Here is a 230,686-nt window from a genome sequence, read left to right as displayed (position 1 = left end):
GCAACTGGTAATTGAGGCTCTGGCTTTTATCCGTGGACGCAGTTTAAGCGAGATGTATTGTATTATCGACGAAGCGCAGAACCTGACTCCGAACGAAATAAAAACGATTATCACTCGTGCGGGAGAAGGTACGAAAATGGTATTTACCGGAGATATCCAACAGATTGACCAGCCTTATCTGGATAGCCAGTCTAACGGGCTGGTATATATGATTGACCGCATGAAAGATCAGAATATCTTTGCGCACGTCAACCTGTTGAAGGGCGAACGTAGTGAGTTGAGTGAACTGGCGAGTAACTTGCTATAAACAGATAATCTTTATTAAACGATAAACTGTAAACGACGAACGGTGAACAAATTGAGCTGTCATGCTGCAATGAGTTCACCGTTCATTATTTATAATTCACTCTTTATCATTCTTTCTTTCCGAAATATTTTAGGAATTGGGTGCGTTCAAATGTATTAACGCCCTTTACATCTTTAATATTCAGTCTGCCTTTGAATTGAGTGATATTGTTGAATCCTTTTCTTTCCATCCAGGCGGAGAGGAAACGGTTGGCTTCTCCGATGAATGCGTTGGTGTTTTGATAGATTGCACTGCACACTTCCACAGCTGAAGCGCCGGCAAGAATCGCTTTTACTACTGATTCGGGATTGGCTACACCACCGGAAGCTGCATAATCAATCTTGTCTACTACCGCAGATGCAATGCCGATCCAACGAAGCGGGTTGGCGAGATCGGAAGCGTTGCTGAATATTTCACCGGACATATGCTCCATATTTTCAATGTTGATGTCCGGTTGGTAGAAACGGTTGAAGAGGACAACTGCAGCCGCACCGTTGGCATATAACTGGTCAATCAGTGCCACTGGATTAGTCAGGTTATCACCCAGTTTCATGATAACCGGAATGTTGATTGTCTTTTTTATGTGGCGGAGAATATCGATATGACGTTGTTCGAACGAACCGTATGTATATTGAACATCGGACTGTAAAGCCAGAATATTGATTTCTAATGCATCGGCACCCGCTGCTTCAATTTGTTTGGCAAAGTCAATCCATTCGGAATCACTGTAACAGTTGATACTGGCAATGATAGGAATAGGACATTCCTTTTTGCTTTCTTTGATTAAAGTCAGATATTCGGACAATTTATGTTCACGGATGTATTCTGCCAGATAGTCACTTGCTTCCGGATAGAAAGCCGGATCTTTCAGTTGGTCCGCTTCCAGCATGATCTGTTCTTCGAACAGTGATTTCAGAACAATGGCACCGGCGCCGTTTTCTGCCAATTTCTTATTTTTGCCGACACTGTTAGTCAGTCCCGAGCTACTGATGATGATTGGGTTTCTAAGAGAAAGCCCTGCGAAAGTAGTTTTTAAATCGGTCATAATGAATCTTTTTTTAGTAGTTACTACTTCTAATTTAATAATTTCGTTCTCCGAAAATCTTGCTTCCTACCCGTACTAAGGTACTTCCTGCAGCAATAGCTTCGTGATAATCGTGTGACATACCCATGGATAATTCCCGGAAAGCGTCCGAATCGGCGAACCAGGTTGTTTTTATCTCTTTAAAGAGCCTGTCTAGTAAACAAAATTCCCGGTTGATTTGTTCAACATTATCGGTGTTGCTCGCCATTCCCATTAAACCGCAGATACGGACATGGGTCAGTTCTTTCCATTCTCCGGTGTTCAGCATATCTTTGCATTCGTCGGGGCTGAAACCAAATTTAGTTTCTTCCTGTGCCACATGGATTTGCAACAGGCAGTTGATGATGCGTCCTGCTTTGACAGCTTGCTTGTTGACCTCTGCCAGTAACTTATAAGTGTCAATTCCATGAATCATCGCTACGTATGGTATCATGTATTTAATTTTATTACTTTGCAGGTGTCCGATAAAATGCCATTCGATATCTTTGGGCAAACTTTCGTATTTAGCTGTCATTTCCTGCACTTTGCTTTCTCCAAAAATACGCTGTCCTGCTTGATATGCTTCTTCTATCGCTTCATTGGGGTGGAATTTTGAGACAGCAACCAGCCGGACTCCTTGCGGGAGTTCGGCCAGTACTTGCTTTAAATTTTCAGCAATACTCATTGTTGCTTATGCTTTTGACGGATCAAACTCCGGTTTGTCATTCGGTCCGGCGCTGTAAGGATATACATCCATGAGCGGAGTTTCGGATACCATGCCGATCTGATAGTCTGCCATGGTTCCTTTCATGCCTTCGTCCAGTTTCTTAACTGCATCGCGCAGGTCGGCAGCCTGTACCAATACCTGTGTGGAAGTCTTTTTCTCTGCACCGCTTTTTTCGTCCAGCGTGATGAAAATAAGTTTGCATTTGAACCAACGGTCGGCACTTTCTTCGTCGCTGGGGAAAAGTTCGCTATAATTGGCACGTTTAATGTCGGAAACTGTAAATTCTCCGGATATGAATGGAGTCATTTCTTCAATAATTCGTGCTTCTGCTTCTGTAAAGCTGAGTGCATCAACAAGATATGGTTCGGTAACTTTTTTCTGCATTCCGTTTTCCATTACTTTTTCATAACGAATCTTGCACTCAAACCAAGTATGCATTGCCATAATTTTCTTCCTTTTTAATTAATTGATTCATGTAAATTGCCTACAAAGATAAACAAAATACCAAAGTAAGTGCCGAAAGAATTTTATTTTCTTTTATGCAAATTCTTAAGTTCAAAGGAAAGCATGACACGGAATAGTCCGATAATGAGGAAAGTGAAAGAAATCATATAGACCGCGTAGAGTGCACCTATGGCCGGTTGCCACAATATCAATAAGGAACATATAATGGCAAGGATACCGAAAGCCATGTACCAGCCCCAGTCGCGAGTACCATAGCGTTTCAGGTCGATCGAGTAACCGGTGGAGGAGAAGCCGCGGAACATGAGCCAGAAGGCTATGATAAACGGAATGACTTCCATGCTGACCATGGGATAGGCAATCAGGTAGATGCCGAGAATAACGTCGATGATTCCTCCCACGATATACCAGCCCCAGCTTGGCACACCTTTTCGATTGCTGACTGCAAAGAGGATTTCCAAGATACCGCTTATCAACATGGATATGCTGAATACGATACTTAGAGCTACATAACTGCTTAAAGGTGCAAACATCAGCCAGAGGGCTACAATAATATACACGATTCCCAAGAGAAGAGAAGCCCACCAATTTTTTACTGAGTGTTGAATCTCATTGAATACTGTTTCCATACGTTTTTATATTTAAAATTGAATACTAGAGTAATTTCGTTGTGGAATAACAATTTGAATTTAGAAAAGGTTTTCCGTGAACATATTTCGAGGAATAGTTGTTTTCTATATAAAGTAAATTTTAAAAAAAATATGCATTATGGCAACAACAAATTTCAAAGGACAACCGGTGAAACTGATCGGTGAATTTATACAAGTGGGTAAAGTAGCTCCCGATTTTGAGCTGGTAAAAACAGATTTATCTTCTTTCTCTCTGAAAGACTTGAATGGTAAAAATGTGATTTTGAATATTTTCCCAAGTTTGGACACAAGTGTATGCGCAACGTCGGTACGCAAATTTAATAAGATGGCTGCCGGATTGAAAGATACGGTTGTATTGGCTATTTCTAAAGATCTTCCTTTTGCTCACGGTCGTTTCTGCACGACGGAAGGTATTGAGAATGTAATTCCATTGTCAGACTTCCGTTTTTCGGATTTTGATGAAAGCTACGGTGTGCGTATGGCGGACGGGCCATTGGCCGGACTTTTGGCACGTGCAGTGGTGGTGATTGGCAAAAATGGAAAGGTAGCTTATACTGAACTTGTTCCGGAAATCACGCAAGAACCTGATTACGATAAGGCGCTGGCTGCTGTGAAATGATTTTTTAATTTGGATTTATAAGATTTTGACCTAATGAGAACTGGTAGACAGGTCTGGCAGGACACCAGACCTCCATTCTTGTTAGGTTGTGTTTTTTATACACTAAACCTTATTGACATGAACAAAATAGGAATTTTATTCTTTGCCCTGTCAACTATGGGCATTGGAACCCTTTCGGCTCAAACTGCCGATAGTACTCAAACTTCTCCCTGGACTAAAGAAGGATTTGCCGGACTGAAACTGACACAGGTTAGTCTGACCAACTGGGCTGCCGGAGGTGATAACTCTGTGGCCTTTGACTTGCAAGGTACATATCAGATTAATTACAAGAAAGAAAAACATTTATGGACCAATCGTCTGGAATTGGCATACGGACTTAATAAGACTGGGGAAGATGGTACGAGAAAAGCAAATGATAAGATTTATCTGAATACGAATTACGGTTATTCCATTGCCAAAAATTGGTATGCCAGTGCATTTGCGACATTCCAAACTCAATTCTCTCCGGGGTATGACTATTCGGTCAACAAAGATGTTTCAATCTCCGAATTTATGGCTCCCGGTTATTTGACTACCGGTTTGGGATTTACTTATGATCCGGGCAAGATATTTACAGTTGTACTATCTCCTGCTTCTTGGCGTGGCACCTTCGTACTAAACGACCGTCTCTCTGATGAGGGGGCTTATGGAGTAGATCCCGGTAAACATCTGCTATCAGCTTTTGGAGCAAACCTGAAGGGGGAGGTCAAATATGAATTTCTAAAGAATATGACCGTATATTCTCGTCTTGACTTATATTCCGACTATCTGCATAAACCTCTGAATATAGATGTGAATTGGGAAGTACAAGTAAATATGATTATCAATAAATGGTTCTCAACCACTCTGACTACCAATCTGATGTATGATGATGATGTGAAAATAGCTCAGAAAGACGGTACAAAAGGATCACGTGTACAATTCAAAGAGATATTGGGCGTGGGAGTGCAGTTTAATTTCTAATTCAAGTATAAATATAAAGCGTAACTACCTGACTGGTAGTTGCGCTTTATATTTTATATCTACTACTTATTTCTTCTTTTTTTTCAGTCCTTTGTAAGCGATGAATCCGACAACCAGTATGACAACAGCTATAATGACATAACCGATTTCGTGACTATATTTGGTTGCCATTACATAAACGTCATTGGTTGTTTTGAGGTCTGTAAACCGATAAATCAGATATCCGAGCACGGCCAATACCGTATTCCATATTCCGGCGCCTAGCGTTGTATAAAGTAGGAAAGGGCCTAACTTCATGCCGGCCAATCCGGCAGGAATACTGATAAGCTGACGTACAGCAGGGATGAGACGTCCGAAGAAAGTGGAGGCCGCACCGTGTTTTCTGAAATATTCTTCGGCATGGTGCACTTTTTCTTCATCGATAAGACACATATGCCCCAAACGGCTGTTAGCAAATTTGTAAACAATGGGACGCCCTAACCAACGGGCCAGGTAATAATTGACTAATGCACCGATGTCTGCTCCCACAGTTGCGAATACAATGACTAGAAAAATGTTCATACTGTCGTCTGCCATGGCTTTCCATGCGGCAGGTGGCACTACGGCCTCAGAGGGAAAGGGAATAAAAGAGCTCTCGATAGCCATAAAGATTGTGACTACCCAATAGTTCAAGTTTTCTAATACCCATTTGAGAAGTTCTGCTACTGATTCCATTTTTTAAGGGATGAATGATTTAATTTGATTTATTGTTTTCTTTTTCTTCTTTAAGACGTTTCATAATTTCTTTTAAGATCGGTTCATCCTCTTTTCTATGGTCCGGACCGTTCAACAACTGCTGAATGGTTTCTTCTCTGAATGGACGTTCGCAATCTTTATTGTATTTGAGGAAACCGTCCAGGTCATCGGTCATGATACTGATAACACTCAATCTTTCCGGCAGGTCTTCATATTTCGGATTGATTTTGTAGGCTTTCTCATAATTTTCTTTGGCCTCGTACATATAATTGTGTTCCGAATAAGCAGTACCGATCATGTACCACATTTCCGGACCGGTACTGGTTTTTGCAGCTTTTTTAAATGCTTGGGTTGCTTTTTTCTCTATATCTTCCTCTAGGTATACTTTCCCTTCCGTCAGGAAGATAAGGCCTTCGTCCGGATTGATTTCTTTTGCTTTCTTGCATAGCTGGTGAGCTTCCTTATATCTTCCCATTTTGGCAACGGCATTTGCTTTAGTGGTATAAGTATCTATCAGTAGAATCGAACCGCTGTCTCCGTTTTCCTCAAAAATCCGGATAACCTGGTTACAACATTCTTCTGTTTTTTCCCAATCTTCTTTGGTAGCATAGGACATCCCCATGAACATATACCCCAATTCGGGGGGGATGGCTTTGTATTCAATGGCTTTTTCGTAATTCTCGATAGCGCTGTCGGGGTTGTTGAGGTAGAAGAAACTGTGTGCTTTGTAAGCGTAGGCTTCTCCGTATTTATCATCGGCAGCCAGTGCGAAATCACAGGTTTCGATAGTTTTGTTTATATCCTCGCTCATGAAATAGCATTTTGCCAGTCCCATCCAGTAAGAAGGGTTATAAGGAGCGATGTCAATCAACTTGTCAAAGCACTCGATAGCTTCTTTCATGTGTTGCGTTGCTCCCAGATAGTCGGCCTGAAGTACGATAAAGTCTTCTTCTTCGCCATATTGGTCTTGTCCCTTGTCTATCCATTCTTTCGCGGCTTCCGGATATCCCATATCCATATAAAGATAAACGATCTCGATGATTGAGGCCAGATCGTCGGTGTCCTCGATTGTATTTATCAGTTGTTGTGCTTCTTCCAGTTTGCCTTCATTCAGTAACAGTTCTGCTTTCAGCATTTTTACCTCGGAGTCATATGTTTCTGTGATACTGTTTGCCACTTCTTTGGCTTTACTTAGTTTTTGAGTATCCAGATAAAGAAAGGCTTGTTCTATCAGTAAGCCAGTGTTGCCGGGGTGCAGTTGAAGTCCGTAATTAATGACTTCCTGTGCATCGTTGAATTTGCGTTCGGTGGCATACCAATCGGCAATATCAGCGAGCTGGTCGCCATCCAGGTATAGTTGTCGTTTTTCTGCTTTGGCGGCTTCGTATCTTTGGATGATTTCAGTCAGTTCTTTTTTTGCACTTGGTGAATTTTTTCTCCCCATTTTATTTTTTTCTTTTTAATTGCTGACATGGGGCTGCTACAAAAGTTCTTGTTCATTTCCTTTTGACACAGCCCCATGTTATAAAGTAAAGCCTGACGGCTTAGTTATTTATTGATCTTACCCCACGTGTCTTTTAAACCCACTGTACGGTTGAATATCAGTTTTTCCGGAGTTGAATCTTTGTCAATGTTGAAGTAACCGATTCGTTGGAACTGCAAATAGGAGAGTGGAGGCAGGGTTGCTGCAAACTTCTCTATGTAGCAGTTCGGAAGAACTTTCAGTGAATCGGGGTTGATAATATCTTTCATTGCTTCCAATGCATCACAGTTTTTGGCCTCGCGGATAGCAGCCAGTTCGTCGCGCGGGTTTTCTACTTTCCACAGACGGTCGTACAGACGTACTTCCGCTTGCATACAGTGGTTGCAGCTTACCCAGTGAAGTGTTCCTTTCACCTTACGGTTGGCATCCGGCATACCGCTACGGGTATTTGCATCGTATTCACAATAAACTTCGGTGATGATACCGTTCTCGTCTTTTTTACATCCTGTACATTTTACGATATAGGCATTTTTGAGACGCACTTCCTGTCCCGGTGTCATACGGAAATATTTCTTGGGAGCATCTTCCATAAAGTCTTCACGTTCCATCCACAGTTCACGGCTAAATTCGATCAGGTGACTTCCTGCTTCCGGATCTTCCGGATTGTTGATAGCTTCCAGTTCCTCGACCTGTCCTTCCGGGTAGTTGGTAATGATAAGTTTCACCGGATTGATAACGGCGGACACACGGATAGCACGGCTGTTCAGGTCGTCTCTTACAGAACTTTCGAGCAAAGCGATGTCATTCAGCGCGTCGTAAGTGGTATATCCGATTTTATCAATAAATTTGTGGATAGATTCGGGAGAATAACCGCGACGGCGGAAACCGCAGATTGTCGGCATACGGGGATCATCCCAGCCGTTTACCAGGCCTTCTTTCACCAGTGTCAGCAAGTTACGCTTACTCATCAGTGTATAGCTAAGATTCAATTTATTGAATTCCGTTTGACGGGGACGATGGTCGTTCAGGTCTTTCCCTTCTTTCAACCAGTCGATAAAGAGATCGTAAAGCGGGCGGTGCACAACGAACTCGAGCGTACACAGGGAATGGGTAACTCCTTCGAAGAAGTCACTTTGTCCGTGGGCGAAGTCGTACATCGGATAGGCTTTCCATGTGGTGCCTGTGCGGTGGTGCGGGTGTTTTACCACACGATAGATGATCGGATCGCGGAAGTGCATATTGGGATTAGCCATGTCAATCTTTGCACGGAGCACCATAGCGCCTTCTTCGATCTCACCGCTATTCATCTTTTTGAAAAGTTCGAGGCTTTCTTCGATAGGACGATTCCGGTACGGACTTTCCACACCCGGTTGGGTAGGAGTTCCTTTTTGCTGTGCAATCTGTTCGGAAGTCTGCTCATCGATATATGCTTTTCCTTCTTGTATAAGGCGGATAGCGAAGTCCCATAATTGCTGGAAGTAGTCGGAAGCATAATACTCATTTCCCCATTGGTAACCTAACCATTGGATATCTTCCTTGATAGCTTCTACGTATTCCACATCTTCCTTGGTAGGGTTTGTGTCGTCGAAACGAAGGTTACATACACCTCCATGTGCTTCTGCAATGCCAAAATCAAGGCAAATAGCTTTGGCATGACCGATGTGAAGGTATCCGTTAGGCTCGGGCGGGAAGCGCGTCTGCACTTTTCCTCCATTTTTACCTTCTTTCAAATCTTTCTCTACTGCTTGCTCAATAAAGTTCAAGCTTTTCTTTTCACCTGCTTCTTCGTTTTTTATATCTGTCATAACGGTAAGTGTGTTAGCTCTATTTAAGAACTGCAAAAGTAACAATAAAAAGTGGAAATGAGAAAAACGGAGCCATAGAATTAAAAAAAATCCAGAATAATGGAGTAGGTTTTTTTATCCATTCCGTCTTTATTATAAAACGAACTCTAATTTATGCAGAAAAAAGACACTATACAAGATAAAGATAATGAACGTGATCCGTTGATTTCCTATTTCCGGACTTTGGAGAAAGAAGTACCCGAAGCGGATATAGAAAAACGCTGGAATGCTTTAATGCAAAATGTAAATCGCGAGCCTGTTTCCAAACGACACAGGTATTTGCGAATATATATGTTAGCGGCAGGGGTGGCTGCTTTATTTGCAGGTATCGCCTGGGGAACAAAAATATATATGGATCATCATTCACATTCCATAGATACTGCTATTGCATTATTGGAACAATGTACGACTGATACGGTGCAACAGGTGCTTCTTATCACTCATGCACAGCAACGGATAGAAGTGGATAAAGGCGCCCGTATCAGTTATTCGCAGGAAGGAGAGGCTTCGGTCAATGAGCAGCAGGTGGAAAGTAAACCGCAAAAGACGGAGTATAACCAATTGATTGTTCCTAAAGGGAAAACATCGCGGTTGGTACTGGCTGACGGGACTTCGCTGTATGTAAACGCTGGTACTAAGGTCGTATATCCTAGTGTGTTTGAGGGTAAATCCCGTGAAATCTATGTAGACGGCGAGATTTTCATTGATGTCAAGAAGGATACTGAAAAACCATTTATTGTGAAAACTTCCGGTTTTGATATCCGTGTGACGGGAACTGCTTTCAATGTCGATGCTTACAAAGCAATGCGTGAGGCAGAAGTGGTCTTGGTGCGTGGCTCTATCATAGTGAAAGATCATGCAAATAAGGAGACTGCCGTAAAACCGAACGAGTTGTTGAAATTATCCGAAGGGGTGGCTAATGTCAAACGTTCTGTTAATGCGGAAGAATATACGGCATGGACGAAAGGACACTTTCCTTTGGAAGGGCGTGATATGAGTACTATATTGCAACGACTTTCCCTCTATTATGGTTGTGAAATTACTTGTGATCCGTCTATCGAAAATTTCCCTTTACAAGGAACGATTGATTTAAGTGTGCCACTGGAAAAGGTTCTTGAAAGAATTTCAAAAATACACCCTATCGGTATCCGTGCAACTGCTAATGGATATTATTTGTTTATTAACCGAAATACTAATCTTTAAAAACACACGATGCCTATGAAAAAGAAAAAGTAACACTTCACTCAAATTCTGGTAGAAGATATAGTCAAAGACTGCTCTACCTTTAATCTTTTAATTTATTTTATTAATCCCTCGTGGTATTTTTCATTCAAATAAAAAAAGCCCGGATAACCTCACATTATCCGAGCCTGGATGAATGACATTTTATGCCATGAGCATCTAAACTATTATGCAAAAATATGGATTATTTTAGAAGAAAACAAATTTCGGCAATGTTATTGTTCTTTGCATTGCTTCTTCCGATTTCCATGGTTGCCATGGAACAAAACAATGGAGTATTTTCATTCAAATTACAGGATGTTACTGTGAAAGATATATTCAAGTATATCGAGAAAAACAGTGAATATATCTTTTTATATTCTACGGATAAAAACTTATTGAAAAAAATCAATGTGGATGTCAATAAGAAAGATATTACTCAAGTTTTGGATGAAATATTAAAGAACACAACACTAATCTATGATATAGACGGGAAGCAGATAATTATACGAGAGAAAAACGCTTCCGAAAAATCGCAGCAAAAGACAACGCAAAAGAAAAAAACAATTCGTGGAATCGTCTCCGATGATAGCACACAGGAACCTATTATCGGAGCTACTATAAGGGTGAACGGAAGTATGACAGGAACTACCTCGAATATAGAAGGTGACTTTGTTTTGGAATGTGCTGTGGGAGATACCTTGACTGTTTCCTTTGTTGGTTATCAGGATCGGTCGGTTTTGGTAAAGAGTGGTAATATTTATGCTATTGCTTTAAAAGAGTCTGCAGCAGAACTGGGAGAGGTAGTCGTTACTGCATTTGGTGTAGGGCAGAAGAAAGAATCGCTTGTGGGATCTATTCAGCAGATCAAGCCGCAGGAACTTAAAGTACCTTCTTCGAGTTTGAGTACTGCTTTTGCAGGACGTATGGCCGGTGTGATAGCGGTGCAACGCAGTGGTGAACCGGGAGCTGATGGCGCTAACTTTTGGATCCGTGGTAAATCGACCTTCAATGGTAACACTTCTGCTTTGATTATCATGGATGGGGTTGAAATTAGTTCAACGGAATTGAATGCGTTGGATCCTGAGGTTATTGAAAGTTTTTCTATTCTGAAAGATGCTACTGCTACGGCGTTGTATGGTACACGTGGTGCCAATGGAGTGATGATTGTTGCGACTAAAAACGGTAAGAATCTGGATAAGCCTATTATTAATTTTCGGTTGGAAGGAGCTATATCTACAATGACGCGTGTGCCCAATATGGTTGACGGTCCCACGTATATGAAAATGTTTAATGAAGCGGTATCGCGTCCGGGATGCGATGTAAGCCCTTATTCACAGGAAAAAATTGACGGTACTATTGCAGGATTGAATCCTTATATTTATCCTAATGTAGATTGGTTTGATGAAATATTTAATAAGAGTGCTTTTTCTGAACGTGCCAATTTTAATATACGTGGAGGTAGTTCGAAAATGGATTACTTTATGAGTGCCAGTTTCAAGCATAGTAACGGACATTTAAAGTCATTAAGCAAGGACTATTTTTCATATAATAATAATGTGCGTAATTATAATTACGACTTTATAAACAATTTGAATATTAGTGCGACCAGAACTACTAAAATATCTTTAGGGTTGAATCTTTCTGTTGCCGATAAGAAATCTCCTTTAATGGATGTGAATGATATTTTCCAACTTTCTATGGAAGCAAATCCGGTAGATTTTCCAGTACGTTTTCCTGCAAATATGTCAGACCGTGATTTTGTTTTATGGGGAGACAAACCTGGTGGCATTCATGGACAAGGATGGTATAGAAATCCGGTGGCGGAATACGTGACAGGATACAAAACAAATTTGCGTACTACTATTACTGCTAATTTCAAATTGGCACAAGAATTAGATATGATTACTAAGGGTTTGAAATTTACAGGATTATTTTCATTTAAAAATTATAGTAGTTCATCTACAGAACGTAGTGCTAGCTATAACCATTACTATATGTCTTCTTATGATCCTTCATCCATGGAATATAAAATAACCCGTATTGGTGACGAACAAAGTACCGCATTGACAAATGACGGTAGTCGGAACGGGGATAGGAAAATGTATTTTCAGGCTATCTTGGACTATAATCGTATTTTTAAAGAAGTACACGATTTGAATATTATGTTCCTTTATAATCAGGAACAATATGATATTAATGGTCCTACTACACTTTTTTCATCTTTGCCGCAACGGAAGCAAGGAGTAGCTGGACGTGTATCTTATTCTTATGATGGCCGTTATTATATTGAGGGAAATTTTGGTTATAACGGTTCGGAGAATTTCGCTAAAGGACATCGATTTGGCTTTTTCCCTTCAATAGCTGTTGGTTATAACATCTCAAATGAAAAATTCTGGCAGCCAATAAAACCGGTCATTTCAAATCTGAAAATCAGAGGTTCGTGGGGATTGGTTGGCAATGATGCTACGAATGCAGGGCGCTTTGCTTATATGGAAGATCTTGTATTGGGTGGTAGCGATTCCTATACGACGGGTATTAGGCAAGATACGTATTATTCCGGTCCGTCATGGAATAGATATTTTAACCCTGATTTAACTTGGGAAGTTGGTGAAAAAATTAATTTGGGGCTTGATTTACAGTTATTCAATGACTTTAATCTGACATTTGATATATTTAGAGAAAAGCGCCGTGATATTTTTATGACCCGTGAAAATTCCATTCCGGAAATTGTTGGTACAGGTGAAACTAAAATTACTTCCAACAATGGAGAAATGGAGAACAAAGGATTAGATTTAGCTATAGACTACAATAAACAAATCACGAAAGATTTTTTCCTTTCTTTCAAAAGTACATTGACTTTTGCTCGTAACAAGGTCTTGAAAATGGATGAGCCTCCGTATTTTGAATATCCGGGATTGTCCGACGTAGGGCATCCATTGGGTACTTACTGGGGATATGTAGCTGATGGACTTTTCCCCGACCAAGAAACTATTGACAATTCTCCGCGCCAAGATTTAGGTTATACACCACAGCCGGGTGATATTAAATATGTAAATCAGCCTAATGCAAAAGGAGAATATGATAATGTAATTAATAGTAATGATCGTGTGGCTATTGGTCATCCTTATGATCCGGAGCTTGTATATGGTTTCGGCCCTTCTATGAAGTGGAAAAACTGGGACTTTTCTTTCTTTTTCCAAGGAGTGGCTCGTACCTCTTTCATGATGTATGGTATGCATCCCTTTGGTACAACGAGTATTAAAAATATGTTACAATTTGTGGCTGATGATCATTGGAGTGTTGATAATCCTAATCCAAATGCAGCGTATCCACGCTTGACTAAAGATAGTAATGGTAATAACGATCAGTATTCTACTTATTGGTTAAGGAATGCAGCTTTCTTGAAATTAAAAAATGCGGAGATAGGTTATACTTATAAAGGTATGCGCTTTTATTTAAGTGGGGTCAACTTACTGACATTTTCTCCTTTCAAGCATTGGGATCCTGAAATGGGAGGTGGTAATGGTCTTTATTATCCTACCCAGAGAGTGTTCAATATTGGTTTTCAAATGACCATACAGTAATCAAACGATACAAAATTATAAAACTATGAAACTTAAATATTTGTTCTGTGGACTTTTTTTGCTAGGCTTGTCAGCTTGTAACTATTTGGATATTGTACCAGATGAAGTTGTGAAAGAAGAAGATTCTTACGAAACTCCGGATTTGGTACGGAATTACCTTTATTCATGTTATTCTTTTCTTCCTACCAACAGAGCGATTAGTAATAATGCTTATTGGATGATGTGTGGGGCGGAAACTTCTTTTTATCGTAAAGAAATGTTTTCTACTTTTAATGAAGGCACATACGGGCCTTCCAGTCTGCACATGACTTCTGATACATGGTCTCCTATCTGGGAAGGTATCCGGCAGTGCTATATGTTTCTGGATATCCTGGATAAGGCAAAAAATCTGGTTCCTACAGATAAGCAACATTATCGTGGCGAAGCTAATTTTTTGATAGCTTATTATCATTTTCTATCCTTGCGTTCTTACGGTCCTACATGTATTATTGATAAACTTTATGACCCAAAGTTGGATGTTGAAGAATTTCCTGAACGTAGTAGTTATGATGAGGTGGTAGAGTTCATAAATCGCAAGCTTGATGAAGCTTTTCCTGATTTGGCTACTACATATTCCGGAAAAGATTTTGGGCGAGCTACACAAGTAGCTGTCTATGCATTGAAATCCCGGCTTTATTTATATGCGGCTTCACCGTTATTTAATGGTAACAGTGAGATGTATGCCGATTTTAAAAGTAAGAAAGACGGACGCCATTTGATTGCACAGGAATACTCGGAAGACAAATGGAGAAAAAGTGCGGAAATCTCTTTGCAGGCTATTACAGAACTGGAAAAACTGAATTTCCGGCTTTATGATGATAATGATGCAGGTACTCCTGACGATAATCGTCCGGGATTATCTAATCCGGCACAACGTAGAATACGTTATTCTGTGATTGATTTTTCAAATCCAAGTCCGGAAGTCATTTGGGCTGATACCCGAAAAGAAGGATACTATGATATTCAGAATCGGTCTATTCCTCGCCAATATATTGACATTGTGTATGATGGTTCAGGCGGTATAGCGCCTACATTGCAAATGGTGGAATCGTTTTATACAAAGAATGGATTGCCAATGGATAAAGATAAGACGTATGATTATGACGGGAGGTTTAATATTGTTGAGCTACCGGTGAATTATGACGGAAACAATTACTCGAATGTTAGTAATGGTACTTCTATAAAAATGCATCTTGACAGAGAGCCGCGTTTTTATGCAAACATAGGTTTTCATCATGGTTTCTATGAAATCACGCAGTATGACGGCGAGATAACGAGTGATGATCCTGCCAAGCGGGTCATTGTGGAGGAATTACGTAATAATGACCGTCATGGTAAGCGAAATCAAGACCTTTATTATTCTGTTACCGGATATCATAACAAAAAACTGGTGCATCCTTCGTATGAAGATGGCGTGGTGCACTATCCGCTACCTCTTTTCCGTATGGCTGAAATGTATTTGAATTATGCAGAAGCCTTGGTGGAGATTGGAGAATTGGATAAAGCTAAAGATTATATCGATAAAGTGCGTGTACGTGCGGGCATTCCCAAAGTAGACGAGGCCTGGGATAATTTTTCTACTAACCCCGGTTACCAAGACACAAAAGAAGGATTGAGGGAGATTGTCAGACAGGAACGTTCTCTTGAATTTTATCTTGAAGGTCAGAAGTTCTTTGATATTCGTCGGTGGAAGATTGCAGAGAAATATTTGGGGATACCCGATTTAGGTTTGAATGTGGCTGCCAATGATGATGCAGGATTCTTCCAGGTAAGAGAGATTCCTTTGATCCGTAATTTCCATAAAGGACAGTACTTAATGCCTATTCCGATGAAGGAAACTAATAAAATGCCACAATTAGTGCAGAATCCATATTATAATTGATTCTTTCTCTCTTAACTTTTTTATTTAGTGGCCGGGTCGACCGCAGTTATTCTTTGGTCTTCCCGGCCCTACTTTTTATAATAAGTATTATGAAGACATTGTTATATACTATTTTTTTTAGTTTGTTTGGAATACATTTATTGGCACAATCCAACAAGGCTGTCTGTTTGGACGGTAAAGACAATAATCTGCGTATAGGTATGGATACCTTATGCCGCCATTGGACATTGGAAGCATGGATTAAACCTGATAATAATGAATGGAAGTCGCAGGAAGTGATTATTGGCGGTGGAGAATACAGTGAACTCAATTCGTTGGACTATCTGCCGTTGGTGATAGATCATGGACGATTGTGCAATGTAGCTACAGGATTGGTTGGGGAAGAAATTCCTAAAGGAAAGTGGACGCATGTAGCAGCAGTCTGTAATGGACGTTGTATCTTGTTATATATTAATGGCCGGGAAGTCGCTCGTAAAGATACTGCCACTGTCATTTTACCCGGAGCAATCGGAATCAATGAATCATCAGAGAGCGCTTTTGGTGGTTGCATTGATGAAGTGCGCATTTGGAAAACAGGATTGACGGAAAAGGAATTGAATGAATGGATGTATCGTCCGGTCACAGCACGGCACAGTCAGTTTGATTGTTTGAAAGGTTATTATAATTTTGATGATTTATCGGAGGATATCTCTATCAATAGAGCTGCGGAGGGACGGTTGTCATTTCATTTGCGTAACGGCCGTCTGGAGCAATATAAGTCTGCCCCTTTAGCTTATGCGGTTGAAAATGATAACCCTTTATTTCGTGCGGAATATGGAGAACAAGAATTGTTCAAGGTAGTGGCTTTGCCTGCCGAATGGGATGTTGACCGGGGAAAACGAGACTTTCAACTGTTAAAACTACGTATAGAGACTCAAGGTGAACAGTCGCCTAAAGCGGTAAAAGAACTGGTGCTTGATTTTGGAAATTGTACTTCGTTGAAAGATATCGAACGGATCCATATTTATAATACCGGGTCGAAACCTCGTTCGAATGTACGGATTGAATTGGTAAAAGGCGGATTGATCCCGAAATCCGGAAAGATGAAGATACGTCTTTCGGAAAACGAATCCACGCGGTTGAAACATGGTACCAACTATCTATTAGTTACGGTCGATGTCAATGCTGAGGCTGTATTGGGTAATTGCTTGGGAGTAAACGTTCAGTCTGTAAAAATAGGCCGTCGTTCTATTACTCCCATATTATCCGATGATTGTCTCCCGGTAATGATTACATCTGATAGCCGGAATAATAAGAAATATCTGAAAGTACTCCAATGGAATATCTGGCACGGAGGTAAACATTTGGGCAAAGATGGGCGCGAACGTATTATCGATCTGATTAAGCAGTCCGGTGCTGATGTTGTTACTATGCAAGAAGGATACGGTTCGCAAGAAATGATAGCAAAAGCTATCGGATTTAATTTACAGACTCCTTCTCCAGGGGATAATTTGTGTTTGTTTAGCCGTTATCCTATACAGAAAATTAAGACGAAGAATACTTTTTATTCAAATCCTGCTATAATCACGCTCCCTTCCGGGAAAAAGGTGTATCTGAATGCTTGCTGGTTGCGTTATGCCTACCGGCCGGAATATACTTGTTATTATGCTAATTATGGAATGGACACTCATAGGTGGGCTGCGGAGGATAGTATATTAGCTTTGGTCGATATGAAACGTCTGTTGGAGAATGACTTGATTCCTTATGTGGATTCTTCTATGCCGGTCATTATCGGTGGGGACTTTAATTCGTGCAGCCATTTGGATTGGACGCATAAGGCGGCTCCTATTCATTTCGGATATATAGCTGAGGAACTGCCCGTGTCACGTTATATGCTTGATAAAGGTTTTAGGGATACTTTCAGAGAGATAAACCCGGATGAATTGGAACGGGGCGAAGGAACGTATGCGGTCATTTACGGACAGTCGCAGACTTCTCGTATTGATTTTATTTATAGTAAAGGTAATGGAATAAAAACTGTTGCTTCGAAGATTGTACGTACAATGCCTGAGATAGATGACGTATGGCCTGGAGACCATGCTGCTGTATTAACAGTGTTCGAACTTGAATAGAAAGGAGGAAATTGTGAAAATATATAATATCATAAGATTAGCTGGATTCATTGGAGTTTGGTTGTTTCTGTTGCAATCTTGTAAAGATGAGGAACAATTAAATTCAAAATTTGAAATTGAGGGAACTGCTTTGCAACAGAGCTTGGACGGGAATGCTTCTACCGTTGTCGTTCAGGTAAAGACTACGCTTCCTATGTCGGATTGGCAGGTGGAAAGTGATGCGGACTGGCTTAAAGTTTATAAAGAGGCTGATCCGGAAAAAGGACAGGTTATAGTGATGAAGGCAGAGTCTAATAATACTCGTGATAATAGAACTGCTACGATATCCGTAACATCTGCTATTCATGATTATACGATTACGGTGTTACAGTTTTCTACCTTCGAGGTGCCTGAAGATATCCAGGTAAAGGTTATTGGAGGCAAAGATTCGGAACATCAAAATGGTCGTGGAATTGAATGTTCTTTTGACGGAAAGTTTACTCCTGAAGCTGATGGCTATCATTCTTTATTTGGAAAATCAGCAAATTTTCCAGTGTCGCTCGAATATTATTTTGAACCGGATACAGAGATTGATTATGTGATTTATCATACCCGTGCCGGCAATGGTAATTTTGGTCGGGTGGAAGTTTATACGGCCACTGATATCGGACATACTGATTGGGTGAAATATGGGGAATACGATTTTCGTGGACAAGATATGGCGTCACGGGTTTTGTTTGACGAGACAAAGCGTGTTAGCGGCATTAAATTTATGGTATATTCAGGATATAATAACTTTGTGAGTTGTGATGAAATGGAGTTTTTCCGATATAATAAAGAAAGCTCGGTGAATGACCAATTACTTAAAGTCTTCACAGATCTTTCATGTACTGCCTTGAACGAAGGTGTCACAGAAGATGTTATCAATGAATTGCCGGGATACTTTGCCCGTTTGGCTTTAGCTCTGTATAATGATACATACGATACACATGAGAAAGAGTTCCGAATCAGAAAGTATGCCCCGTACAGTGATGTTGTCGAATGGGCAGACAAATTGATGACTAAAAAATATGGCAATCTTGATAATCCTACCGGTATATCGGTGGAGAAAGATGAAGAAATCATCGTATTGGTCGGAGATACATACGGACAGCAACTCTCTTTGCAAGTGATAGGAGAGACTTATACGAATGATGAAGAAGATAGAGGTTGGATAGTCAACTCAAGTGGTTCTATTTATTTTCTATCTCCGGGTATAAACAAATTGACGATGAAAGAATCCGGGCAATTATTTGTGATGTATACAGCTATGCTCAATGATGACAGGGCTAAACCTGTAAACATTCATATTCCTTCAGGTAGTGGAAAAGTGACCGGCTTTTTTGATTTGAAAGATCATAAGACGGATCAGAAATATGCACAGTTGTTGGCTGCGGCAAACCATAAGTATTTTTGTGTTCGTGGTAATAAGATCATGTTTTATTTCCATACTGAAAAATTACGGAGTTTTGTTCCCGATAGAATACTTTCCGCCATTAACTTGTGGGATGATATTGTTGGCTGGGAACAGGAATTAATGGGGATTGAAGATGTATGGCCTTCACAAATGAATAATCATATTTTTGCTATTTCACCGGAATATGGGTATATGTGGGCGTCGGATTATCGTGTGGCTTTTGTTTATACTTATCTTGATAATATCTTATTGAGGGATAATGTAATGGCAGATAAAGATAATGCCTGGGGACCTGCACATGAGATCGGACACATTCATCAGAAAGCGATAAACTGGCCTGGTTGTACTGAATCTTCCAATAATTTATTTTCTAATTATGTGCTTTATAAATTAGGCAAATATTGTTCTCGTGGTAGTGAACTTTTTCATTTGGCTGATGCGCGTTTTGTAGAAGGACAGGCTTGGTTCGACATGGGAAACCCACATCACATGAATGAAGATACCGAAATCCATATGCGTATGTATTGGCAACTGTGGAATTATTATCATCGGTGTGGTTATAATGAAAAATTTTGGCAAACGCTTTTCCAATTATTACGGGCAGATCGTATTGATGAGAATAACCCGGGAGCTGCTCAATTGAAGTTAGCGGTAAAGGCTTCACAGGCTGCTCATGAGGATTTGAGTGACTTTTTTGAATTGTGGGGATTCTTTATACCGGGAAAGGGTGTCATCGAACAATATGGAACTTATGATTATCTTGTAACAGAGGAAATGATTCGGAAAGCAAAGGCGGAGATGTCTATCTATCCTAAACCGAAACACGCGTTTCAATATATTGAAGACCGTAAAGCCGGAGATATTGGTTTGGATAGTGAGCCTTCGGATGTCGGGTATTATACACAGTTTAAAGGTAGTGTAAAACCGGTCAGCAGTGAAGTATATTGCACGGTTAACGGTCGTAGATATTCAGTGAAGAATGGAGAGAATGCTGTGGCTTTCGAGTTACGTCGTGGGGCAGCGGACGGTGACCTGCTTTATTTTTTTAATATGTATGGGTATGATATACCTGGTGGAATTGATCTGGCTGATGCTAAGCTTTATGCAGTCCAGGCCGATGGGAGGCGTGTAGAAATACCTGTTCGTTAATATATTCGTCAGATATTAATGTTTTAGAAAAACCTTCATTTTCGGATATTTACAAAATAAATCCGTCGATGAAGGTTTCTCTATTTTTCGGATATCTGCCCGAACTGTATGCGTAGCTTGCGGATAGATTTGGCAAGGGAGTTCATAGATGATTGCGGATTGATATCCAACACTTCGCTAATCTCTTTATGAGTTAATCCCTTTATGTAAAATAAATAAAGAATTTGTTTCTGTTGATTGGGCAAAGAATTGATTGTCTGCAATAAGGTTTGATATTTTTGCAGTTCCTCATCATTTTTAGAAAAGAATGTCTTGAATACTTCAGCATCATCAGGAATTAAGAATTCCATATCATCGATGCTGACTATATCTTTTTGGGCTACGTAATAATCGTAGATTATATTACGCATAGCACGGAGTAGGTATATCTTTATATTAGAAATGTTATCGATATTTTCACGTTTACAAAGTTTAGTGAATATTTCTTGGATAAAGTCCTGAACCAACTCAGAATCGTTGGTTAGTTTTAATCCATAGTTATACAACAAATTATAGTACTTCTTATAAGAAAGTTCTAGTATGTATAGTAGTTTATCTTTTTTTCCATGAAAAACCTTTGCAGCAAGGTCTTTTTCCTCAAATTCCATATTTAATGCTCTGGTGATAATTATATTCATCGGCTATATTATGAAAAAAAAAGGAATAAAACCTCAAAAATAGAAAAAAAGTTTAGACTATCTGCCAATTGCTTTCTAATTCAGGTTTTTAACACATCTTCTGATAGATACGGATGTGATTACTTAACCGGAATATAGCCGCTCTTTTTTATAATCTCCTGTCCTTCGGGTGAAAGAATAAACTGAATCAAGGGGGTGACTGCCTCTTTGTTTTTTACATTGTAATAGTAATAAAGAGGGCGCACGATCGGATATGTTTTGTTGGTGGCATTTTCTACCGAAGGCGTAGCATAATGGCTTCCGTCATAGGATACGGAGAGAGTCTTGATACGCGGAGATACATAGGCCAGACCGACATATCCGATGGCTCCTTTTGTCTGGCTGACAGACTGGATAATGGCACCGGTGGCAGGCATGGAAAGGCTGCTCGACATATAATTTTTGTTTTTCAATACGCTTTCCTTGAAAAATTCGTAAGTTCCGGAAGATGTTTCACGGGAGTACACTACTATTTTGCGGTCGTCTCCGCCCACTTGTTTCCAGTTGGTGATCTTTCCACGGAAAATGTCTTCCAATTGCTGGCGGGTAAGTTGTTTCACAGGATTGGAAGGATGTACCACTACGGCAAGAGCATCATAGGCTACAATGATTTCGTCTACATCCTGTCCGGCTTCCTTGATTTTCATCTTTTCGCTGAACTTGATCGGACGGGAGGCCATGGCGATGTCCGTTGTGTTATCCATTAAAGCGGAGATACCTACACCGGTTCCTCCGCCGGTCACTGTGACACGGGCGTCAGGGTGCTGGTTCATAAACCGTTCTGCTGTCTGCTGGGCGACAGGCAATACAGTGTCGCTGCCTTTGATACGTTGTGCATTGACACTAAGAGAGAGTAGGGAAAAGGCGATTAATAAGTTTCTTCTCACTTTCATAAATTATTCTTTTTATTGCTGGTGCAAATAAAACAATTGGATATTACATTCTTGTTTCATGTAGGGTGGAAATAGATGTTGTAATACAAATGTAATATGATTGAAACATTTCCTTCAAACATTAGTCACATCCCCTTAATAAGGAGATGCTTTCTTTGCATCAGAATTCAAATAGGTATGAAAAAGTTTTTTGAAAAGATTATAGAAGGTGTTCTGACTTGTAGTGGTTTCGTAACGAGCATTACAATTCTGCTTATCGTTCTTTTCCTGTTTACTGAAGCTTTCGGGCTATTCAAAAGTAAAGTGATTGAAGAAGGATATGTGTTGGCGCTGAATAAGAGTAATAAGGTAAGCGTGCTGACTCCGGCGCAGATAAAGAATGTTTTCGATGAGGAGATAACGAACTGGAAAGAACTCGGCGGGAAAGACCTGCCTATCCGGGTTTTCCGTCTGGAGGATATAACACAGTATTATACCGAAGAAGAACTCGGCCCCGCTTATGAATATGCAGGTGAGAAGATAACGGAACTAGTGGAAAAGATGCCGGGTATTGTGGCATTTGTTCCGCAGAAGTTTATCGTTCATCCTGACGCGGTGCATCTTATAGAAGATAACACGATTTCGGTAAAGGATGTTTTTGCAGGTGCCGAATGGTTTCCGACGGCAACTCCGGCAGCACAGTTCGGATTTCTGCCTTTGATTGCCGGTACGTTGTGGGTAAGCTTGTTTGCTATTCTTTTTGCATTACCGTTCGGACTTTCGGTTTCTATTTATATGTCCGAAGTGGCAAATCCGAAGGTACGGAGCTGGCTGAAACCTATTATTGAATTATTGAGTGGTATTCCTTCCGTTGTATACGGCTTTTTCGGATTGATCGTTATTGTTCCGTTGATTCAGAAACTGTTTGATCTTCCGGTGGGCGAGAGTGGATTGGCAGGAAGTATCGTGCTGGCTATTATGGCATTGCCTACCATAATTACGGTGACGGAGGATGCGATGAGAAACTGTCCGCGTGCTATGCGGGAGGCGAGTTTGGCATTAGGAGCTTCGCAATGGCAGACTATATATAAGGTAGTGATTCCTTATTCTATTTCGGGGATTACTTCCGGAGTAGTGCTTGGCATCGGACGGGCTATCGGTGAAACAATGGCGGTGTTAATGGTGACGGGTAATGCTGCCGTAATTCCGACTACTATTCTCGAACCGTTGCGTACCATTCCGGCTATCATTGCGGCGGAATTGGGAGAAGCTCCTGCCGGTGGTCCGCATTATCAGGCCTTGTTTATGTTGGGCGTCGTGCTGTTCTTCATCACACTAATTATTAACTTTAGCGTGGAATACATTTCTTCTAAAGGATTAAAACGTAGTAAATAAAATGGAAATGTGTAGTAATAATAAGGCTAAACATCGTTCGCAGAAGCTGGCTTTCGGAATTTTCCGTTTGTTGAGTCTTTGTATTGTGCTGATACTCTTTGCAATTCTCGGGTTTATTATATATAAAGGCAGTGGTGCTATCAGTTGGGAGTTTATCACTTCAGCACCTACGGACGGTATGAGGGGTGGAGGTATCTGGCCGGCTATCGTAGGTACTTTTTATCTAATGGTGGGTAGTGCGTTGTTTGCTTTCCCGGTAGGTGTGATGAGTGGCATCTACATGAATGAGTATGCGCCGAAAGGAAAATTGGTACGCTTTATCCGGGTAATGACGAATAACCTGAGTGGTATTCCCTCTATTGTGTTCGGTTTGTTTGGTATGGCATTGTTTGTCAATTATATGGGCTTTGGTGACAGTATCCTAGCGGGTTCTTTGACGTTAGGCTTACTTTGTGTACCTTTGGTGATACGTACTACGGAAGAAGCGTTGAAGGCTATTCCGGATAGTATGCGTGAAGGTAGTCGGGCATTGGGAGCAACAAAGTTGCAAACGATCTGGCATGTAATTCTGCCTATGGGAATGCCGAACATTATCACCGGGCTGATTCTGGCTTTAGGGCGTGTTTCGGGTGAAACGGCTCCTATTCTGTTTACTTGCGCCGCTTACTTCCTGCCGCAGTTGCCGACCGGTATTCTTGACCAGTGTATGGCGTTGCCTTATCACTTGTATGTGATTTCGACCAGTGGAACGGATATGGAGGCGCAGTTGCCGTTAGCTTATGGCACTGCATTGGTCCTGATTGTGATTATCCTACTGGTGAATCTGCTGGCTAATGCTTTGAGGAAATATTTTGAAAAAAGAGTAAAGACGAATTAAATAATATATGGATACAGTAAAAATAGATGCGCGTGATGTGAATTTCTGGTATGGTGATTTCCATGCTTTGAAAGGAATCAGTATGCAGATTGAGGAAAAATCGGTTGTTGCGTTTATCGGGCCTTCCGGTTGTGGAAAGTCTACCTTTCTCCGGCTTTTCAACCGGATGAATGATTTGATTCCCGCTACCCGCTTGGAGGGGGAGATTCGTATTGACGGACAGAATATATATGCGAAAGGAGTGAAAGTGGACGAACTTCGTAAAAATGTGGGAATGGTGTTCCAGCGTCCTAATCCTTTTCCGAAAAGTATCTTCGAGAATGTGGCTTATGGACTTCGTGTGAATGGAGTGAAGGATAATGCATTCATTCGTCAACGGGTGGAAGAAACGCTGAAAGGGGCTGCGCTTTGGGATGAAGTGAAAGATAAACTGAAAGAATCGGCCTATGCTTTGTCCGGCGGGCAGCAGCAGCGTCTTTGTATCGCTCGTGCAATGGCGGTATCTCCTTCAGTGTTGTTGATGGATGAGCCTGCTTCTGCACTCGACCCTATTTCTACGGCTAAAGTGGAAGAATTGATTCACGAATTAAAGAAGGACTATACGATTGTGATTGTAACGCATAATATGCAGCAGGCAGCTCGTGTAAGTGATAAGACCGCGTTCTTTTATATGGGTGAAATGGTGGAATTTGACAATACGAAGAAGATTTTCACGAATCCGGAGAAAGAGGCTACGCAGAATTATATTACAGGACGTTTCGGATAGTTTGTACCGGAATGGCGGGGATAAATAGGAATATTAACACTTATATATAATAGACTATGGTAAAGTTTATAGAATCGGAACTCATTCTATTGAAGAAGGAAATTGACGAGATGTGGACGTTGGTGTATAATCAGCTTGACCGTGCCGGGGAGGCTGTTTTGACACTCGACAAGGAGTTGGCGCAACAGGTAATGGTCCGTGAACGCCGGGTGAATGCCTTCGAACTAAAAATAGACAGTGATGTGGAAGATATTATCGCACTATACAATCCGGTAGCAATCGACCTTCGTTTTGTATTGGCTATGCTGAAGATTAATACGAATCTGGAACGCTTGGGAGACTTTGCGGAAGGGATTGCCCGTTTCGTGATACGTTGCAAAGAACCGGTGCTTGACGCTGAGTTAATGACGCGTCTGCGTTTGGGTGAGATGCATGCTGAGGTACTTTCAATGTTGGAACTGGCAAAACGTGCCTTGCATGAGGAGAGTATTGAAATGGCAACTACCGTATTCGGCAAAGATAATCTGCTGGACGAAATCAACGCACAGGCAACGGGAATCCTTGCCGATTATATCATTGAACATCCTGAAACAGTACATACGTGTGTGGATTTGGTGAGCGTTTTCCGTAAATTGGAACGTTCCGGCGACCACATTAATAATATCGCCGAAGAGATTGTTTTCTTCATTGACGCCAAGGTATTAAAGCATAGCGGAAAGATAGACGAGAACTATCCGAATAGATAATTTTTTGCAGGTTTTTAAACAGAAATTAGGGCTCCTTAAAATTTTATCCTATATTTGTCTCCTATAACGGGTAAGTTACAGGCGTTTTTGCGTCAAATGATAATAAATCCAAAGAATTTTCAAAAAGATGTTATATGACATGTTTTATAATTTGGAGAGTATCAGTAAAAGCGACTATATTTGCACCGTTATCCTGAAAACAATCTTTTTACCTTAAAAAAAACTAATACCTATTGAAAACTGAAAAATGGAGCTTTGTGAAAAGCCCCATTTTTTTTTGCTCTTATTTTCTTTCCTGCCGGCTTATTTGTATCTTTGAACCCTATATAAAAAGAGTATTTCAAATCGTAAAATCGTAAATTATGTTTTCCGGAATTGTAGAAGAATATGCTACCTTGGTAGCACTGGTGAAAGACCAGGAGAATATACACTTTACATTTAAGTGTTCGTTTGTGAATGAGTTGAAAATCGACCAGAGTATTTCTCACAACGGTGTCTGCCTGACAGTAGTAAGTCTGACGGATGACACGTATACGGTGACTGCCATGAAAGAAACATTGGAACGTTCCAATCTCGGTCTGTTGAAGGTAGGAGATAAGGTGAATGTAGAGCGTAGCATGATGATGAACGGCCGTTTGGATGGGCATATTGTTCAGGGACATGTAGACCAGACTGCAACCTGCATTGATATTAAGGATGCAGAAGGAAGTTGGTACTTTACATTCCGGTATGCGTTTGATAAAGAAATGGCAAAGCGCGGATATATTACTGTTGATAAGGGTTCGGTGACCGTGAACGGTGTTAGTCTGACGGTATGTAATCCGACAGATGATACTTTTCAGGTGGCTATCATTCCTTATACTTATGAATATACCAATTTCCATACGTTTACAATCGGCAGTGTGGTGAATATCGAGTTTGATATAATCGGCAAGTATATCAGCCGGATGATTCAATACAAATAATATGGAATATATAGACTTTCTGCAATTGGTACTTTCCCGGCAGAGTGACCGGGCGTATGATAAAGAACGTTCGGTAGAAGCGGAGAAGTTGGAGAGGATTTTAGAGGCGGGTCGTTTGGCTCCTTCTGCCTGTAATGCACAGCCTTGGAAGTTCGTGGTGATAACTGACCGTGAATTGGCTTTAAAAGTGGGTAAGGCTGCTGCAGGACTTGGGATGAATAAATTTGCTAAGGATGCTCCAGTGCATATCCTGATTGTAGAAGAGTCCGCCAATATCACTTCTCTACTTGGAGGAAAAGTGAAGGATAAGCATTTCCCGCTGATTGATATTGGAATTGCTGCTGCTCATATCACACTGGCTGCTGAAAGTGAAGGACTGGGATCGTGTATTTTGGGCTGGTTTGATGAAAAGGAGATAAAGCGCTTGACCGGCATACCTGCTTCCAAACGTCTGTTACTGGATATTGCGATCGGATATCCGATAAAGGAGAAGCGGAAGAAGATGAGAAAGCCGCAGGAAAAAGTGGTTTCTTATAATCGTTACTGATTCTAAAAGAATAAATATTTCCAACTTGTAGAATAGCTATATAACAGAAGGCGTCGTTGGTTTTAAAGGAACGACTTCTTTCTTTAAAACCAAAAATGAATGTATTAGGTCGCTGATAGATAGTTTAATATAAAAGCCCCATATTTCGGGGCTTTTATATTAATATACTTATTTCTTTTTTGACAACTCTTTCAGTAGATGATTTACTGCTGCTTTCAGTTGAGCATCTTCTCCTTTCAGGCTGGCTCCCGGTTCGTTGTAGACCAGAATGTCTGGTTGTAAAGTTTGATTTTCGAGATATTTTCCTTGCATATCCATACATCCTACCTGTGGGATACCGAATACGATAGATGGGTCAATCTGTCGTTCCCACCATACAGCAGTCATGGTTCCTGCAACGGGAGTACCAATCAATTTTCCGATGCCTAATGTCTTATATACGTATGGAGTACCGTGAGCATTACTGTAATTGTCTTCACAAGCTAACATACATGAAGGCTTCAGCCATTTGTTGAATGGGTCGCTTCCGATATATTGTCCACGTGGAACGAAACGCTGGTATTCTTTTCCGCTCAGAAGGGTAACGACGTCATCGTGCAGCCAACCGCCGCCATTATGACGGGTATCTACTATGACAGCTTCTTTGTTGCGGTAACGTCCCAGTAACTCGGAGTACATTTTACGGAAGCTCGGACTATCCATTCCTTTTATATGTACGTAGGCAATGCGACCGCCAGATAACTCCTCTACTTTCTGTGCGCAACGTTTCACCCAACGTTTGTAGAGCAATTCACTTTGTGCCCCATAGCTGATAGCTTTCACAGTTTCTTCAAAACGCTTTTTGGTGGCCGGGTCATATACGGTAAGTATTACTTTGCGTCCTACCTTGCCTTCAAACAATGGGAAGTAATCAGCATTGGCTTCAATCGTTTTTCCGTCTACTTTTTCGATGATACATCCTGCTTTCACATCAGTTTTCTTTTGAGTGAAAGGACTCTGATCCAGAATTTCTTTGATTTTCAGTCCTGTACCACTATATGATTCATCATAGAAGACGCCCAATGTAGCGGTAGATAATGCACTGCCTCCACCTGCATAACGGGCTCCCGTATGTGAGGCATTCAGTTCTCCGAGCAGTTCGCTCAGCATTTCAGCAAAGTCATAATTATTATTGATATGTGGCAGGAAGCGTTGGTAAGCTTCTTTATATCCTTTCCAGTCGGTTCCTTGAAGGTCTGCGACATAGAATTTATCATTTACCTGTTGGTAGACATGGTCGAAGATATATGCGCGTTCGCCATAAGGACGATAATCGAAGAAGGCTTCAAATTCAATCGGAGTGACTTTGCTGCCGGCGATTTCGATTTTCTTTAGTTGGCTTCTTGTGCACATAAAGATGTTCTTACCTTCTTTATCGGGGATCAATGCACCTCCACCGACTCCTTTGAGCAATATTTTGGTGGTATTTTCTTTTAATTTATGTTCCCACAAATCATAGTCACCTTCGAAAGCTGCCAGATAATAGAGTACATCGCCTTTCGGAGTCAGTACTGCGTCACTAAGACGGGAAGAATTGACTGTCAGGCGGACAATGCGATCGAAACGATTTTCGAGGTCGAAGGTCAGCGGCTTGACTTCTTCTTTTTTCTTGTCTTCTTCTTTCTTGGTATCTTTTGTTTTAGCGTCTTTCTTATCTTTCTTCTTTTCAGCTTTCTCTTTCTCCTCTTTTTCCTTCTTGGCCTTTTCTTCTTTCTCTGTTTTTTCAGCCTCTTCAAGTAGGGCGAGGTCCTCTTTGCTCATGGTGAAACGGTTGTATGCATCTACATCGAAGAACATGATATAGGTATCGCTTTCGCTTCCCCAGCTACCGTGACTACGGTATCCGGAACGGTCACTGTTCCATATCATGGCTTTTCCACCCAATACCCATTTGGCATTGGTGTCGCTGTATCCGCTTTCGGTAAGGTTCACCATTTCTCCTTTTCCGTCAGCTTTCAACAGTACCACATCTTTATTATTCCAGCCGCCTATACCAATAAAATCAGAGAGAATCCATTTACTGTCGGGACTCCATTGGAACCATTGGTCACCGTCTGCATAAGAATACTGGTATTTGGCATCCATAACAGTACGTACAGCTTTGCTTTTCAGATTGATAACACGAATAGCCGTACGGTTTTCAAGGAAAGCAATCTCCTTTCCGTCAGGGCTATACTGTGGTTGGAAAGAAGCGACGTTAGATTTAGTCAAGCATTCTTCTTTCAATTCGGTGGCATAAGTGAACTGCTTTTCTTCTTTACGTACGATCGTTGATGTGTAAAGTTGCCAAAGTCCGTTACGTTCCGATGAGTAAACTAAAGTACGTCCGTCGGGGGCAAAACTGATGTCACGTTCCTGGTCGGGAGTATTCGTAATTTGCTTCGTCGTTTTGTAGTCGATAGAAGTGACGTATACATCACCGCGCATGATAAATGCCACTTCCTTACCCTTAGGAGAAACGGCAATGTCAGTTGCGCCGTACGATCTGATCTGGCGGATGATGTCTTTGTCTATCTTATCCGACAGGATAGTGATATTTACTTTTTGTGGCTGTCCGCCCGGAACAAGCGTGTAAATCTCGCCATTATAGCCGTAGCATAATTTACCTTCACTTGCCATACTCAGAAAGCGTACCGGATGTTTGGTGTGGAAAGTGATTTGCTTGGAAGTATTTGCTCCGGGGGTACGTTGGAAGATGTTGAACGAACCTTTTTCTTCACTCAAATAATAGAATGACTTACCGTCGGGAGCCCATACCGGTTCACGGTCTTCACCTCCGAAAGTGGTTTGCTTCTGGTATACGGGCGTCTTTCCGGGAGTATAGCTCCAGATGTCACGGGCGATAGGGGATACCTGATGTTTACGCCAGTAGTCTTCATATCCTTTTTTATCCTGATAAAGCATAATTCCTTCCTTATTAATAGAGATACACTCCATAGGCATGGATGAAAACATGGTGGGACGTCCTCCTGTAACGGCCACTTCGTATATCTGCTGGAATTGTCCCGAGGGAAATCCGGCATCCTCGGCAGAAGGGGCGATATTAGCTGTGAACAGGATATGCTTGTCGTCTTTATAAGCGACAGGCTTTTCGCTGCCGGAATGAGTGGTCAATCGTTGGGGGACTCCTCCCTCTTTGGCGACAACGAAAACATCAAGACTCCCCATGCGGTCGGATGCAAAAGCTATCTGCTTTCCGTCGGGACTCCATACCGGAGTGGTGTCAAAAGCCGGATTCGTGGTGATTTGGGTGGCACGTCCGCCGGTTGACGGTACTGTGTAAATGTCTCCCTTGTAGGTGAATGCAATGGTTGTTCCGTCCGGAGAAAGAGCGCAATAGCGCATCCATAGTGGAGCTTCTTGTGCCGCAATTGTTCCTGCAAAGCAGAGAGCAAATGCACTTAGTAGTAGTTTCTTCATTTTTCTTTATTATAATTGTGTTAATTCATTTCTAAAGGTCTAAGGAGGCGCTATTTATAAATCTTTGAGTAGTACTTTACTTGCCTTTTTATAGTATTCTTCTCTCGATTCTGTCAGCACCTTCCATTCATCGCTAAATTCTTCGTCTTTATCAATCTTGAAATTCTCGGAACCGTATGTGTCCAAACGATCAAGCAAAATTGCTACATTTAATTGGTTGATATCCATAGAAGGCTGATAACCGATATCTTCACTTTTTTGGTCGGTTACTACCTCATGTATCAGGTCTATTTCCTGTAATTGATAAAGTACTTGGTTCGTCAGCCGGATGGGTATCTGATGTTCTTCCGATATTTCTGCCGCCGTATAAGGAGGATCGTTCTTTTCGAACCGTTTGGCGATGAGTGACATAATCAGGATAGAGATAAAATCCCGGTAACGCCTGCTGATATTACGTGTGTCCTGGTCGAAGCTAAAACTGCGGATGTTCTGTCCCGCGTATGCCAGTTCAGCACCGAACAGGCAGATAGTCCAGGAAATCTGTAACCAGAGCAGGAATAGAGGAAGTGCGGCAAAGCTACCGTAGATAGCATTGTATTTTGATACCCACAACTGGCTGTTGATATATAGGAACTGGAAAGCCTGATAAGCGGAGCCGGCCAGAATACCGGCAATAAGAGCGTGTTTGAATTTTACTTTCGTGTTCGGCATGAAAATATACAGCCCGGTGAACATCATCCATGTGAGAACGAAGGGGATAAGCCGTATCATGAACTTCATGACAGGAGCAAGCAGGACGAAATCATCCATTTGTTTGAGTATGGTACTCATAAACAGGGAAAGTCCTCCGGAAACAACTATCAGAATCGGCATCAACAGGAACATGGAGAAATAATCCGTAATCTTGCGATACATGGAACGTGCTTTCTTTACTTCCCAGATACGGTTGAATGTGATTTCAATATTGCTGACCAGATTGATGACCGTCCATAACAACATCACTAAACCTACTCCGATGAAAACACCTCCTTTGGTTTGTGAGAGATAGGAATTGACAAAAGAGAGAATGGCTTCTGTCGTTTCTATATTTCCTCCGAAGCCGTTGCGGAACTGGTGTTCCATTAGGTTGTCGAACCCGAAGCCACGGGCTACGGCAAATAAAATGGCAAGTATCGGCACAATGGCGAGCAGCGTGCTGTATGTCAGCGCAGAGGCCTTGTTAGCCATTCGGTCTTTGGTGAACCGGTTGATACAAAGATAGATCGTTTTTATAATATTGTAGAGCGAGAACTTAGTTCTGGTCACTTCGTCTTCCGTGATGCGCCAAATGTCATACGTAAGAAACTTCCATATATCAGTGATTTTCTTCTTCATGGCTCAGGGTTTTAAAAAGAAAAAGCAGTCAGCCTATAAGCCGAGTTCTGTACCTTATATAAATAAGGTGTCTGTCATTTATCTGAGTGACGTGTCACCACGGCACTTTAGCGGTCTACCCTCCGACATGGAGCGAGCAACTCTCATAACGCCGGTTTACATGACCTTACAACTCCTAAGACGTACAGCCCGACATGTCACCATGCGGCTGGTGGGCTCTTACTCCACCTTCTCACCCTTACCTCTCCCCGAAAGGAATGGCGGTTATTTTCTTCTACGTTACTCTACCCTCACGGACAGCTTTCTGTTAGGAAGTAGGATGCTCTGTGTTGCCCGGACTTTCCTCCTGCACGAAAACGTGCACGCGACAGACCGGCCAACTGCTTTAGGCTGCAAAAATACGTCATTTATTTTGTTTTAGCCAAAGAATGTGTCACAAATAGAAATAATTTCTACCTTTGCTATCATTAAATCATGGTTCGATGAAGAAAATTATCCTTTTTTTCTGCTGCTTTCTGGCAGTTGTGTCAGTTACCCTGAATGCTCAGGAGATACGTCCTATGCCTGCTGATTCCGCTTATGGAGTAGTACATATTTCTGTCTGTAATTTACGTGACGAGGGGAAGTTTACCTCCGGTATGAGTACACAAGCATTGTTAGGAATGCCGGTTAAAGTTCTGCAATATACGGGTTGGTACGAGATTCAAACACCGGATGATTATACCGGTTGGGTACATCGAATGGTTATTACCCCCATGTCGAAGGAAAGATATAATGAATGGAACCGTGCCGAAAAGATTGTGGTTACTGCCCATTATGGATTCACTTATGAGAAGCCGGATGAGAAATCGCAAACCGTATCTGACGTAGTGGCAGGAAACCGCTTGAAGTGGGAAGGAAGCAAAGGGCATTTTTATAAAGTCTCTTATCCGGACGGTCGGCAAGCATATATTTCCAAATCGATCTCACAGCCGGAGACAAAATGGAGAGCTTCTCTGAAACAGGATGTGGAGAGTATTATCGAAACTGCATATACTATGATAGGCATTCCCTATCTGTGGGCCGGTACTTCTTCCAAAGGAGTAGATTGCAGCGGTCTGGTTCGTACGGTGCTGTTCATGCATGATATTATTATTCCCAGGGATGCATCGCAACAGGCTTATGTAGGAGAACGCATCGAGATTACTTCCGATTTTGCTAATGTGCAACGGGGAGATTTGGTGTTTTTCGGTCGGAAAGCTTTTTCCGGACGGAAAGAAGGTATCTCTCATGTCGGTATCTATTTAGGAAATAAACAGTTTATCCATGCTCTTGGCGATGTGCATATCAGTAGCTTTGAACCGGCAGATAAGAACTATGATGAATTTAATACGGGGCGTTTGCTTTTTGCAGTCCGCTTTCTGCCATATATAAATAAGGAGAAAGGGATGAATACTACGGAACATAATCCTCACTACCTTCCACAATAACCTCTTTATTTTATTGTCTTATCACACTTATAACTTTGAAAACATGCAAAACAGAAGAGATTTCTTGAAAACGGCGGCTTTTGCAGCTTTAGGTTCCGGGCTAGTGGTTCGCCAGGCATTGGCCGGGGAATTATCACCTTCTACCTTATATATAAATAAACTCGGCTTGGGCGGGAAGATGAAAATGAAGTTTTTCCCTTATGAGTTGAAATTAAGACATGTATTTACTGTGGCCACCTATTCGCGTACTACAACTCCCGACGTACAGGTGGAAATAGAATATGAAGGGATCACCGGATACGGGGAGGCTTCTATGCCCCCTTATTTAGGTGAAACAGTGGAGTCTGTCATGAATTTCCTCAGGAAGGTGAACTTGGAGCAGTTTTCTGATCCTTTTCAGTTAGAAGACATTTTGTCATACATTGACAGTCTCTCGCCGAAAGATACTGCAGCTAAAGCAGCAGTGGATATTGCTCTTCACGATTTAGTGGGAAAATTGCTGGGTGCTCCGTGGTATCAGATATGGGGATTGAATAAGGAAAAGACGCCTTCTACCACTTTTACTATTGGCATTGATACTCCGGATGTGGTGCGTGCGAAAACAAAAGAATGTGCCGGGCGGTTTAATATATTAAAGGTGAAACTGGGACGGGACAATGATAAAGAGATGATTGAGACCATTCGCTCGGTGACAGACCTTCCGATAGCGATAGACGCTAATCAAGGTTGGAAAGACCGTCAGTACGCGCTCGATATGATTCATTGGCTGAAAGAAAAAGGGATTGTGATGATAGAGCAGCCTATGCCGAAAGAGCAGTTGGATGACATTGCGTGGATAACCCAGCAGAGTCCGTTGCCGATATTTGCCGATGAGTCTTTGCAGCGTTTGGGAGATGTGGCAGCATTGAAAGGTGCTTTTACGGGAATTAATATCAAGTTGATGAAATGTACCGGTATGCGTGAGGCATGGAAAATGGTGACATTGGCGCACGCGCTCGGTATGCGTGTAATGGTAGGGTGTATGACAGAGACTTCCTGTGCTATATCTGCCGCTTCGCAATTCTCGCCACTCGTTGATTTTGCCGACCTGGATGGCAACCTGCTTATCTCCAACGACCGCTTTAAAGGAGTGGAAGTAGTGCGAGGAAAAATCACCCTGAATGATTTGCCCGGGATAGGTGTCATGAAAATCTAGTCTTACTGAATGAATGTCAGAGTGTTAACGTTACCTGACATACAACGAATGTAAATTTGTCAGGTGTTGTCGTTAACCGCTGTTAAGCCCTAAATATTCTCTGTTAAAAGAGGACAAAAAAGTGTGACAAGTAGAATAAGTGAACGATATTTGTTATTATTTTAACGTCGTAAAAGTTAAAACAATGTCGAATATTAACATTTTAAAGAATTATAAATCATGAAACAGACAACAAAGAACATTCTGGGAGTAGGAGCTATCGTTCTTCTTAGCTCAGGAGTTGCAGGATTGACAACTTACAAATTGTTGCAATCTAACGAGGCTGCTACAGAGACATCTTTTAATGAGATGTTCAAGCAGAATCCCAATGTCAAATTGGCTGCTTTTGACGCGGTAAACGCTCAACCTGTCGATTTGACTCAAGCTGCGGAAAATTCGCTTCATGCTGTCGTACATATAAGGTCTACTCAGGAAGCTAAAACAAGAACGGTTCAGCAAGCGCCGGATATTTTTGATTTCTTCTTTGGAGACGGACGCGGGCAGCAACGTCAGGTGCAAACTCAGCCCCGTGTAGGATTCGGTTCGGGGGTGATTATTTCTAAAGACGGATATATCGTAACGAACAATCACGTGATTGATGGTGCGGATGAAATCAGTGTGAAACTGAATGATAACCGTGAGTTCAAAGGACGTGTGATTGGGACCGATCCCAGCACTGACCTTGCACTGGTGAAAATCGAAGGCGATGATTTTCCGACTATTCCGGTAGGAGATTCTGAAGCTTTGAAAGTAGGAGAGTGGGTATTGGCGGTAGGTAACCCGTTCAATCTGAATTCTACTGTAACTGCCGGTATCGTAAGTGCAAAAGCCCGTTCGTTGGGAGTATATAATAATGGTATAGAATCATTCATCCAGACGGATGCTGCGATCAACCAAGGTAATAGTGGTGGCGCACTGGTGAATGCGAAAGGCGAATTGGTAGGTATCAACTCCGTACTTTCTTCTCCCACAGGTGCATACGCAGGATATGGTTTTGCCATTCCGACCAGTATTATGACAAAGGTCATCGCCGACTTGAAACAATATGGAACAGTACAACGTGCATTGCTCGGTATCCGTGGTGGTTCTATTGGTAGTAGTCTAATGGACGACCGTCAGCCGATTGACAACTCCGGTAAGACATTGGCAGATAAAGCGAAGGAACTGGGTGTAGTAGAAGGTGTATGGGTTTCCGAAATCGTAGAAAACGGTTCTGCGTCAGGAGCTGACATCAAGGTAGACGACGTAATCATCGGTTTGGATAATAAGAAGGTGTCCAACATGGCTGACTTGCAGGAAGCTATCGCTAAACATCGTCCGGGTGACAAAGTGAAAGTGAAACTGATCCGTGACAAGAAAGAAAAGACCGTTGAAGTAACGTTGAAGAACGAACAGGGTACTACCAAGATTGTGAAGGATGCAGGTATGGAAATCCTGGGAGCTGCTTTCAAAGAATTGCCGGATGATTTGAAAAAACAATTGAATCTGGGCTATGGGTTGCAAGTAACGGGAGTTTCCTCCGGTAAGATGTCGGATGCAGGAGTTCGCAAAGGATTTATCATTCTGAAAGCTAACGACCAGCCGATGCGTAAAGTCAGCGATCTGGAAGAAGTAATGAAGGCTGCAGTTAAGTCTCCGAACCAGGTATTGTTCTTGACCGGTGTCTTCCCGTCAGGCAAACGTGGATACTTCGCCGTCGATTTGACTCAGGAATAAGGTGTAAAATAAGGTAATAAGATTACAGGATAAGCTAATGAAATAGAAAAAGGATGCCGTCAATCAACTTGCCGGCATCTCTTTTTGTTTTATTAGTAGAAAAATATAGTGTAAAAGTTACTTAATTTTGTATGTTAACAAATTATTTGTCGTAACTTTGCACTCCAAATCTGTTTTTAAAGAATGAGACAACTAAAGATTACCAAAAGTATCACTAACAGAGAGAGCGCTTCTCTTGATAAGTATTTGCAGGAAATCGGCCGTGAAGACCTGATTACTGTTGAGGAAGAAGTGGAACTCGCTCAACGCATTCGTAAGGGTGACCGTGTAGCATTGGAAAAATTGACACGTGCCAATCTTCGTTTCGTCGTATCTGTGGCCAAACAGTACCAGAACCAGGGTTTGAGTTTGCCTGACTTGATTAATGAAGGCAATTTAGGACTGATTAAGGCTGCCGAAAAGTTTGATGAAACACGTGGGTTCAAGTTTATCAGCTACGCTGTATGGTGGATTCGCCAGTCTATTCTGCAAGCATTGGCAGAGCAGTCGCGTATTGTTCGTCTCCCGTTGAACCAGGTCGGTTCGCTGAATAAAATCAGTAAAGCCTTCTCCAAGTTCGAACAGGAAAACGAGCGGCGTCCGTCTCCTGAGGAGTTGGCAGATGAACTGGAAATTCCGGTTGATAAAATCTCTGATACGCTGAAGGTGTCCGGCCGTCATATTTCGGTGGATGCGCCTTTTGTGGAAGGAGAGGATAACAGCCTGTTGGATGTGTTGGTGAACGATGATTCGCCAATGGCGGACCGCTCTCTGGTTAATGAGTCTCTTGCGAGGGAAATTGATAGAGCTCTTTCTACGTTAACCGATAGAGAAAAAGAAATCATTCAGATGTTTTTTGGTATCGGACAACAGGAAATGACATTAGAAGAAATCGGCGATAAGTTTGGCCTCACACGTGAGCGCGTTCGTCAGATTAAAGAAAAAGCAATTAGAAGACTTAGACAAAGTAATCGTAGTAAATTGCTCAAATCTTACTTGGGATAAGTAAGGAATATCAGTTTCTGAAAGAAAAAAGAATTTGAGTCGCATAAGTCGCACTTTTCATATAGAAGAATGTACTTATGCGACTTTTTATTTAGTTTCCCGTCCGTTATTTCTATGACTAAGAAATGCTATTTATTTGAGATAAATGGAGGTAATTTCCTCTTTTTTCTTACCTTTGCCACAATAAAATTTATATGATATGAAATACGTAAAAATACTATTTGCAATTGCACTTGTGTTTACCATGTGCTCGGCTTTTTCTTTGAAAAAAGATCACTCTAAACCTGTTTATGCTTTTGGGATTTCTGCTTCGTTTACAGATACTGTTGTATATTTCACAGAAATTCAGATCTTGGATAGTGTGAGTCTCAGTAAGGAAGGTTTTCTGGCTCATCGTGAATTGTATAGCTATCAGTTGAAAAATTATCTGGAGGACAATCTGTTACAGCAAAATAGTACATGTATGATTTACTTCTCGGAGAACAAAAGTAAATTAGAGAAGGAAGCAACGAAAATCCTCAATAAATATAAAAAGAGTAGGAATATGACAGTAACGCGGATTGAAGCTGATAAGTTCCGTTTTACGAAACCGGAAGAATAATAATTGAATTGTTAATATGGATAAGAGATGTGGTTTGCATCTCTTATTTTTTTATATTTGTCCTTTGTAATAAACTTAAAACTAATGAAAAAGATTAAAATACTTTCCCTTTTTGTATGCTTGATAGCATTATTGGCAGCCTGTGAAGATGAAGATATAACACCCTCTTATGGTGCACGTACAGTATTGGTTTATATTGCAGGTAATAATAGCCTCGGTCAGTCTGACTTTGATTCAAAGGATGTGTCGGAAATGATAGAAGGAATGAAAGGCACGGAGGGGACAACAAACAACCTGTTGGTTTATTTTGCTGGTTATAAGAAGACTGCCAAGCTGATTCGTCTGATAAAAAATGGAAAAGGCGAGGTGAAACAGGAAACTGTAATGAGTTATGATAAACACAATTCGGTTAGTCTTGACGTGATGAAGGATGTTTTTAGAACGGCCTTCTCTAATTATCCGGCTAAGAGTTATGGAATTGTTTTTTGGTCTCATGGCGATGGGTGGCTGCATTATCAGAACCCCTCAACTCGTTGGTGGGGACAGGATACAAGCGATGGAGATTATCGAATGAATATTTCGGATTTGCACGAGGCATTGTCTGTTGCTCCTCATTTTGATTTTATGCTGTTTGATGCTTGTTATATGCAGTCTGTTGAAGTGATTTATCAATTACGTGACCGTACTGATTATTTTATAGGTTCTCCTACGGAAATACCGGGACCGGGTGCTCCGTATGAAGCAGTGGTTCCCGCATTATTCTCACAAGATAAACCGGAAATTAATATTGCAGAGAGCTATTATACAGTTTATGCTGAAAAATATAATAATGGCATAGGGATTTCTAACGAAAACTGGACGGGTGGAGTCTCTGTTTCGGTTGTTAAGAGTAGTGAGCTTCCGGCATTGGCTACTGCCACTAAAGGGGTTTTGCAGACAGCTGCTTCAATGCAGCAAAGAGCTAATATAGATATTACGGGGATTTTGTGCTATGATCCTTTGCGCAGTAAGAACTATCATGATTTAATGGGATTGATGAAAAAAATCCAAAAAAACCAACAAGCATTTGATAACTATGCCCATGCATACCAAAACGCTGTTGTTTGGAAGAATACTACGGATAATAATTATTGTACCTATCCTTCGGGGTATGGGGAAATGGTTTCAATGAACGGTTTTGAAGGACTTTCTACTTATATATTACGGGGGAATGATGTAAAGCAAGATGCATATTATCGTCAGTCGGTAGAATGGTATTCCGCTGCCGGTTGGGCTGATGTATATTGGTAATTAAATTGGCAGCGTATTTTACTATGGATACACAAAATATTACTCCTTTAACACCACAAAAAGACAGACAGGTTAGTGGCTGGCTCTCATTTTTTCTTTTTGTTGTAGGTCTTGGTGCGGCAATAACAGTTGTTACTTCAATTGCAGATTTTTCTTTAGATGCTTATGACATAGGAGTGGGAGACTTTTTTATCTATCTTGTGGCATTAATTGATATTGTTTATGTTTTGGGGATTGGAGGATTGGCTCTTTATACGATATTGGCTTTTTTGAATAAGCGGTCGAATGCGGTCTTTTTGGGTAAAAGTTATCTCATTATTATTTTTCTCTCTAATCTATTACTATTATTAGGTGGAGATTACGGTGATTATGGTTGGGGCAGTCTGCCGCAAATTCTAAAGGCTTTGATTTTTGGGATTGTTTGGTTTGTTTATCTTTGCTTGTCTGAGCAAGTTTCCGATTTATTTCCGAAGGAAGAACGGAAAATTTTGAGTAGAGATAAATATATAGTTGGTTCTTTGATATTTACTCCGGTACTTTTGTTAGGCATTTCAATGTTGGTTTATTGGGGAAGTGTTCCAACTCCTATGAATATTACTTTAGGACATGGTGATTACAGTGATGGTATTATTGCTTTTCATGCACCTGAAGGTGCTATTTGCGAGAAGGATACAGTTGATAATGTATGTCATACTTTTGCTGTTGGTGACAGTATTTGGGGTGTTGTCATTGGATTTTATGATACCAACGCTAGTGAAGAATATTTCAAGGAATGTATTGATTCATGGCGTAATACAGAACTGGATGGATATGATTTTTCTATCCTCAATACTCATCAGGAAGTGATTAATCAGAGTAATATAATGCGTATGCAATCTGTAAAGTATGAAACTCGTCCAGTATTGATTTGGCAGTTCTCTATGTTGCTCAGCCCGGAAACAGGTAAGGCATGTATTGTTTCCTTGTATTCTACAACTGAGAAAATTGAAAATTTGGTAAATGATCTTATGGCTTCTGTGCGTTTTAAGTAAACCTCTATAAAAGTTGAAAAGTATAACATCGATCTGCCACCTGCAATAAAATATGAGTAATAGCCTGATAAATAAATAATTATAGTGTTGCAGATACCTGTTGCAGATAGCTTGTAGATAAAGATATCTGCAACACAGTGTATGCAATAAAATCTATTCATACAGGATATGATTGTTTTCTCTCTATGGACAGGGAAAGTGTTTCTACGTTTAGAAACTCCAGTTCCGAGGCTGGAAATTCTAGTTTCTCCGTATGGAAATTAGAGTTTCTAAGCGTGGAAACGGAAGTTTATAACTGTGGAAATGCCAAGGAACTCATAGCTTTTATCAGATGTTATTCGTGTTTTGTTGCAGGTGGCAGATACATTCTTGTTTTTCAATTCTATTGTAGGTATCTTGTTTATGGCTGTGTTTCGCGGGAAAAGGATTTCTACCAAAGGAGATCTGAACAATAAAACAGCTTTTGTATAGGTTGTATTATATAATAATGTGTAGTCATTCTACATGGGTTCTCCCTGCAGTAAAATTTATGTTCTACAACATCCTTGTCAATCAGCGTGTTACAAAAAAGTTTCAAAAAAGATTAGAAAAATAGTCATATATATTTGGATGTTATGGATAAGTTGTCTACTTTTGCACCCGCTTTGCTAGAGAGACAGAGCCTAATGATTGACATTCTGCTAATGATAAAGGGTTCGGAAAATAAAAACAAAAAACTTCGAAAAAAGTTTGGATGTTATCTGAAAAAGTCCTTATCTTTGCATCCGCTTTCGTAAAGAAAGCAGTGCGGCGAAGGCCACATTAGTTCTTTGAAATATTGATAAACAATACAAGTAGTACAAGAAAAGATAGAACCGTCAATACAATCTGTTATTTATGTTTATCTATATGTAATAGATACAGGTATTTAGAATGAAGTCAATAAATTGTACGGCATCCTGAACAGAGCTATAACCGGCACATGCCGATTAAAAAATACTTTTACAATGAAGAGTTTGATCCTGGCTCAGGATGAACGCTAGCTACAGGCTTAACACATGCAAGTCGAGGGGCATCAGTTTGGTTTGCTTGCAAACCAAAGCTGGCGACCGGCGCACGGGTGAGTAACACGTATCCAACCTACCTCATACTCGGGGATAGCCTTTCGAAAGAAAGATTAATATCCGATAGCATATATTTCCCGCATGGGTTTTATATTAAAGAAATTCGGTATGAGATGGGGATGCGTTCCATTAGTTTGTTGGGGGGGTAACGGCCCACCAAGACTACGATGGATAGGGGTTCTGAGAGGAAGGTCCCCCACATTGGAACTGAGACACGGTCCAAACTCCTACGGGAGGCAGCAGTGAGGAATATTGGTCAATGGACGCGAGTCTGAACCAGCCAAGTAGCGTGAAGGATGACTGCCCTATGGGTTGTAAACTTCTTTTATATGGGAATAAAGTGGTCCACGTGTGGACTTTTGTATGTACCATATGAATAAGGATCGGCTAACTCCGTGCCAGCAGCCGCGGTAATACGGAGGATCCGAGCGTTATCCGGATTTATTGGGTTTAAAGGGAGCGTAGGCGGATTGTTAAGTCAGTTGTGAAAGTTTGCGGCTCAACCGTAAAATTGCAGTTGATACTGGCAGTCTTGAGTGCAGTAGAGGTGGGCGGAATTCGTGGTGTAGCGGTGAAATGCTTAGATATCACGAAGAACTCCGATTGCGAAGGCAGCTCACTGGAGTGTAACTGACGCTGATGCTCGAAAGTGTGGGTATCAAACAGGATTAGATACCCTGGTAGTCCACACAGTAAACGATGAATACTCGCTGTTTGCGATATACAGTAAGCGGCCAAGCGAAAGCATTAAGTATTCCACCTGGGGAGTACGCCGGCAACGGTGAAACTCAAAGGAATTGACGGGGGCCCGCACAAGCGGAGGAACATGTGGTTTAATTCGATGATACGCGAGGAACCTTACCCGGGCTTAAATTGCAAATGAATTATGGGGAAACCCATACGCCGCAAGGCATTTGTGAAGGTGCTGCATGGTTGTCGTCAGCTCGTGCCGTGAGGTGTCGGCTTAAGTGCCATAACGAGCGCAACCCTTATCTTCAGTTACTAACAGGTCATGCTGAGGACTCTGGAGAGACTGCCGTCGTAAGATGTGAGGAAGGTGGGGATGACGTCAAATCAGCACGGCCCTTACGTCCGGGGCTACACACGTGTTACAATGGGGGGTACAGAAGGCCGCTACCTGGTGACAGGATGCCAATCCCAAAAACCTCTCTCAGTTCGGATCGAAGTCTGCAACCCGACTTCGTGAAGCTGGATTCGCTAGTAATCGCGCATCAGCCATGGCGCGGTGAATACGTTCCCGGGCCTTGTACACACCGCCCGTCAAGCCATGAAAGCCGGGGGTACCTGAAGTACGTAACCGCAAGGAGCGTCCTAGGGTAAAACTGGTAATTGGGGCTAAGTCGTAACAAGGTAGCCGTACCGGAAGGTGCGGCTGGAACACCTCCTTTCTGGAGCGATGTCGTTACAATGACTTCATGGTTCATTTCCTTTAGGGGAATATTGAACCGGGTTCTGTTTCGATTGTACTACTGGTACTTGTTTATTTATAATATATAGATCAACCATCTATAGTAATATAGATAGAGATAAACAAGAGAAAACAGAAGCCGAGTCTAAAGACAGACACGGTTGAACTAGTCCTATAGCTCAGTTGGTTAGAGCGCTACACTGATAATGTAGAGGTCGGCAGTTCAACTCTGCCTGGGACTACTCCGAAACGACTCTTACGGGGGATTAGCTCAGCTGGCTAGAGCATCTGCCTTGCACGCAGAGGGTCAACGGTTCGAATCCGTTATTCTCCACATCCCCAGCAATGGGAAACGATCTTTGACATGATGTACAAAAAGTAAAATAAAAGTAAAGAGCTAAAAGTATATATCAAACCGTACTCTCTCCGATATTTTCCCATTTCAGTAATGGATAGTTTTCGGAGCAGTCAGTTTGAAAGAAAGTAAGCAAGGGCGCATGGCGGATGCCTTGGCTCTCGGAGGCGATGAAGGACGTGATAAGCTGCGATAAGCTTCGGGTAGGTGCAAATAACCTTTGATCCGAAGATTTCCGAATGGGACAACCCGACATTCTGAAGGAATGTCATCCTGCTTGGCAGGAGGCTAACGCAGGGAACTGAAACATCTTAGTACCTGCAGGAAAAGAAAATAATAATGATTCCCCAAGTAGTGGCGAGCGAACGGGGATTAGCCCAAACCAATGTTGTTACGGCAATATTGGGGTTGTAGGACCACGTTGTCGCAAGACATTCAGTGAGAAGAATTCTTTGGAAAATGAAACCATAGACGGTGATAGTCCGGTATTCGAAGCTGAACGAAGCGTAGTGGTATCCTGAGTAGCGCGGGACACGAGGAATCTTGCGTGAACCAGCCGGGACCATCCGGTAAGGCTAAATACTCCCGAGAGACCGATAGCGAACCAGTACTGTGAAGGAAAGGTGAAAAGCACTTCGAATAGAAGAGTGAAATAGTCCCTGAAACCATGCGCCTACAAGCGGTCGGAGCAGCTTATGCTGTGACGGCGTGCCTTTTGCATAATGAACCTACGAGTTACTTTTTCCGGCAAGGTTAAGGATCTAGAGATCCGTAGCCGAAGCGAAAGCGAGTCTGAACAGGGCGATAAGTCGGAAGGAGTAGACGCGAAACCAAGTGATCTACCCTTGGCCAGGTTGAAGGTTAGGTAACACTAACTGGAGGACCGAACCGATAAGCGTTGAAAAGCTTCCGGATGAGCTGAGGGTGGGGGTGAAAGGCTAATCAAACTTGGAGATAGCTCGTACTCCCCGAAATGCATTTAGGTGCAGCCTTGTGAGTTACTAATGTGAGGTAGAGCGACTGATAAGATGCGAGGGCTTCACCGCCTATCAAGTCTTGATAAACTCCGAATGCGCATTAGTTCTATCACAGGAGTGAGGGCATGGGTGCTAAGGTCCATGTCCTAAAGGAGAAGAATCCGGACCATCAGCTAAGGTCCCGAAATAGATACTAAGTTGAACTAACGAAGTCAGATTGCTAAGACAGCTAGGATGTTGGCTTGGAAGCAGCCATTCATTTAAAGAGTGCGTAACAGCTCACTAGTCGAGGAGTTTGGCGTGGATAATAATCGGGCATTAAGTATCTTACCGAAGCTATGGGATCATTAATGATCGGTAGGGGAGCATTCCACTCCGCGTCGAAGGTGAAGCGTGAGCTTTGCTGGAGCGTGTGGAAAAGCAAATGTAGGTATAAGTAACGATAAAGGGGGTGAGAAACCCCCTCGCCGAAAGACTAAGGTTTCCTGATCAACGCTAATCGGATCAGGGTTAGTCGGGTCCTAAGGCTCAGCCGAACGGTGAGGCCGATGGCAGAACAGGTTAATATTCCTGTACTACCTTAAGGAGTGACGTGGAGACGGAGTCGTGACAACGCCGCGGACTGACGGAATAGTCCGTTGAAGGGTGTAGATGTTGATTGTGGCAGGCAAATCCACCACGAGAGTCGAACCTGATAGTATACCAATTCCTTCGGGAAACGGTAATAGTGCGTGTAAACATACTCCCGAGAAAATCCGCTAAACTTAATCCTTGAGGTACCCGTACCGCAAACGGACACACGTAGTCGGGTTGAATATACTAAGGCGCTTGAGTGATTCACGGTTAAGGAACTAGGCAAATTGACCCTGTAACTTCGGGATAAAGGGTCCCAACGAGAGTTGGGCGCAGAGAATAGGTCCAGGCAACTGTTTAACAAAAACACAGGGCTGTGCCAAATTGAAAGATCACGTATACAGCCTGACACCTGCCCGGTGCTGGAAGGTTAAGAGGAGATGTCATCGCAAGAGAAGCATTGAATTGAAGCCCCAGTAAACGGCGGCCGTAACTATAACGGTCCTAAGGTAGCGAAATTCCTTGTCGGGTAAGTTCCGACCTGCACGAATGGTGTAATGATCTGGACACTGTCTCAACCGTGAGCTCAGTGAAATTGTAGTATCGGTGAAGATGCCGATTACCCGCGATGGGACGAAAAGACCCCGTGAACCTTTACTATAGCTTAACATTGAATTTGGGTAATTGATGTGTAGGATAGGCCGGAGACTTTGAAGCGCAGACGCCAGTTTGTGTGGAGTCGCTGTTGAAATACGGCCCTTTGATTATTTGAGTTCTAACCCGTTGTAACGGGGACACTGTTTGGTGGGTAGTTTGACTGGGGTGGTCGCCTCCAAAAGTGTAACGGAGGCTTCTAAAGGTGCCCTCAGGACGATTGGTAACCGTCCGTAGAGTGTAATGGCATAAGGGCGCTTGACTGGGAGACATACAAGTCGATCAGGTAGGAAACTAGAGCATAGTGATCCGGTGTTTCCGCATGGAAGGGACATCGCTCAAAGGATAAAAGGTACTCCGGGGATAACAGGCTGATCCCTCCCAAGAGCTCATATCGACGGAGGGGTTTGGCACCTCGATGTCGGCTCGTCACATCCTGGGGCTGGAGAAGGTCCCAAGGGTTGGGCTGTTCGCCCATTAAAGTGGCACGCGAGCTGGGTTCAGAACGTCGTGAGACAGTTCGGTCTCTATCTATCGTGGGCGTATGAAATTTGCGTGGCTCTGACACTAGTACGAGAGGACCGTGTTGGACTGACCTCTGGTTTACCAGTTGTGCCGCCAGGTGCATTGCTGGGTATCTAAGTCGGGATTGGATAAGTGCTGAAAGCATCTAAGTACGAAGCCAGCCACAAGATTAGATTTCTTAGGGTCGTCAAAGACGATGACGTTGATAGGATGCAGGTGTACAGGTGGTAACATCATAGCCGAGCATTACTAATTGCCCGTCCACTTTCTTTCTGCGGGACGGTTGTTATATACGTTTAGCTTGTCAAATGTCTTTCATTTTACTTTTCGTCATGTCATAACCTTTTTCAGGTGGTTATAGCACGAGGGTTCCACCTCTTCCCATTCCGAACAGAGAAGTTAAGCCTCGTCACGCCGATGGTACTGCGTAACAGTGGGAGAGTAGGTAGCCGCCGTTTTTTATGAAGCCTCGCTTGTCTATTTGACGGGCGAGGCTTTCTGTTTTTAACTGTTTGGATTATCTCTTATTTTATGATTTAATCTTTCATATAGCCGCTTTGGTATCCCTTTCTTCGCTTTCAGTATTTCTTCGTTTTTTATTCTCCTTTTGATTTTATATATTTGCTTTCTCCCGTGAGAATTTCGGAAAAGTGTCATTTAGTAATAAGAATACGCTGAAAACGGAATAAAATCGGTGTAGAAGTGTGATTTTTTTGCAAGGGAATATTTTTCTTTTCATCTTTCCCTTTTTTATCAAATTGATTTTTGTAAATTTGGCGAGAATCTGATGAAGGAACATAATTAATACAGTAATAATACTAAATACTCCTGTTAATATGGAAAACAAAATTCAAGAGTTGACCGATAAGATTTATCGTGAAGGCGTGGAAAAAGGAAACGAGGAAGCGCAAAGACTTATCGCGAATGCTCAGGAAGAAGCAAAAAAGATCATTGAGGATGCTCACAAAGAAGCTGACTCAATCGTTGCTGCCTCTCGTAAATCTGCTGAAGAACTGGCAGAAAATACAAAATCAGAGTTAAAACTATTTTCCGGTCAGGCCGTTAATGCACTCAAATCAGAGATTGCTACTATGGTCACTGACAAGTTGATTACCGCTTCTGTAAAGGATTTCGCTCAGGATAAAGATTACCTGAATGCGTTTATTGTTGCATTAGCTTCTAAGTGGAGTATAGACGAGCCTATCGTTATCTCGACAGCTGATGCGGAATCATTGAAAAAATATTTTGCAGCTCATGCAAAAGCTTTATTGGATAAAGGTGTTACTATCCAGCAAGTAAACGGTATCAAGACCTTGTTTACGGTTTCTCCGGCGGACGGTTCATATAAAGTGAACTTCGGAGAAGAAGAATTCATGAATTACTTCAAAGCCTTCTTGCGTCCTCAATTAGTAGAAATGCTATTTTAAAAGAAGCGACTATGAGTAGTAAGTACTATTACTTGGTAGCAGGTTTGCCGGAACTTTCACTGGAAGACAGCAAACTGAGCTATACAGTAGCCGATTTTAAAACTGAAATCTACCCGGGATTATCTGCTTCAGACCAGAAGTTGATTGACTTATTCTATCTGAAGTTTGACAATGCCAATGTGCTGAAACTTCTCAAAGACAAAGAGGCGGAAATTGATAAACGAGGAAACTATTCTGCTGCCGAACTCACTGAGTATATTTCTATGTTGAGGGAAGGCGGAGAAATCAGCCCTAAGGAATTTCCGGTTTACCTTTCTACATTTATAACTGATTATTTGAATACTCCGGCCGAAAGTACGGTGTTGCATGAAGATCACCTAGCTACTTTATATTATGAGTATGCCATGAAATGTGGAAATAAGTTTGTTGCTGCCTGGTTTGAATTCAATTTGAACATCAATAATATTCTGGTTGCATTTACGAGCCGTAAGTTCAAATGGGATATTGCTTCCAATATTGTAGGTAATACGGAAGTGTGCGAAGCATTGCGTACCTCCAGTGCCCGCGATTTCGGATTGTCTGGTGAGGTTGATGTTTTTGAGTCATTGGTGAAAATCAGTGAGATTACAGAACTGGTAGAACGTGAGAAGAAGCTGGACGCTTTACGGTGGAACTGGATGGAAGATGCTATTTTCTTCGATTATTTCACTGTTGAGCGCATTTTTGCTTTCTTGTTGAAACTGGAAATGATTGAGCGTTGGATCTCCTTGGATAAAGAAAGAGGTAATCAGTTGTTCCGAAGCATTATTGAGTCGCTGAAGAACGATGTACAGATTCCTGCAGAATTCAGATAATAAATTTAAAGAAATATATGGCAACAAAAGGAACTGTTAGTGGCGTTATTGCCAACATGGTGACCCTCGTCGTTGACGGACCGGTAGCTCAGAATGAGATTTGTTATATCTCTACCGGTGGCGATAAGTTAATGGCGGAGGTGATTAAGGTTGTAGGTTCACAGGTATATGTTCAGGTGTTCGAGAGTACACGTGGACTGAAAGTGGGCGCCGAAGCCGAATTTACAGGACACATGCTTGAGGTGACATTAGGCCCGGGTATGTTATCGAAAAACTACGACGGTCTGCAAAATGACCTTGACAAGATGGACGGGGTTTTTCTGAAGAGAGGACAATATACGTATCCGTTGGATAAAGAACGTGTATGGCACTTCGTTCCATTGGTAAACGCGGGTGATAAAGTACAAGCTTCCGCGTGGCTGGGGCAGGTGGATGAGAACTTCCAGCCGTTGAAAATGATGGCGCCGTTTACATTGCAGGGAACTGCTACTGTAAAGACTATCATGCCGGAAGGTGATTATAAGATTGAGGATACGATTGCTATCCTGACTGATGAGGAAGGAAATGATATTCCTGTGACTATGATTCAGAGGTGGCCTGTGAAACGTGCCATGACGAATTACAAGGAGAAACCGCGTCCTTTCAAACTGTTGGAAACCGGTGTGCGTGTGATTGATACGCTGAATCCGATTGTGGAAGGTGGTACCGGCTTTATACCGGGTCCGTTCGGTACAGGGAAGACGGTGCTTCAGCATGCTATTTCCAAACAAGCGGAAGCTGACATCGTAATTATCGCCGCTTGCGGTGAACGTGCGAACGAGGTTGTGGAGATCTTTACCGAATTCCCAGAACTGGTGGACCCGCACACGGGACGTAAACTTATGGAACGTACGATCATTATCGCCAATACTTCTAATATGCCGGTTGCTGCCCGTGAAGCATCTGTATATACAGCAATGACATTGGCAGAATATTATCGTTCTATGGGACTGAAAGTGTTGTTAATGGCGGATTCTACTTCACGTTGGGCGCAGGCGTTGCGTGAGATGTCCAACCGTATGGAAGAGTTGCCCGGACCAGATGCTTTCCCGATGGATATTTCGGCTATTATCTCAAACTTCTATGGCCGTGCCGGTTATGTGAAACTTTCTAATGGTGAAACGGGCTCAATTACTTTTATCGGTACGGTATCTCCTGCCGGTGGTAACTTGAAAGAGCCGGTAACTGAAAACACGAAGAAAGTGGCCCGTTGTTTCTACGCTTTGGAGCAGGACCGTGCTGATAAGAAACGTTATCCGGCTGTGAACCCGATTGATTCTTATTCTAAATATATCGAATATCCGGAATTTGAAGAATATATCAAAGGTCATATCAATGATGAATGGATTGGTAAGGTGAATGAACTCAAAACCCGTTTGCAACGTGGTAAGGAGATTGCCGAACAGATTAATATCCTTGGTGACGACGGTGTGCCGGTAGAATATCACGTTACTTTCTGGAAATCGGAATTGATCGACTTTGTTATCTTGCAGCAGGATGCATTCGATGAAATCGATGCCGTAACACCTATGGAACGTCAGGAGGATATCTTGAATATGGTGATTGACATCTGTCATACGGAGTTTGAATTTGATAACTTCAACGAAGTAATGGATTACTTCAAGAAGATGATTAATATCTGTAAGCAGATGAACTACTCGAAGTTCAAATCAGAGCAGTATGAGGGATTCCAACAGCAATTGAAGGAATTGATTGCCGAAAGAAGTATTAAACAGTAATTTGTAAATAGCTAAATTGTAAATATATAAATGGCAACAAAAGCTTTTCAAAAGATATATACCAAGATTACTCAGATTACTAAGGCTACCTGTTCGTTGAAAGCAACGGGAGTAGGGTATGATGAGCTTGCCACTGTGGATGGTAAACTGGCACAGGTGGTTAAGATTGCCGGTGACGATGTCACTTTGCAGGTATTTGAAGGTACAGAGGGTATTCCTACCAATGCTGAAGTCGTATTTCTCGGCAAATCTCCTACATTAAAGGTTAGTGAGCAGTTGGCAGGACGTTTCTTCAATGCTTTTGGTGACCCGATTGACGGTGGTCCCGAGATTGAAGGACAGGAAGTGGAAATCGGTGGTCCGTCAGTGAATCCGGTTCGGCGCAAACAACCGTCGGAACTGATTGCGACAGGTATTGCCGGTATCGACTTGAATAATACGCTGGTGTCCGGTCAGAAGATTCCATTTTTTGCTGACCCCGACCAGCCTTTCAACCAAGTAATGGCAAATGTGGCATTGCGTGCTGAAACAGATAAGATTATTCTGGGCGGTATGGGTATGACGAATGACGACTACTTGTACTTTAAGAATGTGTTCTCCAATGCTGGTGCTCTTGACCGTATTGTGAGTTTCATGAATACGACCGAGAATCCTCCGGTGGAACGTTTGTTGATTCCGGATATGGCGTTGACTGCTGCTGAATATTTTGCAGTAAATAATAATGAGAAGGTGTTGGTGTTGTTGACTGATATGACCAGCTACGCCGATGCGTTGGCAATTGTATCTAACCGTATGGACCAGATTCCTTCAAAAGACTCTATGCCGGGTTCGATTTATTCCGATTTGGCGAAGATTTACGAGAAGGCGGTGCAGTTCCCTTCTGGTGGTTCTATTACGATTATTGCGGTGACTACTTTGTCCGGTGGCGATATTACGCACGCTGTGCCTGATAATACAGGTTATATCACGGAAGGCCAGTTGTTCCTGCGTCGTGATAGTGATATTGGTAAGGTAATTGTCGATCCGTTCCGTTCATTGTCTCGTTTGAAACAGTTGGTAACCGGTAAAAAGACACGTAAGGACCACCCGCAGGTGATGAATGCTGCTGTACGTCTGTATGCCGATGCTGCTAATGCGAAGACCAAAATGGAAAACGGTTTCGACCTGACGAACTACGACGAACGTACGTTGGCTTTCGCGAAAGACTATTCCAACCAGTTGTTGGCCATTGATGTCAATCTTGATACGACTGAAATGTTAGACGTAGCTTGGGGCTTGTTCGGCAGATACTTCCGTCCGGAAGAAGTAAATATTAAGAAAGACCTGGTAGATCAATACTGGCCGAAAGGTGAATAATTAGCACTAGTAATAACTGATAATTAGTAATAACAACGTGGCTATAAAGTTTCAATATAACAAAACCTCCCTTCAGCAGCTCGAAAAGCAACTGAAAGTGCGGGTACGTACGCTTCCTATTATCAAGAATAAGGAAAGTGCCCTCCGCATGGAAGTGAAGCGCTGTAAAACGGAAGCTGCCGATTTGGAGGATAGGCTCGAACAACAAATTCAAGCCTATGAAGCCATGTTCGCCCTTTGGAATGAGTTTGACGCTTCATTGATAAAGGTGAATGATGTTCATCTTGGCGTGAAGAAGATTGCGGGTGTACGTGTACCGCTACTCGAAAATATAGATTTCGAGATACGTCCGTACAGTATGTTCAACGCTCCCAAGTGGTATGCCGACGGTATCCATTTGTTGGAAGAACTGGCCCATACGGCAATCGAACGCGAGTTTATGCTCGCCAAGCTGAATCTGTTAGAACATGCAAGGAAAAAGACCACTCAGAAAGTGAACCTTTTTGAGAAGGTGCAGATACCAGGCTATCAGGATGCATTGCGAAAGATCAAACGATTTATGGAAGATGAAGAAAACCTGTCGAAGTCTTCGCAAAAGATCATGAAGTCTCATCAAGAAAAAAGGAAGGAGGTAGAAGCATGATTACAAAAATGAAGAAACTCACATTCCTGGTTTATCACAAGGAGTACGAAGAATTCCTGAACAGTCTGCGCGAACTTGGTGTGGTTCACATTGTGGAGAAGCAACAAGGTGCTGCCGATAATACGGAGTTGCAGGAGAATATTCGCCTTTTCAACCGCTTGGCGGCTACTCTGAAGTTGCTTCAAAATCAGAAGCATGAAAAGAATGCCGTGATTGCTACGGAAGGTGGAACGGCTACCCGCGGTATGCAAGTACTGGACGAGGTGGATGCTCTGCAGACGGAACACGGCAAGTTGTCCCAACAGCTACAAAGCTATGCGAAAGAGAAAGAAGTATTGGAAGTTTGGGGTAACTTTGAGCCGACCGGCATTCAGAAACTGAAAGACGCCGGTTATATAATCGGTTTCTATAGCTGTTCGGAAGGAAATTACAAAGAAGAATGGGAAACGGAATACAATGCAATGATTGTGAACCGTATTTCTTCCAAAGTATTCTTTGTGACTGTAACGAAGGCCGGACAGGAAGTGGACTTGGATGTGGAGCAGGCGAAACTTCCTGCATACTCTCTGTCACGTCTTGAAGCGCTTTATGATACGACCGAACAGGCAATCGAAGGGAATGAAAAGAAACTCGTTGCACTTTCCGAGACGGATATTCCTTCTTTGAAGGCAGCTTTGAAAGAGTTACAGAGTCAGATTGAATTCTCTAAGGTTGTATTGAGTTCCGAACAAACTGCCGGTGATAAGCTGATGTTGATTGAAGGATGGGCTCCCGCATACAGTAAAGTGGAAATAGAGGCTTATCTGAATGACGCACATGTATATTATGAGATTACGGATCCGATGCCGGGTGATAATGTTCCTATTCGATTGAATAATAAAGGATTCTTTGCCTGGTTCGAACCGATCTGTAAGTTGTATATGCTTCCGAAGTATAATGAACTGGACTTGACTCCGTTCTTTGCCCCGTTCTTTATGGTATTTTTCGGACTCTGTCTGGGAGACTCGGGATATGGACTTTTCTTGTTCCTCGGAGCAACGGCATATCGCTTACTGGCAAAGAAGGTAACTCCGTCAATGAAGTCGATTATTTCACTGATACAGGTACTGTCTGCTTCAACCTTCTTCTGCGGTTTGCTGACGGGTACATTCTTCGGAGCGAATATCTATGATTTGGATTGGCCTATCGTGCAACGTCTGAAACATGCGGTCCTGATGGACAACAACGATATGTTCCGGCTGTCGCTGATTTTGGGTGTTATCCAGATTCTGTTCGGTATGGTACTGAAAGCTGTGAATCAGACAATCCAGTTTGGTTTCAAATATGCAATAGCAACGATCGGATGGATTATCCTACTGGTTTCAACGGCTGTTTCGGCTTTATTCGCTTCTTCGGAGTTGTTGTCGATGGGAGGTACGGCATATAAGGTTGTTCTGTGTATTTCCGGTGCTATGATATTCCTTTTCAACACTCCGGGAAAGAACATATTTATGAATATCGGACTCGGTTTGTGGGATTCATATAACATGCTTACCGGTCTGCTGGGAGATGTTTTATCATACGTTCGTCTTTTTGCCCTTGGACTTTCAGGAGGTATTCTGGCGGGAGTATTCAACAGTCTGGCGGTAGGTATGAGTCCGGATAATGTAATAGCAGGACCTATTGTAATGGTGCTGATTTTTGTTATCGGTCATGCAATCAATATGTTTATGAATGTGCTCGGTGCAATGGTTCACCCGATGCGTCTGACGTTCGTTGAGTTTTTCAAGAACTCCGGTTATGAAGGTGGCGGCAAAGAGTACAAGCCTTTTAAAAATTAAGAATTAAAGAATTAAACAATAAAAAATAGAATAAGATTATGGAAATGAATTTGTTTATTGCCTATATTGGCATCGCGGTTATGGTTGGTTTGTCAGGCATTGGTAGTGCTTACGGAGTAACTATTGCAGGTAATGCTGCTATCGGCGCATTGAAGAAGAATGATAGTGCATTCGGTAACTTCCTTGTGTTGACTGCACTTCCGGGTACACAGGGTTTGTATGGTTTTGCCGGTTACTTTATGTTCCAGACCATTTTCGGCATCCTGACTCCTGAAATTACTGCTATTCAGGCTTCAGCCGTTCTTGGTGCAGGTATTGCTTTGGGATTGGTTGCGTTGTTCTCTGCTATTCGTCAGGGACAGGTTTGTGCAAACGGTATCGCTGCTATCGGCCAGGGACACAATGTTTTTAGTAATACATTGATTTTGGCCGTATTCCCAGAACTTTATGCTATCGTTGCTTTAGCTGCAACTTTCTTGATCGGTAGTGCGCTTGCATAATTTTTTTCTGCAAGAAACTTTTTCAATAAAGAACTTTCAATCCCCTTGTGAATGCCGTTTTGCATTTGCAAGGGGATGTTCTTTTTTCTTTGTCAACCAACTTTTCTTTCTTCTTATTAACTCATATTTTTCGCATAAAGTATTATTTTTCAAAGAATAATGTGTACTTTTGCACTCGCATACTAAAAAGAGTTTTAATATATTATATGGTAAAAGATTTATTAACCCCCGATTATATCTTCGAGTCCAGCTGGGAAGTATGTAATAAAGTGGGAGGGATATACACTGTCTTGTCGACACGGGCGAATACATTGCAGGAAAAGTTTCGCGACAGAATTTTTTTCATAGGTCCTGATGTGTGGCAAGGAAAAGAGAACCCTCTATTCATTGAGTCAGATAATTTGTGTGCTGCCTGGAAAAAGCATGCATTTGAGAAAGACGAACTTTCGGTTCGTGTCGGACGATGGAATATACCAGGTGAGCCGATTGTCATTCTAGTCGATTTTCAACCTTTTTTTGAGAAGAAGGACGATATATACACAGATATGTGGAATCGTTTTCAAGTAGATTCGTTGCATGCTTATGGCGATTACGACGAAGCTTCTATGTTTTCGTATGCTGCAGGAAAGGTGGTGGAAAGTTTCTACCGCTACAACCTGACAGAAACGGATAAGGTGGTATATCAGGCACATGAGTGGATGACCGGAATGGGAGCACTTTATATACAGGAGGCTGTGCCGGAAATTGGTACTATTTTCACGACTCATGCAACATCGATCGGCCGTTCCATAGCAGGTAACAATAAGCCGCTGTATGACTATCTGTTTGCTTATAATGGTGACCAAATGGCACAGGAACTTAATATGCAGTCAAAGCATTCTATCGAGAAGCAGACTGCACATTATGTAGACTGCTTCACAACTGTAAGCCAGATTACCAACAATGAGTGCAAGGAACTGTTAGACAAACCGGCAGATGTAGTGTTGATGAATGGTTTTGAAGATGATTTCGTACCGAAAGGAAGTACATTTACGGGAAAACGTAAGCGTGCACGTGCCTTGATGCTAAACGTTGCCAATAAATTATTGGGAACAAATATGGGGGATGATACGTTAATCATCGGAACCAGTGGGCGTTATGAATTCAAAAATAAAGGTATTGATGTATTCTTGGAATCATTGAACCGCTTGAACAGGGACAAAAACTTGCATAAGAATGTTCTGGCATTCATCAATGTCCCCAGTTGGGTAGGAGATCCCCGTGAAGATTTGCAGGAACGTTTGAAGAGTAAAGAGAAGTTTGATACTCCGCTCGAGGTGCCGTTTATCACTCATTGGTTGCATAACATGACTCATGACCAGGTGTTGGATATGCTGAAATATCTGGGAATGGGTAATCGTCCCGGAGATAAGGTAAAGGTGATATTTGTTCCTTGCTATCTGGACGGGCGTGACGGTATTATGAACAAAGAATATTATGATATATTGCTGGGACAGGACTTGAGTGTCTATGCTTCTTATTACGAACCATGGGGATATACTCCGCTGGAGAGTGTAGCCTTCCACGTTCCAACAATAACTACTGATCTGGCGGGATTCGGGCTTTGGGTAAATAGCTTGAAGAATCAGCATGGTATCAATGACGGGGTAGAAGTGCTGCACCGTTCTGACTATAATTATTCGGAGGTGGCGGATGGTATCAAAGATACAATTACGCTATTTGCGGATAAGTCGGAAAAAGAAATAAAAGAAATCCGCAAGCGGGCTGCTGAAGTGGCGGAACAGGCTCTGTGGAAACATTTTATACAATATTACTATGAGGCTTACGATATTGCTTTGTGCAATGCGATGAAGCGTCAGTTGAGTTAAGAAAAATTATTCATCAATAAGTAAATAAGAACATTATGAAAATTAAAGTTAGTAATGTGAATACTCCCAACTGGAAAGAGGTTACTGTAAAATCACGTATACCGGTAGAGTTGGAGAGATTGTCTGAAATTGCACGTAACATTTGGTGGGCATGGAATTTTGAAGCGACAGAATTGTTTAGAGATCTAGATCCGGAACTTTGGAAAGAATGTGGACAGAATCCCGTACTATTGTTGGAGCGCATGAGCTACGAAAAGTTGGAGGCTTTGGCAAAAGACAAGGTGATTCTGAGAAGAATGAATGATGTTTATACAAAATTCAGAGATTACATGGATGTGAAATCGGATGAAAAACGTCCGTCAGTAGCCTATTTCAGCATGGAATATGGTTTAAGTAGCGTCCTGAAAATATATTCTGGTGGTCTGGGTGTGTTGGCCGGTGACTATTTGAAAGAAGCATCTGATAGCAATGTTGATCTTTGCGCAGTAGGTTTCTTGTATCGTTATGGTTACTTTACGCAGACTTTGTCTATGGACGGTCAGCAGATTGCTAACTATGAAGCACAGAACTTCGGTCAACTTCCTATCGAACGTGTAATGGATGCAGCAGGCAATCCTTTAGTGGTAGACGTTCCTTATTTGGATTATTATGTTCATGCTAACGTATGGCGTGTAAATGTAGGACGTATTTCTTTGTATCTGCTTGATACGGATAATGAAATGAACAGCGAGTTCGACCGTCCTATTACTCACCAGCTTTATGGCGGTGATTGGGAAAACCGTTTGAAGCAGGAAATCCTGTTGGGTATCGGTGGTATCCTGACTCTGAAAGCACTGGGTATCAAGAAAGATGTCTATCACTGTAATGAGGGACATGCTGCACTGATTAATGTTCAGCGTATCTGTGACTATGTAGCTACGGGATTGACATTCGATCAGGCTATCGAGTTGGTTCGTGCTTCTTCTCTTTATACTGTTCATACTCCGGTTCCGGCAGGTCACGACTATTTTGATGAAGGACTGTTTGGTAAATATATGGGAGGTTATCCTGCCAGAATGGGTATTAGCTGGGACGACCTGATGGATCTCGGACGTAATAATCCGGGTGACAAGGGTGAACGTTTCTGTATGTCTGTTTTTGCTTGCAACACTTCTCAGGAAGTGAACGGTGTGAGCTGGCTCCACGGAAAAGTTTCTCAAGAAATGTTCTCCACTATTTGGAAGGGGTATTTCCCGGAAGAAATGCACGTAGGTTATGTTACTAACGGTGTTCACTTCCCGACTTGGAGTGCAACAGAATGGAAACAACTGTACTTTAAATATTTCAACGAAAACTTCTGGTTTGACCAGTCTAATCCTAAGATTTGGGAAGCTATCTATAACGTGCCCGATGAAGAAATCTGGAAGACTCGTATGACGATGAAGAATAAGCTGGTTGATTATATCCGCAAATCATTCCGTGATACATGGCTGAAGAACCAGGGAGATCCTTCACGTATCGTTTCGTTGATGGATAAGATTAATCCGAATGCGTTGTTGATTGGCTTCGGTCGTCGTTTCGCAACTTACAAACGTGCGCACTTGCTATTTACCGATTTGGAACGTCTTTCCAAGATCGTAAACAATCCTGATTATCCGGTGCAGTTCCTGTTTACAGGTAAGGCTCACCCGCATGATGGTGCAGGGCAAGGTTTGATTAAGCGTATTATCGAGATTTCACGTCGTCCCGAATTTCTGGGTAAGATCATCTTCCTCGAAAACTACGATATGCAGTTGGCTCGTCGTCTGGTTTCCGGTGTTGATATCTGGTTGAATACTCCGACTCGTCCATTGGAAGCATCCGGTACATCAGGTGAAAAAGCATTGATGAACGGTGTTGTTAACTTCTCTGTATTAGATGGTTGGTGGCTGGAAGGTTATCGCGAAGGTGCAGGTTGGGCGTTAACTGAAAAACGTACTTACCAAAATCAGGAACATCAGGATCAATTAGATGCTGCTACTATTTACAGTATTCTTGAAACTGAAATTCTTCCGTTGTACTATGCTCGCAATAAGAAAGGATATTCGGAAGGCTGGATTAAGGTAGTGAAGAATTCTATCGCTCAGATTGCTCCCCATTATACAATGAAACGTCAATTGGATGACTACTATTCGAAGTTCTACAATAAGTTGGCTAAACGTTTCGCTATTTTGTCTGCTAACGACAATGCAAAAGCGAAAGAAATTGCTGCTTGGAAAGAAGAAGTGGTTACTAAATGGGATTCTATTGAAATCGTATCTTGCGATAAGGTGGAAGAACTGAAAACCGGCGATATCGAAAGCGGAAAAGAATATGTCATTACTTATGTAATTGACGAAAAAGGTCTGAATGATGCCGTAGGACTTGAATTGGTTACTACTTATACGACTGCCGACGGTAAACAACATGTTTATTCGGTAGAGCCGTTCAGTGTAATTAAGAAAGAAGGTGACTTGTATACATTCCAGGTGGTACATAGTTTATCGAATGCCGGTAGCTTTAAGGTATCTTACCGTATGTTCCCGAAGAACCCGGATCTTCCGCATCGTCAGGACTTCTGTTATGTACGTTGGTTCGTCTAATTGATTGAGAATAAGATAGGGTAGAGTGATCTTCCTCTATTGCTTCTCTCTATAAAAAAAGAGGCTGTCTCAAAATAAACTTGAGATGGTCTTTTTTTGTTTTATTTCAGATTGAAGTTATTTGGATTCTTCTCAAAAAAAGGAGTTTACAAGCTTCTTTTTGAAGATTTCATTCTTTCAAATAGTTTTTTTCGTTGCCATAAGCCTCCTAAGAGGCTACTTTTGCAAGATTGTGTACTATGACCAGCAGGCCGAACTCAATTTCCACCTTCTTAAGTCCACGAAGGTGAAACCTCTTGAAGTGCTTGTTGTTCTTGGGGTTTCCAAATACGGCTTCTACATCCTGTGGCCGCTGACTGCGGTATTTAAGACCTTCCGGTGACAGGAGCTTTTCACGTTCCCTTTCCTTGATTTTTCTCAGGCGGTGATTCACCTGTACTATCCTTTCTGACCGGCTTCTGTGACACCGGCATCTTAACGGGCAGGCGTTACAGTTACATGCCCTGTATCTTGATATAGTCTGCACAAAAACGTTGTCTGTTACCCGCTTTGCATCGGAGAGTCTTTCCATTCTCTGTCCCATCGGACAGTACATGCCGTCGGTTTCTTCATTATAATAAAAGTTGGCAGACAAGAACGGATCGTTTTTGAAGCTTCTTTTCTGCTCCTTATGAAAATAATTGTACTTTATAAAGGTTTCAATGCCATGTTTGAAAGCGTACAGATAATTCTCTTCGCTTCCGTATCCGGCATCACAGACAGACACGTCAGGGTATCTGCCGTAAAGTGAATGGAAATCATCCATGTGCAGAGGATAAGTGGAGGTATCACCTGCACACTGGTGGAGGGTATAGTTCAGGATGAACTGTTTATTGATACTGATCTGGGGATTGTATCCGGGTTTAAGCTGTCCGTTCTTCATGTAGTCCTCTTTCATACGCATGAAAGTGGTATCATTGTCAGTCTTTGAATAACTGTTACGTCCGTCAAGTATCTTTCCCTGTGATTCGTATTTCCTCAACTGTTCAGGCCATGACTTCCTTACACGTCTTACCTTCACTTTCATCTTCTTGTCGGCATCCACTCCATTCAGGGCATCATCTATCTGCTCGAGTGCCTTTTCCACTTTCTCAGGGGTGATATCCTGATATGTGACCGGAGCGGAATCACGCAGTTCCTTTTGGTGAGGGATTCTGCACAATTCCATATATCTTCAAGCTATTCTGCTATTTTAGATATACGGGTATGTATGGACTTGCCCCAGACAAAAGTGTAACGGTTGGCGTTTGCCTCCATTTTTGTTCCATCAGTGAAAGCTACATCCAGACTTACAAACCCTTCCGCCACGAGGAACTTTACAATGGTGGCGAAAACTGTCTTCAGCACATCCTTCAGACGACTGCTGTGGAAACAGTTGATGGTGTTATGATCAGGAGTCACATTGCCGGTAAGCCACATGAAACGGATGTCATTGCGGCAGAACTCTTCTATGCGACGGCTGGAATAGATATTACGCAAATAAGCATAGACAAGAATCTGAAACATCATGCGTGGGTGGTACGCAGAACAGCCTTTAGTGGAATACTTACGGTAAAGTTCTTCAAGGTTTATCTGTTCAATGATACGGTGAACAACCCGGACCGGATCGTTCCGGGGGATAAAATCGCCTAAACATGGAGGTAAAAGCAGATTATCGTTGGATGTGTAACCTTTAAACATTATCTTTGGGATATCTTGACTTGACTCCCTAAGATACAAAAAATTAGGGAGACGGGCAAGTTCTGGCTGAGAGAAGTTAGGGTTTGCCCCATTTTTTTGCAGGTACAAAAAAGGCCGTCTCAATTTTCATTTTGAGACAGCCCTTATTTATTTAAAGTCGGAGACTGTCTTTGCTGAGGAACGACAGGCTTTTTTATTATTTTACGGCTTCTGCTATTTTAGTTTGAAGTTCTTCTCCGTGCAGGCCTCGAGCGATGATTGTACCGTCACCGTCGATCAATACCGTGTGAGGAATACTGTTTACGGCGTAAAGTTGTGCGCCTTCACTTTGCCAGAATTTCAGGTCGGACATTTGTGGCCAAGTCATGTTCAGTTTATTGATCGCTTCTTTCCAGGCAGCACCGTCCTGATCGAGAGATACACCTACGATTTCGAAGTTTTTGCCTTTGAATTTAGCATAAGCTTCCACCAAGTTTGGCATTTCACGACGACAAGGGCCGCACCAGCTTGCCCAGAAATCAACTAATACCACTTTACCCTTACCTACGTAATCGGACAATTTCACACTTTTTCCGTCAGGAGTCTGCATTTCGAAGTCAACAAACTTAGTACCTACGGCAGTTTTTTTCTGCTTGTCGGTCAGTTCTTTGATTTTTACAATTGTTTCATCGTTCTGGAAGTTAGCCGGAATTTGTTGCAGTAATGCTTCGTTTTCAGCAGTAGAGTTGTTGTAGAAGGTCTGTTTGAACAAGAATACGCCGACCGGGTTAGTGATATTGTTTTGTACGCCTTCTTTGATGGCTTTATCATATTGTTCTTCCAGTTGGGCACCCTCTTTTTGCTTGGCTTCTTTCTGTTCATCACTCAAAGAACTGTCACCCATTGATTGGTAGATAGCATTCATTTTTTTGCTGATGTCGTTGATTTGAGCTCTGACAATTTGATATGCATCATTGTTTGCAGTACCGGTAGCAGAATCATTGTCTTTGGTTAAGGCAACGTTAATCTTTCCGTTTTCGAGGAAGAAGTCAATCATTAAAGGTTCTCCGTCCACTTCACAAGTGATATAACGGCTGACAACAGAATCTTGTGTACCTTCAAAGGTAAAAGTTCCTTTTGTGATAACGGCTGTATCGAGTTTGACCAGATTTCTGCCATTGGCTTCCTGAAGATAGACGGTGTCACCGTCACTTGCACCTTCTACTGTACCTGTGACAACGTATCCGGCTTTGTTTCCACCGGTACAAGCTACCATGCCCAACGCGGCCGTTGCAATAACTAAATAAGTAAACTTTTTCATGCTTTTGTAAGATTAGTGAATAAATATTTATGCAAAGATAGATTATTTTTCTCTCGGCCACCGAAAAACACTGTTATATTAGATTAACACGTAGGTGAAAACCGCAGAAATGTGTACCTTTGCAACCCAAACTTTAGTATGAATATGCAAGAAGATAAATCCATCATTGAGGTGAGCCATGTCTCGAAGTATTTTGGCGAGAAAACAGCATTGGATGATGTGACTCTGAACGTGAAAAAGGGAGAGTTTGTTACAATACTCGGACCTTCCGGTTGCGGGAAGACCACGTTGTTGCGTCTCATTGCCGGTTTTCAGACGGCTTCGGAAGGCGAAATCCGAATTTCGGGTAAGGAAATCACACAAACTCCACCCCACAAACGCCCGGTGAATACGGTATTTCAGAAATATGCCCTATTTCCGCATTTGAATGTATACGACAACATTGCTTTTGGTTTAAAGTTGAAAAAGACACCCAAACAGACTATTGGGAAGAAGGTGAAAGCTGCTTTGAAAATGGTAGGTATGACGGATTATGAATACCGTGATGTCGATTCTCTTTCCGGCGGTCAGCAACAGCGTGTGGCTATTGCTCGGGCTATTGTCAATGAGCCGGAAGTACTGCTTTTGGATGAACCGTTGGCTGCACTCGATCTGAAAATGCGTAAGGATATGCAGATGGAACTCAAGGAAATGCATAAATCTTTGGGTATTACATTTGTATATGTAACTCACGATCAAGAGGAAGCATTGACTTTGAGTGATACTATCGTCGTAATGAGTGAGGGAAAGATTCAGCAGATCGGTACGCCGATTGATATTTATAATGAGCCTATCAATTCGTTTGTGGCGAATTTTATCGGAGAAAGCAATATTCTTAACGGTACGATGATACATGACAAACTGGTACGTTTCTGTGGTACGGAATTTGAATGTGTGGATGAAGGTTTTGGTGAGAATACTCCGGTAGATGTAGTCATTCGTCCGGAAGACCTTTATATCTTCCCCGTTTCGGATATGGCGCAGTTGACTGGTGTTGTTCAGACCTCTATTTTTAAAGGTGTCCACTATGAAATGACCGTGCTTTGCGGAGGTTATGAATTCCTCGTACAGGATTATCATCATTTCGAAGTAGGAGCCGAAGTCGGTCTGTTGGTAAAGCCGTTTGATATTCATATTATGAAGAAAGAACGTGGCTGTAACACGTTTGAAGGTAAATTGCTGGATACTACTCATGTGGAATTTCTGGGATGTAACTTCGAATGTGTTCCGGTAGAAGGAATAGAATCCAATGAGGATGTCAAAGTGGAGGTAGACTTTGACAAAGTGGTTCTTCAGGATAATGAAGAGGACGGTACATTGACAGGTGAAGTGAAATTTATTCTTTATAAGGGAGATCATTATCATCTGACTGTTTTTTCCGATTGGGACGAGAATGTGTTTGTAGATACGAATGATGTATGGGATGATGGTGACCGTGTAGGTATTACTATCCCCCCGGATGCTATTCGTGTAATTAAAATAACCGATTAACAGGAAAGGAAGTGAATAAGAGGTTTTTAGTCTTTTTGTCATCACGTAAGAGTTGGACCCTCCCTTACATTATTTTTTCGGCGATCTTTGTGATTATACCGTTGGTCCTAATTGTTGTGTATGCTTTTACTGATGATAACGGGCATCTGACGTTTGCCAATTTTCAGAAGTTTTTCGAACATCCCGAAGCAATCAATACCTTCGTCTACTCCATAGGTATTGCCATCATTACTACACTTATTTGTATTTTGCTGGGTTATCCCGCTGCCTGGATACTTAGTAACAGCAAACTGAACCGTTCTAGAACAATGGTCGTATTGTTTATCCTGCCGATGTGGGTAAATATTCTTGTGCGGACTCTAGCTACTGTTGCTCTGTTCGACTTCTTTAGTGTACCGTTGGGTGAAGGAGCATTGATATTCGGTATGGTGTATAACTTTATCCCTTTTATGATTTATCCTATTTATAATACGTTGCAAAAAATGGATCATAGCTATATTGAGGCGGCGCAGGATTTGGGAGCCAATCCCCTGCAAGTTTTTCTGAAAGCAGTGCTTCCGCTTTCCATGCCGGGCGTGATGAGTGGGATCATGATGGTTTTTATGCCGACTATTTCGACGTTCGCTATTGCCGAATTGCTGACGATGAACAACATCAAACTTTTTGGTACGACCATTCAGGAGAATATAAATAACAGTATGTGGAATTATGGAGCAGCACTTTCGTTGATAATGTTGTTGCTGATAGCCGCTACTTCACTTTTCAGTACAGATGATAAAGATAACTCTAACGAAGGAGGTGGGCTATGGTAAAGAAAATATTTGCACAGACTTATTTGTGGATATTGCTGTTGTTGCTTTATTCTCCCATCGTAATTATCGTCATTTATTCATTTACTGAAGCTAAAGTTTTGGGTAACTGGACAGGCTTTTCTACTAAATTATATTCTTCGCTTTTCACAACAGGTGCACATCACTCTTTGATGAATGCACTGATTAATACGATTACTATTGCTTTGCTTGCTGCAACTGCATCTACATTGCTGGGAAGTATTGCCGCTATCGGTATCTTTAATTTGAAATCCCGCTCACGAAAGGCGATTGGTTTTGTGAATAACATACCTATTCTGAATGGTGATATTATAACCGGTATTTCTCTTTTCCTTTTGTTTGTTTCGTTGGGAATCACACAGGGATACACGACAGTTGTATTGGCACACATTACATTCTGTACACCGTATGTCGTATTAAGTGTTTTGCCCCGTTTGAAGCAGATGAATCCGAATATTTATGAAGCTGCCCTTGATTTGGGAGCTACTCCCATGCAAGCCTTGTGGAAAGTAATTATTCCGGAGGTTCGTCCGGGAATGATTAGTGGCTTCATGCTTGCATTGACACTCTCTATTGATGATTTTGCCGTAACTGTATTTACTATCGGTAACCAAGGCTTGGAAACACTTTCTACTTATATATATGCTGATGCCCGTAAAGGTGGTTTAACGCCGGAGCTTCGCCCGCTTTCCGCTATTATTTTTGTGGTAGTGCTGGCTTTGCTTATTGCTATCAATTACCGTGCCGGTAAAACGCAGAAGAAAGATTAATGGAATACTAAAATGTGCTACGTAAATAATATGAAAAGAATAATTCCTGTTATCCTGTTTTTACTGACTTTGACCGGTTGCTACAATTCCGGTGAACCGCGTGAGCGGGTCCTTAAAATCTACAACTGGGCGGATTATATCGGGGATGGTGTTCTCGAAGATTTCCAGACGTATTATAAGGAGCAAACCGGTGAAAATATCCGTATTGTTTATCAGACATTCGACATAAACGAGATTATGCTGACGAAGATTGAAAAAGGCCATGAGGATTTTGATGTGGTCTGTCCTTCGGAGTATATTATCGAACGTATGTTGAAGAAACATCTACTACTGCCTATTGATACGAACTTTGCGTATTCTCCCAATTATATGAACAATGTGTCTCCGTTTATTCGGGAACAGATCAATAAATTGAGTCAGCCGGGTGAAGAAGCCAGCCACTATGCGGTATGCTATATGTGGGGAACTGCGGGAATCCTTTATAATCGGGCTTATGTTTCTGATTCGGTTGCGTCGTCTTGGGAATGTCTTTGGAATAAGAAACATGCCGGAAAAATACTGATGAAGGATAGTTATCGCGATGCTTACGGAACAGCTATCATCCATGCTCATGCCAAGGAACTGGAGCAAGGGACAGTTACGGTTGAAGAATTGATGAACGACTATTCTCCGCAGGCCATGGAACTTGCGGAAAAATATCTGAAAGCCCTGAAACCTAATATTGCAGGTTGGGAAGCTGATTTCGGAAAAGAGATGATGACGAAGAATAAAGCTTGGCTGAATATGACTTGGAGCGGCGATGCAATATGGGCAATTGAGGAAGCGAATGCGGTAGGAGTAGACTTAGACTATGAAGTTCCCGATGAAGGTAGTAATATCTGGTATGACGGTTGGGTGATTCCGAAATATGCAAAGAATCCGCAGGCTGCCAGTTATTTTATAAACTTTATGTGTCGTCCGGATATTGCTTTGCGCAACATGGATTTTTGTGGATATGTAAGTTCGATAGCTACTCCTGAAATTCTGGAAGAAAAGGTAGATACTACCCTTGATTATTATGCTGATTTGAGTTATTTTTTCGGACCGGGTGCGGACAGTATTCAGATAGACAAGATTCAATATCCGGATCGTAAAGTAGTGGAACGGTGTGCTATGATTCGTGACTTCGGAGATAAGACGAAAGAAGTTCTTGATATTTGGTCACGTATCAAGGGGGATAATTTAGGGGTGGGCATTACTATTCTTATCTTTATTGTTGTTGCTTTGATGAGTGGTTGGATGATTTATAAGAGGTGGCAGCGATACAACCGCCAGAAACAACAGAGACGCAGACGCAGACGAAAAAAATAAAAAGGAACTAATAGATTAGTTCCTTTTTTATCATAAGTTGCTTGTAATAGAAGCGTTATCGTCTTTTCATTGTACGGAGGGTGTCTTTTGTTTCCTTATTTATGCGGAGAGATTCGATTGTTTTCTGTATTGCCTTGTTGTAAGTCCAATCGTCCAGTTTGCTTTGTTGCAGGTATTTCATTGTCTTTTGCGGAAATTTAATAAAGCAGATAGAGATCATCCATGCCATAGCCATGCGTGCGTAATAGGCTTCATGCTTAAATAGATCGGCATATGCTAATAATGAATCAATATGCTCTTCGTTTATATAATGGAATAACATTACAATGCCGAAACGTATTTCAAATTCCTTTTGTGATTTCAGATAAGGCTGGATAAATTGCCATACGGTTTCTTTTCCTTTTCGTACGGCTGTTTTAAGTTCACTGCTAAAAATATCGCATACTGCCCAATTGTTGATTCGAGGAATAAACAGGCTTATATAGTTAATCTGTTCGTCAAGATTCATTTTGGCTAAGCCAATAATCATTCCCTGAAGCATTGTTTCTTCATAATAATTGGTATTGGCTGTTTCGACAAATGGACGCCAATCATCTTTCTTGATTATTTCTTTTGCCATTGTCCGCAGTTGAGGTATACGCACACCAAGAATATTGTCGGTTCCAGGGAGTAGGTAAGAGTGGAATTTTCGATATTTCGGATCTGCTAGTGCTTTTAGTTCTTTTCGAATGTTTTCAGCTGTAGTTGTTTTCATATAGTTTGTTTTTTACAAAAATAAGAAAAAAGAGTGTGTTTTGATTATATGTCCACTCTCTTTCTTATTTCTTTTGTCAATAATGTAGTCACTCTATTCCTTTTTTATAGATTTACAGGGTGTTATTTTGAAATACTCTTTATATCTGTTACGAAAGTTTTTTAAGTTTCTAAGTCCGATCATCTCCGGCACTACATTTACAGGACATTTTCCGCTTTCTAACAGTTCGCGGGCTTTTTCCATGCGGATACGGTAGATAAAGAATTTGGGAGCTTCTCCTGTCAGTAATTTCCATTTATTGTAGAAAGCGGTTCTACTCATACATAATTGTGAAGCTATGTCGTCAATAGTCAGGTCCTCTCTGTCTATATTCTCTAAAATGAATTCTTTCACTTTGTTAATAAATGTGCAATTAGCGTTATCTAAGTTTTTTGTTGTCTGTATCCTTATAAATTGTTCACCGAATATTTGTTGTAAAAATGCTTTTCTAAGGAAACGACTATTTCTAATAAGAACAGTTATTTCTATTTTTAAATCTTCTATATGGAAAGGAATATACAGAAATGTATCAGCCAGAGATGTCTCTCTTTTGTAACGTCGGTCTATATCAATGTGGGAGCCGTAAAGGATAATAGGAATAATGGAAGTATCTCCGGATGTTTTCAATCTTGACGATAGTTCATTTCCACTCATCCCGTGCAGTACGGTATCGCTAATGATTAAATCCGGATGTTCCTCCTTTATACTTTCCAGTACTTCTGAACCATTTTCGAAACTCTTTATAATGTAGTCTTTTGATAAATGCGCTTCCAGATAAAACCTGAAATTTTCATTACTGTCAGCAATGATAATAGTAGGCTTGGTTGAGCCTCTTTGGGGAGGAATCTTGTGGAATAAATTATCTATTTTTTTCTCTTCTTGATTTTCATTGATATGTATTCTAGGGCGTTCGGGTACATTTTTGTATGAATGCTTTAGTGGGAAATTCAATGAAACATTGTGGTTTAAATGATTGATAAGAATCTTCCCGTTGCATAATTCTGTCAGTTTTTTGCAAAATATACTTTTTGCAAAATCATATTCAAGTTCTTCCTTCCGTTTGAGCAACGGATGTCTTTTGCATTTATAGCATTGTATCAGTTTTCTATTTTCGAAGTTGTTTATGCTGATTTTCCAGTGTTCTGTACTTAGAGAGATTGAGAGTATAATTGTTTTTTTCGGTTCGGTATAGTCGATAGCGTTCTTAATAAATTTGTCGATGACTGGAGATATTTTACTTTGGTCGATCCATGCACTGGCATAATGAAATTCAGTTTTAACTTTTAATTTTACCTGCTTATTTGCGGCATGATCTTTTAGTGAATTGACTCTGTCTTTAAGAAAATATCCTAGTTCATACTCTGCAATATCTATGCTTTGGGGATGAATAAACAATTGTTTTAGGTTCATTAATCTGTATAGATGCTCATTGAGACAATCTATACTGCGTAATAGTTCCTGTCTGATTTCTTCAGGGTAATGCTTGTTGCATATCATTTGCAAAGAGATATGAATCTGAGTAATAGGAATACGTATGCTTTGAAAAGAATCTATAAAATACAGATTCTCTTCCTTCAAAAGATTTGTTTCTTTTTGCATGGTGATAAAATAGGATAAGGACCAGTATAATGAGACTCCTCCTGCTGTTAATAGAAGAATGGAGTTTAATAAATTGGGGATAGCTATTACTATAATGATAGAAGTGAGGAGTGACGTTGTTATTAAGTATTTCATATCAATTCGTTTTTTAGAAACGCCACTTAGTGGGAATTGACCCACTCCTTTTGTTTGAGAAAAAAGAGGAAGCTCACTGTAACTATGATCTCATAGTTGTACATTGATAAACTCGAGTAGAATAATGTTTGAGATTATTTACTTTTTGAAGGTCAATATCTGGAAAACGAGGTCTATATGTAGAGTCTAAATCCTAACATTTTGAATCATTTTTCAAGGAATGGTGAATTTCCTCCAAGTAACAATAATTAATAAATCAGTTTTTCTTATTTGTTGAATGTCGCATATTATGAATGCGGCACGATGTGGGAGGTGAGCGTATTGTTTGTATGGTGCTATTGAGAGAGCTCCTAATTAGCACCTGTTTGCGTTTTCTCATATATAAAGTGAATAATTATGTAAAACGTCTTTTGTTGTCAGAAGGTATCTATTGTTACTTCGGTGTAAAAATAATGATAAGTAATAATAAAAGGACCGTTTTATTATAGTAAATGACTGAATTTGGTAATATGGTATTGTAAAGGTGGTGGTTGGTGTTGTAAAATTATGTTTTGTTAATACTGTATTCCTAATCATGTTTTGTGATATATAAAAAAGAGCGTGTCATATATACGTATGACATGCTCTTTGATCGTTTTATAGCAAATAAGTATTTACCTATTTTTTGCTCATATCGAAGTTGAATGTAGTAATGGGGAACTTATCTAAAGTTGTATTACCCACTTCTACCTTTGTCGCTTTTATAGCAAATTTTAATGTTTTTCCATTATAGGCAAAATCTCCTTTTTCGTCTGCCTGAACAGTTACTATCACAGTAATTTCGGTTAGTTCTTTTTCATTTGCTGTTAGTTGAGTCGAAGGATCAAATTTAATTTCTAGAGGTTCGGGTTGAAGTTGAAGTAAGATGTTATCTTTGTTTTCGTTGAAAGTAGCTGTGTAGGGAATTTTGTAATTGATATCTCCGATAGCTTTAATAATAATTTCAGCTTGGTCCGGATCTTCGATGATACTTTTAATCAGGTCGTCAACAGGAAATTTATTGATAGCAATTTCGTTGTCTTTTACTTCTGCGTTTACTTCAATTCCTACTGGTTCTTCACTTTCACCAGCATTTTCTGTGGGGATGACAGGGGCTGATTCGGTTGTCATTTTACCCAAGTAGTTTCCTTCTACGTCTTTAAGAGAATATACAGGAATATCCTCATCGTCATCATTACTACACGAAGTAAAGGTGGTAGCCAAGCTTAGTACCATTACGAATAAAACGAAACGATTAAAACAATATACTTTTTTCATTTCAATTAAAGTTTTCATACTGTTAAAAATTAGATTGTTAATTTTCAAAATTAAGGTGTACGTACAATAAGTAAATACTTGAGATATTGAAATACTGCATGAAGATAATAAAAAAGACAAATAAGAATAGTGACACTATTTTCTGAGGAAGGTGTCACTGTTTGAGTGGGATAGTGAGGCTGTCTAACAACAAAAAGATAGATGGTCTCTTTTTGGTAAAATCATCTTCTATGGTCTATGCAAATAGTAAGAGTTGTCTCATCGGTCTTTCGATAACACTCCGGAAGGAGTTCAATCTTTATTGGATTTGAGAGCTGGTTATCGGCTCTCTTTATCCGAACTCTTGTCTGTGCTGAAAACATGGTAAGTTATGTTACAGAGTTATCTGTTTTAAGTGTCTCCATAGGGCTTTCCCTAGCTTTAGTTCCGTTAACTATAAAGCAGCCAATAGGCTTGTAATGAGGTAAAAATGATCGCATTGACGTCAAAAAATAGCAAACTATGCGTATTGTAAACTTGAGTTATACAAATTGCCTGACAAAGACTTGGTGAGATTTTGAGGATGGATTATTATACGTGACAACTTGGTCAAGCAAAAAGTATTAAGCATAAAGTCATTGGAAACATTCTCCCAAATGGCTAAGTTCGCTGCTTGCGGAGGGAAAACACAAAGCGTCTGTAATCAATGTTGTAAGAGCCAATATCATAGCAATGTCTTTTTCCGTGATACGAAAGTAAATTCCATTCTATTGGTCGTATAATAAAAAGTTCTTAATTTTGAAAATGTCTTATGTTTAGGAAGTAGCTATATACTTCTGATGAGCAGTTACTTGCATATACAAACTTACCCAAGAATACGTTGATGTTAGTAAACTTGGGTAAGATTTTATAGATCTGCTCTGATACTAAAGAATATCAGTTTAAATATCAATATGTATCTATTATCTCTTTAATACTATTCATGTTGTTTATCACTTTTCTTTCCTCAAAAATACCAAATAAAAAGTCGTTTGTCAAGTGTTTCAGAAGAAAAGCTGATTATTCATTGAACCAATCTATTTTCTTTGAGAAATACATCACCATTGCCAGGATAATAAATAATCCCAAGCTGCCTGTCAACAGAGCAAAAGTCTCTAACTGGATAAGGACAAATATATAAAGATAGAGTACTCCCAATAACCCAGACATGATTAATGAAGGTTTCTTTCTCTTGGTGATGCCAAACATATATCCGCCTACCAGTATAATAGTCAGTGTAGCAGATAACAGATAGGCAGGGTTGAAGCCGATGTGTTCGGAGAAGGAGAGGAGCAAACTGTAAAATAGACAGAGTGCCAATCCCACTAACAAATACTGTAAAGCATGAATACGGGTTTTATTCATAATTTCAGTGAAGAAGATAACGCCGAATGTCAACAGGATAATCAGGATAGCATACTTTGCGGAACGCATGGATTGCTGATACTGCTCTACCGGAATCTTGAAATTGACGCCGAAACTGGAATTATCTATATTTTTAATATTAAAATTGGTATAGTCAATCATTACTTGTGAGTAATTCCGGTTCAAGTTCAAGACTTGCCATTGTGCCGAAAATTCTTTCTCGGTAATATCCCGGTTATTGGGTAAATAGCTTCCTGTAAAGCTCGGTGTGTTCCAATTGGCTTTCAAGTCGACGCGGGTTGTTTTACCCAATGGGATGAAGTTAATGGATTGCGAGCCTTTCAGTTTGATTTTTACTTCGTAAGGCAATTTCTTATTGTTCTTCAGTTCCGATAAATCCGCAATGGCATGTACGCCCGTATTATCAATCCCTCTGTTGTCTGCCGGAAAGAAGACCCGAACGACCGTCGTAATAAACTGGTGTTTCTGACTCCGGCGGGTGAAGAGTTTAAAGAGCAGATTCGTCCGGTTTTAGACTAGGTTTATGTATATGCAGAACACATTATCGGTATTGAAAGTATTGAAACCATGTTGTCTGAATTAAACAGTGTTTATGATGTTCTTGAAAAAATATAAACTATATCCGGTCATTTTATTCAGCCTGTTTTCTTTTCCCCAATTGATGCACGCACAAACAGACTCTTTATTTCTTACTGTCGACCAGCTCTTTGAACGGGGCGTACAATATAGCCTGCAACTTCAGGCGGATGCAATGAAAGAATCTATGGCACAGGAACGGACACGGACTGCAAGAACTGCGCGACTACCGGAACTACAGATTGGACTGAAAGGCGGATTCGTCGGTCAACCCGTCGTTTGGGAACGGGGACTGTCCGCACCTCTCTACCCGGACGCGCCGGACTGGTCACAAAATTATGCGATTGATTTGGCACAACCTCTCTATCAGGGCGGTAAAATCCGAAGTGCTATCCATAAGGCGGATATTGAAAAGCAAGTCGCCGAATTGCAGACTTTGACCGACCGGGCGGAGATTAAACTGAAACTGCTGAATCAGTATATGAATCTCTTCAGCCTCTTTAAGCAGCATGAGATACTGATGCGAAACATTGAAGAATCGGAACTTCGGTTGTATGATATACGGCGGATGAAAAAGGAAGGGCTGATTACTAATAATGATGTATTGCGAAGTGAGATGCAGTTGACTAACGACCGCCTGTCTTTGCAGGAAACGGAAAACAGTATTGTGCTTGTATCGCAGCAACTCGATATTCTGTTGGGGCAGGACGAGAATGTATTATTGCGGCCAGATACTGCCCTGCTTTATCGAGCAGTTGCCTTGCAATCTTATGATGATTATATCGTTCAGGCTTATGCGAACAACCCGGTGATGAAATTGCTTCGTGCACAAACGGAACTGGCAAGGAATGAAATCCGTTCAACCAAGTCTTTCTCATTACCCGGTATATCGTTATATGCATCGAATACATTGGCACGCCCTGTCTCGCGTACCTTGGCGGATATGTACAATAACAACTGGAATGTGGGCGTATCGGTTTCTTATCCTTTATCCTCATTGTATAAGAACAATCATAAAATAAAAGAGAGCAAAATGAGGATGTCTTTGCGGAAGAACGAGGAAGAGCAGAAAATGCAGGGAATCCGCATGGAAGTACGTTCCGCATTCTTACGGCATCGAGAAGCCATGCAGAGGGTAGAGGCTTTGAAACTGTCCGTCCGGCAGGCGGAAGAAAATTACCGTATCATGCAGAACCGCTATCTGAATCAACTGGCTATCCTGACTGATTTGCTCGACGCAAATTCCGTCCGCCTGAATGTCGAGTTGCAGTTGGTTACTGCACGCACCCGTGTGATTTATACTTATTATCAACTTCAGAAGGCTTGTGGTCGTCTTTAATATACAAAACAGATATGGCAAATCAATTGAAAGAAAAACAGAAGAAGCTGAAAAAGCTCAGAACCCGCAATATTATTTTAAATTTGGTATGTATCTGTCTGGCAGGTTCCGGCCTTTGGTGGACTGCCACTTACTTTTGGCGTTATGTAAATTATGAAGTGACGAATGACGCTTTTGTAGACCAATATGTAGCGCCCTTGAATGTACGGGCTTCGGGTTATATAAAAGAGGTATGTTTTAAAGAACATCAATATGTGCGTCAAGGGGATACTTTACTGGTGCTTGACAACCGTGAATATCAAATCAAGGTGAAGGAAGCGGAAGCTGCTTTGTTGGATGCACATGGCTCACAAGAAGTGCTTCATTCGGGCATTGAGACTGCCCATACAAATATCGCCGTGCAGGATGCCAACATTGCCGAAGCAAAAACGAAACTCTGGCAACTAGAGCAGGATTATCATCGCTTTGAACGTTTGTTGAAAGAAGAATCCGTCCCGGAGCAACAGTTTGAGCAAATTAAAGCTGCCTATGAAGCGGCAAAGGCGCGTAATCAGGCACTGGTTGCTCAGAAACAGTCGGTACTCTCACAATATACGGAAACAAGTAAGAAAACAACGAGTGCGGAAGCCACCATTTTGCGTAAGGAAGCAGACCTCGATCTGGCTAAATTGAATTTGTCTTATACGGTTCTTACGGCTCCCTATGACGGATACATGGGCAGGCGGACTTTGGAACCCGGTCAGTATGTACAGACCGGACAAACCATTTCTTATCTGGTACGCAACAAGGACAAATGGATAACCGCCAATTATAAAGAAACGCAGATTGCCAATATCTATATCGGCCAACAAGTGCGTATAAAAGTGGATGCAGTGCCCGGAAAGATTTTCCACGGAGAAGTTACCGCTATCTCCGAAGCGACGGGTTCCAAATATTCATTAGTTCCTACGGATAACTCCGCCGGAAATTTTGTAAAGGTACAACAGCGGATACCGGTACGGATTGAACTGGAAGATGTCTCTTCGGAAGAAATGGCACAGTTGAGAGCCGGTATGATGGTAGAAACAGAAGCTCTGCGCAAATGATAACGATGAAGGAGTTGGAAGCACCTGTCCGCCAATGGGTGCCCGATTGGCTTGGACTTATCAGTATCTTCGTCGTGATTCTTCCTGTCACTATGCTCAATGGTTCTTATACGGGTAGTATGCTCGAAGTTTCGAATACACTCGGTACGAATTCGGAAGATATAACAATGGGATATTATGCCGCTTCGGCAGGCATGGCTATCGCGTATCCCATTATTCCTAAAGTCCTTGCTGCCTTTTCCGTGAAATCGCTGTTGCTGATTGACTTGATACTGCAATTCTTCCTGAGTTGGGTTTGCGCCCGTACGCAGAATGCCGATATTTTGATTGTTTGCAGTTTTGCCGTCGGCTTCTTAAAAGGATTTCTTATGCTGTGGTTTATCCGTTACGCCCAAAAGATTTTCAGCCGGAAGAATGTGCGTAGCGAGTTTTATTCTTATTTTTATCCGTTAGTGTACGGTGGGGGACAGGCTTCGATGTTGGTAACCGCTCTGTTGGCATATTATTATAACTGGAAATATATGTATTATTTTATGATGATGCTGATTTTGATAGCTATTCTATTTGTTATCATCTGTTTCCGTCATAACCGCCCTGTTAAAGCCGTTGCCTTGTCCGACTTGCATATTCGTGAAATGTTTGTTATCTCGACCGGACTGCTGATGTTGATGTATGTTATCAATTATGGAAAAGTGCTCGATTGGATGGCGTCCGGCAAGGTATGCGCATATATCATCATAGCTCCTATGTTGATTGCCTTGTTTATCTGGTATCAGAGCCATTCGGAGAAACCTTATGTAAGTCTTGCACCCTTATTTCAGGCTAAAGCGATTGTCGGCTATCTTTATATGATGCTTGTCATGTTTTTCAGTACATCAACCACTTTATTGACTAACTATCTGACTATTATTCTGAAAGTGGACACTACGCATACCTATTCTCTTTATATCTATCTGCTTCCCGGATATATAGTCGGTGCGTTTATCTGCTTCTGGTGGTTTCGCTGGCAGCGTTGGCGTTTCCGCTTTCTGATAGCGGGGGGAATGAGTTGCTTTGTGATTTTCTTCGGTATCCTGTATTTCGGCATCTCTCCGAATAGCACTTATGAAATGTTATACCTGCCCTTATTCTTTCGTGGCTTGGGAATGTTGACTTTGATTATAGCTTTCGCCTTGTTTGCCGTAGAAGATTTGAATCCGAAATTCTTATTGTCGAATGCTTTCTTTCTGATTATTTTCCGTTCCGTATTGACGCCCATTATGGCTACTTCGTTTTATAGCAATGTACTGTACCGGCTGGAACAAAAATATATGTATTCTTTGTCGGAGACTATAACGACTGCCGACCCACTGGCAGCGTCACGGTATAGCCAATCTTTGAACAACGCACTGGCGCAGGGGCACGGAAATGCCGAGGCGGCACAACTGGCAACTAATTCTTTATATACCACCTTGCAACAGCAAAGTCTATTGCTCGCACTGAAAGAAATACTGGGCTATCTGCTGGTTATATCAATCATCATTGCTGTTGTTTCCCGTTTTATTCCGTTCCATAAGACACTCCGTGTCACATTTAAAAGAACAGGCGACGATATGGTTTAATTTGTCCTTCGCGGATTTTGATGAATGGTAATGCAATGATTGTTAGTGATTTTTTATATCTTTATGGCAAAATCTAAAATATGGAGACAAAGAAAGGCTTTCTCGAACTATTGTTCTTGACTGATGAGCAAGAATATACGATTGATCGATATTGGGAACGTGGTGGTATATTCGTTCTTTTACTATTTATATTGTCAGTACTGCCATATTCATCGAAAGCCCAGATGTCGTCTGATAGCCTCGTCCAAAAAATAGCCGGATATATCGATGCTATACAGAATTTTGGGGATGTACTGCCGCAAGAAAAAGTCTATTTACACTTTGATAATACCAGTTATTATCAGGGAGATCCTATTTGGTTTCAATGCTATGTCGTCACACCCGGACTGAACCATCCGACGGAGCTAAGTAAAACACTCTATGTAGAATTGTTGAATCCTGGTGGTGAGATAATTTCAAAACGAGTATTACCTATACGGAACGGTCGTTGTCACAGCAGTTTCGAATTGACGCAACTTCCTTTCTATTCCGGTTTTTATGAAGTCCGTGCCTACACGAAATATATGTTGAATTTTGGGGAGGAGATTATTTTCTCACGCGTTCTTCCTGTTTTTGATAAACCTGCTAATCCGGGTGAATATAAAGAGAAAAATATACAAAAGTATGCGGTTTACAAGTATCCGCAGACCAGAAAGAAAGCAATGAAGGCAAAAAAGGTTAATTTAAAGTTCTTTCCAGAAGGAGGAAATTTGGTAAAAGGTGTTCCTTCACAGGTTGCTTTTGAAGCAACTGATGCTTACGGAAATCCCATAACGCTCTTTGGTAGGATTATCAATCGGAGAAAAGAAGAAATCGGTCATTTTGCCACTATACATGAAGGGCGGGGCGTATTTACTTATATACCTACTGGTGAAGACGCTGACAAAGCCGAAGTGGAGCTTGGTGGAAAGAAGTATCGTTTTGACTTGCCGGAGGTCTGTTCGCAAGGGTATGTATTGCACGTTGATAATCTTACCTCGGAAGATAGTATAGCTGTCAGTGTACAGAAAAATACATATACACCATCAAACTTATTAGGCTTGGCTGTGATTGCTCATGGAAAACTATTAAATTCTTGTCTGTTAAATGTGGGGAAGAACACTCCTGTCTCCTTCAAACTCGACAAATCGGAATGGACACCGGGAGTAGTACAACTTGTATTATTCGATACTGCGGGACAGATCATTGCCGACCGTCTTGTCTTTACGCGAAAACCGGAACTACTGGCAGTTGACGTACGCAAAAGCAAAGAAAGTTATCAGCCGTTTGAACGTGTCACGTTAGATTTTTCAGTTCGTGATACGACAGGTAATCCTGTGAGTGCTCCTATGTCAGTTTCTATACGTGACGGGTGGGAGGAAGTGGAAAGTCGTCATTCTATGTTAGTGGATTTATTGCTGATGTCGGAGATTAAAGGGTATGTTCACCGACCGCTTTACTATTTCGAGGTGAATGACATGGAGCATAGGTTGGCTTTGGATTGCTTGTTGATGGTTCAGGGATGGAGACGTTATAAATGGAAGTACGCAGCGGGTGTAGAGCCATTTGAATTAAAATATATGCCTGAACAGGGAATAGAAGTGCATGGACAAGTCGTCTCATTCGTTAGGGGTAAACCAAAACCGAATATGCAAGTGTCTTCTTTCTTAGCGAAACGGGGAGAAGAGGAAATTTCATCCGGAATGACTTCATTCGGTCTTCTCGAAACGGATAGTTTGGGGCGCTTTGCCTTCATTACCAATATCGAAGGCAAATGGAATCTGATTCTTTCGGTGATGGAGAAAGGGAAGAAGAAAGATTGCCGGATTATACTTGATAGAGTTTTTAGCCCTCAACCCGTAAGGTATTTGGCAGGTGAAATGCAAGTTAGCGTTTCTGGAAGGGACACTTCGGAATTTGAACAGGGACTTCAAAATGACACCGTTGTTATGAATGATGTAGATTACAATCGTTTTATGGATGCCTATGAAGATTCGTTGGCGCGACGGGGCATACAGGAGAAGAATCACCGGTTGGGTGAGGTTGTTGTAAAAGCGAAGAAATGGAGTCGCGAGAAAGACATTTTCGAAAATCGTTCTAAGTCGGTTGCTTATTACGATGTGCCTTCGGAAATAGATGATATTCAGGACAAGGGGGATTATGTAGGCGATGATATTCATGAATTGTTGATTCGTATGAACCGGAATTTTATACGTAGGGTTGATCGTAACGGCGAATGGCTACAGTATAAGGGGCGTTCTCCTTTGTACGTTATCAATTATGAACAGACACAAGCTACTGAAATAGATCAGACCAGATATCAGACACTCCGCTTGGAAGCTATCAAGTCGATTTATATCAATGAGGAATTGTCGGCAAAGTGTCGTTATGCAGATTCACGAATGTCTCCATTGGAAGTAGACGAAATGTACAGTTGTGTTGTTTTTATTGAAACCTATCCGGAAGGAGAGATTTCCGTGAAGGGTGGGAAAGGAGTCAGAAAGACTTGGTTGGAAGGTTATAACAAACCGGCTGAATTTTATCACCTTGACTATTCCATATTGCCGAAAGAAGAAGATTACCGACGGACATTGTATTGGAATCCCGAAGTCTTGCCGGACAAAGCGGGTAATGCCCGCGTGAGCTTCTATAATAATGGCCGTTGTCGGAAGTTGAAGATAACAGCCGAAATGATTGCAGCTGATGGAACGATTGGGATGTTCAATGAGTGACCGTAGAACAAAGAAAGAGTTGCTATCCGGTTCAATACATTATTGAATGGGGATAGCAACTCTTTTTTATCTATATCGGTGATCTTTTTATAAAGTAACGCCTGTCTTGAAGATAGCTATTTCGCGATAACCTTTCTTTTCATTGTTAACGAATTCACCGCTCGCCACTTTGATAACGTAGTCGATAAAACGTTCGCAAGTCTTTTCCATTGGTTCGTTCTCAACGATTACTCCTGCATTGAAGTCAATCCAACCCGGTTTGTTCTTCGCTAGATTTGAATTGGTGGAAATCTTCATTGTCGGGACAAAGGTACCGAAAGGCGTGCCACGTCCGGTAGTGAAAAGTACCATGTGACATCCGCAAGCGGCAAGGGTAGTAGCGGCTACCAGGTCATTGCCCGGAGCAGAAAGCAGGTTAAGTCCTTTCTTTTGCAGGCGTTCGCCGTAAGGCATTACACCGGACACATAACTCTTACCACATTTCTGTGTACATCCTAAGGCTTTTTCTTCCAATGTAGAGATACCGCCGGCTTTGTTTCCCGGAGACGGATTTTCACCAACAGGCTCTCCGTGTGACAGGAAGTATTCTTTGAAATCATTAATCAAATGTACTGTCTGTTCGAACAAGCCTTCGTCTGAACAACGATTCATTAAGATAGTCTCTGCACCAAACATTTCCGGCACTTCGGTCAGGACACTCGTACCGCCTTGTGCAATCAGGAAGTCGGAGAACATACCCAATAGCGGATTGGCTGTAATGCCGGAGAAACCGTCGGAACCACCACATTTCAGACCCACACGGAGTTCAGACAAAGGAACATCGGTCCGTTCATCTTTGGATACTTTGGCATACAATTCACGCAGAATTTCCATTCCTTCTTCATATTCATCACCTACTTTTTGAGTTACCATGAATTTTACACGGTCTTTGTCGTACTCACCTAGAAATTCACGGAATACATCCGGCTGGTTATTCTCGCAACCCAGACCTACTACCAACACCGCACCTGCATTGGGATGAAGCACCATGTCACGAAGAATCTTTTTCGTATTTTCATGGTCGTCGCCAAGCTGTGAGCAGCCGTAGTTATGTGGGAAAGCAACGATTGCATCCACGCCTTTTCCTGCTGTTTCACGGCGCAGTCCTTCTGCTAATTGTCCGATAATACCATTTACGCAACCGACAGTCGGAATGATCCATATTTCATTTCTTACGCCGACATCGCCATTCTTGCGGCGGTAGCCTTTGAAGGTTAAGTCTTTATGAGGGATATCCAAAGAGACCTGAATCGGATTATAGGTATATTCCAGTAATCCGGCGAGGTTCGTTTTGATATTCGTTTCGTTCATCCAGTCGCCTTGTTTCTTTGCCATTAGGGCGTGTCCGATAGGATAGCCGTATTTAATGACGTTTTCGCCTTCGGAGAAATTCTTTAATGCGAATTTGTGTCCTGCGGGGATGTCTTCATTTAATGTAATCTCTATTCCATCTACGGAGAGATATTCTCCTGCCGGGAGGTTAACAATGGCAACGGCAACGTTGTCGGCAGGATTAATTCTTAAATACTTTGTTTCCATATACTTGTTAGTTGGATTTGTTTTTTTGTTGTTATTTGCTATGGTAATAATCAATGGTTTCTACTGTCAACAAGTCAATTGGCATATAGTTGATGCAGGTCACTTCTTTCTTGAAAATAAGGTGGTCGCAAAGAGCTTTAATACCATTGAAACCTTGCAATTCCGGTTGCTGGGCAATGAGGAAGGAAACACTTCCTTCTTTCAGGCAGGTGACATTCCGTTCGAGAAGGTCATAACCTATCAGGTTGAAGTCTTTCTTTCCGTGACTTTGCAGATATTCGCCCACGATGTAGACTTTGGAGTTAAAAGTAATTCCGTTCTTCACTGTCGGGTGGGTGCGGAAGAGTTCATCCAGCATCTCATTGTCTTCGTCGTTGCGTTCGGCATGCAAGTCGAGCTCCAGTATAGTACAAGACGGATGATATTCTTCCATGTACTGCCTGAATCCGATTTCTCTGTTCTCTTGCTGGTTAGAACCGACAATTCCTTCATGTATTTTACGGAAAATGACGATTTCTTTTTCATCTCTGGCGAGCAGCATCAACATCCGTGCAGCAAAATATCCGCTCTGACGTGAGTTCTGGCCGAAGAAGGCGAGGGGAGGAACATCCTTGATATTCGAGTCTATATATATATAAGGTATGTCTAGTGTGTGCAGCCGGTCGGTGAATCCTTTCGTATATTGCGGAGCGGTGGGGGCCACCATAACTCCGTCCGGTTGAAGAGTCATAATCGTTTCGCTGGCATCAACAAAGGAATGATAGTCGTATGGGTCGTAATAGTTGATTTTCACCGAGGTATTAAAATCTGAATAGGTAGCAATAGCCTCGTGGATACCCAGTTCTACGGCAGTCCAGTATTCACCTTCCAAATGTTCCGGCAAAAGGCATATGAACGTATATTTCTTATTGGAAGCCAGCGCACTGGCATACATATTAGGCTGGTAGTCAAGCTGTTTTAGAATTTCTTCCACTCGTTTCTTACTTGCTTCCGATACTCCGCTACGACTGTGGATCACACGGTCTACCGTTCCTACTGATACATCTGCCAGACGCGCGATATCTTTAATTCTGATTCTTTCGGGCAATTTATTCATACGATTACCTTATTTATATAGGTTTTTGTGCTCGCACACAATAATAATCTTAATATTTTCGATACAAATATATAACAATTTTTGTAATTACGAAAATTGTTGTATCTTTGTGCCCGCACACGAAAGGTGTTGTATACTATCCTATTTATGGATTAATAGTCATTATATCAGTGTGTTAAGCTCGAAAATTAGCTAAAAATGATAAATTGAAAGTTCATAATATTAATAACTTAGAATTTAAAACATAAGATTATGGGAAAGAAAGTCGTTACATTAGGCGAAATCATGCTTAGATTATCAACTCCGGGTAATACTCGTTTTGTTCAATCTGATTCTTTTGATGTAGTATATGGTGGTGGAGAAGCGAACGTTGCTGTAAGCTGTGCCAACTACGGACATGACGCCTATTTCGTAACTAAATTGCCGAAACACGAAATTGGACAGTCTGCTGTTAACGCATTGCGTAAGTATGGTGTGAAGACAGACTTTATTGCTCGTGGCGGCGATCGTGTAGGTATCTACTATCTTGAAACAGGTGCTTCTATGCGTCCTAGCAAGGTTATCTATGACCGCGCTCATTCTGCTATTGCTGAAGCCGACGCTGTTGACTTCGACTTTGACGCTATCATGGAAGGCGCTGACTGGTTCCATTGGTCTGGCATCACTCCGGCTATCTCTGACAAGGCTGCCGAACTGACTCGTTTGGCTTGTGAAGCTGCAAAACGTCATGGTGTAACTGTTTCTGTTGACTTGAATTTCCGTAAGAAACTGTGGACAAAGGAAAAAGCACAGTCTATTATGAAACCGTTGATGCAGTTTGTCGATGTATGTATCGGTAACGAAGAAGATGCAGAACTTTGCCTGGGCTTCAAACCGGATGCAGACGTTGAGGCCGGTCACACAGATGCTGAAGGCTACAAAGGTATCTTTCAACAGATGATGAAAGAATTCGGATTCAAATATGTTGTTTCTACATTGCGCGAATCTTTCTCCGCAACTCACAACGGTTGGAAAGCTATGATTTACAACGGCGAAGAATTCTATACTTCAAAACGTTATGATATTGATCCGATTATCGACCGTGTAGGTGGTGGTGACTCATTCTCCGGTGGTATCATCCACGGTTTGATGACTAAACCTAATCAGGGCGAAGCTCTTGAATTTGCAGTGGCTGCGTCTGCCTTGAAACACACTATTAATGGTGATTTTAACCTTGTTTCCGTAGAGGAAGTGGAAGCATTGGCTGGTGGTGATGCAAGCGGTCGTGTACAGAGATAAAGAGATAAGTTGAAAGTTTAAAAACAATTCATTTAAAATAGGAGATTAAAATGGCAAAATTCGATAAAATAGCCGTATTGAATAAAATCGGTTCTACAGGAATGGTTCCTGTATTCTATCACAAAGATGCAGAAATTGCAAAAAAAGTGGTAAAGGCTTGTTATGACGGTGGTGTTCGTGCTTTTGAGTTTACCAATCGTGGTGACTTTGCACAGGAAGTATTTGCTGAAATCGTAAAATTCGCAGCAAAAGAATGTCCTGAAATGGCAATCGGTATCGGTTCTATCGTTGATCCGGCTACTGCCGCTATGTATTTGCAACTGGGTGCTAACTTCGTAGTAGGTCCATTGTTCAATCCTGAAATTGCTAAGGTATGTAACCGTCGTTCTGTGGCTTATACTCCGGGTTGTGGTTCTGTATCAGAAGTTGGTTTCGCTCAGGAAGTAGGTTGCGACTTTTGCAAAGTATTCCCGGGTGATGTTTACGGAACAAACTTCGTGAAAGGTTTAATGGCTCCGATGCCATGGTCTAAGTTAATGGTGACAGGTGGGGTAGAACCTACAAAAGAAAACCTGACAGCATGGATTAAGGCTGGTGTATTCTGTGTAGGCATGGGGTCTAAATTGTTCCCGAAAGATAAAGTGGCAGCAGAAGACTGGGCTTATGTAACAGCTAAATGCGAAGAAGCTCTCGGCTATATTGCTGAAGCTCGTAAATAAGATTAGAGAGCGAAAGCTGTCTATAATAAAAAAGAGGCTGGTGAGACAGCCTCTTCAAAATATGCCTCAAAGGGTTAGTTAGTTTAGTTAGTAATGAGGCATATTTTCATTTTGTTTAAAGGTGTTTAAAGGGGATAGGCCATCGGAATGAGTGATTCATTTCGGTGGCTTGTTTTTTGTTACTTTTCATTAAGAATGATGAGGCAATCGCATTTTGATGACACGCCCGACAATAAGAGCTATAATATAGAATACGGCAAAACCGATAATAGAAAAAACGAATGGCTTTTGTTCATTGAAGGTACGTCGTGGAGGAATGACAGTGTAAGTTTCTGACGTAACCTGATTGGTTGGCTGTGTGGCAGGAGAGACCTTTAGTGTTGTTCCTGTTGTTTCCATTTGACAGCTATCTGTTGCAGATATTGTATCCTCTGTTATTTCTGTAAACATATCTTTTTCCCTTTTTATTTGTATCTGAATTCTTGTAATTGTTATCAGTTATAACATAGTACATAGACTTTTGTTTAAGGGAGCAAAGATTGTTGCAAAGGTAATTAAAAAAGTAAATGATGAATCAAGGGGAGTGCATTCTTTTTAAAAGATTTGATGTAGGTCAATTTTTAAGGCCTTTCTTTCTTGTTGGCTTTTGATAAGAGTGCCATGTCGTGTGAGTTCTTTAGAGAGTTACACGGATAATATTTGTAGGCATTATCCGTGTAGTAGTGTTAGAGTAACAATTATTCGGGTACGTAAATTATTTCCCCGTTATCCAATTCATAGGCGATACCGACTTTCTTGCCACGTTTCCCTTCTTTTTTATCCTGGTCTTCCGAAGGAGTATACCGATTGATTTTTTCTCCTTCTTTGGTGATGATTTCCATATTTTCCTTACCCGGATTTTTCACCATGGTGAAGTCTTCTTGCGAGAATACCTCAGTCATGTTGTAGCGGCTGACAAGGGCAACCATTAAAGCTACTGCAAATACCATAGCAACGTCAAACAAGTTGGATACTACGCTGATGGGGTCGGAGTCTTCTTCTTTTCGTAATAGGTTATGTTTCATTTCTCAGTAGTTTTAGTAGTACGGTTTTCGTTCAGAAGTTCAGCGATAAATTCGAGATTGGTCATATCTTGCAGATACCAACGTTGCTTAACCTGCTGTGTGAGAAACCCGACGGCACCTGCTACCAATCCGACCACGGTCGTGGCAAAGGCAATCTGCATATTATAAGCCATGGAAGCAATATCTCCGCTTGCCAGTCCGGCCAGGGCAGGGCCCATTGGAATCAAAGTACCCATTAATCCTAAGATAGGGCCTAGTTTGGTCAACGTTTTTGAGATTGCAAGGTCTTTGTCGGCTGCAATCTCAAAGTTAGCCAATAAACGTTGTACTTGTGCGGGAGTGTCACGGGCATCCAGTACCTGACGCATATACATAATAACGAGTGAACGCGACTTTTCCGGTAACTTGGAATTTAGTTCTCCTACTGTTTCAGAAGTTAGTTTCCCCAGTTCATTGCGGAGCAAAGCTTCTGTTTTGCGAATGGACATATACTGTCCGTAGAAACTGCCTGCAAGTAACAGTGCCCGGCAGAAGAGAATGATTAATAATACGATGACAGGAACAAGTAATCCTGTTGAAATCCAATATAAAATATCTGATATAAAGTTCATTGTTGTTGATTATTTAATAGGTAATTGATTCTTTTTATTGCTTCATGCTTTTCTGTTTGTTTCTGTTCCGAAAGTTCCACCAGACAAGACCGATGATTCCACCGGCCAGAGTGATAACCAAAACGCCTGCCAGTGCTTGCCAGTCTATTTCGCTGACACCTGCCGCCGAAGTTCTTCCGTTGACGGTGGCTACAATTCCTAGGATAGCTACCAGTGCATTAGTGAGGAAGAACAATTCGAGGCGTAATTCCTTCTCCGGTAACAAATAGAGCAATAAATATCTGCCGGAAGGAATTGCTATCAGGATAAAACCGGCATAACTCCAGGCTATTGTCTGAAAGGAAATGCCCGGAAAGGCGAATATCAGGTATATTAACCCGCTGAATAGAACCGGGAAAATCAATAATCCAGGAAACCAGCGGAGAAAGCGGTACATCACAATCATACGAGGTTTGACCGGATAATCGTTCGCCACGTGGACAGCCAGCATGGCGTAAGCCATTTGCACGCAGACCTCCACACTAAGCAATACAGCTGTATCCAACATCAAAGGTTGATTACTAAGCCAATTTGCTATCTGGGTTTTAGACTGTTCAATAGCATACGGCCACATTAATCCGGCAAACGCAGCGCAGATAGCGGCGATAACACACACCGCTATTACTTTCCAAAATGTTTGCTTCAGCAGAAAATTAAATGCTGTCAGAAGCATAAGTACAAGGACAACTGTATTCATTTTTGCTAATTACAAATTATGAGTTACAATTACATTTGGCTGCTTTTACGGCGTTTGCGTACAAAGAGGATTAAAGCAAGTAGGACAATGATAACAGCAATACCGACAGCTACATTGCTTAATGTATTTGTTTGTTCTTCAGTAGTCTGGTTCATTTCTTCTTTTTTCATCACTACTCCTTTGTCATTTCCGCTTGCTTTTGCTTCACGGATTTTGGAGATATTCTCTTTGTATTGTGCGGCTGTTGGCGTATCTGCTTTAGAAGCAATATAATCGCGTAGTTTTGCATTGTCGCAGACGAAGCCCGAACAGGACGGACGATAATTGTTGACTATCTCCGTATGTAACTTACTCAATTCTGCTACTTGTTCTTCGCTGGCTTTCCATAATCCTTTGCGGGCACTTTCGAGCATGACAGCCGTCATTTCCTCGAGAGCGGCAGGATTCTGTTGTTCAAAGTATTTCTTTACTCCCAGGTTAAGCTCGTCTTTTACATATACATTATAGATATTATCCCAAAGTTCTTTATCAATGGCGGCAGGTTTCATCACATTCCAACCGTAAGTGTTGGTGATAACTTCTGCAAATTCACTTGCGGAAGAAGCTCCTCCTTTCATTTTCTCTTTAATATAGACCGGATTGAGAATAGTCGTACGACTTTCTACACCGACAGCTTCTTTAAGTTCCTGCATTTTCATGTTATTACGATTGCGATAGTCGCTGAGGTAAGCGTCCGGATCTTTACCGGTCACATTGCGAACGGCAAGATTCATGCCTCCCATAAACTCATATACATGGTCAAGGCTTAAGGCACCCCAAGTATTGCTTTGACGTGGCTGTACTACTACATCTGTACGTGTCAATGCTGCTTCAAAAGCAAATTTTTGGAAAACTTCCCAGTTCTTTTCACTACCGTAATAAGCTCCCATATTATTGAGATAGGTAGTAGCAAGTTCCGATTCATTTTCCCAACGGTCACCGGATTCCACCATTTCCTGAATACCGGTACCGTACATACCGTTTATTCCTCCGAATATGCGGAAAGTTGAAATCTCCCGGGCGTCTTTCGGGCTCAATCCTTTTTCTGTCAATACCCGTTCAGCCTCAATTACACTTGTCGCTACTTGGTTCTCGTATTTATCATCTTTGGCACCGGCAGCCATTTCTACCGCACGGTTAATCAGGAAAAGACGGGAGGCGGCAAGGTCACGAAGTTGTCCGGAGGTCTGAACTACCACATCAATACGCGGACGACCCAGTTCTGCCGAAGGAATCAATTTTAAATCGCTGACACGGCCGAAAGCATCACGAACAGGTTCTACACCAAGCATATAAAGGACTTGAGCAATCGTTGCTCCCCCGGTCTCGATGAACTCGGAGGACCAGAGTGTATAGCTTACTTTCCGTGGTATAGAATCGTTATGACGTTGTTTGTACGTATCAATCGTTTGTTTGGCTAAAGCAATCCCTTTTTCCCATGCCGATTCAGTAGGAGTCGCTTCAGCGTTGATAGCGTACATATTGCGTCCGGTAGGCAATGTATTCGGATTAGCTATGGGGTCACCTCCCGGGGTAGGGGTGGTGTAGCCTCCTTTCAATGCATTCATCAGACTAGCCAGTTCTTCTTCAGGACTTGTCAAAAGTGCATTTTTATAGTTTCCTATATTCTTAATAGTGCGTTCCACTTCTGTGACTGCCAAAGAAAACTCTATATCTTCTTTGCTATACTCTTTAGGAGCTTTTCCCGGATCCATGTTAGTGCCCATTTTCTTCATGGCTTCTTTCATGCTTTCGGGAATTTTCTCATGAGGGGACTTTTCACTTTGCTGTGCAGGATGTCCTCCCATTTTCTTGTTCTTATCATCTTTATCTTGTTTGGCTGCGGCAGCCATCATCATCGCCATCATTCCTTTCGGAGCATTCCGGTCAGCTTCTATTTGGCGTGCTTTAGCCAGTTCCTGAGGAGTAATTCCGGCAGTACGGCAGATCAGTTCGTCTGTTGCCTGTGCAGGATTGGTTATCAGCTTTTCTACTAACTGGCGGGCAGGATTTAGATATTGCTGTGTAAAAAGACTCCGGTGTTTGTTGATAGCGTTCGTAGCTTTTCCACGTTGCTTGTCAAGAGCCAAAAGGCTGTATGCGATAGGTTCTGTTGCCATTGCGTAAACAGAAGAAGTAATCCGTTCCGGTTCATACGGAACACCCATAGTATAAAGTTGCCCGGTGATTTTTTCTGTAGCCAATTCTTCGGCGAAGTTTTCTATACGGGCGATTTCATCCTCTGTATAAGGCTTGTTGGTGATGCTGTCCAGACCTAAATCCCGGTGGATTCCCATTTTTACTGTCAATGCTTTGATGGCCAGCGATTCCTGCTCTTTATTCTCTTTTGCGGAGTTATTGTAAATCTTGATTTTCTCCATAAGCTCACGATAGATACCGCGCACGCTACTTTCGAGGAAAGGAGGAGTAAGGTAAGATTGCAGTGTCGCATACGAACGGCGTTTTGCCATCATTCCTTCACCTACATTTCCGATAGAATAGAGATAAAAGTGAGGAACAGCTCCGACCAGACGGTCCGGCCAGTCATTGCTGCATAGGGCAACTTGTTTTTTAGGAGTGAATTCCAAACTGCCATGTGTTCCGAAATGAATGAGTGCATCAGCTTTGAAACCGTGCTGCATCCATAAATAAGAAGCGATATAAGTATGCGGAGGAGCAGCGTTCGTTCCATGAACTACCTGAAAAGAATTGTCTCCACTTCCTGCTGCATTCTGTGGCATTAACACGATATTACCGAACTGTAACCGGGCTACGCCCAAACATCCGTCCGAAGTGACCATATAGTTTCCGGGAAACTCTCCGTCGGCAGCAACGACTTCTGCATATTTTTCAGGACGAAGCGATTCTTTCACCCAGCTTTCATATTGTTCTTTTGTAATTAATTCCGGATTTCCGTTTTTCATGAACTCGTCAAAAGCTCCCTCTGCATACGAGTTGAATACTGCACCTTGTGCTTGTATCATTTTTGCAAGTTCTTGTGCATTGGCAGGAAGTCCTGACACATTATAACCTTCCTGTTTCATGCGAAGCAAGAGATTGTAGAGCGAAGGTACTACTTCCATTCCGGCAGCCGTCAAGGCATTTTGTCCCGGTCCTTTGTAATAGTAGATAGCAACCTTTTTGTCTTTATTAGGCTTTGTTTTCAGATTCAGATAGTTGTTGATAGTGGAAACGAATGTTTTCAGTCGTTCGGGAATGGCGTATGAGTGGCGTAATCCTTCTTTGTCTTCATATTGTGCAAAAAGGGCAAAGGGGCGGATAGCACCATCTATTTCCGGTGTCACAATGCTTTGTGACATAAAACCACCGGACATACCCAACGGATCGTTTTCCCATTCATCCACAAGGCTGTTGATCGTGAGTGGGGCAAAAAGCAGAATATTCTTAGTTTTCAGATAATCTACCATTCTATCCCCCATGCGTCCGTGAGCCATATTAATAACAGCGTCAGGCTGCACTTCATCAATAAACGACATGAATCTTGTCATTGACTGAACCGGATAAACGTTGTAGCCTTCTTTTTCGAGAGCTTTGATGAGGTCGGTAGCATCTGCCATTTGTCCGGTAATTATAATTCTTCGAGCTCCTTCTTTGTAGAGGTTGTTGTCTTTCATAAATTTCTCATAGTCGGTAACTGTGAGAAATTCCAGCTCATCGTCCGGATTACTGATTCCGGCATGATACAACATATCGCTCGGCCTTTCTACCGGGTCTTCCATTTCAGTTGTGGAATATGTTTTTCCATCAATGGCTTTACGGATGTAGTTCAACATATTCCTGTAGTTTGTTTTTCCGCCATTGCTCAGATAGCGGCGTATCAGATTCTGTTGTACACTATCGAGGTTACAGATATTGTTGGTAGGATTGGTGGCCATTGATGTGTACACAGGGACACCTTTGTCTGCTGCCTGCTGTATTTGCTGACGCTGTTCTTCAACGATACGCAGTCCCATGCCGTTAACAAATACCATATCATAATTTGACAGGCGGTCGAGGTTGGCAAGCGATACTTCGCTGAGTTTGATGAATGAATTGTCATTTGCTTTCGATATGCTTCCCTGCTGTATGGTCTGGAAGTTGACGAAAGCAATCTTTGTGGCGCTGAACCAGGCATTCCAGATAGATATGCCTATCAGGACGGCTGCAACGATGCACACACCTAAGATGATTTTACTTTTCTTTTTCATTTCTCTTATTTTTAGCTTTGTATGTAGTTTTATTGTTGTTTATTTTTTGAAGAACCGATCTATATCCAACGAAAGACCTAGTGTCAGATTAGCTCCTGTCGTAGTGGGTGAATTGAAATAATAATAATCCGGTACATAGTTAAACAAGTTATTAATAGCCAGATTCATATTCACACCTTTGAATACTCCCACCGAGAAGGTTAAATCCCAAATCATATATCCCGGGTACGTAACAGCAGTGCTTCCGGCAGCAGGGTTGTTGAAGCTATCGTTGTATACGTTTGTTTTTACTTCTGACAAGATGCGTCCGTTGAGTGAATAATTGAAATCTACTTTATCTAGGTTTTCGCCCCAGTCTACTCTTACAGTTGCCGTATGCGGGCGCGTATCTGTGAATTTTTTCTGCCCGTCACGCATAAATTCATGGATGTAAGTGTATGACATACGAAATCCTAATCCACAGGGGTATTTGGCAGAGATGTTAGCGTCCACTCCTGCAATGTCCACTTTGTCGGTATTGGTATATATTTGTCCTTTGGGATCATCGCTGTAAACTGTGTTAATACGGTTGTGTACCAGATTATAATATCCTGTTACAGAAAAATTGTAACGGTTTTTTGTGTACTCGGCAGACAGGGAGAAGTTGTGGCTTGTTTCTGATTTAAGATCAGGATTTCCATAAATCATCATCATGTTTGCCATATTGAACACCATATACATTTCTTTTAAAGTCGGTGAGCGGAATCCTTGTGAATAAGAACCTCTCAATGAACAGTTACCAATCTTATACATCATTCCCAAATGCGGGGATAAATGACGAACATTGGAATCGGAGAAATAATCGAACCGTAATCCGGCGATTACATTTAGTCTTTCAGTCGGATTCCAGTCGAATTGTCCGAAAGCATCTGCTGTATGCATGATATAGTTAGCGTTATCAGTGAATTGGTAAGACATCAGATAATCGCGAAGGTAATCGGCTCCGACAGTCAACGTATGTTTTTCATTGAAAGTGTAATTATAAAGAGCGTGTACATTATGCTGCACATTGCTATAATCACGTACATCATTTTTATAGAGTACCTGGTAATCACTTTTGTCATATTGGTCGAAAGTGTAACCGACTTCAAGATTACTTAATGTGTTGAATGTATAATTTGCTTTTAGCCCACCGTTGAAATCCCGGTATCTGTCTTGAGTGTCTCCCGGTTTATTACGTTCACGGAAATAATACCCAGCTCTTGCGGTCAGTTTAAGTGTTTCCAATGGGTGATAGATCAGCCGTTCCTTGAAGTTCCATACTCGGCTTCCGAATACAGTTGAGAAATCTCCCAGATTATCTACGCCATACGTATCTACATTATTATATTGTACATTGGTCAGGCTGTTGAATTTACCTGCATTGAATCCCACAGTACCACCATATCGATGGTCATTGTGCTCGGAGAAGCGTGAATTAAGATTTAAATTCCATGGGTCATCCGATTCGCGTGTAATGATGTTGATAACCCCTCCGATAGCGCTTGAACCGTAAAGGGTGGATGCTGCACCTTTCACAATCTCGATGCGTTCTACATTATCAAGGTTCAGACGGTCGTAGTCTACGTTATTTAGCGTTTCACCGGCCAAACGTTCCCCGTCTACAAGAAATAATACAGAGTTTCCGCCGAAGCCTTGCATATTGATAGAGGTTTGCTGGTCCATAGCAAAAGTGAATTCAATGCCGGGAAGTTCAGTCTTTAACAAGTCGGCTACATTATTGGCATTTACCTTTTTAATATCTTCCGAGGTAATCACCCGTGTAATGATAGGTGCATCTTTCAGCAGTTTGGGAGTACGGGTACCGGTAACTACTACCGTTCCTAAGTCAAATTGATCTTCGGATAGACGGAAACTTAGTTTTTTGTTTTCGTCCGTTGTGAATTTCTTTTCTGCTGTTTGATAACCTACGTAAGAGGCGGTAATGATATACACGCCAGTTCCGGGTAGTTGCAATGTATATGTTCCGTCGGATGTGGTGACGGCTCCAGTTCCTTTTCCTTTTATAGAGATTGTGGCGCCGGGAAGGGGTTCCCCGTTTGTATCAGTTACACGTCCGCTGACATAATTACTGGATTGTTGTGCAAATGTGGAGCAAGTTGCTATAAAGGAAAATAATAATATTATAAATGTAGGTTTCATTCTTTGTTATTGTTTTCTTAGTTATTTTCTTCGAAATCAAATGGATATAGGAAGTCGAAGTCGATGTATCCCTTTATACCTTTGGCATTGGTATAGTTGGTAAAACGAATGGCTGCATAGGTGTTGTCTTTCAGTCGTATCAGGTAGACCTGATTGGACATTGTGTAGATAGGTGGCATAGTCGAAGTATCTACATTCAGCCAGGTGGATAGGACACTGTTATAATAAGAGTCGGTATAGACAATGTTTCCTTCCATCATGCCGGACATATCAATAGCAATTTTGTCCGTTGTCCATTCATCTTTAACAAAGTCTTTGTCATCAGGCAATTTTCCGTTTGCTTTCAGGGCATCAAAACTTGTGTAGCTCGTTTGGTAAGCTGCCCCTTCATTCGTTTTTATATCATAGCGATGAATGGCGATATCCCAATTATCGGGTATTTCGCTTTCATATTCTTTCCCGATTTTGACTGTGGTAACTTTACGACCGGAAAAATCAATATATGCCCACTCTGTGTACTCAACAGTTTTGATTTGTGAGAAACTATTTTCTTTGATTTCCATTTCAGTTTCTGTGGGGGCGTCATAAATATTCTCAAATAATCCATTACAAGCTGAGAGCGACATAGCCGCTCCCAGTATCATTGTATATTTAAAAATAGTGTTATTGCTTCTTTTCATTTCTTTCATTTAGATTGTTTATTCTGCACTTGCTGTATCACTTCCTGTAAATACTGTGGAAATAGCTATCGGCATACTACCTGGCTTGAAGTCAGTGTTAATAGTAGCAGTACCGTCTGCTGCGATTGTACCACTCAGGCTTTCTCCTGTGATAGCTTTTCCATTGCTGTCGGTAGATTCATATTCTCCCAGGCTGAGTGAATAGGTTCCGTTTGCTCCGGCTGTTACATTGACTCCACTGATAGTGAAATTACCTAAACTCATATGACCACCGGCACCTGACAAGTTAGCGAAACCGCTTAAAGTAATGTCTACCGTTGTGTCCGATACACGTTTGATAACAGCTTTACATTCATCAGTTGTGCCGTAGGATGTATCTCCAACACTGATAGACAATGAACTGTTATACTGATAGGTAGCAGCTATATTATAAGTTATCGGTGTTTCTCCTTGCATGAACACGATTTCCATTTCTCCCATGGGTGTCGGAATATCTACATTAGTCTTCAAGGTTAACACTTTGGATTCATTTACACTACCTTCCAGTGTGTAGTTATAACTACTACCTGTGCCACTGCCCATGGACATCACCACTTCACCTGAACCACTGAAAGATTTCGAGGAAAGTTTTAAATTATTCAGGCGGAAATCACCTGAACCGGATTTATATACCAAATTAATGCTACCGTCTTCGTTACCGGTTATTGTTGCGCTGGATTGATCGCCCAACAAATAGTCTGAGAACATATCGCATTCACCGACTGAATATCCATTATAAGTGCCGGCAATTTCCTTTGCAAGATTTATATCGTTGTCGTCACCGCAAGAAACAAATGTTGTTGAAAATGATAGTGCCATAAGAGCAACTGTCCAAAAGTTTAAAATTTTCATACTTAATATTGATAGATAATGATTAATAAATTTTTCAGTTGCAAAGGTACGGGGAACTGAAATGTGGAAAAATACCCAAAAGAAATGAAAAAGAGTTGAGACGTTAATCATATGTAGGTATTATAAAAAGTTTGAACCAATTCTTTTCACTTTGGAATTTGAAAATGAGGAAATCACGGCTTTTTCATTTAAGCTTTGAATTAGTCGTTCGATTCTCCGACCCATGCCACTGCGGCATGAGGGGAAATCCCGTTATTGGTAATCACTGATTTACGAATATCTCAAATCTGAATTTTTCTCATTTTTGAGCTGGAAAATGCAACACGTCAGTGAAGCTTACTGATAGTCCCCTTATTATCTCAGCCGTGCGTGAATAATCTGCTTTTCTTCTGGAATACTTGACAAACGACTTTTTATTTTGTATCTTTGAAGAAATAAAAGTGATAAATAGCATGAGTGATATAAGAAAAATAGATACATAAATAGCATTCAGACTGATATGTTTTAGTATCAGGATAGATATGATATAGGGCAATAGTCTAACGATTATTGCCCTATTTTGTTTGTATTTTTGCGCAAAACATTTAATCCATTTCCGAAAAACGAAAAAAATAGTTTTTAATAAACTCTGATACCGTTTATAATAAACTATCCAAAAGTTTATTATAAACAGAAATCAAGTTTATTAATATTGGAATAGCTGGTTGTAAAAATAGGAAAAACTGTATTATAGAGTAGAGGAGCATCGATAAGCGCATTCGTTTACAAAGTAATATAAGATAACATTTTCCATTTCTTCCAAATATGCAGAGAATTCAAACCGTCAACACAAGGAGATAGTATCCCGTCAAAAATGAACGATAAGAAGAAACACCTATGGTGATGTTTCCGCATCGCTGCGCACGAATATAAGGATTTTTACTACAATAACGAGCGACGAACAATATTTCTTAAATGAAAAAGCCGTGTGAGGAAATCACTTGTAAGATGGAATGTTGTGCGGATTGAAATAAAATCCGTACCTTTGCGCCCTTAAAACTAACTAACCTTTATTTTTATGTTTACTGACTTGTTGCACTCCTCTTATTTTTCCCTTTTCCTGATTGTCGCGTTGGGATTTATGCTGGGAAGAGTTAAAATTAAGGGGTTATCTCTTGATGTGTCAGCGGTAATCTTTATCGCACTTCTTTTCGGGCACTTTGGCGTCATCATTCCCAAAGAATTGGGAAATTTCGGTTTGGTACTTTTTATTTTTACTATCGGTATTCAGGCAGGACCCGGATTCTTCGATTCTTTCCGTAGTAAGGGGAAGACGTTGATTCTCATTACTATGCTTATCATTTGTTCCGCCTGTCTCACGGCGGTAGGACTGAAGTATGCGTTCGACATTGATACTCCCAGTGTGGTAGGTCTGATTGCCGGAGCATTAACCAGTACGCCGGGCTTAGCCGTCGCTATTGACAGTACACACTCACCTTTGGCTTCCATTGCTTACGGTATCGCATATCCGTTTGGAGTTATCGGTGTGATTTTGTTTGTTAAGCTGCTGCCTAAAATCATGCGGGTGGACTTGGATAAAGAAGCACGTCGCCTGGAGATAGAACGTCGTGGACAATTCCCTGAATTGATTACCTGCATCTATCGTATCACTAATTCAAACGTATTCAACCGCAGTCTGATGCAGATTAATGCTCGAGGAATGACAGGAGCTGTTATTTCCCGTCTGAAACATAGTGATGAAATATCTATTCCTACTGCTTCTACCGTGTTGCACGAAGGAGACTATATACAAGCAGTAGGTAGCGAAGAATCACTAAATCAACTCGCAGTGCTGGTAGGCGAGCGTGAAGAAGGCGAACTTCCTTTGGATAAAACACAGGAAATAGAGTCTTTGTTATTGACCAAAAAGGACATGATAAACAAGCAATTGGGAGATTTGAATTTACAGAAAAACTTTGGTTGCACAGTGACCCGTATTCGTCGAAGTGGTATTGATTTATCCCCGTCGCCTGATTTGGCCTTGAAATTCGGCGATAAGTTAATGGTTGTGGGAGAGAAAGAAGGACTTAAAGGTATAGCCCGCCTACTGGGAAATAATGCGAAGAAATTGTCGGATACAGACTTCTTCCCGATTGCAATGGGGATTGTACTGGGAGTGTTGTTTGGCAAAATAAATATCTCTTTCTCCGAAAGTCTGTCATTCTCACCGGGATTGACCGGAGGTGTCCTAATGGTAGCTCTCGTACTGAGTGCGATCGGTAAGACAGGACCTATTATTTGGTCTATGTCGGGACCTGCCAATCAGTTGCTGCGCCAATTAGGTCTGCTTCTTTTCTTAGCCGAAGTAGGTACTTCCGCCGGAAAAAATCTCGTAGCTACTTTTCAGGAAAGCGGGCTACTGATGTTCGGTGTAGGAGCAGCCATTACTTTGGTGCCGATGCTTATTGCAACAGTTGTGGGGCGTCTGATATTTAAAATTAGTTTACTCGATTTGCTGGGAACTATCACCGGTGGTATGACAAGTACGCCCGGTCTGGCTGCTGCCGATTCAATGGTAGACAGTAATATTCCCAGTGTGGCATACGCAACAGTTTATCCGATTGCTATGGTATTCCTGATTCTGTTTATACAAATGATAGCTTCAGCCGTATATTAACAGTATTCTGTCTGAAAATTGATTGTTAAAAAAATAGTTTGTATCTTTGCCGTCCCAAAGTAGAAATGAGTTGAAACGATTGTTACTGAATATAACGCGCTATTTCTTGCCGATACTTTTTGTATCGTATCTGGTAAGCCTTACATTCTTTGCCCACGTACATGTGGTCAATGGCGTGACAATCGTCCATTCACACCCGTTTAAGAAAGGGGCGGCACATGAACATTCAACAGTCGAGCTGATACATATTCATTTCCTGTCTCATCTGACGACGGACGGTGCGGCTGTTATTTTTGCTCTTTCTCTTTTCATCCCTTTTTTATTGTGCCTGTTGCTCGGTCGTCCGCAGCATATGCATTCTCATGCTCCATATCATGGAGTGACTGCACTTCGGGCACCGCCTGCGATTCGTTTTTCAGTTATTTAGCTGATGATATTCTGCCTTGTTTGAGGCTGGGTATTGTCTGATTTTTCATGTGAATACTTAACGAAGAACGAATTATAAACGAAAAATGAAAAAATACATATTTTCGCTTGTCTGCTTGTGCTGTGCATTGTTGCCTGCTCTTGAAGGACAAGCTGCTCTTCACGAGCATCCTGAGTATCCGGAATTGCGTAAATCGGATGCGAATATTGTTGGTCATATCCTTGATAAAAATACAAAAGAACATTTGCCCTATATTACTATTGCTCTGAAAGGAACAACAATCGGTACTGTAACCGACGTAACCGGACATTATTTCCTGAAGAACCTTCCCGAAGGAAATTTCGTACTTGAAGTTAGTTCTGTAGGTTATAAAACGGTGAGGCGGAATGTGACCTTGAAGAAGGGACATACGCTGGAGGAAGATTTTGAAATAGAAGAAGATGCGGTAGCATTGGACGGTGTCGTTGTTTCTGCCAATCGCAATGAAACAACCCGTCGTTTGGCACCGACATTGGTGAATGTTGTCGATCTGAAAATCTTTGAGAATACCAATTCGACAACTTTAGCACAAGGACTGAATTTTCAGCCGGGAGTTCGCGTAGAATCCAATTGTCAGAACTGTGGCTTCCAGCAGGTACGTATCAATGGACTGGACGGTCCTTATACACAAATCCTGCTGGATTCTCGTCCTATCTTCAGTGCACTTTCCGGAGTATATGGCATCGAACAGATTCCTGCCAGCATGATTGAACGTGTGGAAGTGATGCGCGGAGGTGGTTCGGCGTTGTTCGGTTCGTCTGCTATTGCAGGTACAATCAATATCATCACAAAGGAGCCGATTCGTAATTCGGGTATGTTGTCGCATACTATTACTGGGATTGGCGACGGTGACGCTTTTGATAACAGTACAGCATTGAATGCCTCACTAGTGACGGATGACCAGCGTGCAGGTTTATATATCTTCGGTCAGAACCGTCATCGGTCGGCGTATGACCATGACGGAGATGGATATTCGGAAATACCGAAGATACACGGGCAAACGGTCGGTTTCCGTTCTTTCCTGAAGACAACTACTTATTCCAAATTGACTTTCGAATATCATCACATGGAAGAATTCCGTAGAGGAGGAGATATGCTCAGCCGTCCGCCTCATGAAGCGAATGTGGCTGAGCAGACAGAGCATTCTATCAATGGTGGTGGTATGAAGTTCGATTATTTCTCACCTGACGAGAAACATCGTTTCAATGTATTCGCATCTGCGCAACATATTAATCGTGATAGCTATTATGGAGGTGGGCAGGACCCGAATGCTTACGGAAACACTACTGACCTAAATTGGATGGCAGGCTCACAATATGTTTACAGCTTTGGTAAATGTATTTTCATGCCTTCTGATTTTACTGCCGGAGTGGAATTTAATCAGGACAAACTGGAAGACAATATGTGGGGATACAACCGTACGGTAGATCAGAAAGTAAATATCGGTAGTGCTTTCGTACAAAACGAATGGAAGAATGATCGTTGGGGATTTTTGCTCGGAGGTCGTTTTGATAAACATAACCTGATAGATCATCTCATTTTCAGTCCCCGTGCCAATCTGCGGTTCAATCCGACCAAGGATATCAATCTTCGTTTGAGTTATTCATCCGGTTTCCGAGCTCCCCAGGCTTTTGATGAGGATTTGCACGTAGAAAATGTAGGTGGTAAAGTAGCAATGATTGAACTTGCTGATAATCTGAAAGAAGAAAGATCTCAGAGTTTGAGTGCTTCTGCGGATGTTTATCGGCGTTTTGGCGCTTTTCAGATAAACTTCCTGATTGAAGGATTCTATACTAAATTATCAGATGTCTTTGCTCTTACCGACGGTGAAGTTGTAGACGGAGTTCTGATACGTACACGTCATAATGCACCGGGAGCTCGGGTAATGGGACTTACATTGGAGGGAAAAATGGCTTATCTGAATAAATTCCAGATTCAGGCAGGGGTAACTCTGCAACAGAGTCATTACAGTGAACCGCATACGTGGAATAAGGACGCACCGGCAGTAAAGAAAATGATGCGCACACCTAACACTTATGGCTATTTCACAGCAACCTATACACCGATAAAGCCGTTATCCATTGCGCTTTCGGGTACATATACCGGTTCAATGCTGGTTCCTCACGAGCCAGTCCCCGGATTCCTTGAGAACCCGATTACGGTGAATACAAAAGATTTCTTTGATATAGGTTTAAAGGCGGCTTATGATTTTAAACTTTATAAATCAATGAATCTCCAGATAAATGCTGGCATACAGAATATCTTCAATGCTTATCAGGATGACTTTGATAAAGGTGCAGATCGTGACTCTGGTTATATTTACGGCCCGTCACTGCCGAGAAGTTTCTTTGTAGGAGTAAAGATTAGCTATTAATAATGGTTTAATAATTCTTTTAAGCTCTGAAATCGTCATAAATGGGGATTGTCCGGATATAAAACAATCCCTATCTTTGCTTCGCAGAAAACGCTATTGTTTTTGTTACACAAAACTAACGAATGAGACAACTGTATCGGAATATAATAAAGTTTTTTCTGCCTGTACTATTTATTTCGTACATGGCAGGGATTACTTTGTTTACTCACTCTCATGTAGTAAACGGGGTTACAATTGTCCACTCACATCCTTTTAAGAAGGGCACCGAACACAATCACACGACAGTTGAGTTTCAGTTACTTCATCTATTGAACCAAGTGTTGGTGACAGATAGCGGGTTATTACCTATATTTGTTGTTTCCGTTTTATCATTATTATGTATTCTTCTTATTCGTCCGCAAGGTGCGTGTTATTGCCGGTCTTGTCCGGGTGTTGTCTCTCTTAGGGCACCTCCTGTCCCTTAGTCTACATTTATCGAAATTGCTATTTATTTTTAGAAACAGTACTTATTATTGTTTCCGTTTCCTTTATTACTTTCTGAATTTAAACGATTAAAAGACTAACGACAATGAAGAAATATCTATTAGTCCTGGTCAGCCTATGTTGTGTCTTATCGGCCGCATTCGCTGAGAATCCGGATTACCCTGAGCTGAAAAAATCTGATGCAAATATTATCGGTCATGTATTGGATAAAAAGACGAAAGAACATTTGCCTTATATTACAGTCGCACTGAAAGGCACTACGATAGGAACTGTGACTGATGCAACCGGGCATTATTTTCTGAAGAACCTGCCGGAAGGTAGCTTTGTTCTCGAAGTGAGTTCAGTTGGCTATAAAACACTTACTCGCAACGTTACCCTGAAGAGAGGAAAGACATTAGAGGAAGATTTTGAAATAGAAGAAGATGCGATCGCTTTAGACGGAGTGGTGGTTTCTGCCAATCGCAGTGAAACGACTCGGCGTCTGGCTCCGACTTTGGTCAATGTTGTTGATTTGAAACTTTTTGAAACGACTAATTCTTCAACTCTGTCGCAGGGGTTGAACTTCCAACCCGGTGTCCGTGTAGAAACAAACTGCCAGAATTGTGGTTTCCAGCAAGTCCGTATCAATGGTTTGGACGGGCCTTATACGCAGATATTGATTGATTCGCGTCCTGTGTTCAGCGCTCTTTCGGGAGTATACGGGTTGGAGCAGATTCCTGCCAGTATGATTGAGCGAGTAGAGGTCATGCGTGGGGGAGGATCAGCCTTGTTCGGCTCTTCAGCCATTGCTGGAACAATTAATATCATTACGAAGGAACCTTTACGTAACTCCGGTCAGTTGTCGCATACCATTACTTCTGTCGGAGGAAGTTCCTCGTTTGATAATAACACATCGTTGAATGCTTCTTTGGTGACTGACGATCATCGTGCGGGATTGTATATTTTCGGACAAAACCGTCATCGGTCCGGATATGACTATGACGGCGACGGATTTACAGAACTTCCTGAATTGAAGAATCAAACAGTCGGTTTCCGTTCTTATCTGAAGACAAGTACATATTCAAAGTTGACATTCGAATATCACCATATGCAGGAGTTTCGCCGGGGTGGGGATATGTTGGACCGTCCACCTCACGAAGCCCATATTGCGGAGCAGTTACAACATTCGATAGACGGCGGGAGTTTGAAATATGATTATTTCTCACCAAATGAAAAGAATCGTCTGAGTATCTTCGCGTCGGCTGCCAATACAGACCGTGACAGTTATTACGGTCCCGGGAATGACCCTCTCAAAGCATACGGAAAGACAACAGACCTTATTGCTATGGGGGGTGCCCAATACGTACATACGTTTGATAAATGTCTTTTCATGCCTTCCGATCTCACTGCGGGACTTGAATACAACCGTGACCGGCTGAAAGATAATATGTGGGGATACGATCGTCATACGGATCAGACAGTGAATATTTACAGCGCCTTCCTGCAAAATGAGTGGAAGAATGAACGCTGGAGTATTTTGGTCGGAGGACGTCTCGATAAACATAATATGGTAGATAATATCATTTTCAGCCCACGTGCCAATTTGCGCTTTAATCCTACGCAGAATATCAACTTGCGTTTGAGTTATTCTTCCGGTTTTCGTGCTCCTCAGGCTTTTGATGAGGATATGCATATTGAAAATGTAGGTGGAACTGTTGCCATGATTGAACGGACGAAGAATCTGAAGGAAGAGAAGTCGCAGAGTTTTAGTGCATCCGCAGATATCTATCATCGTTTTGGCGCTTTTCAGACTAATTTTCTGATAGAAGGATTCTACACAAAACTGACAGATGTCTTTGTGCTGGGTGAACCTTATAATCGTGGAGACGGTGTTCTGGTGAAATTACGTAGTAATGGTCCGGGTGCCAAAGTAGTGGGGGTAACGCTGGAAGGGAAACTGGCTTATCTTTCCTTGTTGCAAGTACAGGCAGGATTGACATTGCAGCGTAGCCGATATGATGAACCGCATAAGTGGCATGATGATGTGCCTGCCAAGAGGACGATTTTCCGTACTCCCAATGTGTATGGCTATTTCACCGCTACCTATATTCCGATTAAACCTTTATCAATAGCCTTGTCAGGTACATATACCGGTAGTATGTTTGTGCAACGCATGGATATTACAGCCGAAAATGCTGCAATGGGTGATATGCCCGAACGAAAAGCGGAAGCTGTTAAAACTCCGAAGTTCTTAGATTTGGGCGTGAAACTTGCTTATGACTTTAAATTATATAAAACAGTTGATTTACAACTTAGCGGTGGTGTTCAGAATATTTTGGAAGCCTATCAGAAAGATTTTGATAGAGGAGCAAACCGTGATTCCGGCTATATCTATGGTCCCGCACTGCCGAGAAGTTTTTTTGCAGGAGTGAAGATTAGCTATTAAAACAGTGTATAAAAGATTTGTCTCCAGATAAACATATATAAAAAACAGCTTTCATTTTTCATATCCGCAAAATGAAAGCTGTTATTATTCTAGTAAGAAGGCAGAGTCAATGATTGCAAACCTTTGTGATATCTACGGTAAAACCTTCATCGGTAGACATAAACTTACCTTTCATCTTGAGAAACTCTATAAGTTCATCAATATCCATATTTTCTGCCGAACAAGTATAGAAGCGTTGATCTTCTCCGAACTTTTCACTGATTGCCTTCTTTAATGATAATTCTGAGTAACTATTACCTTTCATCATGTGAAGGACTTCATGAGCATGTAATTGTTCCATAATCTATTTTTTTTGCAAAGATAATACGGGCATATAGATTAAAACTGTAACATATGTGACAAAGGTCAATTATATCTATTAATTATGGTTTATTTATTGTTTTTTCGACCATATCTTTATCTATTCCGAATTTTTCATTTGTCTGGCATTCACCGGCAGGTTCTACGTGTACAAGAATGTCATAAACGTTATCTATGGAACTTTTTATGCTTTTTTCCACCGATTCTGCAATCTCATGGGCTTGTGTGATGGTAATTTGTGGATTAACCTCTATATCGAGGGTAATCATATAAAGATTCCCTATCATTCTTGACCTTACACGGTGCGGGTTGCTTGCGCCGGGGACTTCCTCTACGGCTTCAAAGATCTTGTTATATACATTCACATCTTTAACACCGTCCATTAGTTCGACGTTAGAATCAATAAAGATACTGACAGACGATTTTATAATAAAGAGACTGATTATTAATCCTGTGATTGAATCGAGTATCGGTAGTTTGAATATAAAGGTAAAGACCAGTCCTACCAAAACTCCGGATGAGATAATAACGTCATTACGCATATTGATCGCATTTGCTGTCAGCATGGAGCTATCAATTCTTTTTCCTTGTTTATACTGATAATGGGCCAACAAGAGCTTTCCAATGATAGAGAATACAGTAACATATATCGCAATAGCCGAGGGAACCTCTTTCGTTGCATCCGAAAAGATGTTGGCAACGGAGGATAACAACATTTGCATACCGGCATAAAATATTACGAGCGACAGGATTTTGGTTGCGATTCCTTCCGCCTTCTCATAGCCGAATACATACTTTTTTGAAGGTGGGCGGTTCATGATGCGTGCAGTGAAAATCATTACGATAGAGATGATTACATCGGTTGCCGAATCAATACCGTCACCGAGTACAGCCAAACTACCTACAAATAATCCGATAATGATTTTTGATGCGGAAAGTATGGCGTTGCCAATTGTACTTACCCAGGAAGTTCTGATTAATATTTTCTCTCGTGACATATAATTACTATGTTTATGAAGCGAATATATATTATTTTATAATACTGACCCTCATATTGTTCTTTTTATTATCATAATTTGATATGTGAGAGGACATGGAATCTAATAAATCACTATAATCTTTCTTTCTCCTTTTAGTAGTTTGGATGTTTTAGTTGTATTATATAGATAGTCAATTAAAACAAGACATTAACCCATGAATAGTTAGCCTTTATGTTCAAAAAATTAAGTACCTCTCTGCTGATAGTATTAGTTTATGTTTTATCCTCATGAACATCTGCAGTCAGGCAAGAGATTGCCATTTTACTTACTCCCGTTAGTTTAATGGAACAGTCAGGCAGTTTTGTCTTTAGAGATGAGATGAAGAATACTCCCTGCCTCTAGAGAGAAAGATTGTGAAGCCTGCTGATATTCTCAGAATGGCAATTTGTCACTCAACAAGGTAAAAAGTTCTCGCCTTGGAGTATAATAGGCTTTGAATTGTTCTTGCTGTTGAGTCATAACGTTGCTTATTGTTAGTTTGTTGTTGAGCGAATCGTTTCTTGGTATAACAAGTTCCCATTGGAAAACGTTTCTCCGATTATCTGTCTTTTTAGAAACGATTCTGCTCGGTACAAACTACATACAAACAAAGCTTACAAGGCCAAAGTTATCTTTTAAACAGCAATCTTAATACCTCTTTTTTTGTTGCAATAGCGTTTGCATTGCTGGCAAAGATCATATCCCAGCATTGTTCCTAAAATGAAATCTTCTTCAGCTGTCAATTGATTTAAAGGACGAGTGATAATATGTCGCATAGCTTCCATACATTCGGGTTTACCAAAAAACAGGTTGATTTTATTAGTACCTATCTCCTGTATCATATAGCTGATGTTTTGGTTCTTCAACCGGCGCACGGCAAAGTCTTCATGTTCTTTACTCATTGTATAAAGTACCATGTTACGTATACCTTTCTTAAACTCATAAATATGATTGAGGAAAATCCGGATTTCACCGGGAATGATTCTTTTGGTAGCCATGATGCAAACAATTGTTTATATTAAGGTGAAGGTTAGCTTATTTCTTGTTTTACTTGTTCAGCCCACGCACTGATACGTTCCTCTGTCTGATTGTCTTCGTTGACTTCATCAATTGGAAGTCCGATAAATTTGCCGTCTACGACCGCTATGGAAGAATCGAATGTGTATCCGGCCGTATCTACTGCTCCGCAGAATTTGCAATGCGCGTCTTTCAGGTCTTCATAAATAATCCCGATGGCATCGCAGAATGTATCGCTATATGAGTCGGAATCACCGCAACCGAACAAGGCTACATATTTATGAGACAAATCGCATTTCTTTAAAACATTTACTCCGTCATACCAATCGTCTTGCAGTTCGCCGGCTCCCCAAGTAGAGCTGCCTAGCACAAGTACATCATACTCATTGACTAAAGCCTCTGTAAGTTTAGATACTTCAAAAATATGTGCGGAAGGAACATTTAGTTTCTCTGCAATTCGACGGGCGACGTCTTCGGTTGTTCCGGTTGTGGAACCATAAAATACTCCAATTTTATTCATCTTTGATATTTTTTTAATGTGATGCTGCAAAGATAGGGTACCTTGTAGAAATAGAAAATCCCTATTAATAATGGAATAATAGTCTCATTCTCATCATAAGTGGGGATAAAATAACTATGTTTTTTGATACTTTTATTTAAAATAGCTATCTTTGGGTCGATCAAAACAAACATTATATGAATATGAGAAATTTAAAGTATTTTTCTTTTGGAATCATCAGTCTGATTTTCGCTTCATGTATAGAAGAAAAAAACTTATCTACTCAGAATGAGGAAGATCTGGAAAATGCAGAACTTGGTTTATCTACAGATTTTTCTCTAAAAACAGAGAGGAGCATATCTATTACTGCTACTGACGGAGAAGGAAAAACACAGAAAGGTGTAAAAATGGGGATATTTGCAAGTCAACCTTACACGGGAGAAGGAATTATCTCTGTCGAACCTATTTTTGTTGGATATACAGATGCTTCCGGTAAATTGAATGCGGATGTAGTCGTCGCCAATAATCTTTCTAAAGTCTTTGTTGCTCCACTTACTGCAGGATATGGGCAGGTGCAGGAAGTGGATGTACGGAATGTTAGCTCATTAAATTTTCGTGGAGTTGCTTTCCCGCAGGCTGCTACTGTGACTCGTGCTGCTGCAGATGAAATTCCACAGATTTTTGGTCCAATCAGCGGCCTTTATCAATTATTTATTCCTTATAAAAATGACGAAGTGAATGAGAATGGTATACCTGTTCAGGGAGGTTGCTCGTTGGTGTCAAAAGAACAACTTTCTCCGGCATTGATTAATAAGATTGATAGTTGGTATCCGGAAAAAAAGAATGTTCAGATAGCGGATTTATCAAAGAATTCTGATTTGAGAATTGTTGATGAGGACGGAGCTCAGGTTTGGGTGACTTATGTTGGAGACGGTGGTTTCTGTGTGGATAATCAAACTGTTTATAATTCATTGCTGTATTATAATTATAAAGAGGGAGATTTAAAAAGTGATGTTTATAAACTTCACATGACTATGTTACTGCCTAACACAAATCAGTTGCAATGTCCGTCAGGCTTAAAAGTTCAGTTGCTTTATTGGGATGGCTCAAAATATAGTAAGGTTTTTCCAAATGGTACACGAATCGGGTTTGCCGTTGCGCGTGCCGGATTTAAAAAAGACGGTACTGCTATAACAGATAAACTTGCATATAGTTTTAAGAATACGATGAGTCCTGCCGTTAATGGGGATGTGAATGGAATGTATTACTCTACTCCAGAATTGAATACATGGGGCAAAACTCAAGCAGTAACTCGTGAATTGGACGGCTATAATTGTTGTGTGACAGGTTTTGATATCCGTCCTTTTGGAGACAGGAAGGCTGATTATGATTTCAATGATGTAATGGTAAAGGTAACGGCTACTCCTGAAAAAGCTATTAAGCCGGGTGAAGATATTCCAGTTGATGAAGATGTGACTGTGGCTGAATCAATTCATGGTACGTTAGCTTTCGAAGATCAATGGCCTAATCCCGGTGATTATGATTTAAATGACTTTGTAGTGAACTATACATATAGTGTCTATAAAAATGTGGATAATAAAATTAACGGTATCCAAATGCGGTTTAGACCGATTGCTAAGGGTGCGGCAAGTTATACAAAAATTGGTTTTGGGATAGAACTACCGTTGGCTTCGAATGATATTGATGTAGCAGAAGTAGAGGGAGCTATTTTAGAAAGTGGAGACTCAAACGCTACTTTCATTATTTGGGAAGATATAAGTAAACCTTTTGCTGGTGGTGAAACAGGTTTTATCAATACAGAAAAAGGCTCTTCTTTTGTTTCGGCAGAAGAGTTGGTTGTGACTATCCCATTAAAAGCAGTAACTAGCAATGTTTCTATGATGAAGTTTAATCCGTTTATATTTGTCAATAAGCGTTCGCATGAGATTCATTTAACGGATTTTGCTCCGACATCAAAAATGGATATGAATTTGTTGGGAAACGGGAAAGATTGTTCGGATGTATCGAAAGGTATTTATTTCCGAATGAAAGATATGTATTGTTGGGCATTGGATTTTCCACGAACTTCTGCAGATGAAGCGGCATGGAGATATCCGAAAGAAAAATCATCAGTGGTAAAAGCTTATAAGAATTACAATAAATGGGTAACAAACAAGACAGATTTATCTTGGTTTGACTCTACTATTCCGGGTAATGTAGATGGAAGTGAATTGTATTAATCTGTTTTGGTAATAAGTTAATAAATAAGGGGCTGCTTTTTGAGGCAGCCCCTTATTTATTAACTATGTTTTTTAATGGTGGAATAAACGAATTCCTGTAAATGCCATTGCCATATTATATTTGTCGCAAGTGCTGATAACATGGTCGTCGCGTACAGAACCACCTGGCTGTGCTATGTAGCTGACACCGCTCTTATGTGCTCGTTCGATGTTATCTCCAAAGGGGAAGAAAGCGTCTGATCCCAAAGATACTCCTGTCATTGTGTTCAACCATGCACGTTTTTCTTCGCGAGTCAGTACTTCCGGTTTTTCAGTGAAAAACTGTTGCCATATGCCGTCTGCTAATACATCATCATAATCTTCTGATATGTATATATCAATCGTATTGTCACGGTCTGCACGACGGATTTTTTCAATCCAAGGCAGGTTCATCACTTTCGGATGTTGGCGTAGATACCAGATGTCTGCTTTATTTCCGGCGAGGCGTGTGCAATGAATACGTGACTGCTGTCCGGCGCCAATGCCGATAGCCTGTCCGTCTTTAGCATAACATACAGAGTTGGATTGCGTATATTTTAAAGTGATTAAAGCAATAATCAAATCACGTTTTGCATCGGCAGGAATTACTTGATTCTGTGTCGGCATTTCTTTCAAAAGACTTTCGTCAATTTTCAGTTCGTTTCTTCCCTGTTCGAAGGTTATGCCGAAAACATCTTTGTGTTCAATAGAGTCCGGACGATAAGCCGGATCTATTTTGATTACATTGTATGTACCTTTTCTCTTGTTTTTGAGAATTTCCAATGCTTCGGGAGTATAATCCGGAGCAATCACACCGTCAGATACTTCACGATTAATAAGGCGTGCGGTTTCTTCGTCACAGGTATCGGACAATGCGATGAAATCTCCATACGACGACATACGGTCGGCACCACGTGCGCGTGCATAGGCGGTGGCTAATGGGGACAACTTCACATCATCTACAAAATAAATCTTTTTGAGTGTATCATTCATTTCCACTGCAACGGCAGCGCCGGCTGGACTTACATGCTTAAAGGAAGCGGCAGCCGGTAGCCTGGTAGCTTCTTTTAGCTCTTTCACTAACTGCCAACTGTTGAATGCATCCAACAGATTAATATAACCGGGACGTCCGTTCAGTACTTCAATGGGGAGTTCGCCGTCCTTCATGAAAATACGGGCAGGCTTTTGGTTAGGGTTGCAGCCGTATTTCAGTTCGAGTTCGTTTGCCATATCACTTTAATTATAAATTACTAATTACAATTTAATAGCGACAAAATTACTAAAAAAAGAGTAGCCAGCCTAAACTCCTGTTAGAAATTACTAGCATATAATTAGTATTTAGTAATCCGTAATTAATTGAAATACCTATAAATGGTGATTGTATTTCCGTGAAATATTCCGTTTCTTTGCAGTATCTAAATATAAATAGGCATAAATGGATAATTTACAGAAATATAAACCAACCGATAAGATGATTGATCTTATCAGTGATAACTATTCTTTGTTGCAAGTGATGAGCCGTTTCGGACTTTCGTTGGGATTTGGTGATAAAACGGTCAAAGAAGTTTGTGAACTTAACGGAGTAGACTGTCGGACTTTTCTTATTGTTGTCAACTTTATAGCTGAAGGTTTTTCCCGGTTGGATGGAGATGACGGAGAAATTTCCATTCCAGGATTGATAGATTATCTGCGTCAGGCGCATATTTATTTTCTTGATTTCTCCCTTCCCGCTATTCGTCGTAAACTGATTGAAGCGATAGACTGTTCTCAGGATGATGTCGCTTTTCTTATTCTCAAATTCTTCGATGAATATACAAAGGAGGTGCGCAAGCACATGGATTATGAAGAAAAAACAGTGTTTAAGTATGTGGATTTACTGATTAAAGGGGATGCTCCTAAAAACTACCAGATCAGTACGTTCTCTAAGCATCATGATCAAGTAGGGGAGAAGTTGACAGAACTGAAAAATATCATAATTAAATATTGCCCTGCCAAGGCGAACGAAAATTTGCTGAATGCAGCCCTTTTTGATATCTATGCTTGTGAGGCGGGATTGGAATCCCATTGCAAGGTTGAAGATTATATTTTTGTTCCTGCCATTCTGAAGTTGGAAAGGAGGATAAGAGAAAATGAAAAATAACGAAGTTATTCGAATAGCCATTGCAGAAACTTCTGTGATTATTCGTGGAGGACTGACTGCGGCATTGAAACGTCTTCCTAATGCAAAGGTGCAGCCAATAGAGTTACTTTCTGCTGAGGCTTTGCATGATTGCTTGCGGACACAATGCCCTGAAATGTTGATTGTAAATCCGACTTTTGGCGATTATTTTGACGTAAATAAGTTCCGGGAAGAAGTATCTGGCAAAAAGATACGTTTGATAGCATTGGTCACTTCTTTTGTGGATGCTTCATTGCTAAGTAAGTATGACGAGTCGATCTCCATATTCGATGATCTGGAAACTCTTTCCAAGAAAATTGCCGGTTTGTTGGATATGTCTTCGGAAGAGGATGAAGTGGATAGTCAGGACGCACTTAGCCAACGGGAGAAAGAGATTGTGATCTGTGTGGTAAAAGGTATGACTAATAAAGAAATTGCGGAAAAATTGTTTTTATCGATTCATACAGTGATTACTCACCGGAGGAATATTAGCAAAAAATTGCAAATACACAGTGCAGCTGGCCTGACTATCTATGCTATTGTAAATAAGCTGGTTACGCTTAGTGATGTGAAAGATTTGTAACTACTGAAAGTGTTATAAAACACAAAACCGTTTGCGTACACGAAAATATTTCGTACCTTTGCAGTGCAGTTGAGAAACTGTTAGTTTATAAGGTAAAAGAAAAAGGTTAAAGGTATTAGATTTGACAATTTAAGGTATTAATAGTTTTAGTTCAATAGGAAAAGTTTTAATAGAAGGTAAAAGGACAACGATAGGTAATACGTTTTTAGGTAAAAAGAAGATTAGTTTTCAGGAAAAAAGAGGTAATGAAAAGAAAAGCCCCAAAGGCTTTTCTGATGCGAGACGAGTGGTTCCATAGAAGGAATTAGCTCGTTTTTTTATTTTAGGAACAGATTAACGGAGTTATGTCTCCTGATTAATAAAACCTAAAGTCTGTGTAATCTGTGCTTAAAGCAAAAACAAAATCCCGACGAAATCGCTTCGGCGGGACTCTATTTCATTTTTACTTAAATGTGGCTACGTAATAAAATTATGACTAATTAATTCAATTCTGATACTGCAAAGATAAAGCGTTTCAGTGGGTGTCACAATCACCTTTATGAGGTATATTGCGTAGCTATTCTCACTATTTATAATTACCGGATACTGTTTTTTCCACCTTTTTCCATTCTTTTGTTTCAAAATCATAGGTTTTGATAACTTTTGCAGGACATCCGGCACATATAGAATAGGAAGGTACGGAATGGCTGACTACGCTTCCGGCAGCTACTACACAGTGCTTCCCTAAAGTCACTCCTGGAAGAATAACTGAGTTAGCGCCTACCCATACGTCATCTTCAATAACAACGGGCTGTGTGTTGACCCCTTGTTCGTCGATCATCTTTTTCACATCCTGATAATTATGATTGAGTCCTGTTACGGTCACATTTTGGGCTAGATTAACGTGATTGCCGATATTGACCGGACCTATAATCGTATTTCTTAATCCGACACGGGTATAATCTCCGATAGTCAAATCACCAACTGCATTATTAAGGCAGGAGAAATCTTCAACCACAGAATATTTTCCTAAAAAGAAATGGTTGAAAGGAGGAAGATCTTTGCGTACACTCCGATAGATCACAGAGCCTTTTCCGCGTTTCAGGTAGATGAAATCAAAGAGGCGTATCCACCAGTTTGGACGAGTTTTGACAGGATGCATAATAAGCCGATACACTGCTTGCTTTAAACTGGGTTTTTCTTTAATTCGTTGCTTAAATGTCTTTTTCTCCATATTGAATGTTTTTTCTTTTTGTCTTCCACCAAATAATCCGGAATAGCCAGACTATAAGTAACTAGTAGGCCGAAGAGTATAAGCCACCAGCCGATAGATAATGCCCAGTTATATCCTGTAATCAGCAATGTCCATACACTGACGAAGATACACATTTTTAGCGGAGAAGGTATCAGATGCTGTACTATTCGGTTACAGAAATTCCAGTTCCCTTCCAAAAGCGAAGGGAAGAAATAAGAGGCTGTTTTTCGGAGGCGTCTCCTATATGGGTGAACCGGACTTGATTGACAGTATACAATAGCATCCGGAAGGTAGTCAATATATACATTCTTCCGAAATAACTTCCGTTCGATATTGGTTTTAGAGCTTCTCAGATTGTTTTGCAACCATTCCAAGTCGATAGCTATATTGGTTCCGGATAAGTTAGACGACAGTCCGAATTGTGTATTTCCAGCTCTGAAAAGGCTGTTCTTTATTTCTTTGCATATAGCACGGAAACGATTACAGAAACCTTTGCGATTTTCAATAACTGTGTGTAATTGAATGGCTTGTATTCCGGCATCATACGCATTGTAGATTTTCTCCAGAAAGAGTGGAGACAGAGAAATGGCTGTGTCTGATAAGATAAGGACCAGTTGATAGTGTTCTCTGTCAAGAGTATTGATTCCTTGATGCAAATCATTGTATGTGAAGAATTCGTAAAATTTTTCACGATAGATTACGGGAAGCGGACTTTCTTCCGGAACGAGGATAGCACAATGGTATTTCTTTTCAGCTTTTGGATAGACAATGCGCTTGAAGTGCGATGCAACTGCCAATACAAAGAGGTATAGAATAACAATCCCCACGAAGAAGAATACTAGGTCATCTATTATGTAAATGTAGGTGCTCATCGTCTGTAAAAGGTTATACGTTCTCTTTTTGAATAAATGCAGTAACTGTTTTCAGAATAATTTTGATGTCCAACCAGAAAGAGAATGTCTTTGCATACTTGATATCCAACTGTTTGCGTTCTTCCGCAGATAACTTGCCGGCTTCACCTCTTTTTTCTACTTGCCATAGCCCGGTAAGTCCTGCCGGTCCCATAAAGCGGTCGATATGTTCATCACTAGTTAGTAATTCGGCTTCGTAGAGTGGGAGAGGGCGATTACCTACTATGGACATATCTCCTTTTAAGATATTAATAAGCTGTGGTAATTCGTCAATACTATATTTACGAATGAAGCGCCCTATCTTCGTTATTCTAGGATCATTTTCCAACTTGACAAAAGCATTACTTTTCTCTTTCGATTTTTTGTGAATATAATCTTCTTCGGAAATAACGAAATCATCAGATATCAGGAGAATTTCTTCTTCGTCCACTTTTTGAATTTCTTCGGTCTCTTGCTCTTCTCCCCAAATATCTTCTTCTTGTTCTTCCTCTTGCTGATACTGGTTGAGCGTATTGAAATCCTTCAAATGTTTGTCGGCATCGGTATACATGGACCGAAATTTGAGAAAATCAAAAATCAGATAATTGCTTCCTACACGTTTGGATTTGTAAATAATAGGACCTTTGCTTTCTAGGCGGATAGCCAGTGCTGTGAGTATGAGAAGTGGGGAAAGACATAACAATGCCATTCCTGAAAAGACGATATCAAAAGCTCTTTTCCATAAAGGTAGGCGGAAAGCATTCAAGTTTTGCGTCTTGAGTTGAAGTGCCTGTATCTTTTGATCTTTTCTATGTTTCAGGAAGGTTGACAGAGCCTGCAAGGATTCCGGATTCGTTTCGTATTTAATGGTATTATTTATACCGGCTTTGAGATATTCTGGAGCTTCTTCTTTAGATAAAGAATCAATGACGAGTACCATATAAAGTCCCGGATACTTTTTGCGCATATAATGAATATTTGCAATATCTTGGGATAGATTTATCTGTTCGAAAAACAGAGCTGTATCGTATTTTTCCCGTATCTTGTCTAGTACCTTAATTGCTTGATTACAATTAGATGCTGCATAAAATACCCCTATGCTAAGTTTAGAGAATAGGTTTATAGTCTTGCTATCTTTGCCTATGTAAACAAAATATTGCATATAGAGGATCTGGTGTTAATCGATAATCTTTTTGATTCGAATTTTGAGTTCTAGTGGATTGAATGGCTTTAAAATATAATCTTCCGCTCCTTCTTCCAGCAATCTGATTCTTTCGGTTGTACTTTCTTCACTAGATAACATAACGATAGGTATTGACTTGAATAACTCGTTATTTTTCATATATCTTAGAAATTCGTCACCTGTCATTAACGGCATACGGATGTCTGAAATGATAAGATCAGGTACGTTACCTTCATTCAGCCATTCTATTGCTTTAATGGGATCTTCCAAATAGGTAAAATCATAATCCTTACCTAGGTATATACCGGCAACTTTTCCAATAGTCGCTTTATCATCGACTAGTAATATTTTTTTCTTCATACGAATAGACCTTTCTATCGCTTGCTTTGTTATTGATTTATAGATTAGCTTACTGTCACAGATTATTTATGACAGTTTGCAAATATAGATATTATTTTAGAATAATCTCTCAATATTGACAAGTAAAATTCGTGATATATATTTATTTTATCTAATAAATTTCTCAGTGCGATGTTCTAATAGAAAAACACGGATTTCATATTGATGAAATCCGTGTTATCAATAAATATTTGGTTGTTATTTGTACACTTTAGATGAATCGAATGTTTTCCACCATTCCTGATTCTTAACACCACCGCTAGTTACCCAATCTGTAAACAAGGAATAAACAGTTTTTATATTTACATATTCTAAAGCCCACTTGAAGTCAGTAGGGACCATGATTCCCCATGCCAGATTGTCTTTACTGATGTAATATTTCTTACCGGAAACAGAACTATTATCATTATTTCCTCCAAATAAATCAGTATTAGCTAGTTTGGTTGGTTGATAGCCGATAACATGAATTTCTTTACGATTATTTCTATTTCCTTCCACAAAAATGAAAACATTCAGTTTGTTGATGTTTAATTCATCCGGAGAAATCAGATTGCTGAGTTTTATGGTGAAACTGATGTTCTTAACATTCGTATTGTTTGAATGATTGGCAAAGGTGTTAATTTGTTCATACCGATCTCTTCCCAATGCTTTGTGCGCATCGTCGAATAACGGAATAACTGCATAATCTTGTCCGTTCTCAATCTTATTACTGTTCAGGTTGAAGCTTTTGATAAGAGAGTTGTCACTAAATTCAACAGGTTGCATAATTGCGCTGGCAGGAACACCGTCCAACATGATAGCAGCTCCAATACTTTTAGTAGCTCCGGTAGCGGCTAAATCGATGCTTAATTTGAATTCTTCCACTTTATTATTCTTATTGAGAGAAATCGTTCTTTCTTTGATAATCATGACTAAATCATTCATATCATAGTCTCCATATAATGGCCATTGATCTTCAAATAAATATGCATAATTATGTGTATCATCCACTATGATCGGGAATTTAGGTTCCTCTGGTTCTTCTCCCTTATTTCCTTCGTTCTTTGTTCCTGTACAAACTTCGATAGTTACTTTGGATTCTCCTATTTTTGTAATATATGCGCCGTTCTGTACATGAAAATTAGTCCAATGTGGACTTTTCTCTACATGATTATCTGATTCAATAGCCAAATTGCCGTCATAAGTAAATCCTTGACCGGCTATAATGGGAGATTTTATCATAGAGGTGTTTTCACCTTTTCCATAGAACGTAGCATAACCAGGAGGTATATCCAGTCTTGTAGTTGCTTCCAGCATAGAGCCGTTATTCAAGTTAACAACTCCGTTTTGGAACTCCATTTTAGGTGCCTTGATATATCCTTGGGTTAAGTTTAACTTAATTCCGTTTGCGTAGAAGGAAATAGTGGCTTCCATACTGCAACTATTGTTGACGGTAGGATTAGTGAAACTGATCGTCTCAAAAATGATTATATTTTTGTTTGTGATAACAGCATCTGAGTTTGCAATCATTTTTTTTCCATAAATCTCTCCGTTATTTTCTAATGAGAAATTAGACGGAAGGTTAAACTCTCCTTCAAGTTCAATCTTATTGTCGTTGATAATTTGGGTATTTGAATTAATTGCTATGTCCTTGCTTGTTATAGTACCTCCGTTGTAGAGTGTAGCTCCCGAATGTAATGTCATAGTGTTTGTAACTGATACATTACCCCAGTTTCTTAATGCCGCAGGTGCTCCGTTAGTAAATGATATATTTTCGGCTTCAACGTTTCCTTCATCCATGACAGTCAGCATGGAGTTTCTTATAAAAGTCATCACTCCGGATGCTTTTATTTTAGCATTGTCCATAACAATGATTTCAATACCATTCTGGAACTGGAATGTAGTCGGAATTGTCCATGTTGCATCAACGTAAACTTTGGTTTTAATCTCACCGTCATATCCGTCAAATTTGAATGTACCGTTATAGTCAGAGGTAATTTTATAGGAAGCGTCACGCAGTAAAGTTGTTCCTTGCATTTCTGTAATTTCTTTTGCTTCACTTGGTATGGAAGTATAAACCGGTTTCTCGGGTGAAACAGCTCTTGTGGTAGCGGTACGGCTCATTAACACTCTGTTTTGAGCAGCAGATTCTTGATAGTAGAGTTTACAGGTAAAGTTGTCATTATCTTCCGGCACATCAAACAGATATACCTCTACACGTCCTCTGGGATCAGTCTGCTTTATATAAATACCTTTTTGCGTAGGTAGCAGAGTGATAGCAGCTGTAGCTTTAAAGTTATTCTCTTTATTTGCTGTCCTTGTAGCCAGTACAGATGCGTTTTCATTAGTAAGAGGATCTTCTGTATATATTTCTACTAAGTAGGAATATAACCCTCCTTCTTCATCTTTAACTTCGACTGTGACATTTTCTGTTTTGATTGTGCTCCAATCAAAACCATCAGGAGCAGCAAAACCGTCTCCCATTGGGTTGGACGTTTCGTAGGAGGGATCATACAAATCCTTCCCCGAGTCAACACAACTAAACAGGATACCTCCCATTGCTATTGCAATGATTGGCATGAAATGAATTGTTTTTTTCATCATAATTAATATTGCTTGATTGTTTGTAACCAAAATCTAATGCAAAAATAGCCGCATGTCTTATATTTAGGCTGTATTTTCTGTTATTTTATGTAGGAAAAACAATTGAATTTCCGTTTCGGTTCTATTTTAGCTCTAGTAGGTGCGATGAAGACTTTTTATATGATAAGAAATCCCTTGATTTTCAAATCTACAGATATATCAGATTTGAGAATCAAAGGATTATAATAATCGAATGGGTGTCTTAAGACTTGGTGATTTCTCCTATTAAACAGGAGTTCATTTTGTATCGTATATCTTTGTTGGGCAGTCCGTGTCCTAATAGAAACATTAGTTTTGTTATAGCACATTCAGGGGTACTGTCGTATCCGCTGATAACACCTGCTTCCAAGAGATGCATTCCGGTTTCGTAACGTCCCATTTCGACTGCTCCGGAAGCACATTGGGTGATGTTGACAATGATAATGCCTCGTTCAGTAGCCTCCTTTAATTGACGGATAAACCATTCTTTTTGCGGTGCATTTCCTGAACCGAAAGTTTTCATTACCACAGCTTTTAATCCGGGAACATGAAGGAGTGAAGTTACAATACTCTCTTGAATACCAGGGAAAAGGGTTAAAATAACCACATTGTTATCAAATAAGTAATGCGGCTTTAACGGCTTCGTAGGGTCTGGTTTACGAATGAGGTTGGGCTCGTATTTAATGTGTATGCCAACTCGTGCCAAAGGCGGGTAATTGAAAGAGCGAAAAGCATTAAAGTTTTCTGCATTGATTTTGGTGGTACGATTACCACGCATCAGATGATTTTCAAAGAAAATGCATACCTCCGGAACGATAGCAGTGCCATCCGGATTTTTTGCAGCAGCGATTTCAATAGCAGTGATGAGATTTTCTTTCCCGTCTGTACGCAAAGTTCCGATAGGGAGTTGGGAGCCGGTGAGGATCACCGGCTTACTCAGATTCTCAAGCATAAAACTTAAGGCGGAGGCTGTATATGCCATTGTATCTGTTCCGTGAAGAATCACAAAACCGTCGAAATAATCATAATTGTAATTGATGATTTTTACCAGTTTTGCCCAGTAAGCAGGCTCCATGTCCGAAGAATCGATAGGAGGATTAAATTGATAGGAGGAAATGCGATAGTTGAATCTTTTTAGCTCAGGAACGTGCTTGAGCAGATGATCGAAATTAAAGTTTTCTAGCGCACCAGTTTCCGGGTTTTCTATCATTCCGATAGTTCCACCCGTGTAAATTAACAAAACGGAAGGAGTTTCTGCTCTCATAATTGTTGAATTACTGTTAAAACGCTGACAAAGATATAGATTAATTGCGAATTATGGATAGTAAATGATAAATTTGTTTGTATTTTAGCGTAAAATGTTATAATATTGAATATTTATGCGGATGTATGCTAGGAATTAAAAGGAAAAGCAGGGTAAGTAGCTAAAGTAGTAACTACTTACTCCTGATTACTTCTATAAACTTACTTCAGTGCTTCTTTCAGTTTGAGAATAGCTTTTTCTGGGTCTTTTTCTTCTTCGAGCAGGGTGACGAATCGACTACCTATAATAGCTCCTGAAGCATGTTCGCAGGCAGCCTGGAAAGTTGCCTTGTTAGAAATTCCGAATCCTACCATCAATGGGTTTTTTAGATGCATATCTTCAATCTTCTTGAAGTATAACCGTTTTTGTTCATTGAAATCCTGTTGAGCTCCGGTAGTGGCTGCCGATGAAACCATATAAATGAATCCGTCTGTATGTGCATCAATCTCACGTACACGTTCTTCGCTGGTTTCCGGGGTGATAAGCATAATCACTTTAATGCCGTAACGTTCGGCAATGATGCGATAGCGTTCCTGGTAATCATGGAAGGGAAGGTCAGGAATAATAACACCGTCGATTCCGCACTCCACGCATTTGCGACAGAAATTTTCGAATCCGAACTGCATAATCGGGTTTAAATAGCCCATTAATACTAATGGGATTTTTACATCCCGGCGGATGTTACGTAATTGTTCAAAAAGTACCTTTAGGGACATTCCATTGCGTAATGCTTGAGTTGCGGCATTTTGAATGACAATACCGTCTGCCATTGGGTCACTGAAGGGGATTCCGACTTCGATCATGCTGACACCATGCTTTTCGAGGGTACGGATCACATCGGCAGTACCGTCCAAAGTTGGATCACCTGCACAAAAATAAATGGAAAGTAAATCTTTCTTATTGCTATTGAAGAGTTGGTTAATTCTGTTCATGACTTTAAAAAATTAAATTTATCATTTTAGTTCATTTAAAAATGTCAGGATTCGTACCGGATCTTTTTTCCCCGGTTCCAATTCAAAACGGCTGTTCAGGTCGTAACCGGCGAGACGTGGATGTTTGAACTCCTTTAGTGCGTTGGCGCTGTAAGAGTTGATGCCTCCGCTAAGAAGGAAAGGAAGGAGACCGTTATAGGTATGCAGAATATTCCAGTCGAACAAGTTACCGGAGCCGCCGTATTGTTCGCATTTGGTATCGAACAGGAAAAGGTCACAGACTTTCTCATACTTATATACATTTTTCAGATCTTTCGGATGGGATATAGAAAAGGCTTTGATAATTTTTATCCCCATGGAATACAATGACCGACAGTATTCCGGTGACTCATTTCCATGTAGTTGCACATAGTTTAGTCCGAAACGGTCAGCATACATACTGACAATCTGTTTGTCTTCGTTCACAAAAACACCGACACGGTGGGTGTGGATAGGCAGATAAGCCGGAAGCTCATAGACATACCGGGGAGATTTGGGATAGAAGATAAATCCCAGCATATCTATATCTTGGAGCGATTCTATCTCCTGTATGTTTTCGGCTTCGCGCATACCGCATACTTTGATGATTTTTCCGTTGACCATAAATCTTCTGTTTTGAATAATTGATTTATTGTATAGCTTGCAGGAAATTCCCTAAGGTGTTTCCCGGTTGTGTAGTTCTCATAAATGTTTCTCCGATCAGGAATCCCCGGAATCCGGCTGTTTGCAGACGTTTTACAGTTTGCGGGTCGGAGATTCCGCTTTCGGATACCAATACTGCATCTTGGGGAAGTTGTCCGGCCAGCCGAAAAGAGTTTTCTACATCAGTGAAGAATGTTCCTAAATTCCGATTGTTGATTCCCACCATATCTATTTTCTCATTAATATAAGTTAACTCCTCGGAACTGTGAATTTCTAGTAGTACTTCCAGACCTAAATCGTGTGCTTTCTTCACAAGTTCATTGCATTTTTCCGGTTTCAAAGCAGCGGCAATGAGAAGTACAGCATCTGCACCAACAATTTTAGCTTGATAGAGTTGGTATTCGTCAATGATAAAATCTTTTCTAAGAATCGGAATATCTACCAAAGGACGTGCAGCGCGAATGTCTTTCAAGTTCCCTCCGAAAAACTTCTCATCCGTGAGGATAGAGAGCGCAGAGGCCCCCGCAGCCGCATAAGCCGGAGCTATTTCTTCCGGACGAGCCTCCTGCTTTATCCAGCCTTTGGACGGAGAACGACGTTTGAACTCTGCTATAATTCCCGGAGACGAGGAAATTAATGCCTGTTTCATGGAACGGGAAGACGGCATTTCACTAATTCCTTCCTGCAACTGCTCGATAGAAATCGCCTGTTTTTGCAGATCTACTTCAAATCGTTTATTTGCTATGATTTCGGATAATATATCTTTCATATTTTAATTATTGAGTTCAATAAACTTCTTTAATGTATTCAGTGCCCTTCCGCTTTCTAGTGATTCTTTTGCAAGAGTGATACATTCTTCAATAGTCTTTTTCGGACAAATAACATGAATGGCAAAAGCCGAATTAACTACTACTACATTTTTTTGAGCTTCAGTTGCTGTATTATTCATGATATTATCGAAAATTTTGGCAGCCTCTTTCGGTGTCTGACCGCCGTCCAGATCAATGTCCCTATAACGGGAGAATCCGAGGCTTTCGGGAGTATAAATCTTTTCGTTGTCACTCGTTGCTACCTTAAATTCATTCGTCAGAGAAATTTCATCATATCCGTCCAAGCTATGAACAACGGCAAATTTGGTTTTACTTTCCTGATAAGTATAAGTATAGAGGCGTAATAACGGAAGATTGTAAACTCCCAAAAGTTGATAAGCCGGTAATACTGGATTTACTAACGGGCCGAGCATATTAAAAAAGGTACGCACGGCAAGTCCTTTGCGAACCGGAGCGACCGCTTTTAATGCCGGATTAAACAACGGAGCGTGCAGATAAGCAATGTTACATTGTTCCATGCTGCGGCGCAACTGATCTATATCGTCGGTGAACTTTACACCATGTTGTTCCATTACGTTACTGGCGCCACTAACAGATGTTGCTCCGTAATTACCATGTTTCACGACCGGGAAACCTGCTCCGGCTACCGTGAAGCAAGATGCTGTGGAAATATTGAACGTGTTTTTCCCGTCACCACCGGTTCCTACAATATCTATCGGCGCAAATTCGCTTAAATCAACCGGAACGCGCATTTCCAACAATGCGTCGCGGAAGCCGCATAATTCTTCGACTGAGATATTGCGCATTAGAAAGACAGTGATGAGTGAGGCCACCTGTACATCGTTATATTTTCCTTGTGCGATATTTTGTAAGATAGTACGGGCTTCATCACGTCCCAGATATTGATGCTCGAAAAGCTTGTATAGAATCTGTTTCATAAATTTAATCGTTTAAGAAGTTCTTGATAATTTCTTTTCCTTGCGGAGTTAATACTGATTCGGGGTGGAATTGTATCCCGTGCACATCATAGGTCCTATGGCGCAATGCCATGATTTGTCCTTCCCGGCTTTCTGCCGTTATTTCCAGACAGTCAGGAAAATCCTCCCGGCTGACCACCCAAGAGTGATAACGTCCTACGGGAATTTCTTTTCCCAGCCCTTCGAATAATACATCTTGTCGTAGGATACTGACCGGGGTCTGTACACCGTGATATACCTCTTTCAGATTCTCCAGTCGTGCACCGAAAGCCTCGCCGATAGCCTGATGTCCCAGACAGACACCTAAAATACTTTTCGTGGCTGCATACTTTTTGATAATAGGCAACAATAAACCTGCTTCTTCCGGGATACCCGGCCCGGGAGACAAGATGATTTTATCGAATCGTTCCACATTATCAAGTCCTATTTGATCGTTGCGGACTACTTCTATGTCCGTAGCACCTAATTCTTTCACTGCGTGCAATAAGTTGTAGGTGAAAGAGTCGTAATTATCTAAAAGTAATATTTTCATTTTATGATTATTGTAAAATTGTTGCTTAAACAGGTTACTTTATTTTTTCTGCTTAGTTCTTTAATTGAACGGCTAAATCAATCGCCTTTTTCAGTGCTCCCAACTTATTGTTGACTTCTTGCAATTCGTATTCATCCTGACTCCGTGCCACAATACCACCTCCTGCCTGAAACCACAATTCATTGTTGCGACTGACGAAGGTACGGATAGTTATGGCTTGATTCAATTCACCGTTTAATCCGATAAAACCGATACAACCACCGTAAGCTCCGCGATTGTGAGGTTCTATTTCACTAATTAACTGCATGGCACGTACTTTGGGCGCGCCGCTCAAAGTGCCGGCAGGGAACGTATCAATAAAAGTTTTTATCTTGTCCGCATCCTCGTTCAATTCACCACTGACACGGCTAACCAAGTGGATGACATGACTGTAATATTGTGGCTCTTTATAGAAAAGTACCCGTACATCATGACAATTACGTGACAAGTCGTTTCTGGCAAGGTCTACCAGCATAACGTGCTCCGCATTTTCTTTGGGGTCAGCCAGTAATGCTTCTGCCAGTTCACGGTCTTTCACGATATCGCCACTCCGGCGTGTTGTTCCGGCAATCGGATCGATATAAGCATGGTTGCTTTCAATCTTGCAGTGTGTTTCCGGTGAAGAACCGAAGATTCGATATCCTCCGAAATCGAAATAGAAAAGATAAGGGGAAGGGTTAATGCTGCGGAGTGCCCGATATACTTTGAAATCATCTCCGGTGTAAGGCTGAATGAACCTCCGGGAAAGAACGATCTGGAATACATCGCCACGCATACAGTGCGCAATACCTTTGCGGACGTTGGCTTTGTGTTCTTCATCTGTGATAGGGCTGGTAACGGGACCTGTCACAGAAAAATTGTAAGAAGCATAATTCCGGTTTTCAATAGCTGCTTCCAGTTCCGGCAGGCCGCTTTCTTCCCCTTCGGCCAACATCTCTACGAGTGTCAATTCATTTTTGAAATGATTGAAGACAATTATGTATTTGTATAATATATATAATAAGTCCGGTGCATCATTCTGTTCATCGTGGCTCTCTTTAACGGGAATATGTTCGAAGTATTTCACGGCATTGAAAGTCGTGTATCCATAAAGTCCGCATACATTCTTATTTTCTCCGGTCACTTGGAATTGATTGATGAATCGGTTCATTGCCTTTTCTACGGTGAATGTTTTCGTCAGCGGTTCTTCCGTGCGGCTATTGTCCGGATAGTTGGCTGTGACTATACCACTGTTCATACCGATATTTGCCAGTGGACAAAGGGCGATGAATGACAGTGAATTTTCTCCGGCGTGATAATCGGAACTCTCCATTAATGCAGATTGCGGATACATATCACGCACTTTCAGATAAATGCTGACCGGAGTATGCATATCTCCCAACACCTGTTTACTGTGGGTAGTATAATTGAATGTTTTCATTTTGATTACAAATTACAAGTTACAAATTACTGTGAACTAATTGTCCTGTTTTTCTTCGTTAAAGGATAAATAAGTCTCTATATCCTTGTCGCCACGTCCGGATACAGTTAATACGACTACATCTTCCGGTTTGAATTTCAACTTTTTTAAAGCGCCAAGCGCATGAGCTGATTCCAGTGCGGGGATAATTCCTTCAAACTTAGTCAGTTCATAAGCAGCTTCTATGGCTTCGTCATCGTTTATTGCCAGAACGTTGGCGCGTCTTTGTGCGGCAAGATTCGCGTGTATCGGTCCGATTCCCGGATAATCGAGTCCGGCAGAAATCGAATAAGGTTCCTCAATTTGTCCGTCTTCGTTTTGGATAACGTAAGTACGTGCTCCGTGGATAATTCCCATTTTGCCAAGTTGAATGGTAGCTGCGGTCATTCCGGTTTCTATTCCCTTGCCTCCGGCTTCTGCCAGGACGATACCTACCCGCTCATCGTTGATATAATGATAAATAGTTCCGGCAGCATTACTTCCTCCTCCTACACAGGCTATCAGGTAGTCGGGGTAATCGCGTCCCTCTTTTTCTTGAAGTTGCTTTTTGATTTCTTCACTGATAACGGATTGCAGACGTGCCACCATATCCGGGTAAGGATGAGGTCCTACAGTAGAACCGATGATATAATAAGTGTCGGCGGGATGACAGCACCAGTCGCGGATAGCTTCGTTGGTAGCGTCTTTCAGTGTCATGTTCCCGGAGGTGACAGGGGTTACGGTAGCTCCCAGCATTTTCATTTTCTCAACGTTGATGTGCTGGCGTTCCACATCCGTTTTTCCCATGTATACGATACATTCCATATTCATTAGTGCACATACGGTAGCGGTAGCCACTCCATGTTGGCCGGCGCCGGTTTCGGCGATGATGCGCTTTTTTCCCATGCGGCGTGCCAATAGAATCTGTCCGATAGTGTTGTTGATTTTATGGGCACCTGTATGGTTCAAGTCTTCCCGTTTCAGATATAATTTGCAACCATATTTTTTCGAAAGGCGCCTTGCCGGATAGAGTGGGGAAGGACGTCCTACGTAATCACGTAACAACTGTTCGAATTCTTTCTTGAATTCCTCACTCTCAAGTACTTCGAGGTACTTATTCTTCAGTTCCTCTACACATTTGTGGAGAATTTCCGGTACATAAGCACCGCCGAACTCTCCGTAATAGCCATCCTGGTCAACTAAAAAACTTTTCATAATCCTATCTATTTTTATATGTTATTTTTTTCGATGTTTAGAAACGGGCAAATAAAAAAGCCCTGCCGCAAGTTGCGACAGGGCTCTTTCAAATCTGTTATATCTTTAATGAGGTATATACATACGAGCGCTGCTCCCTTACGACTGTCGGAGTTGTAACGGACGCCACCACCAATATGTATTTACTAATATAGTTCTCATTGTCATTTGTTATTTAATGGGAGCAAATATAGACACTTTGTTTGAAACAACAAACAAAAAATGACTTTTTTTCATTTTCCCCTTCATTTTTCTGATATAGAACAATTTTCCCCCTGATCTGTTCTTATAAATACTGAATATTTAAACAGAAAACAATTATGAAACAGAGAAAAGTATTAGTAGGTATCGCTATTGCCATTTTCGTTATATTATTACTTTATTGGTTGTTGGTAGCAGAAGATATGAAACCTTGGTTGTCGGCTATGGTTCCTTCTCTTACGCAGCAATTCATAGCCTGATTCCGACAAGGTTTCAGATAATTCGTGTATATTTGCATGAAACATGAAAAGTGAATAATAACCGAAATAATAACAATAGACAAGATATGGAAAATTTTATCTTTCAAAATCCCGTCAAACTGATAATGGGGCGCGGGATGATTGCCCGATTGGCGAAAGAAATTCCGTCCGACAAACGTATCATGATTACTTTTGGCGGTGGAAGTGTAAAGAAAAACGGGGTATACGATCAGGTGAAGGAAGCACTGAAGAATCATTATACCGTTGAATTTTGGGGGATTGAACCCAATCCTGCTATCGAAACTCTCCGCAAAGCGATTGCTTTGGGAAAAGAAGAGAAGGTAGATTATTTATTAGCTGTTGGTGGTGGTTCCGTGATTGACGGTACAAAATTAATCTCTGCCGGGTTATTGTATGACGGTGATGCTTGGGACTTGGTGCTTGCCGGATGTCCCGCTACCCACACTGTACCTCTTTCCACTGTGTTGACGCTTCCCGCTACCGGTTCGGAAATGAACAATGGAGCAGTGATCTCACGTCGTGAAACCAAAGAAAAATATCCTTTTTATTCCAACTATCCGTTATTCTCTATTCTTGATCCGGAAGTAACATTTACTTTACCTCCTCATCAAGTGGCTTGTGGATTGGCGGACACATTTGTACATGTCATGGAACAGTATATGACTACTCCCAGACAAAGCCGTGTCATGGACCGTTGGGCAGAAGGACTCCTGCAAACTCTTATAGAAATAGCTCCGAAAATCCGTGAGAACCAGCATGATTATCAACTTATGGCTGACTTTATGCTTTCGGCTACAATGGCATTGAATGGATTTATAGCTATGGGAGTATCGCAGGACTGGGCAACTCACATGATAGGACATGAAATCACTGCATTGCACGGGTTGACACACGGACATACGCTGGCGATTGTACTTCCCGCTACATTGCAAGTGCTTCGGGAAGCCAAAGGAGATAAACTTGTGCAATATGGTGAGCGCGTATGGGGAATAACTTCGGGTACAAAAGAGGAACGGATAGATGAGGCAATCCGCTGTACGGAACAATTCTTCCGTTCATTGGGGTTGACTACACGCCTGCACGAAGAAAACATCGGCCAGGAGACGATTCTTGAAATTGAACGCCGCTTCAATGAGCGAGGAGTAAAATATGGAGAAAATGGAAATGTGACAGGTGCTGTGGCTCGTAAGATATTGGAAACTGCACTATAACTTCTTTTCCTATAAGAAATAATAACTGCCTTGTGATTTTTATCAGAAAAGTATACAGGGCAGTTTTTTATTGTTCAATCGTATCGTGTATTGGCACCCCAAAGCAATACGGGAATATCTTGTTTGATATTAAAATGACGTCATTTAAACCAAAAATAATTTTAATTTGTTTTCTATAAGGGGGAAGAAATATCTATATTTGTTCACTCAAGTTTTTGATATCATCGAAATAAAACATTCATTTTATTTTATTACTTATGTTGATAACCATTATTATTCTCGTTCTTTCGGCTATCTTTTTTGTAAATGGTAAAATCCGTTCGGATATTGTGGCGTTATGTGCGCTGGTTGCTTTACTTGTCTTTCAGATATTAACTCCTGATGAAGCCCTTTCGGGTTTCTCCAATTCGGTAGTTATTATGATGATCGGACTGTTTGTGGTAGGAGGTGCTATTTTTCAAACAGGGTTGGCAAAGATGATAAGTTCGCGTATTCTTAAACTTGCGGGAACGAGTGAAATTCGTCTGTTTCTATTGGTGATGTTGGTGACTTCAGCTATCGGTGCATTTGTCAGCAATACCGGAACAGTAGCGTTAATGCTTCCTATTGTGGTTAGTCTGGCGATGAGTGCCGGGATGAATCCGAGCCGCTTGCTGATGCCGTTGGCATTTGCAAGTAGTATGGGAGGCATGATGACATTGATTGGTACTCCGCCGAACCTTGTGATACAGAACACATTAACTTCGGCAGGACTCGAACCGCTTTCTTTCTTCTCTTTTCTGCCTGTTGGCATTGTTTGTGTGATTGTCGGTACATTGGTATTGATGCCGCTTAGTAAATGGTTTCTGTCTAAAAAAGGACAGAAGAATGACAGTAACCGTTCAGGAAAATCGTTAAAGCAGTTGGTCAATGAATACGGGCTTTCCAGTAACCTGTTTCGTTTGCAGGTGATAGGGGATTCCCGACTCTTGGGAAAAACGATTATTGATTTGGATATACGACGCAAATATGGATTGAATATAATGGAAGTCCGTCGTGGGGATGCATCGCAACATCGTTTCCTGAAAACTATCACGCAGAAATTTGCGGCACCGGATACGGTTTTGCAAGTAGAAGATATTCTGTATGTGACAGGAGATTTTGAGAAAGTACAACTGTTTGCTGAAGATTATCTGCTCGATATATTAGGTGACCATGCTACCGAGGAAACGAAAAATACAACTAGTTCTCTTGATTTTTATGATATAGGTATTGCTGAAATAGTATTGATGCCTGCGTCTAATTTGGTAAACCAGACAATTAAAGAAGCCGGATTCCGTGATAAATATAATGTGAACGTTTTAGGTATCCGTCGTAAAAAGGAATATCTGTTACAGGATTTGGGAAATGAGCATATTCATAGTGGCGACGTGCTTTTGGTACAAGGCACTTGGGGAAATATCGCCCGTCTTAGTAAGGAAGACTCTGATTGGGTGGTATTAGGTCAGCCTTTAGCCGAAGCTGCTAAAGTAACTTTAGACTATAAAGCTCCGGTGGCTGCTGCTATCATGGTGTTAATGGTGGTAATGATGGTATTTGATTTTATCCCGGTTGCTCCGGTTACGGCTGTTATGATTGCGGGTATATTAATGGTACTGACAGGGTGTTTCCGTAATGTAGAGGCCGCATACAAAACGATAAATTGGGAAAGTATTGTACTCATTGCAGCAATGTTGCCTATGTCGTTGGCATTGGAGAAAACAGGAGCGTCGGAGTATATATCCAATACATTGGTGAGCGGATTGGGTTCCTATGGACCATTGACTCTGATGGCGGGTATCTATTTTACTACTTCATTGATGACTATGTTTATCAGTAATACGGCTACTGCGGTACTGCTGGCACCTATTGCTTTGCAAAGTGCTATACAAATCGGGGTTAGCCCGATTCCTTTCCTGTTTGCTGTGACAGTGGGGGCAAGTATGTGTTTTGCTTCTCCATTCTCTACGCCGCCTAATGCATTGGTAATGCCTGCCGGACAATATACTTTTATGGATTATGTGAAAGTAGGATTACCGTTACAGATTATCATGGGAATTGTGATGATATTTGTTTTGCCTTTGATCTTCCCTTTTTGATTGAAAAAGAAAAAAACAGGAAGGCTGTATTGAAAAATGCAGCCTTTTTTTATTTAATATCTGCAAATACAGTTATCTTTGCACCGTCCATGACCGATGATTGAGAGGGTTGTGGATGTTTTTGCGCATAAATAAAACGAACTAAAGCATTAAGGGATTATGAAACAAAACATTGCAAAAGTATTAACCTTTTCTTTATTGGCAACTTCTGCCGTTTTTATCAGTTGTGTGGATAATGAGAAAAATCTGTTTGATGCAGAACAACTGAGACAGATTTATGAAGAAACTTTTCCGGTAAAGAATATCGATCCTGACGGAGACTGGACTATGTCCCGTAGTGTAACTGCACACGTGACGGTTAATGGAGATTTAGGAGAGGATTATCCGATACGGATATTTGATGCGAATCCTTTAAGTCCGGAAAGTAATGCCAAACTTTTAGCAGAAGGTGTTGCAAATAGAAGTACATCTTTTAATGTTGTAATGGATTGTGCTACTGCACTCGATAGAGTATTTGTCGCGCGTGTAGACAGAAAAGGACATTATCTTGTGCAACCGATCGCTATTGAAAATGAAGAGGTGAAGGCCTGTTTCGGAAATAAAGAAGGTAGTACTACTTGTTCTATCACGAGAACTATAACAGATATACCTGCTATGGCAGCTCCTTATACAGATGAGTATATTAGTAATAAAAAGGCCTATGCTACTATTATTAAGTCCGGCTGGGATCTTGGCTCTGGATTTGACCAGTATTCTGCCTATAATCTTCCTGTTTTCAAGGAAAAGGAACGTTGGTTTAAGATTCAGGAAGGGGGCTTTAGGGCAAGATTTACTACAGGAGGAACTTGGGGTGGAGCTAATGCCGTGAAAGTGATTGTTCCTGAAGGAAGTACATGGGTGATTGAAAACGAAAATCAATTCAGTGATATAACGGAGGTAATAGTTGAAAATGGAGGAAAAATAGAAATAACTAGAAATGCCAGTTTGATATTGACTCGGGCTTCTTATATAACTGTAATGCCGGGTGGTAGTATTATAGGTGAGGGAGATATTTCAATAACAAATAGTTCTGCCGGGTTTAGTAATTATAATGCTGGTATGATTGATTGTTCCCGTTTAAATATTGATGGCGGTGGAAGTGGGGTTGATTTCATGAATTATGGAACGCTTAAATTGAATTCTTACAATGCATCTACAAGCGGTACAACACTGATAAATCACGGTGTTATTGAGGCTGGTAGTATTAATGGTAATAACAATACCAATGTTAAGAACGGCTGTTATATGAATGTGGCAGGAATGTTTCAGTTCGGTACACTTGTAATGGGGCATACTTCTGAAGCTATTTGTGGGGAGTTGGGTTATAACGGAAATAACAATGATATTGTGATGGAGGCACAATCAATACTGACCTGTACAGGTAAAGCTAGTCTATATAGGCATGTAGTCGGTCCCACAACGGGAACGGCTTTGTTGAGAATTCATACGATTGCTAATATTTCAGGGCTCATTGAATCAAATTCGAAAGTCACGAATAACATTATTTGTGAGATAACAGATCAGACCTCTTCTAATGAAAAAGAGCAATCACTGTGGACTCCTTTCGACTGGTTAGTATATAAAGGCTTACAGAATTCCGCCACTTATTGCAATCCGGGAAAAGCAGATTTTTTGCTTCCTGCTGATGAAGATGGGTGTATAAAAGAAGGATATGGTTCTGATGATACCCCCGATGACGTGGAGATTCGGAAAGCCGTTTATTCCTATGCTTTCGAAGATAATTATCCCAAAGCAGGCGATTATGATTTCAATGATATTGTATTGAACGTGACTTTACCCGTTGCCGGTAATGAAGTGAAAGAATTGAAATACGTGGTTGACCTTCAGGCTGTGGGTGCCATGAAGCAATTAGGTGCCGGATTAAGAATACTGGGAATAAATAAAAGTAATGTGGAAACGGTTGACTTTGGAGCCGGCGCCGCTCAACGTGACGGTTCTTTGTCTGCTTCCCGTATATTTGAAGATGCATCTTATGAGACGACTGGCAGTGAACTTGTCATTCCTTTGTTTGGAGATGCACATTCTGTATATGGATATACCGGAACACAACGTCCTATGCTGAATACTGGAAATGCAAGTACATCTCTAACAGATATATATACTCTTGAAGTGATAATCAAACTTAAAAATGCCGTATCCATTCCCAGTGTAACAAACTGTTTAGACTTCTTTATAGCATATCAGGGTACTGGTGAAAAGAGAACGGAGATTCATTTGAATCAATTTAATTCGGCAACGGCGAATGGTCAGTTGGCAGATAATAACGTGCTTGAGGTTATCAAGGTAGTCAATAATACATGGGCTCTTTGCGTTCCTGATAAATTCGCATATCCGACAGAAAGAACTGTGATAACAGAGGCGTATGCTAAGTTTGCGGACTGGGCACATGACCAGAGTACTAATACCGATTGGTATAATATGCCTTCAAGTAGTGATAAAGTGATAGAATACTAACCTTTTCTTTTAAATATAAGTCAACCGCCGGAGAAGTTTTTGTTTTCCGGTGGTTTTTGCTACGAATTAATGTTTTGATTGTAAGGTAGTAGTATTTGTTTTGCATGATTTTATTCGTCTGACAGTTGTTGAACATTCGTTTGACAACTGTTGTCTTTTCGTCTAACAACTGTCAGATGAAAAGAAGACAGCTGTCAGACGAATAAATTGTTGCAAACTGAGGCATAAATTCTTTAACTTAGAGAAGTAGAATTATGCGAAACAGGTGGTACATTCATATTCTGTGTGTACAGACTATCAATGATACCATCGGACAATCCGATAGTAGGTACAATAATACCGGTAGCTTTTACATAAGTCGCCACCTCAAGAAATATCTCTGCTGCCGGAACAATTACATCTGCCCGATCCGGTTTTAGCTTGTATTGTTTGATGCGCTGTTCGGCGGGAAGTACCTGTAATGCTAAATAAATCTCACGTAGTGACTCAACTGGTAGGAGAGAAGCCTTTTTATCCTTTTTATCCGCGAGACGGAAGAGTTTGTTGATATTTCCCCCCGAACCGATAATGCTGACAGGCGCATATTCTGTGGCAATACCAATCAGGTCAGTACGCAACGCTTCTTTTTCCTCCTCTTTCACCATGCCGCTAAGCATACGGACTGTACCTATATTATATGAACGGGAGTTTTTCAGTTCTCCGTTACTGATAAGATTGATTTCCGTACTACCGCCGCCAACATCTACATATAGATAATTCTGTCCGGAAGCAAACAGTTGCTCGATATGATTGTCATATACGATATGCGCTTCTTCCTGTCCGTCGATAATATCTACACGAATACCCGTTTTCTTGGCTATTTGCCGGACGATAGCTTTACCGTTCCGGACATCACGCATAGCGGACGTGGCACAGGCGCGATAATCCACTACATCATATATTTTCATTAACTGCTTGTAAGCTTTCATCAGCCGGATCAGTTTCTTTTCTTTTTCTGCTGAAATAATACCTGCTGTGAAAGCGTCTTCTCCTAGCCGTAACGGGATACGGATGAGTTGCACCTTACTCATAAGTTCGGGCGCATTTTCTTCGTTTACGCATTTTATCAGTAGTCGTACGGCATTGGAACCGATGTCGATTGCTGCATAATTAACTTTCTTCATATTTATCATCATGTGTTCTTGTATTCGTTATATAATTTTTCTTGTGAACGGAAAAGCGATGCCATTTCTTCACTAAGCGGGGGAGTAAACGGAAAATTCCATATCCGGTTGGTTCCCATTCCGTCTACTATGCGTCCTTTGGCTGTATCTTGAAACCCGTAACAAACAATCCGTTTTAAATCCGCCTGTATCTCTTTGTCATAAACAGGAGCCAGTACTTCGATGCGGTTGTCCAGATTGCGTGGCATCCAATCTGCTGAACCGATATAATACCTTTCTTCTCCGGCATTAGCGAAAATGAAAATACGTGAGTGTTCAAGATAACGGTCGATAATTCCATTGATATGTATATTTTCACTGACACCCGGAACGCCCGGTACTAAAGAACAGTTGCCGCGTACAACTAGTTCTATCTTGACTCCTGCTGCTGAGGCTTCGTATAGCTTTTCGATAAGTGCGCGGTCTGTTATGTGATTTACTTTGGCAAGGATATAGGCGTCTTTTCCTTGTTCCTTGTTCTTTATCTCCTTATTGATAAGGGCAATCAACCGTTTACGCATATCATTGGGAGAAACGAGCAACTCTTTGAAATTGACGGGAGTGTATGGCTTCTCGATAAAGTCAAATACTGCATTTACTTCCCGGACAATGGGACGGTGAGCTGTCATAATGGTATAGTCGGTATACATACGTGCATTTCCTTCGTGGAAGTTGCCTGTACTGATACAGACAATATCTCCATGTCTTGTCCCGATGTGCACCAGTTTGGAGTGAATCTTCAGCCCTTCCACCCCGAAGATTACACGGATTCCTGCATCCTGCATCCTTTTACTCCAGTTGATATTTGAGGCTTCGTCAAAACGTGCCAGTAGTTCGATGACTACCGTCACTTTCTTACCGTTCTTTGCTGCGCAAATCAATGCTTTAACCACTTTGGAGTCTTTAGCTAGTCGGTAAAGCGTCATCTTGATGCTTTTCACTTCTTTGCTGATAGCAGCTTCGCGCAGTACGCGGATGAACGTATCAAAACTATGATAAGGATAATGTAGTGAACGGTCTTTCTGGCGAATCAGGGTCAGCAGGCTTTCTGTACCATTTAGTTCGGGTTTGAAAATCGGTTCCCAAACTGGATATTTCAGATGACTGTGTCCGCAGACAGGAAATTTCATCAGGTCTTTGAAATTATGATAACGTCCGCCGGCTACGCGGGTGTCGTTCTTGTCTATATTCAGCCGGTCGGTCAGTCTTTTTAGCAAGTCCCTGGGGATTTGCTCGTCATATACAAAACGGAGAGGTTCGCCTTTCTTGCGGCTTTTCACTCCTTTGGAGATTTTCTGAAGTACGCCGGTCCGCAAATCACTGTCTATTTCCATTTCAGCGTCTTTGGTAAATTTGAAGGTATATGCTTCATAATCCGTATATTTCATTCCGACAAAAATCATTGGCAGGCAGTAACGGATAACATCATCAAGAAACATTAGATAGGTCTTTCCTTCCGATTCGGGTAGTTGGATGAAGCGTCCGAATTCCCCAACGGGCAGTTGGATAACCGCGTAATCCTTCTCTTTTATTTTTCCTGCTTCATCTTTGCGGAGCAAGCGGATAGCCAGGTAAATATCTTCATCTGTCTGGTCGTCCAGCTGTCGGGGACCGTTAAGGAAAAGAGGGTTGGTGGAACCGTTCAGCTTATTACGATAGAAAGAAGTGATGAACGCTTTCTGCTCATCGTTCATTTCCGTTTCTTTGATAACGTAGATATTCTCTTTTTTCAGTTCTTCCATGATAGAAGCGAACGTTTCTTCAAACTGTTCATAGTAACGGTTGTGCAGTTTACCTATCTGTTTCAGTGTGTGCGCAGCGATTTCCTGTTCTTTCTGTATATTCTTGTCGTCATACTCTATAATCCGGTTTAAGGTAGCGACACGGACGCGGAAGAACTCGTCAAGATTGTTCGAATAGATGCCAAGAAAAGTCAGCCGTTCCAGTAAAGGAACTTCCGGGCGGGCAGCTTCGAGTAAGATACGTTGGTTGAAATACATCCAACTGATGTCACGCTCAACATAAGGGCACTTCTTTCTTGTTTCGCTTGGTTTCATGATGAAGAATCTATTTTTAATTTTCTGCAAAAGTATCTAAGTGAGATGTAATAGCTATAACGATTTTGTTACGAACTTATTACAATGTTTATTTGTTATTTTTATATATCAGTAGAAACACTTATATTCGCAAAAGTATTGAAACAGACTTGGTTAAAAAATATAGAATTTATGAAAACAATGAATTATTCCCTTATTCGTATTCTCTTTGCATTAGTGATTGGTCTGGTGTTGGTGCTATGGCCTAATACAGCTGCCAGTTATATCGTTATTACGGTTGGAGTTGCCTTTTTGATTCCCGGTGTTATCAGCCTTTTCGGCTATTTCGGACGTAAGAAATCCGAAGACGGAGTTTCGCCCCGTTTTCCGATAGAAGGAGTCGGCAGTCTGCTTTTCGGACTTTGGCTGATTGTAATGCCCGAATTTTTTGCAGATGTCCTGATGTTCTTGTTAGGTTTTATCCTGATAATGGGAGGGGTGCAGCAGATAGCTTCCTTGTCAATGGCTCGTCGTTGGACACCTGTTCCGGGAGCATTTTATCTGGTTCCCGCTTTGATTTTAATTGCGGGCATCGTTGCTTTATTCAATCCGACAGGAGCACGTAATACAGCGTTTATAATTATTGGTATCAGTAGCTTGGTATATTCGCTTTCTGAATTGATAAACTGGTTTAAGTTTGTACGTTGCCGTCCGAAGAACCCGATATCACATCACGATGAGGATATTGAGGATGCGAAGATTATTGAATAAAATAAGAAAAAGAAGAGGGCTACCTCACGGTACCCCTCCACTGCAAACTTAAAACAACCAACAAAAGAAATAGATCATTTCTACTTTATGTCCGATGAAAACTTCTTCATCGGACATTCTCTTTTTCTATCTTACAAATAATAGTTCTCTGTATTTCGGAAGTGTCCACATCTGGTTGTCAACGATAAGTTCCAACTTGTCGATGTGATAACGAATTTCTTCCAGTGCCGGAACAATCGTGTCGTGATAAGCAATGGCTTTTTCACGTTCGCTTTCAATCTTGTTCGCCACTTTACGCGCTTCTACCATTGCGTCTACATGCTCTTTGATGAAGGCTGTACGGTCAGCAATTTCTTCGATAAGTTCCAGATTCTTTGCTGATAGTTTCGCCGCTTTTTCTGCCGGAAACAGGGATTGCATTTTATAGACGTTATTAATCAAATCCGTCTGATACTGGGTTGCAACCGGTATAATGTGGTTCATAGCCAAGTCACCCAATACACGGGCTTCAATCTGGATCTTCTTCGTGTAGGTTTCCCATTTCACTTCATTGCGTGCTTCCAACTCTTTCTTTGTCATTACACCGGTAGCTTCGAACATGGCAATCGTTTCCGGTTTCAGGTAGTTGTCGAAGATAACGGGAACACTCGTTTCACAATCCAGACCACGGCGTGCAGCCTCTTCTTTCCATTCGTCACTGTAGCCGTTGCCGTCGAAGTGAATGGCTTTACATTCTTTGATATATCCGCGAATGATTTCAAGGATAGCGGAAACTTTCGGTTCTCCTTTTTCAATTAGAGCGTCCACGTCTTTCTTGAACTTCGCTAACTGGTCTGCTACTGCGGAGTTCAGCGCAATCATTGCAGAGGCGCAGTTTGCTTCGGAACCTACGGCACGGAATTCGAAACGGTTTCCGGTGAAGGCAAAAGGAGAGGTGCGGTTACGGTCTGTATTGTCAATCAACAATTCCGGTATTTGCGGAATATCCAGTTTCATTCCCTGTTTGCCGCTAAGGCTGATTAAATTGTCTTTTGTGCTGTTTTCAATATGGTCTAATACTTGCGATAACTGCTTTCCGAGGAAAGAAGATATGATTGCGGGAGGTGCTTCGTTGGCGCCTAAGCGGTGGGCGTTGGTTGCACTGGAGATAGAAGCCTTCAGTAACCCGTTATGATGATAAACTGCCATTAACGTATTTACTACAAATGTCACGAAACGCAGATTGTCTTCCGGTGTCTTCCCCGGTCCCATTAATAAGATTCCCGTATCAGTACCCAATGACCAGTTGTTGTGCTTACCGGAACCGTTGACACCTTTAAATGGCTTTTCATGAAGTAATACACGGAAACCGTGTCGACGGCTTACCTTGCGCATCAATGACATAATCAATAAGTTATGGTCATTTGCCAGGTTACATTCTTCGAATATCGGAGCTAACTCGAACTGATTAGGAGCAACCTCGTTGTGACGGGTCTTTACGGGAATACCCAATTTCAGAGCTTCAATTTCGAGCTCTTTCATAAAAGCAGCTACACGGGTGGGGATAGCACCGAAGTAGTGGTCTTCCAACTGCTGGTTTTTAGCACTGTCATGTCCCATTAAGGTACGTCCTGTCATTAATAAGTCAGGGCGGGCAGCATATAAACCTTCATCAACTAAAAAATATTCTTGTTCCCAGCCAAGGTAGGCAACCACTTTTTTCACTTCCGGATTGAAATAATGGCAGACGTCTACGGCTGCTTTGTCTACTGCACGTAATGCTTTCAATAATGGAGCTTTATAGTCAAGGGCCTCGCCGGTGTATGCAATAAACACAGTCGGGATACAAAGAGTATCATCTACAATGAATGCAGGAGATGAAGGGTCCCAGGCACTATATCCACGGGCTTCAAAAGTATTACGGATACCTCCATTCGGGAAAGAGGAAGCATCCGGCTCTTGCTGAACAAGTAATTTGCCCGTAAATTCTTCCATCATGCCACCTTTACCGTCATGTTCAACAAAAGCATCATGTTTTTCTGCCGTACCTTCGGTCAGGGGTGCAAACCAGTGGGTATAATGAGTGACACCCATTTCGATAGCCCATTTTTTCATGCCGGCAGCTACTTCGTCAGCAATGCTACGGTCTAGCGGAGCACCATTATCAATAGCATCAATCAGTGCATTATACACTTTGCTGGGAAGGTATTTAAACATCTTTTCCTTGTTGAACACATACTTGGCGAAATATTCCGACGGACGTTCAACAGGAGTTGCTACCTCAACCGCTTTCTTCTTGAAAGCAGTCTCTACTACTCTGAATCTTAGTTTTGACATAATACCTAATTTGATTTATTGTTAAATATGTTAGAGTAAATAATTACGTTCTCTTATATGGTTAGTTGTATGCTGATTCTCCGTGTTCGTAGATATCCAGCCTTTCTTCTTCAACTCGTGCCGGAACGCGGAGTCCGTGGACTTTGTCGAGCACTTTGAAGATGATGAATCCCATACCTGCTGCCACCTCTTACATCATAATAAGAGAACCATTCTATGTCTGCTCAAAGCCAGTTCTTTATTCTTCTCATGGCTTCAATGCAGTCGTTACGTTCACCGAATGCCGTCAGACGGATATAGCCTTCGCCGCTGGGGCCAAAACCTACACCGGGAGTTCCGACTACGTTGGCCTCATACAACATCTGCTCAAAGAACCGCCATGAAGAAAGGCCATTCGGGGTTTTCACCCATAAATAGGGAGCGTTGACTCCTCCGTAAACTTTCAATCCGCTAGCTTCCAGTCCTTCCTTCATGATTCCTGCATTGGTCATATAATAGTTAATTGTTTCTTTAATCTGTTCCTTTCCTTCTGCGCTGTAAACTGCTTCTGCCGCCCGTTGAGTGATATAGGAAGTGCCGTTGAACTTAGTACATTGGCGGCGGTTCCACAGTCTGTTGAGTGGGATTCTGTCTCCTTCGAGTGTTGCGGCGGTAAGTTCTTTGGGGACTACAGTGTATCCGCAACGCACTCCGGTGAATCCTGCCGTCTTCGAAAAACTACGGAACTCAATGGCGCACTTCTTGGCTCCCTTGATTTCATAAATAGAGTGGGGGACATCCGCATCCTGAATATATGCCTCATAAGCAGCGTCGAATAGGAGCAACGTGTCATTTGCCAAAGCGTAATCTACCCATTTCTTCAATTCCGGTTTTGTCAGTGTAGTGCCAGTCGGGTTATTCGGATAGCAGAGATAGACAATATCTATCCGTTTGTCCGGAATTTCGGGTATGAAGTTATTTTCACTTGTGCAAGGCATATAAGTTACATTACTCCACTTACCTGTTTCTTCCTCTAATACTCCGGCACGTCCGCACATGACGTTACTGTCTATATAAACCGGATAAATAGGGTCTGTGACGCCGACACTGTTGTCATGACGGAGAATATCTCCGATATTTCCAGTATCGCTTTTTGCTCCGTCGCTGATGAATATCTCTGAAGCGGAGAAATGAATACCGCGCGGAGCAAAGTCATTTTTTATAATTGCTTCAATTAGAAAATCATATCCCTGTTCAGGACCATATCCGCGGAATGTATCCTTATCGGCTAGTTCTTCTACTGCTTTGTGCATTGCTTCGATACAAGCCTTGGGAAGTGGCTGAGTAACATCGCCGATACCTAGCCGGATGATGTCCTGCTTGGGATGCGTTATCCTAAAAGTATTTATCTTTTTTGCTATATCCGAGAATAAATAGCTTCCCGGTAATTTTAAAAAGTGTTCGTTTACTAATGCCATGTGGTTATTGTTTTAAGTTTCTATCAATTATTATTATTAATTCTTCATTTTCAACCCCTCAACCCTCGATTTCTTCAATTTCTCCGTCAAAAACTTTAGTTGCCGGTCCCGTCATTAATATATGGCCCGAGGCTTCATCCCATTCAATGGTGACTGTACCACCGTCCATTATTATATCGCTTTTTCTTCCTGTAAGCTCGTTGATGAAGGCTGCTACTGCGGTAGCACAAGCACCTGTCCCACAGGCTTGAGTAATTCCCGAACCTCTTTCCCATACTCTCATCCGTATAGTATCTTTGCAGACAATTTGTGCAAACTCTACATTGGTTCTGTCGGGGAAAAGATGATGATTCTCCAATTCAGGGCCGATTTCCGGCAAATTAATCTGGGTAATATCATCCACGAAAGTAACCAGATGAGGATTTCCCATTGATACTCTGGTTGATCGGAAAGGATATTTGTCCTCAAAATGAACTTCTCCTGTTTCTAATGGACTGCCCATATCTACTGTGACTGCTGTAACTGTTTTTCCTTCTACATGAAGTTTCAGAATTTTAATTCCCGACAGTGTGTCCAGAGTGATTTCTGTTTTATCAGTCAAGCCATATTCATATACATATTTGCCTACACAACGGCTTCCATTACCACACATCATCGCTTCCGAACCGTCTGCATTGAAAATACGCATACTGAAATCAGCCTTATCAGAGTTTCCGATCAATATAAGTCCGTCACTCCCAATTCCTGTATGGAACTTGCTCCATTCGATTGCTTTCTTTTCAGGAGCTGCTATCGGATAGTTGGTAGTGTCTACATATATGTAGTCATTTCCTGCTCCATGCATTTTAGTGAACTTAATCTTTTTTGTCATTTTGACTTGTATTTGCTGGTTGTTGTATCCTTTTGTTTTATTACAACGCAAAGGTATGACTTTTTGCTTTATGTTTTATTGAAATATATATCTAATCTCTATTTATTTTATGTAAACTTTCAATTGTTTCGTATATAGCTATGTTTGGTTATAATCTGAAATTATATATATGTGTATATTGATAAACTGTTATTTAGGTGAATTGTTTTGCATATACTTTCATAATATATAAAGAATAATTAGCCTTGATAATCTTTAAATTTAGTCATAAGAATAGGAAAAAACTCCTTCTTGTTTTGACGAAATGAAAGCGGATAGCTTTATTTCACTATCATATTGCTTGCCGGATACTCTGAAGAACCTTTTCCCGTATTCATTGTTCTAGCACTATATTAATATAAAAATGTAGAGATATGAATATAGAGAAACAATTAGAAACAGCAGTACGAACCAATCATTTGGTATTGGTTGTATTTTATGCGGACTGGTCGCCTCATTACGAATGGATAGGGCCGGTACTCCGTACTTATGAGAAGAGGACAATCGAATTAGTACGAGTAAATGTTGGAGAAGATAAGGCAATAGCCGATGCGCATAACATAGATACTATTCCGGCTTTTCTTTTATTACATAAGAGAAATGAACTCTGGAGACAAGTTGGGGAGTTGACAGTGGAAGAACTGAAAGATGTATTAGATGATTTCAAGTGATCGGACTGTAATCTTTTATAAGTATGCATAGAAATATCAATTTCTTCCTCAATTAAAAATAACGAAAAATGTAGTGTATTGATAATTAAGTTCTTATATGTTTGCATTTTTCTTTAAAAGAAACCATACGTTTGACACCGAGAAACGAGGTTGTGTCAAAACGTTGGCACAACCTCTTTTATATTTTACAGTTCTGCTATATTTTCTTTTGGCTATGCTGCTTTTTCCTCATGCATTTGGCAACAAGTTGCTATATTCCAATTATATCGGGTTATAAATAGTCCCATAAACATATATTTGGCAACTGCAATGAGCCCCTTTCCTTCTTTTATCAGTTTAGCACACATTTTTTTGATATTAAAGGCTATAGCAAAGAAAGCAAAGTCCATTGTAACCTTGTCTTCTCCCACATGCCGGAATCTTCTGTATGCCATGTTGTATTTCATTTGTCCAAACACAGCCTCTGGTTCTATACACCTCCTGCCTCTATGCTTGATACCTTCTTCTGAGAGCAACCTTTCCCGTGCCTGCCGTTTGTATTGATTTAATCGGTGGTTGACTTCTATAATACGGTTCCCCCGAGCTTTAAAACAACTGCCACGCAAAGGGCAACCTTCGCATCTTTTTGCTTTATACCGGGCACTTTCGATGATGTATCCGCTCGCTGTCTTGTCACGTTTGGTTCCTATACGGTTCATGTGCTGTCCCATAGGACAAACGTAATAATCCTCTTGGGCATTGTAATGGAGACTTTCGGCATGGAACGGGTTGGGAGTATAACGAGGACGCTGTTCTTTATGGAAGTAATTGTACTTGATGAAGGCTTCTATCCCATTCTCCTGCATGAACCGGTAATTTTCTTCCGAACCGTAACCGGAGTCTGCCACACAGATATTCGGTAAACGGTTATAGCGGTACTGGAAAGAGTGGAAAAAAGGTATGAGGGTCAGTGTATCGGTAGGGTTGGGAAACAGACGGAAGTCTGTGATGAATTGGTTTTCAGTACCTATTTGCAGATTATATCCGGGTTTGGTCTGCCCGTTCTTCATGGCATCTTCTTTCATGCGCATGAATGTGGCACCAGGATCGGTCTTGGAATAGGAGTTACGTTCTCCAAGGGTATCAAGGTGATTGTCGTATTCTATCAGCTTGTCACGATACCCTTCAAGTTCCATGACCTGCTTCTTCTTTTTGCGCAGGGCTTTCTTTTCTTCCTTATCCTTTGTTGCAGGCTGGCGTTCCAGGGCTTCTTTAAGTTCATCCACTATGTCAGAGAGCCTGCAGGGAGTAAACTCCACGGATGTGTCTTTTATAGAGTTCTCCTGTGCAATGGCTTGATCCACCTGCTCCAAGAGAATACGGATTTTATCCATTAGTATCGTACGGTTCCGTTCGACTGTCTTGCGCCAGACAAAAGTATATTTGTTGGCTTTGGATTCAATCTTGGTGCCGTCGATATACTCTACATCAAGGCTGATGAAACCTTTATCGGCAAGGACAAGAACCAACTGGGTAAATACATTATTTATTTCCTCCTTTACACGGTTACGAAAACGGTTGATCGTGATAAAATCCGGATGCTCATTACCGGCAAGCCAAATATAATGAATGTCACGACGGAGGTGCTTCTCTATTTTACGGCAAGAATAGATATTATTCATGTAGGCGTAGATTATCACCTTAAGCATCATTTTAGGATGATAAGGACAACGGCCCGTTTCCTTATAAAGCTTCTTGAAACTCTCAAGATTGAGATTGTCAATAACAGCATTCACGATGCGGACTGGGTCGGTCGCAGCTATGTTTTCATCAATTCTTTGTGGAAAAAGAACGGTTTGATTGGGAATGTAAGGACGAAAATGTAACTTTGCCATAACGAAAAACTTTATACCTAAAGATACGAAAACTTTGGGTAATAACAAAGCCCGGGCTTGAGAAAGTCTGGGCTTTGCGCATAAAAAAAGGCTGTGTCAGCGTTTTGACACAACCTTGTTTCATTAATGTTGAAGGATAGAGTATTGAATGTGTATGTTTTATTTATTCTTTTTTAGTTCTTCCAACAAAACAACCGGCTCATTGGTCGTAATGAAATCTACTTTCTGTTCAATTAACCACTTCATTTCTTCGGTTTCGTCCACTGTCCACACATTGACTTTCAGACCAAGGTCATGAGCTTCTTTAATCCATTCGGGATGTTTTTTAATCACTCCCATGTGATAGTCAAGACCCGTAGCCCCGAGTCCTTTTAATTCTTTCGGAGATAATTCACCGTTCAGATAGAATACCGGAGTGCCGGCAGGTGCCAGGCGGATAAACTCTTTCATGGCATGCAATGAGAAAGTGATATATTCCATGCGGCTCTCTAATCCCATTTTTTTCACCGTAGCCAGAATTTCCTGAACGGCTTTGGTTTCGCGCTTTTTGCTGTTAAGTGCTTTCAGTTCAAGTATCAGTTTAGTATTATGTTCTTTTCCGACTTTTAAGTACTGCTCCAGACTTGGGAGGTTTTCTCCATTTGATAATTTCAACCCAGTGAGCGCGTCTCCTTTAGAATACTCCATAGGTCTCATTTTGTACACAGGATCATGATTGACTACTAACTTGCTGTCTTTAGTAAGCCAAACATCAAATTCTGAACCATAACAACCGATAGAGTCTGCTTTTAGAAGTGATGTAATACTGTTTTGTGATGATCCCGGGGTTTTCCAGAAACCGCGGTGAGCAATTGCTTTTGTCTGCGCCTGCATACAACATGCAGCCATTAAAAGGGCGGAACCTATCATCATTTTTTTTAAATTCATTCGTTTTATCTTTTAAAGGGTTTATATAGGTTTAATTGGGTTTGGCTTCAAAATTATAAAAAAGAAAACGCAAATTAGTCAATTATATGCTAATCTGCGTTAATCCTTGGGATTTAGAATAGAAATACTACAAGAAAGTAACAGAAATAACCGATTCTGTGATTCTTTCTGTCGTCAGTTAAGTATAGGCTTCTTCATGTATTCCTTTTACTGCGCGTCCGCTCGGTTCATTCAGGTTCTTGAAGGCGATATCCCATGCCAGCGCTTCTGCTGTAGAGCAGGCTACGCTGGGAACACTGGGTACACTGCGTGCTGCACTTTCGCTGGGGAAATGTTCTTCAAAGATACTGCGGTAATAATATTCTTCTTTATTTTGCGGGGTATTGATAGGGAAGCGCCCGGCCGCGTTTTCCATTTGTTCATCACTTACGGCAGCAGTGGTTATTTCTTTTAACGTATCAATCCAGGAATACCCTACACCGTCACTGAACTGCTCTTTCTGTCTCCATGCCACGCTTTCCGGTAGCATATCGGCAAAGGCTTCGCGTACGATTCTCTTTTCAATGTTTTTTCCGGGACACATTTTGGCTTTCGGATTCAACGTCATTGCGACATCAAGAAACTCTTTGTCTAAGAATGGTACACGTCCCTCTACGCCCCAAGCTGACAAACTTTTATTAGCACGAAGACAGTCATACATGTGTAATTTAGAAAGTTTACGTACTGTTTCTTCATGAAATGCTTGTGGGGTGGGAGCCTTATGGAAATAAAGGTATCCTCCGAAAACTTCGTCGGCACCTTCTCCGCTCAGCACCATTTTGATTCCCATAGATTTAATGACACGTGCCAATAGATACATAGGAGTGGAAGCCCGTACGGTAGTTACATCATACGTTTCGATAAAATAGATAACATCACGGATCGCATCTAGTCCTTCCTGCACGGTGTAGTTTATTTCGTGGTGTACGGTACCGATATATTCGGCAACCTCACGTGCTTTTATCAAGTCGGGTGCACCTTTCAGACCGATAGCAAAGGAGTGAAGTTGAGGCCACCATGCATCGCTTGCTCCGTCTGTTTCTATACGTTTGGCCGCATATTTCTTGGCAATGGCGGAGATAACAGAACTATCCAAGCCACCGGAAAGAAGTACTCCGTAAGGCACATCACTCATTAATTGGCGATGAACGGCATCTTCTAATGCTTCTTTCACATCGCCGGCTTTCGCATCGTTGTCTTTTACAGTTTCATATTCCGTCCAGTCGCGTGCGTACCAACGTTTCATTTGCCCTTCCTTGCTGTAATAGTAATGTCCCGGAAGGAATAATTCATACTCATCGCAAAATCCTTCAAGAGCTTTCAGCTCGCTGCCGAAATATATTTTCCCGTCTTTGTCCCTGCCTATATATAAAGGTATGACGCCAATTGGGTCACGGGCAATCAGAAATTCATCTTTTTCTTCATCGTAGAGAACGAATGCAAAGATTCCGCTGATATCTTCCAAAAAGTGAATGCCTTTGTCTTTGTAAAGGGCAAGAATAACTTCACAATCACTTCCCGTCTGAAAATCATATTTTCCGGCATATCGGGTACGGATTTCCCGGTGGTTATAGATTTCACCGTTTACGGCAAGTACTTGTTTCCGGTCGGGAGAGTACAAAGGCTGCCCTCCACTTTGCGGGTCGACAATTGAAAGGCGTTCGTGTGCCAAAATCGCACTTCCACCTACATAGATACCACTCCAGTCCGGTCCGCGGTGACGGATTTTCTGAGCCATTTTCAATGCTTTATCTCTTAGCTCCTTGGTTTGAGCTTTTATATTGAGTATACCTGCTATTCCACACATAACTTTAATTTTTAGTTGTTAAATAAGTATCTATTTCCGCAGCCGTCTTTCGTCCTCCTGCCATGGCGCGTACCACCAGACTGGCTCCGGTAGCAGCATCTCCGGCAAGAAATACATTATCGGCAAAATTCGGTTGTTCCGGTTTTAAGAATCCCATGGCCAGCAATACCATATCTGCCTCGATCACCTCTTTTTTTCCGGTAGGTTTCAGTGTCGGACGTCCTCCGTCTGTTGCCGGAATCCATTCTACTTCTTCCACTTCCACACCTGTTACGTTCCCATTTTTTCCTAGGAATTGATTGGAAGTGAGGCACCAGCGGCGTATGCAACCTTCTTCATGGCTGGAAGTAGTCTTGAGGACTACCGGCCACTGCGGCCAGGGGGTAGACGGGTTATGTCCCACGGGTGGCTGGGGCATGATCTCAATCTGCGTTACGCTGGTTGCTCCTTGGCGCACACTAGTTCCGATGCAATCCGACCCCGTATCTCCACCACCAATGACAAGTACCTTTTTGCCCTTGGCATTCACTAATTTATCTTTGGAGAAAGTTTGTCCTTCCAGAATCCTATTCTGTTGGGCCAGCATTTCAAGTGCAAAGTAAATACCTTTCAAATCCCGTCCCGGAATACTTAAATCGCGTGCTGCCGGTGTTCCCGTACAGATGCAGTAAGCGTCGAATCCCTCCGGTAAATGATTGACGTCAATTTCTACTCCCATTTCAAACTTGATTCCTTCCGCAGTTAAGATATTCATGCGCCGGTCAATCACATTCTTATCCAGTTTAAAATTGGGAATACCGAAACGTAGCAATCCGCCGGGAGCTTCGTTCTTATCAAATAAGGTTACTGAATATCCTTTTAGATTGAGTTGATTGGCCACGACCAGTCCGGCAGGACCGGCACCAATAACCGCTACTTTCTTTCCGTTTCTTTCCGGGGTCTGTATTTGTATATATCCTTCACGAAAAGCTGCTTCAACGATAGCCGCTTCGTTTTCGCGAATCGTCACAGGTTGGTCACATGAAAGTTTTAGTACACAAGACTTCTCACAAAGGGCTGGACAAATACGCCCCGTAAATTCAGGAAAGTCACAGGTGGACGATAGGATTTCGTATGCCTCTCTCCATTTCCCTTTGAATAAAGCGTCCTGCCATTCCGGTTGTTTATTCCCTATCGGGCATGCCCAGTGGCAGAAGGGTACGCCGCAGTCCATACAGCGAGAAGCCTGTAACTTGCGGCTGTTTGTATTCAATGTTTGTTCTACCTGGCTGTAATCAGTGATTCGTTCGTTCACAGGGCGGTATCCCGCTTCCTGTCGAGGTATATTTAAAAAAGCTCTAGGATCTCCCATTTTCTTTAAGTTTTAAGTTTAATTTTAGTCCCGCATGGAAACCTGGCTCCGGCATCTGCCGGTTGTCGGTTAATAGTCTCTTTGCATATCTGCAATCTTTTGTTGTAACTTTCTCATTTGCTCTTCCTGTAGCACTTTTTTGTACTCGATAGGCACTACCTGGATAAATTGATCGACATAATGATTCCAGTCATCAAGCATGGTACGTGCCAGTTTCGAACCTGTATATAAGTAATGTTGACGAATCAGTTCGTGTAATTCTTTTCGGTAACTGGCTTCTTCAATCAGTGAAAGTTCTACCATTTCCATATTGCAGAAATAGTCAAAGTTTCCTTCCTTATTCCATACATACGCTACCCCACCACTCATACCGGCAGCGAAGTTGCGTCCTGTCTGTCCGAGAACCACCACACGTCCTCCAGTCATATATTCGCAACAATGATCGCCTACACCTTCTACTACGGCTACTGCACCGGAATTACGTACAGCAAAACGTTCACCTACACGTCCGTTGATATACACTTCACCACTTGTAGCTCCATAAAGTAACGTATTGCCTGCAATCGTATTCTTTTCAGCTTCGAAGTTGCTACGGATAGGAGGGAGTACGGCAATACGACCACCGCTTAACCCTTTTCCCAGATAATCGTTAGCCTCGCCTTCCAGTTTGAAATTAACTCCCGGTACTAAGAATGCACCGAATGACTGACCTGCCGAGCCTTTGAATTTCACGTTCAACGTATGTTCCGGTAATCCTCTTTCTCCATACTTCTTGGCGATGACGCCGGAAAGCATAGCGCCGATAGCACGGTCGGTATTAGCTATCGTATATTCCAGAGAAATCTCTTTCTCATGTTCAATAGCCGCCTGAGCTGCATCAATAATCGTCACATCCTTTACAGTAGAAATAGCATGGTCCTGGTCAATGACGTGGCGGATAGCTGCACTATTGTCAATGCGTGTCAGTAATCTTGTGAAATCAATTAATGCGTGCTTCGGATTCGGGTCGTCCGTCCCCGATTTACGTTCAATCAAATCAGTCCGTCCGATGATGTCGTCCATTTTTGTGAATCCCATTTCAGCCAGATATTCCCGGACTTCCTGTGCCAGGAAAGTGAAGAAATTTACTAGGTATTCGCTACGGCCATGGAAGCGTTTGCGCAGTTCCTCATTCTGGGTGGCAACTCCAACCGGACAAGTATTTTGATGACATTTCCGCATCATCACGCAACCTAGTACGATGAGGGCGGAAGTGGCAAAACCGTATTCTTCGGCTCCCATTAATGCCATTAGGATAATATCTCGTCCGGTTTTTAACTGGCCGTCGGCTTGCAGTACTACTTGTCCGCGAAGTCCGTTCAAGACTAATGTCTGCTGTGTTTCGCTTAATCCCAGTTCGGGAGAGATACCTGCATAACGGATAGAAGAAGCGGGCGAAGCCCCTGTACCGCCTTCCGCTCCGGAGATCACAATCAAGTCCGCTTTCGCTTTTGCCACACCGGCAGCAATTGTTCCAACGCCACTTTCCGCTACCAGTTTCACGCTGATTTTTGCTTGTGGATTTATGTTCTTCAAATCAAAAATCAGTTGAGCCAAATCTTCGATAGAATAAATGTCGTGGTGGGGAGGAGGAGAAATCAGCGAAATTCCCGGAATAGAGTGACGTGTTTTGGCAATCACATCGTTCACTTTGAATCCGGGAAGTTGTCCGCCCTCGCCCGGTTTGGCTCCTTGGGCAATTTTAATCTGTATTTCATCTGCATTTACCAAATATTCTGTCGTCACGCCAAACCGGCCGGAAGCTACTTGTTTAATAGCACTTCGCATGGAATTTCCATCAGGTAACGGCTGGAAACGGGCAGCATCTTCACCCCCTTCACCCGTATTGCTGCGTCCGTGGATCCTATTCATGGCAATAGCTATTGCTTCATGTGCTTCCTTGCTGATAGAGCCGAAAGACATGGCACCCGTAACGAAGCGGCGTAAGATGCTTTCCACCGGTTCTACCTGTTCGATAGAAATCGGATTACGACGGAAATTTAAGAAATCGCGCAGGAAAATAGGTTTTTCCTTTTCATCTACCAAGTGAGTGTATTCCTTAAATTTCTTGTAACTACCCAAACGGGTGGCCAACTGTAATGTACTGATTGTTTCAGGATTCCAGGCATGTTTTTCTCCGTCTTTACGGAAAGAATACAAACCTTTATTCGGTAATAATCCGCCTGCCTCTGCTGCAAATCCTTCATTATGGAAAGCAATGGCGTCTCTAGCTACCTCCTCCAATCGGATACCTCCAATCGGTGAACCTAGTCCTCCGAAATATGCTTTGCTCAGTTCTTCACTCAAACCGATAGCTTCAAAGATTTTTGCTCCCCGATAAGAACGGATCGTAGAGATACCCATTTTACTCATAATCTTGAAAAGTCCCTTGCAGATTGACTTGATGTAGTTTTTCTCTGCCGTGGCATAATCCAGTTGGATATCTTTGTTTTTTACCAACTTATCAAGAATAGCAAAAGCCATGTATGGATTTAGGGCGCTTGCTCCGAATCCCAGCAATAATGCAGCGTGCATCACTTCACGTATTTCACCGCTTTCCACAACCAGCGCTGTCTGTACGCGTTTCCCTACAGAAATTAAATGATGATGAACGGCACTCACTGCCAGAAGTGAAGGAATCACTGCATGAGTGGCATCTACATTCCGGTCTGTCAGGACGATATAGTTTACTCCTTCTGTTACGGAGGCCTCCGCCTGTTTGCAAAGTTCGGTCAGTGCTTCCTGTAATCCGGCTTTCCCTTTGGCTACTTCAAACAACATCGACAGTTTGACAGTCTTAAAACCTTTATAGCGGATATTGCAAAGGATATCCAGCTGTGTATTGCTTAGGATCGGGTGATTCAGACGTACCATTTTACAATGGCTTTCACTAGGTGTCAGAATATTCATACCGACTGCTCCGATATATTCCGTCAATGACATCACCAATTCCTCGCGTAGCGGGTCAATTGGCGGATTTGTCACTTGGGCAAATTGCTGGCGGAAATAATTGTAAAGCAACTGCGGCTTGTCCGAGAGTACAGCCAGCGGAGTGTCGTTACCCATTGAATGAATCGGTTCGGCTCCGGTACTTGCCATGGGTATAATCAGTTTCTCGATATCCTCCTTTGAGTAACCGAAAGTACGGAGCATCCGGTCGTAATTCTCTACATGATGAGGCATTTTGCGTCCGCTTTTCAATTCATCCAGTTCGATACGGTTTGTAGACAACCAGATACGGTACGGTTTTGCTTCCGCCAGTTGTTTCTTCAGCTCACCGTCATAAAATATTTCGCCTTTTTCCGTATCAACCAGTAGAATTTTACCCGGTTGCAGCCGTCCTTTCTCTTTGATATCTCCCGGTTCGAAATCCATTACACCGACTTCTGAGGCAACCACCATCATATCATTTTTGGTAATCAGGTAACGGGCGGGGCGCAGACCGTTACGGTCGAGCATACCACCGGCAAAGCGTCCGTCGCTGAATAACAAGGCAGCCGGTCCGTCCCAAGGTTCCATTAGTATGGAATGATATTCATAAAAGGACTTCAAATCTTCACTGATAGGGTTCTTCTCATTGAAAGACTCCGGCACAAGCATTGCCATTGCGTGGGGCAGGCTCAATCCCGACATTACCAAAAACTCCAGCACGTTGTCCAATGAGGCGCTATCACTCATGCCCGGCTGTATAATCGGACGGATCTCTTTGATATCCCCGAGAGTGGGAGAGGAGAGTACACTTTCGCGAGCTTCCATCCACCCGCGGTTGCCGCGAATCGTATTGATTTCACCATTGTGTGCCAGAAGGCGGAAAGGTTGTGCCAATCCCCATGTCGGGAAAGTGTTAGTACTGAAACGGGAATGCACCAAAGCCAACCCGCTGGTGAAGTAATTGTTCGTCAGGTCGGGATAATAGTTCCGTAGCTGCAATGACGAAAGCATACCTTTATATATAATACTTTTTGTAGAGAGCGAAACGATGTAAAAATCCTCTTTCGCCGGAATGGCTGACATTCTGACTTTATTTTCTATTCTTTTACGGATCAGATACAGTTTACGATCGGCAGTTTCTGTCTCAGTAAATCCCGTGATAAATACCTGTTTGATATCCGGTTCGTTAGCCAAAGCCGCTTCTCCCAGAATTTCCGGGCAAGTAGGTACATTACGCAGATGCATCAGCGTAAGTCCTTCTTTTTCGATTTCCTCAATAATGATACTCAAAATAGTTGCCTGGTCTTTCTCTTTTTTCGGTAAAAAAAGCAGACCGGTGCCATAACGTCCCTTTTCCGGAACGGGAATACCCTGCAATAAAATAAACTCATGCGGAATTTGTAACATAATGCCTGCACCGTCCCCGGTTTTGTTGTCTGCACCTTCGGCACCGCGGTGGCGCATATTCTCTAATACTTTTAAAGCCGACTCAACAATGTCGTGTGACTTTTCTCCGTGAATGTTTACCAGCATACCAACACCGCAGGCATCATGTTCGTATGCCGCATCGTACAGGCCCGGCTGTTTGGGATGTCGTTGGTAAGGGAATCCTTTTGCTTCGTTGTTAAAAAGTTCTTGTTTCTTCATTCTTACTATCTTTATTGTATGATAATACCTGTTTTATGTATCAAAATGTTTGGCAAAATTAAAAATTTAATTTCATGATGATACTAAATTCTATCATTTCTATGACACGAAATGAGAAGCCTATTCTATATTCTTTTAATTTGTAATCAAAATCGTTGGAATTGCTTTTAAATTGTTAGTCTGTTGTCTATTATTTTAAGATGATTGTAATTCGTTTCTTTTTGAGCTAAAAATAATATATTATTTAACTTTTTGATGTGTTTGCAACTTTTTTGTGCGTTTCTGTCAAATAAATATCGGATTTATTATCTTTATGTTATTTGAAATGTGTATATTTGCAACCAAAATAAAAACGCTATAATGTGCGTGGAATGGTAGGCTATATTGGTACAAGAAAAGCCTTTCCCAGCCTAATAAAAGGGCTGAAGTATCATCGAAAACTATGTTGTTCTCAAAGGAAAACTTCGAGCCCAAGGAAATACAGTCATCAACAAAATCGCCGATTGTAGTATCGAATTTCCCGAAACAATCGAATGCCTCGATCTGTTGATTACTACGGTACCTCTTCAGTTGCCTGCTTACCATATTGCGGTTTGCAAGGGAATGGATGTAGCCCAGCCCAGGAATTTGGTTAAATCAGTAACAGTGGAGTAAAACTTGTAACTTATAACAGGTAATTTGGATTTGTATAAATGGAACAATTGAAACATGAATGTGGCGTTGCCATGATACGCCTGCTTAAACCGCTGGAGTATTACGAGAAGAAGTACGGAACGTGGATGTACGGTCTGAACAAGCTTTATCTGCTAATGGAAAAGCAGCATAATCGTGGGCAGGAAGGTGCGGGACTGGCTTGTGTTAAACTGGAGGCCAATCCGGGTGAAGAATATATGTTTCGCGAACGTGCCTTAGGTTCCGGTGCCATTACGGAAATCTTTGAGAATGTACAGAATAATTTCAAGGATTTGACTTCCGAACAATTGCATGACGCAGAGTTTGCCAAACGTACATTACCTTTTGCGGGTGAAACGTATATGGGGCATCTGCGTTATTCGACAACCGGGAAATCCGGTATCTCTTATGTGCACCCGTTTTTGAGGAGAAACAATTGGCGTGCCAAGAACTTGGCTCTCTGCGGTAACTTCAACATGACGAATGTAGATGAAATTTTTGCCCGTATCACAGCCATTGGACAACATCCCCGTAAGTATGCTGATACCTATATCATGTTGGAACAAGTGGGGCACCGGCTTGATCGTGAAGTGGAACGTGTGTTCAACCTTGCCGAGGCCGAAGGGCTTACAGGCATGGGAATCACCAACTATATAGAAGAGCATATTGATTTGGCTAACGTATTGCGTACCTCCAGCCGTGAATGGGACGGGGGATATGTCATTTGCGGACTGACCGGAAGCGGTGAATCTTTTGCAATACGTGATCCGTGGGGGATACGTCCTGCTTTCTGGTATCAGGATGAAGAGATTGCAGTGTTGGCTTCCGAACGTCCGGTCATTCAGACAGCTTTTAATGTCCCTGTAGAAGATATTAAAGAACTGCAACCGGGACAGGCATTATTGATTAGTAAAGAAGGTAAACTGCGGACATCACAAATAAACAAACCTCGTGAGAAACAGGCTTGTTCATTCGAGCGTATCTATTTCTCCCGTGGTAGTGATGTCGATATTTACAAGGAACGGAAACGGCTCGGCGAGAAACTCGTGCCGAACATTTTGAAAGCTATCAACAACGATCTTGACCATACCGTTTTCTCTTTTATTCCCAACACCGCCGAAGTTGCTTTCTACGGAATGTTACAGGGACTGGATGACTATCTGAATGAAGAAAAAGTGCAGCAAATAGCTGCATTAGGTCATAATCCGAATATGGAGGAACTGGAAGTTATTCTTTCCCGCCGTATCCGCAGTGAAAAGGTGGCTATTAAGGACATCAAGCTCCGTACGTTTATTGCCGAAGGAAACAGCCGAAATGATCTGGCGGCTCATGTCTACGATATCACTTACGGAAGCCTTGTTTCCGGTGTCGATAATCTGGTGATTATTGACGATAGTATTGTGCGTGGCACAACATTGAAGCAAAGTATTATCGGTATTCTCGACCGTCTTGGTCCGAAGAAGATTGTTATCGTTTCTTCTTCCCCACAGGTCCGTTATCCCGATTATTACGGTATCGATATGGCAAAGATGAGTGAGTTTATTGCTTTCAGAGCTGCTGTCGAATTGCTGAAAGAGCGGGATATGAAAGATATAATTGCGTCTGCCTACCGGAAATCCAAAGATCAGATAGGTTTGCCGAAAGAGCAAATGGTGAACTATGTAAAAGAAATATATGCACCTTTCACGGATGAGGAAATCTCCGCCAAAATGGTAGAACTATTGACTCCGAAGGGAACGAAAGCTAAAGTGGAAATCGTCTACCAGCCATTGGAAGGGCTTCATGAAGCCTGTCCCAATCATCGGGGCGACTGGTACTTTAGCGGCAATTACCCTACGCCGGGTGGCGTGAAAATGGTGAATCAGGCATTCATCAATTACATAGAGCAACTGTATCAATTCTGACAATCATACAACGATTCAAAAATAAGAATGAGAAATGTGACATTAATCCTTGACGACGGGAGCCGGTTTTCCGGCAAGTCGTTTGGCTACGAGAAGCCGGTGGCGGGCGAAGTAGTTTTTAATACTGCCATGACCGGATATCCGGAGAGTCTCACTGACCCTTCGTATGCCGGACAGTTGATGACTCTTACCTATCCGTTGATAGGAAATTACGGAGTTCCCCCTTTTTCAATCGAACCGAACGGACTCGCTACTTTTATGGAAAGTGAGAAGATTCATGCGGAAGCGATTATCGTAAGTGACTATTCTTACGAATACAGTCATTGGAATGCTGTTGAAAGTCTCGGCGACTGGCTGAAACGTGAGCAGGTTCCCGGCATCACAGGCATTGATACCCGCGAACTGACTAAAGTACTCCGCGAACATGGCGTGATGTTGGGAAAGATTGTTTTTGACGATGAACCGGACAATGTTCTTGAAGCTACTTATGCAGGCGTTAACTATGTAGATAAAGTAAGTTGCAAGGAAGTGATTCGCTATAATGAAGGTGCGGATAAAAGGAAAGTGGTATTGGTGGATTGCGGTGTAAAGACTAATATTATCCGTTGTCTGCTGAAACGTGATGTTGAAGTGATTCGTGTCCCTTGGGATTATGACTTCAATGGACTCGAATTTGACGGATTGTTTATTTCCAATGGTCCGGGCGATCCGGATACCTGTGATGCTGCGGTGCAAAATATCCGCAAGGCAATGAAAAACGAAAAACTTCCTATCTTCGGAATCTGCATGGGTAATCAATTACTCTCGAAAGCCGGAGGTGCCAAAATATATAAACTGAAGTACGGACACCGTAGCCACAATCAGCCTGTGCGTATGGTAGGTACGGAACGATGTTTCATCACTTCCCAAAATCACGGTTATGCCGTAGATAATAATACGTTAGGAGCAGATTGGGAGCCGCTTTTCATCAATATGAATGACGGTTCTAACGAAGGAATTAAACATAAGACGAATCCTTGGTTCTCGGCACAATTCCACCCGGAAGCTGCCAGTGGACCTACGGACACGGAATTTCTGTTCGATGAATTTGTAAACCTGCTTAAATAACCGACAATTATGAAAGAAAATATAAAGAAAGTATTGCTGCTGGGTTCCGGTGCCCTAAAAATCGGTGAGGCCGGTGAGTTCGACTATTCCGGTTCGCAGGCACTCAAAGCCTTGAAAGAAGAGGGGATTGAAACGATTCTCATCAACCCGAATATTGCTACGGTACAGACTTCCGAAGGAGTGGCAGATCAGATTTACTTCCTGCCGGTGACTCCGTACTTCGTAGAGAAAGTGATTCAGAAAGAGAGACCCGAAGGCATTATGCTTGCATTTGGCGGTCAGACCGCTTTGAATTGCGGTGTGGCTTTATATAAGGAAGGAGTCCTTGAAAAATATAATGTAAAGGTACTCGGTACTCCGGTACAAGCTATTATGGATACCGAAGACCGTGAACTTTTCGTGCAGAAACTGAATGAAATCAATGTAAAGACTATCAAGAGCGAAGCCGTGGAAAATGCGGAAGATGCTCGTCGTGCAGCAAAAGAACTGGGTTATCCGGTGATTGTTCGTGCTGCTTATGCATTGGGTGGTTTGGGTTCCGGTTTTTGTGATAACGAGGAACAACTGAATATTCTGGTAGAAAAGGCTTTTTCCTTCTCCCCACAAGTATTGGTGGAAAAATCACTCCGTGGCTGGAAAGAAGTGGAATACGAAGTAGTGCGCGACCGCTTCGATAACTGTATTACTGTTTGTAATATGGAGAATTTCGATCCGCTAGGTATCCATACCGGTGAGTCTATCGTTATTGCTCCGTCTCAAACGCTTACTAACAAAGAATATCATAAACTTCGTGAATTGGCTATTCGTATCATTCGCCATATCGGTATCGTGGGCGAATGTAACGTACAATACGCTTTCGATCCGGAATCCGAAGATTACCGGGTGATTGAAGTAAATGCCCGTCTTTCCCGTTCATCAGCCTTAGCCTCCAAAGCAACCGGCTATCCGCTGGCTTTCGTTGCCGCTAAATTAGGATTGGGTTACGGACTTTTCGATTTGAAAAATTCCGTAACAAAAACGACCTCCGCCTTCTTCGAGCCTGCTCTGGATTATGTGGTCTGTAAAATTCCTCGTTGGGACTTGGGTAAATTCCATGGGGTAGACAAAGAATTGGGTTCTTCAATGAAATCAGTCGGTGAAGTAATGGCTATCGGTCGTACTTTTGAAGAAGCGATCCAGAAAGGTCTTCGTATGATAGGACAGGGAATGCACGGATTTGTGGAAAACAAAGAACTGGTTATCTCTGATATTGACAAAGCACTTCGTGAGCCGACCGATAAACGTATTTTTGTAATATCGAAAGCATTCCGTGCCGGATACACAATCGATCAGGTACATGAACTGACAAAGATTGACAAGTGGTTCCTTCAGAAACTGATGAACATTATGCAGACTTCCGAAGAGCTGCACAGTTGGGGAAACAATCACAAACAGATTACCGACTTGCCGGGAGAATTGCTGAAGAAAGCGAAAGTGCAAGGCTTCTCCGATTTCCAGATTGCCCGTGCCATTGGTTATGAAGGTGATATGGAAGACGGCATTCTCTATGTCCGTAATCATCGCAAACGTGCGGGTATTCTTCCCGTTGTGAAACAAATTGATACTCTGGCTGCCGAATACCCGGCACAAACTAATTATCTATATCTTACTTATAGTGGCGTAGCAAATGACGTTCATTATCTGGGTGACCATAAATCTATCGTCGTACTAGGCTCCGGTGCCTATCGTATCGGTTCTTCGGTTGAGTTCGACTGGTGTGGTGTTCAGGCATTGAATACAATTCGCAAGGAAGGGTGGCGCAGCGTTATGATTAACTATAATCCGGAAACCGTATCTACGGATTACGATATGTGCGACCGCCTCTATTTCGATGAACTGACTTTCGAACGCGTAATGGATATTCTGGAACTCGAAAATCCACATGGCGTCATTGTATCTACCGGTGGACAAATTCCGAATAATCTGGCATTGCGCCTGGATGCACAAAATATCAATATTCTTGGTACAAGTGCCAAAAGCATTGACAACGCTGAGGATCGCGAGAAATTCTCTGCCATGCTCGACCGTATTGGTGTAGACCAGCCGCGTTGGCGTGAACTGACTTCTATGGATGATATCAATGAATTTGTTGACGAGGTCGGTTTTCCTGTACTTGTCCGTCCGTCTTATGTGCTTTCGGGTGCCGCGATGAATGTTTGCTCCAATCAGGAAGAACTGGAACGTTTCCTGAAACTGGCAGCCAATGTATCGAAGAAACATCCGGTAGTAGTAAGTCAGTTTATTGAGCATGCCAAGGAAGTGGAAATGGATGCCGTGGCTCAAAATGGAGAAATCGTAGCGTATGCTATCAGTGAGCACATCGAGTTTGCCGGTGTGCACTCCGGTGATGCGACCATTCAATTCCCGCCGCAAAAGTTATATGTGGAGACGGTTCGCCGCATCAAGCGTATCAGCCGTGAGATTGCCAAGGCTTTGAACATTTCCGGTCCGTTCAATATCCAATATTTGGCAAAAGATAATGATATCAAGGTGATCGAATGCAACCTGCGTGCCAGCCGCTCTTTCCCGTTTGTCAGCAAGGTATTGAAGATAAACTTTATCGAACTGGCAACGAAAGTAATGCTTGGCCTGCCTGTCGAAAAACCGGAAAAGAATCTTTTTGAACTGGACTATGTTGGAATCAAGGCTTCCCAGTTCTCCTTCAACCGTTTGCAGAAAGCCGACCCGGTGTTGGGGGTAGATATGGCTTCCACCGGTGAAGTCGGTTGTATAGGTATGGATACTTCCTGCGCCGTACTGAAAGCAATGCTTTCCGTAGGTTATCGCATTCCGAAGAAGAATATCCTGCTTTCTACAGGTACAATGAAACAGAAAGCCGATATGATAGACGCAGCCCGTATGTTGGTAAATAAAGGATATAAACTCTTTGCTACGGGCGGTACGCACAAAGCGCTTGCCGAAAACGGTATTGAGAGTACTCATGTTTATTGGCCGAGTGAAGAAGGACATCCGCAAGCTTTGGAAATGCTCCATAGTAAAAAGATTGATATGGTAGTCAACATTCCGAAGAATTTGACAGCCGGAGAGTTGGACAACGGATATAAAATCCGTCGTGCGGCTATCGACCTGAATGTTCCGTTGATAACGAATGCCCGTTTGGCTAGTGCATTTATTAATGCTTTCTGTACAATGAGCATTGATGATATTGCTATCAAGAGTTGGGCGGAATATAAGTAATATAATAAGTTGTTATATAATAAGTAGAAGAAGTCGTCTCTGTTTTTTCAGGGGCGGCTTTTTTTATAAAAATATTGCAAAAAGGATAATTGGCTTAGTCTCCGTGCTCATTTTTTTATGCTCGAAAATTAGCTGCATTCAAATATTCGTTTTACCTTTGACAGAAATTGTCAACGTGTAAAGTAAATGGAGTCATTGAGTCAGTATTCAAAAGATGTTCGTGAGGAATTGAAATTGTCATTACAAGAAGTCTATAATCGAACTGATATAGATGTCACTCTTTTGGGGTATAAGATGTTTGATTTGGAGAGTCGTAGATATATTGGAAATAAAGCAAAGTTAACCCCTTGGATTATGAATATAATCAACGAGCATACAGGAGGGTTTGAATCATTTTTTGATGTCTTTGCGGGAACCGCATCTGTTTCCAAGGCTGCGATACCTTATGCAAAGAGAATAATAATGAATGACTTTCTGTCATCTAACAATATTATATATCAAGCCTTTTTTGGTTCCGGAACTTATGATATGAATAAACTTCATTCAATCATAGAGTATTATAATAATATAAATCCTGACACTATTGAAGACAATTACTTTTCGGATAATTTCGGAGATAAGTTCTTTGATTACAAGAACTCCAAATTGATAGGTCATATAAGGGAGGATGTCGAAAAGAGGAAAGTGGCATTGACGCATAAGGAATATGCCATTCTATTGACCTCTTTAATATATAGTATTGATAAAATAGCAAATACAGTAGGGCATTTTGATGCATACATCAAAAAAAACATCCTGTATCATCCTTTATCCATACAACTTATTAGACCACTTGATCCTCAGTGTGTAGAAATCTTTAGAGAAGACTCCAATATACTTGCTGAAAACATCACGGCAGATGTTGCATATATTGACCCGCCTTATAACTCTCGTCAATATAGTAGATTTTATCATATTTACGAAAATCTGGTAACTTGGGAGAAGCCTGAATTGTTTGGTGTAGCGATGAAGCCTAAAGCACAAAATATGAGTGCATATTGTACCTCTAGTGCTCCCGTTGCATTTCGGGATCTTATAAGTAAATTGAACGTCAAGTATATTGTCGTATCATACAATAATACATACGAATCAAAAAGCGGGTCATCAAAAAACAAGATTACATTAGAGCAGATTAAATCCATTTTAGAAGAACGCGGTACTACAAAGATATATGATTGCGATCACAGATATTTTAATGCAGGTAAGACTAATTTTGCAAAGCACAAGGAACTATTATTTATCACGGAAGTAGGGCAATGAAAAAAAAGATAGTAAGATCACCTTTTTTCTATGTTGGAGACAAATATAAGCTCATTGAAGAAATTAGCTCGTATTTCCCTGACGACATAGAGAAATTCGTTGAACCGTTTGTTGGCGGAGGGTCGGTATTTATGAATATTGACGCTCGGAAATTTTACCTGAATGATATAGATGTAAATGTAATTGCGCTACACAAATTTTTATGTAAATCTGCCAATAAACGAACTGAATTTTTTAGTCGAATAGAAAGTCTTATCGCTGAGTATGGACTATCATATTCATATAAGGAAGATCGTATCCCGATAGAACTTAGGCAACAGTATAAAAAAACATACTATGCTAAATATAACAAAGAAGCGTATGGGCAGATGAAAAGGGATTTTAATGAATCGTCGGTAGCAGATTTATATGTTTTGTATCTTCTGTTGATATATGGATTTAATCGAATGCTACGATTCAATAAAAATGGAGACTTCAATCTTCCTGTAGGCAATGTTGATTTTAATGCTAATGTAGTAAATGCTCTAGAGGCATATTTCATGCAAGTAATATCCAAAAAACCTAAATGGTTTAATATCGATTATAAAGATTTCCTACAAAAAATAAGGTTGTCTGAAAAAGATTTTGTATATTTAGACCCGCCATATCTTATCACATTTAGTGAATATAATAAGTTATGGAATGAGCAAGATGAAATTGAGTTGTTGCAATTATTGGATAGCCTAAACAAACGACGTATTCGGTTCGCTATATCGAATGTTACTCATTACAAAGGTCGATGTAACAATCTGTTTATAGATTGGGCATGCAAGTACAATGTTCATCCGATAAAGAGTAATTATATAAGCTATCACGACAATTCAACAAAACAAATTAGCGAAGTATTAATCACAAATTACTAATATGCCTAGAAAACCTGAATATAAGCCGTTGCTTTACACGACTACGATACGAAATCCTGAGCGTTTTAAAGATTTCATGCACATACTTAAACGATTCAATGGCCGGATACTTAATAATAAAACAGTCGAGTTGTTCGAGAGAGAACTGTTTAAGGTTGGCTTGTATCGACCAATGAAGCGCCCGGAAACAGTTCAGGATAAGTGGAAATCAACAAAGAACGGGGAATTAGCCAGCAAACCATTAACAGATGAAGAAACGAAAGATGTGTATCAGCAGAATGATCCCCAAGTCAACAAAAGTATAAAGGGACATAAAGAAGCAGGGTTTCCTAAAGGGTGGCCGAGTCGATTTGACACACAATTCAAATTGATGAAAGTTCTGGGCTTTGTATATTATGAATGGGGAAAGCCTATAAACTTCTCTCAAACAGGTAACTATCTTGCAGATACTGTATCCATTGAAATAGATTCAGGAGCAATATCTCGCGAGATTGTAAATCCACAGAATGAGCAAATTGCATTTATGCAAGCTTTTGCCAAGCAACAAAGATGCAATCCGTTTATTTGTGAATTAAATGATAATATTCCACTGATATTATTGCTTGAAGTTATAAAGAAGTTAAACTCTGATCCAGATTATAATGGTTCGGGAATCTCATATAAGGAGATACCTTTAGTTATCTTTTGGAAAGATAATGATGCGGAATCTTTGTATCAGCGTATTAAACTTCTGCGAAAGGAACATAGGTACAATCCTTCAAATGAAGTGATAGAGGATATATGTGTAAACGAAATACTTGGGGGATTCAAGAAATTTGATCTTGACTCTATTGTGTCCGAATATCCCGATGAATTTGTCCGCAAAATGAGAATGACAGGACTTATATCATTTAGAGGGGGTGGTCGATTTATCGACATTAACCATAATGAAGATGATAAGATAAATTATATACTGGCTAATTATGCCACATATCGCAAGTACACTTCAAAAGAAGAATATTTTGACTATATGTCAGACATTGATGATGCATTGTTTGCATTAAAAGCTGTCGAAATCCCCAAAAATGTCGCAGCTGATAAATTAGCTAAACTCGTGGGTGATTACTCATGGGATTCTATTAAAAAAGAACTTACCCATTTGGCGAAAAAAACATCATCAAGCCACAATATTTTAAGGTTTATTGCAGCTCCGGCAAGATTAGAGTTCCTGACCGCCCTTGCTATTAAGTCAAAACTGCCTGCTGTTGAGGTAATTCCCAATTATCCATGTGACGATGAAGGTCTGCCAACCTCTACGGCTGGTGGGGATATTGGAGATATTGAGTGTTTCGAGGCTTCTAACAGTATATTGGTGGAAGTCACAATGTCTGAAGGGCGTCAGCAGACAATGATGGAAGTATGGCCTATTGCGAGACATTTAAAGGAGCTTAGAGAAAAATATGAATGTGAAAATTTCCAATGTGTGTTTCTGGCACCAAGTATATTTGTTGATTCTGAGAATCAGATAGACTGGGTTAAGGATAAAAAGCAGCTTGTTATTCGTCCATACAAGATTGTAGATTTTATTAACTATCTGGATACAGCAGCATCTTTATATCAGATTGTATAAGGTTACTAAAAACAATATAAGAAAACTATAGAAAAGCACCTTCTTGTTTGGAAATTTGTTTAAATTCTCGTATTATCGAATTCATTTTTAAACTAATAGTAATAATATGAGAAAAGACGGATTTACCGTATGCGCAAAACATTATATTAAGTGTTTGCGGCAAGAAGGGCGTTATGCCACTGCGCATGTTTATGAAAGTGCGCTTCGCTCTTTCACTATGTTTTGTGGCACTGCGGGTGTATCATTCAGACAGATCACCCGTGGAAATTTAAAGAGGTATAGCAGCTATCTTATGGATTGCCATTTGAGGCTTAATACCATTTCTACCTATATGCGGATGTTGCGCTGCATATACAATAGGGGAGTAGATATGCATCAGACCCCATACGTTCATCGTATGTTTCGTGATGTGTTCACTGGGATAGACACTCGTCAGAAGAAAGCTATTCCTATAAACGAACTTCATACGTTACTTAACGAAGACCCACAATCTGATAAGCTGCGTCGGACACAAGCTATTGCCAACTTATTGTTTTTATTTTGCGGAATGCCTTTTGTCGATCTTGCCTATTTGGAAAAGTCAAATTTGGAAGGGAATATGTTGAAGTACAACCGTGCCAAAACCGGTATTCCTATGAACGTAGAAATATTGGATTCGGCAGCAACTATCATTTCACAACTTCGCAATAAGCATACAACAGTTCTTCCCGAACATCCGGATTATCTGTTTTACATATTGAGTGGAAAGAATAAGAGGAGTGATGAGGCGGGTTATAAAGAATACCAATCTGCTTTACGTTGTTTCAATAATGATTTGAAGAGTTTAGCCAGAAAGTTATGTATTCGCTCCTCTGTAACCTCTTATACATTCCGTCATTCATGGGCTACTACGGCAAAATATCGTGGAGTTCCTATCGAAATGATAAGTGAATCATTGGGACACAAATCTATCAAAACAACACAAATCTATTTAAAAGGCTTCGAACTGTCAGAAAGAACTAAAGTAAATCGGTTGAATTATTCTTACGTGATGAACTTCAAGACTATCTAGTTGTATGTGTGTAAACTGTTGATAAATAGTATGCTTAGATGAATGTTACTTTAAAGGTAACGGAAATATTTCGATGCAAATATAGGTAAAAATATTAATAGCATACAAGTAAACTTTCCTTTTTTTCCTTTTTCTCTTGAAATATGCGATAAAAAAGCTGCTGAACATGAAAATATGAATTTCATGCTCAATGGATTTTATTGCCTGAATCCGAATGATTTCTGCATTGAATATCAGACATTCCCCGGTTTTACGTCCTCCTTGTTAGTATAATTCCCTTTTTCATTGCTGTCATGTCTCCTATGTGTATGATCCGTTACCTTTAAAGTAACGGATAAAATTGGGGTAAAAAAATATGATTTTTCAAGAAAAGAAGTCAGTCAATGCCGGGCCTAGTTGTGGGACAGGGGAAGGCGTAGCACACTCAAAACGTTGGTATGTCGCTCTCGTTCGTATGCATCACGAGAAGAAGGTATCCGAACGTTTATCCAAAATGGGAATTGATTCTTTTGTTCCCGTTCAGCAACAGATTCATCAATGGAGCGACCGTCGTAAGCTGGTGGATACCGTCTTGCTTCCGATGATGGTTTTCGTTCATGTGACTCCCAAGGAGCGTATGGAAGTTCTTTCCTTTTCCACTGTCAGCCGTTATATGGTGATGCGTGGTGAAAGTACTCCTGCCGTAATTCCCGACGAGCAAATGGCCCGTTTCCGTTTCATGCTCGATTATTCTGATGAAGCCGTCTGTATGAATGACTCTCCTTTGGCCCGTGGTGAGAAGGTCCGTGTCATAAAAGGTCCTTTGAGCGGTCTTGTCGGCGAACTGGTGACTGTCGGGAGTAAGAGTAAGATTGCTGTCCGTTTGAATATGCTCGGTTGTGCCTGTGTTGATATGCCGATCGGTTATGTAGAGCCTATTCACTTAATCAATGATACTCCGAAAGTTTAGTGTTCAACATACGCTCTTGAAGTGTTTCTATTAAAATAACTTTAACGGGTGCAGGAACTATGCTGTATGATTCCTGACAAAATCGCTTTGGCTACGGGGCAATGTTAAATCTAGAACAAATTTTTAATTCAACTCAGTTTAGGGCACTTCCAACTGCCCTTTCAAAGGGGGGTGCCCTAAATTGAGTGCTTACAACGGCTATACTGACACCATGGAAAAGATGTTGCGCCGGCTGGAGTACGACCTTTATTATTGGGGCCACCGTTCGTGGCTGTTCGACTTCAAGATTCTGCTCAACACGTTCCGTTCCAACGTATTTGGCAAGAAGTTCTGAAGCATTTAAATATGAATTAAAAAATGGAGAACCAAATTAAGGCCGGAGCCGCTCTTAACTACGTCATAATAGGAATAAATGCTTTAGTAGGATTACTATACACCCCATATATGTTACGTATGTTGGGCCAAAATGAGTATGGTTTATTCTCACTGGTTGCATCAGTAATTTCCTATCTGACCATTTTGGATTTCGGATTTGGCAATGCTATCGTAAGATACACCGCAAAGTTTCGGACGGAAAACAAAACGACTGAACAATATGAAATGTTTGGAATGTTTTTGAAGTTGTTTTGTGCCATAGGTCTATTTGCTTTGTGTATTGGAATAATCCTTTGCTTCAATGTGGATAATCTATTCGACAAATCCATGTCGCCGGAAGAACTGTCGAAAGCAAAAATTCTACTGTTAATATTATTGATAAATCTTGCCTTGACCTTTCCGCTTAGTGTTTACGGATCAATAATAAATGCGTATGAAAATTTTATTTTCCAAAAATTAGCCCAAATAGCCCGTATCGTTCTATCTACCATTGTAATGATTGTGATTTTAAGATTGGGGTATAAAGCTATTGGATTAGTAGTTGTACAAACCATATTCAATATTGCATTTCTGTTCGGCAATGCTTTTTATTGCCGGCATAAACTCAAAATAAAGATTGTCTTTGGAAAAATGAATTGGAACTTTTTCAGAGAAATCCTATTTTACTCTTTTTGGATTTTTCTTGCGGCTATAACCGAACAGTTTTATTGGAACTCGGGACAATGGGCATTAGGAATCTTTCAAGGGACAACAATGGTAGCGATTTTTTCGTTAGCCATTCAATTAAAGGGAATGTTTTATCTGTTTTCTTCGGCCATAAGTTCAGTATTCCTTCCAAAGGTTACACGGATGGTTACTTCCAATACCACTGCCAAAGAAATATCGGATTTATTCATAAAAACAGGACGAATCCAATATGCGGTAATATCGTACATTATAGTGGGTTTTGTGATATTCGGAAAATCATTTATAACCCTTTGGGTAGGTGAAGAGTATATGTCTGTCTACTACATTACTTTGATGATTTTTGTATGTACCACAATCCCCTCAATACAGAATCTGGGGAATTCCATATTGATGGCATACAATAAGATGAAAAGGAAAACGATTATTGTGATATTCGCTTCATTATTGAGCTTCGTCGCCATATTCCCTTGTGCGAAATATTGGGGTGCCGTGGGGTGTTCTTTCCCCATTTTCTTATGCATCGTAATCACATACGGACCGATATTGAACAAGATGTATGCCCGGGTAATCGGAATAAATGTACGGCAGTTTTGGATAGAAATATTAAAGATGTCTTTGGTGCCCTCATTGTTTGTTGTAGCAGGTCTGTTGATATTGCCATATACTGATTTTTCCGATTGGGGCAAATTGGGCTTGGGTATTATCGCTTTCTCTGTGTTTTATCTGCCTGTATCATACAGACTGTCTCTTAACAATTATGAGCGGAACTATTTTAATTCATTTATGCGAAAGATAAAATTTGTGCGATGAAAATCTTGATATTAGGAGGAACAGGTGCGATAGGTACTCCACTTATTGCCATTTTGAGACAAAATCAGGACATCCAAATTTGTGTTACGTCTCGTTCAGAGCATTCATCAGAAGAAAATGTACAATATTTGAAAGCCGATGTACTGAACCAAAGTGAACTGGAAAACATCCTTATGCGGAATCATTGGGACGCTGTCATTGATTTTATGATATATAGCGAATCGGTATTCCGGCAAAGGATTGGTTTGCTGCTAAAGTCTACTGACCAATATTTCTTTTTGTCATCGGCTACAGAATACTCTGATTTGGATGAGATAATCACAGAAAAGACCCCACGTTTGCTCGACGTAACTACCGATAAAGAGCTTTTGGCAGTAAAGCCATATCCGATAAACAAGGCGTTATGTGAAAATATATTGCGACAGACCGGATTGACAAACTGGACAATTGTAAGGCCCTATATAACTTTTAACTCTAATCGTTTGCAACTGGGATGTTATGAGAAAGAGTTGTGGTTATGGCGCTGTCTTAACGGTGGAGAGGTCTTGTTCAGTAAAGATATAGCACAACAATACACCACACTTACTTTTGCGAAAGATGTAGCTTTTGCCATAAGTAAACTGATCGGGAATGACAAAGCGTTCGGCGAGGACTTTACCATAACAACGAATCAATCGTTGAAGTGGAATGAGATTCTCGATATATATAAGATGGTTCTTCTTCGTGAGCGAAACATAAAAATGCGTGTAAAATGGACGGATGAAAGTTTGAATCTCAGGTTCAGACAAGGGCAATGGCACGCAAAGTACGATCGGCTTTACAACAGAAGATTCAATAATGCCAAGTTGATGGGCGTTTTGCCGGATTTGAAATTTACGGAAGTGAAAAAGGGGTTGGAGCATTGTCTTACCGAATTCCTTAAAAGGGAAAACTTCAGGTCAATCCCGGCTCCTTGTCATGCCCGGCTTGCAAATTCGTATGTACCATTGCAAAATATAAGGGGTATTAAAAACAGAGTAAAACAATTGCTTGTGAGATATATGCCAAAACCGTTGTTTAATCGCATATTTTTGGTTATCGGAAAATAAATCTATGGAAACTAAATATTATAGCGCTGAACGCAATGTGCAAATCCTTGTTTCTCTTTTGAAACAACATGGAATAAAGAAAATCATCGCTTCTCCGGGAACAACCAACATGCCATTCGTGGCCAGTGTCCAATATGACAAATGGTTCGATGTTATCTCTTGTGTTGATGAACGTTCTGCCGCATACATGGCATGCGGCTTAGCCGCAGAAAGCGGTGAGCCGGTTGTTATCACTTGTACGGGTGCGACAGCTTCACGAGACTATTTCCCGGCGATAACTGAAGCGCATTACCGCAAATTGCCTGTACTTGCCATAACCGGTGCCCGTGAGGTGGATACATACGGACACTTAAATCCTCAAACGATCAATCGTTTGAGCCATCCGCAAGATACATACGTTTGCAGTGTTCATCTTCAATTTTGTAAAGATGCTGATGATGAATGGGGCAATACGATAAAAGCCAACAAAGCCATTCTTGCGTTGCGCCGTAATGGTGGCGGACCGGCACATATTAATTGTGTGACGCTTGTGTCCGGTGATTATACTGTGAAAGAAATTATTCCGGCCAATGCCATATTCCGGTTTGGCTACACTGACGTTCTTCCTCCATTAGGCGATTTCGCGCGTATAGCCATATTCGTGGGTAACCATTCACGGTTCACTTCAGGCCTGACAGAAGCTGTCGATGCCTTTTGCGAGAAATACGGTGCTGTGGTTTTTTGCGATAATACGAGTGGCTATAATGGGCGGTTTAAAGTGTTGCTCCCCTTATTAAGTTCTCAATCGCAAAGAGATTGTGAGATTAATCATGTAGGTCTCCTCATACACATCGGAGAAGTGTCCGGAGCATATATGAAGGCTTTTCCACAAGAAGTGTGGCGGGTAAATCCTGACGGTGAACTTCGCGACCATTTTAGAAAGTTGAAATATGTATTTCAAACCGAAGAAGAATGGTTTTTCCGTCATTATGCTTCTATGGATGTCCCGGCAAAAGCAAAAAACACTTTCCTTGAAGAATGCCGGACGGAAATAGAGACTACACGCGCCAAAATCAATGTCGACGCCATACCTTTTTCGAATATCTGGATGGCAAGCCAACTATCGGGAAAGCTGCCGGACGAATCAATTCTCCATGTCGGTATCTTGAACTCTCTGCGTTCATGGAATTACTTTAATATTCCCGGCAGCGTTCATTTCCAATGTAATACCGGCGGATTTGGTATTGACGGACCTATATCGGCACTTGTTGGAGCTTCATTTAATGCCCCCCAAAAAATATCTTTTTTAGTGGTGGGCGATTTAGCTTTCTTTTATGATCTCAACGCCCTTGGCAACCACTATATTAAAAATAACATAAGAATTCTTCTTGTAAATAACGGAGAAGGAATAGAGTTTAAAAATTACCTTCATCCGGCTTTCAAGTTCGGTGATGCCGCCAATGAATATTTTGCGGCTCGTGGTCATTTCGGCGCACAATCGCCGAGATTGGTCCGTGATTTTGTCGGTGCTTTAGGATTTGAATATCGTGCGTCAACCGATAAAAAAAGTTTTCTTGAGAACATAGATTGGTTCACATCCTGCAAACTGACGGACAAACCTTTGGTTTGGGAAGCTTTTACCAACGAAGTGGACGAAAACGCCTCGATTCTGTATATGAACACATTGAACGAATCGGCGAAAGGCATTGCAAAAAGAATCGCCAAAGCCATTCTGCCGGAAAGTGTCCAGCGAAAAATAACTGAACACATCGGTCGCACTAAATAAAAATTATCAATTATGCACAATGTAAATATCCTCACCATACACAAAGAACCGAACTATGGAGCTGTACTACAGGCATACGCCTTGTACAAGACAATAGAGAATCTCGGTCATGTACCCTACATCATCAATTTGGACATGGATTACAGTCGTTTCCCTTACAGCCTCAAATACAGGGTATTGCTTGGTCTGCATAAGTGGATGAAGGGATACTCACATTGTTTTGCGCTGGCGGAGCGATTCAGCAGGAAGCATTGTCCCAATCAGATAGGTAATTTTCATACTACAGCTGAGCTGGAGTCCTACCCGTGGAATAAGGACGACTATTATCTGATAGGCAGCGACCAGGTTTGGAATCCGGGGATAACCCAGAACTTACGGACAGCTTTCTGTTTTTCTTTTCTGAAGAACGATGTAAAAAACAGGTATGCATACGCGGCCAGTTTCGGCAACATCAAGGACGAGGAGAGAAGAAAATCCGAATTGGATATGAAAGCCCTCTCTTTATTCAAGAGAATTGCAGTTCGTGAGAAATTCGGGGTAGAGTTTCTGCAACGTAACGGGATTGATGCGGTGGAAGTGATTGACCCGACATTGTTGCTTGAAAGTTACAGAGACTTATTGCCGCACAAAGTGGAAGAAAGAAACGAGATATTGTTTCTTTCATTATCCGATACCGCAGAAATGAATGCTTTTGCCAAAGGGTTATCTGTTAAGACAGGACTTCCTATCCGTAAGCATTACGGGTATTTGCAACCGGAACGAAAGAAAAACATGGAATTTCTTCCCATAGAAGAATGGTTGTATGCCATAGCCTCTGCAAAAGTAGTCATAACGGACAGCTTTCACGCTACCGTTTTCTCCATGTTGTTCGGCAAGCCGTTCTATGTATATATCAGTGAACCTTCCAAGGTTTTCAGGATATCTAATCTGCTGGACATTCTTGGAATAAAACGGCGTATCGTTAATGATGTGGATGATGCAATTGCTGCTCCTTCTATAAATTATGAGACTGTCAATCAACGGCTTTCTGCTTATCGGGAAAGTTCATTGAATTATTTGAAATCCATACTCGCATGAAGATAGCAATCTGTAATGTACAAGAGTTTAATCCCACTATCGGAGGGATTGAGCGTGTTTCTGTTTCATTGGCCGAGGGACTGATAAAGGAAGGGGTAGAAGTGCTGTTTGTCGCTTGTCGGAAATCTCCTTACAGCAAACCTTATACACTACCAGCCAAACAAGTGCTCCTACCTAAAACTTTGGATTATTGCATCGAGAACGTACAGGCGTTGGCACATATTCTAAAAGAGGAAAAGGTGGATATATTGTTGAATCAGAATTCCCATTCGGAACTTTATAACCGTACTTGTTATGAAGTAAAAAGTTTGTCCGGTGTGAAACTGATTTCTGTATTGCATTTCTCGCCAGATATGCGAATAAAAGGAAATAGAAATCTTGTGAGTTTCAAATATTTGTCTTTAAAAGAGAATATTATTAATCTTTTGCGGGATGTATGTACACGTTTCCCTCTCCGTTACATTTTCATGTATGATCAATGTCGGATGTACAAGAATCTGTATCTTAATAGTGACAGGATTGTATTATTAAGTAATGAATTTAAGGAATCATATATCAAATTGTCTGGTATAAAAGAATCCTCTAAACTAACAGCTATTAATAATATGTTATCATTTCCCTATGAGATGAATAACTATCAGAAAAAGAAACAGCTATTATGGTGTGGTAGGCTACTTTTTTCCCAAAAAAGGCCGGATCGTATTTTGTTAGTTTGGAAAAAGCTACAAGAACAATTACCGGATTGGAATCTTGTGATTGTTGGTGACGGACCATTTAGCAATGAAATGAAACAATTGAGTAAAAAACTATCATTGCAGCGTGTAGAGTTTGCAGGGTTTGCAAATCCTATCAAATATTACAAAGAGTCTTCCATTTTTTGTTTGACTAGCAATCATGAAGGATGGGGACTTGTATTGACAGAAGCGATGCAATTCGGTTGCGTACCCATTGCTTTTGATTCTTTTGAAAGCATACATGAAATAATTGAGGATGGCAAGAATGGCTTTCTTGTGAAGCCGTTTGATATAGATAAGTATGCTGATAAGGTATTACGTTTGGCGGATAATTTTAAAGTGGATTATGTGATGAATGTGATGAACTCAATGGAACGTCTTATGCCTGAAAACGTGGTAAAACTATGGATAAGGTTGTTTAATAGCGAAATGAAATGTCAGTTATAATCCTGTTTTGTCTCTCCTTTTTGCTTGTTGAGTATATATCTTGGCATTTTAAAGGAGAAAAGGTGCAGAAAAATACACAAATCGTCATGTGTTTTCTTCTGCTGTTTATATTCTTTGGATTTAGAGACTTACCAATATTAAACGACACGGCGCATTATTACAGACATGTAAGGCACTTGTTCTCCAACACGCCATTCGACAATACACCTTGGTACACTTTTGACTCTTCCTCTAATTTCGAGGAAGGATTTCAGATATTTCTTAGAATTATAGGACTGGTCATTTCAAAAGAGCCGTATTCTCTCATTATCATCACTTCATTCATAACGACCGCTTCCCTGTTATGGTTTCTGAATAAGTCGACTTCACATGTCGCGTTTGCTGTTTTTGTCCTGATGACAAGTACACTCCTGCTCGGATGTTATAGCGCAATCAGGCAGTCATTGGCTGTATCCGTGTCATATATATTTTATTGGTGCTATGGTGATAGTAAATACTTGGTAACAGGCATGGAGCGGGAGGCGGTTCCCTTGGCGCAATTGTTGGATACATTATTCATACTTGCGTGCCTGTTGTTTTATTATATTTACGGCAACAAGTATAAAGAAGAGATTGAAAAGGACAAATTATATGTTTCATTCGCCTTGTCAGCATTGATTGTCAACATATGGGCACTTCCATGTTTTAGCCCTTTTCCGCTTCGGTATGTTCTTCTCGCAATATGCGGTTGTACTCTTTATAAACAGCCTGTATCAGGAGGAAGCGGCCAAGCGATTGAAAATATTAAAATATGCGGTTGTCGCGATATTGGTTTTGCGAATACTCATTGTCTTGATTTATAGAGATGAATGGTTTCATCTTGTTCCGTACAGTTTCTTTGATTTCAGTTTAGAGCATCAAGAAACATTGTTCGGATATTAGTAATAGCTCATATCATGTATTATAATGGTTATATACGACTGTATACGGTGACGGTAGCGACATTGTTCTTGCTGTCGCCGTTGCTGGCGTTGCCTTACATTCTGTTGGGAATATATAGGCAAGAGCGTAGCGCGTACTTTTTCTTTGCCTTATTCTTAGGATTCCTTGCATGGCTACAAGTTCCATTGTCCGACTTGTTCAGGCATTCACTCAATATTTATCACTATTTAGACAAACCTTTCTCTTATGTGTATGTGAACAAGCAGTCCGCGGATTACTTTATCCCTATCGTAAACTGGATATTGGTAAACGGCAACATTCCATATCAATATCTCCGGTTGTTTTCAGTAACAGAGAGTTTCTTCTTGCTGACAGTCATATTCAATTATATGATTGAAACATCGGAGCGTGAATATACATACGGGGAAGTCTTCATGCGTTTCTGCATCATGTATCTGTTCTTTGAGTTCATCATGACTACCAGCGGGGTACGATACGGTTTTGCCGTTTGTCAGTATATTTACGCCTTGCATTTGGTGTTCAATAAGAAGTCCTGGCTTCCGGCTTTATTTTTTGCCTTGTTCGCCACACAAATTCATGTATCATTCGCATTCTTCATTCCTATAAGTGTACTGTTGTATTGGCTGTGCTCCACCAAACGGAAGACAATCGTATTTTTCGGCTTGCTTTCTGTTGTGTTAATTCCTATAATTTCACACTTCAGTTACTTATTGGGACGGCGCGCGGACTGGTATTTCGGGGGAGGCAACAGCGTTTCCGACAATTCTGCTATCACTATTTATGGTTTTATTCTTACCATTGGTGTCAGATTGTTTCTTCTTCCTCTATTAGTGCTTGTATATCAATACTTTAATCCCACCAGAGTCGCCCAGTATCACTCATGCAGATGGACGCGTATGGCTGCGGTGTGGATAGGGATGGCTGTAATGTTCATTTCCAATATGACAATGCTGTACAGACTGACATTTGTACTTTCCACCATAGGCATTTTCCTTTTACTGGAAATAGAACAGCACTTCTACATTAGGAAACGGTTTATAACAATTCTTTTATGGTGCGGAATAATGACAACTCTGTGTAATACCGTAAACTATAGATCCATTATACTGAATTCCAGATATCAGTATATCGCCATGCCGGTACCTGTAATATTGCAAGACCATTATGACAAACAGTGGATATTAGAACATGTCAACGGAAATAAAATGAAGCAATAGAGTATGAAAGTAGCTATTCTATATATATGTACAGGCAAGTACAACCAATTTTTCAAGGGTTTCTTTGAATCGTGTGAGAAGTATCTGCTAAAGGATATTGCCCAATTGGAATACTATGTATTCACGGATGATATGTCTTTGTCCGACGAAGCCAATGTACACTTGATAAAAAAAGAGTGCGCAGGCTTTCCGGCAGACTCTCTTTTCCGCTTCGATATGTTCCTACAAGTGAGACAAGAATTAGAGAAGACGGATTATATTTACTTTTTCAATAGCAATGCGGAGTTTAAAGCTCCTGTAGGAAAGGAGTTATTGCCGCTGAATGGGGAAAAGCTTGTAGGGGCAGAGTGGCCGGGCAAGCGTAAGCCTTTCAAGCATCCGGCATTTTATCCCTACGAACGTAACAAGCATTCATCGGCGTATATACCTCCCCGGGAAGACAAGCCATATATCTATTATATGGGTGGAATAAACGGAGGAGAAGCTGCCGACTATTTGGAAATGGCAGAAACTCTGTCGGAGAATATCCATGCCGATTATGAAAAAGGTATCGTGGCGTTAGTCCATGATGAAAGCCATATCAACAAATATTTCCGGACTCATGACTGCAAAGTGCTTTCTGCCGAATATTGTTTCCCGGAAGAGTGGATTACATGTGATTTTTCACCTAAAATTATTTTCCGTGACAAAGTAAAACTTGATCCTTACTTTAACAAAGGACGTGATTACTCATTGAAGGGGAAACTGAAAAAAACAGTCAGTGTCATTTATAGAGCGATTCGCTGGTATCTTTAAAAACTTATCAGATAATGAAAATCGTAAAAATTCTCGGAGGTCTGGGAAACCAGATGTTCCAGTATGCCTTGTTCCTTTCATTGAAAGAGCGGTTCCCTCATGAGCAGGTGATGATAGATACATCCTGTTTCAGGAACTATCCCCTGCACAATGGTTTTGAGGTAGACCGGATATTTGCACAAAAAGCCCCCGTCGCTTCATGGAGGAATATTTTGAAAGTGGCATATCCATATCCGAATTACCGGTTCTGGAAAATAGGGAAATACATTCTGCCAAAACGTAAAACCATGTGCGTGGAGCGGAAAAACTTCTCCTTTGATGCTGCCGTTTTAACACGTAAAGGAGACTGTTACTATGACGGTTATTGGCAGCATGAGGAATATTTTTGCGACATGAAGGAAACTATTTGGGAAGCATTCTCCTTTCCGGAGCCGGTCGACGGGCGGAACAAGGAAATAGGGGCACTGCTTCAGGCAAGCGACAGTGCTTCATTGCATGTCCGCCGCGGGGATTACGTAAACCATCCGCTTTTTCGGGGAATTTGTGATTTGGACTATTATAAACGGGCGATACACTACATGGAAGAGCGGGTAAATCCGCAGCTGTATTGTGTCTTTTCCAACGATATGGCTTGGTGCGAAAGCCATCTGCGTGCTTTATTGCCGGGGAAGGAGGTGGTGTATGTAGACTGGAACAAGGGTGCGGAAAGCTATGTGGATATGCGGTTGATGAGCCTGTGCCGGCACAATATCATTGCCAACTCTTCTTTCTCCTGGTGGGGAGCTTGGCTGAACCGCAATCCGCAGAAGGTGGTGGTCGCGCCCGAAAGGTGGATGAACTCACCGATAGAAGACCCTGTTTCTGATAAATGGATAAAACTATAACATAGAAGATATGAATATTGTCTATCTCTTTTTGACTTATAAAAACCCGGAGCTGCTGCTTCATACAATACAGCGGCTAAAAGCTCCTCATGTGGAGTTTTACGTACATGTGGACGCTTCATCCGGAGAGGACTTTTCATGCCTACAAGGAATAGATGGGGTGTATGTGTTTGTAAATCAGCATAATACAAAATGGGGGGACATTGAGTATTTATGCTATCCACCTAACTGTTATTACTCTACTTATTTCCTGTCTTGATATTGATACCCTACAACTGCCTTATTGGTTATGTGTATGCGGTATGTGGATAATGGTTTTAATAATAAGCTACTTGTGTCATATTCTAATTGGAAAGAACCGTTGCTTGTCTTTGTTGCTCTTAGGTAAGTAACAATCTGTATATCTACATTTATGAAATTCTCTGTATGTAAGCACTCAAATAATGGCTCAAACTTGAAAGGTTTTACTTTCAGTACCAGAGTGAGCTTTGCCTCATGGAGAATCTCTGCAGTCCTTCTGTTTGAGGAATAAAGTTCCCCATAACGTGTTCTATAAGTGGTATAAGGACACTTGAAAAAATCTTAAGAAGATGTAGGGACTATGCTAATATGGTTTTTGGCAAAATCGCTTTGGCTACGAGCCAATGTTAAATTTAAAACAGACTTTCAGTTTTATAAATCTATAATATAATGAAGGAGTTCAGTGTATTGATTTCAGTCTATGCACGTGAGCAGAGCGATTATTTAAGATCTGCCTTGCATAGTGTGTTTGAACAGACTGTGCCACCTACAGAAGTCGTATTGGTTGAAGATGGTCCATTGACAACTGAGCTGGAGGCTGTCATTACCGATTTTTGTGAGAAATATAACACTTTGAAAATAGTAAGGTTGGCTAAGAATATGGGGTTGGGCAATGCGCTGAATATAGGCTTATCCGCATGTACTTATGATTTGGTTGCACGTATGGATAGTGATGACCTATCGTTACCTAACCGGTTTGAAGCTCAATTAAAAGTATTTGAAGAAAATCCGGAAGTTTCTGTTGTAGGAGGATGGATTTCTGAATTTGATAATGATCCCCAAAGTATAATTTCATATCGGAAGCTTCCACAAACAGATAGAGAGCTTAGAAGAATGTGTCAGTTGAAAAATCCGTTGAATCATATGACAGTAATGTTTAGTAAAAAAGAAGTGCTTGATGCAGGAGGATACCAGCATTTTTACTTGTTTGAGGATTACTGGTTGTGGGCAAGAATGATAAAGAATGGGGTGAAATTGTATAATGTACAGGACGTGCTGGTCAATGTACGGGGCGGAAGTGCTATGTCTGCAAGACGCGGAGGATGGAAATATGCGAAAAGTGAAATACGGTTTCAAAGAAAAATATTGCAAATGGGCTTAATCAGTTTACATGTATTCTTAAGAAATGTATGTGTCCGTTTTTGTGTCCGTATGATGCCAAACGGTTTGAGGAGTTTGGTATACGAAAAAGTATTAAGGTAATTCTTTCAATTTTTAAAAATATGGGGTATAGTGAGGACTTCATTCCGGACGGAATGAATGCTTTTGAGCGTAATGTAAAGCGAATAGGGGATTGCATTATTGCGGGAGTTTTATTATTAATATTTTCTCCATTGTTCTTAATCTGTTATCTGGTGGTGAAGCGTGAGGATGGCGGCCCGGCTATCTTCAAACAGGAGCGTGTCGGTCGTTTTGGCCGCCCGTTTTATATTTATAAGTTTCGCAGTATGCGACTGGATGCTGAATCTATGGGACCTCAGTTATATAAAGGCGGAAGAGATCCCAGGTTAACTAAAGTGGGTAAATTTTTACGCGAACACCATTTGGATGAGTTACCGCAACTTTGGAATGTCTTCTGTGGTGATATGGCTTTTATAGGCCCCCGTCCGGAACGTAAATTTTATATTGACCAAATAATGGAACATGATCCGCGTTACCGCTTTTTATATCAGATTCGTCCCGGGGTAACTTCGTATGCAACGCTTTATAACGGTTATACAGATACGATAGAAAAGATGTTACGTCGCTTACGTTATGACTTGTTTTATCTGCAACATCGCTCCTGGTGGTTTGATTTTAAAATATTAATAAAGACCTTTATCTGTATTGTTTTCGGTAAGAAATTCTAATAAATAATAGTAAAAATAAGATGAATAAATTCTTTTTAATTGTATTGCTGGCTTTTGTGATGACTGGCTGTCAGTCTTATAAAAAAGTCCCCTATCTGCAGGATGCAGAGGCCGTATCGCATGGAGTTCAGAACGAACAGCTGTATGATGCGAAGATAATGCCTAAAGACTTGTTGACCATTGTGGTGTCATGTACCAGTCCTGAATTGGCAGCTCCTTTCAATCTGACAGTTGCTACACAGGGTAATGTTGCTTCGAACTATACAACCGCTCAGCCGGTTCTGCAGCAATATCTGGTGGATAATGAAGGAAAGATAAACTTCCCGGTATTGGGTGAACTCCATGTGGGAGGGTTGACAAAGAAGGCAACGGAACAAATGATTGTAGAAAAGTTGAAGCCTTATATAAAGGAAATTCCTATTGTGACTGTCCGCATGGTGAATTATAAGATTTCAGTGATCGGCGAAGTTGCCCGTCCCGGCACTTTTACTATCTCGAATGAGAAAGTAAACTTATTGGAAGCATTGGCCATGGCAGGAGATATGACCGTATATGGACTGCGTGATGACATTAAATTAATAAGGGAGGACGCTAACGGCAGACAGGAGATTGTAACCTTGGATTTGAACAAGGCAGAGACGATTCTTTCACCTTACTACTGGTTACAACAGAATGATATTATTTATGTCACTCCCAACAAGGCCAAGGCCCGTAATTCGGACATCGGAAGCAGTACCAGCCTGTGGTTCTCCGCCACTTCTATCCTGATTTCCATTGCCAGTCTATTGTATAACATTTTAAGATAATACCGGAACAATGAAAGAGGAACTACCAAACGAGAAATTGCGCGAAGCGGAGGATATGGAAATAGATATTAAGGAACTGCTTTTCAAATGCCTGATCCACTGGCCTTGGTTCGTAGGAACGGTGGTGGCTTGTTTGATTGCCGCCTATGTTTATTTGTATGTTGCTACTCCTGTATATAACATTTCGGCTACGGTTCTGATAAAGGATGATAAGAAAGGAGGAGCCTCAAATAATGTGGGCGGTTTGGATGAACTGGGCCTTAGCGGATTAATCACTTCTTCGCAAAGTATAGATAACGAAATAGAGGTGCTGCGTTCCAAGACGCTTGTAAAAGAAGTTGTCAATTATCTGAATCTCTATGTGACTTATAAGGATGAAGATCTCATCCCTTCGAAAGAGTTGTACAAGACTTCTCCGGTGCAGGTAAACATGACTCCGCAAGAAGCGGAAAAGCTGAAAAAAGACATTGTTGTTGAAATGGTGGTACAGCCACAGGGCAGTTTGGATGTGAACGTGAAAATGGATGATAGGGAAATTCAGAAACATTTCGAAAAGTTGCCTGCCATTCTTCCTACTGACCGGGGAACGATTTCTTTCTTTCAGGCTACTGATTCTATCCCTGTGGAGGGGGCTTCTTCAGTTCAGGGCGCACGGCATATCACAGCTACCATTAGCTGTCCCATGAATGTGGCAAGAGGATATTGTGGAAATTTAGTTATCGTACCTACCTCGCAAACGACTTCTGTGGTAACGGTTTCCTTGAAGAATTCCAGCTTGCGTCGCGGACAGGATTTTATCAATCAGTTGCTGGAGATGTATAATCGCAACACGAATAATGACAAGAATGAGATTGCGCAGAAAACGGCGGAGTTTATCGATGAACGCATTGGCATTATCTCAAAGGAACTGGGGAGCACGGAAGCTGACCTGGAAACTTTCAAGCGTGACGCGGGAATAACGGATTTGAGCAGTGACGCGCAAATCGCTTTATCCGGTAATGCCGAATATGAGAAGAAGCAGGTGGAAAACCGTACTCAGATCAGCCTGGTGGAGGATTTGAAGAGGTATTTAAGTCATAGTGAATATGAAGTGTTACCGAGCAATGTCGGCTTGAAGGACGCGGCCCTTGCCACGCAGATCGACCGTTATAATGAGATGCTCATTGAACGTAAGCGTCTGCTCCGCACTTCTACGGAGAGCAATCCGGCTATCGTCAATTTGGATACCAGTATCCGTGCGACGAAGGCGAATGTGCAGGCTACCATTGAAGGCACGCTCCAAGGGCTGTTTATAACCAAAGCTGATCTGGACCGCGAAGCCAAACGCTATATGCGTCGTATCAGTGACGCTCCGGGGCAGGAACGCCGGTATGTGAGTATAGCCCGTCAGCAGGAAATAAAGGCCGGATTGTACTTGATGTTGTTGCAGAAGCGTGAAGAGAATGCCATCATGCTGGCTGCCACTGCCAATAATGCGAAGATAATAGATGAAGCAATCGCTGATGATATTCCGGTATTTCCCAAGCGCGGTATTATTTATTTGGTTGCATTGGTCTTGGGATTTGTGATCCCTGTTGCCGTTATCTTCCTGATTGACCTGACGAAGTTCAGGGTCGAAGGCCATGCGGATGTGGAGAAACTGACGAGTGTTCCGATTGTGGGTGATATCCCATTGACTAATGAGAAGAACGCCAAAGACGGTTCTATCGCCGTATTCGAGAACCAGAATAACCTGATGAGCGAAACTTTCCGTAACATCCGGACGAATATCCAGTTTATGCTTCAGAATGACAGGAAAGTAATCCTTGTGACTTCAACGGTCAGCGGTGAAGGTAAATCTTTCACTTCGGCTAATCTGGCTATCAGCCTGTCTCTTTTGGGGAAGAAAGTTGTGATTGTAGGTCTTGATATCCGTAAGCCGGGATTGAACAAGGTTTTTAGTCTTTCGAGCAAGGAGAAAGGTATAACTCAATATCTGTCCAATCCGGAAATGGATCTGATGAGTCTTGTGCAACCGTCCGATGTGAATAAGAACCTGTTTATTCTTCCGGGCGGAACCGTTCCTCCTAATCCGACGGAATTGTTGGCTCGTGATGGCTTGGATAAAGCTATTGATATGCTCAAGAACAATTTTGATTATGTAATTCTGGATACAGCTCCTGTCGGTATGGTTACCGATACTTTATTGATAGGGCGTGTGGCTGATTTGTCGGTATACGTATGTCGTGCCGACTATACTCATAAAGCGGAATATACATTGATCAATGAGTTGTCTCATGAACAGAAGTTGCCTAATCTTTGTACTATTATTAATGGAGTAGACCTGAAGAAAAGAAAATATGGCTATTATTATGGCTATGGTAAGTATAGCAAACATTACGGCTATGGCAAACGGTATGGGTATGGCTATGGTTATGGGCAGGAAAAATAAAGATAAAACAGCTATGGGAGGCAGTGAAGTACTATTTCCCGTAGCTGTTTAGATATTTGAAGCTATGCTGGTTAGGAAACTATATAGTGATATATTTCTTGACCACACCCTCGCATCAGGATAATGACTGATGCAAATTTTCCACTATATCGACTGTCTGTGAAGATCGTTGATATTTTTTATAATTCTGCATATTCTTTTCGACAGTCAAAACAAGGACAGGCTTTATGAATCGAAGCACTAAGTTGATAATGCCCCAGGATTTGTGCTTTCGGATACTGATGCCTGAGTATAGTTAACAGATCGAGTAGTGTAAAACGCTGCGCCTGGGTCCTAGTGTCTGCCGGGTATCCATTTTCATCCAGTCCGCCTTCATAGCAAATGCCTATGCTGTGCCGGTTAAAGCCTCGCACATGCGCACCCGGCTCTGATACCGGACGGCAGTGATGAAGTTCTCCGTCCCTGGTGATATAAAAATGATATCCGATGCATTTGAAACCACGTTGCAAATGGCATTTGAGTAATTGTTCTTCTGTAAAGGGGATGTTGGCACGCGTAGCGCTGCAATGTACTACAATATATTGAATGCTTCGTGGCACATATTCTTCTTCTGAAGAAAATTCTTTTAACTCTTTCATCTTATTCGTTCGTTTAGATATGGGCTACACCAGAGGTTACCCCCAAGGCAGAGATGATTGAAGTGGCTACCGTGATAAAGATTTGTAAAATTTGTTTCCAAACTGATTTTTTCATGACTTTTGATTTTAAATAATTGAAAATAAAAATGAGATTATAAAAATAGAGTTGACTTGTGAGTTGCCAGCATTAAACCGGCAACTCTGTGAAGCATAAATACCGTGTTATTTTATATGCTCGGGTCCGGTGTTTGTCCTTTGTCTTCATCCGGATCAGGTACTACAACGTCGTCACCTTCACTTCCTTCACCTTTCTTTACTTGTGTATATTTCATTGCCTTACACATGTCCAGAAGCATGCTTCCCGGATGAAAACGGACACGGGAAATTTTGATACAGGTGGCCGCCTTGAATTTCTCTGCCGTTTCGCTGGCATTACCAGTAACAATCGTTACACGGAAACTCCCCATATCGCCAAGCAGGACGATATTACCCAATGACAACTGATTCTTCATTTCCAACAGAAACTCAGTAATACATCCTTTCAACTCACCGATAGAATAAGAGGAACGCTCTGATACACGACTGATAACTTCGTCTGTATCCACTCTGCGATTGCTACGAGCCATTGCATAAAACTTGGCCGGCTCTTGTGGCTTTAACGGATTTTTACGTTCTACCACGACATACTTCTGTGCCATAAATCTTTCTTTTTTAATTGATTCTTAATTCTTAAATCATATCTCTGTAATCGATTACACCGCAAAGATACCATATTGAGAATGGGTGATGAACGTCAGTGAACGTTATTGAACGGTGGTTATTTTATTTGACTAAATACTTGCTGAGGTATGTAAAAAACACTATCTTTATATCATTAATAACAGAATAAGTAGGATAAAATGGAAGAAGTAAAATTTTATGTGAGATGCTATGATAAGATTGAGTTGGCGAGAATGTATTTCCCGAATTTGAGTAATCCCGTATCTGTAGCAAAGCTCCGTCGTTGGATGCGTAATTGTATGCCCTTAATGGAGGAACTTATGGCAGGAGATTTTCATCCGAAAATGAAAATGTTCAGTGCGCGGGAAGTCAGGCTTATCGTACGTTATTTGGGGGAACCGGACGGATACGTTTTCATGCATGAACATGCGGATGTAAAATGACTGCTCTTTTAAATGAAAACGACCGCTTCTTTTCTTAATAAGGAGCGGTCGTTTTAGTGTAAACATACAGTCGTTTACGTTGAATTGACCGCTCGATTTATATAAGTCAAACGGTCGGTTGAAACAGGTCAGGCAGTCGTATTCTTTTTCATCCAGGCTATGCCGGGCACGTAGTCCTCCAGTTTTGTCATACTCGGGTCATGTCTGAAATAAAGTTCTTTTGTCGTACCGTTGCGGTGTTTGACAATATCTATCACTCCCAGTCCTTCAGTTGGATACGTACTTTTACGGTCTGTGTCACGTCCGGAAAGAGCAGGGCGTGAAAGCATCAATACCAGATCAGCGTCTTGTTCGATAGCTCCGCTTTCCCGCAGGTCGCTCAAACTAGGACGACTGTCAGGACGCCCTTCTACATTACGGTTTAATTGGCTGAGTAGTATGACGGGAATATTTAGTTCTTTTGCCAGCATTTTGGCTTTACGGCTGGCTTGGGCTACTTCCTGCTCGCGGTTGCGGTTGTTCCGATCACTTTTCATGTCACATAATTGCAGGTAGTCAATGATGACACCGTCGCATTCACCTTTGCTTTGTAGCAGTTTGGCGGAAGAACGAACGTAATCCATACTCACTGACGGGTTATCATCAATGTGAATAGGTAGACGGGACAACTCAGCTGCTGCTGCGTGCAGTTGCCTCTGTTCACTGGGTGTAAGTTGGCCGCTGCGTACATTGTCGGGGTTGACATTGGTGGTAGCAGCCAGTAACCAGCGGTCACCCAAACGTTCTCCTAGCATCTCGAGACTGAATATAGCTATGTGATAACCGGCAGAAGCAGCGGCACGCGCCAGGTGCAGGGCGAATGACGTTTTACCTACTGCAGGACGGGCAGCAATGACTACCTCGTCACCTGGTTGCCAGCCGCATGTCAGGCGATCAAGATCGGAGAATCCGGTAGGAAGCCCCGTTATACCATTCTTGTTGGAGCTGATGCGCGCTTCTATTTGTTTAATCGTATCATCCATCAGTTGTAACATGGAGCGTAGATGTTCGGTAGTTCCACATTCATTTTCCAGTCGGTCAAGGAGGGTATGAGCGTCTGCCAATGTATCGTCTATATCGGTGGTTTCGTCGGCAGCCAACGCCAGAAGCTTGTGGAATCCCAGAATCGTTTCACGACGGATATATTTCTGTTTAAGAATCCGTGCATGATATTCGAGGTGAGCACTGGAAGCTACACGCCCGCTGATGTGTGCCAGCGTGTAAGGTCCTCCGATGAATTCAAGTTTGCCGCGTCGGGCAAGTTCTTCTTTGACTGTTATGATATCTATTTTCTGTCCGTTGCGATACATACTTTGTAACGTAGCGTAAATCTCCAGATTTTTTTCATTATAAAAAGCTTCCGGTCGTAGTATATCTGCAATCAATGTGATTGCTTTGCTTTCAATCAGGCAACTGCCAAGTATGATTTCCTCAAGTTCGGCATCCTGTGGATTTATAATTTCACTCATTTTCTTTACTAATAATCATATTCATTCAGGAATGCTTTGTCGGATAGATATGTACTAGCCTGCATACAGTACTTTGTATCTGTCAGATTGTCATAATATTCATCAATATTCTTCAAGCTCAGGCTGCGTTCGTGGGGAGACAATTTCTTCCATTCCCGGCGTGCCCGGCCGATATTGGTTTTCGGCTTTTGAGTTACTTCATGATATTTAGCCCAGAATACTTCGAAAGTAACTCCATTTGCTTCTTCGTGGGCATTCTCGCGACGTTTCTGTCCTACAAGTAGATCATAACTGGGGATACGTATGTGAGTGATATACGGATTAATAACTCTTTCTATAATCCCTTCTTCATACATTTTATTGAAGAAATATCGTGTCCGGCTACGTTTCCAACCAAATAATTTCGCCCAATGAGCAATGGATATAACCGATTCGCCCCGCCGACATTCAAAAGTGTAATGTTTCACAGTACATTCTGTTGTGCTGTAATTGACGTGAGTTAGCACGAGGATGAAGGCGTCGAAGTATCCTGTCGCACCTTTTGTCTTTTTCATTTGCTCCTCAAACAATACTTTAGGGAAAAGGAGATATCCCTTCTTTAGCATTTCTGCTGTTGATTTAATCATAAGTTTACTTATTTAATACATATAAAATATTTCAGTCGTCTTGGGAGGTACATTTTAGGACCTCCTTGAGCGACCTTTTTTGATTACTCTCAAACGTCGTGGTAGAAGATAGGGGGAGTATATGGTATTTTATGCTTCGACCTCTCTTTGGCCCACTAATATATATAATAAAAAAAGAATGTATTAAAATACATTATATCTTCATCCTCGACTTTCATTGTTCGCTATATTTAATTTTCGGCAAAGGTATAATTTGTCAATTTGCCTGAAAAAGCTTTTTTTTGATGTACTGGTAATTTAAAAGTGCTATTATTAATAATATTTTTAATTAAAAATCTAATTATTTAAACAATCTTCTCTATCTTTGCAAATGAAATTAGATTTTATAAAGGCTTTTTTTAGCCGCTAATTGACGGCAATGTATTACTAATAGTATATAATTAAATTTTATGATATCACAAGGAAAAAAAGTAATAGAAGAACGTTTACAGCGCAAACGGGAACAGTGCATTCATCAAAAGGAGAAACTGGAACAAATGAAATGTACAATGCGGAAAACAGAAGAAGAAGTAGAACAATTGGAATATGTCCTTCATGAAATAGAGCATATAGAGAAATCGAAACGTGAACCACGGGTGATTCCTAATGCCGAAATAAGTAATGTCTTTGCATCTCTTTGTCGTGAATTTGATTATTTGCAGCATAGGTTAAAGCTGTTTTTTAAATATAAGCTGGTATGTGAAGTTATATTTGCTCGTTATCAATTCCGAAGCCGGTCACATGTTCCCGGACGGGAATATCTTAGCTATGCCACCGTGCTGACTTATTTTAAACGTGAAAGGGGGATGGTGAACTCATGATTTCAAAAATATCGAAATATAAAGATAATAACATGAAAAACAAATGTTTTAGGAACAGAAATGACTAAATTGATATTTTTTCCTTATTTTTGTGTGTCCATTTTTGAATGATATGATGCAGATAATACAATTAAAAGGAAAAGACAAACACTTATATCGGCTTTTGGCACCGTTGGTTATGGATCCTGAAGTAATACGCGCCAACAATAATTACCCTTTTAAGACGGGTGAGGAGTATGTCTGGTTTATTGCAATTGAAGATAAGGAAGTGTTGGGTTTCGTTCCGGTGGAGCAAAAAGGTCGGAAGAAAGCTGTAATCAATAATTATTATGTGAAGGCAGAGGGGACAGAACGGGAGGAGCTTTTGTCGTTGTTGTTACCGGCTGTTATTGCTGAATTCGGATCTGAGACTTGGTTACTTAACTCTGTCACGCTGATACAAGACAAAGAAATCTTTGAGAAATTTGAATTTGTATCCATGGATAAAAAGTGGACACGGTATGTTAAAATGTATAGATGATTTATGGGCAAAAAGAAGATAGCGGGCACAAAGAATGTATATGAACTAGCACAAGAGCGACTGAAAGTTATATTTAATGAATTTGATAATATCTATGTATCATTTTCCGGAGGTAAAGATAGTGGGGTGTTGCTGAATATGTGTATTGACTACATCCGGAAAAATAATCTAAAGATACGTCTTGGAGTCTTTCACATGGATTATGAAATCCAGTATAAAATGACCATTGACTATGTGGACCGGATACTGGAAGCTAATAAAGATATTCTGGATGTATACCGGGTATGTATTCCTTTTCGTGTAGCTACCTGTACTTCTATGTATCAGTCTTTTTGGCGTCCTTGGGAAGATAGTAAAAAGAATATATGGGTTCGCCCCATGCCTAAAAAGGCAATGACTAAAGACGACTTTCCGTTTTATAATACAACGATGTGGGATTATGAATTTCAGATGCGTTTTGCGCAATGGATACATAATAAGAATGATGCTGTGCGTACTTGTTGCCTGATCGGTATTCGTACGCAGGAGAGTTTCAATCGTTGGAGATGTATTTATATGAGTCGTAAATTTCAGATGTACCACAAGTATAAATGGACTTCGAAAGTGGGAAATGACATTTATAATGCTTATCCTATCTATGACTGGAAAACAACGGATGTGTGGACGGCTAACGGAAAATTCCAGTGGGATTATAATGTGCTATATGACCTTTATTATCGGGCGGGAGTCAATCTGGAGCGTCAGCGTGTAGCAAGTCCTTTTATCAATGAAGCACAAGAGAGTCTTCAGCTCTATCGGGTACTTGATCCCAATACGTGGGGCAAGATGGTAGGACGAGTGAACGGGGTTAACTTTACAGGTATGTATGGTGGTACCCACGCAATGGGGTGGCAGTCAGTGAAGCTGCCAGAAGGGTATACATGGCGTGAGTTTATGTATTTCCTGTTGTCTACTTTGCCGGAACGGGCACGGAAGAATTATCTCCGGAAACTGTCGGTAAGTGTAAATTTTTGGCGGACAAAAGGCGGTTGCCTGAGTGACGCTACTATCCGGAAGTTAATTGATGCCAAAGTACCGATAATCGTCATGGATAACAGTAATTACAAAACACTAAAGAAGCCGGTACGTATGGAATATCAGGATGATATAGATATTCCGGAGTTTAAAGAAATACCTACGTATAAACGGATGTGTATTTGCATCCTCAAAAATGATCATGCATGCAAGTATATGGGATTTTCACCGACAAAGGAAGAAATGAGTAAGAGAAGTCAAATAATGGAACAATATAGAATTATAGTATCATGAGTGTAGATAAAAGTCCTGTCTACGAGGTAAAAGCGGTGCCCGTAGAAAAAGTATATGCAAACGATTATAATCCGAACGTCGTTGCACCGCCCGAAATGAAATTACTTGAACTTTCTATCTGGGAAGATGGCTTTACAATGCCATGTGTATGTTATTATAATAAAGAGGAAGATCGTTATATTCTAGTGGATGGTTATCATCGCTATACGGTATTGAAGACTTCGCAGCGAATTTATAAACGTGAAAACGGGCTGCTTCCGATTGTGGTGATTGACAAGGATTTGTCGAACCGGATGAGTTCTACTATACGTCACAACCGTGCTCGTGGGATGCATAATATAGAATTGATGTGTAACATTGTTGCGGAACTTGACAAAGCAGGTATGTCCGATCAATGGATTATGAAGAATATCGGTATGGATCGTGATGAATTATTGCGCCTGAAGCAAATTTCAGGACTTGCTGATTTGTTTGCTAATCGTGAATTTAGTATTCCGGATGAAGTAGCACCCACAGAAACGGAACGAAAAACGTTATAATCTGATAGCTATTTATATACAAAAATTGAACATTCTACCATTTAGGCATGGATTATACAAGTTTTCGGCTTTTTTATTGTGTAAAATAGTCGTTTCTCTTGTCTGATTTATGCCTGGATTGTATCTAAATGATATGAAAATCTATTAGTATTTTCCTATCTCTTTATTTTATATTTCGTAATCCCCTGATTTGTAGTTTACATTAATAGTCTTGTTTTCAGACTCGGATTATCTGTAACAGAAATGAAATCAACGGACTATGGAAGCTCGGATGATTATAAGTGATAATACCAGGATTACTGTTCTACAACTGGCTTTTGACAGGCTGGCTGTGCGAGTAGAGGTGTTATTGGAAGCAAAAGATAATTTTGACGAAGTTTTTGAAGGGATTACATTTAGTAATATTCCTAATCTGGTACCTTTGACAGAAAACTATGTAGCGGATAGTGAGGAAGCGACAGTAAAATGGAAGGAAATTACATAACTGTACGTCACTTCAAAATTGATATACGACACATAGATACGAACAGTGTGTTACCATTCTCTGTTTTACCTTTAGTGTCAGGATCTTCCAGTTCGTTTGTCAGGAGGAATAATTCTTACTTGATATCTTCTTTGGCTTCATTTCCCTAACTTTCTCGAAACGAGAGCCGCTTCTTGTAAAGTGAAAGGAACCTCACCACGTAACCTTCTATATACGGCTTCTTTGCCTATATAGAGAGTATCCATTAACATATCTGCCAGTTTTCCTTTGAGTGGAAGCTTTTCTTTCATCGCTTCTATCAGGTTTGTATTCGGGTCATTTGTTATCATAACAGTTTGAATAAGTTGTTCTTTAGTATTATAAACATTTCTCAGTGATGAGTTGTTTCGGAAAGTGAAACTATTTAATTAATCTTTTTTCAAAAATATCCTTCTTTAAAATTGTATATTTTGAGCAAATCGGTTACATTTGTGTCCATAAACAAAACGGAGAGACGGTGTCTCTTTAGTAAACAATAGAAAAATATATAATGAAAAGAATATTGGTTAGTGGCGGAGCCGGATTCATTGGCTCTCATCTCTGTACCCGGCTTATAAACGAAGGTCATGACGTGATATGCCTTGATAATTTTTTTACAGGATCAAAAGATAACATCATGCATTTGATGGATAATCATCATTTTGAGGTGGTACGACACGATGTCACTTACCCTTATTCTGCTGAAGTCGATGAGATTTATAATTTGGCTTGTCCGGCATCTCCTATCCATTATCAACATGACCCGATTCAGACTGCCAAAACATCTGTAATGGGAGCAATTAATATGTTGGGACTGGCAATGAGATTGGATGCTAAAATATTGCAGGCTTCTACCAGTGAGGTATATGGAGACCCAATTGTTCACCCGCAACCGGAAAGTTATTGGGGAAACGTGAATCCGGTAGGATACAGATCATGTTATGATGAAGGAAAACGCTGTGCGGAAACTTTGTTTATGGATTATCATCGTCAGAATAATGTGCGTGTGAAGATTATTCGTATATTCAATACGTATGGTCCACGGATGTTGCCGAATGACGGACGAGTCGTTTCTAATTTCATTTTACAAGCGCTACATAATGAAGATATTACTATTTATGGAGACGGGAAACAGACACGTAGTTTCCAATATATTGATGATTTGGTTGAAGGGATGATACGAATGATGAATACGGAAGATGAATTTACGGGACCTGTGAATCTTGGAAATCCAAATGAGTTTCCCGTATTGGAATTGGCAGAGAGAATAATTCGTATGACCAGTTCTTCTTCGAGAATTGTATTTAAGCAGTTGCCGGATGATGACCCGAAACAACGTCAGCCGGATATCACACTGGCAAAAGAAAAACTCAGCTGGCAGCCTACTATTGAATTGGAAGACGGGCTGAAGCGTATGATTGAATATTTTAAAACTGTCTGATGCATAAAATAAGATAATTATGAATATGGAAATAAATCCTTCTGAATATAAAGTCCTTATTGTGGACGATGTAATATCAAATGTCCTTTTGTTGAAGGTCCTTTTGACTAATGAGAAATTCAATATTGTAACTGCCGGTAACGGCACGCAAGCATTGGAACAGGTGAAGAAGGAAAAACCGGATTTGGTGTTGCTGGATGTAATGATGCCGGATATCAGTGGATTTGAAGTGGCTCAACAGATGAAGGCAGATCCGGAAATGTCTGAAATTCCTATTATTTTTCTGACTGCGCTGAATAGTACGGCGGACATCGTAAAAGGATTCCAAGTAGGAGGTAATGATTTTATTTCGAAACCTTTCAACAAGGAAGAATTGATAATTCGTGTAACACATCAGATTTCTCTAGTGGCGGCTAAACGAATTATTGTTGCACAAACAGAGGAATTACGTAAGACAATTATGGGACGTGATAAACTCTATTCTGTGATTGCGCATGACCTACGTTCGCCAATGGGGTCTATCAAAATGGTACTGAATATGTTGATTCTGAACCTGCCGAGCGAAACAATCGGCGAGGAGATGTATGAGTTGCTTACAATGGCGAATCAAACTACTGAAGATGTATTTTCATTACTTGATAATCTGCTGAAATGGACGAAAAGCCAGATTGGCAAATTGAAGGTGGTTTATCAGGATATCAATATGGTAGAAGTTGTAGAGGGGGTAAGTGAGATCTTTACAATGGTAGCCGGCTTGAAGAATATTAAGATTGTGCAGGATGTACCTGTTGCAGATGTAGCTGTTCGTGCTGATATTGATATGGTTAAAACGGTAATCCGTAACCTGATTAGTAATGCTATCAAGTTTAGCAATGAGGGGGCGGAAGTGGTGGTATCGTTGGCTGAGGAAGACGGTATGGCAATCGTTAGTGTGAAAGATAGCGGATGCGGCATTGATGAAGAAAATCAGAGGAAGTTGCTTCATACGGATACGCACTTTAGTACCTTCGGTACAAATAATGAAGAAGGTTCAGGACTCGGATTGTTGTTGTGTAAGGACTTTGTTATCAAGAATGGTGGTAAACTCTGGTTTACTTCAAAGAAGGGAGAGGGATCTACATTTAGTTTCTCAATTCCATTACTGGATAAATAGAATATAAAACGGTAATTTATAAATCATGAACGGTGAATGTTTTGTGCTTGTATGCAGCATTCACCGTTCATTTTTTTATTCAATCATTATCATATTTATGCTCATCGTTTGCAGATTGCTTTGAAATCGCAGTAACTACACTTTTTAATATCTTCTGTTTGAGTGAAAGGTTCGTTTTCACTGAAAATCTCTTCTAATAATGTTTGTAATCGCTTGCGGAACTCGTCTTCGAAAAAGGTGAAGTTATTGACCGGTATCTTTGGCTGGCGGGGTTCTCCCATTTCTATAACAGGTGAGTAACTATCGGAAGCTGCCCGGTGAATATAGAGCAGGGCAGGAGCCACTTTCAATGTTTGTTGCCGGCACATAATGGAGGCATACAGGAAAGTTTGGAAGATATAGTTCGGACGTGTTTCCGAAGGGGTGAATAATTGTTCGATATTAGCCGGTATCTTGGGGTTTCCTCCGGTTTTATAGTCAACAATCCGTAATGTGCTTTCTTTGGCATCCATGCGGTCTATGGTTCCGCCCAAGCGAACTGTGAAGGGACCTAGGTCAGTTTGAATAGTTATCTTTTCGGAAACAGCTTGTTCCATAGCAACCATTTCGAAAGGGGCATATTGGAGGTCATTGCGTAATAGTTGTCGCAGATAGGAGGTGATTACTTTGGAATTAATGAGTTGTACACCGTTATATTCCGGTTTTTCTTCCGGCTTAACCTTGAAAAATTCTTCTTTGAAAGCCTGATCAACGTAACCTTGTAATTTAACATCGTTACGTAATAAGCGTTCAAGATCCTCTTTCTGTATCATTTGCCCATTGGATGTCAGTTCAGTATAAGCTAGTTCGGCAGAGCGGTGAAAGATTGTTCCGAATAACGCGGAGTCAATTTCCGCACTCACTTCTTCCGGTGTTTTTAATCCGGCTATATAGCGGAAGTAGAATCTCAAACGGCAGTCGAGATATGTATTGAGGGCTGAAGGAGAGAGAATGAGGGACTTAGGATTGGTAACGTCATAGATATGGTATAATCGTTCTAATATTTTCTGTGTTTTTGGTATTTCTATTTTTGGGGTACTTTGGGGAGATTGTCCGGCCTCTAAATATTCACGAGTAATCTCATGAGGACCTTCTACTAATAATTGTAGCATGAAACGGGACTCCTCTCCGCGATTCAGGCCGTCGGAAGAGGTATTGTAGAGCAAGGTGATATTTTCTGCCCGCTGTATCAAGCGATAGAAATAGTATGCGTAGACTGCATTTTTGTGCTCAATAGTCGTCATGCCGAAGGCTTTCCGAAGGTTATAGGGAATAAAAGAAGATTCTCCACCGGTTTTAGGAAGTTGTCCTTCATTGAGCGAAAGCATTACAAGATTACGGAAGTCAAGGTTACGTGTTTCAAGTACTCCCATAACTTGCATTCCAATGGCAGGTTCTCCGTGGAAAGGTATGTTGGAACTTGTCAGTACTTTACTGATTAATCTTTTCAGTGTATGGGGCTGTATATTTAATTCTCCACTTTCAATCAAACTGTATAAACGGTTGATTTTCAAAAAGCTCTGAAAAAGAGATTCACGATATAGTTGGTTGAATATATCGTTGTATTCTCCTTCTTTACGGTATAGGGTAGAGATATCTTTGATAAGTCCGATAAGATAATCACATAGCTCCTTGATACCGTTACGGGGAGTGAAAAGATTAGCTAGAAACTCATCTTGTTTCAATTCCGAGGGAAGCGGATAGAAACGATTGGTTTTTGTAAGTTCCCGTTCTATTATATCTGCTTTTGTCGATAATTGGCGGGTATATGGATGTTTTAGTATAGCTGATACGGTTTCGTAGGTGAAACGACCGGTATCAAAACGGTAGCCATTGGTTTGTAGTTCCATAGCCGCATTGATAAAACTATAAACCGGAGTTTGTGCCAACGGGAATCCCATTGTGATATTGACATTCTTCACTTCTTCCGGGATAGAATGGAGTACGGGAAGCAACAAGGTTTCATTGCAAAGAACTACGGCATTTTCTTTTTCATTATCGGATGAGAAAGTAGTACGTATCCATTCGGGAAGGAAACGTGCTTGCGCATTCTCAGTAGAAGCGGAGATGTAACGTATCTTCTTCGGTTTCTTTAGGGAGTCAAAGTAGCTGGCAGGCAGTTCGTTCGGGAAATCTTTCAGGTTGCGGTTAATAAATTCTCCGGCCTCATGTTTTTTGATTTGTTGGGTATAGAAGATGTCATAATCCCAATAGAATATTGCTTTATCTGCTTTTTGCAGTTTTCGGAAGAATTCTTTTTCTACTTTATTCAACACATTGAAGCCGACAAATATATATTTGTCGTATTTAAGTTGATCTGTATTAAGTTGTTCGATAACATTGCGATAAAGCATTCCTTCATAAGCAATGCCTACCTCAGTTAAGTTTTTCCGGTAATGGTGATAGATTGTGCCTAACTTATCCCAAAGAGATATGAATTTCTCTTTGAGCTCCGTGCGGCGCTCAATGGAGAAATTCCGGAAGAATTGTTGAATTGCTTCTTCCTGTTCTTTATCTAGAAATTCGTAGTCATCCATTAGACTTTTTAAGTCTTGCAGATTGCTGAAGAGCTTATCTGCATCCACCAAATTTTTGTCTACATCATCAAAGTCACTGATTAACAGTTCTCCCCAAAAATAGAAGTCATCTAATGTCTCCTGACTTTCTGTTTCTTCCTTGAATACTTTGTAGAGTTCACAAACCAATCGAATCGGATCACCGGTTTTCTGTACAGATAGCTTCTGAAACAGATCACTGATACTCATAGCGGCAGGTGACCATATCGGTTGATCGGATTCTCCCGCCAGATATTCATTGAAGAACAGGTTGGCACGTTTGTTAGGGAAGATGAGTACTGTGCGAGAGAGGTCATTTCCTATTTTGGCATATAGGTCATGAGCTACTAATTGGAGAAATGATTGCATATTGATTAAATCGTTTTTCTAATTCATATTATTGTAATCGGAGTTCTGTCTTATACTTTTTCTATTTTTTCTTCATCTACATACCACAGGTATCCGGTAATATTCTTATAACCCATTTTCGTCAACAGTTGCATATATCCTTTCACTTGTTTATTGTATTTAGGATTTTCTTTACCAAACTTAAAATCAACCACAACAACCTGCCCGTCTTTCATCATTACACGGTCCGGGCGACGAGTTTGTAATATTCCTTTTTCCTTGTATATAATGGCACATTCATTAAACAGGATCCATTCTCCGGAATACCAATCTTGTATTTCGGGAGATGAAAACGCTTTCTGTACAACTTCACGTACTGTATCTTCTTTTTCCTGGTCTCTAATAACTCCTTCAAAGATTAATCGTTCGATAGCCGGATCAATATCATCGGCTGTTTCAATGGCAGAAAACAGAGTATGCAACATACGTCCGCGATTGATGAAACGGTCGTCCGAATCTTCTTCTTCGATTCCTTGGATAAAGTCCGCAGAACGATTGGATTGCCGGAACTCGATGTCGTGCCGCATGGACTCCATTTGGATGGGCAATTTTTCTGCTTTTTGGGTTAATTTATTAGTGGAGGCTTTGCCCTTTTCTTTTTCGGACGGACAGAGTTCTCCTTGCTCATAACAATCTTCTTCCCATTCGATTCCTTCTTTGAGGGCAACGATAGGAAGAGTATTTGCTAATAGTTCGGACATTGTTCCTTTTTGCCCTTTTCTGCTCCAGATTATTAGATTTTTTCCGGCACGGGTAAACGCTACATAGAGCAGGTTCAGGTTATCCACCCAAAGTTGGAGGCGTTCATGCAGATAATCGTTTCCGTAGATAGATTCTGCCATTTGCGTGGAATAATTAATAGGAAGAATATCTAAAGCATTGAATGGCGCTTCTTGAGGAGCACACCATACCAGTTGATTATTCGTTTCATTCTCTAATTTCCAGTCACAGAAAGGAAGAAGCACGGTATGAAATTCCAATCCCTTTGATTTATGTATGGAAAAAATCCGGATCCCTTCGATTTCTCCGCTGGGAATTGTTTTGCTACACAAAGTTTCGTCCCAATAGCGAATGAATCCGTCGAGTTCAGAAGAATTATTTTGCAAATAATCTGTTACGGCATCAAAAAAGGCAAATAAATAAGCATCTTGTTCTTTGATGCGATTCATCTCGAACAAGCTGAATAATTCTTCCAATAACTCGTAGAGAGGCATTAACCGAAACTCTTTTATTTTATCAAGAAATGTCGTAGGAAGATAGCTTTCGGTGGGAAGAAGCAAGAGGGTATTCCAATCCAGTCCTTTCTGTAAGACCTCATTCTGATAGGCTATGGCAAGTTGGGCCCGTGCTATCTTGTTGTTTTCATCCGAGAGGTAACGAAGAGCATCCAGCATCATGCAGATAGCAAAGGAAGCGTCAAGACGGAAGGCTTCGTCTGACACTATTTTGTAATGCAGCTCCTTATCAAAGTAATCTGCGATGCGGGGAATACTTTTATTCTTTCGTACTAAAATAGTTATGTCGTTCAGGTGGATACCGGAAGCGAGCAGATGTTCGACTTCTTCTCCCAGGCTGATAAGTGTCTGTTCGGTATAGTCATGTTCTTCGTCCGGTTCGAGGAAAGAGGCTTTGACATAACCTTTTTGGGTGTTTAAGGGAGATTCTTGTACGACGTCTGCATATGCCTTTTGCAGATCTTGACAATCTTTGTTGAGCTGTTTTTTATAAACTCCATTCAAATAATCAGTAGCGGCCGTAAATATATGATTGTTAAACCGGATGATGTTCGTTTCACTTCTCCGGTTGGTTGCCAGTGTTTTGACGCGAATCGGGAAGTGGTCGATATGGTCATTTAACCCGTTGAGGATTCCCCAGTCGCCATTACGCCAACGGTAGATTGACTGTTTGACATCTCCTACAATCAAGCTGTCGGCTCCCTGGGATAATCCTTCGAGCAATAACAGTTTGAAATTACCCCATTGCATCCGGCTGGTATCCTGAAACTCGTCAATCATAACATTGCGGATGTTCGTTCCTATCTTTTCGAATACGAAAGAGGAATCACCGTCTTTTACTAATTGGTGGAGCAGGGCATTGGTGTCTGAGAGTAGGAACCGATTATTTTCCCGGTTTAACTCGCGTACTTCTTCGTCGATATTGGCGAGAAGTTGTACTTTGTTGAGATGCTGCAAAGACAGTCGGCAACTATTCAGTAACAGGTTATTTTTTGATCGTAACTTTTCTGCATCTTCCAAAATCTGCATAAGGCTGGAATTGGCTAAAGCAATAATGTCTGCATAGCGTGGAGACGTTTTTGTAGCCCAGTTTTTGGCATCTTCCAGACACTTTTCTACTGTAACGTTGCGAACATCGTTACCTAAAATACCGTTGTTGAGCTTACGGAAATAACTTCCGATTCCTCGTGAACCGTTTTTCAGATCGTCAGCAGTTAACGCATGTCCGTCTAATTCTCCTTCAAACTGATCATAGAATCCCTTCATTTGTTCCAAAATCTCAGTCTCCAGTGCTTTCAACTGTTTACGGTATTCTTTAATGGTATCCGGATTGCGTAGCCGATGACGGAGTCCTTCTCCTTTTTCTATATATCCTTCATCGAATATATTACGGCCGAAATTCTTGACTTCGTCCGATACGTTCCAACGTTTGTCGTCTGCAATCCGCTCATTGATATAATCCAGTAGCCATGCGAGGACAGGAGAGGTAGGGCCTAATTTCTCAATCATACTGTCTACCGCTTCACTAAGCACTTCCGTATTGTTCAGTTCGATATTCAGGTTAGGGCTTAATTCCAGTTCGCGAGCCAGATTGCGCATAACAGACTGGAAAAAAGAATCTATTGTTTCTACCCGAAACCGACTGTAGTCATGTAACATATAACCAAGGGCAATGCTTGCTGCTTCCCGTATTTCCTGCTCTGTTTTTCCCGTTTCTTCTTTGATACGGTTGAGATAGGCTTCGGATCCTTTGTCTCCTGTCTGAATACCGTACAGCTGACTAAGAATACGTTCTTTCATTTCTGCTGTCGCCTTATTAGTGAAGGTTACGGCAAGAATCTGACGATAGGCTCGCGGGTTTAGAATTAATAGTTTGATATATTCCACGGCCAGGGTAAATGTTTTACCTGAACCGGCGGAGGCTTTATAGACTAAGAGTTCACTCATTATTTAATGATTGGGTGTTATATAAGACAAAAATAATGAAAGTAGTAGAAGAAACGAAATAAAAACATGATAAAAAGATTTTTCCTTAGTATATTTGTGCTGTTGACTATATCATCATTAGTAGACAGAGTGATAATAAAATAAAAAATAGAGGAGAGGCGTTAGTAGTTTTCCTCTTTTAGTTGTATTATATATAAATGGATTAGATTTTTTTTCATCTATATACTATGATTTATGCAGCAGAATAAAACAGTTTCTCAACAGAAAACTATCAACCCGGTTTACTGGGTGCCTACCGCTTACTTTGCAATGGGGCTTCCCTTTATTGCTATTAATCTGGTTTCTGTATTTATGTTCAAAGATTTAGGAATTTCAGATACGCAAATAGCATTCTGGACTTCTCTTATTATGATGCCTTGGACACTGAAATTCCTGTGGAGTCCTTTTCTTGAGATGTATCGGACGAAAAAGTTTTTCGTATTAGTGACAGAGTTGTTGAGTGGGATATTATTTGGGATAGTGGCTTTTTCTTTATTTTTCGATTACTTTTTTGCTATTAGCATTTCTACAATGGCTGTTATTGCTTTTAGTGGGGCTACCCATGACATAGCTTGTGACGGTGTATATATGGCTGAACTGAATAAAGAAGAACAGGCAAAATATATTGGAGTGCAAGGTGCATTTTATAATGTTGCTAAGTTGGTAGCTAACGGAGGATTAGTTGCTATGGCGGGAGCACTGGCAGAATACTTTGGGGCAATAGAAGGGGCTTCTTTAGAAGCAAATAAAGGAGCATATTCTTATGCATGGATGATTATTTTTGCTGTGATTGCGGCAATAATGGTATTAATAGGTCTCTATCATATAAGGATGTTGCCGTCTAATCAGATACCGTCAACAACAAAAAAGACGACCTCAGAGGTAGGGCGGGAGTTAGTAGCGGTAATTGCTAATTTCTTTACTAAAAAGCATATTTTTTACTATATCTGCTTTATTATATTATATCGTTTGGCGGAAGGATTTATTATGAAGATAGCTCCACTTTTCTTACGTGCTTCAAGAGAAGTTGGCGGATTGGGATTGTCTTTAAAAGAGATAGGTACGTTAAATGGAGTTTTTGGTTCGGCAGCTTTTGTGCTAGGCTCTTTGCTGGCAGGTATCTATGTCTCTAAGTTCGGGTTAAAACGGACACTTTTTACACTTTGTTGTATTTTTAATCTTCCGTTTTTGGCCTATACTTTTCTGGCTGTAACTCAACCAACCAATGTTTATCTGATAGGAACCTGTATTACTATGGAATATTTTGGTTATGGTTTTGGCTTTGTCGGTTTGACACTGTTTATGATGCAACAGATAGCTCCGGGGAAACATCAAATGTCGCATTATGCATTTGCATCCGGAATTATGAACTTGGGAGTAATGCTTCCGGGCATGGTTAGTGGCTATTTCAGTGATTTATTAGGATATCGGAATTTCTTCATCTATGTTTTGATTGCTACAATTCCGGCTTTTCTGATTACCTATTTTATACCATTCACTTATGATGATTCAAAAAAATAAATAACATAAAAATTTAATGATTATGAGTAAGATTCAAATGCCTTGGGAAGACCGTCCGTCCGGATGTACAGACGTTATGTGGCGCTATTCACAAAATCCGGTTATAGGACGTTATCATATTCCCTCATCTAACAGTATTTTCAACAGTGCGGTCGTACCTTTTAAGGAGGGGTTTGCAGGGGTATTCCGTTGTGATAATAAAGCTGTGCAGATGAATATCTTTACAGGATTCAGCAAAGACGGTATTCATTGGGATATCAGCCATGAACCTATAAAATTCAAGGCCGGTAATACAGAAATGATTGAATCGGAGTATAAATATGACCCTCGTGTCACATGGATTGAAGACCGTTATTGGATAACTTGGTGCAACGGTTACCATGGTCCTACAATCGGTATCGCTTATACTTTTGATTTTGAAGAATTTTTTCAATGTGAGAATGCTTTCTTACCTTTCAATCGTAATGGCGTTCTTTTTCCGCAAAAGATAGGCGGTAAATATGCAATGTTGAGTCGTCCTAGTGATAACGGTCATACTCCGTTTGGTGATATATATATCAGTTTCAGTCCGGATATGAAATATTGGGGAGAGCATCGTTGCGTAATGAAAGTAACTCCATTCCCTGAAAGTGCATGGCAATGCACAAAGATCGGTGCAGGTTCTGTTCCTTTCCTGACAGATGAAGGCTGGTTACTCTTTTATCATGGGGTTATTACTACTTGTAATGGTTTCCGCTATGCGATGGGGGCTGCCATACTTGATAAAAATCATCCGGAAAAGGTACTTTATCGTACTCGCGAATACCTGCTTGGCCCTGCTGCTCCTTATGAACTTCAAGGGGATGTCCCTAATGTGGTATTTCCTTGTGCAGCTTTACAGGACGGTGAACGTGTAGCCGTTTATTATGGTGCGGCAGATACCGTTGTGGGTATGGCTTTCGGATATATTCAGGAGATTATTGATTTTACTAAACGGACAAGTATCATTTAATAAGATATGAAACGTATTCTATTAACTTACACATTAGCTTTCATCCTTCTTCCCGTTTATGGGGGAGAGGGAGGAAGCTCCCCTGCTGAGAAGAAAAGTCTTTTGATAGATTATGTTGATCCTTTTATCGGGACAACAAATTTTGGCACTACCAATCCGGGAGCAATTTGCCCGAACGGGATGATGTCTGTGGTTCCTTTCAATGTAATGGGATATTCAGAAAATAAATACGATAAAGATGCCCGCTGGTGGTCCACACCTTATGAGCATACCAACTGCTTCTTTACCGGATATGCTCATGTTAATTTAAGTGGAGTCGGATGTCCTGAATTAGGTTCTTTGTTGCTGATGCCTACTACCGGAGAGTTGAATGTAGACTATAAGGAGTATGGAAGTAAGTATAAGGATGAACAGGCTTCACCCGGTTATTATTCCAACTATCTGACAAAGTATAATGTAAAAACAGAGGTTTCGGCTACTCCACGTACAAGTATCGCCCGTTTTACTTTCCCTAAAGGTAAGAGCCATATACTACTAAATCTGGGAGAGGGACTGACAAATGAAAGTGGTGCTATGCTTCGCCGTGTAAACGATTGCGAAGTTGAGGGAATGAAGCTGCTTGGTACATTCTGTTATAATCCTCAAGCTGTATTTCCTATTTATTTTGTGATGCGGGTAAAGAAAACACCTGTAACAACAGGGTATTGGAAGAAACAGAGACCTATGACTGGTGTAGAGGCAGAATGGGATCCGGACCAGGGAAAATATAAACTTTATACCCGCTATGGAAAAGAGATAGCAGGAGATGATGTTGGTACTTATTTTTCGTTCGATACGGAGGAAGGCGAACAGGTAGAAGTGCAAATGGGCGTTTCGTTTGTCAGCATAGAGAATGCCCGGCTGAATCTGGATCGTGAACAGGAGGGTAGGAACTTTGAACAGATTCATGCAGAGGCTCGTGCAAAATGGAATGACGATTTGTCGAGAATTACTGTAGAAGGAGGTACTGATGCTCAGAAGACTGTTTTCTATACGGCACTATATCATTTGCTGATTCATCCGAATATATTACAGGATGTCAACGGAGAATATCCGGCAATGGAGAGTGATAAGATTATGACGACAAAGGGAGACCGCTATACAGTGTTTTCTCTCTGGGATACCTATCGCAATGTTCATCAGTTGCTGACACTGGTCTATCCGGAACGCCAAATGGAAATGGTACGTACTATGCTTGATATGTATCGGGAACATGGGTGGCTGCCCAAATGGGAATTGTATGGAAGAGAGACATTGACTATGGAAGGTGATCCGAGTATTCCGGTTATCGTAGATACATGGATGAAAGGATTACGTGATTTTGACGTTGATTTGGCTTATGAAGCGATGTATAAGTCGGCTACATTGCCGGGAGCAAAGAATCTGATGCGTCCGGATAATGATGATTATATGTCCAAAGGCTATGTACCGCTTCGTGAGCAGTATGATAACTCGGTATCTCATGCATTGGAATATTATATTGCAGATTTTGCGTTGTCTCGCTTTGCGGAAGCTTTGGGAAAGAAAAAGGATGCGGAAATGTTTTATAAACGTTCTTTAGGTTATAAGCATTATTATAGCAAAGAGTTCGGTACTTTCCGTCCGATTCTTCCTGATGGCACTTTTTACAGTCCGTTTAATCCCAGACAAGGAGAGAATTTTGAACCGAATCCCGGTTTCCATGAAGGTAGTGCATGGAATTATTCATTCTATGTGCCACATGATGTTTATGGACTTGCCAAGTTAATGGGAGGAAAGAACCCCTTTGTCAAAAAACTGCAAATGGTTTTTGACGAAGGTCTTTATGACCCGGCCAATGAACCGGATATTGCCTATGCTCATTTATTCTCTTATTTTAGAGGAGAGGAATGGCGCACGCAGAAAGAAACACAACGGCTGTTGGATAAGTACTTTACAACGAAGCCGAATGGTATTCCCGGTAATGATGATACAGGGACAATGTCTGCATGGGCTATTTTTAATATGATTGGTTTTTATCCCGATTGTCCCGGATTGCCGGAATATACATTAACGACTCCTGTATTCAATAAAGTGACTATTCGTTTAGATCCGAAATGGTATAAGGAAAAAGAATTAGTGATAGAAAGCAATCGTACTCAACCGGGAACTTTATATATTAACAAGGTGTTATTGAACGGAAAGAAATTCAATCAATACCGTATCACGCATGATGAACTGGTTCATAGTCAACGTATATTATTTGATTTAAAGTAACACACAGTGTTTCATAGGTATCGTTTTTGGGTTGACAGGGCTGTCGGACTTTTCAGGGTTCGGCAGCCCATTTTTTATTACATTTATATTGATTGTTGTTCCCGATAAAAAAGAGTGACGGTATGTGTCGGGTATAGTGTCTCTATATAGCTGGAACAGCGTCACTATCCGGTTCGTTGTCGATAATTCCCGGGATAAAAGTTCCTAATCCCTGGGGTAAACAGTGGAATGCTGCAAGGCGAATAGTAATTTGCGATAATTATATGTTTCCAACCGACTTTTTTCTCCGGAATTTGTTTCCTTTGTAGAAAATGGATTTATTATGGGAAAACAGAAAGTAGCATTAGTCCTTTCTATGGGTGGTGCGCGTGGTATTGCACATATTGGAGTCATAGAAGAATTATTACGTCACAATTATGAAATAACTTCTATTGCCGGAAGTTCAATGGGAGCAATGGTGGGAGCGATGTATGCTTCGGGAAAACTGGAAGAATGCAAAGAATGGCTGTATAGCTGGGATAAGCGTAAGATGTGGGAACTGGCAGACCTCACATTAAGTCGGGACGGACTGGTGAAAGGAGATCGCTTCATCAAAGAGTTAAAGGAGATAATCCCCGATATGAACATCGAGGACTTACCGATTCCTTATGTTGCCATGGCCACCAATATTGTTTGTGATCAGGAGGTGAGGTTCGATAGTGGCAGCTTACATGAGGCTATCCGCGCATCCATTTCCATACCAATGCTTTTCCGCCCTTTGCGAAAAGACGGCATGGTATTGATTGACGGGGGGATCTTGAATCCCCTCCCGCTCAATCATGTACATCGCACCGAAGGAGATCTTTTGATAGCAGTCGATGTGAATGCACCGGTTGATTGCGGAAAGAGAAAGAAGATGAGTCCTTATAATCTGTTGACAGAATCTTCAAGAATGATGATGCAACAAATTACTCGTTATCAGATAGAACGCTGTCAGCCGGACATATTAATACGGATGTCCGGCAATGCTTATGATATGTTGGAGTTTCATCATGCAGAGTCCATTGTAGCGACGGGGATTGAGATTACTCGAAATGCATTAGATCGCATTGGCGTGACATCCCAAGAAGGATAGACTTATTTCACATAAATCATCTTTTTCGTCATTCCTCCGTCAATGGTTATGTTCTCTCCGTTGATGAAGTCATTGTTTTCCTCGCAAAGAAATAAGCACATACGGGCAATGTCTTCCGGTTTGCCCACTCGCCGGGAAGGGTGTTGTGAATGGTCTTCCGGGCGGAGCTGGTTGTAGTCATGTGTCTGTATCCACCCCGGTGCAATAGAGTTTACCGTAATGTGCCATTCGGATAATGATGAGGCTAATGCATGGGTTAAAGAATAGATACCACCTTTTGAGGCGGCATAACCTTCACTTCCGGGCTCGCTCATCAGATAACGGGTGGAACAGATATTGATAATTCTTCCGTAAGGATTTGGAAAGGAAAGGGCTTTACGATGAATGGCAAGTAATCGTGAAGTGATAAATACAGGACGCAGGTTGACAGAGAGAATCTTGTCGAAATCCTCTATACTTGTTTCCGTGATAGGAGAAAAGTTGCTAATGCCTACATTATTAATAATGATATCAAGATCGCCCCATTCCTTCAGAATTTGCAGGACACAATTCTCCAACGACTCTTTATTGCTTACATCAACCTTGTGGAATATGCTTCCTGTTTCTTTTGCAGTTTGTTGACCGGATGCATCATTCGTATCACAGAAAGCGACTAGGCAATCCGCTTGAGAAAATGCTTCTACGATTGCTTTGCCTATTCCTTCCGCTCCGCCTGTTACGAAAACTCTTCTTTTCCGTCTGTTTGCATCAGAAGGTATCTTGTCTGCTTGTCCCGTTCTCACCTGATGCGTTGTTCCGGTTTTCTTTTTACCATACTTCTGTGCTTGTTTCCAAGCAGCTTTTCTGGCTTCATATTGTTCCTGCTGTCTTTCTATATAATTATCTGCCATGATTTCTTTTTTACTGGCAAATGTAAAATATAAAAAGGATAAATGCAAAGAATCGCCCGCTCCTTTTTGTCCAAACGAGCGGGTGATTCTATTCCATATACCATGGCCCCTAAACGGCCGTTTCCCAATGGTAATGCTTCGGTCCATACTTGTGCCGGGCGATCGTACCAAAGTTTATATTCCTGCACAGGTGGTTACTTTTCTTGTGCATGAATACTACAGGCAATAAGGCGTAGAAATAATTAAAAGTTATCGGGCATAAAAACGAATTTCAATATCCGGCTGAAAAGGACTTACTATGCATAGGTGAAAATACGTTGGAAGTGTAAATACAATAATGTGTACTTATCTATTCATTATAAACAAATAACTAAAATGTATAGTTTAATTATTGGACCATTATTGTTCCGCATTGATCCGGAAGGTTGGCAAAGTTATATTCGTTCTTTTCTTGTAAATTGAAATATACTTCTTATATTTGTCGTTAGAACATTTAACGAAAAAAATTATGAAAAGTTTAAAGGTTACATCTATGTTGGCAGTACTGATGTTCTTGTTTATAACAGGAATGCAGGCACAGACCGTAACTCCCAGTAAGAAGTATATTACAAAGGAGTTGAATAACGTAAGCAATTTTAGCTCAATCAAGGTGCTAGGCAGTACTGATGTTGAATATCGACAGAGTAGTGGCTCTAAAACAGAGATTTCTATATATGGTTCGGACAATTTGGTCGATTTGCTGGAAGTGTCTACTGCGAATGGAGTGTTGCAGGTGAATATCAAGAAGGGGGTTAAGATTCTTAGTGGAGAACGTCGTTTGAAAGTGATTGCTTCTTCTCCTTCATTAGATGAAGTAGATATTAAAGGTTCGGCAGATGTATATCTGAAGGGTACTATTAAAGGTGTTGATTTAACTCTGAACATAACCGGTTCCGGAGATATTGAAGCGGAGAATCTGCAATATACTAATCTTTCTGCTTATATAAAAGGGAGTGGAGATATCGATGTGAAAAATGTGAAGGGCACTACTGTAAAAACGATAGTCAGTGGTTCGGGAGATGTGAATATCAAAGGCGCTGCGAAATGGGCTGCGTTGACTGTAAACGGCTCCGGTGACATCAGTGCTGATAAGTTGGCGGCTACTGAAGTGATTGCCACTGTTTCAGGTTCCGGCGATATCTCTTGTTATGCTTCTAAACAGTTGGATGCAAAAGTTAGCGGTAGTGGAGATATTGAATATAAAGGAAATCCATCTATTCTAAATAAACAAGGCAGGAAAGATTCTATTTCCAGAAAATAGGAATTCTCGATTATAATAGGATGCGGGTAAATATGCGTGATGTATTGCATATTTGCCCGTTTTTGTTTTGTATCTGTATGCTTTCTATTGATTAATTTCATAGTAAAAATATATATTATTGTATGTAAATCGGATAAAAATGTAGCTTTACACTTACATTTGCTTATATTAGAGTAACAAATGAAAATGTTACCATTTTAGATAGAAAACGCCCTTTGTTTTTGTCAGAAACCACCTCGTAAACCGGTATCGAAAAGTTTATACTTGCATCGGATTTTAATACGTCAAAGAATCATCAGACGTGTTTTACTGAAAGTGTAAAATATTAATTAAATTAATCTGATATTAGTATGAATGATTGTTTCCTGAATTTATTATTTAGTTTTCAGCTTTTACTTCCTTTAAAGGAGGGAGCAGATTTTGTGGGCAGTAAACAGACTATTGATGTAATTTTGTCTGATTTGTCTCTGCTTGGATATGTAATTCCCGTAGGGGGACTTGGTATTGGACTATTTATTTGCCTACTTGCCTATCTTGCGGCAGAGTATAATGTCCGGTTTCAATCTCATGAAAAATATAAGATTGCAATGAATATGCTTCATTCGATACATACACCCTTGACATTATTACGAAATCAGTTGGAAGATATTAAAACTGCTAGTCTGTCTGAACCGATTTCTCTGAAAATAGAGGAAGTCTTGAAATATGCTGAACGTATAATAGACTGTAATCAGAATGTTATGACGCTTGATAAGATTGAAGGTAGTATTAAACCTAAGACAGCTACTGTCGATTTTGAACTTTCCACTTATATCACTTCCATTGTTAATCAATGTCGGCCATACGCAAACATCCGTCAAGTGAAATTGAAGGTCAACGAATGTTCGGATTGTGTCAGTTGCAGGATAAATGAGAACATAATGACAGCCGCACTTCAGTATCTTTTATACAAGATAATCTTGATAACAAATTCGGGTTGTTGCATATCAATTAGCGTAACGCATACAATGGATGCATGGGAATTACATATCAGCAATAATACCGTAACGGAGAATAAAGCTGAAAGTTTATTTTCCTTTATTTCCGCTCTGTTTCCTGTATATGGATATAGTGGTTTGAGGACTGTCAGAAAAATCATTCGTTTGCATGGAGGGAAAATGATTGGCTACGGACACGGCAAATTCGCCACTTTCAGGATTGTTATCCCGACGGACTGTCATTGCCAGAATCAAGAATGTCCCGTTATAAAATCCTCTCGAATTCATAAGGATGAAAAACAAGATTTGAAAGCAAAGGATGCTCCTCATATCTTATTAGTAATGAAGGATAAACCGTTCAGTGATTATTTGAGAAAGTCTTTGTCGAGATACTATCAGATTTCCATTCTTGAAGATCCTGATTTGATAATACATACTATCATCCGGCAAATTCCTGACACAATCATTATTGATGATAATGTAAACGGCATAAGTGGTGATTCGCTCTGTTTTCAAGTTAAAGCAGATAAAACAATGGGAGAGATACCAGTCGTTCTGCTGATAAGGTCTTTTGATAATGAAAGCTATCTTTCTCATTTAGGATGTGGAGCAGATCGGTTGAAATTGCGTACAGAGAGTATCTGTAAGTTCAGGGCGGATATTCACATGCTTATTGAGAACCGCATAGCGTTGCGTGAACGAATAAAAAACTTTTTATCTGATGCCATTTTTCCTTTGGTGCCTATGAGGCAGGAAATGGAAAACACAGATTTGTTATTTATGAATAAAGTCAATGAAATATTGGAAAAGAATCTCTCAACGGAGAAATATAGGATTGATAAACTTTGTGTTGATATAGGGATGAGTCGTACTGCTTTTTACAGTAAGATAAAGGATATTATAGGTATGTCACCGGAAGATTACATCTATTCATTCAAAATGGATAAAGCACTTAAATTGTTGGCTTCCCAACAATTTAATATTTCGGAAATAGCAGGTATGTTGGGATATTGTGATGTCCAATATTTTAGGAAGAAATTTAAGGATTTCTATCATGTATGCCCTACGGATTATATAAAGAGTATTATTGGCTAAAAATCTATTCTCCGGAAATTTCTCATGGTTTCCGTAATTTTGAGATTGCAACACATGGATAATAAAACGAAGGAAGTAAAAGCTACGGAAGGCAAGGGATATCTGACAATCAAGAGCTGCCGCCAACCCAAAGCGAATATAGGAACCGTAGAGAAAGTCTTAGAAGGTATCTGGCGTCTTTGAATTGACTCTTCCGAAGAAAGAACGGTTACCTATCGCTTGTAATATATTTGTTAATTAGTTAGTGAATTTAGTCCTTGATTAGCTATAGAATCTCCAAACAATTCCTATTTTTGCTTCAAGAAGTATGGTCTGATAAAAAAAGAAAGAAGTGATAGTAAAAATGAAATAGTATAATCATCAGAAATAAATAAGGTATATGAATAGAAAAGTTGATTTATCCATATCTTGTTATGGAGAAGTAAAAGATGGGAGATATGATATTGTAGCGTTACCGTGGGGGGCTACCGAACCTCATAATCTGCATTTGCCCTATATGACGGATTGTATCCTTTCTCATGATGTAGCGGTTTCTGCCGCTTTGATAGCCAAACAGAAATATGGGGTAAATTGTATGGTCATGCCACCTATCGGCATGGGGTCGCAAAATCCGGGACAACGGGAACTTCCGTTTTGTATCCATACGCGTTATGAAACTCAGAAAGCAATACTGACGGATATTGTTTCTTCCCTTTATGTTCAAGGTATCCGGAAATTAGTAATTATCAACGGGCATGGTGGCAATACTTTTAAAAGTATGATTCGTGATTTATCGGTAGACTATCCTGACTTTCTGATTGCATCAAGTGAATGGTATACCGTATTAAAGGTTAAGGACTATTTTGAAAATCCGGGTGACCATGCAGATGAAGTCGAGACATCTGTAATGATGCACTATCATCCCGAACTGGTCAATCTTGAAGAAGCAGGAAGTGGAGAATATAAAACCTTTGCCGTGCAGTCTTTGAATGAAAAAGTAGCATGGATTCCCAGAAACTGGGGAAAAGTATCGAAAGATACCGGGGTAGGTGATCCGCGTGGAGCCTCTGCCGAAAAAGGTAAAAAGTTCGCAGAAGCGGTCGCAGAGAAATATGCAAGGCTCTTTGACGAACTGGTGAACCAGAAACTTTACTAAAGAATAAAATACGAATAGGTGAACAATAGTGATATTATCTCTATTGTTGAGAAGCACTAAATGAGTAATAAGTGAAAAAGAAAATTAGTTGTAAAGGTCGTTTATTGTCTTCAATGTATAGATATATTTGTGTATGTCCCATTGCTGTCTTTTCTACTCTTAAACAGTTTTCTTTTTCTTATACAAGATGCTAATAAACTCATTTTGTGTTTTTAATAAATAATGGAACAGTTTATTATAAACGGGTCTCACGTTTATAATAAATGATATTCAGGGTTACTTAGTAAATGAAACTGAATATATTAAACAAAACGGGGTAAAATCTCTACAGATTTTGCCCCGTTTCTATTCTTCCGGACATATATCTATGCCTTCAAAGTCTATCTTTATGTCTTTATTTTTGTATATCTCATTCTTGTTCCAGTTGGTTCTTTCGGACAAATATACAAAATAAAAAGAGCAAAGTCAATAGTTTCTATGTTTACCTTTATTTCTTTTGTTTTACCAATATAATTGCCGGATTGTCTTCTTCATCCACCTTCACCCGTCACGGTTGGTGTGTTAATCGTTTTAAAAGGAATACAAATCTTCCGGATAATGCTTTCATCCTGTTTTGATATGATATAACACGTGTTTGCATAATGGATGGTCAGCAGGAACAAGCGGATGGTCGAACTCTTTCATTCGTGTCATACCTATCTTCTGCATTACACGTTCCGAACGGAGATTCGGCAGGGAAGTAAATGAATACAGTTCTGTAATGTCCGGTTGTTTACGAGTATATTCCAGACAAGCTGTTGCTGCTTCAGGGGCATAGCCATGTCCCCAATACTCATGTGCCAGCCGCCAGCCGATTTCTATACCCGGTGCAAAATCTACATCGAATGTTATCTGATGCAGCCCGGTATAGCCCATAAAAGCATGGTCTTCTTTGCGTTCTACGGCATACAAACCGAAGCCGCAGGTTTGAAATTCCTTTTGGATACGATGATAAAAATTGAGTGATTCTTCCGGAGTTAATGGTTGGAGAAAGTACTCCATGACGTGAGGGTCGGCGTTCATGAGGGCAAAAAGAGGAATGTCTTCCTCTTTCCAATCGCGAAGGATCAATCGGGATGTTTCGATATAAGTTTGCATAAAACTAAAAATAGTAATTCGCAAATATACGCTTTTTAGTCTTATATACCAGAACTTTTTGTTTGCTTCTGTTATCTTTTTAATATTGGGGTACCAGCGAGCAGATATAGATATAACTTTTCATATTACGACTGCCGGAAATCTTACTAAAGTCTCCGGCAGGGACGGTAGTGGTGTAATTTACGGATGCCGTGAACTGATAGACCGTCTGAACGATTCGGAAGGGAAACTGAACTTCCCGGAAGAACTGAAGGACGGACCTGAAATGGTACTTCGCGGTGCTTATGTAGGTTTGCAGAAAATGACTTATCTGCCGGGATATGGTGTTTATGAATATCCTTATACCCCAGAGAGGCTTCTACCCATCCGGGTTTGAAGCCGGCAGTATTTCCGGCAACTGATTGGAGTTGGGAGAAGACGGCAAAAAGTTATGGAGAAACTCCCGAAAGAACTGCTCTCCGAAGATAAAAATACTCGTGTCAGTGTGGCTTATGAAGCAGAAACAGCTGTGATGAAAGGCAAATTTCAAAAGAAAGAACATCGTAAACAAATGGGAGTATTTTTTAGTAAAGGGAACAGTATCGAATGGAATGTTTCTACCGGATTGGTGCAGGTCTATGCGCTTCGCTTCAAATACATGAATACAAGCGGAAAACCAATCCCTGTGTTAATGAAGTTTATTGACGCGAAAAGGGTAGTCTTGAAAGAAGATATACAGATATTTCCGGAGACACCGGACAAGTGGAAAATGATGAGTACCACTACGGGGACATTTATTAATGCCGGACATTATAAAGTGTTACTTTCGGCTGATACTATGGAAGGCTTGGCATTTGACGCATTGGATATTCAATAGGGCTTTTTGAAAGTCAGTTATATAAGCCACATTTCTCATATTCTAATCTTTTCTTATAAATAGAATATAGATGTTATTTTTTTAAGATTCGATACTCTGATTTTAATTATTTGAGAGCCGAGTTTTAAATAATCTCTATATTTGAAATCAAAAACAAAATAACACAATGGAGAGTGATATACCTAATTTTGATTTGCCAGTTGATTATATTGTTGGAGAAGGATATGAGATAGATTTATCAAAAAGGTACAAGAACTTTCCTTGTAGGGTAAGGTCCGGTTTTTTCATCCTCTGTGTTAAGGGAGTAATGCAAACAACAATCAATGGAAATCTTCATCATATTGGTGAAAACGATTTGATAACCTTACTGCCTGGTTATTTTATGGAAATTCTTGATTTCTCACCGGATATTCATATCTATTATGCTGGGTTCTCAGCCGGATTTATAGAAGGTATAAATTTAATGAAATCCACAGAACATCTTCTTCCTGTAATTATGGAAAACCCAATAATAACGTTGTCTCCATTACAAGCTTGTAGCTACAAGATGTTTTATGAATCGTCAATACTGTCATATGCTTCACCTCGTACACAGGCAAATAAAGAGATAGTAAAAGCTGTCCTTACTATGTTCGTTCAGGGAGCCACTGAGATTTACAAGATGCAAAATAACCTGTATCTATCTTCCCAATCAAGGAAGTATGAGATTTATCAGGAGTTTCTGAAATTGGTCATGAAATATTATATAGTTCATCATGGGACTTCCTTTTATGCCAATCAACTGGGGCTTAGTTTGCCACATTTCTGTTCGACAATAAAAAAAGTTGCTGGAAATACCCCATTGGAAGTGATTGCCTCCGTTATCTTAATGGACGCAAAATCCCGGTTAAAATCGACTAATGAGCCTGTGAAGAATATTGCCTTATCTTTGGGATTTAATAATATTTCTTTCTTCAACAAGTTCTTTAAGCAGCATACAGGAGTTACTCCACAAGAGTACAGAGGGCATTAAACTCCTTTCGATTGCCTTTTAAACGGCAATGTCACAATAAAGCGGCTTCCTTTTCCGATTTCCGATTCAACCGAAATACTTCCTTGTAGGTGCTCTACAATCGTTTTGCAGATAGAAAGCCCTAGCCCCGTACCTTGTTTGAAAGTATTGACCTTATAGAAACGGTCGAATATCTCTTTCTGGCATTCTTGCGGAATTCCTTCTCCCGTATCTTCCACAAACAGGTAAACCAATTGGTCTTTCTCTGAATGTGATGTGAAGCCGAAATGGATATAACCTTTCTCTGTAAATTTGCGGGCATTGTTTATGAAATTGCAAATAACCTGTTTCAAGCGTGTCGCGTCGGTATTAATGTAAATGTCATCATCCGGTAGTAACGCTTTTATTTCAATTTCCGGCAACTGTTTTACTGCTTGTTCTTTCTCTATATCTTTCATCATGGATTTTAGGGAACAACAGGAATAAGTGAATTTAATCGTGTTTGATTCTATTTTTGATAAGTCAAGTATATCATCAATCAATCGTACCAAATGCTCGCTGTTGATACTGATTAACCTTACAAAGTCAGCCCGTTCTTCATCGCTTAATTCATTATAAGTGGAAGCAATGACATCTGAGAAACCTACTATCGCATTTAACGGTGTCCGGATTTCATGGCTCATATTTGCCAAAAATGCCATTTTAAGCCGATCACTTTCTTCTGCTTTTTTACGAGCTTCAATCAGAGTGTTTTCTATATCTTTATATTCCTGAATACTCATACAGATTCCCACTAACCGATAAGGATGTCCGGAGATATTTGCGATATACGTGGATTGTCCTTCAAACCATTCCCATGTACCGTCTCCACGACGCAATCGAAATGGAACAGCTTTATCAAATGTTTCAATGCCGCTGAGTTGTACGACAAAGGCATCAGCCATAGTTTGTCGATCGTCCGGGTGAATCATGCTTACATATTCTTCCATTGTTAAGGTGTTGTTTTCTCCAGCCGGAATACCCAAATGGGTAAAATAACGATTATCTAAAGTAAACTCACTTCGATTTATATCGTAATACCAAGGATATATTCTGGTCCTTTGCAAAGCAGTGTTCAGAATATATTCTTGTGTGAGTTCCACTGTAATATTACGAAAAAAGAACAAGATGGTTTTTAAGTTTCCTTTATTTCTGATTGTAGCAAATTCTCCCCTTATAGGGAATTGTGTATGGTCTACTTGCTCCTGTATATAGGTATGTTCTGGAAGTGTATATATCCTCTCACCTTGACTAATCTTCTCTAAGATAGTTGACAAAATATCTTCTTTATTATTCAATAGCTTGAATATCTGACTTGTAGGGAGGGGCATCATTGTATTGACAGATGAATGAACATGAAGTTCTGTAAGAGCTTGCTGATTTAGTTGTATGATTTTTCCATTTATATCCAATATAATAACTCCGTCAGGTAGAATATTCAGCAATTCATCATCGTAGAGTGTTTGTTCGTTCACTTCCATGTGTTGTTGTTTTAATGCAAAGTATGAAGTAATAAATATAATTCCATAACAAAGAAACTCATTTCTTTTGAAGATAATACTACTTTAATGAATGTTTTTGAGCTTGTTTATATCGCTATTTTAATTTGCAATATATTGAGTGTTAATATGATATTCTCTTTTTAAGATTCGATATTCATATTTTAATCAGTGCTTTTATAGAGTACAAAAAGACTCCTCATCCGTCTACTTGATATGAAGAAAAAAGAACGAATGAAAATATATACTTTACTGTTTGGGGCATTGGTCGTTTGTCCGATGCAGGCACAGACAGTACATGATTGGGAAAACCACCATGTACTTCAAATCAATCGGAAACCGGCACGGGCTGCGTTTATTCCTTTCTCCACACAGAAAGGAGACTGTTCGGTATGCTTGGATGGAATGTGGAAATTCAGATGGACACCTGTACCTGACGAAAGAATCGTTGATTTTTATCAAACGAATTTTAATGATAAGGACTGGACTGATTTTCCGGTTCCTGCTAATTGGGAAATCAACGGATATGGTACTCCAATTTATGTATCAGCCGGTTATCCATTTAAGATAGACCCTTCGCGAGTAATGGGGGGAACCCAAGGCGGATTATGCGACTTATCAAGAAAGGAATCCGGTAGGGCAGTATCGGCGGCTTCTTATGGGTATTGGCAGATGAAGGTGTGAAACGCGTGGATATGGACGGATTCATTGATAATCAAGGCAACTTTGGCGTTGACGGTATTGTAGGGCCACATCACGAAAAGGAAGGTAGCTATGATGCGTATATCGGAGTATATCAGCCTTGTGACGGCCGAAACCGAGTGCTTTATACACTTCCCGAAAGTGGAATTTCTGTTTTGAATGTGATTCCACCGGTACGTAATAAGGTAAACTCAACGGATTTGTGCTGTCCTTCTTCACAAGCTAAGTGGGTGAATGGTTCCCAAACGGGGCGGATTGTTTTCCGGTTTATGGAATAAATAAAAAAAGGTGCTGACACCTGACATGATATTTAATTTTAAAAGTCATACAAATAAAGCAGAACAAAGATAATAATCATTATCTTTGTTCTGCTTTATATATTCTGATTACCGAAACGTTATAATACTACTCACACATGATGAAACATCTTTTTTCTTTTCTGATAATAGCTTCTTTGCTGTTATTTGGTTGCCGTTCAAAAACACAAAGTAATTTTCAGCCTGAACTTTCTGAACAAGCGGAGGAAAGCTATTCTTTACCTGAAGAATACGCTGAAGAAGTGATTGTTACAGGCAAGGTGCTGAACCGGGATTTTTATCCTAATGAAAAAGATTTGACTCTTATTATTCCTTTTTTTAGAAAAATGGAGAATCAGTACTGTGCACCTATCCAAAAGGATGGATCATTCTCTTTCCGTTTTCCTATTTTTGCAAAAATAAGGGAGATTTCTATTCGTAATTATGCCGAACATTTGTATGTGCATCCGGGGGATAGTGTATACGTAGAGATTGATTTTAAAGATATGTTTCATCCCAAAGTAACGGGTGATGCTGAAAAATTAAACCAAGAAATATTGGCTTTTACTGAGAATGCTTATTACTATATACAGAATTATAGTATAGGATCTAATTTGAATAATAATGATTTTGAAACAGAACTTAAAAGGGAGTATAATCTTCGTTTGGAACGTAGGCAAGAGTATATACAAAAATATAAGCCGTCAGAAGAAGTTGAATTTCTCACAGAAGAACTATTGAAACAGGATTATTATTATGCTTTGCTACTTTATGCTTCTCACATCCAAGATGAAACTGGTAAGGAGTTGGAGCGCTATCATGCGTTGTTGCCTGAAATTAACGGGCTTTACCATAAAGGCATACTATCAGCACGTTTATTTGATATTGCTGAAAGTGTAGAAAACTATGTTTTATTTGGAATGGCTTTGAAAAATAGGAAATATCCGAAGATAGAGGATATGATGTCTCTAATTGGGGAGAACACATTGAATCAGTATTTGTATACAAAGATGATGGCTAATTGTTTGACGGCTAATGATACACTTGCTTTAGCAAAACGACACGCACAGTTTGATTCAATAGTGAAGATGCCGCATTTACGTGCACAGATTACCCAAATATATAATCGGACTAAGTCATATTTGGAAAATCCTCAATCGGTTTCCGATAATTTATTGTATGGGGTATTTCATGAAAATGCAAGTCAAAAAACGTCTATGTCATTTATGGAACCTATTTATGAAATGCTCGAGAAAGATCGTGGAAAAGTGATCTATTTTGATTTTTGGGTTAAGTGGTGCCCTCCTTGTTTAACGGAGATGGAACCGTTGAAGCAGTTACGCAGTAAGTATTCTACAAAAGATTTGGTCATATATTCTATATGTGGCAGCGAACCGAAAGAGGAGTGGGAGGAGTGCCTGGATAAGTATTCATTGAGGAACCGGGGAATTGAATGTATTTATGCAAATGATTTTTTTGGAAAAGAAAATTATCAGAAGATTTGTAACCAATGGAATGTGCATGATATGCCATATTATATCTTGATAAACAGAAAAGGACAGATTATTGATTTTGGTAGTTCGGCACGTCCGAGTAATCCGAATTTGCGATCTAGAATTGAGGAGGCGGTTAAAAATATAAAATAACTTTTTATTTATTTTACTCAGAAGTAGAGGATAGTGAGTACAAAACGGCCGGATTTCCGTCTTTATTTTAGTAAAAATATAGATTGGAATGGAAAGCCGACTGAAACATCGAATATTTGTATTTTCTTTATTGGTATGGACTGTTATATGTCCTTCCGGTACTCAACAAACACATTCGCTTCGCGAACAATTCTTGAATCCGTCCGATGAATCCCGATCCGGTGGAACTTTCACCGGAAGTGAAACAGAAGATTAATGAATTAAAAGAGGCAGGCGTGTTGCTTCCCGTTATTCCATCTAAGGAAGACGATTTATTTTATTGCTAATCAAAGGATTGATACAGTCTTTCACAGTAGCTTATTTTTTAGCTCTGTGAAAGGCTGTGTTTTTGTTTTCGGATATTTAATGAGAAAATATTCAAGAATAAGGCTTCTGCTATGACTCTTTTTTGTACTTTTGCAGCCGATTTAAAAATACCACATGCATGAAGACAAGCGAATCTTTATTATCAAAAGGAAAATTCATTGCCGAATATTCTGCCCACCTAATGGGAGCCGGAGTACATACTTCGCGGGTTGTCCGTAATTCCAAACGTATCGGTGAGGCTTTCGGGCTAGACGTAAAATTAGGAGTATTTCATAAAAACATCATTCTTACGATTATTGACAAACAAACCAATGAGGCTTGCAACGAGGTTATAGACATTCCTGCACATCCTATTAGTTTTGAACATAACTCGGAATTAAGTGCATTGAGTTGGGAAGCCGTGGACAATCGCCTCTCGTTGGAAGAACTGACGGAAAAATACAGGAAAATAGTTTCCGCTCCGATGATACATCCTCTTTTTGTATTATTGCTGGTAGGATTTGCCAATGCTTCTTTCTGTAAACTGTTCGGAGGGGATTTGATTTCTATGGGCATTGTTTTCTCAGCCACAATTACAGGATTTTACCTGAAACAACAGATGCAGAAAAAGAAAATCAATCATTATATAACATTTATTGTTTCGGCGTTCGTGGCTTCCCTATGTGCATCCACAGCTTTGATATTTGATACGACTTCCGAAATAGCACTGGCAACCAGCGTACTGTATCTCGTTCCGGGGGTGCCTTTGATTAATGGTGTGATTGATGTGGTAGAAGGATATGTCCTGACCGGATTTGCCCGCTTGACGGAGGCGTCCTTGCTGATTGTCAGCATTGCGATCGGCCTTTCCTTTACATTATTAATGGTAAAAAACAGCTTAATTTGATATGGTAGCACTCGATATTCTTTCCGATGGATTTTTTGCAGCAGTGGCGGGTATAGGCTTCGGAGCTATTTCCGACCCACCTTTGCGCGCATTTAAAATGATTGCGATTTTAGCGGCATTAGGACACGCATGTCGTTTTTGCCTGATGACTTATTTAGGGGTAGATATTGCTACCGCTTCTTTATTTGCCGGTTTGGTAATAGGTTTTGGTAGTCTATGGCTGGGAAAAAGGGTCTATTGCCCAATGACGGTACTCTATATTCCGGCATTGCTTCCGATGATTCCGGGCAAGTTTGCCTATAATATGGTATTTTCACTGATTATGTGTTTACAGAATATGAATGACCCGGAGCAACTGGATAAATTCATGGGTATGTTTTTCTCCAATAGCTTGATAGCCAGTACTGTAATATTCATGTTGGCGGTAGGAGCCACATTCCCGATGTTCCTGTTTCCACACCGGGCTTTTTCTTTAACAAGACATTAATTAAACTACTTTTATGGAGATTTTTTGGAGAACAATCGCATATTATAATTCAGCCACCTGGCTTTTGCAGATAGTTATTATTCTTATTGGTATCGTGCTGACAGCATTGCTCATCTGCCGGCCACGTCCGTGTGTGAAAATGGGAATGAAGTTCTACATGATAGGGCTGTATTCATGGATTTCAGTTATCTATTATTATATTTATTGTGAGGAACGCAGCTATAATGGAGTAATGGCTATGTTTTGGGGAGTAATGGCTATTATCTGGATTTGGGATACTATTACGGGATATACAACTTTTGAACGTACACATAAGTATGATATCTTATCGTATATCTTGTTGGCAATGCCTTTTATATACCCACTGGTTTCGTTGGCCCGCGGACTTAGTTTCCCGGAAATGACCTCTCCGGTAATGCCCTGTTCCGTGGTGGTATTTACAATCGGACTACTATTGCTGTTTGCTCATAAAGTGAATATGTTTCTGGTGCTTTTTCTTTGCCACTGGTCATTGATAGGATTATCCAAAACTTATTTCTTCCAGATTCCGGAAGACTTTTTGTTGGCAAGTGCAACCATTCCCGGCTTGTATCTTTTCTTCAGAGAGTATTTCCTGAATAACCTGCATGCCGATACGAAGCCGAAAGCAAAATATATTAATTGGTTATTAATAACTGTCTGTATCGGATTGGCTATATTACTGACCACTACAATGTTTCTGGAATTAGTACCCAAAAACTAATCTGAAACAGAGAGAATAGTTTTTTCTAGAAATAAAAAATCGCTTTTTATAACTATTAAAGTTATAGAAGGCGATTTTTGCATACCTGCCTATTGAATGGCATAGAATATTCGAAGAGCATATTGCATGACAACGTCAGGCAGCCATTTCTTACTCTTAGCGAATGTGACTTGTATCCATGGTCCGACTTTCGTACGGAAGGGAGGATTTTTGCATGCTACTATTTTACAGATTGCATGCCCTAACTTCTTCGGGTGACATCCGTTACGTTCTTCCTTTTCTATAATTTCCAATGATTTCAGGAAACTCTCCTTGTAATCGGTATTTACTCTTGTTGCTTCCGAAATATTCCGGTTATCTGTAAATCCGGTATTGAAATCTCCCGGTTCTACAATACAAACTTTTATATGAAACGGATGAACTTCCAAGGCTAAAGCCTCACTATATCCTTCGACTGCAAATTTAGAAGCGGAATAAAATCCCTGATAGGGGATACCCATTACTCCACCGATAGAACTGATATTGATGATTTTTCCTCTTCGTGCCTTGCGCATATAAGGCAGCACCACTTTGCACATGTTCACTACGCCGAAGAAATTAGTATTCATCTGCCCGGATATTTCATCTTCTGTTGCGAGTTCCAAAGCGCCGCCGATACCCATTCCGGCATTATTAATCAATACGTCAATCCGTCCTTGTTCTGATATAATCTGTCCGACAGCTTCGTGGATAGAAAGAATATTAGTGACATCGGCAACAAGCATTTTTACATTGTTCATGTTTCCGGAAGGCTTTCTACTTGTTCCGTAAACAATGTGCCCCTGTTCAGATAACATTTGCGCTGTGATTTTCCCGAACCCGGAAGATGCTCCGGTGATAAGTATGACTTGTGGTTGCATGTTTTTTCAGAAAGTGATATAAGGGCCAATTATTACTCCTCTAATATAGCAGTCAGTTCTGCTCTCCAATCAGTTCCGTTCCGGGGTTGGAAAGTTTCGAATCCCAGCTCTTTGCCCATGTGGATATTTGAAGTTCCGTCATCTACAAATAAAGTTTCGGAAGGAATTATATTACAATCCTTTATCATAAAGTCGAATATTTCCGGTGCAGGTTTTGTATGTCCTACCTGATAAGATAGATACAGCTTGTCACAATAATCATTCAATGGCTTCTTCCTTGAGGAAAATTCGGGGCTACAAGCCCATGACATGACAAAAGGATTGGTATTACTAAGAATATATACATGATAAGACTTCCGTAATTCCAACATATAATCAAGTTTGCGCAAATCTACTTCGTTGAAGAAGCCCAGCCATGCCTGTTTGGTTTCTTCCATAGTAAGCTCTCGTCCGCATAAATCTCCCAGTTGTTTTCTAAATTCATCAGCGCTAAGTTTACCTTCCTCCAATTCCTGAAATATTCCGGTTTGATGATATTTATCCAACCGACTGTCTGCATCCGTCAATCCCAGTTTGATAAATGCCTGAACGGCTTTATCACGGTCAATGTCTACAATAACTCCACCAAAATCGAATACAATGTTCTTAATCATGATATATTTTTTATTGCTACAAAGATACAGCTTATCTTCCTAATTAACTGCTTGCTGTTCCTTGATATTTATCAAGAAAAGTATAGAAAGTAAATTTAGACGAAAGAATAACAGTTATCAGACGATTAATTTTATACTATATCAAGTTTAGAGTTTACTAAAAGAAGGAAGAAATATTCGCTACTCTAACAATAATCTTATAAATTTGTCGCATATTTGTATGTAGAGATTAAAAATTGAGACTATGAGTAATCTTCGAATTTTATTGTATGTATTTGTCCTCTCTTTGGCCGCATGTCATCCGGAGGGGACTAATGTGAAACAAGGATTAGATAAAGCTGCTCAATTAATGGAGCAAGATCCGGATACGGCATCCATTATTCTTGAAACTATTCAAATGAACCAAATGAATGAGGCGCAACTTGCAGAATACAATTTGCTTTGTACTCAATTCAATGAAGATAAGAATATACCTCATTCTTCTGATCATCAGATTCGTCAGGCCGTGTCTTATTATGAGCAATACGGAAATGAAATTCAGAAGTCAAAAGCCTATTATTATCTGGCATGTGTAGAAAGTGATTTGAATCAGGAGAAAGACGCTGAAACTCATTTCAAAGAAGCAATAAGACTAGCTGCGCAAACAGAAGAATATGAACAAATGACTAAGATTTGCAGGAGATGTAGTCTTTATTATCAGAAATATGGCAACTTTGACGAAGCGCTGGAAATGGAAAGAAAAGCGTATGCCAGCCAATTGATGTTGATTGACAGTAAAGACCGTTCTACCGTGATTCTGTCTTCCGCTTTGGGAGTGTTCGGTGCCATGTCCCTCTTGCTTGGATTGCTATGGAAGAAACATCTGTCTGTACACTCGCAACTGGATACCTTTAAGGAAGAAATGCAGATGAAAGAGGTTGAATCTGACAAATTGGCGATGCAATGTAATTATCTCGAAGAAAAGTATCAATCCCTTCAACAGCATATTTATGAAAATTCTCCGGTTATCTCGAAAGTCCGTCAGTTGAAGGAACGAACTGCTTTGTCTCCCAAAATACCGTCTTTTTCAGAAAGAGACTGGACGGAACTTTTACGACTTCAGGAAAACGTTTACGGCCTTGTATCCAAATTGAAAGAGATAAGTCCGAAACTTACAGAAGAAGATTTGAGGGTATGTGCTTTTTTACGCGAAGGTGTTCAGCCTACTTGTTTTGCAGATTTAATGAAACTGACTGTTGAGACTCTGACCCGGAGAATCTCCAGGATAAAAACGGAGAAATTAATGCTGGCAAACTCTAAAGAATCGTTGGAAGATATTGTGAAATCATTATAGTCTGCATTTGTCTGTGCTTGTTTATGTGACGTTGTTGAATATCAACTGATTATAAGTATAAAGTGTCCGTATTCGTCCGATAAGAATCTTCTCTTTTATATGCTTGTTCTATAACTTTGCAAACAAAAAAGTTACAGAGCAATGAATAACTTATTATTTAAAAAATGGAATGATTTTAGTGGGTGGATTGTTTTTCTAATAGCAGCTTTTGTATATGGAATGACGATTGAACCTACTGCTAGTTTTTGGGATTGTCCCGAATTTATTTCGTGTGCCGAAAAGTTACAAGTAGGGCATCCACCGGGTGCACCTTTCTATATGCTCGTAGGAAACCTGTTTACCCAGTTTGCTTCCGAGGCATCGCAAGTGTCTTGGCTGGTGAATTTTCTGAATGCGTTGTTGAGTGCCGGTTGCATCCTGTTTCTTTTTTGGAGCATCACCCGGTTAGTAAGATCCCTGATAGTAAATGAAGAGCAGAATTTATCAACGATAGATGTTATCGTCATTCTGGGGTCGGGATTTGTCGGAGCCTTGGCATATACATTCAGTGATACATTTTGGTTCAGTGCGGTAGAAGGTGAAGTTTATGCTTTCTCTTCTTTTCTTACGGCATTGGTCTTCTGGATGATTCTTCGCTGGCAAGATGAATCGGATTCGGTATATGGTGACCGTTGGATTATCCTGATAGCTTTTATTATTGGGCTGTCAATTGGAGTGCATTTGCTTAATCTGCTCTGCATCCCGGCCATTGTGCTGGTTTTCTATTATCAGAAGTATCATGCAATATCGTTTAAAGGAGTAGCTGCTGCAATTGTCATATCCGGTCTTCTTATCGTATTTATCCTTTTTGTTTATATTCCTGGCATAGCTGATATGGGAGGGTGGTTCGAACTGCTCTTTGTCAATGTGTTCGGACTTCCTTTCCATACGGGGCTGATCGTCTTTTTAACTTTAACATTTCTCGTACTGGTCGGAGCCATTTATCGTTTCCGAAAACGTATGTTGCATACTTCTTTATGGTGCTTGCTTATGCTCACCGTAGGCTATACCACCTATGCGGTGATACTGATTCGTGCCAACGCTAATACTCCGCTTAATGAGAATGCGCCGGACAACATTTTTACACTTAAAAGTTATCTGAATCGCGAGCAGTATGAAAGTGCTCCTCTGCTTTATGGAAAAACTTATGCATCCGAACCGGAATATGTGCCTGAAGGTGACTATTACAGAGTAAAAACGACAAAGGGAAGTGCTGTATATCGTCCGGATAAGGAAAAAGGTAAATATAAAATAATCCGGTATAAAGAAGATGTGTGCTATACTCAGAATATGTTGTTTCCCCGAATGTGGAATGAGCGAATGGCTGCTTCATACAAAAATTGGACGGGAGGAAGCGAAGCGGCTCCCACGCAAAAAGAAAACCTCACTTATTTCATTACCTATCAGCTCAATTATATGTATTGGCGCTATTTCTTATGGAACTTTGTAGGACGGCAGAACGATGTGCAAGGGAGTGGCGAACCGGAACATGGGAACTGGATAACGGGAATTTCCTGGTTAGATAATTTAAGATTAGGTGACCAAAGTTTGTTACCGGAATCTTTACGTCAGAACAAAGGGCACAATGTGTTTTACGGACTGCCGCTATTATTAGGACTGTTCGGAATCTATTGGCAATGGAACCGCAGTAAGAAAGGCAAACAGCAGTTTAGTGTACTGTTCTTCCTTTTCTTTATGACGGGACTGGCTATTGTGCTTTATCTGAATCAAACTCCCGGTCAGCCGCGTGAACGGGACTACGCATACGCCGGTTCGTTCTATGCTTTTGCTATCTGGATAGGGATAGGAGCGGCAGGATTATGTGATATGCTTCGCCGGAAAACAGCTTCGACGGTGCAAGTCAGTGTGTTAATGACAATCTGTTTATTGATTCCGGTGCAAATGGCGAGCCAGACCTGGGATGACCATGACCGGAGCGCCCGTTTTACTTGTCGCGACTTTGGGGCTAACTATCTGATGACTCTTCCCGATGAAGGAAATCCGATTATTTTTTGTAACGGAGATAACGATACGTTCCCGCTATGGTATAATCAGGATACGGAAGAAGTACGCAGGGATGCACGTGTTTGTAACCTAAGTTATGCGCAGACCGATTGGTATATTTATCAACAGCAATGCCCGTTGTATAATGCTCCCGGACTGCCTATAAGCTGGAATAAAAATCAATATAAGGAAGGAACCAACGAATATGTGGCCGTACGTCCGGAACTGAAAAAACAAATTGAGGAACTGTACCGGAAGCACCCGGAGGAAGCCCGTGACAGCTTCGGAGAAGACCCGTTTGAGGTAAAAAATATCTTGAAATATTGGGTGTTCTCAGAGAAACCGGAGTTTCACGTAATCCCTACGGATACGATAAATATCCACATTGATAAGGACGCGCTGCTCCGTTCGGGAATCATGCTCCCCAAAACAATCCGACATTTGAAAGGGGAGGACTTGAAGGATGCCATACCGGACAAACTGTATATTCCTTTAACGGATATACGTATGTTGACTAAAGTCGATTTACTCATGCTGGAAATGCTTGCCAACTGTAATTGGGAACGTCCGCTTTATCTTGCAATTTCCGTAGGAAGTGTCAGTAAACTGAAGTTTGACAATTACTTTGTACAGGAAGGATTAGCATTCCGCTTTACACCTTTTGACTATAAAAAGTGGGGAGATGTCGGTGAAAACAGACTTTATGCAGTAGATGTGGAAAGGCTTTATGACAACGTTATGAATAGATATAAATATGGCGGACTGGATACTCCGGGGCTCTATCTGGATGAAACAACACTACGCACGTGTTGGTATCATCGCAGGCTTTTTGCGCAACTTGCCAAAGAACTGATAGCGCAAGGAGATAATGAGCGTGCAAAGAAAGTACTCGCTTATGCGGAACAGGTTATTCCGGGATATAATGTTCCCGAAACACATGAAAGCGGTTCTTATGATATAGCGACGGCCTATGCTGCTTTGGGTGAAAAAACGAAAGCAGTGACTCTGGCTGTACATTTGATAGCTGAAGCGGAAGATTATATAAACTGGGCTTTTTCATTAAAAGGAAACCGTATAGAAATGGTTCGCAATGATTGTATCTATAAATTCTGGCAATGGAACCAATATAATGAACTCTTGAAGAAGATAGACGGAGAAAAATATAAAGAGAGCAACCGGCGGTTTGAGGAAAAATATGCGCTATTCGCTCCAACTATGAATTACAAAAACTAAAACGGAAGAAGAATATGAAATCAAAAATAATGAAACAGAAAGAGACAGAAACAGTATTTAGCAGAAGAAATTATATAATTCTGCTAATTGGTTCGGTAGTAATAATAGTAGGTTATCTATTCATGAGCGGTGAGGGGAGTACCCCTGCCGCCTACAACCCTGATATATTCAGCGGATTGCGTATAAAGGTAGCACCCGTAGTATGTCTGACAGGATATTTGATAAATATATTCGGTATTCTATACCGCCCCAGGCGGAGTTAATTATCTCAATGTTTTCCATGCATACATCATCACCACTATGAATGAAAGCAACGGAACGATGAATGAGAAGGACATTGTAGTCTGGTCTGCTACATATCCCATGAGCAAGGGGCCGACAGCCCCTCCAATGGGAGACATCATTAAATAAGAGGATGCACGTTTGGTATGATTGCCCAGTCCCCGTAATGAAAGTGCAAAAATAGTAGGAAACATAATTGCTTCAAAAGCGTAACCCAAGAAAAGAGCTATTAGTGATATGATCCCCAGATTCAGTACAATTAAAGAACTTGTTACGACTGTACCGACAGCACAAAAGAACAATACTTTCTCTGCCCGTATCTGCCGCATCACCCAACTACCGGCAAATCGTCCGCACATAAATAGCCCCAGACCACCGAACGAAAGAATCACAGAAGCATCGCGGGCGTTCATCCAGCCGTCATCTACCACATAATTAATAAAAAAACTATTAATAGAGATTTCTGCAATTTCATAACAGAATAAAGCTGCGATACCAAAAATAAAAAGCTTGTGTGACCAGAGTCCCTGTGCCTGCCCCTGTTTATCCGTGTCTTCTTCATGGGTAATCTCCGGCAAACGGACTTTGTTAAATACTAAAGCAACTGCCAGTACAATGATTCCCATTAATGTATATGGCAATGAGATATTCGAACTACCTTCTTCCGAAAACAATAATAAACCTCCTATAAGCGGCCCGCAGATACAACCCAATCCGTTAAATGATTGTGCCAGATTTAATCGGCTGGCGGCAGTTTCCCGTTCACCTAATTCCGTCATATAAGGATTGGCGGCTGTTTCCAAAAATACCAAACCGCAGGCAATGACAAACAGGGAGAAAAGGAAGAACTGAAACGACATCCAGTATTCACCGGGAATAAAAAGCAGCGAACCGATACCATAGAGCAACAAACCGAATACTACTCCTTTGCGATAGCCATATTTATTGATAAACAGTCCTGCTGGGATAGCCATGACGAAATATCCCAGATAAAACATGACTTGTACCCATGCCGAATGAGCACGGCTTATATTCATCACATCCTGAAAATGCTTGTTTAACACATCTAAAATAGCATGTGCAAATCCCCATAGAAAGAAAAGGGAAGTGACCAGAATAAAAGGAATCTGATATTCCTTCTTGACTAATTTCTGCATAGTGAGTTTATTAAAAAAGAGCGTTCTTTGCCTTCGGGGCACAAAGATAGGCAAAATGACGATAAGATGTTCATATCATGATATCGCTTTTACAAAAAAGAATAATAGGTAACAAAAAAAGATTTAGCCCGTCTATAAACAGTGATTCTGTAATATTGGTATAATAATCTGTAATCTATCTACTTTGCGAATATTTAAAATCGAGTATATTTGCTGCATAAATTATTAGTATAAATAAAGTATATGATGCTAAAAAAGTAATGAGTGCTTGATTAATCTGTAATATAGATATAAACTACTATAAAAAGAAAACAATTTAATTATGTTACGTACTATCAGACTTACAGCCGCGATTGTGTGTTTTACACTTGTCACCCTGTTATTTCTCGACTTTACAGGGACATTGCATACATGGTTCGGATGGCTGGCAAAAATTCAATTCCTGCCGGCTGTATTAGCCTTGAATGTAGGTGTGGTATTATTCCTTATCATACTTACAATCTTGTTCGGGCGTATTTATTGTTCGGTCATTTGTCCTTTGGGAGTATTTCAGGATGCTATTTCGTGGGTATCCGGCAAACGTAAAAAGAATCGTTTCCGTTATTCTCCGGCTATGAAATGGCTCCGCTATGGCGTTTTAGCAGTGTTTATTATTGCAATGATTGTAGGCTTGAATGCTTTGGCAATTCTGATAGCACCTTATAGCGCGTATGGGCGAATGGTCTCTGCTTTGTTCGCTCCGGTTTGGCAGTGGGGAAACAACCTTCTGGCATACTTTGCCGAACGGGCCGGCAGTTATGCTTTTTATGAAGTGGACGTATGGATAAAAAGTTTTTCTACTTTGGTTATTGCCGTGGTTACTCTAATTGTACTTATTATATTGGCATGGCGTAATGGACGGACTTACTGTAATACGATTTGTCCGGTAGGTACGGTATTAGGATTCATATCCCGATATTCTATCTTCAAACCGGTGATTGATACTTCCAAATGTAACGGATGCGGATTATGTGCACGTAATTGTAAGGCGTCCTGTATTGATGCGAAAACGCATAAAATAGATTATAGCCGTTGCGTCGTTTGTATGAACTGCTTGGGAAAATGTAAGAAAGGGGCTATTAAATACACAAGACGTATCCCCGAAATAGAAGCGGAACCTGAGATGATAACTACCTCCAAAGCTAAATCCGTTACTACGGAGCAAGTAGACAATGCTCGCCGCAGTTTTCTTTCTGCATCGGCTATCTTCGCAACCACCGCCGCACTAAAAGCACAGGAAAAGAAAGTGGACGGCGGACTGGCAACCATTGAAGACAAGAAGATTCCCCATCGGGAAAATCCCATTTTACCTCCCGGTTCATTAAGTGCGCGCAATTTTGCACAGCATTGCACAGCCTGTCAATTATGTGTTTCGGTTTGTCCTAATCAGGTACTCCGCCCTTCTGGCAATTTGTTGACTTTGATGCAGCCGGAAATGTCTTATGAACGTGGCTATTGTCGTCCTGAATGTGCAAAATGCGCGGAGGTCTGTCCTACGGACGCTATTCATCTGACTAGCCTTGCTGATAAGTCTGCCATTCAAATCGGGCATGCCGTATGGATTAAAGAAAACTGCGTACCGTTGACCGATGGAGTTGAATGTGGCAACTGTGCGCGTCATTGTCCGACCGGTGCTATCCAAATGGTAGTTTCCGATCCGGATATGGCGGATTCTCCCAAAATTCCGGTTGTGAATGCGGAAAAATGTATTGGCTGCGGAGCTTGTGAGAATCTATGTCCGTCCCGTCCTTTCAGTGCTATTTATGTAACAGGACATCAGATGCATAGAATTATATAATCTAAATTGAGATGAGATTATGGAAGAAAAGAATAAAAAAAACATAAACAGAAGAGATTTTATTAAAATTGTAGGTATCAGTGCAGCTACATCAACAGCCATATTATACGGATGTTCTTCTAAAGGTACTTCCTCATCAAATAGTGTATCGGGAGAAGGGGAAATACCTACTGATAAAATGACCTACCGTACTTCGCCAACAACAGGTGACCGTGTTTCACTTTTGGGATACGGTTGTATGCGTTGGCCTCTTAAGCCATCTCCCGACGGTAACGGTGAGGTAATCGACCAAGACGCGGTGAATGGATTAGTAGATTATGCTATTGCTCACGGAGTAAACTATTTCGATACATCTCCGGCTTATGTGCAAGGTTTTTCTGAGAAGGCAACAGGCATTGCATTAAGCCGCCACCCACGTGACAAATATTTTATTGCCACCAAACTGTCCAATTTCTCGCCGGACACATGGTCTCGTGAGGCTTCACTTAGAATGTATCATAAATCATTTACAGAGCTTCAAGTAGATTATATTGACTATATGTTGCTTCATGGTATCGGTATGGGAGGAATGGATGCCCTTAAAGGACGGTATCTGGACAATGGTATGCTCGACTTCCTGATTAAAGAGCGTGAAGCGGGACGTATCCGGAATCTCGGATTTTCTTATCATGGGGATATTGAAGTTTATGATTATCTCCTCTCCCGGCATGATGAAATAAAGTGGGACTTTGTGCAGATACAGCTAAACTATGTTGACTGGAAACATGCCAAAGAGACAAATACCCGAAATACCGACGCAGAATATCTGTACGGTGAATTGGCTAAAAGAGGAATCCCTTCTATTATTATGGAGCCGTTGTTGGGCGGACGTCTGTCTAAGTTGAATGATAATTTAGTAGCACGACTCAAACAGCGCCGTCCTGAAAACAGTGTTGCATCGTGGGCATTCCGTTTTGCCGGTTCTTTTCCGGATATATTGACCGTACTAAGCGGTATGACTTATATGGAACATTTACAAGATAATCTCCGTACCTATTCACCATTGGAACCACTTACTGATGAAGAAAAAGAATTTCTTGAAGAAACGGCGCAATTAATGTTGAAATACCCTACCATTCCTTGCAATGACTGTAAATATTGTATGCCCTGTCCGTATGGGTTGGATATTCCGGCTATACTGTTACATTATAATCGTTGTGTCAACGAGGGCAATGTTCCTGAAAACGGGCAAGATGAAAATTATGCGAAAGCACGCCGGGCATTTCTTGTCGGTTATGATCGCAGCGTGCCCAAACTCCGACAGGCCAGTCATTGTATCGGATGTAATCAGTGTGTGTCACATTGTCCGCAGAATATTGATATACCGAAAGAATTGCATCGGATAGACCAATTTGTAGAACAACTGAAACAAGGGACTTTATAATGGAAGAATTAATCAATCTACTACATACAGGAGGATATTCCTGTGTGATAGCCAACGAAGGAAAGATTCGCACTTTTACCCAACGCGGAGTAGCCGATTTATACGATTTGCTGACCCGGGAGCCGGAGTTCCTGAAAGGAGCTCTGATTGCTGATAAAGTAGTTGGGAAAGGAGCTGCCGCCCTCATGATTTTAGGTGGTATAAAAGAGTTATATACAGATGTTGTCAGTTCAAACGCTATGGACTTGTTTCGGACATCAGATGTAAAAGTAGACTTTGTACAGGAAGTGCCCTTTATATGGAATCGCGACCATACAGGCTGGTGTCCCGTAGAAACTATGTGCAGTGAAGAGGAATCGGCCGAAGCTATTTTGCAGCTGATTCGTGGCTTTCTCGAAAGAATCAAAAATAAAGAGTAAAAATACAGACTAAAGTATGAGAAAGAATACAGTTTGTTTATTTCTATTCAGTAGTCTGTTGTCCATTTCGGGAATGGCAGAAAACAGAAAAGACAGTACGCAAATAGGACGAAATTATGTTATTGATGAGGTCGTAGTTACCGGAACACGCAATGAAACGGATATACGCCATTTGCCTATGACTATTTCCATTGTCAATAGACAACAGATAGAAAAAAGGTATGAACCTTCCTTGTTGCCATTATTGACCGAACAAGTACCGGGGTGGTTTACTACCAGTCGTGGTATTATGGGATATGGTGTGTCTACAGGTGCAGCAGGTGGCATGAGTTTACGGGGGATTGGTGGTAGTCCGACAGCGGGGCTATTAGTCTTAATTGATGGTCACCCGCAATATATGGGGCTAATGGGACATCCGATAGCAGATGCCTACCAATCCATGCTGGCAGAAAGGGTAGAGGTTCTACGTGGTCCTGCATCTGTCCTTTATGGTTCGAATGCAATGGGCGGAGTTATCAATATTGTTACCCGTAAACAACAGGAAGAAGGGGTGAAGAACAATATGCAAGTAGGTTATGGTTCTTATAATACTTTGCAGACAGAATTTTCAAATCGGGTGAAGAAAGGGTGTTTCAGCAGTGTCGTGACAGGTTCATACAACCGGACGGATGGACATCGTTCCGATATGGAGTTCGAGCAATATGGAGGATATGCCAAACTAGGCTATGACTTAAGTACTTTCTGGAAAGTATGGGAAGATATAAATGTAACGCATTTCAATGCTTCCAATCCTGGAACGGTTCAAACTCCGCTTTTCGACAATGATTCACGCATCACTCGCGGCATGACTTCGTTTGCTTTAGAGAATCATTATGAAAAGACTTCAGGTACCTTGAGCTTTTTCTACAACTGGGGACGGCATAAGATAAACGACGGATATAAAACTGGAGAAGAACCACAAAAGTCACATTTTAATTCCAAAGACCGGATGCTGGGTATATCGTGGTATCAGAGTGCCACTCTTTTCACGGGTAACCGTGTGACAACAGGATTTGATTATCAACATTTCGGAGGGGAATCTTGGAATAAAGTTCTGGCTACGGGCGAACGCAAATCGGGAGTAGATAAGCAAATGGATGAATTTGCAGGGTATATTGACTTTCGTCAGGATATAAATAGCTGGTTATCTCTGGATGCAGGAGTCCGTGTAGATCATCATTCTCATGTCGGTACAGAATGGATTCCACAAGGAGGTCTGGCATTTCATTTTCCGAAAAATACGGAAGTAAAAGCAATGGTAAGTAAAGGCTATCGCAATCCGACTATCCGGGAAATGTATATGTTTGCTCCTGCCAATCCCGAGTTGGAGCCTGAAAAGATGATTAATTATGAGTTCTCGTACTCTCAATGTTTATTGGAAGGAGCATTGTCTTACGGAATGAACCTTTACTACATCAATGGCGACAATATTATTATGAGTAATGGATTGACGCCTCCTTTGAATATCAACTCCGGAGAAATTGAAAACTGGGGCATTGAAACCAATGTCGGCTATCGTATTAACTCTCATTGGAACATCTATGCCAATTATAGTTGGCTGCACATGGAAAATCCCGTTCTGGCCGCTCCTGAACATAAACTATATGCAGGTATGGACTATACCTCCGGTCGTTGGAATATTTCAACAGGCTTTCAATATGTGAGCGGACTTTATTCCTCCGTTACAAAGGGGCATGAGCAACAAGAAAATTTTGTTCTATGGAATCTTCGAGGCAACTATCGTATATGTCATTTTGCAGATATCTTTGTCAAAGGAGAGAATTTGTTAGCGCAACGATATGAAATAAATGCAGGCTATCCCATGCCAAAAGCAACATTTATGGGTGGCATTAATGTGAATTTTTAAAATAATGAAGATATGGAAACAACAACCGTGAAACTCTATTCGTTGGATTACAGCAACGTAAAGACCTATTGGGCAGCCTCGTTATTCATCATTGGTAACATCCTTTTTCCCAAACTCTTTCATCTCATTCCACAAGGAGGAATAACTTGGCTGCCAATCTACTTCTTT

172 protein-coding genes, 2 tRNA genes, 3 rRNA genes, 1 other RNA gene and 12 pseudogenes (2 of these 190 running past the window's edge) are annotated in these 230,686 nt (G+C 40.9%); 118 read left to right on the top strand and 72 right to left on the bottom strand.

Features of this window, described 5'->3' with window-relative positions; translation table 11 throughout:
• Positions 1-307, top strand: the 3' end of a protein-coding gene (locus CGC64_RS14880) for a PhoH family protein (protein WP_005681302.1). Its footprint begins 1,019 nt before the window's first position; 307 of the gene's 1,326 nt are visible here — the last part of the coding sequence; its start codon lies beyond the left edge, outside the window; it ends in the stop codon at positions 305-307.
• A 106-nt stretch (positions 308-413) separates the two neighbouring features.
• Here CGC64_RS14880 and CGC64_RS14875 read toward each other — a convergent pair whose 3' ends face one another.
• The 4 genes from CGC64_RS14875 to CGC64_RS14860 all read right to left on the bottom strand — a co-directional run bounded on the left by CGC64_RS14875 (position 414) and on the right by CGC64_RS14860 (position 3,227).
• The gene (locus CGC64_RS14875) at positions 414-1,391 is read right to left on the bottom strand and encodes a dihydroorotate dehydrogenase-like protein (protein ID WP_005678167.1); all 978 of its coding nucleotides are present in this window, start codon (positions 1,389-1,391) and stop codon (positions 414-416) included.
• Positions 1,392-1,425: 34 nt separating this feature from the next.
• Positions 1,426-2,094: a YggS family pyridoxal phosphate-dependent enzyme gene (locus CGC64_RS14870; RefSeq protein WP_005678169.1), complete on the bottom strand. Its 669-nt coding sequence runs from the start codon at positions 2,092-2,094 to the stop codon at positions 1,426-1,428.
• Between the two features lie 6 nt (positions 2,095-2,100).
• Entirely contained in the window at positions 2,101-2,580 is a 480-nt protein-coding gene (locus tag CGC64_RS14865) for a DUF4494 domain-containing protein (RefSeq protein ID WP_005678170.1), read from the bottom strand.
• 83 nt (positions 2,581-2,663) lie between these two features.
• Positions 2,664-3,227 (bottom strand): HdeD family acid-resistance protein, encoded by a 564-nt coding sequence (locus tag CGC64_RS14860; protein ID WP_005678172.1) that lies wholly within the window; start codon positions 3,225-3,227, stop codon positions 2,664-2,666.
• A gap of 139 nt (positions 3,228-3,366) precedes the next feature.
• Between CGC64_RS14860 and tpx the strand changes: the two genes are divergently transcribed.
• The gene (gene tpx / locus CGC64_RS14855; RefSeq protein ID WP_005678174.1) at positions 3,367-3,867 is read left to right on the top strand and encodes a thiol peroxidase; all 501 of its coding nucleotides are present in this window, start codon (positions 3,367-3,369) and stop codon (positions 3,865-3,867) included.
• Positions 3,868-3,984: 117 nt separating this feature from the next.
• Complete coding sequence (locus CGC64_RS14850) at positions 3,985-4,869, top strand: DUF3078 domain-containing protein (RefSeq protein WP_005681301.1); 885 nt, start codon at positions 3,985-3,987, stop codon at positions 4,867-4,869.
• 66 nt (positions 4,870-4,935) lie between these two features.
• Here the strand turns inward: CGC64_RS14850 and CGC64_RS14845 are convergent, their stop codons facing one another.
• The 3 genes from CGC64_RS14845 to CGC64_RS14835 form a co-directional block, all read right to left on the bottom strand.
• The gene (locus CGC64_RS14845; RefSeq protein WP_005678176.1) at positions 4,936-5,583 is read right to left on the bottom strand and encodes a DedA family protein; all 648 of its coding nucleotides are present in this window, start codon (positions 5,581-5,583) and stop codon (positions 4,936-4,938) included.
• 19 nt (positions 5,584-5,602) lie between these two features.
• Complete coding sequence (locus CGC64_RS14840) at positions 5,603-7,048, bottom strand: tetratricopeptide repeat protein (RefSeq protein ID WP_005678177.1); 1,446 nt, start codon at positions 7,046-7,048, stop codon at positions 5,603-5,605.
• 104 nt (positions 7,049-7,152) lie between these two features.
• Positions 7,153-8,892: a glutamine--tRNA ligase/YqeY domain fusion protein gene (locus CGC64_RS14835; protein ID WP_005678178.1), complete on the bottom strand. Its 1,740-nt coding sequence runs from the start codon at positions 8,890-8,892 to the stop codon at positions 7,153-7,155.
• A gap of 153 nt (positions 8,893-9,045) precedes the next feature.
• Here CGC64_RS14835 and CGC64_RS14830 point away from each other — a divergent pair, with 153 nt between their 5' ends.
• The 5 genes from CGC64_RS14830 (at position 9,046) to CGC64_RS14810 (ending at position 20,355) form a co-directional block, all read left to right on the top strand.
• Positions 9,046-10,134, top strand: coding sequence for a FecR family protein (locus tag CGC64_RS14830; RefSeq protein ID WP_005678179.1), 1,089 nt, complete (start codon positions 9,046-9,048; stop codon positions 10,132-10,134).
• Between the two features lie 218 nt (positions 10,135-10,352).
• Positions 10,353-13,739: a TonB-dependent receptor gene (locus CGC64_RS14825; protein WP_005678180.1), complete on the top strand. Its 3,387-nt coding sequence runs from the start codon at positions 10,353-10,355 to the stop codon at positions 13,737-13,739.
• Between the two features lie 25 nt (positions 13,740-13,764).
• Positions 13,765-15,660, top strand: a complete 1,896-nt coding sequence (locus CGC64_RS14820) for a RagB/SusD family nutrient uptake outer membrane protein (protein WP_005678181.1) — start codon at positions 13,765-13,767, stop codon at positions 15,658-15,660.
• 89 nt (positions 15,661-15,749) lie between these two features.
• Positions 15,750-17,771, top strand: a complete 2,022-nt coding sequence (locus tag CGC64_RS14815) for an endonuclease/exonuclease/phosphatase family protein (RefSeq protein WP_005678182.1) — start codon at positions 15,750-15,752, stop codon at positions 17,769-17,771.
• A gap of 13 nt (positions 17,772-17,784) precedes the next feature.
• On the top strand, positions 17,785-20,355 hold the full coding sequence (locus CGC64_RS14810) for a M60 family metallopeptidase (protein WP_050396687.1): 2,571 nt from the start codon (positions 17,785-17,787) through the stop codon (positions 20,353-20,355).
• 80 nt (positions 20,356-20,435) lie between these two features.
• Here the strand turns inward: CGC64_RS14810 and CGC64_RS14805 are convergent, their stop codons facing one another.
• On the bottom strand, positions 20,436-21,032 hold the full coding sequence (locus tag CGC64_RS14805; protein WP_005678185.1) for an RNA polymerase sigma factor: 597 nt from the start codon (positions 21,030-21,032) through the stop codon (positions 20,436-20,438).
• A 119-nt stretch (positions 21,033-21,151) separates the two neighbouring features.
• Positions 21,152-21,964 (bottom strand): PstS family phosphate ABC transporter substrate-binding protein, encoded by an 813-nt coding sequence (locus CGC64_RS14800; RefSeq protein WP_005678186.1) that lies wholly within the window; start codon positions 21,962-21,964, stop codon positions 21,152-21,154.
• Positions 21,965-22,141: 177 nt separating this feature from the next.
• On the opposite strand from CGC64_RS14800, the gene pstC reads away from it, so the two are divergent.
• The 6 genes from pstC to CGC64_RS14770 all read left to right on the top strand — a co-directional run bounded on the left by pstC (position 22,142) and on the right by CGC64_RS14770 (position 27,239).
• Positions 22,142-23,338, top strand: coding sequence for a phosphate ABC transporter permease subunit PstC (pstC, locus tag CGC64_RS14795; RefSeq protein WP_005678187.1), 1,197 nt, complete (start codon positions 22,142-22,144; stop codon positions 23,336-23,338).
• Position 23,339: 1 nt separating this feature from the next.
• Positions 23,340-24,215 (top strand): phosphate ABC transporter permease PstA, encoded by an 876-nt coding sequence (pstA, locus tag CGC64_RS14790; RefSeq protein ID WP_005678188.1) that lies wholly within the window; start codon positions 23,340-23,342, stop codon positions 24,213-24,215.
• Between the two features lie 7 nt (positions 24,216-24,222).
• The gene (gene pstB, locus CGC64_RS14785; RefSeq protein ID WP_005678189.1) at positions 24,223-24,981 is read left to right on the top strand and encodes a phosphate ABC transporter ATP-binding protein PstB; all 759 of its coding nucleotides are present in this window, start codon (positions 24,223-24,225) and stop codon (positions 24,979-24,981) included.
• 56 nt (positions 24,982-25,037) lie between these two features.
• Positions 25,038-25,727: a phosphate signaling complex protein PhoU gene (phoU, locus tag CGC64_RS14780; protein ID WP_005678190.1), complete on the top strand. Its 690-nt coding sequence runs from the start codon at positions 25,038-25,040 to the stop codon at positions 25,725-25,727.
• A 362-nt stretch (positions 25,728-26,089) separates the two neighbouring features.
• On the top strand, positions 26,090-26,692 hold the full coding sequence (locus tag CGC64_RS14775) for a riboflavin synthase (protein ID WP_005678192.1): 603 nt from the start codon (positions 26,090-26,092) through the stop codon (positions 26,690-26,692).
• Between the two features lies 1 nt (position 26,693).
• Complete coding sequence (locus CGC64_RS14770) at positions 26,694-27,239, top strand: nitroreductase family protein (protein ID WP_005678193.1); 546 nt, start codon at positions 26,694-26,696, stop codon at positions 27,237-27,239.
• Positions 27,240-27,407: 168 nt separating this feature from the next.
• Here the strand turns inward: CGC64_RS14770 and CGC64_RS14765 are convergent, their stop codons facing one another.
• The 3 genes from CGC64_RS14765 to rnpB all read right to left on the bottom strand — a co-directional run bounded on the left by CGC64_RS14765 (position 27,408) and on the right by rnpB (position 32,456).
• A complete protein-coding gene (locus CGC64_RS14765) occupies positions 27,408-30,698 on the bottom strand; it encodes a S41 family peptidase (RefSeq protein ID WP_005678194.1) in 3,291 nt (1,096 codons plus the stop codon).
• Positions 30,699-30,752: 54 nt separating this feature from the next.
• The gene (locus tag CGC64_RS14760; protein WP_005678195.1) at positions 30,753-32,072 is read right to left on the bottom strand and encodes a YihY/virulence factor BrkB family protein; all 1,320 of its coding nucleotides are present in this window, start codon (positions 32,070-32,072) and stop codon (positions 30,753-30,755) included.
• 20 nt (positions 32,073-32,092) lie between these two features.
• Positions 32,093-32,456: RNase P RNA component class A (gene rnpB, locus CGC64_RS14755), an RNA gene on the bottom strand.
• A 98-nt stretch (positions 32,457-32,554) separates the two neighbouring features.
• On the opposite strand from rnpB, the gene CGC64_RS14750 reads away from it, so the two are divergent.
• The 21 genes from CGC64_RS14750 to CGC64_RS14645 all read left to right on the top strand — a co-directional run bounded on the left by CGC64_RS14750 (position 32,555) and on the right by CGC64_RS14645 (position 58,919).
• Complete coding sequence (locus tag CGC64_RS14750; RefSeq protein WP_032855237.1) at positions 32,555-33,541, top strand: C40 family peptidase; 987 nt, start codon at positions 32,555-32,557, stop codon at positions 33,539-33,541.
• A 43-nt stretch (positions 33,542-33,584) separates the two neighbouring features.
• Complete coding sequence (locus tag CGC64_RS14745) at positions 33,585-34,736, top strand: dipeptide epimerase (protein WP_005678198.1); 1,152 nt, start codon at positions 33,585-33,587, stop codon at positions 34,734-34,736.
• A 219-nt stretch (positions 34,737-34,955) separates the two neighbouring features.
• Positions 34,956-36,491 carry a trypsin-like peptidase domain-containing protein gene (locus CGC64_RS14740; RefSeq protein ID WP_005678199.1) on the top strand — a complete coding sequence of 512 codons (1,536 nt, stop codon included), beginning with the start codon at positions 34,956-34,958 and terminating at the stop codon, positions 36,489-36,491.
• A 183-nt stretch (positions 36,492-36,674) separates the two neighbouring features.
• Positions 36,675-37,535, top strand: a complete 861-nt coding sequence (locus tag CGC64_RS14735; protein ID WP_002561589.1) for a sigma-70 family RNA polymerase sigma factor — start codon at positions 36,675-36,677, stop codon at positions 37,533-37,535.
• A gap of 199 nt (positions 37,536-37,734) precedes the next feature.
• A complete protein-coding gene (locus tag CGC64_RS14730) occupies positions 37,735-38,136 on the top strand; it encodes a hypothetical protein (RefSeq protein WP_005678200.1) in 402 nt (133 codons plus the stop codon).
• Between the two features lie 84 nt (positions 38,137-38,220).
• Positions 38,221-39,426 (top strand): clostripain-related cysteine peptidase, encoded by a 1,206-nt coding sequence (locus CGC64_RS14725; RefSeq protein WP_032855239.1) that lies wholly within the window; start codon positions 38,221-38,223, stop codon positions 39,424-39,426.
• Positions 39,427-39,449: 23 nt separating this feature from the next.
• Positions 39,450-40,457, top strand: coding sequence for a hypothetical protein (locus tag CGC64_RS14720; RefSeq protein WP_005678202.1), 1,008 nt, complete (start codon positions 39,450-39,452; stop codon positions 40,455-40,457).
• Positions 40,458-41,440: 983 nt separating this feature from the next.
• Positions 41,441-42,969, top strand: a 16S ribosomal RNA gene (locus tag CGC64_RS14710).
• 188 nt (positions 42,970-43,157) lie between these two features.
• Positions 43,158-43,231, top strand: a tRNA-Ile gene (locus tag CGC64_RS14705).
• An 18-nt stretch (positions 43,232-43,249) separates the two neighbouring features.
• A tRNA-Ala gene (locus tag CGC64_RS14700) sits at positions 43,250-43,323 on the top strand.
• A gap of 143 nt (positions 43,324-43,466) precedes the next feature.
• A 23S ribosomal RNA gene (locus tag CGC64_RS14695) occupies positions 43,467-46,346 on the top strand.
• A 74-nt stretch (positions 46,347-46,420) separates the two neighbouring features.
• Positions 46,421-46,531 (top strand): 5S ribosomal RNA (rrf, locus tag CGC64_RS14690).
• Together the 16S, 23S and 5S rRNA genes with 2 tRNA genes alongside form the textbook arrangement of a ribosomal RNA operon.
• A gap of 378 nt (positions 46,532-46,909) precedes the next feature.
• On the top strand, positions 46,910-47,500 hold the full coding sequence (locus CGC64_RS14685; protein WP_005675592.1) for a V-type ATP synthase subunit E family protein: 591 nt from the start codon (positions 46,910-46,912) through the stop codon (positions 47,498-47,500).
• Between the two features lie 11 nt (positions 47,501-47,511).
• Positions 47,512-48,354 carry a DUF2764 domain-containing protein gene (locus tag CGC64_RS14680; RefSeq protein ID WP_005675593.1) on the top strand — a complete coding sequence of 281 codons (843 nt, stop codon included), beginning with the start codon at positions 47,512-47,514 and terminating at the stop codon, positions 48,352-48,354.
• A gap of 17 nt (positions 48,355-48,371) precedes the next feature.
• Positions 48,372-50,132 (top strand): V-type ATP synthase subunit A, encoded by a 1,761-nt coding sequence (locus CGC64_RS14675; protein WP_005675594.1) that lies wholly within the window; start codon positions 48,372-48,374, stop codon positions 50,130-50,132.
• Positions 50,133-50,162: 30 nt separating this feature from the next.
• Positions 50,163-51,488 carry a V-type ATP synthase subunit B gene (locus CGC64_RS14670; protein WP_005675595.1) on the top strand — a complete coding sequence of 442 codons (1,326 nt, stop codon included), beginning with the start codon at positions 50,163-50,165 and terminating at the stop codon, positions 51,486-51,488.
• Between the two features lie 37 nt (positions 51,489-51,525).
• Positions 51,526-52,131, top strand: a complete 606-nt coding sequence (locus tag CGC64_RS14665; RefSeq protein WP_005681263.1) for a V-type ATP synthase subunit D — start codon at positions 51,526-51,528, stop codon at positions 52,129-52,131.
• Positions 52,128-53,951 carry a V-type ATP synthase subunit I gene (locus CGC64_RS14660; RefSeq protein WP_005675597.1) on the top strand — a complete coding sequence of 608 codons (1,824 nt, stop codon included), beginning with the start codon at positions 52,128-52,130 and terminating at the stop codon, positions 53,949-53,951. Before CGC64_RS14665 ends, CGC64_RS14660 begins: the two co-directional genes overlap by 4 nt.
• Before the next feature lie 38 nt (positions 53,952-53,989).
• The gene (locus CGC64_RS14655) at positions 53,990-54,451 is read left to right on the top strand and encodes a V-type ATP synthase subunit K (protein ID WP_005675599.1); all 462 of its coding nucleotides are present in this window, start codon (positions 53,990-53,992) and stop codon (positions 54,449-54,451) included.
• Positions 54,452-54,657: 206 nt separating this feature from the next.
• Positions 54,658-56,319 (top strand): glycogen/starch synthase, encoded by a 1,662-nt coding sequence (locus tag CGC64_RS14650; RefSeq protein ID WP_005675600.1) that lies wholly within the window; start codon positions 54,658-54,660, stop codon positions 56,317-56,319.
• Positions 56,320-56,354: 35 nt separating this feature from the next.
• Positions 56,355-58,919, top strand: a complete 2,565-nt coding sequence (locus CGC64_RS14645) for a glycosyltransferase family 1 protein (RefSeq protein WP_005675601.1) — start codon at positions 56,355-56,357, stop codon at positions 58,917-58,919.
• Positions 58,920-59,127: 208 nt separating this feature from the next.
• Here the strand turns inward: CGC64_RS14645 and CGC64_RS14640 are convergent.
• Both CGC64_RS14640 and CGC64_RS14635 read right to left on the bottom strand, forming a co-directional pair.
• Positions 59,128-60,638 (bottom strand): annotated as a pseudogene (locus CGC64_RS14640) (IS1182 family transposase).
• Between the two features lie 196 nt (positions 60,639-60,834).
• Positions 60,835-61,938 carry a TlpA disulfide reductase family protein gene (locus CGC64_RS14635; RefSeq protein WP_005675604.1) on the bottom strand — a complete coding sequence of 368 codons (1,104 nt, stop codon included), beginning with the start codon at positions 61,936-61,938 and terminating at the stop codon, positions 60,835-60,837.
• 138 nt (positions 61,939-62,076) lie between these two features.
• Between CGC64_RS14635 and potA the strand changes: the two genes are divergently transcribed.
• The 4 genes from potA to CGC64_RS14615 are packed head-to-tail and all read left to right on the top strand — an operon-like array spanning position 62,077 to position 66,418.
• Entirely contained in the window at positions 62,077-63,468 is a 1,392-nt protein-coding gene (potA, locus tag CGC64_RS14630; RefSeq protein WP_005675605.1) for a polyamine ABC transporter ATP-binding protein, read from the top strand.
• An 11-nt stretch (positions 63,469-63,479) separates the two neighbouring features.
• Complete coding sequence (locus CGC64_RS14625; protein WP_005681258.1) at positions 63,480-64,280, top strand: ABC transporter permease; 801 nt, start codon at positions 63,480-63,482, stop codon at positions 64,278-64,280.
• Positions 64,274-65,068, top strand: coding sequence for an ABC transporter permease (locus CGC64_RS14620; protein ID WP_005675607.1), 795 nt, complete (start codon positions 64,274-64,276; stop codon positions 65,066-65,068). Before CGC64_RS14625 ends, CGC64_RS14620 begins: the two co-directional genes overlap by 7 nt.
• 30 nt (positions 65,069-65,098) lie before the next feature.
• Positions 65,099-66,418 (top strand): ABC transporter substrate-binding protein, encoded by a 1,320-nt coding sequence (locus tag CGC64_RS14615; RefSeq protein WP_005675608.1) that lies wholly within the window; start codon positions 65,099-65,101, stop codon positions 66,416-66,418.
• 55 nt (positions 66,419-66,473) lie between these two features.
• Here CGC64_RS14615 and CGC64_RS14610 read toward each other — a convergent pair whose 3' ends face one another.
• From CGC64_RS14610 to CGC64_RS14600, 3 genes are all read right to left on the bottom strand, one after another.
• Complete coding sequence (locus CGC64_RS14610; protein ID WP_005675609.1) at positions 66,474-67,172, bottom strand: DNA alkylation repair protein; 699 nt, start codon at positions 67,170-67,172, stop codon at positions 66,474-66,476.
• 93 nt (positions 67,173-67,265) lie between these two features.
• On the bottom strand, positions 67,266-68,945 hold the full coding sequence (locus CGC64_RS14605; protein ID WP_032855015.1) for a hybrid sensor histidine kinase/response regulator transcription factor: 1,680 nt from the start codon (positions 68,943-68,945) through the stop codon (positions 67,266-67,268).
• Between the two features lie 657 nt (positions 68,946-69,602).
• Complete coding sequence (locus tag CGC64_RS14600) at positions 69,603-70,259, bottom strand: DUF4840 domain-containing protein (protein WP_005675612.1); 657 nt, start codon at positions 70,257-70,259, stop codon at positions 69,603-69,605.
• A gap of 617 nt (positions 70,260-70,876) precedes the next feature.
• Between CGC64_RS14600 and CGC64_RS19265 the strand changes: the two genes are divergently transcribed.
• Positions 70,877-71,002, top strand: coding sequence for a hypothetical protein (locus CGC64_RS19265; RefSeq protein WP_259887991.1), 126 nt, complete (start codon positions 70,877-70,879; stop codon positions 71,000-71,002).
• 277 nt (positions 71,003-71,279) lie between these two features.
• Here CGC64_RS19265 and creD read toward each other — a convergent pair.
• Positions 71,280-72,071 (bottom strand): annotated as a pseudogene (creD, locus tag CGC64_RS14590) (cell envelope integrity protein CreD); the annotation flags it as partial.
• Between creD and CGC64_RS14585 the strand changes: the two are divergent.
• From CGC64_RS14585 to CGC64_RS14565, 5 genes and pseudogenes are all read left to right on the top strand, one after another.
• Positions 72,063-72,260: pseudogene (locus tag CGC64_RS14585) on the top strand (MarR family winged helix-turn-helix transcriptional regulator); the annotation flags it as partial. The pseudogenes creD and CGC64_RS14585 overlap by 9 nt on opposite strands.
• Positions 72,241-73,560 carry a TolC family protein gene (locus tag CGC64_RS14580; protein WP_089421581.1) on the top strand — a complete coding sequence of 440 codons (1,320 nt, stop codon included), beginning with the start codon at positions 72,241-72,243 and terminating at the stop codon, positions 73,558-73,560. The pseudogene CGC64_RS14585 and the gene CGC64_RS14580, both read left to right, overlap by 20 nt.
• A 14-nt stretch (positions 73,561-73,574) precedes the next feature.
• The gene (locus CGC64_RS14575; RefSeq protein ID WP_005675616.1) at positions 73,575-74,645 is read left to right on the top strand and encodes an HlyD family secretion protein; all 1,071 of its coding nucleotides are present in this window, start codon (positions 73,575-73,577) and stop codon (positions 74,643-74,645) included.
• Complete coding sequence (locus CGC64_RS14570; protein ID WP_005675617.1) at positions 74,642-76,246, top strand: MFS transporter; 1,605 nt, start codon at positions 74,642-74,644, stop codon at positions 76,244-76,246. The genes CGC64_RS14575 and CGC64_RS14570 overlap by 4 nt, the downstream gene beginning before the upstream one ends.
• An 80-nt stretch (positions 76,247-76,326) precedes the next feature.
• Positions 76,327-78,996 carry a bifunctional DNA primase/polymerase gene (locus CGC64_RS14565; protein ID WP_005675618.1) on the top strand — a complete coding sequence of 890 codons (2,670 nt, stop codon included), beginning with the start codon at positions 76,327-76,329 and terminating at the stop codon, positions 78,994-78,996.
• 87 nt (positions 78,997-79,083) lie between these two features.
• Here the strand turns inward: CGC64_RS14565 and CGC64_RS14560 are convergent, their stop codons facing one another.
• A complete protein-coding gene (locus CGC64_RS14560) occupies positions 79,084-80,574 on the bottom strand; it encodes a UxaA family hydrolase (protein ID WP_005675619.1) in 1,491 nt (496 codons plus the stop codon).
• A gap of 31 nt (positions 80,575-80,605) precedes the next feature.
• The gene (locus CGC64_RS14555) at positions 80,606-81,670 is read right to left on the bottom strand and encodes a LacI family DNA-binding transcriptional regulator (RefSeq protein WP_005675620.1); all 1,065 of its coding nucleotides are present in this window, start codon (positions 81,668-81,670) and stop codon (positions 80,606-80,608) included.
• 252 nt (positions 81,671-81,922) lie between these two features.
• Between CGC64_RS14555 and CGC64_RS14550 the strand changes: the two genes are divergently transcribed.
• Both CGC64_RS14550 and CGC64_RS14545 read left to right on the top strand, forming a co-directional pair.
• Positions 81,923-82,948: a sugar kinase gene (locus tag CGC64_RS14550; protein ID WP_005675621.1), complete on the top strand. Its 1,026-nt coding sequence runs from the start codon at positions 81,923-81,925 to the stop codon at positions 82,946-82,948.
• 50 nt (positions 82,949-82,998) lie between these two features.
• Positions 82,999-83,667, top strand: coding sequence for a bifunctional 4-hydroxy-2-oxoglutarate aldolase/2-dehydro-3-deoxy-phosphogluconate aldolase (locus tag CGC64_RS14545; RefSeq protein ID WP_005675622.1), 669 nt, complete (start codon positions 82,999-83,001; stop codon positions 83,665-83,667).
• Between the two features lie 189 nt (positions 83,668-83,856).
• On the opposite strand, the gene CGC64_RS14540 is transcribed toward CGC64_RS14545, so the two are convergent.
• From CGC64_RS14540 to CGC64_RS14505, 8 genes are all read right to left on the bottom strand, one after another.
• Entirely contained in the window at positions 83,857-84,117 is a 261-nt protein-coding gene (locus CGC64_RS14540; protein ID WP_005681241.1) for a hypothetical protein, read from the bottom strand.
• 287 nt (positions 84,118-84,404) lie between these two features.
• A complete protein-coding gene (locus CGC64_RS14535) occupies positions 84,405-84,731 on the bottom strand; it encodes a DUF2149 domain-containing protein (protein WP_005675623.1) in 327 nt (108 codons plus the stop codon).
• Positions 84,728-85,342 (bottom strand): MotA/TolQ/ExbB proton channel family protein, encoded by a 615-nt coding sequence (locus tag CGC64_RS14530; RefSeq protein WP_005675625.1) that lies wholly within the window; start codon positions 85,340-85,342, stop codon positions 84,728-84,730. The genes CGC64_RS14535 and CGC64_RS14530 overlap by 4 nt, the downstream gene beginning before the upstream one ends.
• A gap of 34 nt (positions 85,343-85,376) precedes the next feature.
• A complete protein-coding gene (locus CGC64_RS14525) occupies positions 85,377-86,078 on the bottom strand; it encodes a hypothetical protein (protein ID WP_005675627.1) in 702 nt (233 codons plus the stop codon).
• 29 nt (positions 86,079-86,107) lie between these two features.
• Positions 86,108-90,325 (bottom strand): cobaltochelatase subunit CobN, encoded by a 4,218-nt coding sequence (locus tag CGC64_RS14520; protein ID WP_005675629.1) that lies wholly within the window; start codon positions 90,323-90,325, stop codon positions 86,108-86,110.
• A gap of 39 nt (positions 90,326-90,364) precedes the next feature.
• A complete protein-coding gene (locus tag CGC64_RS14515) occupies positions 90,365-92,506 on the bottom strand; it encodes a TonB-dependent receptor (protein WP_005675631.1) in 2,142 nt (713 codons plus the stop codon).
• Positions 92,507-92,523: 17 nt separating this feature from the next.
• Positions 92,524-93,186 carry an HmuY family protein gene (locus CGC64_RS14510; protein ID WP_032838152.1) on the bottom strand — a complete coding sequence of 221 codons (663 nt, stop codon included), beginning with the start codon at positions 93,184-93,186 and terminating at the stop codon, positions 92,524-92,526.
• Between the two features lie 18 nt (positions 93,187-93,204).
• Positions 93,205-94,077, bottom strand: coding sequence for a calycin-like domain-containing protein (locus tag CGC64_RS14505; protein ID WP_032837780.1), 873 nt, complete (start codon positions 94,075-94,077; stop codon positions 93,205-93,207).
• A 1,057-nt stretch (positions 94,078-95,134) separates the two neighbouring features.
• Here CGC64_RS14505 and CGC64_RS14495 point away from each other — a divergent pair.
• The 5 genes from CGC64_RS14495 (at position 95,135) to CGC64_RS14475 (ending at position 102,481) form a co-directional block, all read left to right on the top strand.
• Positions 95,135-96,733 carry an aspartate:alanine exchanger family transporter gene (locus CGC64_RS14495; protein WP_005675635.1) on the top strand — a complete coding sequence of 533 codons (1,599 nt, stop codon included), beginning with the start codon at positions 95,135-95,137 and terminating at the stop codon, positions 96,731-96,733.
• A gap of 46 nt (positions 96,734-96,779) precedes the next feature.
• A complete protein-coding gene (locus CGC64_RS14490) occupies positions 96,780-97,160 on the top strand; it encodes a hypothetical protein (RefSeq protein WP_005681236.1) in 381 nt (126 codons plus the stop codon).
• An 85-nt stretch (positions 97,161-97,245) separates the two neighbouring features.
• Positions 97,246-99,573 carry a TonB-dependent receptor gene (locus CGC64_RS14485; protein ID WP_005675636.1) on the top strand — a complete coding sequence of 776 codons (2,328 nt, stop codon included), beginning with the start codon at positions 97,246-97,248 and terminating at the stop codon, positions 99,571-99,573.
• A 122-nt stretch (positions 99,574-99,695) separates the two neighbouring features.
• Positions 99,696-100,037, top strand: a complete 342-nt coding sequence (locus CGC64_RS19150; RefSeq protein ID WP_032837778.1) for a hypothetical protein — start codon at positions 99,696-99,698, stop codon at positions 100,035-100,037.
• Positions 100,038-100,141: 104 nt separating this feature from the next.
• Positions 100,142-102,481: a TonB-dependent receptor gene (locus tag CGC64_RS14475; protein ID WP_005675637.1), complete on the top strand. Its 2,340-nt coding sequence runs from the start codon at positions 100,142-100,144 to the stop codon at positions 102,479-102,481.
• 106 nt (positions 102,482-102,587) lie between these two features.
• Here CGC64_RS14475 and CGC64_RS14470 read toward each other — a convergent pair whose 3' ends face one another.
• The 4 genes from CGC64_RS14470 to fldA all read right to left on the bottom strand — a co-directional run bounded on the left by CGC64_RS14470 (position 102,588) and on the right by fldA (position 105,397).
• Positions 102,588-102,821: a YecH family metal-binding protein gene (locus CGC64_RS14470; protein WP_005675638.1), complete on the bottom strand. Its 234-nt coding sequence runs from the start codon at positions 102,819-102,821 to the stop codon at positions 102,588-102,590.
• 82 nt (positions 102,822-102,903) lie between these two features.
• Complete coding sequence (locus CGC64_RS14465; protein WP_005675641.1) at positions 102,904-103,839, bottom strand: cation diffusion facilitator family transporter; 936 nt, start codon at positions 103,837-103,839, stop codon at positions 102,904-102,906.
• A gap of 656 nt (positions 103,840-104,495) precedes the next feature.
• Positions 104,496-104,858 carry a DUF2023 family protein gene (locus CGC64_RS14460; RefSeq protein ID WP_005675642.1) on the bottom strand — a complete coding sequence of 121 codons (363 nt, stop codon included), beginning with the start codon at positions 104,856-104,858 and terminating at the stop codon, positions 104,496-104,498.
• Between the two features lie 32 nt (positions 104,859-104,890).
• Entirely contained in the window at positions 104,891-105,397 is a 507-nt protein-coding gene (fldA, locus tag CGC64_RS14455; RefSeq protein WP_005675643.1) for a flavodoxin FldA, read from the bottom strand.
• A gap of 182 nt (positions 105,398-105,579) precedes the next feature.
• Here fldA and CGC64_RS14450 point away from each other — a divergent pair, with 182 nt between their 5' ends.
• A complete protein-coding gene (locus CGC64_RS14450; protein WP_005681235.1) occupies positions 105,580-107,616 on the top strand; it encodes an LruC domain-containing protein in 2,037 nt (678 codons plus the stop codon).
• Positions 107,617-107,688: 72 nt separating this feature from the next.
• Here CGC64_RS14450 and CGC64_RS14445 read toward each other — a convergent pair whose 3' ends face one another.
• The gene (locus tag CGC64_RS14445) at positions 107,689-108,864 is read right to left on the bottom strand and encodes a phosphoribosylaminoimidazolecarboxamide formyltransferase (protein WP_005675646.1); all 1,176 of its coding nucleotides are present in this window, start codon (positions 108,862-108,864) and stop codon (positions 107,689-107,691) included.
• 205 nt (positions 108,865-109,069) lie between these two features.
• Between CGC64_RS14445 and CGC64_RS14440 the strand changes: the two genes are divergently transcribed.
• Both CGC64_RS14440 and CGC64_RS14435 read left to right on the top strand, forming a co-directional pair.
• Positions 109,070-109,774 carry a hemerythrin domain-containing protein gene (locus CGC64_RS14440; RefSeq protein WP_005675647.1) on the top strand — a complete coding sequence of 235 codons (705 nt, stop codon included), beginning with the start codon at positions 109,070-109,072 and terminating at the stop codon, positions 109,772-109,774.
• On the top strand, positions 109,764-110,375 hold the full coding sequence (locus CGC64_RS14435) for a response regulator transcription factor (RefSeq protein WP_005675649.1): 612 nt from the start codon (positions 109,764-109,766) through the stop codon (positions 110,373-110,375). Before CGC64_RS14440 ends, CGC64_RS14435 begins: the two co-directional genes overlap by 11 nt.
• A 565-nt stretch (positions 110,376-110,940) precedes the next feature.
• On the opposite strand, the gene CGC64_RS14430 is transcribed toward CGC64_RS14435, so the two are convergent.
• The 13 genes from CGC64_RS14430 to trpB form a co-directional block, all read right to left on the bottom strand.
• Positions 110,941-111,588: an acyltransferase gene (locus CGC64_RS14430; protein ID WP_005675650.1), complete on the bottom strand. Its 648-nt coding sequence runs from the start codon at positions 111,586-111,588 to the stop codon at positions 110,941-110,943.
• Complete coding sequence (locus tag CGC64_RS14425) at positions 111,540-112,481, bottom strand: glycosyltransferase family 2 protein (RefSeq protein ID WP_005675651.1); 942 nt, start codon at positions 112,479-112,481, stop codon at positions 111,540-111,542. Before CGC64_RS14425 ends, CGC64_RS14430 begins: the two co-directional genes overlap by 49 nt.
• A gap of 13 nt (positions 112,482-112,494) precedes the next feature.
• The gene (locus CGC64_RS14420) at positions 112,495-113,661 is read right to left on the bottom strand and encodes a sugar transferase (RefSeq protein ID WP_005675652.1); all 1,167 of its coding nucleotides are present in this window, start codon (positions 113,659-113,661) and stop codon (positions 112,495-112,497) included.
• Positions 113,662-113,676: 15 nt separating this feature from the next.
• On the bottom strand, positions 113,677-114,042 hold the full coding sequence (locus CGC64_RS14415; RefSeq protein ID WP_005675653.1) for a response regulator: 366 nt from the start codon (positions 114,040-114,042) through the stop codon (positions 113,677-113,679).
• Positions 114,043-114,279: 237 nt separating this feature from the next.
• Positions 114,280-116,664: an LruC domain-containing protein gene (locus tag CGC64_RS14410; RefSeq protein ID WP_005675654.1), complete on the bottom strand. Its 2,385-nt coding sequence runs from the start codon at positions 116,662-116,664 to the stop codon at positions 114,280-114,282.
• A 241-nt stretch (positions 116,665-116,905) separates the two neighbouring features.
• Positions 116,906-117,946 (bottom strand): asparaginase, encoded by a 1,041-nt coding sequence (locus CGC64_RS14405; RefSeq protein ID WP_005675655.1) that lies wholly within the window; start codon positions 117,944-117,946, stop codon positions 116,906-116,908.
• A gap of 200 nt (positions 117,947-118,146) precedes the next feature.
• Positions 118,147-118,917 carry a tryptophan synthase subunit alpha gene (trpA, locus tag CGC64_RS14400; protein ID WP_005675656.1) on the bottom strand — a complete coding sequence of 257 codons (771 nt, stop codon included), beginning with the start codon at positions 118,915-118,917 and terminating at the stop codon, positions 118,147-118,149.
• A gap of 21 nt (positions 118,918-118,938) precedes the next feature.
• The gene (locus CGC64_RS14395; protein ID WP_005675657.1) at positions 118,939-119,559 is read right to left on the bottom strand and encodes a phosphoribosylanthranilate isomerase; all 621 of its coding nucleotides are present in this window, start codon (positions 119,557-119,559) and stop codon (positions 118,939-118,941) included.
• Between the two features lie 25 nt (positions 119,560-119,584).
• Positions 119,585-120,367, bottom strand: coding sequence for an indole-3-glycerol phosphate synthase TrpC (gene trpC, locus CGC64_RS14390; protein WP_005675659.1), 783 nt, complete (start codon positions 120,365-120,367; stop codon positions 119,585-119,587).
• 3 nt (positions 120,368-120,370) lie between these two features.
• Entirely contained in the window at positions 120,371-121,366 is a 996-nt protein-coding gene (gene trpD, locus CGC64_RS14385) for an anthranilate phosphoribosyltransferase (RefSeq protein WP_005675660.1), read from the bottom strand.
• Between the two features lie 4 nt (positions 121,367-121,370).
• A complete protein-coding gene (locus CGC64_RS14380) occupies positions 121,371-121,937 on the bottom strand; it encodes an anthranilate synthase component II (RefSeq protein WP_005675661.1) in 567 nt (188 codons plus the stop codon).
• A 52-nt stretch (positions 121,938-121,989) separates the two neighbouring features.
• Positions 121,990-123,396 (bottom strand): anthranilate synthase component I family protein, encoded by a 1,407-nt coding sequence (locus tag CGC64_RS14375; protein ID WP_005675662.1) that lies wholly within the window; start codon positions 123,394-123,396, stop codon positions 121,990-121,992.
• A gap of 36 nt (positions 123,397-123,432) precedes the next feature.
• Complete coding sequence (trpB, locus tag CGC64_RS14370; RefSeq protein ID WP_005675663.1) at positions 123,433-124,629, bottom strand: tryptophan synthase subunit beta; 1,197 nt, start codon at positions 124,627-124,629, stop codon at positions 123,433-123,435.
• A 359-nt stretch (positions 124,630-124,988) separates the two neighbouring features.
• On the opposite strand from trpB, the gene CGC64_RS18990 reads away from it, so the two are divergent.
• The 4 genes from CGC64_RS18990 (at position 124,989) to CGC64_RS14350 (ending at position 130,992) form a co-directional block, all read left to right on the top strand.
• Positions 124,989-125,129 (top strand): hypothetical protein, encoded by a 141-nt coding sequence (locus CGC64_RS18990; RefSeq protein WP_005675664.1) that lies wholly within the window; start codon positions 124,989-124,991, stop codon positions 125,127-125,129.
• A gap of 86 nt (positions 125,130-125,215) precedes the next feature.
• Entirely contained in the window at positions 125,216-126,361 is a 1,146-nt protein-coding gene (locus tag CGC64_RS14360; RefSeq protein WP_005675665.1) for an iron-containing alcohol dehydrogenase, read from the top strand.
• Positions 126,362-126,618: 257 nt separating this feature from the next.
• Entirely contained in the window at positions 126,619-128,478 is a 1,860-nt protein-coding gene (locus tag CGC64_RS14355; RefSeq protein WP_005675668.1) for an SLC13 family permease, read from the top strand.
• A 159-nt stretch (positions 128,479-128,637) separates the two neighbouring features.
• Entirely contained in the window at positions 128,638-130,992 is a 2,355-nt protein-coding gene (locus CGC64_RS14350; RefSeq protein ID WP_005675670.1) for an LruC domain-containing protein, read from the top strand.
• Between the two features lie 233 nt (positions 130,993-131,225).
• Here CGC64_RS14350 and CGC64_RS14345 read toward each other — a convergent pair whose 3' ends face one another.
• The gene (locus tag CGC64_RS14345) at positions 131,226-132,164 is read right to left on the bottom strand and encodes a Ppx/GppA phosphatase family protein (protein WP_032855018.1); all 939 of its coding nucleotides are present in this window, start codon (positions 132,162-132,164) and stop codon (positions 131,226-131,228) included.
• A complete protein-coding gene (locus CGC64_RS14340; RefSeq protein WP_005675672.1) occupies positions 132,164-134,251 on the bottom strand; it encodes an RNA degradosome polyphosphate kinase in 2,088 nt (695 codons plus the stop codon). Before CGC64_RS14340 ends, CGC64_RS14345 begins: the two co-directional genes overlap by 1 nt.
• 171 nt (positions 134,252-134,422) lie before the next feature.
• Here CGC64_RS14340 and CGC64_RS14335 point away from each other — a divergent pair, with 171 nt between their 5' ends.
• Positions 134,423-135,001 carry an HdeD family acid-resistance protein gene (locus tag CGC64_RS14335; protein WP_005681230.1) on the top strand — a complete coding sequence of 193 codons (579 nt, stop codon included), beginning with the start codon at positions 134,423-134,425 and terminating at the stop codon, positions 134,999-135,001.
• A gap of 126 nt (positions 135,002-135,127) precedes the next feature.
• Here the strand turns inward: CGC64_RS14335 and CGC64_RS14330 are convergent, their stop codons facing one another.
• The 4 genes and pseudogenes from CGC64_RS14330 to dapF all read right to left on the bottom strand — a co-directional run bounded on the left by CGC64_RS14330 (position 135,128) and on the right by dapF (position 139,645).
• Positions 135,128-137,317: a glutamine synthetase III family protein gene (locus tag CGC64_RS14330; protein WP_005675674.1), complete on the bottom strand. Its 2,190-nt coding sequence runs from the start codon at positions 137,315-137,317 to the stop codon at positions 135,128-135,130.
• A 61-nt stretch (positions 137,318-137,378) separates the two neighbouring features.
• Positions 137,379-137,501, bottom strand: a pseudogene (locus tag CGC64_RS18860) (hypothetical protein); the annotation flags it as partial.
• A gap of 40 nt (positions 137,502-137,541) precedes the next feature.
• Positions 137,542-138,774 carry an LL-diaminopimelate aminotransferase gene (locus tag CGC64_RS14325; protein WP_005675678.1) on the bottom strand — a complete coding sequence of 411 codons (1,233 nt, stop codon included), beginning with the start codon at positions 138,772-138,774 and terminating at the stop codon, positions 137,542-137,544.
• A gap of 58 nt (positions 138,775-138,832) precedes the next feature.
• On the bottom strand, positions 138,833-139,645 hold the full coding sequence (gene dapF, locus CGC64_RS14320) for a diaminopimelate epimerase (protein ID WP_005675679.1): 813 nt from the start codon (positions 139,643-139,645) through the stop codon (positions 138,833-138,835).
• A gap of 413 nt (positions 139,646-140,058) precedes the next feature.
• Between dapF and CGC64_RS14315 the strand changes: the two genes are divergently transcribed.
• Positions 140,059-140,355, top strand: a complete 297-nt coding sequence (locus tag CGC64_RS14315; RefSeq protein WP_005675680.1) for a thioredoxin family protein — start codon at positions 140,059-140,061, stop codon at positions 140,353-140,355.
• Positions 140,356-140,567: 212 nt separating this feature from the next.
• Here CGC64_RS14315 and CGC64_RS14310 read toward each other — a convergent pair whose 3' ends face one another.
• The 5 genes from CGC64_RS14310 to gltB form a co-directional block, all read right to left on the bottom strand.
• Positions 140,568-142,229, bottom strand: coding sequence for an IS1182-like element ISBf3 family transposase (locus tag CGC64_RS14310; protein ID WP_005675681.1), 1,662 nt, complete (start codon positions 142,227-142,229; stop codon positions 140,568-140,570).
• Positions 142,230-142,388: 159 nt separating this feature from the next.
• The gene (locus CGC64_RS14305; RefSeq protein WP_005675682.1) at positions 142,389-143,156 is read right to left on the bottom strand and encodes a glycerophosphodiester phosphodiesterase family protein; all 768 of its coding nucleotides are present in this window, start codon (positions 143,154-143,156) and stop codon (positions 142,389-142,391) included.
• Positions 143,157-143,334: 178 nt separating this feature from the next.
• Positions 143,335-145,002, bottom strand: a complete 1,668-nt coding sequence (gene asnB / locus CGC64_RS14300) for an asparagine synthase B (RefSeq protein ID WP_005675683.1) — start codon at positions 145,000-145,002, stop codon at positions 143,335-143,337.
• Between the two features lie 4 nt (positions 145,003-145,006).
• On the bottom strand, positions 145,007-146,353 hold the full coding sequence (locus CGC64_RS14295; protein WP_005675684.1) for a glutamate synthase subunit beta: 1,347 nt from the start codon (positions 146,351-146,353) through the stop codon (positions 145,007-145,009).
• Between the two features lie 69 nt (positions 146,354-146,422).
• The gene (gene gltB / locus CGC64_RS14290; protein ID WP_005675685.1) at positions 146,423-150,970 is read right to left on the bottom strand and encodes a glutamate synthase large subunit; all 4,548 of its coding nucleotides are present in this window, start codon (positions 150,968-150,970) and stop codon (positions 146,423-146,425) included.
• 474 nt (positions 150,971-151,444) lie between these two features.
• Between gltB and CGC64_RS14285 the strand changes: the two are divergent.
• From CGC64_RS14285 to CGC64_RS14175, 23 genes and pseudogenes are all read left to right on the top strand, one after another.
• Positions 151,445-151,624: pseudogene (locus tag CGC64_RS14285) on the top strand (hypothetical protein); the annotation flags it as partial.
• A gap of 38 nt (positions 151,625-151,662) precedes the next feature.
• Entirely contained in the window at positions 151,663-153,546 is a 1,884-nt protein-coding gene (locus CGC64_RS14280; protein ID WP_005675687.1) for an amidophosphoribosyltransferase, read from the top strand.
• A gap of 27 nt (positions 153,547-153,573) precedes the next feature.
• Positions 153,574-154,653: a glutamine-hydrolyzing carbamoyl-phosphate synthase small subunit gene (gene carA / locus CGC64_RS14275; protein ID WP_005675689.1), complete on the top strand. Its 1,080-nt coding sequence runs from the start codon at positions 153,574-153,576 to the stop codon at positions 154,651-154,653.
• 9 nt (positions 154,654-154,662) lie between these two features.
• Positions 154,663-157,890, top strand: coding sequence for a carbamoyl-phosphate synthase (glutamine-hydrolyzing) large subunit (carB, locus tag CGC64_RS14270; protein WP_005675690.1), 3,228 nt, complete (start codon positions 154,663-154,665; stop codon positions 157,888-157,890).
• 186 nt (positions 157,891-158,076) lie between these two features.
• Positions 158,077-159,189 carry a DNA adenine methylase gene (locus CGC64_RS14265; protein WP_005675691.1) on the top strand — a complete coding sequence of 371 codons (1,113 nt, stop codon included), beginning with the start codon at positions 158,077-158,079 and terminating at the stop codon, positions 159,187-159,189.
• Entirely contained in the window at positions 159,186-160,091 is a 906-nt protein-coding gene (locus CGC64_RS14260; RefSeq protein WP_005675692.1) for a Dam family site-specific DNA-(adenine-N6)-methyltransferase, read from the top strand. Before CGC64_RS14265 ends, CGC64_RS14260 begins: the two co-directional genes overlap by 4 nt.
• Position 160,092: 1 nt before the next feature.
• The gene (locus CGC64_RS14255) at positions 160,093-161,700 is read left to right on the top strand and encodes an AlwI family type II restriction endonuclease (protein WP_005675693.1); all 1,608 of its coding nucleotides are present in this window, start codon (positions 160,093-160,095) and stop codon (positions 161,698-161,700) included.
• 106 nt (positions 161,701-161,806) lie between these two features.
• Positions 161,807-162,751 carry a tyrosine-type recombinase/integrase gene (locus tag CGC64_RS14250; RefSeq protein ID WP_005681223.1) on the top strand — a complete coding sequence of 315 codons (945 nt, stop codon included), beginning with the start codon at positions 161,807-161,809 and terminating at the stop codon, positions 162,749-162,751.
• A gap of 355 nt (positions 162,752-163,106) precedes the next feature.
• Positions 163,107-163,700, top strand: coding sequence for a UpxY family transcription antiterminator (locus tag CGC64_RS14245; protein ID WP_005675697.1), 594 nt, complete (start codon positions 163,107-163,109; stop codon positions 163,698-163,700).
• A 190-nt stretch (positions 163,701-163,890) separates the two neighbouring features.
• Positions 163,891-164,034, top strand: a pseudogene (locus tag CGC64_RS14240) (sugar transferase); the annotation flags it as partial.
• A gap of 23 nt (positions 164,035-164,057) precedes the next feature.
• Positions 164,058-165,572 (top strand): oligosaccharide flippase family protein, encoded by a 1,515-nt coding sequence (locus CGC64_RS14235; RefSeq protein ID WP_005675699.1) that lies wholly within the window; start codon positions 164,058-164,060, stop codon positions 165,570-165,572.
• Entirely contained in the window at positions 165,569-166,660 is a 1,092-nt protein-coding gene (locus CGC64_RS14230; RefSeq protein WP_005675700.1) for an NAD-dependent epimerase/dehydratase family protein, read from the top strand. Before CGC64_RS14235 ends, CGC64_RS14230 begins: the two co-directional genes overlap by 4 nt.
• A gap of 4 nt (positions 166,661-166,664) precedes the next feature.
• Positions 166,665-168,425 carry a thiamine pyrophosphate-binding protein gene (locus tag CGC64_RS14225; RefSeq protein ID WP_005675701.1) on the top strand — a complete coding sequence of 587 codons (1,761 nt, stop codon included), beginning with the start codon at positions 166,665-166,667 and terminating at the stop codon, positions 168,423-168,425.
• 12 nt (positions 168,426-168,437) lie between these two features.
• Entirely contained in the window at positions 168,438-169,502 is a 1,065-nt protein-coding gene (locus CGC64_RS14220) for a polysaccharide pyruvyl transferase family protein (protein WP_005675702.1), read from the top strand.
• Positions 169,499-170,683, top strand: coding sequence for a glycosyltransferase (locus CGC64_RS14215; protein WP_005675703.1), 1,185 nt, complete (start codon positions 169,499-169,501; stop codon positions 170,681-170,683). Before CGC64_RS14220 ends, CGC64_RS14215 begins: the two co-directional genes overlap by 4 nt.
• The gene (locus tag CGC64_RS14210) at positions 170,671-171,525 is read left to right on the top strand and encodes an EpsG family protein (protein WP_005675704.1); all 855 of its coding nucleotides are present in this window, start codon (positions 170,671-170,673) and stop codon (positions 171,523-171,525) included. The genes CGC64_RS14215 and CGC64_RS14210 overlap by 13 nt, the downstream gene beginning before the upstream one ends.
• Before the next feature lie 93 nt (positions 171,526-171,618).
• Positions 171,619-172,842 (top strand): EpsG family protein, encoded by a 1,224-nt coding sequence (locus CGC64_RS14205; RefSeq protein WP_005675705.1) that lies wholly within the window; start codon positions 171,619-171,621, stop codon positions 172,840-172,842.
• Between the two features lie 3 nt (positions 172,843-172,845).
• On the top strand, positions 172,846-173,637 hold the full coding sequence (locus tag CGC64_RS14200; RefSeq protein WP_005675706.1) for a family 6 glucosyltransferase: 792 nt from the start codon (positions 172,846-172,848) through the stop codon (positions 173,635-173,637).
• Between the two features lie 14 nt (positions 173,638-173,651).
• Positions 173,652-174,521, top strand: a complete 870-nt coding sequence (locus tag CGC64_RS14195) for an alpha-1,2-fucosyltransferase (RefSeq protein WP_005675707.1) — start codon at positions 173,652-173,654, stop codon at positions 174,519-174,521.
• 690 nt (positions 174,522-175,211) lie between these two features.
• Positions 175,212-176,024, top strand: coding sequence for a glycosyltransferase (locus CGC64_RS14190; RefSeq protein WP_005675708.1), 813 nt, complete (start codon positions 175,212-175,214; stop codon positions 176,022-176,024).
• Between the two features lie 20 nt (positions 176,025-176,044).
• Complete coding sequence (locus tag CGC64_RS14185) at positions 176,045-176,671, top strand: sugar transferase (RefSeq protein ID WP_005675709.1); 627 nt, start codon at positions 176,045-176,047, stop codon at positions 176,669-176,671.
• Positions 176,672-176,691: 20 nt separating this feature from the next.
• The gene (locus tag CGC64_RS14180; RefSeq protein WP_005675711.1) at positions 176,692-177,477 is read left to right on the top strand and encodes a polysaccharide biosynthesis/export family protein; all 786 of its coding nucleotides are present in this window, start codon (positions 176,692-176,694) and stop codon (positions 177,475-177,477) included.
• 10 nt (positions 177,478-177,487) lie between these two features.
• On the top strand, positions 177,488-179,908 hold the full coding sequence (locus CGC64_RS14175; protein ID WP_005675712.1) for a GumC family protein: 2,421 nt from the start codon (positions 177,488-177,490) through the stop codon (positions 179,906-179,908).
• Between the two features lie 179 nt (positions 179,909-180,087).
• Here the strand turns inward: CGC64_RS14175 and CGC64_RS14170 are convergent, their stop codons facing one another.
• From CGC64_RS14170 to CGC64_RS14165, 3 genes are all read right to left on the bottom strand, one after another.
• The gene (locus tag CGC64_RS14170; RefSeq protein ID WP_005675714.1) at positions 180,088-180,546 is read right to left on the bottom strand and encodes an N-acetylmuramoyl-L-alanine amidase; all 459 of its coding nucleotides are present in this window, start codon (positions 180,544-180,546) and stop codon (positions 180,088-180,090) included.
• 13 nt (positions 180,547-180,559) lie between these two features.
• Positions 180,560-180,661 carry a smalltalk protein gene (locus CGC64_RS18855; protein WP_149882532.1) on the bottom strand — a complete coding sequence of 34 codons (102 nt, stop codon included), beginning with the start codon at positions 180,659-180,661 and terminating at the stop codon, positions 180,560-180,562.
• A 112-nt stretch (positions 180,662-180,773) separates the two neighbouring features.
• Entirely contained in the window at positions 180,774-181,244 is a 471-nt protein-coding gene (locus tag CGC64_RS14165) for an HU family DNA-binding protein (protein ID WP_005675715.1), read from the bottom strand.
• A 201-nt stretch (positions 181,245-181,445) separates the two neighbouring features.
• Here CGC64_RS14165 and CGC64_RS14160 point away from each other — a divergent pair, with 201 nt between their 5' ends.
• Positions 181,446-181,709 (top strand): DUF4248 domain-containing protein, encoded by a 264-nt coding sequence (locus CGC64_RS14160; RefSeq protein ID WP_005675716.1) that lies wholly within the window; start codon positions 181,446-181,448, stop codon positions 181,707-181,709.
• Between the two features lie 128 nt (positions 181,710-181,837).
• On the opposite strand, the gene dnaB is transcribed toward CGC64_RS14160, so the two are convergent.
• Positions 181,838-183,217, bottom strand: coding sequence for a replicative DNA helicase (gene dnaB / locus CGC64_RS14155; RefSeq protein ID WP_005675717.1), 1,380 nt, complete (start codon positions 183,215-183,217; stop codon positions 181,838-181,840).
• A gap of 8 nt (positions 183,218-183,225) precedes the next feature.
• On the bottom strand, positions 183,226-183,843 hold the full coding sequence (locus CGC64_RS14150) for a hypothetical protein (RefSeq protein WP_005675719.1): 618 nt from the start codon (positions 183,841-183,843) through the stop codon (positions 183,226-183,228).
• Positions 183,844-184,292: 449 nt separating this feature from the next.
• Here CGC64_RS14150 and CGC64_RS14145 point away from each other — a divergent pair, with 449 nt between their 5' ends.
• From CGC64_RS14145 to CGC64_RS14125, 5 genes are all read left to right on the top strand, one after another.
• Positions 184,293-184,703, top strand: a complete 411-nt coding sequence (locus CGC64_RS14145) for a hypothetical protein (RefSeq protein ID WP_005675722.1) — start codon at positions 184,293-184,295, stop codon at positions 184,701-184,703.
• 112 nt (positions 184,704-184,815) lie between these two features.
• A complete protein-coding gene (locus tag CGC64_RS14140; RefSeq protein WP_005675723.1) occupies positions 184,816-185,223 on the top strand; it encodes a hypothetical protein in 408 nt (135 codons plus the stop codon).
• Between the two features lie 3 nt (positions 185,224-185,226).
• Positions 185,227-186,531, top strand: a complete 1,305-nt coding sequence (locus CGC64_RS14135) for a DUF3440 domain-containing protein (protein WP_005675724.1) — start codon at positions 185,227-185,229, stop codon at positions 186,529-186,531.
• Entirely contained in the window at positions 186,528-187,070 is a 543-nt protein-coding gene (locus tag CGC64_RS14130) for an IbrB-like domain-containing protein (RefSeq protein ID WP_005675725.1), read from the top strand. The genes CGC64_RS14135 and CGC64_RS14130 overlap by 4 nt, the downstream gene beginning before the upstream one ends.
• Positions 187,071-187,329: 259 nt before the next feature.
• Positions 187,330-187,554 (top strand): hypothetical protein, encoded by a 225-nt coding sequence (locus tag CGC64_RS14125; RefSeq protein WP_005675726.1) that lies wholly within the window; start codon positions 187,330-187,332, stop codon positions 187,552-187,554.
• Positions 187,555-187,697: 143 nt separating this feature from the next.
• Here the strand turns inward: CGC64_RS14125 and CGC64_RS14120 are convergent.
• Positions 187,698-187,883: pseudogene (locus CGC64_RS14120) on the bottom strand (hypothetical protein); the annotation flags it as partial.
• Positions 187,884-188,083: 200 nt separating this feature from the next.
• On the opposite strand from CGC64_RS14120, the gene CGC64_RS14115 reads away from it, so the two are divergent.
• Together CGC64_RS14115 and CGC64_RS14110 are read left to right on the top strand one after the other, a co-directional pair.
• On the top strand, positions 188,084-189,013 hold the full coding sequence (locus CGC64_RS14115) for a UDP-glucuronic acid decarboxylase family protein (RefSeq protein ID WP_005675729.1): 930 nt from the start codon (positions 188,084-188,086) through the stop codon (positions 189,011-189,013).
• Positions 189,014-189,032: 19 nt separating this feature from the next.
• A complete protein-coding gene (locus CGC64_RS14110; RefSeq protein WP_005675730.1) occupies positions 189,033-190,166 on the top strand; it encodes a hybrid sensor histidine kinase/response regulator in 1,134 nt (377 codons plus the stop codon).
• A gap of 101 nt (positions 190,167-190,267) precedes the next feature.
• Here CGC64_RS14110 and CGC64_RS14105 read toward each other — a convergent pair whose 3' ends face one another.
• Positions 190,268-193,129, bottom strand: a complete 2,862-nt coding sequence (locus CGC64_RS14105; RefSeq protein ID WP_005675731.1) for a PD-(D/E)XK nuclease family protein — start codon at positions 193,127-193,129, stop codon at positions 190,268-190,270.
• Between the two features lie 50 nt (positions 193,130-193,179).
• On the bottom strand, positions 193,180-196,350 hold the full coding sequence (locus CGC64_RS14100; RefSeq protein WP_005675732.1) for a UvrD-helicase domain-containing protein: 3,171 nt from the start codon (positions 196,348-196,350) through the stop codon (positions 193,180-193,182).
• Between the two features lie 234 nt (positions 196,351-196,584).
• Between CGC64_RS14100 and CGC64_RS14095 the strand changes: the two genes are divergently transcribed.
• From CGC64_RS14095 to CGC64_RS14080, 4 genes are all read left to right on the top strand, one after another.
• Positions 196,585-197,910 carry an MFS transporter gene (locus tag CGC64_RS14095; protein WP_005675733.1) on the top strand — a complete coding sequence of 442 codons (1,326 nt, stop codon included), beginning with the start codon at positions 196,585-196,587 and terminating at the stop codon, positions 197,908-197,910.
• 22 nt (positions 197,911-197,932) lie between these two features.
• Entirely contained in the window at positions 197,933-198,901 is a 969-nt protein-coding gene (locus CGC64_RS14090; protein ID WP_005681191.1) for a 1,4-beta-mannosyl-N-acetylglucosamine phosphorylase, read from the top strand.
• A gap of 6 nt (positions 198,902-198,907) precedes the next feature.
• A complete protein-coding gene (locus CGC64_RS14085; RefSeq protein WP_005675735.1) occupies positions 198,908-201,175 on the top strand; it encodes a GH92 family glycosyl hydrolase in 2,268 nt (755 codons plus the stop codon).
• Positions 201,176-201,497: 322 nt separating this feature from the next.
• The gene (locus CGC64_RS14080) at positions 201,498-202,289 is read left to right on the top strand and encodes a patatin-like phospholipase family protein (protein WP_005675736.1); all 792 of its coding nucleotides are present in this window, start codon (positions 201,498-201,500) and stop codon (positions 202,287-202,289) included.
• A gap of 2 nt (positions 202,290-202,291) precedes the next feature.
• Here CGC64_RS14080 and CGC64_RS14075 read toward each other — a convergent pair whose 3' ends face one another.
• The gene (locus tag CGC64_RS14075) at positions 202,292-203,179 is read right to left on the bottom strand and encodes an SDR family NAD(P)-dependent oxidoreductase (protein ID WP_032854958.1); all 888 of its coding nucleotides are present in this window, start codon (positions 203,177-203,179) and stop codon (positions 202,292-202,294) included.
• A 50-nt stretch (positions 203,180-203,229) separates the two neighbouring features.
• A pseudogene (locus CGC64_RS14070) lies at positions 203,230-203,367 on the bottom strand (glycoside hydrolase N-terminal domain-containing protein); the annotation flags it as partial.
• Positions 203,368-203,687: 320 nt separating this feature from the next.
• Here CGC64_RS14070 and CGC64_RS14065 point away from each other — a divergent pair.
• The 4 genes from CGC64_RS14065 to CGC64_RS14055 all read left to right on the top strand — a co-directional run bounded on the left by CGC64_RS14065 (position 203,688) and on the right by CGC64_RS14055 (position 207,686).
• Positions 203,688-204,479 (top strand): head GIN domain-containing protein, encoded by a 792-nt coding sequence (locus tag CGC64_RS14065; RefSeq protein ID WP_005675738.1) that lies wholly within the window; start codon positions 203,688-203,690, stop codon positions 204,477-204,479.
• A 350-nt stretch (positions 204,480-204,829) separates the two neighbouring features.
• Positions 204,830-206,551, top strand: a complete 1,722-nt coding sequence (locus tag CGC64_RS14060) for a response regulator transcription factor (protein ID WP_005675739.1) — start codon at positions 204,830-204,832, stop codon at positions 206,549-206,551.
• Positions 206,552-206,605: 54 nt separating this feature from the next.
• Positions 206,606-206,734 (top strand): hypothetical protein, encoded by a 129-nt coding sequence (locus CGC64_RS19260; protein ID WP_259323336.1) that lies wholly within the window; start codon positions 206,606-206,608, stop codon positions 206,732-206,734.
• Between the two features lie 196 nt (positions 206,735-206,930).
• Complete coding sequence (locus CGC64_RS14055) at positions 206,931-207,686, top strand: creatininase family protein (RefSeq protein WP_005675743.1); 756 nt, start codon at positions 206,931-206,933, stop codon at positions 207,684-207,686.
• 603 nt (positions 207,687-208,289) lie between these two features.
• Here the strand turns inward: CGC64_RS14055 and CGC64_RS14050 are convergent.
• Positions 208,290-208,823, bottom strand: coding sequence for a GNAT family N-acetyltransferase (locus tag CGC64_RS14050; RefSeq protein ID WP_005675745.1), 534 nt, complete (start codon positions 208,821-208,823; stop codon positions 208,290-208,292).
• 118 nt (positions 208,824-208,941) lie between these two features.
• Between CGC64_RS14050 and CGC64_RS14045 the strand changes: the two are divergent.
• From CGC64_RS14045 to CGC64_RS14035, 3 genes and pseudogenes are all read left to right on the top strand, one after another.
• Positions 208,942-209,175, top strand: a pseudogene (locus CGC64_RS14045) (hypothetical protein); the annotation flags it as partial.
• A gap of 2 nt (positions 209,176-209,177) precedes the next feature.
• A pseudogene (locus CGC64_RS14040) lies at positions 209,178-209,679 on the top strand (beta-galactosidase); the annotation flags it as partial.
• Positions 209,680-209,845: 166 nt separating this feature from the next.
• A complete protein-coding gene (locus CGC64_RS14035) occupies positions 209,846-210,691 on the top strand; it encodes a helix-turn-helix domain-containing protein (protein WP_005675749.1) in 846 nt (281 codons plus the stop codon).
• Here the strand turns inward: CGC64_RS14035 and CGC64_RS14030 are convergent.
• On the bottom strand, positions 210,688-212,190 hold the full coding sequence (locus CGC64_RS14030) for a sensor histidine kinase (protein ID WP_005675750.1): 1,503 nt from the start codon (positions 212,188-212,190) through the stop codon (positions 210,688-210,690). The two genes, CGC64_RS14035 and CGC64_RS14030, sit on opposite strands and share 4 nt — an antisense overlap.
• Positions 212,191-212,442: 252 nt before the next feature.
• On the opposite strand from CGC64_RS14030, the pseudogene CGC64_RS14025 reads away from it, so the two are divergent.
• From CGC64_RS14025 to CGC64_RS14000, 7 genes and pseudogenes are all read left to right on the top strand, one after another.
• Positions 212,443-212,860: pseudogene (locus CGC64_RS14025) on the top strand (beta-galactosidase); the annotation flags it as partial.
• A gap of 124 nt (positions 212,861-212,984) precedes the next feature.
• Positions 212,985-213,188 (top strand): annotated as a pseudogene (locus CGC64_RS14020) (hypothetical protein); the annotation flags it as partial.
• A 140-nt stretch (positions 213,189-213,328) separates the two neighbouring features.
• Positions 213,329-214,852 (top strand): TlpA family protein disulfide reductase, encoded by a 1,524-nt coding sequence (locus CGC64_RS14015; RefSeq protein ID WP_032855020.1) that lies wholly within the window; start codon positions 213,329-213,331, stop codon positions 214,850-214,852.
• 88 nt (positions 214,853-214,940) lie between these two features.
• A complete protein-coding gene (locus CGC64_RS18850) occupies positions 214,941-215,108 on the top strand; it encodes a hypothetical protein (RefSeq protein ID WP_005675755.1) in 168 nt (55 codons plus the stop codon).
• 228 nt (positions 215,109-215,336) lie between these two features.
• Positions 215,337-216,104, top strand: coding sequence for a threonine/serine exporter family protein (locus tag CGC64_RS14010; RefSeq protein ID WP_005675757.1), 768 nt, complete (start codon positions 215,337-215,339; stop codon positions 216,102-216,104).
• Between the two features lies 1 nt (position 216,105).
• Entirely contained in the window at positions 216,106-216,591 is a 486-nt protein-coding gene (locus CGC64_RS14005; protein ID WP_005675758.1) for a threonine/serine exporter family protein, read from the top strand.
• A 13-nt stretch (positions 216,592-216,604) separates the two neighbouring features.
• A complete protein-coding gene (locus CGC64_RS14000) occupies positions 216,605-217,333 on the top strand; it encodes a DUF6064 family protein (RefSeq protein ID WP_005675759.1) in 729 nt (242 codons plus the stop codon).
• Positions 217,334-217,422: 89 nt separating this feature from the next.
• Here the strand turns inward: CGC64_RS14000 and kdsR are convergent, their stop codons facing one another.
• Together kdsR and CGC64_RS13990 are read right to left on the bottom strand one after the other, a co-directional pair.
• The gene (kdsR, locus tag CGC64_RS13995) at positions 217,423-218,232 is read right to left on the bottom strand and encodes a 3-ketodihydrosphingosine reductase (RefSeq protein WP_005675760.1); all 810 of its coding nucleotides are present in this window, start codon (positions 218,230-218,232) and stop codon (positions 217,423-217,425) included.
• Positions 218,233-218,264: 32 nt separating this feature from the next.
• Entirely contained in the window at positions 218,265-218,885 is a 621-nt protein-coding gene (locus CGC64_RS13990) for an HAD family hydrolase (RefSeq protein ID WP_005675761.1), read from the bottom strand.
• 244 nt (positions 218,886-219,129) lie between these two features.
• Between CGC64_RS13990 and CGC64_RS13985 the strand changes: the two genes are divergently transcribed.
• The 3 genes from CGC64_RS13985 (at position 219,130) to CGC64_RS13975 (ending at position 223,757) form a co-directional block, all read left to right on the top strand.
• Complete coding sequence (locus CGC64_RS13985; protein ID WP_005675762.1) at positions 219,130-220,218, top strand: hypothetical protein; 1,089 nt, start codon at positions 219,130-219,132, stop codon at positions 220,216-220,218.
• Positions 220,219-220,359: 141 nt separating this feature from the next.
• Positions 220,360-223,494, top strand: a complete 3,135-nt coding sequence (locus CGC64_RS13980; protein WP_005675763.1) for a glycosyltransferase family 117 protein — start codon at positions 220,360-220,362, stop codon at positions 223,492-223,494.
• A 14-nt stretch (positions 223,495-223,508) separates the two neighbouring features.
• Positions 223,509-223,757, top strand: coding sequence for a DUF3098 domain-containing protein (locus CGC64_RS13975; protein ID WP_005675764.1), 249 nt, complete (start codon positions 223,509-223,511; stop codon positions 223,755-223,757).
• Here the strand turns inward: CGC64_RS13975 and CGC64_RS13970 are convergent, their stop codons facing one another.
• Complete coding sequence (locus CGC64_RS13970; protein ID WP_005675765.1) at positions 223,758-224,933, bottom strand: sugar MFS transporter; 1,176 nt, start codon at positions 224,931-224,933, stop codon at positions 223,758-223,760.
• A 322-nt stretch (positions 224,934-225,255) separates the two neighbouring features.
• On the opposite strand from CGC64_RS13970, the gene CGC64_RS13965 reads away from it, so the two are divergent.
• The 5 genes in view from CGC64_RS13965 to CGC64_RS13945 are tightly spaced (at most 19 nt apart) and all read left to right on the top strand, a layout consistent with a single transcriptional unit that may run on beyond the window.
• The gene (locus tag CGC64_RS13965) at positions 225,256-226,770 is read left to right on the top strand and encodes a 4Fe-4S binding protein (protein ID WP_005675767.1); all 1,515 of its coding nucleotides are present in this window, start codon (positions 225,256-225,258) and stop codon (positions 226,768-226,770) included.
• Positions 226,771-226,789: 19 nt separating this feature from the next.
• Positions 226,790-228,193, top strand: coding sequence for an aldo/keto reductase (locus CGC64_RS13960; protein WP_005675768.1), 1,404 nt, complete (start codon positions 226,790-226,792; stop codon positions 228,191-228,193).
• Positions 228,193-228,612 (top strand): DUF1893 domain-containing protein, encoded by a 420-nt coding sequence (locus CGC64_RS13955; protein ID WP_005675770.1) that lies wholly within the window; start codon positions 228,193-228,195, stop codon positions 228,610-228,612. Before CGC64_RS13960 ends, CGC64_RS13955 begins: the two co-directional genes overlap by 1 nt.
• A gap of 16 nt (positions 228,613-228,628) precedes the next feature.
• A complete protein-coding gene (locus tag CGC64_RS13950; RefSeq protein ID WP_032854961.1) occupies positions 228,629-230,518 on the top strand; it encodes a TonB-dependent receptor in 1,890 nt (629 codons plus the stop codon).
• A gap of 12 nt (positions 230,519-230,530) precedes the next feature.
• Positions 230,531-230,686 carry the beginning of a hypothetical protein gene (locus CGC64_RS13945; protein WP_005675772.1) on the top strand. Its footprint extends 357 nt past the window's final position, so the window shows 156 of its 513 coding nt (coding positions 1-156); the start codon lies at positions 230,531-230,533; its stop codon lies off the right edge, out of view.

This window comes from Bacteroides caccae (assembly GCF_002222615.2).
Classification (GTDB): domain Bacteria; phylum Bacteroidota; class Bacteroidia; order Bacteroidales; family Bacteroidaceae; genus Bacteroides; species Bacteroides caccae.
This window is presented reverse-complemented; position numbering and strand designations above follow the sequence as displayed.

Coding starts and splice junctions, on each gene's coding strand:
- CGC64_RS14845 (WP_005678176.1), bottom strand. CDS start 5,583: ATGGAATCAGTAGCAGAACTTCTCAAATGGGTATTAGAAAACTTGAAC.
- CGC64_RS14615 (WP_005675608.1), top strand. CDS start 65,099: ATGAAAAGAATAATTCCTGTTATCCTGTTTTTACTGACTTTGACCGGT.
- trpC (WP_005675659.1), bottom strand. CDS start 120,367: ATGAAAGATATATTATCCGAAATCATAGCAAATAAACGATTTGAAGTA.
- CGC64_RS14745 (WP_005678198.1), top strand. CDS start 33,585: ATGCAAAACAGAAGAGATTTCTTGAAAACGGCGGCTTTTGCAGCTTTA.
- CGC64_RS13950 (WP_032854961.1), top strand. CDS start 228,629: ATGAGAAAGAATACAGTTTGTTTATTTCTATTCAGTAGTCTGTTGTCC.
- CGC64_RS14545 (WP_005675622.1), top strand. CDS start 82,999: ATGGCAAAATTCGATAAAATAGCCGTATTGAATAAAATCGGTTCTACA.
- CGC64_RS13965 (WP_005675767.1), top strand. CDS start 225,256: ATGTTACGTACTATCAGACTTACAGCCGCGATTGTGTGTTTTACACTT.
- CGC64_RS14660 (WP_005675597.1), top strand. CDS start 52,128: ATGATTACAAAAATGAAGAAACTCACATTCCTGGTTTATCACAAGGAG.
- CGC64_RS13975 (WP_005675764.1), top strand. CDS start 223,509: ATGAAATCAAAAATAATGAAACAGAAAGAGACAGAAACAGTATTTAGC.
- CGC64_RS14375 (WP_005675662.1), bottom strand. CDS start 123,396: ATGAAAACATTCAATTATACTACCCACAGTAAACAGGTGTTGGGAGAT.
- CGC64_RS14345 (WP_032855018.1), bottom strand. CDS start 132,164: ATGATAAATATGAAGAAAGTTAATTATGCAGCAATCGACATCGGTTCC.
- CGC64_RS14875 (WP_005678167.1), bottom strand. CDS start 1,391: ATGACCGATTTAAAAACTACTTTCGCAGGGCTTTCTCTTAGAAACCCA.
- CGC64_RS14115 (WP_005675729.1), top strand. CDS start 188,084: ATGAAAAGAATATTGGTTAGTGGCGGAGCCGGATTCATTGGCTCTCAT.
- CGC64_RS13985 (WP_005675762.1), top strand. CDS start 219,130: ATGAGTAATCTTCGAATTTTATTGTATGTATTTGTCCTCTCTTTGGCC.
- CGC64_RS14125 (WP_005675726.1), top strand. CDS start 187,330: ATGGAAGCTCGGATGATTATAAGTGATAATACCAGGATTACTGTTCTA.
- CGC64_RS13955 (WP_005675770.1), top strand. CDS start 228,193: ATGGAAGAATTAATCAATCTACTACATACAGGAGGATATTCCTGTGTG.
- CGC64_RS14570 (WP_005675617.1), top strand. CDS start 74,642: ATGATAACGATGAAGGAGTTGGAAGCACCTGTCCGCCAATGGGTGCCC.
- CGC64_RS14820 (WP_005678181.1), top strand. CDS start 13,765: ATGAAACTTAAATATTTGTTCTGTGGACTTTTTTTGCTAGGCTTGTCA.
- CGC64_RS14210 (WP_005675704.1), top strand. CDS start 170,671: ATGTCAGTTATAATCCTGTTTTGTCTCTCCTTTTTGCTTGTTGAGTAT.
- CGC64_RS14135 (WP_005675724.1), top strand. CDS start 185,227: ATGGGCAAAAAGAAGATAGCGGGCACAAAGAATGTATATGAACTAGCA.
- CGC64_RS14250 (WP_005681223.1), top strand. CDS start 161,807: ATGAGAAAAGACGGATTTACCGTATGCGCAAAACATTATATTAAGTGT.
- CGC64_RS13980 (WP_005675763.1), top strand. CDS start 220,360: ATGAATAACTTATTATTTAAAAAATGGAATGATTTTAGTGGGTGGATT.
- CGC64_RS14440 (WP_005675647.1), top strand. CDS start 109,070: ATGGATAATTTACAGAAATATAAACCAACCGATAAGATGATTGATCTT.
- CGC64_RS14350 (WP_005675670.1), top strand. CDS start 128,638: ATGAAACAAAACATTGCAAAAGTATTAACCTTTTCTTTATTGGCAACT.
- CGC64_RS14435 (WP_005675649.1), top strand. CDS start 109,764: ATGAAAAATAACGAAGTTATTCGAATAGCCATTGCAGAAACTTCTGTG.
- CGC64_RS14605 (WP_032855015.1), bottom strand. CDS start 68,945: ATGAAATACTTAATAACAACGTCACTCCTCACTTCTATCATTATAGTA.
- CGC64_RS14815 (WP_005678182.1), top strand. CDS start 15,750: ATGAAGACATTGTTATATACTATTTTTTTTAGTTTGTTTGGAATACAT.
- CGC64_RS14065 (WP_005675738.1), top strand. CDS start 203,688: ATGAAAAGTTTAAAGGTTACATCTATGTTGGCAGTACTGATGTTCTTG.
- CGC64_RS14215 (WP_005675703.1), top strand. CDS start 169,499: ATGAAGATAGCAATCTGTAATGTACAAGAGTTTAATCCCACTATCGGA.
- CGC64_RS14860 (WP_005678172.1), bottom strand. CDS start 3,227: ATGGAAACAGTATTCAATGAGATTCAACACTCAGTAAAAAATTGGTGG.
- potA (WP_005675605.1), top strand. CDS start 62,077: ATGAATATGCAAGAAGATAAATCCATCATTGAGGTGAGCCATGTCTCG.
- CGC64_RS14515 (WP_005675631.1), bottom strand. CDS start 92,506: ATGAAACCTACATTTATAATATTATTATTTTCCTTTATAGCAACTTGC.
- CGC64_RS14510 (WP_032838152.1), bottom strand. CDS start 93,186: ATGAAAAGAAGCAATAACACTATTTTTAAATATACAATGATACTGGGA.
- CGC64_RS14765 (WP_005678194.1), bottom strand. CDS start 30,698: ATGAAGAAACTACTACTAAGTGCATTTGCTCTCTGCTTTGCAGGAACA.
- CGC64_RS14420 (WP_005675652.1), bottom strand. CDS start 113,661: ATGCAATATTTTGTTTACATAGGCAAAGATAGCAAGACTATAAACCTA.
- CGC64_RS14525 (WP_005675627.1), bottom strand. CDS start 86,078: ATGAATACAGTTGTCCTTGTACTTATGCTTCTGACAGCATTTAATTTT.
- CGC64_RS14685 (WP_005675592.1), top strand. CDS start 46,910: ATGGAAAACAAAATTCAAGAGTTGACCGATAAGATTTATCGTGAAGGC.
- CGC64_RS14655 (WP_005675599.1), top strand. CDS start 53,990: ATGGAAATGAATTTGTTTATTGCCTATATTGGCATCGCGGTTATGGTT.
- pstB (WP_005678189.1), top strand. CDS start 24,223: ATGGATACAGTAAAAATAGATGCGCGTGATGTGAATTTCTGGTATGGT.
- CGC64_RS14750 (WP_032855237.1), top strand. CDS start 32,555: ATGAAGAAAATTATCCTTTTTTTCTGCTGCTTTCTGGCAGTTGTGTCA.
- CGC64_RS14055 (WP_005675743.1), top strand. CDS start 206,931: ATGAATAGAAAAGTTGATTTATCCATATCTTGTTATGGAGAAGTAAAA.
- CGC64_RS14650 (WP_005675600.1), top strand. CDS start 54,658: ATGGTAAAAGATTTATTAACCCCCGATTATATCTTCGAGTCCAGCTGG.
- CGC64_RS14600 (WP_005675612.1), bottom strand. CDS start 70,259: ATGAAAACTTTAATTGAAATGAAAAAAGTATATTGTTTTAATCGTTTC.
- dnaB (WP_005675717.1), bottom strand. CDS start 183,217: ATGAGTGAAATTATAAATCCACAGGATGCCGAACTTGAGGAAATCATA.
- trpB (WP_005675663.1), bottom strand. CDS start 124,629: ATGAAAAGTTTTTTAGTTGACCAGGATGGCTATTACGGAGAGTTCGGC.
- CGC64_RS14645 (WP_005675601.1), top strand. CDS start 56,355: ATGAAAATTAAAGTTAGTAATGTGAATACTCCCAACTGGAAAGAGGTT.
- CGC64_RS14475 (WP_005675637.1), top strand. CDS start 100,142: ATGAAGAAATATCTATTAGTCCTGGTCAGCCTATGTTGTGTCTTATCG.
- CGC64_RS14380 (WP_005675661.1), bottom strand. CDS start 121,937: ATGAAAATATTACTTTTAGATAATTACGACTCTTTCACCTACAACTTA.
- CGC64_RS14340 (WP_005675672.1), bottom strand. CDS start 134,251: ATGAAACCAAGCGAAACAAGAAAGAAGTGCCCTTATGTTGAGCGTGAC.
- trpD (WP_005675660.1), bottom strand. CDS start 121,366: ATGAAACAGATTCTATACAAGCTTTTCGAGCATCAATATCTGGGACGT.
- CGC64_RS14265 (WP_005675691.1), top strand. CDS start 158,077: ATGGAGTCATTGAGTCAGTATTCAAAAGATGTTCGTGAGGAATTGAAA.
- CGC64_RS14280 (WP_005675687.1), top strand. CDS start 151,663: ATGGAACAATTGAAACATGAATGTGGCGTTGCCATGATACGCCTGCTT.
- CGC64_RS14165 (WP_005675715.1), bottom strand. CDS start 181,244: ATGGCACAGAAGTATGTCGTGGTAGAACGTAAAAATCCGTTAAAGCCA.
- CGC64_RS14145 (WP_005675722.1), top strand. CDS start 184,293: ATGATATCACAAGGAAAAAAAGTAATAGAAGAACGTTTACAGCGCAAA.
- CGC64_RS14035 (WP_005675749.1), top strand. CDS start 209,846: ATGGAGAGTGATATACCTAATTTTGATTTGCCAGTTGATTATATTGTT.
- CGC64_RS14235 (WP_005675699.1), top strand. CDS start 164,058: ATGGAGAACCAAATTAAGGCCGGAGCCGCTCTTAACTACGTCATAATA.
- CGC64_RS14425 (WP_005675651.1), bottom strand. CDS start 112,481: ATGAGCACCTACATTTACATAATAGATGACCTAGTATTCTTCTTCGTG.
- CGC64_RS14130 (WP_005675725.1), top strand. CDS start 186,528: ATGAGTGTAGATAAAAGTCCTGTCTACGAGGTAAAAGCGGTGCCCGTA.
- CGC64_RS14865 (WP_005678170.1), bottom strand. CDS start 2,580: ATGGCAATGCATACTTGGTTTGAGTGCAAGATTCGTTATGAAAAAGTA.
- CGC64_RS14295 (WP_005675684.1), bottom strand. CDS start 146,353: ATGGGAGATCCTAGAGCTTTTTTAAATATACCTCGACAGGAAGCGGGA.
- CGC64_RS14830 (WP_005678179.1), top strand. CDS start 9,046: ATGCAGAAAAAAGACACTATACAAGATAAAGATAATGAACGTGATCCG.
- CGC64_RS14195 (WP_005675707.1), top strand. CDS start 173,652: ATGAAAATCGTAAAAATTCTCGGAGGTCTGGGAAACCAGATGTTCCAG.
- CGC64_RS14220 (WP_005675702.1), top strand. CDS start 168,438: ATGCACAATGTAAATATCCTCACCATACACAAAGAACCGAACTATGGA.
- CGC64_RS14015 (WP_032855020.1), top strand. CDS start 213,329: ATGAAACATCTTTTTTCTTTTCTGATAATAGCTTCTTTGCTGTTATTT.
- CGC64_RS14160 (WP_005675716.1), top strand. CDS start 181,446: ATGGAAGAAGTAAAATTTTATGTGAGATGCTATGATAAGATTGAGTTG.
- CGC64_RS14335 (WP_005681230.1), top strand. CDS start 134,423: ATGAAAACAATGAATTATTCCCTTATTCGTATTCTCTTTGCATTAGTG.
- CGC64_RS14850 (WP_005681301.1), top strand. CDS start 3,985: ATGAACAAAATAGGAATTTTATTCTTTGCCCTGTCAACTATGGGCATT.
- CGC64_RS14505 (WP_032837780.1), bottom strand. CDS start 94,077: ATGAAAATTTTAAACTTTTGGACAGTTGCTCTTATGGCACTATCATTT.
- CGC64_RS14870 (WP_005678169.1), bottom strand. CDS start 2,094: ATGAGTATTGCTGAAAATTTAAAGCAAGTACTGGCCGAACTCCCGCAA.
- CGC64_RS14410 (WP_005675654.1), bottom strand. CDS start 116,664: ATGATGAAAAAAACAATTCATTTCATGCCAATCATTGCAATAGCAATG.
- CGC64_RS14205 (WP_005675705.1), top strand. CDS start 171,619: ATGTATTATAATGGTTATATACGACTGTATACGGTGACGGTAGCGACA.
- CGC64_RS14230 (WP_005675700.1), top strand. CDS start 165,569: ATGAAAATCTTGATATTAGGAGGAACAGGTGCGATAGGTACTCCACTT.
- CGC64_RS14760 (WP_005678195.1), bottom strand. CDS start 32,072: ATGAAGAAGAAAATCACTGATATATGGAAGTTTCTTACGTATGACATT.
- CGC64_RS14225 (WP_005675701.1), top strand. CDS start 166,665: ATGGAAACTAAATATTATAGCGCTGAACGCAATGTGCAAATCCTTGTT.
- CGC64_RS14555 (WP_005675620.1), bottom strand. CDS start 81,670: ATGAATAAATTGCCCGAAAGAATCAGAATTAAAGATATCGCGCGTCTG.
- carA (WP_005675689.1), top strand. CDS start 153,574: ATGAGAAATGTGACATTAATCCTTGACGACGGGAGCCGGTTTTCCGGC.
- CGC64_RS14485 (WP_005675636.1), top strand. CDS start 97,246: ATGAAAAAATACATATTTTCGCTTGTCTGCTTGTGCTGTGCATTGTTG.
- CGC64_RS14565 (WP_005675618.1), top strand. CDS start 76,327: ATGGAGACAAAGAAAGGCTTTCTCGAACTATTGTTCTTGACTGATGAG.
- CGC64_RS14550 (WP_005675621.1), top strand. CDS start 81,923: ATGGGAAAGAAAGTCGTTACATTAGGCGAAATCATGCTTAGATTATCA.
- tpx (WP_005678174.1), top strand. CDS start 3,367: ATGGCAACAACAAATTTCAAAGGACAACCGGTGAAACTGATCGGTGAA.
- dapF (WP_005675679.1), bottom strand. CDS start 139,645: ATGACAAAAAAGATTAAGTTCACTAAAATGCATGGAGCAGGAAATGAC.
- CGC64_RS14315 (WP_005675680.1), top strand. CDS start 140,059: ATGAATATAGAGAAACAATTAGAAACAGCAGTACGAACCAATCATTTG.
- asnB (WP_005675683.1), bottom strand. CDS start 145,002: ATGTGTGGAATAGCAGGTATACTCAATATAAAAGCTCAAACCAAGGAG.
- CGC64_RS14325 (WP_005675678.1), bottom strand. CDS start 138,774: ATGGCATTAGTAAACGAACACTTTTTAAAATTACCGGGAAGCTATTTA.
- CGC64_RS14140 (WP_005675723.1), top strand. CDS start 184,816: ATGATGCAGATAATACAATTAAAAGGAAAAGACAAACACTTATATCGG.
- CGC64_RS14450 (WP_005681235.1), top strand. CDS start 105,580: ATGAGAAATTTAAAGTATTTTTCTTTTGGAATCATCAGTCTGATTTTC.
- CGC64_RS14540 (WP_005681241.1), bottom strand. CDS start 84,117: ATGTTTACAGAAATAACAGAGGATACAATATCTGCAACAGATAGCTGT.
- CGC64_RS14775 (WP_005678192.1), top strand. CDS start 26,090: ATGTTTTCCGGAATTGTAGAAGAATATGCTACCTTGGTAGCACTGGTG.
- CGC64_RS14255 (WP_005675693.1), top strand. CDS start 160,093: ATGCCTAGAAAACCTGAATATAAGCCGTTGCTTTACACGACTACGATA.
- CGC64_RS14010 (WP_005675757.1), top strand. CDS start 215,337: ATGAAGACAAGCGAATCTTTATTATCAAAAGGAAAATTCATTGCCGAA.
- CGC64_RS14100 (WP_005675732.1), bottom strand. CDS start 196,350: ATGAGTGAACTCTTAGTCTATAAAGCCTCCGCCGGTTCAGGTAAAACA.
- trpA (WP_005675656.1), bottom strand. CDS start 118,917: ATGAACAGAATTAACCAACTCTTCAATAGCAATAAGAAAGATTTACTT.
- CGC64_RS14170 (WP_005675714.1), bottom strand. CDS start 180,546: ATGAAAGAGTTAAAAGAATTTTCTTCAGAAGAAGAATATGTGCCACGA.
- CGC64_RS14530 (WP_005675625.1), bottom strand. CDS start 85,342: ATGAACTTTATATCAGATATTTTATATTGGATTTCAACAGGATTACTT.
- CGC64_RS18850 (WP_005675755.1), top strand. CDS start 214,941: ATGGAAAGCCGACTGAAACATCGAATATTTGTATTTTCTTTATTGGTA.
- CGC64_RS14105 (WP_005675731.1), bottom strand. CDS start 193,129: ATGCAATCATTTCTCCAATTAGTAGCTCATGACCTATATGCCAAAATA.
- fldA (WP_005675643.1), bottom strand. CDS start 105,397: ATGAATAAAATTGGAGTATTTTATGGTTCCACAACCGGAACAACCGAA.
- CGC64_RS14190 (WP_005675708.1), top strand. CDS start 175,212: ATGAAGGAGTTCAGTGTATTGATTTCAGTCTATGCACGTGAGCAGAGC.
- CGC64_RS13960 (WP_005675768.1), top strand. CDS start 226,790: ATGGAAGAAAAGAATAAAAAAAACATAAACAGAAGAGATTTTATTAAA.
- phoU (WP_005678190.1), top strand. CDS start 25,038: ATGGTAAAGTTTATAGAATCGGAACTCATTCTATTGAAGAAGGAAATT.
- CGC64_RS14030 (WP_005675750.1), bottom strand. CDS start 212,190: ATGGAAGTGAACGAACAAACACTCTACGATGATGAATTGCTGAATATT.
- CGC64_RS14805 (WP_005678185.1), bottom strand. CDS start 21,032: ATGAATATAATTATCACCAGAGCATTAAATATGGAATTTGAGGAAAAA.
- CGC64_RS14095 (WP_005675733.1), top strand. CDS start 196,585: ATGCAGCAGAATAAAACAGTTTCTCAACAGAAAACTATCAACCCGGTT.
- CGC64_RS14495 (WP_005675635.1), top strand. CDS start 95,135: ATGTTTACTGACTTGTTGCACTCCTCTTATTTTTCCCTTTTCCTGATT.
- CGC64_RS14185 (WP_005675709.1), top strand. CDS start 176,045: ATGGGGTATAGTGAGGACTTCATTCCGGACGGAATGAATGCTTTTGAG.
- CGC64_RS14080 (WP_005675736.1), top strand. CDS start 201,498: ATGGGAAAACAGAAAGTAGCATTAGTCCTTTCTATGGGTGGTGCGCGT.
- CGC64_RS14835 (WP_005678178.1), bottom strand. CDS start 8,892: ATGACAGATATAAAAAACGAAGAAGCAGGTGAAAAGAAAAGCTTGAAC.
- CGC64_RS14680 (WP_005675593.1), top strand. CDS start 47,512: ATGAGTAGTAAGTACTATTACTTGGTAGCAGGTTTGCCGGAACTTTCA.
- CGC64_RS14840 (WP_005678177.1), bottom strand. CDS start 7,048: ATGGGGAGAAAAAATTCACCAAGTGCAAAAAAAGAACTGACTGAAATC.
- carB (WP_005675690.1), top strand. CDS start 154,663: ATGAAAGAAAATATAAAGAAAGTATTGCTGCTGGGTTCCGGTGCCCTA.
- CGC64_RS14670 (WP_005675595.1), top strand. CDS start 50,163: ATGGCAACAAAAGCTTTTCAAAAGATATATACCAAGATTACTCAGATT.
- gltB (WP_005675685.1), bottom strand. CDS start 150,970: ATGAAGAAACAAGAACTTTTTAACAACGAAGCAAAAGGATTCCCTTAC.
- CGC64_RS14245 (WP_005675697.1), top strand. CDS start 163,107: ATGATTTTTCAAGAAAAGAAGTCAGTCAATGCCGGGCCTAGTTGTGGG.
- CGC64_RS14110 (WP_005675730.1), top strand. CDS start 189,033: ATGAATATGGAAATAAATCCTTCTGAATATAAAGTCCTTATTGTGGAC.
- CGC64_RS14355 (WP_005675668.1), top strand. CDS start 126,619: ATGTTGATAACCATTATTATTCTCGTTCTTTCGGCTATCTTTTTTGTA.
- CGC64_RS14180 (WP_005675711.1), top strand. CDS start 176,692: ATGAATAAATTCTTTTTAATTGTATTGCTGGCTTTTGTGATGACTGGC.
- CGC64_RS14260 (WP_005675692.1), top strand. CDS start 159,186: ATGAAAAAAAAGATAGTAAGATCACCTTTTTTCTATGTTGGAGACAAA.
- CGC64_RS14635 (WP_005675604.1), bottom strand. CDS start 61,938: ATGAAAAAGTTTACTTATTTAGTTATTGCAACGGCCGCGTTGGGCATG.
- CGC64_RS14580 (WP_089421581.1), top strand. CDS start 72,241: ATGTTCTTGAAAAAATATAAACTATATCCGGTCATTTTATTCAGCCTG.
- CGC64_RS14575 (WP_005675616.1), top strand. CDS start 73,575: ATGGCAAATCAATTGAAAGAAAAACAGAAGAAGCTGAAAAAGCTCAGA.
- pstA (WP_005678188.1), top strand. CDS start 23,340: ATGGAAATGTGTAGTAATAATAAGGCTAAACATCGTTCGCAGAAGCTG.
- CGC64_RS14535 (WP_005675623.1), bottom strand. CDS start 84,731: ATGAAACATAACCTATTACGAAAAGAAGAAGACTCCGACCCCATCAGC.
- CGC64_RS14735 (WP_002561589.1), top strand. CDS start 36,675: ATGAGACAACTAAAGATTACCAAAAGTATCACTAACAGAGAGAGCGCT.
- CGC64_RS14800 (WP_005678186.1), bottom strand. CDS start 21,964: ATGAAAGTGAGAAGAAACTTATTAATCGCCTTTTCCCTACTCTCTCTT.
- CGC64_RS14060 (WP_005675739.1), top strand. CDS start 204,830: ATGAATGATTGTTTCCTGAATTTATTATTTAGTTTTCAGCTTTTACTT.
- CGC64_RS14430 (WP_005675650.1), bottom strand. CDS start 111,588: ATGGAGAAAAAGACATTTAAGCAACGAATTAAAGAAAAACCCAGTTTA.
- CGC64_RS14090 (WP_005681191.1), top strand. CDS start 197,933: ATGAGTAAGATTCAAATGCCTTGGGAAGACCGTCCGTCCGGATGTACA.
- CGC64_RS14305 (WP_005675682.1), bottom strand. CDS start 143,156: ATGAATTTAAAAAAAATGATGATAGGTTCCGCCCTTTTAATGGCTGCA.
- CGC64_RS14330 (WP_005675674.1), bottom strand. CDS start 137,317: ATGTCAAAACTAAGATTCAGAGTAGTAGAGACTGCTTTCAAGAAGAAA.
- CGC64_RS13970 (WP_005675765.1), bottom strand. CDS start 224,933: ATGCAGAAATTAGTCAAGAAGGAATATCAGATTCCTTTTATTCTGGTC.
- CGC64_RS14150 (WP_005675719.1), bottom strand. CDS start 183,843: ATGATTAAATCAACAGCAGAAATGCTAAAGAAGGGATATCTCCTTTTC.
- kdsR (WP_005675760.1), bottom strand. CDS start 218,232: ATGCAACCACAAGTCATACTTATCACCGGAGCATCTTCCGGGTTCGGG.
- CGC64_RS14460 (WP_005675642.1), bottom strand. CDS start 104,858: ATGGCTACCAAAAGAATCATTCCCGGTGAAATCCGGATTTTCCTCAAT.
- CGC64_RS14725 (WP_032855239.1), top strand. CDS start 38,221: ATGAAAAAGATTAAAATACTTTCCCTTTTTGTATGCTTGATAGCATTA.
- pstC (WP_005678187.1), top strand. CDS start 22,142: ATGAAAAAGTTTTTTGAAAAGATTATAGAAGGTGTTCTGACTTGTAGT.
- CGC64_RS19150 (WP_032837778.1), top strand. CDS start 99,696: ATGAGACAACTGTATCGGAATATAATAAAGTTTTTTCTGCCTGTACTA.
- CGC64_RS14310 (WP_005675681.1), bottom strand. CDS start 142,229: ATGGCAAAGTTACATTTTCGTCCTTACATTCCCAATCAAACCGTTCTT.
- CGC64_RS14825 (WP_005678180.1), top strand. CDS start 10,353: ATGGATTATTTTAGAAGAAAACAAATTTCGGCAATGTTATTGTTCTTT.
- CGC64_RS14395 (WP_005675657.1), bottom strand. CDS start 119,559: ATGGTCAACGGAAAAATCATCAAAGTATGCGGTATGCGCGAAGCCGAA.
- CGC64_RS18990 (WP_005675664.1), top strand. CDS start 124,989: ATGAAACAGAGAAAAGTATTAGTAGGTATCGCTATTGCCATTTTCGTT.
- CGC64_RS14720 (WP_005678202.1), top strand. CDS start 39,450: ATGGATACACAAAATATTACTCCTTTAACACCACAAAAAGACAGACAG.
- CGC64_RS14360 (WP_005675665.1), top strand. CDS start 125,216: ATGGAAAATTTTATCTTTCAAAATCCCGTCAAACTGATAATGGGGCGC.
- CGC64_RS14770 (WP_005678193.1), top strand. CDS start 26,694: ATGGAATATATAGACTTTCTGCAATTGGTACTTTCCCGGCAGAGTGAC.
- CGC64_RS14445 (WP_005675646.1), bottom strand. CDS start 108,864: ATGGCAAACGAACTCGAACTGAAATACGGCTGCAACCCTAACCAAAAG.
- CGC64_RS14050 (WP_005675745.1), bottom strand. CDS start 208,823: ATGCAAACTTATATCGAAACATCCCGATTGATCCTTCGCGATTGGAAA.
- CGC64_RS14465 (WP_005675641.1), bottom strand. CDS start 103,839: ATGTCACGAGAGAAAATATTAATCAGAACTTCCTGGGTAAGTACAATT.
- CGC64_RS14200 (WP_005675706.1), top strand. CDS start 172,846: ATGAAAGTAGCTATTCTATATATATGTACAGGCAAGTACAACCAATTT.
- CGC64_RS14520 (WP_005675629.1), bottom strand. CDS start 90,325: ATGAAAAAGAAAAGTAAAATCATCTTAGGTGTGTGCATCGTTGCAGCC.
- CGC64_RS14610 (WP_005675609.1), bottom strand. CDS start 67,172: ATGAAAACAACTACAGCTGAAAACATTCGAAAAGAACTAAAAGCACTA.
- CGC64_RS14470 (WP_005675638.1), bottom strand. CDS start 102,821: ATGGAACAATTACATGCTCATGAAGTCCTTCACATGATGAAAGGTAAT.
- CGC64_RS14620 (WP_005675607.1), top strand. CDS start 64,274: ATGGTAAAGAAAATATTTGCACAGACTTATTTGTGGATATTGCTGTTG.
- CGC64_RS14560 (WP_005675619.1), bottom strand. CDS start 80,574: ATGGAAACAAAGTATTTAAGAATTAATCCTGCCGACAACGTTGCCGTT.
- CGC64_RS19260 (WP_259323336.1), top strand. CDS start 206,606: ATGGATAATAAAACGAAGGAAGTAAAAGCTACGGAAGGCAAGGGATAT.
- CGC64_RS14075 (WP_032854958.1), bottom strand. CDS start 203,179: ATGGCAGATAATTATATAGAAAGACAGCAGGAACAATATGAAGCCAGA.
- CGC64_RS19265 (WP_259887991.1), top strand. CDS start 70,877: ATGGCTAAGTTCGCTGCTTGCGGAGGGAAAACACAAAGCGTCTGTAAT.
- CGC64_RS13990 (WP_005675761.1), bottom strand. CDS start 218,885: ATGATTAAGAACATTGTATTCGATTTTGGTGGAGTTATTGTAGACATT.
- CGC64_RS14740 (WP_005678199.1), top strand. CDS start 34,956: ATGAAACAGACAACAAAGAACATTCTGGGAGTAGGAGCTATCGTTCTT.
- CGC64_RS14405 (WP_005675655.1), bottom strand. CDS start 117,946: ATGAGAGCAGAAACTCCTTCCGTTTTGTTAATTTACACGGGTGGAACT.
- CGC64_RS14005 (WP_005675758.1), top strand. CDS start 216,106: ATGGTAGCACTCGATATTCTTTCCGATGGATTTTTTGCAGCAGTGGCG.
- CGC64_RS14675 (WP_005675594.1), top strand. CDS start 48,372: ATGGCAACAAAAGGAACTGTTAGTGGCGTTATTGCCAACATGGTGACC.
- CGC64_RS14175 (WP_005675712.1), top strand. CDS start 177,488: ATGAAAGAGGAACTACCAAACGAGAAATTGCGCGAAGCGGAGGATATG.
- CGC64_RS18855 (WP_149882532.1), bottom strand. CDS start 180,661: ATGAAAAAATCAGTTTGGAAACAAATTTTACAAATCTTTATCACGGTA.
- CGC64_RS14000 (WP_005675759.1), top strand. CDS start 216,605: ATGGAGATTTTTTGGAGAACAATCGCATATTATAATTCAGCCACCTGG.
- CGC64_RS14730 (WP_005678200.1), top strand. CDS start 37,735: ATGAAATACGTAAAAATACTATTTGCAATTGCACTTGTGTTTACCATG.
- CGC64_RS14085 (WP_005675735.1), top strand. CDS start 198,908: ATGAAACGTATTCTATTAACTTACACATTAGCTTTCATCCTTCTTCCC.
- CGC64_RS14415 (WP_005675653.1), bottom strand. CDS start 114,042: ATGAAGAAAAAAATATTACTAGTCGATGATAAAGCGACTATTGGAAAA.